The organism is Psychroflexus halocasei (assembly GCF_900107595.1).
Lineage (GTDB): Bacteria > Bacteroidota > Bacteroidia > Flavobacteriales > Flavobacteriaceae > Psychroflexus > Psychroflexus halocasei.
This window is the reverse complement of sequence record NZ_FNQF01000002.1, coordinates 230,687-448,632: the sequence shown is the minus strand read 5'-3', so window position 1 is coordinate 448,632 and position 217,946 is coordinate 230,687. Positions and strand designations below refer to the sequence as shown.

Here is a 217,946-nt window from a genome sequence, read left to right as displayed (position 1 = left end):
ATTTTCAATTTGAAAGGTTCTGAATAACGTCTAATTACTTTGTCATTTTTGTACATAATGTTTAAAATTATGTAGCCTTTATTCAGGACGGGTCATTTCTACGCGCAACGTTTTGAATTTCCGTAGGCAACTTTTTAACTCTTTTACCTTCCCAAATTTTTTTAGTTTCTTTAGAACCAAAAGATTTTATCATACTATCAACATGCGTTGGTAACGTTAAAGATAAGCATATTTTTTATATTCCAATAAAAATATCAATTACCTAAAAACATAAGTACTTTCTTCACCATCTTTTGTCATAAAAGTGATGAGTAAAGTTTGACTTTTACTTTGATTAATAATTTTTCTGACATCTTCAATAGAGTTGACCTCTTCTTTATTAATTTTCGTAATAATGGATTCAGATATAAACGAATTTTCTAAACGTTTATCAAAAATTTCACTTATACCAACCCCATTTTTTGCGTTTCCAAATTTCTTTAGATCCTTCTTTTCAATATTTTGAACCTCAATACCAATAGATTTTATTAAATAAGTTGAAAGTATATCCAACTGAATTGTTGTTTCTTTGGTTTTGCCACTTCTCAAGTAAGTCACATTTACTTGATCACCTGGATTTCTAGAATTTAAATAACCAGCCATATCTGAAAAACGACGGATTCTGATATTGTCTATTTTTGTAATGATATCATCTTTTTGCAATCCAGCTTTTTCAGCACCGCTGTTTTTAGATACATCTCCAATAAGGAAACCTTGTGAAATTTCAGTTTCTAACTGCTTATAATTTTGTTCGTTAATATCAGTTCCCCTCACACCTAAAACTGCTTTTCTTACACTACCATATTCAATTAAATCTTCAATAATTTTTTTGGCATTATTACTAGGAACTGCAAAAGAATACCCGATAAATGAACCTGTTTGAGAAGTAATAGCCGTGTTAATCCCGATCAATTCTCCTTTGGTGTTCACTAAGGCACCACCAGAGTTCCCTGGATTAACGGCAGCATCAGTTTGAATGAAAGATTGAAATTGATTATCATTATTATTCAAATCTCTCGCTTTAGCACTGATAATACCAGCTGTTACTGTTGAGGTTAAATTAAATGGATTACCGACAGCCAAAACCCATTCGCCAACTCTAATTGAATTAGAATCACCAAACTGTAAATATTTAAGACCATCTCGTTCAATTTTTAATAAAGCAATGTCTGATTCAGGTGCAGTTCCGATAATCTCGGCTGTAAAAGTTTCATTGTCATTTAAAGTCACCTGAACTTCATTAGCGCCTTCAATCACATGATTGTTTGTGACGATGTAACCATCAGGACTCACAATGACCCCAGAGCCTGCACCACGTAATACTTTTTTGGTTTCGCCGCCACCAAATTTATACTCAAAATAACTTGAAGCAGTTCGCATAAGTGTCATGTTTTTAACGTGAACTACTGCATCAACAGTGTTTTCTGCGGCTGCAGTAAAATTATCTGGTGATGCATTATAAGTGTTTGATGAAGTTTGAACCAATGGAATGCTTTCTGAAGACCAGTCAAATGTTGGTTTTTCTTCGTTTTCAGAGGAATCATTATAGATAAAATGGTATGAACCTATACTCAAACCACTTGCAATAATTGCGACTAAAGCTAATTTAAAAGTATCTTTCATTTTCTTTCTTTTTTTTGCTAATTTATTGACTATTCCTCTTTAGTTATTCCCTTTTTAACGCGTTTTTAACCACATAGATAATAGGCATTTATTCTTATCTTTGCAGAATATGAAACTAAACTTTAATAAATATCAAGGCGCGGGCAATGATTTTATCATGATTAACAATCGTGAATCAGTATATGAATTCGATAGCAAATCAGTTCAGTTTTTATGCGATAGACGTTTTGGAATTGGCGCAGATGGACTGATTCTTCTCGAAAATTCAGAGCAAAGTCAAGTTGATTTCAAGATGAAATATTACAATGCAGATGGTTATGAAAGTACGATGTGCGGAAACGGAGGACGTTGTATTGTTGCTTTTGCGAAAAAACTTGGTTTAATAAAAGAATCTTGTGTTTTTGAAGCAATTGATGGTTTGCATGAAGCTTATTTTGAAAAAGATTTAGTTCTGTTAAAAATGTCTGATGTAGGTGAAATTAAGCAAACAGAAGACTTCTTCTATTTAAATACAGGTTCACCGCATCACATTGTTTTTGTTGATGATATTTCTGAAATTGATATCAAAAAGAAAGGAGCTGACATTCGTTATTCCTCAGCTTACGAATCTCAGAACGGAACCAATGTCAATTTTATCCAAAAAAAAGGCAATCAACTTCTTATCAGAACTTATGAGCGTGGCGTTGAAGATGAAACTTTAGCTTGCGGAACAGGTGTTACTGCTACTGCAATTGCTAGTTTTATTAATTATGAGAACCTTAGAAAACCAATAGAAGTTAAAGCAGTAGGCGGAGATTTAAGTGTTGATTTTAATATGAAAAACACTCAAACTTTTGAAGATATTTGGTTAAAAGGTCCAGCTGAATTTGTTTTTAAAGGAGAAATTGAATGTTAGAAAATACAGCTATACATCTAAGAGCTTTAGAGCCTGAAGATCTCGATTTTTTATTTGAAATTGAGAATTTACAGAAGTTTTGGTATCTAAGTGATACGCTTCAACCATATTCAAAAAAGCTTTTAAAAGACTATATTTCTAATGCGCATTTAGATATTTATGAAGCAAAACAATTGCGCTTGGTTGTGAGTTTATCTGATCATACACCAATTGGATTTATTGATTTATACGATTTTAACCCGAAACACAAACGCGCTGGTTTAGGAATTATTATTCATGAAGATTATCAATCTTTAGGTCTCGGTAAATCTGCTTTAAAAATGATGCTTAACTTTGCTTATAATCGTTTAGATTTGCATCAAATTTACGTTTATATTCATCTTGAAAATCAGAAAAGCGTGTCTCTTTTTGAAAATTTAAATTTTCAAAAAGTTGGCGAATTAAAAGATTGGCATTATGAAAACGGCGTTTACACTTCAGTTTTAGTTTATCAAAATATAAGAAATGTACATTAGAAAAATCTTGCTTGCCATAGCCTTAATCGGACTTGTTGTTTTGGGCTATTTTAGTTTCACTATTTATCAACTTATCTTTTCTCCAAATACGAGTTTTGATACTGAAGAACATTCTGTATATATTTCAAAAAAATCAGATTTTTCAGCTGTTGTTGATAGTTTGTCTCCTTATTTAAAAGATGCAGATGCTTTTGTTCAGGTGGCTGAAAAAAAGGCTTATCATCAGAATGTAAAATCAGGTCATTTTATTTTGAAAAAAGGGATGAATAACAATGAAGTCATCAATACTTTAAGAAGTACAAATGTACCAGTCGATATTAATTTTAATAATCAAAATAGCTTAAAAGAGCTATCCGAACGCTTATCAGAACAACTCGATCCAACTCAAGAAGAGATTTATGCTGTCCTCACTGATTCATTGTTTTTAGCTAAAAGAGAAATGACAGAACAACAATCTTTGTCTTTGTATATTCCAAATACTTATGAATTTTACTGGGATAGTTCTCCAGAATTAGTGAGAAAAAGATTAGTCAATCAATATGAATCTTTTTGGACGGCTTCGCGAGAAAAGAAGAGAAAAGCTCTCAATCTTTCCAGAATTGATGTTTCAAGTTTAGCTGCAATTGTTCAGAAGGAGACAGCGAAAGTTGATGAAAGATCAAGAGTTTCAGGTGTTTACATCAATCGATTAAAACGCGGCATGAAATTACAAGCCGATCCGACTTTGATTTATGCGCTTAAAAAACAACTCAATAGACCTGATACAATTATCAAGCGTGTTTTAAATAAAGATAAATTAATTGTTTCTCCATTTAATACATATTTGAATATGGGTGTCCCACCAGCGCCAATTGCAATGCCTGATATTTCATCTATAGATGCAGTCTTAAATTATGAAAAGCATGATTATTTATATTTTGTCGCAGATGTTGAAAATTTCGGTTATCATAAATTCGCTAAAACATTAAGACAGCATAATATTTATGCAAATAAGTATAGACGCTGGGTCAATGAAAATAAAATTTATAGATAAACTGATCAAAAATAAAAGCATTAAAAAAGGTTTTGTAGAAATACAAAACCTTTTTTAATTATGTGTAAAATTAAGCTTTTAGCAATCGCTGAGGCCAACATTAACGGCCAAGCCACCTTCAGAAGTCTCTTTGTATTTTGTATTCATATCTTGAGCGGTTTCCCACATTGTATTAATGACTTTATCAAGCGGAACTTTTGCTTTAGAAGCATCGGATTCCATCGCGATTTCCGCAGCATTGATCGCTTTAATTGCACCCATTGAGTTTCTTTCTATACAAGGCACTTGCACAAGACCAGCGATAGGATCACAGGTTAAACCTAAGTGATGTTCCATCGCAATTTCACTAGCCATCAGAGCTTGTTCAGTTGAGCCACCCATCAAATCAGTCAATGCGCCTGCTGCCATTGCTGAGGAAACGCCAATTTCTGCTTGGCAACCGCCCATTGCTGCTGAAATAGTTGCTCCTTTTTTAAATAAACTTCCAATTTCACCAGCAACTAGCATAAAGCGTTTCATATCTTCAAAATCAGCTTTATGGTTTTCAATCGTCATATAATACATCATTACTGCGGGTAAAGTTCCAGAGCTTCCATTGGTAGGCGCAGTAACAACACGACCTAATGAGGCATTGACTTCATTAACCGAAATAGCAAAACAGCTCACCCATTGTAGAATTTGTCTGAATCTGACTTCTTTTTTTCTGATGGTTTCCATCCATTCTTGAGGCGAATCATAAGTATTGTGCAGTTCCTCTAGTAGTTTTTTATTCATTTTAGCTGCACGTCTTGTGACGCGTAATCCGCCAGGGAGCTCACCTTCTGTATGGCTGCCAATGTACATTGACTCGAGCATGGTTTCCCATATTTTCTTGAGCTCATTGTGTATTTCTTCATCGCTTCTTAGCGAGCGTTCGTTTTCCATGACGATTTCTGCAATTGTTTTGTTTTCTTCTTTGCAGAATTTTTCTAAATCAGTTGCTTTCTCAATTGAAAAAGGAAAACTTTTAAATTCTTCAATTTTTTGCTTCGCGTTTTCTCTTTCTTCTTTAACAACGAAACCTCCACCAATAGAGAAGAAGCTGCTTTCAGTTTTATCACCATTTTCCAAATGTGCAACGTATGTCATTCCATTGGGGTGGAATTCAAGAAAATCATGATGGAACTCTATATCTTTTTTAAAATCAAAATCAATCAGGTTACTTTTGTCAAGATCTAATTTTTTTGAGGATTTAATTTTATCTATTTCAGAATTGATGATGGATGTATCCATCGTCACGGGATCGTGTCCACACAATCCTAAAACGGTTGCAATATCTGTCGCATGTCCAATTCCTGTTAAGGATAATGACCCATGTAAATGTACGCTTATGTTTTTAACTTTGTGAAGGATGTTAGCATCTTTAAGCTCCTCTATCCAGCGTTGAGAAGCACGCCAAGGCCCTAAAGTGTGCGAACTTGAAGGACCAACACCTATTTTAAGCATATCAAAAACACTGATACATTCAATTTTTTTCATTTCAGATTTTTTCAATTTGATTCCTGACAAATATCAGCTTTTTTTATGATTTATTAAACTAAAGCTTGTTAATACCGAGTTTTGCTAAATTCTCAGAGTTTATTTCAATTCAAATTTAAGTTGTTTAAAATAATAGAGTTATCTTTTTGTCAGTTTGTCTGTCATGCTGTCATATTATTTTTCATGGCACAAAGATTGAAATTATGAAACCGAATTTGAATGATAAGAACAACGAAAATAAATTATTATGAGTAAGATTATAGGAATAGATTTAGGAACAACGAACTCTTGTGTTTCTGTAATGGAAGGAAACGAGCCAACGGTGATTCCTAATGCTGAAGGAAAAAGAACAACACCTTCAGTTATCGCATTTGTAGAGGATGGTGAAATTAAAGTTGGTGATCCTGCTAAAAGACAAGCAGTGACTAACCCAACAAAAACGATTTCTTCTATTAAAAGATTTATGGGAAACAAATTCTCTGAATCTGAAAGAGAAGTTGGGCGTGTTCCTTACAAAGTAGTTAAAGGTGAAAACGACACTGCTCGTGTAGATATCGACGGTCGTCAGTATACACCACAGGAACTTTCTGCTATGGTATTGCAGAAAATGAAAAAAACAGCTGAAGATTATTTAGGTCAAGATGTGACTGAAGCGGTGATTACTGTTCCAGCATATTTTAATGATTCTCAGCGTCAGGCAACTAAAGAAGCAGGTGAAATTGCAGGTCTTAAAGTGAGTCGTATTATTAACGAACCAACAGCTGCATCATTAGCTTACGGTCTTGATAAAAAAGATTCTGATCAAAAAATTGCAGTTTTTGACTTTGGTGGAGGAACGCATGATGTTTCTTTACTTGAGTTAGGTGATGGTGTTTTTGAAGTACTTGCAACTGATGGTGACACACACCTTGGTGGTGATGATGTTGATGAAACTGTTATTGATTGGTTAGCTGAGGAGTTTATTAAAGATGAAGATATCGATTTAAGAAAAGATGCAATGGCACTTCAGCGCTTAAAAGAAGCTGCTGAAAAAGCTAAGATTGAATTATCTTCTTCAAGCTCAACAGAAATTAATTTACCATACGTGACTGCAACGTCTTCAGGACCAAAGCACTTGGTAAGAACTTTATCAAGAGCAAAGTTTGAGCAATTAATTGCTGATTTAGTGAAGAGAACAATTGTTCCTTGTGAGAAAACTTTAAAAGATGCTGGTTTATCAACTAGCGATATCGATGAAGTCATTTTAGTCGGTGGTTCTACAAGAATTCCTGCAGTTCAGAAAGCTGTTGAAGATTTCTTTGGTAAAGCGCCTTCAAAAGGAGTTAACCCAGATGAGGTTGTAGCGATTGGTGCTGCAATTCAAGGTGGTGTTTTAACAGGTGATGTGAAAGATGTTTTACTTCTTGATGTGACACCATTATCATTAGGTATTGAAACAATGGGTGGTGTAAACACAAAATTAATTGAAGCGAACACAACAATTCCTTCAAAAAAATCTCAGGTTTTCTCAACTGCTCAAGATAATCAGCCAAGTGTTGAAATTCACGTTTTACAAGGTGAAAGATCAATGGCTGCTGATAACAAAACAATCGGTCGTTTTCACTTAGATGGTATTCCGCCAGCAAAAAGAGGAACACCGCAAATTGAGGTGACTTTTGATATTGATGCAAACGGAATTATCAAAGTGAGTGCAACTGATAAAGCAACAGGTAAATCTCAGGATATTAGAATTGAAGCTTCTTCAGGATTAACTGAAGATGAAATCGCTAAAATGAAGCAAGATGCTGAAGCAAATGCTGAAGCAGATGCAAAAGCTAAAGAAAAAGTTGACAAACTTAATGAAGCTGATGCTATGATCTTCCAAACTGAAAGTCAATTAAAAGAGTTTGGTGATAAGCTTTCTGATGATAAGAAAAAGCCAGTTGAAGATGCTTTAGAAGAATTGAAAAAAGCGCATGAAACAAAAGAGCTTGATCAAATTACGCCAGCTTTAGAAAAACTTAATGAAGAGTGGACTAAAGTTTCTGAAGAGATGTATAAAGCTCAAGCTGATGCTCAAGGTGGCGCTCAACAAGGTGCAACTGGAGCTCAGGGTGAAGGAAGTGCAAGTAAAGAAGGAGACGACGTCGAAGATGTCGACTTTGAAGAAGTGAAGTAACTTATTTCGCTTTATAAATAAAGTAAAGAGGTGCAGCATTTATTTGTTGTGCCTCTTTTCATTTCAAGATGTTTTTGCTTTCAATTCAAACTTATCGCTCTAAAACAATATTTTAATTACTTTTGTTTTTAAGAATTATTATACCGAAGATTGATGAGCCAAAAAGTATTGCTTCACGCCAAAGAAATCGATATTATTTTAAATCGTTTAGCTTGTCAGCTTATCGAAAATCATAAAGATTTTAAAGAAACTTGTTTGATTGGACTTCAACCTAGAGGTATACAATTGACGCATCGATTAGCAGAAATTCTCAAATTGGAGACAGAAATTGACTTTTTGGAAGTTGGTAAACTTGATCTGACTTTTTATCGTGATGACTTTAGAAGAAGTGATAAAACCTTAACTGCAAATACAACAGAAATTGATTTTATCGTTGAGAATAAAAATGTTGTTTTTATTGATGATGTTCTTTACACAGGAAGAAGCATTCGAGCAGCTTTAACGGCAATTCAATCTTACGGAAGACCAAAATCAATAGAGCTTTTAACTTTAATCGATAGAAGATTTAGCCGACATTTACCAATACAAGCGACTTATAAAGGTCGAAAAGTTGATGCGATTGATGACGAGAAAGTGAAAGTCCATTGGAAAGAAATTCATGATGAAGATGCTGTTTATTTAGTAAAGAATTAAAGATATGAGCGAGCTAAGTGTAAATCATTTATTAGGGATTAAATATATTACTGAAGAAGATATTCAGCTCATTTTCAAAACTGCTGATCAATTCAAAGAAGTGATTAACCGACCTATTAAAAAGGTTCCTTCTTTAAGAGATATCACAATCGCTAATTTATTTTTTGAAAACAGTACACGAACACGTTTATCCTTTGAACTGGCCGAAAAGCGATTAAGCGCTGATGTTGTCAATTTCTCAGCGGCTTCATCTTCAGTTAATAAAGGAGAAACCCTCGTTGATACAGTCAATAATATTTTATCGATGAAGGTTGATATGTTAGTAATGCGACACCCACAACCTGGTGCTGGCGTTTTCTTGTCTCGAAAAATAAATGCAGCTGTTATTAATGCTGGTGACGGAACGCATGAGCATCCAACACAAGGACTTTTGGATACATACTCAGCCCGAGAAAAACATGGTGATTTAGCTGGTAAAAAAGTTGTTATTGTCGGCGATATTTCACACTCAAGAGTTGCTTTAAGCAATATTTTTGCCTTACAAAAGCTTGGCGCTCAAGTGAAGGTTTGTGGCCCACTTTCTTTAATTCCAAAGCATATAGAAAGCTTGGGTGTTAAAGTTGAACCAAATTTACGTAAAGCATTAGAATGGTGCGATATTGCAAATATGTTGCGCGTTCAAAATGAACGAATGGACATGCCTTATTTTCCTAATATTAGAGAATATGTGCAGCAATATGGTTTAGATAAAAGTTTACTTGATAGTTTGTCTAAAGAAATTACAATTATGCACCCAGGGCCGATAAATCGTGGTGTTGAAATGTCAAGTGATGTTGCTGATTCTGATCATTCAATCATCTTGAACCAAGTTGAAAATGGAGTTGCCATCCGCATGGCTGTATTGTATTTATTAGCTTCAAAAATCAAATCTTATGAAAATTAAAAAAGAAGAAAACGCATATATTGTTTCATTAAAAAAAAGTGAGGTTAAGCAAGCTGTTGAAAACCTTAAAGCTGATTATGAGGAGCTAAAGGACAAACATATTATTGTTGATTTGTCAAAAATAAAAATCAATGAAGCTTTAGATTTAATTCCTTTTATTGAAATATCAACACAACACAAAATGTCTAAAAAATCTTTTGTGATGTTGACAGATTCTGTTGATATTGATAAAGTTCCTGAAGAACTTGCAGTTGCACCAACGGTTCAAGAGGCTTACGATATTATTGAGATGGAAGATATTGAACGTGATTTAGGTTTTTAATACATGATGGAACTTTGTATTTTAGGCTGTCATTCGGCAACACCCAAAGCTTCTTTAAATCCAACTTCTCAAGTTTTAGAAGTTAACGGTGAAGTTTTTTTGATTGATTGTGGAGAAGGCACACAAGTGCAATTGCGCCGAAATAGAATTCGATTTTCTAGAATAAAACATATCTTCATTTCTCATCTTCATGGTGATCATTGTTTTGGCTTAATCGGTTTAATATCCACATTTGGTCTGCTTAATCGTCAACCTAATTTGAACATTTATGGACCTAAAGGGATTGAGAACTTCATTAAACATCAATTGGCTTTAACCAAAACGCATCTATCTTATCAATTAATTTTTCATGAATTAGAATCTGAAGAACCTAAGAAAATTTTAGAAACAGAGAAAGTTTGTGTTGAAACCATTCCACTCCAACATCGAATTTATACCAATGGATTTTTATTTAAAGAAAAACCTGGAGATCGACAGTTGTTATTAGATGTTTTGCAAGAGCTTTCCATTGATAAAGCTTATTACAAAAGTATCGTTAAAGGTAAAGATGTTGAATTAGCTTCAGGGGAAGTTATCAAAAATGAAGAACTGACTTTACCTCCAAAAAAAACTTTGAGTTATGCTTTTTGTAGTGATACAGCATTTAAACCAGATATTGTTGAACAAATACAGGGTGTTGACGTTTTGTATCATGAGGCGACTTTCCTTGAGCAGCATGAAGACTTAGCCTATAAAACCATGCATTCAACAGCTAGACAAGCTGGAATCATTGCTCAAAAAGCAAAAGTTGGCGAACTTATTTTAGGTCATTTTTCTGCAAGATATCGTGATACAGAAGATTTTAAAAAAGAATCAGAAACTGTTTTTGATTCTGTTAAATTGGCTTCTTCAGGGAAGAAATTTACCTACCATTTAGCATAATTTTTAAAGTCATTATATGGCAATTTCATTTGCAATGTGTACTTTTATTGCAAACGAATTAAAATGCAAAGTAATTTAAACAATTACAGAAAAACATATAGCAGATCTGAATTGACACGTGAACAATTGGATGAAAATCCGATGCAGCAATTCAGGACTTGGTTTCATGAAGTTGATGACTCCGAAAGCATTGATGAGGCCAATGCAATGACAATTTCTAGCTTAAGTGAAGATGGTTATCCTAAGAGCAGAATTGTTCTCTTAAAATCATATGATGAGTATGGTTTTGTTTTTTACACAAATTATGATAGTGAAAAAGGCAAAGCTTTAATCAAATACCCTAAAGCTTGTCTCTCTTTTTTTTGGCCTAGTTTTGAACGCCAAGTGATTATAAAAGGAAATGTTGAAAAGGTTTCTAAGCAAGTTTCAGAAAATTATTTTTCTTCTCGTCCAAAAGGAAGCCAACTAGGCGCTTTGGTTTCTCCTCAAAGTGAAGTCGTTGAAAATAGAGAAGTTTTAGAGCAGAGACTGAATGAACTCGAAGAAATTTACAAAAATAAACAAGTTGAAAAACCTGATAATTGGGGAGGGTTTTTAGTCAAACCTAAATCGATTGAATTTTGGCAAGGTAGACCAAATCGTCTTCATGATAGGTTTTTATTCACTTTGCAAGAAGATTTTAACTGGAAAATAGAAAGATTAGCACCATGATGAAAACAAAACGCCTAGTCATCATTAGACACGGGAAATCATCATGGAAAAATGATGAATTAGAAGATATTAAAAGGCCGCTTAAAGAAAGGGCTTATAAAGATGCAGAGTTGGTTTCAAATGCATATAAAGCTAGTTCAATACATAGTTTTACTGCATTTACAAGTCCTGCTGTTCGTGCTCATGAAACAGCTAAACTTGTCACTGATCATCTTGACAATCAAATCAAAAGTTTAAAAGTTGATGGTCAGCTGTATACTTTTTCACCATCTATACTCTTAGATTTCATAGCCAATTTATCAGACAATATTAACAACGTTATGCTTTTTGGACATAATCCTGCAATAACTGATGTCGTCAATCAATTGGGATCTGAATATTTTCAGAATGTACCAACTACTGGTTTAGTAGAAATACAATTTAACGAATCAAGTTGGTCAGAGATAGATAAAGGCACTACACAGCTTTACTTGTTCCCTAAAAATTTACGATAAATGACAAGAAAAAAATACATAAATCGAGAGATTAGTTGGTTGCATTTTAATGCTCGAGTTCTACAAGAAGCTGCCGACAAAAGTGTTCCATTAATTGAAAGACTTAGGTTTTTAGGAATTTTTTCTAATAATCTTGATGAATTTTTTAAAGTCAGATATGCGACTGTTAAGAGAATCAATCAAGCCGGTAAAAGCGGAAAAAAAGCTTTGGGAGGATTTAAAGCAGGGAAGCTCTTAAATGAAATAACAGAGATTGTTATAGAAAGACAAGCAGAAAGTTTGAGAATATTAAGTGAAATTAGACAAGAGCTAAAAAAACAAAAAATTTCAATCATTAACGAAAATGAAGTTGAGGATCATCAAATAGATTTTATCAAAGATTACTTTCTTCAAAAAGTAAGTCCTGCCTTAGTCACAATCATGTTAAATGTAGTAGAAACAGTGCCACACCTTAAAGATTCTAAAGCCTATTTAGCTGTTAAAATGAAGGAGAAGGTGCAAGGAGAGATCATCAATAAATATATTCTGATTGAAATCCCGACCAATATTAGCCGTTTTGTAGAACTACCTTCTCAAAACGATCAAAAATATATCATGCTCATCGATGATTTAATTCGATACAATCTCGATGTGATTTTTAATATTTTCGATTATCAATCTATTTCTGCGCACATGGTGAAAATCACACGTGACGCATCATTGGAAATGGAACGCGATTTAAACAAAAGTTATTTTAAGAAAATTATTGATAGTGTCAAAGATCGTATTGACGGCGATCCAGTAAGATTTGTCTATGATGAAGAAATCGAACAAGATACTTTAGATTTTCTCCTTCAGAAAATGGGCATCGATAACACTGATAGCCTGATTCCTGGTGGTCGTTATCACAACAGGCGAGATTATATGGCATTTCCTGATTTGGGAGCTAAGCATTTGTTGTATGATAAAATTGAAGCTCTTCCAGTGAAAGGCTTAAATATGCAAGGGAGTTTGTTGTCAAAACTGAAGCATAAAGACTTTATACAATTTACGCCTTATCATACATTTTCATACACCGTCAAGTTTTTAAGAGAAGCTGCTTTAGATCCAAAAGTGAAAGCGATTAAAATTACAATTTATCGTTTGGCTGAGGTTTCTCATATAGCAAGTTCCTTAATTAATGCCGCAAAAAATGGAAAGAAAGTCACCGTATCTATTGAACTCCAAGCCAGATTTGATGAGGTTAATAACATCAAATATGCTGAAAAAATGGAACGTGAAGGCGTTAAATTAATCTTTGGTGTTGTCGGACTTAAAGTTCACGCAAAAACCTGTGTCATTGATCGTTTGGAGGATAAAAAGGTGAGGAAATATGGATTTATCAGTACTGGAAATTTCAATGAGATAACAGCTAAAGTTTATACAGATTACACACTTTTCACTTCACATCAAGGAATTTTAAAAGACATTAAAAAAGTTTTTGATTTCTTTGAAGTCAATTACAAAATAAAAAAATACAAGCACTTAATTGTTTCTCCACATTATTCGAGAGAAAGATTTATAGAATTAATCGATCAAGAAATCGATAATCATAAAGCAGGTTTGAAATCTAAGATTCGATTGAAAATGAATAGTTTTTCAGATTATAAAATGATTGAAAAACTTTACGAAGCGAGTCAAGCAGGTGTGAAAATTGATTTGATTGTTAGAGGGATTTGTTGCTTGAGAGCTCAAGTTGAAGGTTTAAGTGAAAATATCCACGTCATTAGTATCGTTGATAAATTTTTAGAGCATACGCGTTTGTTTTATTTTGAAAATGCTGGAGACTCAAAAGTTTTTATATCCTCAGCAGATTGGATGACAAGAAATCTCGACAATCGTGTTGAGGTCACCTGCCCAATTTATGATGAAGATATAAAAGCAGAATTGATGGATACTTTTGATATCAGTTGGAGTGATAATGTTAAAGCCAGAGATATCACAAATGCGAGTCCGTTGAATGAGTACAGAAGACAAGGCGGTAAAGCCATAAGAAGTCAGTTTGAAATTTATAATTATTATTTAAAAAAATTAGAAGAGTAGATGCTTTCTATCAAAAAATATGCAGCCATCGATATTGGCTCAAATGCAGTGAGATTACTTATTGCTACAATTACAGAAGTTGAGAATAAACCGACAAACTTTAAAAAAACATCTTTAATTAGAGTTCCTATTCGTTTAGGGCAAGATGTTTTTACTGAAGGGCGTATCTCTGAAACCAATTGTCAAAGAATGTTGACAGCGATGGATGCTTTTAAGAACTTAATGAAGTGTCATAATATTGAAAAGTATAGAGCTTGTGCAACTTCAGCCATGCGAGATGCTGAAAATAATGAACTCCTGGTTGATAAGATCAAAGATAAAACGGGTATCTCGATAAATATTATCGATGGTAAAGATGAGGCCGCCATTATTGCAGCTACAGATTTATATAGCATGATTGATGATCACAAAACTTATTTGTATGTTGATGTTGGTGGTGGAAGTACTGAGTTCACCCTTTTTTCGAAAGGAAAAACAGTGACCTCTAAATCTTTTAAATTAGGAACAGTCCGGTTATTAAATGATACAGTTGCTGAGCAGGTTTGGGATGATGCGAAAAATTGGATTAAAGAAAAGGCAAAATCTTATGATAAAATCCAGATGATTGGTTCTGGAGGTAATATCAATAATATTTTCAAATCAAGTGGGAAGAAAGCAGGAAAACCTTTGTCATATTTATACTTAACGTCTTATTATCAACTTTTAAAATCACTGACTTACGAAGAAAGAATAGCTCAACTCAATCTTAATCAAGATAGAGCAGATGTCATTATTCCTGCAGCTGAAATATATCTTTCTGCGATGAAATGGGTTGGTGCACGCTCGATACTTGTGCCTAAAATTGGTTTATCAGATGGTATTATAAAATCACTTTATCATCAAGAAACTTCTGCTTCTGAAAATTCTTGAGGAACTTCTTTTTTAACGTGATTTTCAATATGATTTGCGATGTATTCTGCGTCTTCTTTAACGCCGCCTAAAGTTGCTGAAGCTCTTGTGTGAAGCCATGGTAAGCCTATAAAATAAAGACCTTTCATGTGACTCACGCCGCGTTCATGTTTTGGGTAAGCATTTTTATCCAACTCCAAACCTTTGATCCATTCAAAATTTGGACGGTAACCAGTTGCCCAAATAATATTTTTGACATTTTTTATATCTTTTTTTTCTGCTTCTATAAGATTATCATCTGCATTCTGAGTAAAACCAACACATTCTACATTTTCTCTTGAAATAATTTCCTTAACATCTGTGCCAATGATGGGTTGTCTTGAATTGATGATTTTTTGGCCTAACCAAGATTCCTTACTGATGCTTAAAAATCCTGTTTTTGTAAACCACCACCATAGTGTTTTTCCTAAAAACTCTTGTGGTAAAGTTTGTACTGAAGTGTTTCCTGAAAAGTAAACTGTTTTTGTTGTTGACTTTGAAATTTCATTTAATATCTGAAACCCAGAATCTCCATCACCAACAACTAAAGATTTCCCATCTTGAAGCTGATCAGGATTTTCATAATAATTACTGTGCAATTGCACGACTTCATCACTGATTTTTTCTGCAAATCTTGGTGTGTAAGGAATGTGAAAAGGACCAGTCGCAACAATTAAGTTTCTCGCCATTGTTTTCCCTTGAGAATGGGAAATTTCAAAAATATCCTTTTCTTTTTTGACCTCGGTCACAAGTGTGTTGAGCTGAATTGGAAAGTTGAAATGCTTGACGTACTTCTTGAAATAATCTGCAACTTCGTATTTATTTGGATAACTTCCATTTGGTGCGGGAAACTCGAAACCTTTTAGGTTGTTAAATTCAGCTGGTGTGAATAACTTGAGCGAATCCCAACGGTTAAGCCACGACGCACCAATCTCTTTTTCTTTATCTAAAATTAAGAATGTATATCCGCGTTGTTTTAATTCGTAAGCAATAGAAAGTCCTGCTTGGGCAGCCCCAATAATCACAAAGTTCAGCATATATTATTTAATGGTTATCGCTGAAAGATACGAAAAAAAGATTTTATCACTTAATTCAGTGCATTCATGATAACTTTTGCATGAATACGTGAATTTTCAATAAACCATTTATGTGTTTCCATTCCTCCACAAATAACACCTGCTAAGTAAATGCCATCAACGTTTGTTTGCATCGTTTGCTGATTATAAATCGGCTTTCTTAACTGATCTTCACTGAGCTCAACGCCTAATTTTTTAAGGAAAGAAAAGTTAGGTTGATAACCCGTTAAAGCTAAAACAAAGTCGTTCGGTATAGACTGTATTTTTCCGTAACTGTCTTTAAAATGAAGTTTATTTTTTTCTACTTTTATGATTTCAGATTCAAAATAAGCTTTAATACTTCCTTCGTTAATTCTGTTCATCATGTCTGGTCGAACCCAATATTTAACGCGTTCACCAATATCTTTTCCTCTTACAATCATGGTGACATTGCCGCCTTTTCTGTAAATTTCTAAAGCTGCATCAACAGAAGAATTGCTCGCGCCAACAACAACGACATCTTGCGTTGCATAATAGTGCGGATCTTTATAATAATGTGTCACTTTTGGTAAATCTTCACCTTCAACGTTTAGTTTATTCGGGATGTCATAAAAGCCTGTGGCGACAACAATGTTTTTCGTATAATAAGTGTCTTTATCACTTTTAATTTCAAAATGCTCATCAGTTTTTTCAACCTTTTCAACTTTTTCAAAAAGCTTGATATTCACTTGATTTGAAGTGGCGACTCGTCTGTAATATTCTAAAGCTTCTTGCTTTGTCGGCTTAGGGTTTTTACTGATAAAAGGAATGTTGTCAAGTTCCAACTTTTCTGAAGTTGAAAAGAAAGTCATGTTTTCAGGATAGTGATAAAGCGAATTGACGAGCGTTCCTTTTTCAATAATGATGTATGATAAATTTTTCTTTTTTGCTTCTAAAGCACAAGCAATCCCGATGGGACCTCCACCAATAATCAATACATCGTAAGTCATAATATTTTAATTTATCAAAGAATTTAAATTAGCAATAGTTTGCGTCGGATTTTCCGATTTGAATACAAAACTACCTGCTACAAGTATATCAGCACCTGCTGTTATTAAATCTTTAGCATTTTTATCAGTCACGCCACCGTCGATTTGGATTCTTGTCGAGGCGCCTTTTTCTTCAATAATCTTTTTAAGATCACGGATTTTATCATAAGTATTTTCTATAAAGTGCTGACCACCAAATCCAGGATTAACACTCATAATGCAAACCATATCAATCTCCGTAATTGTATCGCGAAGCAACTCAACATTTGTATGCGGATTAATCGCCACACCAGCTTTCATGTCTTTAAATTTAATCGCCTGCAAATTTCTATGTAAATGCGTGCAAGCTTCGTAATGAATGGTTAGCATGTTTGCACCAAGTTTAGCAAATTCATCAATGTAGCGTTCAGGCTCAACAATCATTAAGTGAACATCAAGAAACTTGCTGGTATGCTTTTGTATCGCTTTTAAAACAGGCATTCCAAAAGAAATATTTGGTACAAAAACACCATCCATAATATCGATATGAAGCCATTCAGCCTGGCTTCTGTTAACGAGTTCTACATCGCGTTGAAGGTTTGCAAAATCAGCAGCAAGAATAGACGGAGCAATTATTTTGGTATCCATAATTTTATATTAATTTGTACAAAAATAATCATTGCTTTTGATTCTTTTGCTTAATCTAACTTTTGTTTTATGATCTACCTACAAGCGCTGATTCATTACGGAATGCACTTTGGTGTGATTTATTTTTTTGCTTTAAAATTCAAGCATGCTGACTTTTCTGTTTTTAAAATTTATTTGATTTTTTTGTCAACCATGTTGATTGATATCGACCATTTATGGGCAACTCCAATTTTTCAGGCCAATCGATGCAGTTTTGGATATCATACTTTTCATTCACTTTATGCTTTTTTAATCTATATTTTAATCTATTTCTTAACGAAATCAAGTTGGCTGAAATTGATTAGCTTTGGTTTAATATTTCATCTTATTACTGATGAAGTCGATTGCTTGATGACAATGATGAAAAACTCTATTTAAAACACCAATGCGAAAAATTGTATTTTTGATTTTGATCAATTTCTTATTGATGCTTAAAGCTTCAGCACAAAGCATGAATTTAGAATTTCAAAAAGATTTCTTGTTAGAGGCTGAAAAGTTTTTCGGTGTAGATGATTTTGCTGCAATTTATTTCAGTGCGGATCGTGTTTTTTATAAACAATCGAAACAAAAGCAACTCAGTTTTCAAGACTTTCAATTGGGAGAAATCACGCATGTTGATTTATTAAACCCACTCAGGATCAGTCTTTTCTATAAAAATGCCAATACAGTTGTTATTTTAGATAATCATCTCAATGAAATTACACGCCTTGATTTTTCAAGTTTAGAAAATCCAATATCTGCTGAATTTGCTTCACTCTCTAGAAAAAATCAGCTTTGGGTGGTTGATGCATTAAGTGGAAACCTTTTAAATATTGATATTAATTCTTTAAAAGTTATATCGGAAAGTTTGCCGCTTGAGACGCCTTATCAATCTTTTGCAAGTGATTATAATAATTTTGTTTATACAGGATCAAAACAGTTATATATTTACTCAACTTATGCAACTTTTGTAAAATCTATTAATGTTAAACCAGTAGTGAAGATGAAACTTAATCAGGGACAACTTTTGTATAAAACTAATGAAGATTTGATTTTGCTTCATCTAAAAACAGAAGATGAAAAAAAGCTAAAACTTCCTGATATTCTTATTCAAGATTTTCATTTGAATGGTGAAAACCTCTATCTTTACGACGGTAAAAAAGTATATTTTTTCAAAATTACTGTCTAAATCATTGAAGATATGCATGTTGCAATTGCAGGAAATATAGGAGCAGGAAAAACGACGCTCACACGTTTATTAGCAAAACATTATAATTGGGAACCTGAGTTTGAAGATGTGATTGAAAACCCATATTTGGAAAACTTTTATGCTGACATGAAGCGTTGGTCTTTCAATTTACAAATCTTCTTCTTAAACAGCCGTTTTCGACAAATACTAGATATTCGAGAAGGTAAAAAAGATGTAATTCAAGACAGAACAATTTATGAAGATGCCTTTATTTTTGCGCCTAATCTTCATCAAATGGGCTATATGTCTGATCGCGATTATCAGAATTATGCTTCATTATTTGAATTGATGGAATCCGTGACAGAATCACCAGATTTGTTGATTTATTTAAGAAGTTCGGTTCCTAATTTAGTCAAGCAAATTCAAAGTCGTGGCCGTGATTATGAAAATTCAATTTCAATCGATTACCTCAATCGTTTAAATGAACGTTACGATGAATGGATCAGTAATTATGATAAAGGGAAGTTGCTTATTATTGATGTTGATGGTTTAAATTTTGTTGATGAGCCTGAAGACTTAGGCGAAATCATCAACCGTATTGATGGTGAATTACACGGGTTATTTTAATTAACTTTTGTTAAATCTTTAATTTTTTATTATGTTTTCAACAGGTCAGCTTGTTTTTGCAGTGTTATTTTTTGTTGCTTTTGTTATCGTCATTTTCTTTATGTACCGAAAAGACAAAGCGCTACGAGCGATTCATTATAAAAATTCAAGATATGTAATTTATGCTTTTTTTGTTTTCCTGATAATTCTTTTCTTAATGAAGTTTGTGCTTCATAATTAATTATATCTTTTTGTATTAGTTTGTAGATTTCATATTTTTGGGCAAACCCCGCTCCAAAATGTCAAAATACAAGTTAATTCTCTTACTCATATTCTGGGTACATTTTTCTTTCGCACAAAATAAATCTCTGGATCGCTTTTTTAAACGTGCACAATTAGACTCAATTGAACAAATTGTTTTTAACGAAAATGAACTTTCAGGTATTGAAGATCAGCTTGTGACTGCTAATTATTATACTGTTCAAAAGAAGTTAGAGAAATCTTTTGAAATTCTTTTAAGCATTGATACGCTTCAGCTTAGTAACAAAAATTTAGCGTATTACCATCATTTTCTTGGGAAAGCCTATGATCACAACAGTAATTTTGACTTAGCATTTAAACATTATCAAAAAGCCCAAAAACGTTATCTTGATATCGGCGATAAATTACGCTATAATGATTTGAATTTGGACATTTATTACACAATGTTCGACCCGACTTTTTACAGCAAATCTCAACCTAAATACCTCGAGGCTTACGCTGAAAACGCTAAAAAATTAGACAACCTGAATCAATTATGCTTTTTAGAAATAGAAAAAGCTTTTAATAGCATTGAAGTTGATACAACTTATCAAGATTTTTTAACCCATTTAAATAAGGCCTACGACTACAATAGTCAAGATAAAAATCCTTTTACACTAGGTATTCTTCATACTTATAAAGGCATGTATTACACGGATTATATTTTTGATAAAGATTCAGCAAAATATTATTATAATAAAGGCATTAGGATTAATCGTAAATTAGGTTTGCAGAATAAAATTCGTTTAGCATATCATAATTTGGCTGAATTAGAGCGAATTCAAGGCAATCACAGTAAAGCAATTAATTATGCTAAAATGACGATCAAGCAAAGCAATAAAAGTATTGATCATGACTTGAGTGCTTATGTTTACGAGTTGATGGCCGAAGATTTTATGGCCTTAAAAAAACCAGATTCGGCTTATGTGTATTTAGAAAAATCAATGAATTATTTAGATAGTCTTAATGCTCAAAAGCAGAATATTAACTTAACACGATTTCAGGCTGATAAGAAGGAAAAAGAAAATTTGATTCTCACTCAAAAGAATGAACAAAATCGAATAGTTATTTATTCAACTTTTGGAATTTCCGCTGTTTTACTACTTCTTTCATTCTTGTATTATCAAAATTTTAAAAGACAACAATTGATTAAACAACAAAAAAGTCAATTGAAAATTAATAGGACTGAGAAAAAGTTAAAAGAACAAGAATTAAAAGCAATTGATGCTTTACTTGAAGGTCAAGAAAAAGAGCGTCAGCAAATAGCTAGTGATTTACATGACCATGTTGGAGCAAACTTAGCTTCAATCAGCGCATATTTTGAAGTTTTAAAACAAAAAATGTCAAACACTAAAGATGCAGAAGTTTTTGCGAAAACTTATGAATTACTGAGGTCAACTTATAAAGATATCCGTGGACTTTCACATTACAAAAACTCTGAAATGATTGCTGATAAAATCTTTTTTGTAGCGCTGAAAGATTTATGTCAACAAATAGAAGATCTTCATGAAATCAAATTTAAAATTCATAGCTTTAATACAAATCAAAAAATACCACAGCATCTTGAAGTTGGTTTGTTTAGAATTTTACAAGAATTATTAGCGAATGTTGTTAAACATGCTAAGGCTCAAAATGTTGAAATCCATGTCAATTTTTATGATGGTAGTTTAAATATTATCGTAGAAGATGACGGTGTTGGTTTTGATGTTGAAAAAATAGAAAATAACGGAATGGGATTGTCAAGTATCAAAAAAAGGTTGGAAAGTTTGAAAGGAGATATGCAGATAGATACACGAATTAATAGAGGAACCACGATTATTTTAGATGTAAAATTATGATTAAGATCGCTTTTGCAGATGACCACCAAGCATTGATTGATGGCGTTAAAATGCTTCTTGAGAACACACCGAATTTTGAATTTATCGGTGCGGCTCATAATGGAGTCGAGATGCTTAAACTTTTAGAAAACAATAAAATTGATGTTGTTATTACCGATCTGAAAATGCCGGATATGGATGGTTTTGCGTTAACTCAAAAAATAAAAGAGAATTTTCCTGAAATCAAAGTCATTGTTTTCTCTATGTTCGATCAACCTGAAGCGGTCAAAAAGGCCTCTGATGCTGGCGCTGATGCTTACGTTCTTAAAACTTCTTCGCTTGATGTTTTAGTCTTAGCGATTCATAAAATCGTTGCTGGAAATACGTTTTATGATAAAGATATTTCTCGTGATTTAAAACAAGCAACAGAGTTCATACCTAACTCATTATTATCTTCAACAGAACAGAAAATTCTTGGCCTAATCGCAAATGGTAAAACTTCTGAAGAGATTGCCGATGTTCAAAATTGTGCAATTTCGACTGTTTATACACACCGAAAAAATATGGCTGCAAAATTAAAATTAAAGGGTAAGAATGAGCTGCTGAAATATGCAGTTGAAAATAAATATAACTTTTCTTAAAATAACAATATGTCAATATTACTTGTTTGTCAACATCGCGATTCAAAACCTTGGTTCAAGGCTTTTAATGAAAAAAATCCGGATTTAGATATTCAGGTTTATCCTGAAGTTGAAAATCCTGATGATATTGAGTTTGCCATTTCTTGGCGTCATCCAGAGGGGATTTATAAGAACTATCCCAACTTAAAAGTCATTGCATCGATGGGAGCAGGAGTTCATCACGTTTTGAAGGATCAAACGATTCCTGATGATGTGAAAATCACAAGAATTGTCGATGAAAACCTGACACGCGATATGGCTGATTTTGCTTTGTTGAATACCCTGTTTCATATCAGAAATTATAATTTTCATATAGCGCAGCAACAAGAGAAAAATTGGCAAATAAAAGCTTACCGACAACCACAAGAAACAAAAGTTGGTATTTTAGGAATGGGTGTTTTAGGACAAGCTGTCGCTGAAAAATTAAATCAAAATGACTTTCAAGTTTTAGGATGGTCAAAATCAAAGAAAGAGAATAAAGCCTTTAGAAGTTTTACAGAAAATGAGTTTGATGAATTTATGTCACAACTCGATATTTTGATTTGCCTATTACCGTTAACTGAAGAAACAGAAGGTGTTTTAAATTATGAAAACCTTAAAAAGCTACCTCAAGGCGCAAAGATAATTAACCTTGCACGCGGGCCACATGTTGTTGATGATGATTTGCTGAAATTGCTCGATGAAGAGCATTTATCAAGTGCTATTTTAGATGTTTTTGATGAAGAACCTTTACCCAAAAATTCACCTTATTGGTCGCATCCTAAAGTTTTAGTGACACCTCACGTCGCAAGTATGACGGATCCACAATCTGTTGTTAATCAAATTTATGAGAATATTGAAAATATGAAAAACGGAAAAGATTTAAAAAATCAAGTTGATCGCTCCAAGAAATATTAATTGTCGATAGGAATCCATAACTCAGAATGCCATTTCGAAGGATTGATTTCTCTTTGGTTATCTTTCGATAACATATATATGATTGGTAATTCGTTTAAAACTTCTGAATTAGATTGATTGATGCTTTGAAAACTTTCATACCATAGTTTATCGATATTTGAATAATTTCCTAATAAGCGATGCCGTGTGTAATTTTGATTTTCGATGCGAGAAATATTGTAACCCGCATTGATTAAATCGTGAGACAATTCAGGTTCAATTAAATGAATTTGTGCTACTTGATATTGAACTTCATCAGAGCTAATTTTGTTGATTAAGATGCAATCTAATGTCACATTGATTTCTTTTTCTGCTTGATTGAAATCTTTAAAAATTGAATTTGCATTGTTCACGGCAGCATTCAAATCTGAACTTCTTTGCATTGGGGATTTTAACAAGAATCCACCAGATAAGCTTTTGTTTTCTAAAGGCTTGACGTCAAATGATTGCATTTCTTTAATGATACTTTTCTCTAAATTCTCAAGACCTTTAGTAAATTGTTTTTTAGCAATTTTAATGGCTGTTTCCTTATTGATCAATTGATTCAGTTTATCAAAAAAGTCGACTTGCGTGTCAATTTTAAGGGTTACAGAAGTTGATTTATTTTTGTTCTTAGAAACTGTCCAATCTAAATTGACATACTGATTGCTGATCCAATTTTTGAAATGAATTTGATCAGGGAAATTATTTTGTGATGGTAGTAATTCAATACTACTGTAACTTGATTTATTTGAGTTCAAAACAATATTAACCGAATCTGTTTTTGTTGCAACAGGCCAATTTTTTCTAAATGAGTCAAAGTTATTTAATTTTTGAGTAACAATTTCCTCAGGAACTTCAAACTCATGACTGACATAAGCTTTCGTTTCTATTTTCTGAAAATGAACAAATAAATAAAATCCTAAAAAAATCAGGATAATGGCAAGCAAAATATAAAGTGCTTTTTTCATGCTTTCGTCATTAATAAACCAAGGAATGTTGCTGTAAGTCCTAAAACTAAACTCAGTATAAGATAAATGAAAAAACTTTGATATGCGCCGTTTTTAAGAAGATTTAATTGATCGACGCTAAAGCTAGAGAATGTTGTAAAGCCGCCGCAAAAGCCGACTGCAGTTAAAAGATACAAATCTTGATTTTGACTTTCATCTTTTAAAAAGTAGCCTATAAAAAGTCCGATAAGAAAACTACCAACAATGTTAACTGTCAGTGTACCTAAATTAAAATCAACCCACTTAAATTGAGAAAAGTATTTGCCGATAAGGTATCGACAAATACTTCCTAAACCTCCACCTATAAAGACTAATGCGAGGTTTTTAATCATCTATGATTTACTTTTTTCTGCTGTCAATTCAGCGATTTTGATAATCACTTCAGTCGCTTTTACCATGTTTTCTAAAGGAACATATTCAAATTTACCGTGGAAGTTATGTCCTCCAGCAAAAATGTTAGGGCATGGTAATCCCATATAGCTTAATTGAGCGCCATCAGTGCCACCACGAATCGGTTTGATGATAGGTTCAATATCTAAAGCTTTCATCGCTTCTTCAGCAATATCAACGATATGTTTAACAGGTTCTACTTTTTCTTTCATGTTAAAATATTGATCTTCAATCTTAATTTCGAAAGTATTTTGCCCATATTCTTCATTAAGATTTCTCACAATATCTTCCATCAATTGTTTACGAGCCTCGTATTTATCTTTGTCATGATCACGGATGATATAGTTGAGTTTCGTTTCTTCAACTTCACCATTAATCGCTGTTAAATGAAAGAAACCTTCGTAACCTTCAGTTTTTTCAGGAACTTCACCTTTTGGTAAACTATCGATGAATTTCTGAGCCAAATACATGGAGTTGATCATTTTTCCTTTGGCATAACCAGGATGTACAATACGACCATTGACTGTGACTTTAGCAGAAGCTGCATTAAAATTTTCGTATTCCAATTCCCCAATTTCACTACCATCCATTGTGTATGCATATTCAGCGCCAAACTTCTTGACATCAAATTTATGCGCACCACGACCGATTTCTTCATCAGGTGTAAAGCAAACTTTAATGTCTCCATGTTTGATATCTGGATTTCTTAATAAGTACTCCATTGCAGACATGATTTCTGTAATACCAGCCTTATCATCAGCACCGAGTAGCGTTGTGCCATCTGTCGTGATAATTGTATTTCCGATATATCTTCTTAAATCGTCAAAATAACTTGGAGACAAAACAATATTTTTTTCTTGATTTAGAACGATGTCTTTCCCATCATAATTTTCATGAATTTGCGGGTTGACATTTTTACCTGTATAATCAGGAGAGGTATCAAAGTGTGAAACAAAACCAATGGCAGGAATATCATGATCACAATTAGAAGGCAAAGTTGCCATCACGTATGCATTTTCATCAATACTGACATCACTCATCCCAATTTCCTCAAGCTCTTTTTTTAGTAAATTCGCTAAATCCCATTGTTTTTCTGTACTTGGTGTTTCATTGGAATTTGGATCACTTTCTGTATCGATTTTGACGTAGGTTAAAAATCGTTCTAAAATCTCTTTATTATTCAGCATGTTATTATTTTTTGATGTTCAAAAATAAGCAATTTATTTTTCCTTTTCTGTTCAAATTCAATTGAGAAATCTTATTATTAAGTTATTTTTGCAAAAACATTGGCTCGTGTATAATTCTCTTCTTAAACCACTTCTTTTTCAGTTTGATCCTGAAAAAGTGCATCATTTTACTTTCAAGACTTTACGCCAGTTTCATAATATCCCTGGCTTCAATTCTTTATTTTTTAAAAAATATCAAGTCAAATCTGAAAAGTTAGAAACTGAAGTTTTTGGTATTAAATTTCCAAACCCTGTTGGTTTAGCTGCTGGCTTTGATAAAGATGCAAAACTTTATAAAGAGCTGTCAAGTCTTGGCTTTGGTTTTATAGAAATCGGAACCGTCACGCCAAAACCTCAAGATGGAAATCCAAAAAAACGCTTATTTAGGCTTAAAGAAGATGAGGCGATTATCAATAGAATGGGTTTTAATAATGAAGGAGTTGAAGCGACTGTCAGAAGATTGAAAGACAATAAAGATGTGATTATTGGCGGAAATATTGGTAAAAATAAAATAACAGCCAATGAAGAAGCACTCAATGATTATGCGATTTGTTTTCAAGCTTTGTTTGATGTTGTTGATTATTTTGTTGTGAATGTAAGTTCACCAAATACGCCTAACTTAAGAGCTTTACAAGATAAAGAGCCACTCACAAAGTTACTTTTGCATTTACAAAAGCTTAATAAAGCGAAAGAAAAGCAGAAACCGATTTTATTAAAAATTGCGCCAGACTTAACAGATGATCAGCTTTTAGATATTATTTCAATCGTTGAAACTACAAAAATAGCTGGCGTGATTGCAACGAATACAACAATTAGTCGTGAAGGTTTAACTTCTTCTGATAAAGATGAAATGGGTGGATTGAGTGGGAAACCACTGACAAAGCGTTCAACTGAAGTAATAAAATTTTTGAAAGAAAATAGCCAAACTAAGTTTCCAATTATTGGTGTTGGCGGAATTATGACCGCTGATGATGCAATGGAAAAATTTAAAGCAGGTGCAAGTTTAGTTCAGCTTTACACTGGTTTTATTTATAAAGGGCCTCAGCTTATAAAAGACATTAATGAGGCTGTTCTTCAACAAAGAGAATCCTAAATTATGATTTTGTATTCATAAAGTAATAAGGACTTATTTAACTGAAAGCTTTATTAAATACAGCAAAATCTTATCTTTGAGGCATGGAATCAGTGAAGATAATCGAATGCCCACGTGATGCTATGCAAGGCATCAAAAATTTTATTTCTACAGATAAAAAAACAAAATACATACAGTCTTTGTTGAATTGTGGTTTTGATACCATTGATTTTGGAAGTTTTGTTTCGCCCAAAGCGATTCCACAGATGCGAGATACGGCTGAAGTTTTAGGTCAATTAGATTTAAGCCGAACACAAAGTCAATTGTTAGCAATTGTTGCGAATTTACGTGGCGCTCAAGATGCTTGTCAGTTTGACGAAATTGATTATTTGGGTTATCCTTTTTCAATTTCTGAGAATTTCCAGATGCGAAACACACATAAAACCATAGCAGAATCTGTTGAGGTTCTTAAATCTATTATTGAAGTTGCACATCGACATGATAAAAAAGTTGTGGCTTATTTATCAATGGGTTTTGGAAATCCTTATGGAGATCCATGGAATGTTGATATTGTTGCTGAGTGGACAGAGAAACTTGCTCAACTCGGTGTCGAGATTTTATCACTTTCTGACACTGTGGGTACTTCTGATCGGGAAACGATAGAATATCTCTTTTCAAATTTGATTCCTCAATATCCTAAAATTGAGTTTGGCGCACATTTGCATACAACACCATCAGCTTGGCACGACAAAATTGATGCTGCTTATAAAGCAGGTTGTCGCCGTTTTGATGGCGCGATTAAAGGTTTTGGTGGTTGCCCGATGGCAAAAGATAAGCTGACAGGAAATATGCCAACCGAAAAAATGCTTTCTTATTTCACGCAGCATAAAGTTGATACCAATATCAAAATGACGAGTTTTGAGGCGGCTTATAATCAGTCGATGCAGGTTTTCTGATAAGATTGAGTCAGCTCATTTTTTCTCTTTACCTTTGCAGTGTGAAAAATTCTAAGAAAGATATACGCGCGTTAAGTAAAAAAGAACTTCAAGATTTCTTTGTGGCTCAGGGAGATAAATCATTTCGTGGCACTCAAGTTTATGAGTGGCTGTGGCAAAAAGCTTGTTATGATTTTGATGATATGACAAATATCTCAAAACAAACGCGTGAAATGCTTCAGGAAAACTTCGTGATTAATAACATCGAAGTTGATACCATGCAGCGCAGTTCTGATGGAACCATCAAAAATGCTGTCAAACTTCATGATGGCTTTACGGTTGAATCTGTTTTGATTCCGACTTATTCCCGAACAACAGCTTGTGTTTCTTCACAAGTAGGTTGTAGTTTAGATTGTAAATTTTGTGCAACAGCACAATTAAAGCGTTTGCGAAATCTGAACGCCGATGAAATTTATGACCAAGTTGTCGCTATTGACAGAGAAAGCCGTCTGTATAACGATATGCCTTTGTCAAATATCGTGTATATGGGAATGGGCGAACCTTTGATGAATTATAACAATGTTCTCAAATCTATAGAGAAAATCACATCACCTGAAGGTTTAGGAATGTCACCAAGGCGAATTACTTTATCAACTTCAGGTGTTCCGAAAATGATTATAAAATTGGCAGATGATGAAGTGAAATTCAATTTAGCTGTTTCATTGCATTCAGCAAGAAATGAAGTTAGGAGTCAAATTATGCCTTTTAACGAAAGATTTCCTTTAGAAGATTTACGTGATGCTTTAATTTATTGGTACGAGAAAACAAACAAACCTGTCACTTACGAATACATCGTGTGGGAAGGTATTAACGATACTCATCAAGACATTCGTGCATTAATTGAATTTTGCAGACACATTCCTTGTAAAGTTAATTTGATAGAGTACAATCCGATTGATGATGGACATTTTCAACAAGCTTCAGATGATGCTGTTGCGAAATATAAAAATGCACTTGAAGCAAACAGAATAACAGTAACTTTAAGACACTCAAGAGGTAAAGATATTGATGCTGCTTGCGGACAATTAGCTAACAAGCATTAAATTTAAAATACTTTGAAAAAAAGAAAACCCAGAACGAAAGTTCTGGGTTTTGTTATTCTAAGAAAAACTTAGATTATTTAACAAACTTGAAAGTTTGAGTTTTTCCTTCAATAGTCACTTTAGAGATAAACATACCTGAGTTTAAATCACCTAAATCAACATTAGCACTATTTTGTGCTGGATTTACAGTTTTCACTGATTGACCTAACATATTGTAAATTTCAACTTGATCAATTGCATTTTCAGCATTGATTGTTAAAGTGTTGTTGTTTACAAAATGCTCAAGAACTTTTTCAGCTTTGATATCCTCTAAACCTAAAGTTCCAGAAGTAGTAAAAGACCATACAGAACCTATGGTAGAGCCTGCTGTATTAGTACTTGTAATTCTCCAATAATAAGTGGAATTCATAGCGAGACCTTGTAAAGTTATTCCAGGGCTTGACAAAGTTGTATTAAATAATGCAACAGTCGCATCATCGCCAAGATCAAAAGTATAACTTGAAGCAGCTTCAGAACCTGCAGGTAATTCAAAACTAAATTCATAAGCTAAAAGAGGTTGACCTGTTGTACCAGTTTCTCCAGTATCAAAAAGGTTTACTGTTGCACCATCAGCAGGATCTGGATTGATTGCAGCCATTGGAGCAGCAGAAGCAGGAGCTTGAACGATTACATTATCAATAGAAACCTGAGCTCCATCATTACCTACATAATTAAAAGCAATTTTAACATCTGTTTCATTAACATAACTAGTTAGAGGAAGGTTAAGTGTAAACCACTCAAAATCAGCGATTGTGCCTGCGTAATCTTCTTCAACCCATTCATCAGTCCAAGTTGTTCCACCGTCAGTAGATACCTTAATAAATAAATCAGCACCAGCTTCAGTAATCATCCAAGTGTTACTCATTAATAAGTCAACTGTTAATACTGCGTCGCTTAAGCTAGTCATATCAATTGAAGGAGTTATTAACCACTCGTCCATAGGATCTATGTCTGAATATAAAATATTTGCGTATTGGTCTCCAGATTGAGGGTCTACAAAAAGAGACCAATTCGAATCAGGGTTAGCATGTGAAGTGATTATATTCCAAGTAGCTGGAATTGTTGTTTCACTTTGAAAGTCTTCAGAGAAAACTTGTGCATTTAAACTCAATGATGCTACAAACATCATCAGTAATAAAGTAATTTTTTTCATGTTAATTTATTTTAAGTTATTAAATCAGGTGTGAAGATATAATAAATCATAAAAAGTCCAAACAATTATTCGTTAAAAAGTAATAAGATTGTTGTTTTTTAAGAGAATGTATGCCATGCTTGAACTCTAGAGGAGGTTTAGAGTGATGATAAAAAGTTTTCTTATCCAGAATAATTAAGTTGCCATAATAAAATAACGAGTTCTATTCTTAAATTATTCTTAGCTTCTTTTATTATTCTTAGCTTCTTTTATGAATGAAATTTATATTTACTTTGCTATTTTTGACTTATGAAAATTGTTTATAAAATTAAGGAACCCATTGCGCATGAAATGGAACTTTTCGAGAAAAAGTTTTCGCTTTTTATGTCTTCAAGGGTTGCGCTGCTTAATAAAATCACGCACTTTATTGTGAATCGTAAAGGAAAACAAATGCGACCGATGTTTGTTTTTCTTGTGGCTAAAATGGTTTCAAAAGGTGAGGTCAACGATCGCACATATCGCGGTGCCTCCGTTATTGAACTTATTCATACCGCAACTTTAGTTCATGATGATGTTGTGGATGATAGCAACCAACGTCGAGGTTTTTTCTCAATAAACGCTTTGTGGAAAAATAAAATTGCTGTGCTTGTTGGTGATTATTTATTATCAAAAGGCTTACTGCTTTCAATTGATAATGATGATTTTGATTTGTTGAAAATTATTTCAGTTGCTGTTCGTGAGATGAGTGAAGGCGAACTTTTACAAATTGAAAAAGCAAGACGACTTGACATTACTGAAGATGTTTATTATGATATCATTCGTCAGAAAACAGCAACACTAATTGCGGCTTGCTGTAGTTTGGGGGCTGCTGCCGTTAAGCCTAATTCACGAGATGTTGAAGATATGCGAAAGTTTGGCGAGTTAATCGGGATGGCTTTTCAAATAAAAGATGATTTGTTTGATTATGGTCAGCAGAAAATTGGCAAACCAACAGGTATAGATATTAAGGAGCAAAAAATGACTTTACCTTTAATATATGCTTTAAATCAAGCTTCAAAAAAAGATAAAAAGTGGTTGATCAATTCTGTTAAAAACCATAATAAGGATTCTAAACGTGTTCAAGAAGTGATTCAATATGTCAAAGATTCAGGAGGTCTTGATTATGCAAAACAAAAGATGCATGCCTATAAAGATGAAGCACTTCGATATTTAAATAAATATCCTGAATCTGATTATAAAGCTTCTTTATTATTAATGGTCGATTATGTGATTAATCGCGAAAAATAAAATTTGAATTGATATCAAAAGCAACAATAGATAAAGTATTTGATGCTGCAAGGGTAGAAGAGGTGATCGGTGATTTTGTTCAGCTCAAAAAAGCAGGCTCCAATTTTAAAGGTTTGAGTCCTTTTTCTGATGAACGCACACCGAGTTTTATGGTATCGCCAGTGAAGCAAATCTGGAAAGACTTTTCATCAGGTAAAGGCGGAAATGCGATAAGCTTCATCATGGAGCACGAGCATTATTCTTATCCTGAAGCCATCAGATATTTAGCCAAAAAATATGGTATTGAAATTGAAGAGACCGAACAGACAGATGAAGAAAAAGAAAAAGCTTCGGTTAAAGAAAGTATGTTTGCGGTTTCGGCTTTTGCACGTGACTTTTTTGTTAAGCAACTTTTCAAAACTGATGAGGGGAAATCTGTTGGTTTAAGCTATTTTAAAGAACGTGGTTTTACAAATGAAACCATCAAGAAATTTGAACTTGGGTATTCACCTGAAAATTGGTCTGCATTAACCGACCGTGCGCAGAAAGAAAAGTACCAACTCGATTATCTTTTATCAACAGGTTTAACCAAAAAAAGTGGTGAGCGCACTTATGATGCTTTTCGTGGTCGCGTTATTTTTCCGATTCATTCCATGTCGGGGCGTGTGCTCGGTTTTGGAGGGCGTATTTTAGATCAATCCAAAAAAACGGCTAAATATCTTAACTCACCAGAAAGCGAGATTTACCATAAAAGTAAAATTCTTTATGGTCTATACCAAGCCAAGCAAGCGATAGCTAAAAATGATAATTGTTTGTTAGTTGAAGGTTATACTGATGTTATTCAGTTTAACCAAAGCGGTCTGAAAAATGTAGTGTCATCATCAGGAACGGCTTTAACGCCAGATCAAATCAGACTCATCAAACGTTTAACTTCAAATATCACTGTGCTTTTTGATGGTGATGCCGCTGGTCAGCGTGCTTCTTTGCGTGGGGTTGATTTGATTTTGGAACAAGACATGAATGTCAAAATTTGTAGCTTTCCAGAAGGTGAAGATCCCGATAGTTTTGCTAGAAAAAATACTTTTGAAGAGGTTTCTGATTTTTTAAAAAATAATGCGCAAGATTTTATTCAGTATAAAGCTTCTCTTTTAGCTAAAGAAGCACAGAACGATCCTGTTAAAACTTCAGAACTGACTCGCGATATTGTTGAAAGTATCGCTAAAATTCCTGATCCTATTAAGCAGGAATTATACATCAAAAGCTGTGCTGATATTATGAAAGTGTCTGAAGGGATTCTCTTTAGCACTTTAGATCAGATGCTGAATCGTCAATCTAAAAATAAGAATAAACAACAGCAGAAACAGCCAGAAAAACTCTCTAAAGTTAAAGACATTGAGTTGCCAAAAGTTGATCCGCAAAAAGAGTTGGAACGTATTATTATCGGTTTACTTTTCAAATATGGTTCTCATTCTGCGAATTTTGAAGATTTTGAAATTGACTTTGATGAAACAGGGAATGAAGTTTTAAAACCTATTTCGACTGAACATAAGGTTTATGAGAAGATTTATATGGATCTTCAAAGTGATGAAGTTGAATTTACTGATGATGTTTTCAAAGATTTATATCAAAAACTAATTGATAATTTGTCAACACAAGAAAAATTTGAAATTTCTTCGTTTATTAATAAGCTTAACCCTGAATTAGCAAGTGAAGCAACCTCTGTTGTGATGCAATTTGATAAATACGATATTCATAAATGGGAAAGTCAGAACATTTTTGTTAAAGATAGAAATGAACTCGAGCCTTCAGAAGTGACAGAAACCATCCTTAATTTAAGACGTATTCTTATCCATCAAAAAGTAGAAGAAATGCTGAAAGAAATCCAAAATGCTGATGATGATCAGCGTATGGAGATTTTACAAGAAACGATGGAGTACAAGCAACTTGAAGTTCTAATTGCCAGAAAATTAAATCGTATTATTTAAGATTCTCAGGAATTTCACAAATAGGAATTGGCGTTACTTTGTGTTGGTTTTGCTTGTTTAAACGCTGAAATATTTCTAAAACTTCAGTTTGTCTTTTGCTAAGTTGAGTAACATCTCCTTTAAAAGTCATTGCCCATTCAAGTTCATCGTAAGTCGCGCCCAATTGATCTTCATCGCTTCTTTCGTCTCCAAATAAACCATCTGTTGGTTGAGCTTTTTGGATATCATCGATAACTTCAAGTTTTTTCGCTAATGCAAAAACTTCAGACTTCATTAAGTCAGCAATCGGACTAATATCAACGCCGCCGTCACCATATTTAGTAAAAAAACCAACACCAAAATCTTCAACTTTATTTCCGGTTCCAACAACCAGTTGTTTACCAAGTCCTGCAAAATAATATAAACATGTCATGCGTAGTCGAGCTCTTGTATTGGCTAAGCTTAAATCAAGCTGAGGCGAATCTGTTGGAGGTGTTTCATTTTTAAAGGTTTCAAAAGTAGAAGTTAAATCAACAGCAACCGAACTGACATTTTTATATTTATTTTTTAAAAAATCGATATGTTTTTGAGCGCGATCAACCTGATTTTTATCTTGATGGATTGGCATTTCAACACATAAGGTCGGTTTTCCTGTAATGGCACATAAAGTTGAGACCACTGCTGAATCAATTCCGCCAGAGATACCAACGACAAAACCTTTTTGATGTGCTTTTTCTACATAATCTGTAAGCCAATTTTTGATAAAGTTTATGATTTTTTCAGATTGCATGCCTTCTCGATTAAGATTTATTATAATTACATTTGCAGTCAAATATATCAAAACCAAATAAATTTTGATGAAGCAATTGGTTAGAATTACTTTCTTTTTGAGTGGATTTGTATTTTTGATGACATCATGTTCAAATCAAGAGGATTCAAAAATTTTAAAAGAAGTTGAAGCGCAAAATATCGACATAAAAATCGATAGATTTGATCGTACTTTTGCTAATGCAGAGGCTTCAGATTTACCTGAACTTAAAAAGGAATATCCTTATTTTTTTAATCCTAATGTTCAAGATAGCTTATGGATTGATAAAATGAATGATAGTTTACAGAATGAAATTAACAGTGAAGTAGCTGAGGCTTTTGAGAGTTTTTCAGAAGAAAAGAAAGATATCGAGCGTTTTTTTAAATATGTTAAGCATTATTTCCCTCAAGTGAATAAACCCACTGTTCTGACTTTGGCTGAAAGTGTTGATTACAAAAATAAAGCAGTTGTTGTTGACACTTTATTGTTTGTGTCTCTAGATAATTATTTAGGAAAAGATCATAAATTTTACATGGATTTTGAAACATATATCAGTCAATATCAAGACAAGAAATATATGTTATCAGACATCGCTCTAACTTATGCTGAATCGCTAACCCCAAAGGCAGATTCGCGTCAATTTATTTCAAAAATGATTTACTATGGTAAATTATTGTATTTTAAAGATATTACGATTCCTTTTGAGTCTGATGCTGTGAAAATTCATTATACTGAAGATCAAATGAATTGGGCGAAAAATAATGAAAAACAAACTTGGCAACATTTTGTAGAGCAAGAAATGATCTATTCCACAAAGACTGATCTAAATGAAAGATTTATCAATTTGGCACCTTTTTCAAAATTTTATTTAGGTGTTGATAATGAATCTTCACCAAGAATTGGTCAATATATAGGGTGGCAGATTGTACGTGATTTTATGAAGGAAAACCCTGAGGTGTCACCAGCCGAAATGTTACAAATGAAAGCGATAGAAATTTTTAATAAAGCGAATTATAAACCTTAAGAAATGTCAAAAAGAAAAGCTGATATCAATATCAATCTAGAAACAGATGAGAATAAAGTTCCAGAAAAAATTAGATGGTCTGCAAAAGATGGCGGCATAGAAAACGCTGAAGCAAAAGCAGCAATGTTGTCAATCTGGGATCATAAAGCGCAAGAAACTTTACGTATTGATTTATGGACGAAAGATATGCCTGTTGATGAGATGCAGAAGTTTTTTCATCAAACCTTAGTCAGTATGGCTAACACCTTTCAGCGTGCAACAGATGATGAGAAAATGACAGCAACTTTCCACGATTTCTGTGATTACTTTGCTGAAAAATTAGAGTTGAAGAAAGAATAGTTTCAAATGCTGATCTTGTCTGCAATTAAAGATGAGATCAGCTTATTTTAAGTGATAATTTTATGTTTCCTAGAATGTTCAATCGCTTTTGAACTTTCTTTAAAATAACAGACTTCAACATCTTGGTTTTCAATTTTCTTTAAAGTTGAAACGACCTCTTTTTTTTGATTACTTCCAACTTGCCTTATATAAATCGCCTTTATACGATTTGGATAAGTTTGACAAATTTTTTCATAAATAAAAGGATCTTTTTGAGAATCATCACCTAGTAAAACATAAGAAATTTCAGGGTAAAATGAAATGATGTCTTTGATTTTTTCCAATTTATGATTGTGCTGACCTCGACCAGTCATCAAGAAGTCAGTAATTCCTTTTTTTATTTTTTTGAGTTGAATAACAGCTTTTGGTAATTCATGTAATTGTGCAAAATTTTCAATAAATGCATATAAATTCCACTCACTGCTGGAAACATAGAAAAATGAATTAGATGCTTTTTTAGATTCTTGACCTGCCTGACTTAAAGCTTTATAATGGTCAACAACATCATCAAAAATCTTTCGTTTATTGACGTTTTTAGATAACATCACATATAGTTTTTTTAAGAAACTATTGCTGTGTGATATTAAAAAAGTATCATCTATATCTGAAATAATTGCATATTCAGATTCATAAGGTTTTAGGAATTCTCCTTTTTCGACAATACCAATTTTTTTGATTTTGCAACTGACTTCATAGGTGTGCCAGCCACTTTTTAGATCGCCATCGTAAGGGACATTAAATTCAAAGTAACCATCTTCTCGAGTTACAGCTTGTGCTGTCAAATTTTGAAATTTAAAATCAATCTCAATGTTTTTTAAAGGTTTTATCCTAAACATATGTATGACAGAAAAAGCGTGCTTGATTCCCTTTCTGTCTAGGCGAAATTTATCAGGCGCCCAAGACTTAAAAACATGTCCATAAACTTTAATTTCATTGTTATTTGCATAGCCGCGATAAAGTTTGAGATCGAGTTTCAAATTTTGATGTTTTAATGTGATTCTGTTGCTTTAAATTAATTAATTTTATGAACTGAAAGACGCCACAATGGAAAATTTACAAAAAGTTTTAATAATCGTCAATCCAATTTCAGGAAACATTGACAAAACAGATATTGTTGACAGAATTGTCAGTGTTTTAAATGAAAAAAATATAGCTTTTGAAATTTATAAAACCACAGGAGAAAATGATCATGCTGAAATAGTGAAAATTCTCGACAGACAAAAGTTTGATCGCATCTTTGTTTTAGGTGGAGACGGAACTTTAAAAATGCTTGCTGAGGTTTTGAAGGATGAGACTACGGCAGTCGCCTTATTTCCCACAGGTTCCGCTAACGGACTGTCTGTGAATCTTAATATTCCTGATAATTTGAATTCTCAAATTGATATTGCTTTGGGTGGAAATAAAATATCAATAGATATGTTGAAAATTGAAGATGAAATTTGTTTACATATCAGTGATTTTGGACTTAATGCTGAATTGATCAAAAATTATGAAGCATCAGCCATTCGTGGTAAAATGGGATATTTATTACAATCGCTTCCTACTTTATGGGAAAGCAGATATCCTTTTGATTTTACTATTAAATATAATGATAAGGAAATTAAAAGAAGTGGTGTTTTTCTGGCTTTTTCCAATGCTCAAAAATATGGAACAGGTGCTGTTGTCAATCCAAATGCAAAAATGGATGATGGTATTTTTGAAGTTTTAATTTTTAAAGATTTTGATGTCAAAGAAATTTTAAAAACGCTTTCAAATGAAATCGAATTTGATCCAAACATTGTTGAGATTTTCCCTGTTAAGGAAGTAGAAGTTTTTTGTCATCAACCTGTATCATTTCAGATAGATGGAGAATATTGCGGTGAAAAAGAAAAAGTCTCAGTTAAGCTCTCAACGAGAAAATTGCCGATTCTTATCCCTTAAAACTATAAACTTTTGTTGATATTGTTGATGTAATCTAAAATATCATCACGTCCAATTTTGTGAGCTGAAGAAGTGATGAAGTAAGGTGGCATTTCAGCCCAAGTCTCCAGCAATTTCGCAGAATAAGCAGCGACATTTTTTTCGATTTGAGTTGATTTTAACTTGTCAGCTTTTGTGAAAATAATAGAAAAAGGAATTGTGCTTTCGCCTAACCAAATCATAAAATCAAGATCAATTGGCTGAACTTCATGTCGAATATCGACTAAAACAAATGTGTTGACCAGTTGAGGCCTTTTTTCAAAATATGCTGTGATGTATTTTTGAAAAGTTCGTTTTTCCTTCTTGCTCACTTTTGCATAACCGTAACCTGGAAGATCGACAAGATGCCAATTGTCATTAATTAAGAAATGATTAATCAATCTTGTCTTTCCTGGTTTCCCAGAAACCTTTGCTAAATTTTTATGGTTAGTCAGCATGTTGATTAAGGAAGATTTTCCAACATTACTTCGACCGATAAAAGCATATTCAGGTAAAGAAGATTTTGGGCATTTAAGCACATCACTGTTGCTTTCAACGAATTTTGCAGATTTGATCAACATAAAATTAATTTTTAAAGATTTCTCTTTTTAAGCCAAGTGTATAGCACTTCATTAAATTCATTTGGATGCTCCATCATAGCAGCGTGACCGCATTTGTCAATCCAATGTAATTCAGAATCTGGAAGTAATTTGTTAAAATCTTCAGCCACATTTGGTGGAGTTACATTATCTTGTTTTCCCCAGATAATGCAAGTTGGCGTTGTCATCTCTGGTAAATCTTTCGACATATTGTGACGGATTGCACTTTTTGCAATCGCTAAAGTTCTGACTAATTTAGATCTATCATTGACCGTTTCATAAACATCATCAACAATTTCTTTAGTCGCAACTTCAGGATCGTAAAAGACATTTTCAGCCTTTTCTTTGATGTATTCATAGTTACCACGTTTAGGGTAGCTTTCACCCATGGCACTTTCATAAAGACCGGAACTCCCAGTAATAACAAGTGCTTTGACTAATTCGGGATAAAGTTTGGTTGTGAGTAAACCAATATGTCCGCCCAAGGAATTACCAATTAAAATGACTTGTCCATAATCGCGTTTCTCAATAAATTCTTTAATGAATTTGGTGATAACTTTAATGTTTGTTTTAAGAAGAGGTAAGTCGTACAACGGAAGTTCAGGTATGACAACTTTATAACCCTTTTCGGGAAAAAAACTCATGACACCATCGAAGTTACTCAATCCACCCATTAATCCATGAAGAATGACTAGTGGTTGACCTTCGCCATATTCAAAAAATTTAAACTTACCGTCTTGCTGTATATGTTGTTCCATTAAATCCGGTTCTTTGAATTCTCAAATATAATGATATTTATAAAAGCCTTGTTATGATTTTAAATTCAATTCAAATTATTTCTCTAAGGCTAATGTATTTTTAAATGAAAACAAATTCATTATCAATGAGTTGACTTCAAATCTTTGAAATGCTGCGCTATTCTTTGCTTTTCAAATTTTAAGAAATGGACTTGTGTAAAAACTTATCAACAATGTGGTGAAAAGTGGGTAAATGTGGGAAATTTTTCAATATATTTGAAATGTAATTTTTAGCAATGCTCAACTTTATAGGAACATATGAATGTAAAATCGACGCTAAAGGTCGACTCACATTGCCATCAGCACTCAAAAAGCAGTTAGCAAATGTTGTTGATGACGGCTTGGTGCTTAAGCGATCTGTATTTCAAAACTGCGTAGAAATTTATCCAATGCAGGAATGGGACAAGTTGATGGGCAAAATTAACCGCTTGAATAAATTTAAAAAGAAAAACAACGATTTTGTTAGAAAATTTACCGCTGGCGTGAAGTTGATAGAGGCGGATGCTAACTCTAGAATTTTAGTTCCAAAAGATTTATCAGCTTTTGCAGAGCTTCAAAAAGAAGTCGTTTTGTCTTCAGCCGGTGAAATGATCGAGATTTGGGATAAAGAAAATTATGAAAAAGTATTAAACGATGTTGATGATTTTGCTGAATTAGCAGAAGAAGTAATGGGAGATCAAGATGACGAATAAAGCATATCACATACCAGTTTTGCTTAAAGAATCAATCGATGCTTTGGCGATTAAGCCAGATGGCGTTTACGTTGATGTTACTTTTGGAGGTGGCGGACATTCACGTGAAATTTTATCACGCTTAGGTGATGAGGGAAAATTATATGCTTTTGATCAAGATCAAGATGCTGTTTTGAATAAAATAGATGATCCTAGATTTGAATTAATTGAAGCGAATTTTAGACATATCAATCGTTTTTTGAAATTTTATAAAGTCAAAAAAGTTGATGGGATTTTAGCTGATTTTGGTGTGTCTTCTCATCAATTCGATAAAGCAGAAAGAGGTTTTTCAACCCGTTTTGAAGGAAGTCTTGATATGAGAATGAATCAAAATGCAGAATTGAGCGCTACTGAACTTATTAATGAATATGAGGAAGAAGAGTTGACACGTGTTTTCAGACGCTATAGCGAATTAAAAATGGCGCATAAATTGGCTCGTGTTATTTCTCAAGCTAGACAAAATGAAAAAATACAAACGACAACGCAGCTCAATTCAATTGTTGAGCCTCTGTTACCAAAAACGAAAATAAATAAATTTTTAGCACAAATATATCAAGGCATTCGCATTGAAGTCAATCAAGAAATGCTGGCGCTTGAAGAATTTCTTGAGCAAACTCCAGATGTTTTATCTCAAGGAGGTCGCTTGAGTTGTATCACATATCATTCATTAGAAGATAGGTTGGTTAAGCGTTTTATAAGAGATGGAAACTTTTCCGGTCAGGTTCAAAAAGATTTTTATGGTAATAATTTAGCACCTCTTAAAAAGGTGGGGAAATTAATTGTTCCTCAAGAAAACGAAATTTTAGAAAATAATCGAGCAAGAAGCGCAAAGCTTCGTATTGCAGAAAAAGTATAAGTATGCAAGATGGTTTTTTTTCTTTTTTAAAAGGAGATTTTTTAACCAGTAAAGATTCATTGAAAACATGGGTTTTTATTGTGTATATCACTGTTTTAGCAATGATCATGATTGCGAGTTCTCATCAAGCAGAACAGAAAGTTTATGAAGTTGCAGAGCTCAATCAAGAATTGCAAGAATTAAGAAGTGAATTTGTTGATACAAGAAAACGCTTGATGCGTTTGAAAATGGAGTCAAATATAGCTGATATGATGAGTGAAAGGGGAATTTACACGTCGCTTAAACCAGCTTACAAAATTGTCGTTAAGTCAGAAGATGAATAAAGAAAAGCACATAATCAAACGTTATTTCATTGTTCTTGCTGTATTTTTTGCAGTGGCAGTGCTGATCGTTTATAAGCTTTTTACAATTCAATTTGTCGAAGGTGATAAATATGAAGACTTAGCCCAAAGTACAGTATATCGCACTTTTACAATTGATCCAAATCGCGGTAATGTTTATGATTCAAAAATGAATCTGTTAGCAACTTCTGTCACAAAGTATGAAATCCGTTTTGATCCAATTTCTGTTTCAGATGCTGATTTCAAAAAATATCTTAAACCTTTAGCAGATGGTTTAGCAGAAATTTTTCCTCGTTCTTCAAATCATTATCAAGTAAAGTTCAAGAAGGCACGTCAGCTCAATAACCGTTACGTTTTTATTGCAAAAAACCTTGATTATTCTGCGTATTTAAAAGTGAAAAGCTTACCGATGTTTAATCTCGGTGCCTATAAAGGCGGATTTATCGCTGAGCAATCTACAGTACGTGAATATCCACTTGGGAAAGTTGGAAAAAGAACTGTTGGCTACAATAATGTTGGCTTAGAAGGTGCTTTTGAAGATTATTTACAAGGAGAAAAAGGGCAACGTTTAAAACAGAAAATAGCAAAAGGTCAATGGAAACCTATTACAGATATAAATCAAATAGAACCAGTTGATGGTCTTGATGTTGTTACGACAATTGATGTGAACATTCAAGATATTACACATCATGCTTTGCTGAAACAACTTGAAGCTTTTGAAGCTGATCACGGAACTGCTATTGTGATGGAAACCAAAACTGGTGAAATAAAGGCGATCGCCAACCTAGGGATGAGCAAAGAGTTCGGTAAATATTATGAAAAAAGAAATTACGCTGTTTACGAAACGCATGAACCAGGCTCAACTTTTAAATTAATGAGTTTAGTTGCAGCTTTAGAGGATAAAGTTGTTGACACGAGCACTGTTATTGACACTGAAAAAGGGCGTATTAAATATTTTGATCGTGTGGTCACAGATTCACGTTTGGGTGGTTATGGTGAAATTTCTGTTGCTCGTGCTTTGGAGTTATCTTCAAACACGGCTTTTGCAAAAATGATTTATAACAATTATAAAGACAAACCAGAGCAATTCTCTAATCGTTTAAAAATGATGGGATTAGATGAGAAAATAGGTTTGCAAATAAAAGGAGAAGGACACCCGCATATACCACATCCTGATGATGCAAATTGGTATGGAACAACTCTACCGTGGATGTCTTTTGGATATGGTGTTTCGCTGACGGCTTTACAAACATTAACTTTTTATAATGCCATTGCAAATGATGGAATGTTGGTCAAACCAAAATTTATTAAATCAGTTAGAGATCGTGATCGAATTATTGAAAGCTATGAAGAGCCAATTATTTCAGGAAGTGTTTGCTCCGAAGAAACAGCTAAACAAGCAAGAAATATTTTGCAAAATGCTGTTGAGCGAGGAACTGCTGAAGGAATTTACTCAGAAGCTTTCTCAATGGCAGGCAAAACTGGCACATGTCAAACTGAATACTGGAAGGGTTCAGGGAAATACATCTCTTCTTTTGCAGGTTATTTCCCAGCAGACGAACCAAAATATTCATGCATTATCGTCATTCATAAACCAAATCCGAAAATAGGTTATTATGGAAGTAAAGTAGCAGCACCTGTTTTTAAAAGTATTGCTAAGAAAATTTATTCCGATACGCCATTGGTTGATGAAATTGAAAAAGTTCAATTTGCTTCATTAAAAGAAGAAGAATCATCAGATAATTACAATGAAATAGCTAGAAAGTATAAAACCATTATGCCAAATTTAGTCGGAATGCCAGCAATGGATGCCATTTCTATTTTGGAAAATAATGGTCTTAATGTAAAGCTAATCGGCGAAGGGAAAGTCGTGAAGCAATCTATTTCAGCAGGAACAAAAATCAAATCTCAAACACAAATAAATTTAATTTTAGGTTGAAACAATTAAAAGACATATTATATAGAGTTTCTCTTGAAGAAGTTATCGGTCGAACAGATCAAGACATCAATGCCATACATTTTGATTCTCGTGAAATCAAAACCAATGATTGTTTTGTAGCAATTGATGGCGAGAAAGCAAATGGACATGATTTTATAGAAAAAGCTGTTGAGCTTGGTGCGACTGCAGTAATTTGTGAAGAAATGCCGAAAAACATCTCGAATGATGTGACTTATGTTAGGGTGAATGACTCTCGTCAAGCTTTGGCTTATATGGCAAATCATTATTACGATTCTCCTTCAAAGTCTTTGAAATTAATCGGTGTGACAGGAACCAACGGAAAAACAACAACGACGAGTTTGATGTATCAATTGTTTCAAAACCTTGGATTTCCAGTGGGTTTGATTTCAACCGTTGTGATTAAAATTAATGAGAAATCTATTTCAACTTCATTAACAACACCTGATTCATTAACAATCAATAAGCACATGAGAGATATGGTTGATGCTGGTGTTGAATATTGTTTTATGGAAGTGAGCTCACACGGAATCGATCAAAAAAGAACTCTAGGTTTAGACTTTGATGTCGCTGCTTTTACGAATTTATCTCATGATCACCTTGATTATCATCATTCATTTGCTGAATATCGCGATGTCAAAAAACGACTTTTCGATCAACTTCCAAAAACTGCTGTTGCGGTCAGTAATAAAGATGATAAAAATGGTGAATTCATTTTACAAAACACCTCTGCAAAAAAAGTTTTCTATGGGATTAAAACCATTGCAGATTTTAGGGCTAAAATTTTAGAAAAAAGTTTTGAAGGTTTAAAATTAGAATTAAATGGCCTTGAAGTTTGGTCGAGATTCATCGGAGATTTTAATGTTTATAATCTTCTAGCAGTTTACGCAGTTGCGTCACAGTTTGATTTATCAGAACTTGAAATTGTTGAAGCATTAACAAAATTAGAACCAGTAGCTGGTCGTTTTCAACATCTTGTTTCTCCTAAAAAGAAAGTTCATGCCGTTGTTGATTATGCGCATACACCAGATGCTTTAGAAAACGTGTTAAAAACACTCAATTCTATTCGTACAAATAACGAAACACTCACAACAATTGTTGGTTGTGGCGGAAATCGAGATAAAACAAAACGTCCTGTGATGGGAAATATCGCGACGAGTTTAAGCACACAAGTGATATTTACTAGTGACAATCCACGTTTTGAAAATCCAGACGAAATAATCGATGATGTTGAAGCTGGCGTTGAAGCACAAAACACTTCAAAATATATCAGAATAACAGACAGAGGTCAGGCGATAAAAACGGCTTGTAAAATGGCTCAAGCAAACGATATTATTCTTATTGCTGGAAAAGGACACGAAACTTATCAAGATGTCAATGGCGTTAAAAATGACTTTGATGATGTTGAGCATGTGACAACTAATTTTAAACTTTTTAATCTTTAATCATGCTCTATTATTTATTTGATTTTATAGAAGAGAATTACAACTTGCCAGGCGCAAGATTGTTTCAATATATTTCATTTAGGGCTGCATTTGCATTGATTTTTGCACTCTTGATTTCAACGATTTTTGGTAAACGTATTATTTTGTTTTTACAAAGAAAACAAATTGGCGAAAGTGTTCGTGAACTTGGGTTACAAGGTCAAGTTGAAAAAGCAGGAACACCAACAATGGGAGGCTTGATAATTATTATTGCGACTTTAATTCCCGTTTTATTATTCAATCAGCTTGATAATATTTACATCATTTTGCTCATCATCACAACTTTATGGATGGGAGCAATCGGTTTTTTAGATGATTACATCAAAACTTTTAAAAAGAATAAAGAAGGTTTAAAAGGGAAATTTAAAGTTATAGGGCAAATTGGTTTAGGCTTAATCGTTGGTGCAACTATGTATTTTCATGACGATGTCACCGTGCGTGAAGCCAAAGTGATCAAAAATACAGTTGAAGAAACTAAAATTGAACAAGCCAATGAAGTGAAGTCAACAACGACAACAATTCCTTTTGTTAAAAATAATGAACTTGATTATTCAAAAGCATTGACTTGGATTTCAGAAGATTTAGGCGCTTATGCTTGGATTATTTTCATACCAATTGTCATCTTTATTGTCACGGCTGTTTCCAATGGAGCTAATCTCACAGATGGTGTTGATGGCTTAGCAGCAGGAAGCTCGGCAATCATAGTTCTTACCTTAGGTATTTTTGCATGGGTTTCGGGTAACCTTATTTTTTCAGATTATCTCGATGTCATGTACATTCCGCGATCTGGCGAAATGACGATTTATATCGCTGCTTTTGTTGGTGCTTTAATTGGTTTCTTGTGGTATAATACGTATCCAGCTCAAATTTTTATGGGCGATACGGGGAGTTTAACCATTGGTGGAATCATTGCTGTGATTGCAATTGCAACACGTAAAGAACTTTTAATTCCGATATTATGTGGTATATTTTTTATAGAAAATTTATCTGTTGTTCTTCAGGTAGGTTGGTTTAAATATACACGAAAAAGATTTGGTGAAGGCCGACGTGTTTTCTTAATGTCGCCTTTGCATCACCATTACCAAAAACTTGGATTTCATGAAAGTAAAATTGTTGTGCGCTTTTGGATTATCGGAATCTTATTAGCTGTGATTACAATTGTAACACTAAAAATTAGATAATGAAAAAGCTCGTTGTACTTGGTGGAGGAGAAAGTGGAGTTGGTGCTGCAATATTGGGGCAGGTGAAGGGGTACGATGTGTTTTTATCTGATCGAAATCAATTAAAGAATAAGTATAAAAACTTACTTCAAGAATATGATATCTCTTTTGAAGAAGGACAACATAATAAAGAGCGAATTTCAGAAGCTGATTTAATTGTCAAAAGTCCTGGAATCCCTGATTCTGTTGCTTTGATTAAAGATTCTATCAAAGCAGGCATAGAAGTGATCTCAGAAATAGAATTTGGCTTCAGATATTGTGATGCTAAAATCATTGCCATTACAGGTTCAAACGGAAAGACCACAGTCACAAAAATGGTTTATCATATTTTGAAATCTGCTGGATTATCTGTTGCCATGGCAGGCAATGTCGGCGATAGTTTTGCAATGCATTTAGCTACCCAAAAAGCTGATAATTATGTTCTTGAAATCAGCAGTTTTCAACTCGATGGTTGTGTGACTTTTAAGCCGCATATATCAATTTTAACTTCAATAACGCCTGATCACTTAGATCGATATGAAGACAGTTTTGAACTTTACAGAGCCTCGAAATTTAGAATTTTAAAAAATCAAACCTCTGAAGATTTTTTCATTTATAATAAAGATGAAAAATCGATTACAGAATACTTGAATCAAATCAATGTCCCGGTGCAAATGATTCCGTTTAGCCGAACACATCTTCAGCAAGATCTGTCAGCATTTATAGAAAATAATAAAATACAAATCAATTTACCCTTAGATAAGTCATTTAGTATGTCAGTAGATAATTTAAACGTTAAAGGTGCGCATAACGCACAAAACGCAATGGCTGCATCAGCTGCAGCACGTTTGTTGAAAATTAGAAAACAAACAATTCGTGAAAGTATGGAAAGCTTTAAAGGTGTTGAACACCGTTTGGAAGATGTCCGCAAATTTGAAAATGTGTCATACATCAATGATTCAAAAGCAACGAATATCAACGCAACTTTTTATGCTTTAGATAGTATGACAAAACCAACAGTTTGGATAGTTGGTGGTGTTGATAAAGGTAATGCTTACAAAGACTTACTGAATTTAGTGAATCATAAAGTCAAAGCAATCGTGTGTCTTGGTTTAGATAATTCAAAAATTATTGAAGCTTTTGGAAAAAGCGTTGATGATGTGATTGAAACAGATTCAATGGAAGAAGCGGTTTTGGCAGCTCAACATTTTGCTGTAACAGGTGATGCAGTGTTGCTTTCACCAGCTTGTGCTAGTTTTGATTTGTTTGAAAATTATGAAGATCGTGGAAATCAATTTAAGAAAGTAGTGAATAATTTATAACATATAAGAGGTGCTAAAGTTTTTGAAAAATATTGAAGGAGATCGAGCTATTTGGGCAGTTGTTGCCATCCTGGCTTTATTTTCTATCGTTCCTGTTTTTAGTGCAAGTAGTAATCTTGCATATATCAACGGAGGCGATGGAAACACATTTTCTTATGTTTTAAAGCATTTGGTACATCTCAGTTTAGGCTTTGCACTAATTTATTTCTTTCACCGTGTCCCTTACCATTATTTCAAAGGGATCTCGATGATCATGATTCCTTTTGTCATCTTATTATTAGTGATAACATTAACGCAAGGAACAACAATTGGCGGCGCGAATGCAAGTCGATGGATTTTTGTGCCTTATGTCAACCTTTCGTTTCAAACTTCAAGTTTAGCGTCAGTTGTTTTATTGATGTATGTAGCGCGGTATCTCGCTAAATATAAAGATAAAGAAATCAGTTTTAAGCAAAGTGTATTCTTTTTATGGATACCTGTATTTTTTGTGACAGGTCTTATTTTACCTGCCAATTTATCAACAGCAGCTTTGATATTTATGATGGTGATTATTTTGGCTTTTATAGGTCAGTATCCTATGAAATTTATAGGTTATGTGATAGGTATTAGTGTTGCTTTCCTCTTGATTTTTGGACTGACAGCTAAAGCTTTTCCAGATCTTTTTCCAAATAGAGTCGATACGTGGATAAGCCGAATTGAGAATTTTTCTGAAGCTTCTGGAGAAGAGCAATATCAAGTTGAAAAAGCAAAAATTGCCATTGCAACTGGTGGAATCTTTGGGCAAGGTGCTGGTAAAAGTGTTCAACGACACTTCCTGCCACAATCATCATCAGATTTTATTTACGCCATTATTGTTGAAGAATTTGGACTTATTGGTGGTATTTCAGTTTTGTTAGCTTATTTATTCTTGTTTTTCAGGTTTACAATTGTTGTTGTGAAATCATCAAGTTTTTATGCCAAGCTTTTAGCGATTGCTGTTGGCTTACCAATCATTTTTCAAGCATTGATTAACATGAGTGTTGCTGTAGAATTGATTCCGGTTACAGGGCAAACTCTACCACTCATTAGTAGTGGAGGTTCATCTATATGGATGACATGTGTTGCTTTAGGCGTGATGTTGAGTGTTAGTAAAAAATCAAACAGATCTGAAAAAACGAATGACGAAACCGAAGCAAATGAATCTGAAGAAAATCCTTTAGATGTTTTAAGTGAAACTGTATGAAAAAACATAGATACATCATATCAGGCGGAGGCACAGGCGGACATATTTATCCAGCCGTTGCAATCGCGGAAGAACTTAAAAAACGTTTCCCTGAAGCTGAATTTCTTTTTATAGGGGCAAAGGGAAAAATGGAAATGGAAAAAATTCCTCAATTAGGTTATAATATTAAAGGACTTTGGATTAGTGGGATTCAAAGAAAATTTGATTTGAAGAATTTTCTTTTTCCTTTTAAACTCATTTTTAGTTTGTTGCAATCCGTCGCGATCATGATCAAATTTCAGCCATCAATGGCAATTGGTACAGGTGGTTTTGCATCTGCAGCTGCATTGAAAGCAGCGAGTTGGTTAAGCATTCCGACACTTATACAGGAACAAAATTCATATGCAGGCATCACAAATAAATGGTTAGCACCTGGTGCAAAATCAATATGTGTTGCTTATGAGAATATGGACGCTTATTTTCCTGAAGCAAAAATTAAATTAACTGGAAATCCGATCCGTTTAAATTTATTGAATCAGAAATTATCTTCTGAAGAAGCAAAACAAAAACTAGGTTTATCTACTGGTCAGCAAGCTGTTTTTGTTGTGGGCGGAAGCCTTGGCTCACAAAGAATAAATGAATTAATTGCAGAGAAATTGAACTGGTTTCAATCGCATCATATCCAAGTGATTTGGCAAACAGGTCAGTTGTATTACGAACGTTACAAAGATTTAGAAAACGATAGCGTCAAGGTCTTAAAGTATATCGAAGACATGAATCTGACTTATGCAGCTAGTGATGTCATTATTTCAAGAGCAGGCGCGGGTTCTGTAAGTGAATTAGCAATTGTTGGCAAGCCTGTTTTATTCATTCCTTCGCCAAATGTAGCCGAGAATCATCAAGTCAAAAATGCTGAAGCTATTGTTGATAAAGATGCTGCTTTAATGTTAGAAGAACATAATCTTGATAAGGAATTTGACGATATCATGCATAAGCTTACCTCAGACATTGAGTTACAAGAAAACTTAAGCCATAATTTTAAAAAATTAGCTAAGCCAAATGCAACGAAGGAAATTGTGGATGAAATAGAACGAATAGAAAAACCAAGATCTTAATGCGTGCTTTTAAAAACATAAAAAATATTTTCTTTATCGGTATTGGTGGTATCGGGATGAGTTCGCTTGCACGTTATTTTAATCAAAACGGTTTTGCCGTTTCAGGTTACGATAGGACAAAAACTGATTTAATTCAAAATCTTGAAAAAGAAGGCGTTCAGTTCATAAGTGAATTCAATTTAAAAGCACTTCAAGAATTTTCCAAAGAAGAAACACTTGTTGTTTATACAGCTGCTATACAAGCCAATAATCCCTTACTGATATATTTTAATGAGCAAAATTTTAAGTGTCTTAAACGAGCTAAGGTTTTAGGAGAAATTACTACAGGCACTCCAACATTAGCTGTTGCAGGAACACACGGAAAAACCACAACTTCAGCTATGCTTGCATTTATGCTTTACAAAGCAGGTTTGAAAGTCACAGGTTTTTTAGGTGGAATTCTTAATAATTTTAATTCTAATTATATCTCAACGGGCAGCGATGTGTTTGTTGTTGAAGCTGATGAATTTGATCGATCTTTTATGTCACTATCTCCTACGCATGCGTGTGTGATCGCAATGGATCCTGATCATCTTGATATTTATGAAACAAAAGAAGCTTTTGAAAAAACCTTTATTGATTTCTTACAAAAAATTTCTTCAAAAGATCAAATATTTATCAGTGAAGAAATCGATTTAGAGGGAAAGAAAATATCTCTCAATTCAATTAATACTGAGATATATATAGAAAATATTTGTATTAAAAATGGACATTTTTACTTCGATTATATTTCAGAAGACATTCAATTGAGAAATATTCAGTCGAATTTACCTGGAAAACATAATGTAATAAACTCGGCTATGGCATTGAGTTTAGCAACTTCTTATGCGCCAGAACATGCACAGGTTTATGCTGATGCATTGTCTGATTTTGAAGGCATACAGCGTCGATTTAATAAAGTCATTGACACTGATGAACTCGTTTTAATCGATGATTACGCACATCACCCAAAAGAGATTGAAGCTGTTCTCGATGCGGTTAATGATTTGTATCCTGATGAAAAAAAATCCGTTATTTTTCAACCACATCTTTACACGCGAACAAGAGATTTTGCAGATGAGTTTATAAAGGTTTTAAATGGTTTTGATGAAGTCAATTTATTAGAAATTTATCCAGCGCGTGAAGAACCGATTGAAGGGATTAATGCAGAGTTTTTATACCATAAAATTAAAAGAGAAAAATATATAATTGAAAAAGAAGAAATAAAGGATAAAGTATTTAAAAATAAAAATAGAATTGTACTCATGCTAGGCGCAGGAGATATTGGTGTAGAGGTTCAGAAACTACTAAAAACCATAGCACTATGATGAATTGGTCTATCATAAGAATAATAGTTGTCTTTGTCTTTGCAGGGGCTTTATATGGCTTTGCAAAAAAGAATCATAACAAACGCGAAATAAGTGGTATCAAAGTTTACTTTGATGATGTGCAAGCGCTTTTTATCGATGAAAAAACAATAGAGAATTTGTTGAAAGAAAATATGGCAGACAGTTTAAATTTTTCTAAATATATGTTAGATTTGAATGGACTAGAACAAATGTTAAATGAAAATAAAATGATTGCTTCTGCTGACATTTATTCAGACATTAAAGGTGAGTTGGGTGTACGCGTTTTACAGCGTGAACCAATAGCACGTTTTTATGATGAAAGCTACCAGTATTTAGACAAAAATGGCGATATTATGCCGTTGTCAAAATTATATTCGGCACGTGTGCCTTTGGTATCTGGTTTTTCAGAAGAAGAAATCTCTATAATTTATCCACTTTTAAGGACATTTTATAAGGATGAATTTTTAAAAAAACATATCATTGCACTCCGTAAAAAAGCGGGAAAACCACAAATTGAGTTAAGTGTTAGAAATCAAGACTATACCATAGATTTTGGAACAACAGAACATATAGAGCTGAAAATTTCTAACTATAAAGCTTTTTATTTAAAAGCAAAAAAGGATAAAAAATTAAAAGACTACAAAACGATTAATTTGCAATTTGGTAATCAAGTCGTTTGTACTTTAAAGCAATAGTTTGTAACATGGAAAATGATAATATTGTAGTAGGTCTAGACGTCGGTACAACTAAAATTGTTGCCATGATTGGTCGTGAAAATCAATACGGAAAAGTTGAAATTCTCGGCATCGGGCGTACGAAAAGTTTAGGTGTTCATAGAGGTGTTGTCAATAACATTACGCAAACCATTCAATCAATTCAGCAAGCATTGCAACAAGCTGAATCAAATTCAAAAACTGAAGTAGAAGAGGTGACTGTTGGTATTGCAGGTCAGCATATCCGTAGTTTGCAGCACAGTGATTATATCACAAGACAAAATCCTGAGGAAGTTATCAATGATGAAGATATCGAAAACTTATGCGATCAAGTTCATAAGTTAGTGATGCTTCCTGGTGAAGAAATAATACATGTTTTACCTCAAGAATATAAAGTTGATGGCCAATCAGAAATTGTTGAACCTCGCGGTATGTCAGGCGGTCGTTTAGAAGCCAACTTTCATGTTGTTGTAGGTCAAATTTCATCGATTAGAAATATTGCACGTTGCGTTCAGAATTCTGGACTCAACCTCAACGGAATGACTTTGGAACCATTAGCTTCGGCTGATGCAGTTTTGAGTCAAGAAGAAAAAGAAGCTGGTGTTGCCATCATAGATATCGGTGGTGGAACAACAGATTTAGCGATTTTTAAAGACGGTATTATTCGTCATACGGCTGTTATTCCATTTGGAGGAAACGTTATTACTGAAGATATTAAAGAAGGTTGCTCCATCATTGAAAAACAAGCAGAACTTCTAAAAATAAAATTTGGATCAGCTTGGCCAGGAGAAAATAAGGAAAACGAAATCGTTTCAATTCCTGGGTTAAGAGGTCGTGAACCAAAAGAGATTTCTTTAAAGAACCTTTCAAAAATTATTCATTACCGTGCGGTAGAAATCATTGAGCAAGTTTTTTTAGAAATTAAGAATTACGGACACGAGGAGCAAAAGAAAAAATTAATTGCTGGGATTGTGATTACTGGAGGAGGTGCACAACTCAAGCATTTAAAGCAGTTAGTTGAGTATGTGACTGGCATGGACACGCGTGTTGGTTTTCCTAACGAGCATTTGGCAGGTGACACAGATGATGAAATTGCAAGCCCAATGTATGCAACTGCTGTAGGCCTTGTGATGGATAGTTTAAAACGTCAAGTAGAAGAAAAAAGAGAAGCGCAGGAGGCGCAACAAGAAGAGTTGGAAAACTCTGAAAACATAGAAGAGAATATCACTGACCAATCAGAAACTGAAAAAAAAATACACCGGGACAAAGATTCGTTTCTTCATGAAGACTACGAATCCAAGAAACCTGCAGAACCAAAACGCAGTTTTTTTGATAAGTTTTTTGACAAAGTGAAGGATTTTTTAGATAAAGCAGAATAAGTAAAGAAAATTACGACAAAAAAAATGAGCATGGAATTAGATAATAATATCGCTTTTGATTTACCAAAAAACCAATCGAACGTCATTAAAGTTATAGGTGTAGGAGGTGGCGGATCCAATGCTATTAATCACATGTTTAGGCAAGGGATTAATGGTGTTGACTTTGTAATCTGTAATACAGATTCACAAGCTTTAGAAAGTAGCCCCGTTCCAAATAAAATTCAATTAGGTGTGAACTTAACTGAAGGACTTGGCGCTGGCGCTAATCCTGATATTGGAAGACAAGCAGCAGAGGAATCTGTAGAAGACATCAAAGATCTTTTAGGAACAAATACTAAAATGCTTTTTATAACTGCCGGAATGGGTGGTGGTACAGGAACAGGTGCTGCACCAGTTATTGCTAAAACAGCAAGAGAATTAGATATTCTAACGGTTGGTATTGTGACGATTCCTTTTCAATTCGAGGGTCGTACTCGAAATGAACAAGCACAAATCGGTGTTGAGGAGTTAAGAAACAATGTTGATTCCTTAATCGTTATCAATAATAATAAATTGAGAGAAGTTTATGGAAACCTCGGATTCAAATCAGGTTTCTCTAAAGCTGATGAAGTTTTAGCAACTGCTTCTCGTGGTATTGCTGAAGTGATTACGCATCACTATACACAAAACATTGACTTGCGTGATGCAAAAACAGTGTTAAGTGACAGCGGAACTGCAATTATGGGTTCATCATCTGCATCTGGTACAAACCGAGCAAATGTGGCTATTGAAAAGGCATTAGAGTCACCTTTATTAAACGACAATAAAATTACTGGAGCTCAAAATGTGCTGTTACTTATTGTTTCTGGTCGTGATGAAATTACACTTGATGAGATTGGAGAAATCAATGATCATATTCAGAAGCAAGCAGGACATAGCGCTAATATCATTATGGGTATCGGCGAAGACGAGGCGCTTGAAGAATCAATTACAGTAACAGTTATTGCAACAGGATTTAATACTGAAACTCAGGATGAAATTGTTAATACTGAAACAAAAAAGATTATTCATACATTAGAAGATGAACAAAAAGCAGAACAAAATTTATCTGCATCAAAATCAAGTTCGACTTTTGATCAACCGATTCCAAAACCCAGTAAATCAAAGCCTGAACCTGAACAAAACACAAATCAGCCTCAGCAAAATAGACCTGAACCCACTCAACCTAAACCGACTCAGCCAGAAAAGCCTGAATCCAATGATGAACAATCTTTGAAATCTGAATCAAGAGAAATTGAGCAAGATTTTGATTTTGAAATTCATGATAAAACACCTCAAGAACCTGAAGTTGAAGAAAAAAAAGAAACTGATACATTTTTAGACTTTGATTTTTCTTCACCTAAAAAAGAAGAGGAAGTTAAGCATGAAGAGGTTTATACATCTCATTCTGATGAAAATCAACATTTTCATTCACAACAAGGCCATGCTCAAAATCGTCAAAGTGAACAAGCGAAATCAGAATCAGTAAAGCGTTATAATTTAGAGGATTTTGAAGATTATAATAGTGATGTTGATTTTGAACCAAAGCAAACGCAAGAACCTGAGGCGTCAAAAAAGCAGCAAGAACTTGATGAGAATCCTGCGTTAAAAGCTGATTTATTTACGAAAAGAGAAGAGCCTAGTTTACCAAAAAATGAAACTCAAGAAGCATCTGCTCCAAAAGAAGTTGATCCTTTTAATTCATCAATAGCTGATCTTGCTGCACGTGCAGAAGAACGTCGTGCTAAGATGAAGCAGTTTAATTATAAGTTCAGAAATAGAAATAATATTGAAGAAATCGAGAAACAACCAGCATACAAACGTGCAGGCGTTGATATTGAAAAACATGATCGTCATCAACAAAATATTTCAAGAACTTCAATTCAAAATGATGAAGACGGAATCACTTTAAAATCTAATAATTCATTTTTACATGATAATGTAGATTAGTAGATTTTGAATTAAAATATAAAAATCGCTTTGAGATTATTTTCAAAGCGATTTTTTTGTTTAAGCGTCAACTTTTCTATACCTATACATGTTCATAAAAAGATGTGTTGACATTTTTCTAGCTCTGTCTTTAGCTGTTTGAGCAACTTCACCCTTAAAAAGTTCATTCACGGTTTTAAACCATAAGTTGAGCCATTCGCCAAATTCTTTCGTCGTTATCTCATGATTGAAACGATTATCGACTTTGATATGTGCAGTTCTTGGATTACCTTTAAAGTTTCTCGCATTCAAAAGTTGAGTGTCCCAAAAATCTGTCAGTTTTTCTAGATGACTATCCCAATCTGAAATCGTTTCATTGAAATAAAACCCTATTTTTTCATTTTGACGAATGCGATCATAAAAAGTATTGACCAATAACTCGACATCAGCTCTGTTTGAAATATCTTTTTTAATCAAAATATAATGTGATATAAGATTGTTAATAAACTTGATGCAACACTGAGGTAAAGTATGTTCAGGACTAAGTTTTCCTTAAGATGAACTATAAAAGCCATATTGTAAATCATGCAGACACTCACAATCCATGTGAGATGTATGAGATTGAAAATTGTATTTCCATCAATCAAAATCATCATGGCGGCAATAGATCCCAAACAACTTGATAAGATGATTCCTAGAACTGCGTTTGCCATATATTCTTCCTGAAACTTCTGATTTAAGTTTTGTAATGCGCTCATAATCTTTTTGTTACAAACTTAAATATAATAAATCTTTTAGTTTATGATTTCAGTCAAGTTGAATTTTAGGCTTTATCAGAAGAATATTTTGCGTTTGATAATTCTAATTTTATTTTTCTTTTCTAAATTTTTACAGGCTCTAATGACTGTTTCAACTCTTAACCCTGTTAAGTCAGCAATTTGTTGACGTTTTAAATCAACCTCAAATTCTTCATGATCTTTAAGATGGTGGACATGTTTTTTTAAAAAATGTAGAAGACTTACAATGCGGTGTTCAGGTTCTTCTGAAGAGATTTCTGAAGCCATCAAAGATTTATAAAACAATCGTTTTGATAAACGCTCGGTGATATGAAAGTGTACTTTTGGTTGCTCTTCAAGCAAGTTGATCAATTTAGGTTTTGAAAGTTTATAAATCAAGGAATCCTCAAGCGCTACAGCTGCCGCGGGATATTTGATATCGGCGAATAATGGTGGCTCTCCAAAACTATCTCCAGCGTAAAAAATGCCTTGAATAAATTCTTTCCCATTTTCATTATAGTTATTCATTTTGACTTGACCTTGATGGATTTGGAAGTAATGATGTGCATTATCATTTTCTTCAAAAATAACTTCATCTTTTTTATATTTTTCAACAGATGCTTGGTAAGCATTCAAAATGTTTTCAGGAACCATTTATCAAGTAGGATTTTACTTCAAAAATAAGACTTAATTATCCGATTAATCAATAAATTGACAAATATCATTTTTATAAGTTTAAGATGAGCGTATTTTTGTTTTATGCAAATTAGAAAACCTCATATTGCTTATTTTCTGATCGTGATCGTTTTATCATTCACAATCAAATCAGCTTTTTTTATGAGTTATTATGCTGTTTTTACGGATACCTTTATAGAGAATTTTTGTGTAAATCAAGATAACGAGGAACTTCAATGTGATGGTAAATGCTATTTATCAAAAGTTCTCGATCAGGATGATTCTTCTGAAGAAAAAAGATTTGAAATTCATGCTGAGAAAGATTTAGTTTTTTCAATCACTTCTTTTGAAAATCCTAAAAATGATGTTATAAATATTAATCATTCACCAAACTACATCTATAATAATTTTTATAATTATTTATTTTCTCAAGCTTTCCTAAAGCCACCATTAGTGAGTTAAACGTTTTAACAATTTAAAATTTTACGTTTAATTAATTCATCACTAACAATGAAATATTTCTTTATTGCAATATTTATGTGTTTCAATTTAACACTTATTGCACAAAACAATTTTTACCAGATAAAAGATGCTAAGACAAATGAGAATTTGACTTTAGCTGCAGCTGAAAATCAACAAAATCAGCGCATCATTCCTGCCAACGATTCAGCGAAAATTAAATTAAAAGTCGGGCAGACTTATGTGATATCTCATATGGGATATCAGAATCTCTTGATTGAAATCACAGATCAAACACCAAGCATCATTTTACTTAAACCAGAAATAAACATCTTAAATGAAGTTTTAATTACTGGAAACCGAATGCAAGATCCAGCCTTGTCAACTTCAACACCAAATTTGGCAGAAAGAGTTGTGCAGCCTAAAAATATTGGAGATTTATTTCAGGATTTAAACGGTTTCTCATTAATCAAACGCGGTAACTACGCTATAGATCCCACTTTCAGAGCTTCACAGTATGAGCAGCTCAACGTTCAATATGATGGAGGCACCAAAATAGTCCATGCTTGTCCTAGTCGAATGGACCCGATCACAACACATGTTTCTCCTGAAGAAATCCAAAAAATTGAAGTCATTAAAGGGCCTTTTAGTATGCGTTATGGTTCCACCTTTGGTGGCGTTGTGAATATGGTGACTAAATCACCACAGCATCAAAAAATCGGTATATCAGGATCAGTTTCTGCGGGTTATGAAACAAATGGTGATGCCATGACAACCTCCGCGAGTTTAAATTATGTTAAAGATAAATTTGATATTAGCGGAAATTGGGGTTATCGTGACTTTGGAAATTATGAAGATGGTGAAGGGATTACCATTCCAAGTCAATTCAGAAGCATAGATTATGGTTTAAAGTTAGGCTATAATTTAACTGAGAATCAACGTTTACAAGCAAGTTGGAAGCAATCTTTTGGTAGAGATGTTTTGCATGCTGGTTTGCCTATGGATACAGAGTTTGATGATTCTTCAATCGCAACTCTAGATTATTCATGGAGTCAAATTTCTGATAACATAAACGGTCTTAAAGCAAAGATATATTATTCCTACGTAGATCATTTAATGTCAAATCTATGGAGACCCAATCGTGGCAGTACAGAAGCTGCTTCACCAGTAGAATCTTTTACAAGTGGTGGAAAAATAGAGTTAGATTGGCAGTTGGCTGATAATATTAGAGTTTTTAGTGGACTAGATGCTTACCAAATTTCTCGTGAAGGTGATAGAACGCGTATTATTAAAAAAGATATGATGGGAAATCCTTTGCCTGAACCAAAAGTTTTTGTTGACCAAATCTGGCAAGACTCCTATGTCAATAATTATGGATTTTTTAATGAAGCAAAATGGAAGTTAAGTGAATTATCACTTGTTACGATAGGCGCACGATATGATTATGTTGTCGCAGAAACTGAAATGCCTGAAGACGATTTTGCAGCATATTATCCTGATCTTGATAAAAGAGAAGAGCATAATTTAAGTTGGACTGCATCTTATAAAACACAGCTTCATGAAAATTTAAATCTCGAATTGGCTTACGGTCGAGGTGTTCGATCAGCAACAATGGCTGAAAGATTTATCAATCATTTTACGGTTGGTTCAGATCCATTTGAATATATTGGAAATCCTAATTTAGATGCAGAAGTTAATAATCAATTTGAAATTGGTTTGAGCGGAAGTGCATCTTTAGGAACAGGTTTTCTTAATCGTTTGGAATACAATTTCTCAACCTATTATTCAATATTTGATAATTATATAGTAGGTATTGTTGATGAAGATTTAGACAGAAAATTTATGCCTCAAATGGAGCCAAAGCATCCTAAAGTTTTTCAAAACTTAAACGATGCTTATAAAACAGGTTTTGAAGCAAGTTTAAATATTGATTTTCTTGAGAATTATTCTTTAGGCATGCGAACTGCTTACGTTTATACTAAAAATAAAGATTTAGGAGAGTCCTTACCTTTGACACCACCTTGGAATAATCGTTTAAACTTATCATATGCAAAAGGCATATTTTGGGCAGATGTATTTTATAATTACGTCAGCAAACAATCCGACATAGCGCCATCTTTTGGTGAGACTGAAACACCTTCTTGGCAAACCGTTGATTTAAAAGCAGGATTACGCTATAAAAAATATGAATTCGGCGTTGCGGCGCTTAATGTTTTTGATGAGGCTTACCGTGATCACTTGAGTTTTTCTTTCAAGAACCAATATGGTTATAATGGTCGATCAATCTTTGAGCCAGGTCGAAACTTTACATTTTTCTTAAAATATAGTTTTTAGTTTGATTGGTTATAAAAAAGCTGTTTTTAAATTTAAAAACAGCTTTTTTATATTTTTAGAAAGTAACTTTTATTGGAAATAACTGAAATTATGATTGTCTTTGATCTTCAATAAACTTTCATAAATTAATTTGATAACATTTTCAACATCATCGCGATGTACCATTTCTACAGTTGTGTGCATATATCTCAAAGGTAGCGAAATCAAAGCTGAAGGAACGCCGCCATTGCTATAAGCAAAAGCATCAGTATCTGTTCCTGTAACACGACTTGCCGCAAGACGTTGAAAAGGTATCTTTTTATCTTCGGCTGCTTCTATGATTAACTCACGTAAATTATTCTGAATAGCTGGCGCATAACTTATGACAGGACCATCACCAATTTGAGTATGACCTTCTTTTTTCTTTTCAATCATTGGTGTTGTTGTATCGTGACAAACATCTGTCACAATAGCAACATCAGGCTTAATGCGTTGTGTAATCATTTCTGCACCGCGCAAACCAACTTCTTCTTGAACAGAATTTGTAATGTATAAGCCAAAATCAAGTTTGACATTATTTTCCTTTAGCATTTTCGCAACTTCAGCAATCATGAAACCACCCATTCTGTTGTCAAGTGCACGACACACAAATTTATTCTCGTTAAGAATAAAAAATTCATCTGGATATGTTATAACACAACCAACGTGAACGCCCATTTTTTCAACCTCTTCTTTTGTTGAGCAGCCAACATCAATACAGATATTTTCTAATTTTGGTGCTTGTTCATTAGATTTGTCTCTTGTATGAATTGCTGGCCAACCAAAAACACCTTTAACGATTCCCTTTTTTGTATGAATATTGACACGTCTAGATGTAGCAATTTGGTGATCACTACCTCCGTTTCTAATCACGTAAATTAATCCATTATCTGTGATATAGTTAACATACCAAGATATTTCATCAGCATGACCTTCTATCACAACTTTGTATTTTGCATCTGGATTAATAACGCCAACAGCAGTTCCGTAATTATCAGTGATAAACTCATCTACATAAGGTCGCAGGTAATCCATCCACATTTTTTGACCTTCAGCTTCATAGCCAGTTGGTGCTGCATTATTTAAATATTTTTCTAAAAATTCTAAAGCATTTTTATCCATTGTTAATTTTTTAAAGTCCAGTGCGAATTTAGAAAAGAAATTAAGACTTTTTCCTTTATAAAAACTTAATTTTGGTACAACTTTGGATGCTCTTCCTGTTATGAAATATGCCTTTTTTTTAATTTGTGTAATATTTAATTTTTATTCTTCTCTTGCGCAAGACACAATTCTTGAGCCAGAAGAGGGAAAACAATTTTATATCTTAGGAATGGATAGTATTCCGGTGAGCAGCATTGAACTTGATGAAGTCATTATCTATCCTAAATTGAAATTATCTCATCGCTCTGATGTTCATGAGTATTTGATTTTAAGGCGAAAAGTAAAACGCGTTTGGCCATATGCTGTGCTGGCATCTCAGAGATTGGATAGTTTAAATAGTCGGCTTAAACGTATTGAATCGAAGAGAAATAAACGTAAATATACCAAGATGATTCAGAATTATATTGAAGAAGAATTTAGTGAAGAACTTAAAAATCTAACTAAAACTGAAGGTCAGATCTTAGTTAAATTAATGCATAGACAAGTTGGTGTTTCTACTTTTGAAACAGTGCGAGAACTTCGTTCTGGCTGGCGTGCCTTCTGGTACAACACAACAGCTAGTTTATTCAGCATTTCTCTTAAAGAAACATATAAACCTTTCGAAGTCAAAGAAGATTTCTACATCGAAAACATACTGATGCAAGCTTTTCAAAATGGTTCTCTAGAATCTCAAAAACCTGATGAACCTATTGACTTCTTTGAGTTATTCGATCATTGGAAAGCTAATAAACAAAGGGGAAGCCTCATCGCACCTCAAATTTCAGATTAAGTTAATCCAATTTTATTTTTGCATTGTGTTTTTCAAGTATATCTAAATGTGTTTTAAGATTGACTTCAAAGTCATCAAAGGTCTCATCATGATGGTTTCTCAATTCCTGTCTTTTAATATTTTTCAAAAAACGACGAATGTCATTTTCGTTTTTAAGAATCAAACCAGGCACTTTTGTTGATTTTCCGTTTCCATCTTTAGCAACCATTGTAAAATAAGATGAGTTACAATGTTTTTTGATGCCTGTTTGAATATTTTCAGATTCAACTCTAACGCCAACAACCATTGATGTTTTGCCGACATAGTTAACAGAAGATTTTAAGGTTAAAAGCTCTCCAACTTCCACAGGATTTAAAAAATCTACACGATCTACACTTGCAGTGACACAGTAATTTTCTGAATGTTTTGAAGCGCAGGCAAAAGCGATTTGATCAAGAAGTGAAAGTATAAATCCACCATGTATTTTTCCGCCAAAATTAGAATGTGATGGCAGCATTAATTGCGAAATTGTGACTTCTGAATCTGATGCGTGTTTGTAATCAATCATGGTTTAATTTTTGGTTTTGGGCATTTGGAATCCAATCTGAATCTAAGTTTTTGGATGTCGAGACGCCGAGTTCTCTGAGTTTTTTTACATCCTTAACTAGATTTTGATTGCCAGTTAGTTTTTTTAAAGCATTTTGGTAAGCCGTATCAGTCGATTTGATACGCTTACCAATGTTTTCTAATTCGTTGAGCAAACTACTGAATTTATCATAAAGATTGCCAGCATGTTTAGCAATTTCATTTGCGTTTTGTTGTTGCTTTTCATTTTTCCAAATGGTTTCAACAGTTCTCAGCGTTGAAAGTAATGTTGTCGGGCTGACTAATAAAATATTTTGATCAAAGGCTGAATAAAAAAATGCAGGATCTTCATTTTGAGCCAGATATAAAGCAGGTTCAATAGGAATAAACATCAATACAAAATCTGGTGAGTGGCGCTGACCTAAATTCTCATATTTTTTTTCACTGAGTTGTTTTAAATGCGTTTTTAATGATTTTAAATGCGCTTTTAAATGCTCTGTTTTTTCTTTTTTATCTGTTGAATTGGCATATTTTTCATAATCGATTAATGAAACTTTCGAGTCAATCACCATCTGCTTTTTGTTAGGTAAATTGATGACAACATCAGGTAAATAACGCCTGCCGGTTTCATCCTCAAAACTTTGCTGTACCTCGTATTCTTCACCTTTTACGAGTCCAGATTTTTCGAGAACTCTTTCTAAAATAAGCTCACCCCAATTGCCTTGAGCTTTGTTGTCACCTTTAAGTGCTTTGGTTAGATTTTCTGCATCTTGGCTGATTTTTCGATTCAAGTCATTCAGGTTTTTGAGTTTTTCACCTAATTCTGAATGCGTTTTCAAGAAATCTAGATTATTCTTATCAACTTTATTTTCAAAATCTTGAATTCGTTCTTTCAGTGGATTTAAAATTTGAGAGATATTATCTTTATTGAGAGAGGTGAATTTGGCAGATTTTTGTTCTAGAATTTTGTTAGCCAGGTTTTCAAAATCTGTTTTAAATTTTTCTTGAAGCTTTTCTAAATCATCTTTTTGATAAATTAGTTTTTCATTTAAGTTTTCGTTTTCAACATTTTTACGCTCTAGCTGAATTTCAACTTCATTTTTTTCTTGAGCTAATTCGTTAACTTTTTTAAATAATCTTTCTTTTTCCTTGGCAGCATCATTTTTGCTTTGTTCGTGCTGCTCTTTAAGCAATTTAATTTCAGTTGAAAGCTTATTCTTTTGAATTTTTTGACCCAAAATAATTCCAATTACGGCAAATAGAATAGCAACACCACTAAAAATGAAAACATCCATCATTTTGTTTTTTTAACTGTTTTTAAAACTAATAAATTAATAGGATTCATTTCTAAACCTTTGACATTCTGATGATAGAAGCGTGTAACTTCGTCGTAATATAAAGGAATAATCGGACTTTCTTCAATAATCAGTTGATCGAGTTTTGTGTACATCTGATATCTTAAACTGTCAGTTGTGGTTCTTTGGCTTTTTTCAAAAATGGAGTCAAATTCTGCATTTTCAAAAAGTGTGTAGTTTGGTCCTTTTGGCGCTTTTTGAGGAGAGTAAAATAAACCCAAATAATTTTCAGCATCAGGATAATCGGCAATCCAACTGGCACGAAATAAATCGAGTTGACCAGCCGATCTCTGCTGTCGAATAGTTGACGGAGGCAAAACTTCAATCGCAACTTGAATTCCAATATCTTCAAGTGATTTCTGAATGTATTCAACTAAATCTAAATAATTAGCGTTTGTTGTAATTTGAAGTTGAGGATTTTTTATACCAGATTCATTTTTAAATTTCTCTAATAGTTTTTTTGCTTTCTGAGGCTGATAGGTGAAAGCTTCTATTTGTTGAAAACCCTGTAAACCTTCAGGGATAAAGCCGTGATGTGCAGGTCTGCCAATGCCGTTGCGCAAATATTTAATCATTTTTCTTCTGTCAAAAGCATAATTGACAGCGCGTCTGAAATCAATGGATTGTATTTCAGGAGACTCACTTTCCATGTTAAAACCTAAATATTCTGTATTTAAATAAGGTGATTTATCTAGAACGATATCATCTTGATATTGCTTTTGTAGCTGGCCAGTATTTGTCAGTAACTCATCTTTATAACTCGGATCAAGACCACTTAAAAAATCTATTTTTCCTTGAACAAAAGCCATAAACTCACTTTGTTTATCTGGTAGAAAAGTAATCGCAACAGCTTCTAAATAGGGAAGTCGCTCTCCATTCTTATCAGTTTCAAAATAAAGTTCATTTTTTCTAAAAACTAATTTTTCATTTTCAATCCAACGTTTAAATTTAAATGGACCAGTGCCAATTGGATTTTTTCTAAGGTTAATTCCATCGGCTTCTTGAGGTAGAATACTACAATACTTCATACTTAAAGTCCCAAGAAATGCAGGAAAAGCTTCTTTAAGTTCAATTACAATAGTCGATTCATCAATCGCTTTGATGTGTTTTACTTTTTCAAGAATCCAGCTTCCTGGGGAGGAAACTTTAGGGTCAGTTAATCGATTGAGGCTGTAAACAACATCTTTCGCAACAAGTTGACGTGTTGAGTCTTTTCCAAAAATTTTGTTTTTATGAAAAAAAACATCATCTCTTAAGTTGAAACGATAGGTTTTAGCATCTTCAGAAATCGTCCAGCTTTTAGCTATATCTGGTTGAATATTTAGCTCATTATCCAATCTGACCAAAGTGTTATACAATTGTTCGCAAGCCCAAATATTACGTTGATCTTTCGCAAAAGCAGGATCTAATGAAGTGATATTGGCATGTTCATTATAGCGAAAGACCATGTGGTCACGTTCTTCTTTTTGATTTGAATTGCATGAAAATAAAGCCGTTGCAATGAAAATTATAATAAAAAAATGTAGAAGCCTATCTTTCAATTTAGTAAAACAGATTTTAGTTGGTATATTTGCAAATTCTAATGCGAATATAAAGAAGATTAACGCACCGCGGCAGTGAGTTTGCGATAAAATCTAATCTGAATTTCGCATACAAAAAGTTTTTTAGAGACCTGAAGAATCGGATACAATGCAGAAAAAAGTCGCTTTTTATACATTAGGATGTAAGTTAAACTTCTCAGAAACATCAACAATATCAAGACAATTTGAAGATAAAGGATATATTAAAACAGATTTTGGTAAGCCTGCTGATATTGTTGTGATCAACACGTGTAGTGTGACTGAAAATGCTGATAAGCGTTTTAAAACCATTGTGCGCCAAGCACAAAAAGTAAATGAAAATGCTTTTATTATCGGGATTGGTTGCTATGCACAACTTAAGCCAGAAGAGCTTGCTGCTATTGATGGTGTCGATTTGGTTTTAGGCGCAACTGAAAAATTCAAAATTACAGATTATATCAACGATTTAAGTAAAAATGATTTTGGCGAAGTGCATTCATGTGAAATTGATGAAGCTGATTTTTATGTCGGTTCTTATTCAATAGGCGATCGAACGAGAGCTTTCTTAAAAGTGCAAGATGGATGTGATTATAAATGTACTTATTGCACAATTCCTTTGGCTCGTGGTATTTCACGTTCAGATAAGCTAGAAAATGTTCTTAAAAACGCAAAGGGTATTTCTGATCAAGACATCAAAGAAATCGTTCTGACAGGTGTAAATATTGGTGATTACGGAAAAGGTGAATTTGGCAACAAAAAGCATGAGCACACTTTCCTTGATTTAGTAAAAGCTCTTGAAACAGTTGACGGAATTGAGCGTTTGAGAATTTCTTCAATCGAGCCAAATCTATTGAAAAATGAAACCATTGATTTTGTAGCAAATAGTCAAAAATTTGTTCCGCATTTTCATATTCCTTTACAAAGTGGAAGTAATGATTTACTCAAGAAAATGAAACGACGTTACATGCGTGAGCTCTATGTTGATAGAGTAGAGCAAATAAAATCTTTGATGCCAGATGCGTGTATTGGTGTTGATGTGATTGTTGGCTTTCCAGGTGAAACGGATGAACATTTCTTAGAAACTTACAATTTCCTCAACGAGCTTGATATTTCTTATTTACACGTTTTCACTTATTCTGAAAGAGAAAACACTTTAGCTGCAGAGATGGATGGTGTTGTCTCTAATGCAAAGCGTAAGAAAAGAAGCAAAATGTTAAGAGGTTTGTCGGCTAAAAAACGTCGAGCTTTTTACGAAAAACAAATTGGTAAAACACATGAGGTCTTATTTGAAGGCGAAAATATTAAGGGTTATATACACGGGTTTACTGAAAACTACGTTAAAATAAAAACACCTTGGAATCCCGAATTAGTCAATACTTTACATGAAATTAGACTTGACGAAATTGCAGAAGACGGTTTGGTGAAGTGCAGTTTTGTGCATGAAGAAGTTTCTGTTTAGATAGAGATTCCGGCTGGAAGTAAATTTTTGTATTTGTTTCTGTTTTTTTTGAAAAATTGAGCGACATCTGGGGATGTTGGCATCACGCTGATGCGTTCATCATCAAAAGTACTCAACACTTCTTTTAAGAAATGATCAATCAAATCTTGATCATCAAATTCAGGCGGAAGATTTAATTTTGTTAAAAAAATTTGTCGTTGCTGCTCTTGATATTCAAGAGAGATAAGACCTTTTTCAGTCTCCATTTCAAATTGTCTTTGAAATTCATTTTTTCTTAATTTTGAGCTTTGATTTTTCATTATAATTGGTATTATATCATTAGGAAAATCCACCATAAAAATACAACATATTAAGTTTAAATCGTAGCTTTGTAAGACGGAATATAAGATGCAGACTTTATGCTGACACATGTTTATTTTATGCCTGGAATGGCTGCCAGTCCAAGGATTTTTGAAAGAATAAAATTACCAGAAAAGCATTTTGAAATGCATTGGTTGAGTTGGAAATTACCAGAGGTAGGCGAGTCTCTTGAAGATTATGCACAGCGTATGGCTAAAGATGTTATTCATGAAAATATTATCTTAATCGGTGTTTCCTTCGGAGGGATTTTGGTTCAGGAAATGAAAAAATTTTTGAACGTCAAAAAAGTAATCATTATTTCAAGTGTAAAATCTCATACCGAGTTGCCAACTCATATGAATTTAGCACGTGATACAAGTTTTTATAAAATATTGCCAACGGGTTTACTCAATTATTTAGACCAAATAGAAAGATTACCAGTGGGGAATACGATTCGTAAAAGAATTGAACTTTATAAAAATTATATGGTGATGAATAATAAAACTTATTTAGATTGGTCTATAGATAAAGTTCTAAATTGGAAAAATGCAGTGCCAGATGAAGATTTGATTCACATACAAGGTGATGAGGATATCGTTTTTCCTATTAAAAATATCACAAACTGTATCACTATCAAAGGAGGAACACATATAATGATACTCAATCGTTACAAATGGTTTAATGAACATTTGCCAGAATTACTAAAATAATAAATTATGTCAATGACAAAGATTTTTAATCAAGCACTAAAATTAACAGGAGCACTTGCGCTTCTATTTATCGCTTATTTAGGTGTCACCAGTTTTACGCAAACTAGTGCAAAGGAGCAAAGAACAAAAAAGGAAGAACGTCAAAAATCTTTTAAAGAAGATTACAATGTTTTCGCTTTAGAGGTTCCAAATCAAATTGATTTTGCAGGTGAAAATGTGCCGCTTGATGATCCAGACATCCATGAAAGACTTGATAGAGAACTTTTGGTTAATACATATTGGCAATCAAATGCTTTGTTGTTGATTAAAAGAGCGCACAAATATTTTCCGTTAATCGAACCTATCCTCAAAGAAGAGGGTGTGCCAGAAGATTTCAAATACTTAGCCGTTGCTGAAAGTGGCTTAACTCAGGTTGTTTCTCCTGCTGGAGCAACAGGTTTTTGGCAAATACTTTCTCAAACGGGACGCGAATACGGGCTTGAAGTTAATAGTAATGTAGATGAGCGTTACCATATTGAAAAATCAACACGAGCAGCTTGTCAATATCTTAAAAAAGCTAAAGAGAAATTTGGAACATGGAGCTTAGCTGCAGCATCTTATAATAGAGGTATGTCAGGAATTAGCAGACAAATGGAGCGTCAGAAAACAGATAATTATTATGATTTACTTCTCAATGAAGAAACAAGACGTTATGTTTTTAGAATTTTGGCAATCAAAACAATTATGACAGACCCTAGTGATTATGGCTATCACTATAAGAAGGGTGATCTTTATGAATTGATGCCAACAAAGATTGTTGAAGTAGATACAGTTGTTTCAGATTTTGCTGACTTTGCTAAAAACTACAATTTATCTTACAAAACTTTTAAAAATTACAATACATGGCTGAGAGATACGCATTTGAACAATGCTTCTCGTAAAAATTATGAAATTAAAATTCCACTTTTAAAATAAACTTTATGTCAGCTTCATTTTTGTTTTTTCTGGTTTTAATTGGTCTTTTAAGTGGTTTCATGAGTGGAATATTTGGTGTAGGAGGCGGCGTTATTATGGTGCCTTTACTACTTCTGTTATTAGGCTCTCAACAAGAAGCTCAAGGGACAAGTTTAGCTGTGTTAGCAGTACCAGTTACTTTTGCAGCCGCTTATAATTATTACCAAGAAGGTCATGTCAACTGGAAGTATGCCTTAATTATGGCGATTTTTTTTGTTGTAGGAGGTTATTTAGGATCCAAATTGGCTGTAACAATTAGTGAGTCTCTTTTAAAGCGTTTATTTGGCGCTTTGATGCTTATTGTCGGTCTTCGGATGATTTTTCAGAAATAAGTTTATAAGAACTATCAAAGGCACGATTAATTTTCTCTTCTATTGATTCAACACAAGTTTGTTTTGCTTGACTTTCTTCAACGTGAAAAGGGGTTGCTACTGGTCGGTCAACATCCATAACACGCTTGTTTTTATTTATGACAAAAGAAGTTGGAACTCCTAAAACATGTTTTAAAGCTTTGATAGTATAAGCGTCTTTATTTTGCATTTCATCAATATAAACTACGTTGACATGGCGTGAGTATTTGCGTCCTTGCTTTTTCATTTTTTGCTTATTATCCCAAAACAGAACAACAAATTTGATTTCTTTTTTGTACTTTTTGGCTAATCTATTAATTGCTGGTATTTCGCCAATATTAGGAAGCGACCATGAACTTCTGGTCATTAAATAAATAGGAAGATCAATGTCATAAAGAGATTTATGCCTAGACCTGAATTTATTCCAAGTGAAATCATTCATGATTTTATTATGAAGATTATCTTCGATAAAATCTCTAAATATTTTATCTACCTTATCGTAATCTTGATTGAGGTATGCATTGTGGATTTTGTAATCAAACTCTCTATGATTAGCGAGTACGTTTTCAAAAACAAAATCATCTAAGCTTGATTGATCATCTTGCGCATAAGATAATTGAAAAAACAAGAATAGTATTGTGATTAGTTTTAGCATTAGTTTTGGTTGGTTATTTGTAAATTTAGGAAAAAATGATAACCTACAGTTATATAATACAGATTTAATCTATTGAACTCAAGTTCAATAGTGATTTTAATAGTTACTTTAGATTAAGATAGAATTCTGGTTATGATTCTTTTTTTCGTATAATATGGATATGTCCAACACTTCGACAATATATAGCAGAAAAAAACTTGAGAAAGTGGAAAAACTACTTATCAATACAGATCTCAAAATTCAAGATATCGCGATTGATTTAGGTTTCAACTCTATCTCAAGCTTAAATCAAGTTTTCAAAAGACGTTTTGGACAAACGCCCATGAGTTTCAGAAAATCAAAGCTCTAGATTTTTTTCATCTGTTGCTTCATCATTCTTATCTGGTCGGTCATCATCCCATTTTTATCTAGCTTTTTTGCTTCCTTAAGGAGCATTTGCGCTTCTCTTTTTCTGCGTTTAGTCATTGCAATTCCCGCCAAGTTGAGTTTTGCCATCGCCAAATCATGATCCATTGATAAACCGAGTTTAATCGCTTTTTTGAAATACTTTTCGGCTTGCGTCATGTTTTTTTGTGAAAGCATCAAACCGTGTAAATAATTGTAATAGCCTAATTGCTTTTGAGTAAGTGCCGATTCAGGATTTTTGATGCGGTCGAGCCATTTTTTGGCACCATCAAAATCTTGCTTACGCAATCTTAAAAATGCCAAAAGAATCATTTCATTTTTAAAATAAAGAAAGATGAAAATTCCTGAGAATAAAATAAGCGAAATGCCGTTACCAATAAACGATTCGGTGATTTGGTAAATACCAAATGCAATAATCAATCCGGCGATAATGAGTTTTAAATTTTTATTGAACATGTTTAAGTTTTAGTCAATTTGCAAATTTACAAAAAAGAATGAGAAAATCTTTAAGTACAAGTTTGCTTAAAAAAGGTTTTATTGTATATTTGCACGCGATAAAATAAATACTAAGATTAATAAAACATAAAGATAATGAAAAGAACTTTCCAACCTTCGAAAAGAAAACGTAAGAACAAACATGGTTTTAGAGAGAGAATGGCTTCTAAGAATGGAAGAAAGGTTCTTTCAAGAAGAAGAGCAAAAGGTAGAAAAAGATTATCTGTGTCATCTGAATTAAGCATGAGAAAAAGATAATCTATGATCACTTAATCATATTTTAAAGGTGTTGTTTTTTAAAAGCAACACCTTTTTTTATACAATTCAATGAAATTTCAACGCCCATTATTATGCCTAAAAATCACGATCTAAAAAACGTTTTACTAATTGGTTCTGGTCCAATTGTTATTGGTCAAGCTTGCGAATTTGATTACTCTGGTTCACAATCCTTAAGATCGCTAAGAGAAGACGGTATCAAAACGATATTGATCAACTCAAACCCAGCAACTATAATGACTGATCCAACAATGGCAGATCACGTTTATCTTAAGCCATTAACGATCAAGTCGATTATTGAAATACTTAAATTACATCCAGAAATTGATGCTGTTTTACCAACAATGGGAGGACAAACCGCATTAAATCTTTGTATTGAAGCTGACGAAAAAGGAATATGGAAAGATTTTGATGTCAAGCTTATCGGTGTCGATATTGATGCGATTAATATTACCGAAGATCGAGAAGAGTTCAGAAAACTCATGCAGAAAATCGATATTCCTGTGGCACCTTCAAAAACTGTAACTTCTTACCTTGAAGGAAAAGAAGTTGCTCAAGAATTTGGTTTTCCTCTAGTTATTCGAGCTTCTTTTACACTAGGAGGGACAGGCGCTTCTTTTGTGCATACTGAAGATCAGTTTGAAAAACTTCTTCATCGTGGACTTGAAGCTTCACCGATACATGAAGTTTTAATCGATAAAGCTTTATTAGGTTGGAAAGAATATGAGCTTGAGTTATTGCGTGATGCCAATGATAATGTAACTATTATTTGTAGCATTGAGAATATGGATCCGATGGGAATCCATACTGGTGACTCAATTACTGTTGCACCAGCAATGACCTTAAGCGATAAAACATATCAACGCATGCGTGATATGGCTATCAAAATGATGCGAAGTATTGGAGATTTTGCTGGAGGTTGTAATGTGCAATTTGCAGTAAGCCCTGATGAAAATGAGGATATCATCGCTATTGAAATTAACCCTAGAGTTTCTCGTTCTTCCGCATTAGCGTCTAAAGCAACGGGTTATCCAATTGCTAAAATTGCGACAAAACTCGCAATAGGCTATCACTTAGATGAGCTTGAAAACCAAATTACCAAAACAACTTCAGCTTACTTCGAGCCAACTTTAGATTACGTTATTGTTAAAATTCCACGATGGAATTTTGATAAATTTGAAGGTTCCGATCGAACTTTAGGTTTACAGATGAAAGCTGTCGGTGAGGTGATGGGAATCGGCCGTTCTTTTCAAGAAGCCTTACACAAAGCAACACAGTCGCTTGAAATCAAACGAAATGGCTTAGGTGCAGATGGAAAAGGTTATAAAGATTATAATCAAATTCTAGAAAAACTTGAATTTGCAAGTTGGGATAGAGTTTTTGTCATTTACGATGCCATTCAAATGGGAATTCCTCTCAGTCGAATTCATGAAATCACTAAAATTGACATGTGGTTCTTAAAACAATATGAAGAACTTCATTTTTTAGAAAAAGAAATAGAAAAGTTTACGATTGAAACACTTCAAAAGCCACTTTTACTTGAAGCGAAACAAAAAGGTTTTGCAGATAGACAAATCGCACACATGCTGAATTGTTTAGAAAGTGAAGTTTATAATAAACGAAGTGACCTCAATATTAATCGCGTTTATAAACTTGTTGATACTTGTGCCGCTGAATTTGAAGCACAAACACCATATTATTATTCAACTTTTGAGGCAGAGATAGAAACAGCTGATGGAGAAATTTATGTTGAAAATGAAAGTGAAGTTTCAGACAAGAAAAAAATTATTGTTCTAGGATCTGGACCAAACCGAATTGGCCAAGGAATAGAATTTGATTATTGCTGTGTTCATGGTGTGCTCGCTGCTTCCGAATGTGGTTACGAAACTATTATGATTAACTGTAACCCAGAAACAGTTTCTACCGACTTTGACATTGCTGATAAACTTTATTTTGAACCCGTTTTTTGGGAACATATTTACGATATCATCAGGCATGAAAAACCTGATGGCGTGATCGTTCAATTGGGCGGACAAACAGCGCTTAAACTAGCAGAAAAGTTAGACAGATACGGTATAAATATCATAGGGACAAACTATCAATCTTTAGATTTAGCTGAAGATAGAGGAAGCTTTTCAACTTTATTAAAAGATAATGATATTCCTTATCCAGAGTTTGGTGTTGCTGAAACTGCAGACCAAGCTTTAAAACTCTCTGATGAATTAGACTTTCCAATTCTTGTAAGACCTTCATATGTTTTAGGTGGTCAAGGGATGAAAATTGTGATCAACAAAAAAGAGTTAGAAGCGCATGTTGTCGATTTGTTAAGTAAAATTCCAAATAACAAACTTCTTTTAGATCATTATTTAGATGGAGCTATTGAAGCAGAAGCTGATGCAATATGTGATGGTGAAGATGTTTATATTATCGGAATAATGGAGCATATCGAGCCTTGCGGAATTCATTCAGGTGACTCAAACGCAACATTACCTCCTTTTAATTTAGGAAACTTAGTGATTGAACAAATCAAAGATCACACGCGTAAAATCGCTCTTGCTCTTAATACAGTTGGGTTAATCAACATTCAATTTGCCGTGAAAGATGATGAGGTCTTTATTATTGAAGCAAACCCAAGAGCTTCTCGTACGGTTCCTTTTATCGCAAAAGCTTATGGCGAACCATATGTGAATTTTGCAACCAAGGTTATGCTAGGGCATGCAAAGGTGAAAGACTTTGATTTTAATCCACAATTAGAAGGTTACGCGATAAAACAACCAGTTTTTTCTTTTGATAAATTTCATAATGTGAATAAGCAACTAGGTCCTGAAATGAAAAGTACAGGAGAAAGTATTTTATTTATCGATAGTTTACGAGATGATGATTTTTATAATCTTTATGCAAAAAGACGCATGTATTTAAGTAAATAATAACTGAATTATATCTATTAAAAAAGGCTGCTTTTATCAAAAAGCAGCCTTTTAAGCTTTATAAAAAAATCCGATAAAATTAAGCGTACATTTTTTCTCTTTGTTCCTTAATTTTAGGATCTGACATATAATCGTCGAAAGTACTATGCTTATCGATAACGCCTTTAGGTGTAATCTCTATAACACGATTAGCAACTGTTTGAGCAAACTGATGGTCGTGTGTTGTCATAATAATATTACCTTTAAAGTTCTTGAGAGAGTTGTTAAAAGCAGTAATCGATTCAAGATCAAGGTGGTTGGTTGGTTCATCAAGAATCAAAACATTAGCTCTCATCATCATCATTCTGCTGAGCATACATCTTACTTTTTCACCACCAGATAAAACATCAGAAGTTTTTAAGGCTTCATCACCACTGAAGAGCATTTTCCCTAAAAATCCACGGATATAAACTTCCTCACGTTCTTCTTCAGTTTGTGCCCATTGTCTTAACCAATCAACTAAAGAAAGTTTATTATCAAAAAATTCACTATTATCATTTGGTAAATATGATTGAGAGGTAGTCACGCCCCATTGATATTTGCCAGTATCTGGTTCTTGTTTTCCGTTGATGATCTCGTATAAAGCTGTTGTTGCTCTTGAATCTTTTGAATACAAAATAACTTTATCTCCTTTAGTTAAGTTGATGTCAACTTTTGAGAATAAAACTTCGCCATCAATACTTGCAGAAAGGTTTTCAGCGTGAAGAATTTGATCTCCAACTTCACGATCTTTTTCAAAAATAATGGCAGGATATCGACGACTTGAAGGCTTAATATTTTTAAAATCTAACTTATCCAACATTTTCTTACGAGATGTCGCTTGCTTAGATTTAGCAACGTTTGCACTAAAACGTTCAATAAATTGTTGAAGTTCCTTCTTCTTTTCTTCAGCTTTTTTGTTTTGTTGTGCACGCTGTTTCGCAGCTAATTGAGATGACTCATACCAGAAAGTATAATTCCCGCTGTAGTGTGTGATTTTACCAAAATCAATATCAGAAATATGTGTACAAACAGCATCTAAAAAGTGTCTGTCGTGAGAAACAACAATAACAGTATTATCAAAATTAGCTAAAAAGTTTTCTAACCACGTGATTGTTTCGTAATCCAGGTCGTTAGTTGGCTCATCCATGATAAGAACATCAGGATTTCCAAAAATTGCTTTTGCTAATAGAACACGTACTTTTTGCTTACCATCTAAATCCTTAACGTGAGTATAGTGAATACTTGCATCAATACCTAAGTTTGATAGGAGAGAAGCAGCGTTACTTTCAGCATTCCAGCCGTCCATTTCTTCAAAATCAACTTGAAGAACACCAACACGTTCGCCATCAGCATCACTAAAATCTTCCTTTGCATAAATCTCATCCATTTCTTTCTTGATTTTATACAAAGGTTTATTTCCCATGATGACGGTTTCTAAAACATTGTATTCATCATAGATACTGTGGTCTTGTTCTAACACTGACATACGTTTACCAGGTTCAAGGTGAACATGTCCAGAAGTAGGCTCGTTTTGACCTGATAGGATTTTTAGAAAAGTCGATTTCCCGGCGCCATTTGCACCAATAATACCATAGCAGTTGCCATCAGTAAAAGACGTGTTGACTTCATCAAACAAAACGCGTTTACCAAACTGAACAGACAAATTAGAAACTGTAAGCATAGTTATTTTAATTTTTTTGCAAAAGTAAGCATATTAATCCACATTATAAAGGACTCAAAATATAGCTTTTAACGACTGCTTAACATCAAAATAGATTTGCTAAATATATATTTGTACGGGACCAACAGGATTAAATCTTATGCGAATTTTATTGTCTTTAGTTTTTATCAGTTTTATTGCAGGCTGTACAAAAACTGAAAATGAAATGACCTACATAGGTGGTGAAGTGATTCATCCGCTTGATAGTGTTGTATCTATTAGTAAAGACGGCGAACTGATAAAGCATATAAAGATTGATTCTAACAACCGCTTTTCTGACTCTATATATATTGAAGAAGAAGGTATTTATACTTTTCACCATGTCCCAGAATGGCAACTGATTTATTTAAAACCAAATGATAGTCTTGTTTTTAGGGTGAATATGAAGGCTTTTGATGAATCCTTAGCTTTTGGTGGGTCGTCGGCAGCTGAAAACAACTTTCTCATCAATATGTATTTGATGAATGAAAAGAACGATAACCTGATTTTAAAATATTACAAAGTTAAACCTTCAGATTTTTCTTTTAAAACTGATTCTATCAGACAAATGCGTTTGAGTTCACTTGAAGATTTGCATCAACGTTATGACTTTTCTGATTACTTCAACCGTATCGCTAAAAAAAGTATTGTTTACGAGTTTTATGATATGAGAGAGCGTTATGCTTTTTTAATTCAAAAGTATTTCAAAGAACGTAAAAAAGATTTTAGTGATGATTTTTTCAATTATAGAGATACAATTGATTTTAATGACGATGAATTATTAAACCATTTTGGGTATTTAAGATTTTTAGATAATTATCTAAAAAATAAGTCTATTAAGGACTGTGATGAAAATGATGTAGATTGCTTTAAAATTAACAGCTTTAAGAATGTTAAAAAGCGTTTGACAATTGCAGACGATTTATTTACGAATGATGCCATCCGTAACCGTTTTTATAAACGCTTTGTCAAAGAAGAAATTTTATTTTCTAAAAATGAAAATCAATTAGAAGACACAAAATCTTTAATCAAAAATTGTAATTTATCTGATGATGTAAAAAAAGATCTTTTAGCTTCAACCAGAATCCAAAAGAATTTCCTTGAGAATAAATATTTAGGCAATCAGCAATTAGTGACATCAGAACTTGATACGATTACAGTGAGCGATCTTATCAATAAGAAGCCTTTAGCAATATCTTCATGGTCTTTTCATTCACCTGCATATAAAAACTATCAAGTCAATAAGGTGAAAAATCTTCAAAATAAATATCCTGAAATAAAATTTATAGGTTTAAATTTTGATACAGAAAGTGCAGAGTTATGGAAGCAAAGGCTCAATAAATTTGGCATAGACAAGTCTAAGGAATATAAATTGTTGTTGAAGCCGAATGCTGAAAACCGAGAAGTTAGATTTATAATAAACCACATTAACCGTATGTTCTTAATCAATAAAAAAGGGCATATTACAAAAAGCAATATCCCCTTTTCAAGTAATAAAATAGAATCTAATTTATTAGAGTTGGTTAATCAATAATTGATTAATAACCGTAAATTTTATTGTAGAGATTCAAATATCTTTCTTTAATATTTCTTCTTTTTAGTTTTAATGTTGGTGTTAAATGTCCATCTTCAATTGTCCAAATTTCTCCAGTAAGCTCAAATTTTTTGATTTTTTCCCAATTACCAAATTTTTTATTGTAATAAGTAACCTCTTCTTCAATTCGGCTGATAAGGTCATTATTCTTAACAATTTCTTGAGGTGTATTTCCTAGATTAATCTCTTTGCGATCAGCCCATTCTATAACAAATTCAAAATTTGGTTGTATGAAAGCAGCTGGCATTTTTTCACCTTCACCAATCACCATGATCTGTTCAATAAAACGAGATTGCTTCATTGTATTTTCTAAGATTTGTGGAGCTACATACTTTCCGCCAGAGGTTTTGAACATTTCTTTTTTACGATCGGTAATTTTTAAGAAACCATCACTATCAATTTCACCTATGTCACCAGTATGGAAAAAACCATCGACGAGAGCCTCGTTAGTTTTCTCTTCATCTTTGTAGTAAGATTTCATCACTTGTGGACCTTTGACTAAAATCTCACCATCTTCAGCAATTTTTACAATTGTTTCAGGAATTGGTTTGCCGACTGTACCAATTCTAAAACCATGATCTCTCATGTCGTTAACAGCAATAACTGGAGAGGTTTCCGTTAATCCATAACCTTCCATCACACGAATATTTGCAGCATTAAAAACTCTGGCTAATCGCGGTTGTAAAGCAGCGCTTCCTGAAGCAATCACTCTTAAATTTCCACCAAGCGCTTCTTGCCATTTACTGAAAATTAATTTATTGGCAATGTTAAGCTTAAACTCATACCACCAACCATTTTGACCGTAAGGCTTATATTTTAATCCTAAATCTACAGCCCAGAAGAATAAGGCTTTTTTGATACCACTTAAATCTGAACCTTTGGCGATAATTTTATCGTAAATTTTTTCTAATAAACGCGGAACAGCAGACATCACGTCTGGCTTCACCTCTTTAAGATTATCACTAATAGCTTCTATAGATTCAGCAAAGTGAATACTGACGCCATTGGCTTGGTACATATAATGCAGCATTCTTTCATAAATGTGACAAATCGGCAAAAAACTTAAAGCTTTAGCCTTTCCAGTTTCTGTTGGAAGTCGAGTAGAGCTATTGATTGCATTACTTGCTATGTTTTTATGAGACAGCAGGACGCCTTTAGGTTTGCCTGTTGTTCCAGAGGTGTAAATAATCGTCGCGACATCATCTTCAGTAACTTTCGCTTTTAAGGCTTCTACTTCAGATTGTATACTATTATCTTTGCCTAGCTCTAGAACCTCTCTCCAGCTTTTAGCCTTATTAACGTCATTAAAAGTGTAAACTTCTTTTAATAATGGAACCTGATCTTTGACAGCCATTACTTTATCATAAACCTCTTTGTCGGAAACAAAGCAATATTTTGATTCGCTATGATTTAAAATATAGGCGTAATCTTCTTCTGAAATCGTAGGATAAATAGGAACGTTTTGAGCTCCTAATTGCATAATACCTATATCCATAATGTTCCATTCAGTACGGTTTGTTGTTGAAATTAAAGCAACTTTATCATTTGCATTAACTCCCATTTTTAATAAACCTCTACTGATTTGATTCGCTTGATCTATATATGAACGCGTTGACGTTGCAATCCATTTTCCATCATATTTAGTCACTAAAGCTTCTTCAAGCTCATAGTTTTCTAACTGATAATATGGAAAGTCAAAAAGACGTTTAATGTTTTTCATTAATCTTAAGTTTTGTACCCTGCAAAATAAGAAAAAATTATTGAATTCTTTTATTCTACATTTTATAACATTATTGTATGGTATTTATCATTTTTTTGAGACAAGCCAGTTTCTGGCGTTCACAAATGCTTCTATCCATGGTGTCACTTCATCATTTCTGTCTTTAGGATAGTAAGCCCAATTCCAGCTAAAAGTTGATCTTTCCAAGTGTGGCATCATCACTAAATGTCTACCAGTTTCATCACAAAGCATCGCTGCGTTGTAATCAGATCCATTTGGATTTGAAGGGTATGAGTCAGCATAATATTTTGCAGGAATCTGATATTCATTTTCAGCTTTAGGTAATTGAAATTTTCCTTCGCCATGAGCGGCCCAAATTCCTAATCGAGAACCAGCTAATGATTTTAACATCACTGAATTGTTTTCTAAAATATCAACTGCTGTAAATTGACATTCAAATTTATTTGAATCGTTATGAAGCATTCGAGGTTTTTCATCATGTTTCGGGTTGATGAGACCTAACTCTACAAATAACTGGCAACCATTACAAACACCTAAAGATAATGTGTCTTCTCTGTTGAAGAAATTGAGAAGCGCATGATGCGCGTTTTTGTTGTACTTAAATGCACCTGCCCAACCTTTTGCACTGCCTAAAACGTCGGAATTAGAAAAACCACCAACAGCAGCAATCATTTGCACATCTTTAAGATTTTCTTTGCCAGAAACCAAATCTGTCATGTGGATATCCTTCACGTCAAAACCTGCAATATGTAAAGCTCTAGCCATTTCACGTTCAGAATTCGAACCTTTTTCACGAATGATAGCAGCTTTAATTTTTTGAGTTGGAATTTCAGGTTTTTTACCTGTAAATTGTTTTGGAAATTTATAATTTAAACCACCTTTATCAAGGTTTTCATATCTTTCTAAAGCTTTTTCTTTTCCGCTTTGTTCACAATCAAATTCATAAGATTTTTTAGCCCAGATTTTTCGATATTCATCAATGTCAAAATTTAACTCTTGATTTTGATGTGTGATATTTAATTCAGATTTGTTTGTTGCTCGACCAATTTCTATGGCTTCTATGCCAAATTCTTTCAACTCTTTTTCAATATCATCTTTTGCCTGAAAAATCAAACTACTGTTTTCTGAGAAAAGTAAGTTGAGTGTATTTTCTTCTTTTAAATTATCTAAATTAATGTCAGCACCTAAATCTTTATTTGCGAAACAAATTTCTAACAAAGAAGTAATTAAACCGCCTGAAGAAACATCATGACCAGCTGCGATTTTGTAAGCTTTAATCAACTTTTGGATGCCATTAAATTGTTCTTTAAAGAAATTATCATCTTTAATTGAAGGTGCTTCAGTACCAACTTTGTTTAAAGTTTGACCTAAGGCTGAGCCGCCAAGCTTATGTTGATCTTTTGACAAATTAAGGTAATAAATTTTTCCAGCTTCAGCTTGAAGAAGTGGCTCGACAACTTTAGTGATTTCTGAACATTGGCCAGCAGCAGAAATGATAACAGTTCCAGGAGAAATAACTTCTTTATCTTTATACTTTTGCGTCATTGATAAAGAGTCTTTTCCTGTTGGCACATTAATACCAAGGTTGATGGCAAAATCAGAAACCGCTTTTACAGCTTCATAAAGTCTAGCATCTTCACCTTCATTCCTGCAAGGCCACATCCAATTGGCAGATAGAGAAACCGATTTAAGATTTTCTTCCAAAGGTGCCCAAATAATATTTGTAAGTGCTTCTGCAATTGAATTTTTTGAGCCAGCAATAGGATTGATCAATCCTGAAATTGGTGAGTGTCCAATGGATGTTGCAACACCTTTCTGACCTAAATAATCAAGTGCCATCACACCGACATTGTTCAGAGGTATTTGTAATTGACCTAATGTTTGTTGTTTTGCAACACGGCCAGTCACGCAGCGATCAACTTTGTTGGTTAACCAATCTTTTGAAGCAACACTTTCTAGTTGCAGTACATTTTTTACATGCTTATAAATGTCATCTTCGCTTTCTTTAATTGCAGCATAAGTTCTATTGACACTTTTATCTTGCATGATTGTTTTAGGAGAACTTCCAAACATATCCTCAAGCATTAAATCCATTGAGGTTTTATCTGTTTTGTTATTTTTAAAAGTAAAACGATGATCGTCAGTCACTTTCCCAACAAAATACATTGGTGAGCGTTCACGATCTGCAATTTTCTTTAAAAACTTCGCATTTTTTTCATCAATCACAAGTCCCATTCTTTCCTGTGATTCGTTGCCGATAATTTCTTTATCAGAAAGCGTTTGATCACCAATAGGCAATTCTTCTAAATTGATAAATCCGCCTGTGTCTTCTACAAGCTCACTCAAACAGTTAAGATGTCCGCCAGCGCCATGGTCATGAATTGATTTAATCGGGTTATGGTCGTTCTCAACCATGCCACGAATTGTGTTGGCAACTCTTTTTTGCATTTCTGGGTTTGATCGTTGTACGGCATTCAGTTCAATGCCACTTTCAAATTCGCCAGTGTCAGCTGAAGAAACAGCTGCACCGCCCATACCAATACGGTAATTTTCACCACCTAAAATGATGATGTCGTCATCTAAAGCTGGTGTTTCTTTTAAAGCTTGCTCTTTCTTACCATAACCAATTCCGCCAGCCATCATGATAACTTTATCAAAAGCCAAAAAACATTCATGTTCCTCATGCTCGAATGTAAAAACAGAACCAGCGATAAGTGGTTGACCAAATTTGTTTCCAAAATCTGAAGCACCATTAGAAGCTTTGATCAAAATATCAAGTGGCGTTTGGTAAAGCCAATCTCTTTCTTTTATGTTTTTCTCCCATGAACGTGGAGAATTTGTGCGAGAGTAAGATGTCATGTAAACAGCAGTTCCTGCTAAAGGCAAAGAACCTTTTCCGCCTGCTAATCGATCTCTAATTTCACCACCACTTCCTGTTGCAGCTCCGTTAAAAGGTTCAACGGTTGTTGGAAAGTTATGTGTTTCGGCTTTAAGAGAAATAACAGAATCGAAATTTTTATTTTCATAAAAAGAAGCTTCGTCTGGACGCTGAGGTGCAAATTGCTGCAATTTCGGGCCATCGATGAAAGCGACATTGTCTTTATATGCTGATATAATTGAATTAGGGTTTTCAGATGAAGTTTTTCTAATCATTTTAAATAATGACTCTTCTTTCTCTTCACCGTCAATAATAAATTGTCCGTTAAAAATTTTGTGACGACAATGCTCTGAATTGACTTGTGAGAAACCAAAAACTTCGGCATCGGTGAGAGGTCTTTTTAAACGTTTAGAAAGTTCTTTTAGATATTGAATTTCTTCTTCATTTAGCGCTAAGCCTTGTTTGAGATTGTAATCTGAAATATCATCAATATTCTGAATTTCCTCAGGATCAATATTAATGTCAAAAATATGTTGATCGAGTTCTTCATATTTTTGGTAAATCATGTGGTCATAAGCTTCAAAACCATTTTCGACACTCTGGAATTCTTCAATTCTTACAATGTCATTAATGCCCATATTCTGAGTAATTTCAACAGCATTCGTGCTCCATGGTGTGATCATCACTTGTCTTGGACCTATAAAGCTGCCAGTAATTTCTTTTTGATCAACAAAAGTAGCATCGCCAAAAAGCCATTTTAGCTTTTTTATACTTTCGAAATCAGGTCTTTTGGATGTGGAAACTGCAAAAAAGTGCGTCGGGGTGGTCTTGAAGAAAACAATCATTAGTTGTGTTTTAAAGTTGTGTTTAGACGCCCTCAAAATTACAATAAAAATATGAGTAATGTATGAATTTGATTAAGTTTGGACTTAAATAAATCTTTCAACTTGAAATTACGTATTCTCAAAATATTAAGTTTTTTCTTATTCATACAAATCATTATTGTCTCGGTCATATCATCATTTCCAGGTTTTATAGAGCATTATTACAGTCAGAATTTCTTTCTGATGATTTCAAAACTTCAGCACTTACAATTGTTTTGGATTCCTTTTTCTGTAGGAGATCTATTTTATGTTGTCATTGTTTTTTGGGTAATAAAGTGGTTTATATTCCTCTTTAAAAGAAAATTTAAACCGTTTAGGTTGATTATTTATCAAGCTTTAGCTTTTGTTTCTGTGACTTATTTTTTATTTCATGCTTTTTGGGGTTTCAATTATTACAGAAATCCTTTGCATGTGAATTTAAATTTAGATCCAGATTATACAACTGAAGAGTTGACTGAATTTACTTGTGATTTAATTCAAAAATCAAATCTTTTACACAGTCAATTAACTGCTCATGATACGCTAGCTGTCGATTATGATTTCAGAAAAAATGAATTGCAAAATTTAGTTTTTGAAACATATCAAGAGTTTCAAAACGAAAATCTCAACTTGCGTTATCCTTATGAAAACCTCAAAAGTTCAATGCTTTCATTACCATTAACTTATGCAGGTTTTAGTGGTTATGTTAATCCGTTTACAAACGAAGCACAATACAATACACTTGTACCAAAATACAAGCAACCCACAACAATGGCGCATGAAATTGGTCACCAAATGGGATATGCCAAGGAGAATGAAGCCAATTTTATAGGTGCAATTGTGACGATGAATTCAAAAAATGAATTTATCAGATATTCAGGTTTAACTTTTGCCTTAAAGTATAGTCTTAATGACATCTATTTAAGAGATCCTGAATTATTTTCGATAATGAAGGATGATGTGAATCCTGGAATTCTCAAAAATTATATGGAAGTTCAGTTATTTTGGGAGAAACATCGTGGCCCAACAGAATTTATTATGAAAACCATTTATGGTAATTATTTAAAAGTGAATAAACAACCTGACGGATTGAAAAGTTACAGTTATGTTGTTGCCTTACTTGTGAATTACAATAAGAAATATAATTTATATCAATCAACTCAAACAATAAATCAATAATCTAAATTCTATCTTATGAAACAGTACATTTTTATGTTTTGTGTTTTATTTGGCATAACGAGTTTTGCTCAGGACTATTTCCCTGATTCAAAAGCCGTAAAGTCAGAAACATCAAACTATGTTGCAATCACTTCGGCTGTGATTCATGTCAATGCTCAAAAAACACTAAAAAATGCAACACTTCTAATTAAAGACGGCAAAATAGTAGAAGTTGGACGTTCAGTTAAACTTCCTGAAAATACAATTGTTGTAGATGCGCCAGGCAAACATATTTATCCATCTTTTATAGAAACTTATTCTGATTTTGGAATCAAAAAAATACAATCAGTAAAAAGAAAATCACAACCTCAATATGACGCTAACAGAAGTGGTTATTATTGGAATGATCACGTGAGACCAGATCAAGAAGCAAAATCTCATTTTGAATACGATCAGAAAAAAGCTGATAAGTTAAGAAAAGCTGGTTTTGGTGTTGTGAACACACATATTGCTGATGGCTTTGTACGCGGAACAAGTGCTTTGGTTGCCTTAAATGACGAAACATCTCATTCGCGTTTGCTCAACGAAAAATCAGCACAATATTTTGCTTTTGATAGAAGTCAACAAACCCAGCAAGCTTATCCAAGTTCAACAATGGGTTTTACAGCCTTGTTAAGACAGTTTTATCATGACACAGATGCTTATAAAAACGGCTTAATTGAAGATAAAGATTTGGCTATTGAGGCTTTTGTTTCTCAAGAAAATTTACCTCAAGTTTTTTCTGTTGAAAATTATTTAAATGCATTACGAGCTGACAAAATTGGTGATCAATTTGGTGTTCAATATGCAATTATTGGTGGCGGTGATGAGTATAAAAGAATTGATGAAATCGCAGCAACACAAGCTGCTTTTATTTTACCAGTTAATTATCCAAAAGCTTATGATGTTGAAGATCCATATTTAAGAGACTATCTTTCATTAAGCGATATGAAAGATTGGCAATTGGCACCTGCAAATGCTCAAATGCTTTCAGAGAAAGGTGTTGATATAGCTTTTACAACGCGTGATTTAAAATCGCCAGATATGTTGTTGAAAAATCTTCAAAAATCAGTCGATTTAGGTTTAGATAAATCAGTTGCTCTAGCTGCTTTAACTTCAGTTCCCGCAAAATTAATCAATGCTGATCAGCATGTAGGAACTCTTGAAAAAGGAAAATTAGCAAACTTCATTATTTCTGAAAATGAATTGTTTACAGATAATTTTGAAATTGCAGAAAACTGGGTTCAAGGTGAGCGTCATCGTTATAAGGACATTCATAAAATTGATATTGCAGGTCAGTATAAATTGACGATAAACGATGAAGCTTTTGATTTAAAAATAAAAGAAAAGTCAGGAAAATATTCTGCTGAAGTTAAGCAGAAAGATTTTAAATATGCTGCAAAATTATCTTTTGAAAACCAATGGTTAAGATTGATTTTGTCTTCAAAAGAAGATAAAAACTACAAAGTTTTAAGTGCTAAAATTGATGAAGTTCCTAGCCTGATTAAAGGTAAGGTCACTTTGGAAAATGGTAATACAACTACTTTTACAGCGCAACGTTTACAAAATGTTCAGGAAGAAAAATCTGATAAGAAGGATAAAAAAGAAAAAGAGCAGTTGAAGTTTGAAGATTTATTAAGTGTTAGTTACCCAAATACAGCTTATGGTTTTAAAGAACCAAAACAAGAAGCTAAGAAAATTCTTTTTAAAAACGCTACTGTTATTACAGGAGCTGAAAAGGGAACTCTAGAACAAACTGATGTTTTAATTAAGAACGGAAAAATTTCAAAAATTGGTCAAAATCTTAGATCAGGGAATGCAAAAGTCATTGATGCAACAGGAAAATTTTTAACGGCAGGAATCATTGATGAGCATTCACATATTGCATTATCTTCAGTGAACGAAGGCGGGCACAATTCTTCTGCTGAAGTGAAAATGGAAGATGTTGTCAATCCTGATGATATTAGTATTTACAGATCTTTAGCTGGAGGTGTCACATCTGCGCAATTATTGCACGGATCGGCAAACCCAATTGGTGGTCGCTCTGCAATTATCAAACTGAAGTGGGGAGAAAGCGCAGACGAGTTAATTTATGATAACTCGCCAAAATTTATCAAATTTGCTTTAGGTGAAAATGTTAAACAATCTAATTGGGGCGGACGTTCACGTTTTCCACAATCAAGAATGGGAGTCGAGCAAGTTTTTAGAGATTATTTTACAAGAGCTCAAGCTTACGGTGAACGTAAAGCCTCTGGAAAACCTTATAGAAAGGATGAAGAAATGGAAACTTTATTAGAAATTCTTAATCAAGAACGTTTTATTTCTTGCCATTCTTATGTGCAAAGTGAAATTAATATGTTGATGAAAGTAGCAGAAGATTTTGATTTTAATGTCAATACTTTTACACATATTCTTGAAGGTTACAAAGTTGCAGACAAAATGCAAGAACACGGCGCTGGCGGATCAACATTTGCTGACTGGTGGGCTTATAAATATGAGGTAAATGATGCCATTCCTCATAATGCAGCAATTATGCATAACCAAGGTGTAACAGTTGCTATTAATAGTGATGATGGCGAAATGATTCGACGATTAAACCAAGAAGCCGCTAAAACAATGAAGTACGGTGGCGTTTCTGAAGAAGATGCTTGGAAGTTTGTCACAGCAAACCCAGCCAAACTTTTACACTTAGAAGATCGTGTCGGAACTGTTGAAGAAGGTAAAGATGCTGATGTTGTATTGTGGAATGCACATCCGTTAAGTGTTTATGCAAAACCAATTCAAACATTGATTGAAGGCGTTGTTTATTTTGATCTTGAAAAAGATAAAAAAATGCGCCAAGAGATTAAAAAAGAGCGTCAAGTTTTAATTAATCAAATGATGGCTGCCAAAAACAAAGGCATGGAAACACAACCTATTAAAAAGGAAGAAAAAGAGTTTTTACACTGTGATAGTTTAGATCACATCAATCATAAACACAACTAAAATGAAGTCAATCAAACAATTTATATATCTGGTTTTTGCTGTGATGTTTTCATATTCTTATGCACAACAAACACCAGCATCTCCTCAAAAAGAAGCAATTTCTATAAAAGGCGCAACTGCCTATATTGGTAACGGAAATCAAATTGAAAATTCTATTATCGTTTTTGAAAATGGGAAAATTACTTACGTCGGAACAGATCAATCTCAAGCAAAGGGAAAAGTGATCAATGCAGAAGGTAAAAATGTTTATCCAGGTTTTATCGCGCCTAATTCAACATTAGGTTTAGTTGAAGTTGATGCCGTCAGAGCTTCTGATGATGAGCGAGAGCTTGGTAAAATGTTACCACATGTCAGAAGTATCATTGCTTACAATACTGAAAGTAAACTTGTTGAAAGCATGCGCCCTAACGGCGTCTTGATGGGGCAAATCACGCCAAGAGGCGGCCGAATTTCAGGAACCTCTTCAATTGTACAATTTGATGCTTGGAACTGGGAAGATGCGATTATTAAAGAAAATGATGCTGTTCATGTGAATTGGCCTTCAGGTTTTTCAAGAAGTGGAAATTGGTATGATGCTGATCGTCGTTATGAGCAAAACAAAGATTACCAAAAAGAAGTTGACGAGCTCAAAACTTATTTTAAAAGTGCAAGTGTTTACAAAGAAACAAGTCAGGAAATTGATTTAGCAAAACGCGCAATGCAAGGCGTTTTTGATGGAAATAAAAATCTTTTTATTCACGTCAACGGTGAAAAGGAAATTAGAGATGTGATCAGTTTTCAGAAAGAAATTAATTTTAATAATCTGACAATTGTTGGTGGTTATCAGGCGCATCAATTAGCTGATGAACTAAAGGAAGCAGGTATTTCTGTATTAATTCAGCGTGTTCATTCTGTCCCAAATTTTGAGGATGACGATTATGATTTGCCTTATAAATTACCAAAAATTCTTCATGAAGCAGGTGTTTTGGTTGCTTTAGAAGGAAGCGGAGATATGGAGCGTCAAAACTCACGTAACCTTCCTTTTTATGCAGGAACTGCTGTGGCTTACGGTCTTGATAAAAATGAAGCTTTAAAAATGATCACATTAAACACAGCTAAAATTTTAGGAATTGATGATCAAGTTGGAAGTTTGGAAGTCGGTAAGGATGCAACGCTTTTTATCAGTGAAGGTGATGCGCTTGAAATGCGTGGCAATAAATTGATGAAGGCTTTTATACAGGGAAGAGATATAAGTTTAGAGTCTCATCAAACTGAACTTTACAAGCGTTATTCTGAAAAATACGAAAACGAATAGTTTCTTTAAGAAAAAATGATTTTAAAACTGCCTTAATATTTTTAAGGCAGTTTTTTTATGTGATATCTAAAAAGCAAAATTGATGATCCCAAGATTGTTTTTCTTCTTTAAAACAATCATCTTTTTCATCTTCGTTGGCTTGATAGTTTTTCTGTACTTTCCCTAAAACTTCAAACGTGACGGGGTTTTTAAAAAGAGATCCATCAAAAACAAAAGTGTGAAACTCTCCATTTTCACCACAAGGGTCAACATTGTCTGGTAAATCTTTTAAGAAATTGTGATCGATGATTCTTCCACAAAAATCATCATCTAAATAAGCTGAATTTGTACAAACAACAATTGCTTTGTAACCTAATTCAATAAATTCTTTGATGAGTTTTGATGTGTTTTTCTTCCATAAAGGAAATAAAGTTTGAATACCCGAGCCTTTAAATTCTTTTTCACGATAAGCCTTCAAATCTTCTAATAAAATGTCTCCAAAAACTGATGTTTTGTAGCCTTGATGAAGAAGATCCGTGACTTCTTTATGCATCACTTTATTATATTCAGTCAACGATAATTGCCCGTTTAAAGGAATTTGATGAAGCTTCATTTGCAAGGCTTCAGTTTGTTTTTCTAAAAGTGAAATGGGTAAGCCATGCATGCTGACTCGGTCAACTTCAGAATTAATTGTACTGACCAATAAATCTGGGCAATTTGCTGTATTCTGTAACTTATGTAAAGCCAGCATTGCATCTTTACCAGAACTCCAGTTGAGGTAAGTTTTATGCATTTTCTTGGTTTAAAAAACTTTGAATAGCAAGCTCATAACTTTGCATGCCAAAACCAAAAATACAGCCTTTAACAACAGGTGATAAATATGATTTTTTTCTAAAATCTTCTCTGGCATGCGTGTTCGAAATATGAATTTCCACAACAGGAATATCAATAGCTGCAATGGCATCAGCAATAGCAATTGAAGTATGCGTGTATGCCGCAGCGTTGATGATGATACCGTCGGCTTTTGCGTTTTGGATTTTGGTGATCAGATCACTTTCTGAATTAGATTGAAAATATGATAATTCAACTTTTCTAAATTTAAATTGTAGTTCTGTAAAAAAGCTTTTAAAACTTTTTTTACCATAAATTTTAGGTTCTCTTTTTCCTAATAAGTTTAAATTTGGTCCGTTGATAATATGTAATTTCATAAACTAAGCTTAGATCAGCTAAATTACAAAAAATTAAGACACAGCATGCATTGGCAATCGGCAATCAATTCTTTTAAAAATTATTTGAAAATCGAGAGAGGTTTGCTTGAAAATACTGTCAATTCTTATATTCTTGATGTTGAAAAATTAGTAAAATATTTAGCAATAAATAAAATTGAAGTCGGTCCCAAAAAGATTTCAACAGAAGATTTACGATCTTTTATTTATGAACTCTCAAAGGTGGTTAACGAGCGCACACAAGCTCGAATTTTATCTGGCTTGCGTAGCTTTTTTGACTTTTTGGTTTTTGATGAAGTGAGAGACGACAATCCTGTTTTATTGATAGAATCGCCTAAAATTGGAAGGAAACTACCAGACACTTTAAGTGTCGAAGAAATTGATGAAATTGTTGCTGCAATTGATTTGTCACACCCGCAAGGTCAGCGTAACAAAACGATTATTGAGATGCTTTACGGTTGTGGTTTGCGTGTTTCTGAATTGATTAATTTACGCTTGTCAGATTTGTTTTTTGACGAAGGATTTATCTCAATTGTCGGAAAAGGGGAGAAGCAGAGGTTTGTTCCTCTAAATGATTACACACAGCATTTGATAGAAATCTACATTAACGATGTAAGGCGATTGGGTGAAATCGCAAATGGATTTGAAGACGTTTTGTTTTTAAACAGACGAGGAAAACAACTCACACGTGCCATGATTTTTACAATTGTTAGAAAATTTTCAGAAGAAGCAAATCTTGACAAAAAAATAAGTCCACATACTTTTAGACATTCTTATGCAACACATTTGTTAGAGAATGGTGCCGATTTAAGAGCGATACAACAAATACTTGGCCATGAAAGCATCACAACAACTGAAGTTTATATACATTTGAATCAGACTCATTTGCGTGTCACAATTGAGCAATTTCATCCACGTGCGTAAAAAAAGAACAAAATTTATTTGAAACTCATAAAAATTAATATATTCAACCAAACCTAAATTAATTTATGGAAATTCCATTACTCAAGGAGATTGTTGTTGTACTTGGCATCTCAATTTTTATTATTCTCGGCTTTCAGAAGTTAAAATTACCTTCTATTCTGGGTTTTTTATTAGCGGGAATAATTGTAGGACCAAGTGCTTTTAATTTATTGAGTTCTTATCACGAAGTTGAGTTACTCTCCGAAATAGGAATTATTTTTCTACTTTTTGTGATCGGTATTGAGTTGTCCTTTAGTGGGTTAATGAAAATGCGACGGATTGTTTTTCTGGGCGGTGGCGTTCAAGTGATTGGTACAATTTTATTGACAAGCTTAGTGGTTTATGCTTTCGGTATCAGTTATAATACAGCTATTTTTATTGGATTTCTGATTGCTTTGAGCTCAACAGCAATTGTGTTGAAAATGCTTCAGGAACGTGGTGAAATCTCACAATCTCATGGACGTTTAGCTCTAGGAATCTTGATTTTTCAAGATATCATCGTTGTGCCTATGATGCTGTTAACACCGATTTTGGCGGGAAAATCTGATGATGTCACGATGACAATCATCATTTTAATTGCAAAATTAGTCGGCCTTGGTGTCGTTGTCTGGATTCTCCAAAAATATATTGTTCCACAGGTTTTTAAAATGGTCGTTAAAGCCAAAAATCGTGAACTTTTTATATTGACAACAATTGTCTTTTGTTTTGCAATTGCCTGGCTAACTTCAGCAGTAGGACTCTCGCTTGCTTTAGGTGCTTTCTTTGCAGGTTTAATTATCTCTGAATCTGAATACAGCCATCAGGCGACTGCAAATGTTTTACCTTTTAGAGAAATATTTATCAGTTTCTTCTTTATTTCAGTAGGTTCACTTTTAGATTTAAGTTTCTTCGCTGAAAATGTTCTTTATATTCTAGCTTTTGTCCTGATTGTTTTGCTCGTAAAAATGATTATTATTTTTGTGACTTCAGCTGTTTTAAAGTTGAATGTCAAAACAGCAATGATGACGGCTTTAGCTGTTTTTCAAGTTGGGGAATTTTCATTATTACTTTCGACAGTTGGTGTTCAAAATGATTTATTGACGCAAGATATGTATCAGTATTTTTTGGCCGTTTCAATCATGACGATGGCACTCACACCGTTTTTTATACAAAAATCTGATGCGCTAACAGCTTACTTTTTAAAAGTTCCATTGCCGAAACGTGTGAGAGCTCGTATCAAAGCACAGAAAATGGCTTTGAGTTCTAATGAAGAAGATCAAGATGACAATTGGGATGATCACGTTGTCATTATAGGTTATGGTATTAATGGTAAAAATATTGCTCGCGTAACGCGATCAACAGGTATTCCTTATGTGATTGTTGAAATTGATTACGATGAAATTCAAGAAGCAAAACGCCGAAATCATCCTGTGGTTTATGGAGACGCGTCTGAACCAGAAATTTTGAAATATATCAATATTCAGAAGGCGAGAACAGCCGTGATTGCGATTTCTGATCCTAATGCAACAAAGAAAATTATATCTACCATTCGTTTGTTTTCACAAACTGTGCACACCATTGTGAGAACACGATACGTAAAGGAAATAGAAGAAAATATGAAATTGGGTGCAGACGAGGTTATTCCTGAAGAATTTGAAACTTCTATTGAAATTTTTACACGTGTTTTAAAACAATATATGATTACGCATGATGAGATCAACAGAATTGTTTCAAACATCAGATCCTCAGACTATGAAATGTTGACTAGTGTGAAACCTTTTTCTGCAAAAGGTGCCTTTGAGCAACTTAATATTCCAAACAAAGAAGTTGCTTCACTGCATGTGCAACACAAGGATAATGATATCGTAGGCAAATCATTAATTGAATCACAGCTTTCGCAAAAATATAATTTAGTTGTATTGGGCATCAAACGCGGACGCTACTACAAATCAGAAATAAAACCAACATCTAAAATTGAAGTTGATGATATCATCTATATCTTTGGTGCACCAAAAGACATCAACGCGTTGAATAAGGTGATTAAAATTTAAATAAAATAAAAAAAGAAATGATGTATAAAAGAATTTCAGCACTTGTCATCTCAAGCTTACTCTTTGTGGCGTGTGGCGTTCAGCCTAATGCTTCAAAAGGAATAGAAGTTTCGATTGACTTAACAGATGTCGATCAAGATATGTTAACCGTCACACATAATCCGGGAAAAATTAAAACAGAAAGTATCAAGTTTTATATTCCTAAAACAGTTCCTGGAACTTATGATCTTAGTGATTATGGACAGTTTGTGCAAGAAATGGTCGCTTACGATTATGAAGGCAAAACAATGCCTGTTGTTCAAAATGATGAAAATACATGGACGATTAATAATGCAACAGAACTTGACAAAATTTCATATAAAGTTAATGACACTTACGATATCGATGATGAAGGCGGTGTTTTTTCTCCAGCTGGGACAAATATTGAAGAAGGCGAAAATTACATGCTGAATTTACATGGCTTTGTCGGCTATTTTGAAGGACATCAAGAAGAAAATCATCAATTAAAAATTACAAGACCACTTGATTTTAAAAGTGCATCTTCATTGCAAATCGCAAGTCGTGACACTATTGATCAAAAAGTCACAGATGCTTATATGACTTCGCGTTATTTCGGATTGATTGACAACCCAATTATGTATGGTAAATTGAGTAAAACGACTTTTGATATCCAAGATATGGTGGTTGAATTAAGCGTTTATTCGCCTAATAATAAATACACAGCTGAAGATTTAAAACCAAGTATGGAGAAAATGGTGCAAGCGCAGAAATCTTTTTTAGGAAAGATAGATAACACGCCGCTCTACTCAATTATCCTGTATTTATCAGATATGGAAAAAACTGACGCAACAGGTTTTGGAGCGCTTGAGCATCACACATCGACAACAGTGGTTTTGCCGGAAATGATGTCTCTTGAGCAGTTAGAAGAATCGATGACGGATGTTGTGTCACATGAGTTTTTTCACATTATCACACCATTAAATCTTCAGTCGGAAGAAGTACATTTTTTTGATTATAATACACCTAAAATGTCTCAGCATTTATGGTTATATGAAGGTGTGACTGAATATTTTGCAAATTTATTTCAGGTCAATCAAGGTTTGATTACTGAACAAGAATTTTATGATCGTATGGCAGAAAAAATTCAAACATCACAAGGATTTAATGATGAAATGCCAATGACTGAGTTAAGCGAAAATATTTTGTCAGAAGATTACAAAGATCAATATTACAATGTTTACCTTAAAGGTGCTTTAATCGGAATGACGCTTGATATCAGGTTGCGTGAATTGAGTGATGGCGATCAAGGTATTTTGAAAACTTTAAAAACATTAATTGATAAATACGGAAAAAATAAACCATTTCAAGATGATGAATTGATTTCAGAAATTGTGAAGGCAACCTACCCAGAAATTCAGAATTATTTTGATACATATATCACAGGTTCGACGCCAATACCTTATGAGGAATTTTTAAATAAAGTTGGTCTAGAATACATTCAAAAACAAAAGCAAACAGAGTTTTTTATTGATGGTGAAACGCCTTTTATTGACGTTAACACTAAGAATAATAAAATTTTCTTTAGAAAGGCTTACCCTTTACACTCTACTTTTAAAGAATTGGGTGTAAAACCAGGTGATTACATCAAAAGCGTGAACGGCACAGAATATAAGCTGCATAATGTTCGTGCAATGATTAGTGCATCTTTTAGATGGAATTCTGGTGACGACTTAACAATGGTTGTTGAAAGAGATGGTAAAGAAATTAAACTTGAAGGTAAAGTTTCAAGACCGACAACAACAAGTTTTGAAATAGAAGCTAAGGATGTTCCTAAAGATTCTGCGGCTTACAGACTAAGAGAAGCATGGTTGAAATCTTAAGATTTATCAATCAAATCAATTCATAATTATTAATGAAGAATGGGTAAAGGGCTCAAAAGTTACTTTTTAGAGAAGACATCAAAGAAAAATTTGAAAAATCAGAAATCAGAACGTAAATCTGATCGTGTTGCTATTTTGTTTCATCTCAGTGATTATTCTTCAAATGAATTATCGCAGTGTTTTCAAAATAATTTTAAAGAATTTAAAAACTATCAATTGGATTTAATTGCTTTTTCAGATGAAAATCAAGATAAATCAGCAGATGGCTTGCATGTTTTTTCAAAAAAAGATTTTAATTTTTTTTCAAAACCAAAGTCAGAAGAACTAAAAGGCTTTTATGGTCAAACTTATCAGTTGATTTTTAATCTATTTGATGAGGAATCTGTTTATTTGCAATTGATGAATTCATGTTTAAAAGCAAATTTTCAAGTCGGAATTTCAGACTTAGAACAAAATCAAATGCTTATCAGGGTTTCATCTAAAGAACCTCAGGAGTTCTTTAGTGAAGCTTCAAAATATTTAAAACAAATCGATTATGGATCTTAATCAATTTAAAGGAACTGGTGTTGCGCTTGTAACGCCTTTTACTAAAGATAAAAAAGTTGATGTTGAAGCCTTAAAAAAATTGATCAATTACCAAATAGATAATGGTATAGATTATATTGTGGCTTTAGGGACAACGGCTGAAAGTGCAACGCTTTCAATGGAAGAAAAGGAGCTTGTTAAAAAAATAATTCGCGAAGAAAACAATGGCAGATTACCCTTAATGTTAGGTGTCGGAATCAATAACACAGCAGAATTGATTAAAACCTATCAACGTGAAAATTTTGATGGTTTTGACGCAATTTTATCGGTTTCTCCATTTTATAACAAACCCACTCAAGAAGGGATTTATCAACATTTTGCAGCTTTAGCAAAAGCATCTGATTTACCTATTATTCTTTATAACGTACCAGGTCGAACAGGATCAAATATGCAGCCAGAAACAGTCGTGCGCCTAGCTGAAGATTTTGACAATATTATCGGTATCAAAGAAGCAGCAGGCGATATGAATCAGGCGATGACTTTAATAAGAGACACGCCAAAAGATTTCTTGGTGATTTCTGGTGATGATATGATTGCTTTGCCAATGGTTTTAGCAGGAGGAGCAGGCGTTATTTCAGTGATGGCTGAAGGTTTTCCAAAAGAATTTTCTAAAATGATGAATTTCGGTTTATCAAGAAAAGTTGATGAAGCTTTTGCTTTACAATATAAATTGATGAAAGGCATTGACTTGATTTTTGAAGAAGGAAATCCAGCGGGAATCAAAGCGGTTTTTGAGGCTAAGTCACTTTGTGAAGCTGATGTTCGCTTGCCTTTAGTGGAAGCAACAGCTGGATTAAAATCTAAATTATCAGATTTTATTAACACATTAAAATAAGCTTAAAAAAATTGCGTTTTTTTAATAAGATTATAATCAGTAATTTTGCAAAATATTTATTCTCTATGAGGTACGTTACAGTTTTATTATTGTCATTAATTCTTTTCAGCTCTTGCAGTGAGTATCAAAAGGTACTTAAAGCTGAAGAAGTTGGCCCGAAATATGAAATGGCAAAAGAATTATATGAAAAAGGTGTTGAAACAGGCAAAAATCGCTACTTCAATAAATCGATGCGTTTGTTTGATCAAATTTTACCACAATACAGAGGTAAACCTCAAGGTGAAACTGTGACTTATATGAATGCAAACGCTTATTATTTAAGTGGAGATTATTTTACAGCGGCGCATTTATTTGAAAGGTTTACGCAATCATACCCAACAAGTCAAAAATCTGAAGAAGCACTCTTTAAGTCGGCTAAAAGTTACTATGAAGTTTCACCAGTTTATAGTTTAGATCAATCTCAGAGCTTAAAAGCTTTGGCTAAACTGCAAATATATATTGACACTTATACTGAAGGTGAACATTTTGATGAGGCGAATGTTTTGGTAGCTGAGTTACAAGAAAAAATAGACAGAAAGTATTATGAAATTGCAAAACAATATCATCATACTGAGCGTTATAAAGCTGCAATTGAAGCTTTAGATAATTATATTCTTGATTACCCTGGAACTAATTATAAAGAGAAAGCTTACTTTTACAAATATGAATCTGCTTACCTTTTAGCAATTAATAGTTTAAGAGTTTTAGTAGAAGAAAGATTAGAAGAAGCAAAAAATTACGGAGAAGATTATTTAAGATATTACCCTGAAGGAGAGTTTGCAGAAGAAGCTCAAACGTATTTTGACGATATCAATAAAAGATTAAAAGAAAAAGCATATGAAAACTAATATTAAAGATTCTAAAGCGCCAACGAGTACAGAAACTATCGATAAGAATAAAATCGATGCGCCTACTGATAATATTTACGAGGCAATCTCAATCATCGCAAAGCGTTCTAGTCAGATTAATTCTGATATGAAAAAAGAGCTACTTGAAAAGCTTGATGAGTTTGCAACATACAATGAAAGTTTAGAAGAAATATTTGAAAACAAAGAGCAAATCGAGGTTTCTAAGTTTTATGAAAGATTGCCTAAACCACATGCTTTAGCTTTACAAGAGTGGTTAGAAGATAAAATCTACTACAGAAATACTAAAGAAAACGAAGAAGCATAATGCAAGTTTTGAGCGGCAAGAAAATATTAGTCGGCATCACAGCTGGTATTGCCGCTTACAAATCTGCTTTTTTAGTTAGATTATTAAAAAAAAATGGTGCAGACGTCAAAGTCATTTTGACACCTGATGCACTAGATTTTGTAACCCCGCTTACTTTATCAACACTTTCAGGACATCCTGTTTATCATCAATTGGCTGATGATGAAGGAAACTGGACAAATCATGTTGATTTAGGTTTGTGGGCTGATTTGTTTATAATCGCTCCAGCCACTGCAAATACCTTGTCTAAAATGGCAAATGGCACAGCAAATAATCTTTTGTTGACAACATATCTTTCGGCAAAATGTCCAGTTTATTTTGCGCCAGCAATGGATTTAGATATGTATAAGCATCGCAGTACAAAACAAAGCATCGATCAGTTGATCAAATTTGGAAACAAATTTATTAAACCAGGAGTAGGAGAATTAGCAAGTGGATTATCTGGAGAAGGCCGAATGGCTGAACCAGAAGAGATTCTTGAATTCGTCAGTCAAGATTTACTATCTCAATTACCTTTACATGGAAAACGCGTTTTAATCACTGCTGGGCCAACTTATGAAGCTATTGATCCAGTTCGGTTTATAGGAAATCGATCTAGTGGAAAAATGGGTTATGCTTTAGCTAAAGAAGCTTTAAGATTAGGCGCTGATGTTGTTTTGATTTCTGGGCCAACATATTTGACTATTTCTCATCCTCACCTCAAACTTATTAATGTGAGATCTACCGAAGAAATGTTTCAGGCTGTACAAAAAGAATTTAGCTCTGCTGATGTCATCATTTCTTCTGCAGCGGTTTCTGACTATAAACCCAAACACCAAGCTGATCAGAAAATTAAAAAGTCAAATGAAACAATGACTTTAGAGTTAGAGAAAACTCAAGATATTTTGAAATATATCGGAGAGCATAAAACCGATCAATATCTTGTGGGCTTTGCTTTAGAAACTGAAAATGCTGAAGTACATGCAAAAGCTAAAATCGAAAAGAAAAATCTTGATGTTATTGTTTTAAATCAACTTAATGCTTCTAATCAAGTTTTTGGTTCAGACTTTAATCAAGTAAGTTTACTGACAAAAAATGAACAGCTTGACTTTGATGCAAAACCCAAAAATGAAGTTGCTCAAGATATTTTTAAATTTATCTCATCAAATATTTTATCATGAAAAACCTATTTATTATTGCTTTTTGTTTTGTAGTTCAAATTGGTTTTTCACAAGAAATCAATGCTGAAGTTACCATTGATGCTAAGCAAACAGGACAAACCCAGTTAAGCGTTTTTAAAACATTGGAAACCGAATTGACTGAGTTCATCAATAGAAACTCATGGACAAATCAAGATTTAGAGTCTCACCAAAAGATTGATATTAGTTTCTTTATCATGGTGCAAGATTTAAAGGAAAATAACTTCAGAGCAACATTACAAATCCAAGCTTCTCGACCTATTTTTGGAACCGATCAGGTTTCTTCATTAATGAATTACAAGGATTCTGATTTTAACTTTCAATACAACGAATACCAAGCGCTCAACTTTTCATCAACGAGTTATCAGAATAATTTAGTTTCGACAATTTCCTATTATGTTTATGCCATTTTAGGATTGGATGCCGATAGCTTTGAAGAAAAAGGTGGAACAGATTATTATGAAACAGCTAACCAAATTGCGAATTTTTCACAACAAAGAGGAACAGGTTGGGATGCTTCATCAGGAAATAACTCTCGTGTCAATCTGATTAGAGAACTCATCTCTGCAAATTACGCTAATTTTAGATCAGCATATTACCGCTATCACCGTCAAGGTTTAGACCAGTTTTATATGGATTCTGAAAAAGCAAAATCTGAAATTACCGAAAGCTTAAAAGAGATTTCAGCATTATCTAAATCCAGATCTAGTTCAACAGTCATTAGAGGATTTTTTGATGCAAAAGCAAATGAAATTTTACAAATCTACAGCGGTGGTAATGACGAAAACCATGCTGAAATTAAAAAATTACTTCTAAGTATTTCTCCAGTTCACAGTCGTTCTTGGCGACAAATCAAATCTTAATCAAAAGCTTGATTATTCCGCAAGTTTCGTAAATTTACAGCAAAATTAAAGACTTTGCTGAACAAACTAAATATCCGAAATTTTGCACTCATTGAAGATGTTCAACTTAACATCAATAAAGGCTTTACCGTAATTACAGGAGAAACTGGCGCAGGTAAATCAATTTTACTTGGTGCCATTAGTTTACTTTTGGGAAAAAGGGCAGATTTAAGCACAGTTCGTGATGCGTCTAAAAAATGTGTTATTGAAGCTGAGTTTAATATATCTGATTATCAACTTCAAGCAATTTTTGAAGAACTGGACATCGATTATGATGATAGCACGATTATCCGTCGAGAGATATTACCATCAGGAAAATCAAGATCTTTTGTCAATGATACCCCAGTTCGTTTAGCCCAAATTTCACAATTAGGTCAGCATCTTATCGATATTCACAGTCAGCATCAAACATTGAGTATTGGAGAAGAAGATTTTCAATATTTTATATTAGACACGATTGCTTCAACAGATGTTCAAAAGAAAAAATATCAAGATTCTTATTACCAATTAGCAGAATTAAAAAAAGAACTTCATGATTTAGAAGAACAACAACGTCAAGCTTCCGCAGCTTATGATTATAATTTGTTTTTATACAATGAATTAGATGAAGCCAAACTCAAAGCAGGAGAGCAAGCTAATCTAGAAAAGCTTAAAGCTAAACTCGATAATGTTGAAGTTCTTCAAGAAAGTTTGTCGGATAGTTTGCAAACATTGACTCATGAAGATGTGGGAGCTTTAGGGCAATTAAGACAAAGCGCGACTTCATTAAAAAATGCTGCTAAATATGATGAGAAAATGGCAGGCTTTTCAGAAAGGTTAGAAAGTGTTTTGATTGAAGTTGAAGATTTGACAAGTGACCTTGAACGAGAGTTTGAAAATGTTGAAAATGATCCAGAGCTAAAAACTCAAGTTGATGATAAATTGGAAGCAATTTATCATTTGCAAAACAAGCATCAAGTTCAAACAATAGAAGAGCTCTTAGATATTCAGTCTCGATTAGAGAAAGAGATTGAGAATTCAGATAATGCACAATCTAATCAAGATGCGATAAAGAAGAAGATTTTTGAAGAAGAAGAAAAGTTAAAAAAATCAGCTCAGGTCTTATTTAAAAACCGAAACAAAGTCGTTAAAATTATCAGTGAGCACGTTGAGTTGATGTTGAAAAATCTTGGTATTCAAGATGCTCAACTTAAAATATCAGGAATTTTCGATAAAAATTACACAGCTCAGGGAGGCGATAAGTTTGAATGGTTGTTTACAGCAAATAAAGGACAAGAACTAAAGGCGATTAAAAAAGTTGCTTCAGGAGGAGAAATGTCAAGAATTACTTTAGCTATTAAATATTTATTATCTCAACACTTAAAATTGCCAAGTTTAATTTTTGATGAAATAGATACAGGTGTTTCAGGTGAAATCGCAGAAAAAATGGGAGACGTCATGCTTGATATGTCTGAAAATATGCAGGTGATATCTATCACACACTTACCACAAATTGCAGCGAAAGGAAAAACACATTTAAGAGTGTTTAAAGAAGTTGTGAATCAGAAAACACAATCACAAATATCAGTTTTATCGACTAAAGAACGCGTTGATGAGTTGGCCGAAATGCTTGGAAGCAAAGATTCTGAATCAGCAGTTTCGCATGCAAAATCTTTGTTAGATCAATAAATGTTATAAATTTACAAATCAAAATATCAATCACATGTCATACAATTTATTAAAAGGAAAAAGAGGAATTATTTTTGGTGCATTAGATGAAAATTCTATCGCATGGAAAACAGCAGAACGTGTTCATGAAGAAGGCGGAACTTTTGTGTTGTCAAATGCGCCAATAGCGATGCGTATGGGGTCAATCAAAGACCTAGCTGAAAAAACAAATTCTGAAATAATTGCAGCTGATGCAACTAATATTGAAGATCTTGAAAAGTTAGTTGATCAGGCGACAGAAATTTTAGGAGGTAAAATAGATTTCGTATTGCACTCAATCGGTATGTCTATTAATGTGAGAAAAGGAAGGCATTACACAAATCAAAATTACGATTGGACGCACAAAGGTATGGACGTTTCTGCCTTATCATTTCATAAAGTCATGCAAGTTTTAAAAGAAAAAGATGCGATGAATGAGTGGGGAAGCATTGTTGCTTTAACGTATATGGCTGCACAACGTGTTTTTCCTGATTATAATGATATGGCTGATAATAAAGCTTATTTAGAATCTATTGCACGTAGTTTTGGTTATTTCTTTGGTAAAGACAATAAAGTAAGAGTAAACACGATTTCTCAATCTCCAACTCCAACAACAGCAGGAAAAGGAGTGAAAGGTTTTGAGGCTTTTATTAATTACGCAGATAAAATGTCACCTCTAGGAAATGCAACAGCTCTTGAATGTGCAGATTACACAATTAGTTTATTTTCTGACTTAACAAAAAAAGTGACATTACAGAACCTTTATCATGATGGAGGTTTCTCTAATGTTGGCGTGAGTCAAGATGTTATTGAGAAATTTGAATAATAACACTTATTATAAATATTTATATTTCTAAAAACGCTTTCGGGCGTTTTTTTTATTTAAAAAACTCTTAATTATTAATTAATTTTATATATTCGTTAACATTAAACAATTATAAAATATAACGAATTATGAAAAGAATTACTTTAATGCTCGCTTTTCTGTTTGCCATATCGTGGCATAGTGAAGCAGCGCTATTTACTTCAGAGAGTTTTGACTCTGAAAAATTGAGCACATTGGACATGAATCCTTTTGACTCTTTCGAAGCCTTTCAGGCAAATTGTACATCCCCGCAAGCAACAACTTCTATAGATGAAGATTGTGTCAATGGTGTTTATACAATTAATGTTGATGTAACCGACATGGGTGATGCAACAAGTTTGACAATTACTAATGACTTAGGTGCGCCTAGCATTCCTGTAACATCAACTGGAGTTGTTTCATTTGGACCAATCCCTGTAGGAACTGTTATTAATCTAGTTTTAGAACATGACGGAGATTCTGATTGTCATTTGGACTTAGGTTCATTTAAAGACACATGTCCTGCACCCAATGACACTTTAGTAGGAGCAATTCCTATCACACCTTCAGCTCCAGGGACAGGTTGTGATACGCCAACATTTTCTCATGATTATGGAGATGGATCTGTAACTGATAGTGGTTTAGATGGATCTTGTGATGGATCAAGTACAGGACTTGATTTATTTTATTCTTGGACAGCAACATCACCAGCTTTAATCTGGAATGATGGTGATAGTAACCCAGGAATTATAATTCGTCAGCCAGACGGGACAGAAATTACATGTGAATCTACTTATGCTTCAGATGATACAGTTTTGTCGGGCTGGAATATAGGTGATGATCTTATAATACAAATTTATGATTTTGGTACAGCTGCTGAGTTAGTTTCTTTTTGTTTAGAAGAATTAACTTGTCCAGCTCCGTCAGATTTGGTTGCTTCAAATATTACAACAACAGTAGCAGATTTAAGTTGGACTTCAAACGGAGGTGAAACAGAATGGACTGTTATTTATGGTGATGAAGGTTTTGATCCTTTAACTGAAGGAACAAGCATTGAAGATAATGATGGAACATTAGGAGTAACAATTACAGGTCTTACAGCATCTTCATCTTACGAGTTTTATGTGAAAGCTAATTGTGGGCCAAGTGACGAAAGTAATTGGACTGGTCCTTTTGGTTTTGCAACACTTTGTCCTGCAAATTCATCTTTTCCTTTAACACAAAATTTTGATGGAAACTGGTCAGGCTCACCTGAAGCACCTTTGTGTTGGTCAGTCATTAATAATGATAATGATTCATATACATGGACAAAATCTGCTAGTTACATCACGCCACGTTCAGGAAGTAGTACAGCACATGGTATGGGTAATGAAGATGATTATTTGATTTCGCCTGCTTTAGATTTTTCGGCAACTAACGATATGCAAATCAGATGGTATGATGTTGTTGAAAGTTCTTCTCAAAATAACACCTATGATGTTCTTGTTTCAACGACAAATACAGATGTAGCGAGTTTTACGGATAATCTAGGGACTTTTGATGTCACAAATACTGAATGGGAAGAGCATATTCTTGATTTATCAGCTTATACTGGTCAAACGATTTATGTTGCTTTTCATCAAACACAATCAGGTTCTACAGTATATGGATTTGGTATTGACGATGTAACAATCGAAGAAATACCATCTTGTTTAATGCCTGAAAATGTAGCTGTATCTGCACCAACTACAACTTCTATGGATTTATCATGGGATGAAGAACCTGGTGCTACAGATGGTTATGTGCTTTATGCTTTTGCTGAAGGTGCTGACCCTTATTCTGACACACCTGAAGCAACTGAAACGGTTGCCGCAGGAGAAACAACTGGAACTATTTCAGGGTTAAATCCATCAACTATTTATAACTTTTATGTCGTTTCTGACTGTGGTACTGAAGGAACAAGTTCTTTTTCAGAGCCAGTAGTTGTCGCTTCTACTGTTTGTGATGCTACAAATATTCCATTTGTTCAAGATTTTGAATCTGTAACAACTCCAGATCTACCAAATTGTGGTACACTTGAAACAATAGGAGATAGTAATGACTGGAAGACTGATACTGAGACAAGTTATGGTTTTAATGGTAATGTATTAGAGTATTCATATACTTATAGTTCAGATGCTAATACTTGGTATTTTACACAAGGCTTGAATTTGCAAGCTGGTATAGACTATGAAATTTCTTATCAATATGGTAATAACTCCACGTCTTATACTGAAAAATTAAAAGTAGCCTACGGAACTTCTCCAGAAGCTGCTAGTATGACAGAAAATTTAAATGATCATACAATTACTCTAAGTGGTTCTGAAATTGCTGAAGTTGCTTTTACAGTTCCTGCAGACGGCGTTTATTATTTTGGTTTTCAGGCGTATTCAGTTTCAGGCCAATATTATTTGTATGTTGACGATATCCAAATTGATTTAGCACCGGCTTGTGTTAAGCCTTCAAATTTAATAGCTTCAAATGTAAATGGTAATTCATTTGATTTAGATTGGAATGCTATATCTACAGAAACTGACGGTTACGAATGGTTTGTAATGGCTTCAGGAGAAAATCCTGATGTTGATACACCTATTCAAACAGGAACAACTGGAACAGGTGTAACAACAGTTAGTATTACTGGTTTGTCAGAAACAACAACTTATGATGTTTACGTGAGAACAGATTGTGGTGTTGAAGGAATGAGTGATTACTCTGATACTTTAACAGTAGAAACAACTGTAACTTGTGCAGCACCAACAGATTTAGCACTTAATGAAACAAATGTTACATCTACGTCAGCTGAATTCACTTGGACAGTATCTGCTTCTGAAGAATTGGGTTACGACTGGGTTGTTATGGCAGAAGGAGAAGATCCTGCAGTTGACACACCAATAGAGTCTGGAACAACAAATCCAGGAGATACAGCTGTGACCGTGACTGGATTAACAGCAGCGACAGTTTATGATTTTTATATTTTATCAAACTGTGATGCGAATGGTTTAAGTGATTATGAAGGTCCAGAAAGTTTTCAAACGGCTTGTGAAACTTTTGTACCTGATTATTTAGAAGATTTTTCAGATTTTCTACCTGTGTGTTGGGAAGAAGCTGAAGATGGTGATTTTGTAACAGGGCCAGCAAGTTATGGTTCAGGCGCATGGACATCTGATGGTTTTTTAAACAATGGATCTTCAGGGGCTGCACGAATTAACTTATATACTGATACACGTAAAGAGTGGTTAATTTCACCAGCATTTGATTTGTCAGCTGATGGTTATGAAGTTGTTTTCGATATTGGTATTACAGCTTTTAGTGGTTCAGCAGATATAGATATGGGTTCTGATGATGAGGTTTTTGTGCTTTATTCAACAGACGGAACTACGTGGATTGAGCTACAATCATGGGAAGCAGGAAGTGAACCCTCAAATGCAGGAGAAACAGTTACAATTGACTTAACAGGAACGACAGGTTCAAATGTTCAGTTTGCATTTTATGCAACAGATGGTTCGGTTGATGATTCGGAAGATTACAACATTTACATTGATAACTTTAAAGTAAGAACACCATTGACGTGTTCTGAAATAACAGACTTATCGGTTGACAATATCAGTTCAACAGAAGCAGAATTGAGTTGGACAGATAATGTAGAGACAATCAATGGTTACGAATGGTATGTGATGGTAGAAGGAGAAGACCCTACAGTTGATACACCAGTTGCAACAGGAACAACTGCAGCAGGAGTTTCTACAGTTACAGTAACAGGACTATCTGTTGATACGGATTATGATGCTTATGTTAGAGGAGATTGTGATGCAGATGGCTTAAGCCCATTATCAGCACCAGTTAATTTCAAAACTAATATTGCAGCAGTTATCGTAACACCTGGCACAACTGAGTCTGGAACATACTGCTATGAAAATAGTGATTTTAAAGAATGGTTGTTTGAGTCATCAGATGGTTCTACTTTGACAATTGAGTTTATTCAAGGAACACTTGAAACTAACTTTAGTGGAGGGACTTGGGATGATTTAATGATTTACGATGGTTCAGATGATACAGGAGTTGTACTTTATGATTCAGATAATCCAACCACAACAGCAGGTGAGCTGGCAGGATTAATCTTTACTGCTCAGTCAGGAATGATGTACATCACATTAGATGCTGATGGATTAAATTCATGTTCGTCAGGAAGTGAAACAGAAATCATCTTTAATGTAGATGCAGATGTGACAACAGGAAATCAAGATTTCTTTAGTGACGCAAACTTTACTTACTATCCTAACCCAGTACAATCAAGCTTTGAGATTAACTCAACTTACGAGTTAGAACAAGTTGTGATTTACAATATGTTAGGGCAAGAGGTAAGAAATATCTCGCCACAGTCAACTGATGTTAGTTTTGACTTAAGTGATGTTCAGGCTGGTGTTTATTTAGTAAAAGCAACAGTTGAAGGACAAACACAAACATTTAGATTGATTAAAAAATAAGTTTTAAACTTTATTTAATAGATAAACCCAGGGCGAAAGTTCTGGGTTTTTTGCTGGAAAGACTTTGCTTAAATTCTCATTAATTAATCTATTTTTGCGGCATGGAGATTTATTTTTCATTTATTATTCCTGTTTATAATCGACCTCAAGAAATTGATGAGTTACTGCATAGTTTTCAATCATTAGATTATCATAAAGCTTATGAAATTGTTATTGTTGAAGATGGCTCTGAGCAAACTTCTGAGGTTGTCATTGATTCTTATAAAAATCAGCTTAACATCAGTTATTTTAAGAAAGGAAATACTGGACCAGGCGATTCTAGAAACTTCGGAATGCAACGCGCTAAGGGGAACTATTATATTATTTTAGATAGTGATGTGATTCTTCCTTCTTATTATTTAAAAAGCATTGAAACTTCTTTAAATAGTAATTATTTGGATTGTTTTGGAGGTGCTGATCGTGCGCATAATTCTTTCTCAAACATTCAGAAAGCGATAGATTTCTCAATGACTTCATTAATCACGACAGGCGGAATAAGAGGTCGTAAAAATGCAAATAAATCATACGAGCCGCGAAGTTTTAATATGGGAATCTCGCAAAAAGCTTTTCAAAAGTCAGGCGGATTCGGTCAAATTCACCCTGGAGAAGATCCTGATTTATCTATACGTTTAAAAAAAATGAATTTCAAATTAGGATTTATCCCTAATGCTTACTTGTATCATAAAAGACGTATTGATTTTAATAAATTTTACAATCAAGTTAAAAAATTTGGTTTGGTCAGGCCTATTTTAATCAAAAGATTTCCTGAAACACAAAAAATAACATTCTTCTTTCCAAGTGTTTTTATTCTTGGATTTATAGTCTCGCTGATGCTTTCATTCGTTGGCTTACCTTATTTCATTTGGCTTTACTTGATCTATTTTCTCATCGCCTTTGTTTCGGCTTTTATAAAATATAAATCTTTCAATGTTGCTTTTTATAGCATTATTGCTATTTTTATTCAGTTTTCAGGTTATGGTTTTGCATTTTTGCAGAGTTATTATCATTGTATCTTAACAGACAAAAACCCTCAAAAGAAATATCCATTTTTATTTTTTACTAAATGAAGAAAATAAATATCAAAAAAATCTTTCAAAATAGTAACAAAGCTTTTTTGTTTATTCTGATATCAACAAGCCTTATATGGTTTATATTGAAGTTATCAAAAACATACACTGATACAATTGAATTTAATTATGAATTAAAAAATCTACCCAAAAATAAAATAATTAAGAAATCGAATAATGAGATCATTAAGGTACAACTTGAAGCCACAGGAATTAAGTTTATCAGTTTTAGCTTATTTGAAAAAACTATTTTGATAGATTTTAATCAGTTAGAGCAAGTTGATGATAATTATTATTTAGCAAATGAGCGTATCAAATCCGTCGTACAAGAAAATTTAGAATTGCCTAATGGAAGTTTTGATATCAAAACCAAAGACATCAACATCAGCACTTACAAGCTTTATTCTAAAAAAGTGGGAATTCAATCTCGTATCAACATTGATTTCGCAACTGGGTACGATTCTGTTGCTGATTTTCAGTTTACACCTGACAGTTTGACGATCTACGGAAACCAAACTGTTTTAGATACAATTCATTCTGTATCAACACAGCAAAAAACAGTTCATAAAGTCAAAGAATCTCTTGAAGATCGCATTGCGATTGACTTAAGTCAACTTGATATTCATGATATTTCTCAAAAAGAAGTTGATTACAAATTGAAAGTCGCCAAATACACTGAGAAAAAAATCAAGCTTCCAATTGATGTGATCAATGTACCTGATAATATGAAGCTATCTATTTTTCCTAAGGAAATTCAGATGAATATAGAGGTCGAACTTCAGCATTATGATGATATTACCAATAAAGATTTTCGTCTTATTTGTGATTATAAGAAACGCGAAAAAGACGATAATGTCTTGACACCTTATCTTGATATGAAACCTAAACATATCAAAAACATACGTTTTAATACTTCAAAAGTTAATTATTTAATCAGGGAATGAAAAAAATTGGTTTAACAGGAGGAATTGGCAGTGGTAAATCAACTGTTGCAGCACTTTTTAAGGAAAAGGGAGTTCCTGTTTTTATAGCCGATGTTGAAGCAAAAAAGCTTTTTGAAGAAGAAGAAGTTGTCAACGAAATTAAAGAATGTTTTGGAAGCAGTGTGATTTCAAAGAACAGCATCGACAGAAAAGCTTTAGGTCAGATTGTTTTTTCAGATTCTGAAGAACTCAAGAAGCTCAACAACATAATTCATCCTAAAGTTCATCAAGCTTTTGAAAATTGGTTTTCTCAGCAAAAATCACCTTACATTATTTATGAAGCAGCAATTATTTTTGAACATAACAGGCAATCATTTTTTGATAAAACACTTTTAGTGACAGCACCAAAAGCATTACGTATCGAAAGAGTGATGAAGCGAGATTCAGTCACTGAAGATGAGGTTTTAAAAAGAATGAATAACCAATGGCCTGAGCTTCGAAAAAAAGAATTGGCAGATTACACTTTGGATAATGTTAAGATTGATAAGACTAAACACCAAGTTAACAAGTATGATAAAATTTTTCGTGGTATTTGAAACATATCTTGCAAAGCCATGTTAACTTTTGGTTAAACGCTAAGTTCTGCAAATGTTAAAACAATAATTTTGCGGACATGAATACAAGGTTGTTTAGAATTTTAATTATTGCAATGACGCTTGCCCTCATCGGGATTATTTTTGTTCAAGGCTATTGGATCAAAAGTAATGTCGAAAACAATGAAGAGCAATTTTCTATTGCAGCCAAGCAAATGCTGGTCAATGTTGTTAGTGATATTGAAGATCGTGAGATCAATAAATATTATTTTGAACTTGCAAGCATCGCGGATTCTACAAAACCGATGACCAAACAATTAAGTGAACTGTTTCAGGTTAAGAAAGATGATGCTTCAAGCGAATATTTTGTCTATTCTAACAGCTTGATTCAAGAAGAATATAAGATTTCATCTCAATTTCTGGCAGATGAAGAGGATTCAGTTTCTTTTAAAAAAATTACTTCAAAAAAATTAGCCACTAAAATTTCTCGTAATGAATCTGATGAAATTGATGGATTAGGCTTATCAGCGCAAGAGCGTTATCAACGCATCAACCGTATTGAGGATGCTGAACGTTTTTTATTACTTGATGTTGTCAAAGAAATGGCATCTCAATTACCAATTCATAAACGTATTGACACTACTGAAGTGAGAGGGATTATCGATTCTTATATCTCAAAATTAGATATCAATTCTGATTACGAGTTTGGTATTTTCAGTAATGGTTTAAACACAAGAATTCGCTCTGCGGATTTTAAACTAAACTCACCATCGACATACGGTATTCCTGTTTTTAAATACAATAATAACACATCGAGTTATCAACTTTTTATCAATTTCCAAGATAAGAAAAAAGCGATTTTATCGTCCATTCTTTTAATGGCAATCTTATCAGGCTCTTTTACTATTATTATTGTTTTTGTGTTTGCGACAGCCATTAATCAATTGATAAAACAAAGACAAATATCTCAGATCAAGTCAGATTTTATCAATAATATGACACACGAATTTAAAACGCCAATCGCAACAATTAATTTGGCTTTAGATTCGGTGAAAAATCCTAAAATTTCTGAAAAACCAGAAATGGTTGCTCGATATTTAGAGATGATTCGTGAAGAGAATAAGCGTATGCATGCTCAGGTAGAAAATGTTTTGCGTATTTCTAAACTTGAGAAAAATGAATTAGATATCAAGAAGGAAAAAGCATCTCTGCATGAAATAGTTGATGCTGCAGTGAAACATGTGAGTTTAATAGTCGATGATAGGGGAGGTTATATTAAAACAAATTATGCTGCAAAAGATTGTACAATTTTAGCAAATAACTCACATTTTGTTAACGTTATAGTTAATATACTCGATAATGCAATCAAATATTCTCCAGAACCACCGAAAATTGATATTTTTACAGAAGTTGTTAAGAACTATATCGTTTTAAGTGTGAAAGATCAAGGAGACGGAATGGGTAAAACAACACAGAAAAAAATATTTCAAAAATTTTATCGCGAACATACTGGCGATGTTCATAATGTGAAAGGTCACGGTTTAGGTCTTGCCTATGTAAAGCAAATTGTTGATGACCACCACGGTGAAGTGAGTGTGGAAAGCGAGAAGAATCAAGGAACAACATTTATAATAAAATTACCATTAATATCATAAAACTATGGAAACTGAAAACAAAAAGATTTTACTTGTCGAAGATGATCCAAACTTTGGTATTGTTTTAAAAGATTATTTAGCAATGAATGATTTTGACGTAACACATGCCAAAAATGGAATGGAAGGTTTCGAGAAATTTAAAAAAGGTACTTACGATCTATGTATATTAGATGTCATGATGCCTTATAAAGATGGGTTTACTTTAGCAAAAGAAATCCGTGGCAAAAATGAAGATATTCCTATCATCTTTTTAACTGCAAAAGCAATGAAAGAAGATGTTTTGAAAGGATATAAAGTAGGTGCAGATGATTATTTAAATAAACCATTTGACAGTGAGGTTCTCTTGATGAAAATCAAAGCAATCATGCAACGTAAGTCAAGTGACAGCTTAGCGGATAGCAAGCAGTTTGAGTTTATTATCGGAAACTTCCACCTAAATTCTAAGCTTCGCTTCTTAACTTACAAAGAAGAAGAACCTATAAAGTTATCTCCGAAAGAAAACGAGTTGTTAAGATTGCTTGCATTACATGAAAATGATTTAATGCCACGTGAACTTGCTTTAACTAAGATTTGGAGAGATGATAACTATTTTACTTCTCGTAGTATGGATGTCTATATCGCTAAACTTAGAAAGTACTTGAAGAAAGATGATTTAGTTGAAATCCTAAACATTCACGGTGAAGGATTCCGTTTAGTTGTTAAAGACGAAAGTGGAAAGAGCACATATTAAAAAATAGGATAAATTCAGTTTCAAAAAAACGATACTTATTGCAATCTCTAAGATTGCAATAAGTATTTATCCTTTAATTTTTCAATAATTTCTTTAGGAGTTTTTTGATAATTAAACCAATTGACTCTATCGTCTTTTCTATACCATGTCAATTGACGTTTTGCAAATCTTCTTGTATTCGTTTTGATATTTTCAATCGCTTTCTCTAAAGAGACATTACCATCCATAAATTTAAAAAGCTCTTTATAACCAACTGTGTTGAGTGCATTTAAAGATTTATGTTTCTCTAAACTTTTGGCTTCTTCTAATAAACCATTTTTAAGCATCATATCTACACGTTGATTTATGCGATCATAGATGATTCTTCTGTCAGCATCCAGGCCAACAATTATATTCCTGAAGTGACGTTTATTTTCTGTTTGTCCCAAAAAATCTGAAAATCTCTTTCCAGTCGATAAACAAATGGATAATGCTCTAATGACGCGTTGATGATTTTCTAAATCAACATTCTTAGCATAGTCTGGGTCCAATTCGATTAATTTATTTGCTAATCTCTCAATACCATTTTTTCGATGTTCTTCATTTAATTCATTGAAAATATTTTTATCAACGTCAGGGAAATGATCTAATCCTTTAGTTACAGCCTTTTCATAAAGGCCACTTCCGCCAACCATAATGGCAACAGACTTTTCTTTGAAAAGTTTTTCTAATGTAGCTAAAGCTTCTTTTTCAAAATCACCGACAGTGTAAGTATCATGAATTGATTTATGTTGAATGAAATGATGTTTTGCTGTTGATAATTCTTCTTGAGAAGGAACTGCAGTTCCAATTTGCATTTCTTTGTAGAATTGACGTGAATCTGAAGATAATATTTCAGTATCAAAGTGTTTAGCCAATTGAATCGCTAAAGATGTTTTACCAATGGCTGTTGGCCCGATAACACTTATTAAATAATTGTTTTTCAACTTATTTATTATTTAAAGTATAACCACAATTGTGACAATATTTCGCATCATCAAGATGATCTTTTTCGTTGCAATTAAAACACGATTGCGTTTGCGTTTGATTGTTTGAAGATTGCACAAACTCAGATGAAACTATTCCGGTAGGTACAGCAATAACGCCATAACCCAAAACCATAATAAGCGTTGCAATCGACTGACCTAAAGGCGTGACAGGGTGTATGTCGCCAAAGCCAACCGTTGTTAAGGTGACAACTGTCCAGTAAATACTCACAGGAATCGATGTAAAACCATGTTCAGGTCCTTCGACGAGATACATAATTGTACCTGCGATAAATGAAATAATAACAACGCTGAAAATAAAAATCATGATTTTTGGCAAGCTGGATTTTAAAGCAATCATCAAGCGATTTCCAGCACCGATGTAACGTGTTATTTTTAAAATTCTAAAGACCCTCAAAAGTCTTAAAGCTCTGAGCGTCATTAAAGCGTAACTTGTTGTGAGGAAAAAACTGATGTAGAGTGGGAGTGTCGAGAGTAAATCAACAATACCATAAAAACTGAAAATATACTTTTTTGGTTTTTTGATACAGACGACTCTGAGAATATACTCAATTGTAAAAATAATCGTGATGATCCATTCAGCATAATAAAAATATTCATGGTATTGATCATAAATACTTTGTACGCTGTCGAGCATCACAAGAATTATACTAATTGCAATAACAATAAGAAGGATGACATCAAAGATTTTACCTTTTCTTGTGTCAGCTTCGTAAATTATTTCATGTAATTTCTCTTTCCAACTCATACAGAAAACTCTAAAAATTCAATTTTCAATTTTTTTTCATTTTTTCGAATATACGACTGAAAAATATGTCTAGCATCTCTGTCATCATTAATTTTAACGAGATTTTGTTCAATGTCAGATTTTAAATTTCTTTTATCAGAATTGACATAAGCATAGCCTTTCATCTTTCCTTTTTCGGTAAGAATAATGGCTTCTTCATTTTTTTGACGCCCACGATCATAAACAATCAAGTTTTCTTGAGGCATTTGATAATGATCAATAACTTCATTAACTCTTAGATTATAAAGCTCAGCACTTTCTTCTGAAATACATGCGCCTTTACATTTTTTGATACCGTAATTGAAGCAAGGGCCTTGCGTTTTGTGTAAATCTGTCAGTTTTAGACATAAATCATATTTCTCGACACAGGCTGCTAAAAATTTTCGTCCTTGTTTTAGGGTTGTAAAACTCGTGATATAACTTTTATCCTTTGTTTCATCAATTTTCTTAAGATTCAATACTTGATAGCCTTCCTTATTTTTAGAAGTATAAAGTCCGTAAGAAAAAATATCTTTTTTTAAAGCACGATTATATTTTGGTTTGTGTTTTTTAATGTTTTGATTTTCAATCAATAAGGCGATGAGTTCATTGCCGGTTGTTTCAAAAGAAATACGATTAATTTCATCCCTAATCTTTTTTGATTTATGACTTGAATTTGCAAAATGTTGCTGAATTCTTTTCTTGATATTTTTACTTTTTCCTATATAAATAATTTCATCATCTTCATTGTAAAAAAAATAAACACCTATTGATTGCGGTAGTTTTTCTAATAAATCAGTTGCCTTTTTATCTTTTATAAATTTAGGATTTTGAGTTATTTGAAGTTTAATGAGATCTTCTGAATTTTCTTTACTCAAAAGCAATTCAAAAAGCTTTACAGTCGCCAAAGCATCACCACTTGCGCGATGTCTATTTTGGATAGGAATCTCAAGTTTCTTGACGAGCTTTCCTAAGCTGTAAGATTTTAAATTTGGCAATAACTTTTCAGCAAGTTTGATTGTGCATAAAGTTTGTCTTTCAAATTTATAACCTAGCCTATCAAATTCAAGACGTAACATTCTATAGTCAAATTTTGCGTTATGCGCAACGATAATGCAGCCTTCAGTAATCTCAATAATGCGTTTTGCTATTTCATAGAACTTGGGTTGGTCGTGAAGCATTTGATTATTAATGCCTGTCAAACCGATAACAAAAGATTGAATTTTTCGCTCTGGATTAACCAAACTGACAAATTCATCAACAATTTTGTTGCCATCATGTTTGTAGATTGCAATTTCGGTAATACCTTCTTCATTGTATTTACCACCAGTTGATTCTATGTCGAGTATTACATACAAATTCTAATAATTTCTTTCACCAAAAATAGAACTTCCGACGCGAACCATATTGGAGTCGTGAGCGATTGCAACTTCATAATCACCACTCATACCCATTGATAAAGTATCAAATTCTGAATATTCTTTTTCCAACTTGTGATATAAGTTCTGTAAGATAGAAAATTCATGTTTGAGTTGTTCTTCATCATCAGTGAAAGTTGCCATGCCCATTAAGCCTTTAATACGAACATTTTCAAAATTATTTAAGCGTTCGTCTTTTAAAAATGCCTCAGTTTCATTAACAGACATTCCATATTTTGAATCTTCATCAGCGATTTTCACTTGTAATAAACAATCAATAACGCGATTGTTTTGCTTCGCACGTTTATTGATTTCTTTTAGTAATTTCATTTTATGAACAGCATGAACAAGCGTCACAAAAGGCGCCATATATTTAACCTTGTTTGACTGTACATGGCCGATCATGTGCCACTCAATGTCTTTTGGCAAGCTTTCATATTTGTCTGCCATTTCTTGTATTTTGTTTTCTCCAAAAACACGATGACCAGCATTGTAAGCTTCCATGATGTCACTTTCAGGTTTTGTTTTGGAAACAGCGACAAGTGTTACATTTGGTCCGACTTGACTTTTAATTTCCTCAAGATTTTGAGCAATTTTGACTGACATAAATTTATTTATTTATAAAAAATACAAGATAATAGTTTTACTTGATTGGTGAATCTAAAATTCATAAATAGTGATTCCGCTCCTTAATTTTGGATCAATATAAGTTGTTTTAGGAGGCATCACTAAACTCTCATCGGCAATGCGTTTCATTTCCTGAACTGTCACAGGAAAAAGACCAAAACCAACACGGTAACTCCCGTTATCTATCGCACCCTTTACATAAGTCATATCCTTTTGGCCTTGCACATATTTGATGCGTTTGTCATGTCGAAGATCACTGATGCCTAAGATCGGTTCTAAAACTGTTTTAAACAGAATTTGAGCATCTAATTGTGAAAGTGAATCTGTAAACTTATATGAGTTTTTTCTTAAAGCAAGCGAGTAAAACTCATTGTCAAGATACATACTAAACCTATGCTTTCCTCCAGGTTTATAATAGTTTTGACCTCTGTTTTCGATTTTGAAAAATTCGTCTAAACGAATTAAAAAATTCTCTTTACTTAAGCCATTTAATGATTGAACTAAGCGGTTAAATTCAAATATTTGTAGCTGATTTTCTGGAATTAAAAAACTCATAAAGAAATTGTAAGCTTCTTTTCCTGTATGTTTCTTGTTTTCCTTTGCAATAGCAGCTCTTAATGAAATAGAGGAGTTTGTTCTGTGATGTCCATCAGCAATATAGAAATGCGACATTTTATTGAATTCTTCTTGAATACTTTTAATGTCTCCTTTATCCTTGATTAACCATAAATAATGCGTTTCGCGTGAAGTTGTTGTAAATTCATACTCAGCGCGATCCTTCATCATTTTTTGTTTGATTTCTTCAATCTTACTGTTTTTAGGATGCGTCAATAGAACAGGATCAGCGTTAAACCTGACTGTCTTTAGATAATCGTTATAAACTTCAACTTTCTCTGAAATAGTGTCTTCATGTTTTCTGATAATTCTGTTTTCATAATCATCAACTGAAGCAGCACCAACAATACCTACAAATTCTATTTTTTTACGATAAACAATTTTATGCAAATAGAAGTTGGCAGTTTTGTCTTGAATAAAACTGCCATCTTCCTTAAATTCATCATATCTATTCTTAACAAGTTTAAAGCGTTGCGGACCAGAGATTTCTTTATGATACTTATAACCAGGATTAACAATGTGCAAAAATGAAAAAGGATTGTTGTCCAATCTCGCTTCTAATTGCGCTTTAGTATAAGTTTCATAAGGTCTTGAGGCAATCAAACCTACTTTATCTCTTGAGGGTCGAACTGCCTTGAAAGGATTGACTAAGGGCATATCTACGCTGCGCTAAATTGACTTGAAACCTTTTCGGCTTTTTTAGATTTGCTGTAATCGTAAAAACCTTCACCAGATTTTACACCCATTTTTCCAGCTCTTACCATGTTGACAAGGAGTGGGCAAGGTGCGTATTTTGGATTTTTAAATCCATCGTACATCACTTCTAAAATTGATAAACAAACATCTAAACCAATGAAATCAGCTAACTGTAATGGTCCCATTGGGTGAGCCATACCAAGTTTCATCACAGTGTCAATCTCTTGAACACCAGCGACATTATTATATAAAGTTTCAACAGCTTCATTGATCATTGGCATCAAAATACGGTTAGCGACGAAACCTGGGTAATCATTCACTTCTGTAGGAACTTTTTTCAAGTTTTTAGAGAGTTCAACAATTGTATTATTTGTTTCATCACTGGTGTTATAACCTCTTATGATTTCTACAAGCTTCATGATTGGCACTGGATTCATAAAGTGCATCCCTATGACTTTTTCAGCACGTTTTGTCACTGCTGCAATTTTAGTAATCGGAATTGAACTTGTATTTGAAGCTAAAATTGTATTTTCAGGACAAATCTCATCGAGTTGTTTAAAAAGATCAAGCTTAATTTTTTCATTTTCGGTGGCAGCTTCAACAACCAAATCAACAGATTTTGCACCTTCTTTTAAATCAGTAAAAGTTGTGATATGATCTAAAGTTGACTTTTTATCATCTTCACTAATCCTTTCTTTAGAAAGCATTCTGTCAAGATTTTTGGTAATGGTAGCCATTCCTTTATCAAGACTTTCTTGTGAAATATCGATTAAATTGACTTTATAGCCAAATTGAGCAAAAGTGTGTGTAATTCCATTTCCCATTGATCCTGCACCAATAACTGCTATATTTTTCATAAAATTAAATTTTTGTGATTAATTGTCAAATGCTGCAATAATCTGTTTAGCAACACGTAAAGCTTCAGCACCTTGCTCTAAACTTACAATTGGAGTTGTATCGTTTTTGATGGCAAGTGCAAAAGTTTCGAGCTCATCTAAGATTGCATTGTTTGATTCAATATCTGGATTTTCAAAGTAAATTTGTTTTTTGACACCTTCAGCATTTTGCAAAATCATCGCAAAATCATCAGGATTTTCTGGTGCATCTTTCATACGAACGACTTCAGTTTTCTTCTCTAAAAAGTCAACAGAAACGTAAGCATCTTTTTGAAAGAAACGTGATTTACGCATGTTTTTTAATGAAATACGACTCGCAGTTAGGTTGGCAACACAATTGTTTTCAAATTGAATTCTTGCATTGGCAATATCTGGCGTGTCTGAAATAACAGAAACACCACTTGCATTGATCGATTTCACTTTTGATTTGACTAAACTCAAAATCGCATCAATATCATGTATCATTAAATCAAGAACAACAGGAACATCAGTTCCTCTTGGGTTAAATTCTGCTAAACGATGCGCTTCAATAAACATCGGATCTTTAATGGTAGGAATGGCAGCTCTAAACGCTGGATTAAAACGTTCAACATGCCCAACCTGACCTTTAACTTGATGTTTTTTGGCTAAAGAAATCAATGTCTCAGCTTCTTCAGCAGTGTTTGTAATCGGTTTTTCTATAAATATATGCTTACCAGCCTCAACACATTTTTTTGCTGTTTCGAAATGTGCCATTGTCGGTGTGACAATATCAACTACATCAACATGATTAATGAGTTCATCTAAATTATCAAAAAGATGATAACCAGCTTCTTGACTCAGTTTTTGAGCGTTATCTGTGTCAGGATCATAAAATCCGACAAGTTGGTAATGTTCTGACTGTTTTAAAAGTCTCAAATGGATTTTGCCAAGGTGTCCTGCACCTAAAACGCCAACTTTAAGCATATAATATGGTTTTCCACAAAAATAACATTTCTTTTGAGAAATGACAGTTCTCTTTTCGATTGATTCAATCTAAACTTGTTGATTAAACTCTTTTTTGAATTGAATTAAGAAGTGTTTATGGTGGATTGTAAATTGTGCATTAAATCTTATCTCTTTTATCGCATCTTTATAAAGACATCAAATATTTCCTATTTTTACATTTTCTAATTTTGAAGAAGTGAAAGACGGGTTTAGACAACAAGGAAAGCGAAATCAGCTAGTAGAATTATTAAGAGAAAAAGGAATTATTGATGAAAAAGTTTTATCAGCAATAGGTTCTATACCTCGACATTTATTTATGGATAGCAGTTTTGAGGATCATGCTTATCAAGATAAAGCTTTTCCTATTGGTGCAGGACAAACAATTTCTCAGCCTTTTACAGTGGCTTTTCAAACACAACTTTTAGAAGTAAAACCTGATGAAAAAATTCTTGAAATTGGAACAGGGAGTGGTTATCAAGCCGCAGTTTTATGTGAATTGGGAGCGAAACTTTATACAATTGAACGGCAACAAGAGTTGTTTAAAAAAACTCAGAAATTTCTGGACAAATTAGGTTATAGGCCAAAATACATGTCTTTTGGCGATGGCTACAAAGGCTTAAAAGAATATGCACCTTTTGATAAAATTATTGTAACTGCAGGTGCACCTTTTGTCCCAAAATCTTTACTATCACAACTAATAGTCGGAGGGAAGCTTGTGATTCCTGTTGGCGAAAATCCGCAAATCATGACACTTTTTGATCGAAAATCTCAACGTAGTTTTGATAAACAAACTTTTGGTGAATTTAGATTTGTTCCTATGCTCGAAAATAAATCTTGATCTGCTATGTTTTTTGCATTTCTGACTTTAACTTGCATCAGGATTTAAAACTCTTTCAACATCAAGCCTTTTCAAAAAATCTTATCACAATTTACTCTTTTAAAAGTGACATCTTTTAATGCTTTATCTGTGGTTTTAAAAGTTTTGGTGGCTTTGATAACTTCAAAATTGAGTGCAATTTATTTAGGACCTTCTGGGTTAACGATGTTAGGAAACCTCAGAAATGGTCTTGCTATTTTTCAAAAATTTTCAACAGCTGGTGTTGAAAACGCTGTTGTTAAATATGGTGTTGAAACTAAAAATGATCACCGCCAGCGAAAAGAGTTTCAGACAACACTTTTTTTTTATGTGAGTGTTTTTTGTTTGCTTACAGCTTTAAGTTGTTTGTTTTTTGCTAATGCGTTGAGCAATTATATTTTTGATGAATCGACTTATGTTATACATCTCCGAATTCTAGGCTTGATTTTACCTTTACACGTTGCAAATATATTTTTGCTAGCCCTGATGAGGGCCCACGCTTACTTTAATCGTGTTATAAAAATTAACAGCATCAGTTATCTTGTGAATTTACTTCTTTTTTCGGCGCTTATTTATTTTTATGGTTTATCAGGAGCGCTCTTTGCGATAATCACTTTACCGTCAATTTTGTTTTTTGTGACCTTAGGTTTTGCCTATCGTTCAGAACTTGTTTTTGTCAGCTTTTCAAAAGAATTTATTTCTTCTCAAATGATGAAAAGTTTCGGGGAATTCTCAATTATGACACTGATTTCTGGTGTGAGTTTTCCAATTGCATATTTGTCAATTCGTCAATTGTTATCGCATGAATTATCCATTCAAGAAGCAGGTTATTGGGAAGCAATTTTCAGAATATCAAACTTATACCTGATGTTTGTCATCTCTTTAATGAATTTAATATTGTTGCCGAAATTAGCTGAAGCCAAGAATATATCACAATTTCGAGAAATTGTTTTTGGTTTTTATAAAAACATACTTCCCTTATTTTTTGGAGGATTAATTTTGGTTTATATTCTCAAAGAATGGATTATTCGTTTGGTGTTAACAGAAGAATTTTTACCAGTTGAAGATTTATTTTTATGGCAAATGATCGGTGATGTTTTTCGTGTGCTAGCACTTGTTATGGTGTATCAATTTCATGCAAAGAAAATGTTTTGGCATTATATATTAACCGATTTATTCCTTGCAGCTTCTCTTTATTTTAGCACTTACTTTTTGATTGATTTATATGAATTGAAAAGCGTTGTCATTGGACATGCATTTACATATTTCATTTATTTTCTCATTATCTTATTTATCTTTAGAAAGCCTATATTAATCCCTGTTGTAAAACCAACTCAAGAAGATAGCACTATTTGATATGAAGTTTTTTAGAAAAGTATTAAAATTCGCAAATCTTAAGCAAAATAGATATCCAATTTTGATATGGATGCTGCCTGTTTTTACAGCTTTCTTCTTACAAATGTTCAGCTTTGGTATTAACCGGATTTTGTTCAAAAACGTTTTAGAAAATTCTGCAACTGCTTTTGTGTTTGTCTGTTTTGCTCTGATTTTTAAAAATAAATTGAGCAAGATATTTCAGCATATTTTATTTTACATATTTGTTTTCACAAATTTATTTGAAACGATTTATCTTTCTATTTTTAAAGCGAATATTAGCGCTTCATCAATTTTCATCATACTTGAAACCAATTTAGCAGAAGCAACTGAGTTCGCTGAGTTTTATTTGAATCCGACTTTGATATTCACCGCTTTTGTTTTTATAATCATAGCTGTTTTTTATGCAATTAGACCTGGCTATTTTATCTTAAAATCTGTTTTTAATTACGAACAATTAATTTTTGTATCATGTGTTGTTCTGACCATTTTTTTGATGAAGAATCGTGATTATTTACAATTTAATTTCATTTATCTAAGTTATCAGTCTGTCACTGAGTATTTTGAGGAGCAGGAAAAAATGAAAGATCTTCATATTGATCAACCTTTAGTTGAGATAGAAGGCTTTGAGCAGATACGTGATATTGATGAAGCCACTTTTGTATTGATTATTGGTGAATCAACAACGAGAAACCGAATGAGTTTATATGGTTACCAAAATAAAACAACTCCTTATTTAGATCAAATTCTACCTGAAATTGATAAGTACGATGATGTTGTTAGTAGTCACGCATTTACAATCGGTGCATTAAAAGATGCTTTGACCTTGAATGGTTTAAAATCATCTAATGATTTTTCTATAATTCAATTACTGAATCAAGCTGGTTTTAAAACTTTTTGGCTTTCAAATCAAAGACCAATTGGACAATATGAGAGTTTGGTGACAAAACTTGCGATGGCAAGTGATGTTTACATTACAAAAAATACAGCTTTGGACGGAAGCATTACGCCTTTGGATGAAGTTTTGATTCCTGAGTTTGAAAAGGCAATTTCAGATCCTGCTCAGAAGAAATTTATCATTTTACATCCGCTCGGAACTCACATGAAATATAGCGATAGATATCCTTCAGGTTTTGAGAAATTTACAGATCAAAGCAGTTCAAATTTTGATCATAATTTGGCTCATTCACGCTCAAATGCTTATGATAATGCAATTTTATATCATGATTTTTTTATAAAAAATATACATGAAAGATTGACTAAAATTGAAGAAGCTTCTTTCATGCTTTTTTTCTCTGATCATGGCGAAGAAGTTTATGACACAATTGATTTCGCTGGTCATATAGATGAACGGGCGACGCCATCAATGTACGAAATCCCATTTTTTTTATGGAGAAATCAAACTTTTCAAAATGAATTTTCTCTAAAAATTGATACAAAACGTCCAGCTTTTTTAAAAGATTTCGTTCATTCACTTTCAGATTTAATTCAAGTTAAGTTTGATGGTTATGATACGACAAGAAGTCTTTTTTCTGATGATTTTAAAATTAAAGATCGGATAATTGGCAACGACATTAATTACGATAAAGAATTGAAAAGATGAGTTATTCAAAAGGTGATATCTCAATTTTAATATCAACGATGAATCGTTCTGATTTTTCATTTCTTGACGCTATGTTTCCGCATCATCAATGGCGAGATTTAAACTTAGTTATCGTCAATCAAACCCAAAAAGGGCAGGAGCTCAAATCCGAATATAAAAATATTATTGTTGTTAATAGCTATGATGTTGGTTTGTCTAAAAGCAGAAATTTAGCTTTAAAAAATTGTAGAACAACCTATGGCGTGATAGCCGATGATGATGTTGTTTATAAAAGCAATTTCTTACAAAAAATTGTAAATGCTTTTAACAAATATCCTAATGCGGGTTTAATTTTATTCCAGGTAGAAACCTTTTCAGGCAAACCATTCATGAAAAATTATCCTTCACAAGAAATTAAAGTGTCTGAACGGAATAGGCCACCTTTATCATCAGTTGAAATGGCTTTTAATAGAGATTATTTATTGGAAAACAAGATTTCTTTTAATGAGTATTTTGGACTTGGTTCATATTTTCAGTCAGGTGAAGAGCAATTATTATTTAAAGAGTTTTTAAACAAAAATATTTCAGTTTACCACATACCAGAATTTATTGTGGAACATGACGAAGTTAGTTCAGCATCTGATCAAGGTAGCAATCGTTTTATTTATGCACAAGGCGCATTAAAGTATTTAGAATATGGAAATTTAAGTTTTATTTGGTTGGCTAAATTTATTTTCTTTTTGGTTCGACATCAATTTATTTCTGCTAGTGAAAGTCTAACTAAATATAAGGTTGGTGTTAATGGAATCAAAAAGATCAAAAATTTGATAAGAAAGGACAGTGTTAGTCAATTTTAGATCGATTAAATTAAAACCGATGTGGGAGAATTTATTTCTTGAAAATTACTGGTCTAAATCCAATCGAATTTAATTTGTTTTTAAAGAGTGTTAAATACCTAAGAGCGAAAGGAGGTAAATAAAGAGTGATTTTCTGTAAACGATTAAGATATTTTATTTCGATTTTATTTTTTAATAATGTTGCATTTTCTAAATCCTCTACTAACATGCAATTGAGATATGCAGAAAGCCTATTATAACTTATATACCTTGCGAGACCTTTATTGTTTTTTAAATATTTATCAAACTTGCTAAAATCAGTTTGTCTTTTAAAATTATACTTATCATTTGATAAACTACCAATTACGAAAGTATATGTGGCTGTGGGTTTTAGCGTAAAAACAACAGGGTATTTCAATCCAATTCTAATCCAGTAATCTGTATCTTCGCTACTCAAAATAGTTTCATCAAAGTAACCAATTTCTTTTGGAATAGAAGCATGTAATACTGTCGTTGAGCCAGATAAAATTGGAGCAGCAAGACTATTTTTAAAAAAATCAATAACTATTTTATCTGAATCTATCAAATCATATTTAGCTTCTTGAATGCCATATCGATCTTGAATACGAATTCCTGTTGCAAAAACCTTTTGATCGGGATGTTCTGAAATTAGCTGGTTAATTATTTCCAAATGATCAGAGTCCCAAATATCATCGGCATCAAGTAAAGCTAAATACTCGCCAATAGCTAGCTCAATAGCTTTGTTTCGAGCTTGAGATGCTCCTTGATTCTCTTGATAAAAATAGTGTATTCGCGCATCGCTTATTGATTTAACTATTTGATCACTATTATCAGTAGAGCCATCATCAACCACAATAATTTCAAAGTCAAAAAATTCTTGCTCTAAAACAGCTTTTAAAGTATTTTGTATATAAGCTGCTTTGTTATATAAAGGTATAATAACAGAGAATTTAGGCATTTTTTTCAAATTGAATTAAATGATAAAGTCTATACAAATCAAATAAAAGTAAAGAAGGTTTATTTCCTAATAAATTAACTTCAATCTGTTTTAAGTTTTTTCTTATTAAACGGTCTATTAAATAATCTAGTTTAAGTTTCTTTAGTTTTTCATGGAATGATAAAATTCTTATATAATTAGAGTCAATTAAATCATTCTTCTTTAAGTATAAAGCTCCTTCCACAGATTCTATAGACTTTTTTAAAAACTCCAAACTACTTTCAATTCCTAAATGATATACAGGGTTATTGATATGTAAAATTGGCACTTTGAAGCTTTGAAGGTGGTAAGAGAAAAGAGTGTCTTCATGTCTTAAATTTGGAATGTCTTCATCAAATCGAATTTTTTGAAAAATAGATTTACGAGCTAAAAAATTTAATGTTAGAAAAGATAAGTAAGGATTTTCAGTTCTTTTTTCACAGCTTAGAGATTCTCTTGAGTTTCCATAATGCCAACGTAGAAGTTGAGTAGCTTTAGGTCTTTTAGGAGTGTACTTAATTCCACCGTAAATAATATCATATTTTTCTGAGAAAAACTTCAGATAATTTCTGATGAAATCATCTTTAATTGGCATGACATCAGCATCTAAAAAAAGTAACCATTCGAATTTTGCATTATCGGCTAAAAGATTTCTAATAGTGCTACGACCTAAATTTTTGGGAAGTACTTTATAATAAGCATTGTCTAGCTGATTTATTTTTTTGTTTTCAATAATTTTTTTTGGAGAGCAATCGTCATAAACCAATATTTCAAAATCAATATTCTCCTTAGTAATAAGCTGATGTACTTTCTTAACTAAAGGATAAACATTATACTGATAGGTTGGAATAAGAATCGAAATCATGAGATTAATTTATGCCTTTGCAAAGTACCCCTTTTAAATTAATTTCTATAGAATCTTTAAATTTTTCAAATTTGATTTTAGTCAATATAGAAAAAACAAAACTTTAAATTTCTATGTGATGCTTCTAAAAATAAAACTGGATATTTATATTCAAATTATTTTTAACTTAAAATATCACTCATAAGTTTAACGAATTTTTTCTAATGAAAAGGATAATAATGAAGAGTGATTTTATTTTGTAGCGATTACTATATTTTCTTGAAGTAACCCGTTGGGTATTAATTCCTCCTTAAAATCTAAGCATTTAATTTTTAAACCTTGCTCTTCTAAGCGATCTATTAATCCATCAAGTGAATAAATACGAACATGATCTTCTTGTCCAAACGCCTCTAGACGTTCAGAAGGACTTGTAAGGCGAAAGTCTTCAAATATTTCTCCTGATTTAAATGGAGTTTGTATAAAACATTGACCATTAGGCTTTAAAATTCGCTTTAATTCTGCAATGGCTTTTTGATCTTCAATGATATGTTCTAAAATATGATAGCAAATGATCGTATCAAAAGAATTGTCAGGCATATCAATTTGCGTAATATCTAATTTGTATTCTGCTAAAAATTCATTTTCAAAATCGCTACTGTAATATTTGAGATTCACATCTTGCTTAAAAATTCGATATAAACTACGCGAAGGAGAGAAATGTAAAACTTTACCATTTAAGGCGTTTTGTTTTTTTAACAATTTAAATAATCTCCGCGTTCTGGATCTGCTTCCACAATAAGGACAGAGTAAATCATTGTCCTCGATTTTGATAAACTTATTCCAATTATGCTTGCAAATATTACAAGAGCATGTTTTACCGATGTAAAAAGGAATTAAAACTTTTTTAAAAATCAACTCGTTTTTAAAAAGAAAACTTTGAGGAATAATTTTTTTTACAAAAGATTTTAATCGCGTATACATACATCAAACTGCTTTGCATTCACCTTTAAATGTTTCTATACAGTGACACCTTTTAGGTTTAAATAATTTATTAAAAGTAATTTCATAACTATTAAAAAATCGTCTCAAGAACCTGTTCTTACTTTCAAGTAAATAAGTATTTGAACATAGATCTTGAGACGATTTCGTCATTTAAGTTTTAATCGACTGAAAAGCCTCTGTCTCTCATTAAGGCATCAATTTTAGCATCTCGACCTCTGAATTTTCTGTAAGCCTCACTTGGCTCAATTGCATTACGTGGTGCAAATAAATACTTGACCAATTTATCAGCCAATTCCTCATCATAAAAACCACCTTCTGCTTCTGCAAAAGCCTCAGACGCATCAGCTGTTAAAACGTCAGCCCAAAGGTACCCGTAATAACCTGTTGCGTAGCCTTCACCAGAAAACACGTGGCCGAAATGCGGCGTTCTGTGGCGCATCACTAATTCATCTGGCATACCAAGTTTGTCTAATGTTTTTTTCTCAAATTCACTTGGGTTTCCAATTTTATCAGGATCAGTTGTATGGAATTTCATGTCCATAATTGCTGAGGCTAAAAATTCTGTAGAGCCAAATCCTTGGTTAAAGGTTGATGCTTTTTTAATTTTTGCAATCAATTCTTTTGGCATTGGTTCACCAGTTTTATAATGCTTTAAAAAGCGATTAATTACTTCATCTGTTGATAACCAACGCTCTAATAATTGTGACTGAAACTCAGTATAATCTCTCACGCCTCCATTTAAGGTTGGGTACTTGACATCTGCACTTAAGAAATGAAGCGCGTGACCAAACTCATGAAAAAATGTTGTTGCGTCATCCCAAGAAACAAGAATTGGTTCTCCTTCGTTTCCTTTGACAAAGTTGGAGTTGTTGGAAGCTAAAACATTAGTTTCACCATCAAATGATGTGTAAGAGCGGTAAGTTGTTGCCCAAGCTCCTGATCTTTTCCCTTTACGCGCATAAGGATCTAAATAAAACAAACCAACATGATCGCCAGTTGTTTTGTTTGTCACTTCAAAAACCTTGACATCTTTATGAAAAACTGGAACACTTCCATCTGTGATTTCTTTAAAATTAAAATCGAAGAGTCTTCCTGCAACATAGAAAATTGCTTCTTCAAGATTATCTAATACAAGGTATTGTTTAACTTCATCAGAGTCTAAATTATATTTTGCTTGTCTTACTTTTTCTGCATAGTAGCGATAATCCCATGGCTTGATCGTAATGTTGTCAGCATTTTTATCAGCAATTTTTTGCATATCAGCAACTTCTTCATCAACACGTGCAATCGCTTTTGGCCAAACTTGCATCAAAAGATCCATTGCGTTTTCTGGATTTTTAGCCATGCGATTTTGTAAACGCCATTCAGCGTAATTGTCGTAACCCATTAATTCAACACGTTCATCACGTAGTTTTAATATTTTCGTGATGATCTTGTTATTGTCATATTTGTCTCCGTTATCACCTCTTGAGTAATATTTTTTCCAAACTTTTTCTCTTAAATCTCTCTCTTCAGAGTAGGTGAGAAATGGATCCATTGATGATCTTGTGTTCGTCACAACGTAAGCATCTTTTTTGCCGATTTCTTTTGCTGCTTTTTTTGCAGAACTGACATAAGATTCGGGCAAACCATCAAGTTGAGAATCGTCTAGAAAAGTGACATAATTCTCTTCGTCGTGAAGCACATTGTTTGAAAACTTTGTGTAAAGTTCAGCTAATTCTTTATTGATTTCTGCGTAACGCTTTTTGTCTTCTTTGTTGAGATTAGCGCCGCTCATTTCAAAGTTTTTATAAACTAAATCATCAACACGTTGTTTTTGGGAATCAAGAGATTTTTCTTGGCTGTTGTCATAAACAGCTTTAATGCGTTGAAACAATTTTTCGTTTTGCTTGATCTTTGAGCTGTATTCTGATAATTCAGGTGAGAGTTCTTGTTGAATTTCTCTGAATTCTTCAGTGGATAAGTTACTACTCCAAATGCCATAATAGGTATAAACACGATCAATCATTTTTCCTGCACGCTCCATTTCTGCTATGGTATTTTCAAAAGTTGCAGGTTCTTTTTGATTTGCAATTTCATCAATCTCCTCAAGATGTTTCTCCATGGCTTCTCGCATGGCTGGTTTTAAATCTTCAAGGTTCATTTCATCAAATGCAGGAACACCTTGGTAAGGTCCTTCCCATTCTTTGAGTAAACTGTTTTTTTTATTTTCCATATTAACTGAAAGATCATCCATTTGATCTTTTGTTTCTGATGAGTTTCCACAGCTTAATATGCTAAGACTTAAACTTAGAATACCAACTGGTTTTAAAAAATTATATTTCATTGTTTATGTTGATTTAGTATTTTTTTGGACGACTTCAAAGACTTTTTGTCCATCACATTTTAAGGTTTTTGAAGGGTATTTTAGCAATAAGGCGTAATCATGTGTTGCCATTAAGATTGTATTTCCGTTTTTGTTGATCTGCTGTAAAACTTCCATCACCTCAATAGATGTTTGCGGATCTAGATTTCCTGTTGGCTCATCTGCCAATATAAGTTCAGGGTCGTTAAGTAAAGCTCGCGCAATGGCAATACGTTGCTGCTCACCACCTGAAAGTTGATATGGGTATTTAAAACTTTTCGTTTTCATATCAACTTTCTGTAAAACTTCATCAATTTTATGTTCCATTTTTGTTTTGTCTTTCCAGCCAGTTGCTTTTAAAACAAACTTTAAATTTTCTTGAACATTTCTATCATTTAGCAGTTTAAAATCTTGAAATACAACACCAAGTTTACGACGTAAATGTGGAATTTCTTTTGTTTTTAGCTTTCTTAAATCGTAGTCAACAATGTGTCCGACACCATCTTTCAAAGGGATGTCACCGTAAAGTGTTTTCATGAAACTACTTTTCCCTGTTCCCGTTTTACCGATGAGATATACAAATTCTCCTTTATTGATACTCACATTGACTTCGCTTAAAATGAGGTTCTCGCGTTGGTAAATGCTAGCTTTGCTGAGCTCTAAAATAACGTCTGACATAGATGATATGAGTGTTTTGAAGCCTTAAAGATACTATTTATTTACAGAGTCAAAAATCAAAACTCCATGAATCATTTATAATTTATTTGGCATTGTTGACGTTATAACTACATAATTTTATCTTTGGTATTTTAAAATCGTAAAAAATGAAATTTTCACATAAAATTGCTTTGAGTTTAATGTTTGCAGGTTCATTTGTTTCAGCTCAACAAACTGAAACTTACACCAATGAATTAGGCACTTACCAAAAAGGCATGACATTATACGCCAATCAACAATATGCTGCCGCTTTACAAGAGTTTAATAAAATTGAACCAACTGATGATCATGGCCTTTTAGCTTCTAATTTAGCATATTACAAAGCGAGTTCAGCTGTACGTTTAGATAATGCTGGCGGTGACCGATTGATGGAAGATTTTGTGAGAGATTTTCCGCAAAGTAACAAACGAAAAATTGCCTATTTAAGCGTTGGTAATTTTTATTTTGAAAACAGTAATTACCGCGATGCCAAAAATTGGTATGATAAAGTTGATCAATCAATTTTGAATTATCAGAACCAAGATGAATTTTACTTTAATTACGCCTACACATTATTTAAAACAAATTACCCTGAACTATCACAATCTTATTTTGAAAGAGTGAGAAATTCTCAAAAATATGGAGCTCAAGCAAAATATTACATAGGCTATATGGCTTATGAAAGCGATAACTATGAAGATGCCAATGAAATGTTTGACCAAGCTAAAAGAGATGGAGTAAGTGGCAGAAATATGTCATACTTTCAAAGTGATATGAATTTCAAATTGGGAAAATTTGAAAAGGCAATTGCTCAAGGAAAAGAACAACTTGACAGATCAAACGCAATGGAGCGTTCACAACTCAATAAAATTATTGGTGAAAGTTATTTTAATTTAGAACAATATAATGAAGCCATTCCATACCTGAAGGAATATAGAGGAGAGCGCGGTAAATGGAATAACACAGATTATTACCAGCTAGGTTTCGCTTATTTCAAAGCGCAAGAATATGACAATGCGATTTCTGAATTTAATAAAATTATAGATGGTAATGATTTTGTTGCCCAAAATGCGTACTACCACTTGGCAAAATCTTACTTGAAAGTGGAGAAGAAAACCCAAGCTTTAAATGCTTTTAAGAATGCATCTGAAATGGATTTTGATAAAAAAATCAAAAAGGATGCAATGCTGAATTATGCTAAACTGAGTTATGAAATTGGAAATAATTATCTACCAGTTCCAAAAGTTCTTCAGAACTACTTAAAAGCTTATCCAACATCAGAAGAAGCTGATCAAATCGGTGAGCTTTTAATCGATTCATATATCACTTCAAAACAGTATGACCAAGCTGTCCAAATGTTGGAAGGAAATAATTCTTTTGATGATAAAAAGGCTTACCAGAAAGTGACTTATTTATATGCGATTGAGCTTTACAAAGCCAATGAATATAAGAGAGCACAAGAAATGTTTCAGAAATCTTTATCTCAACGTATCGATCAAGAATTGATAGCACGAGCAACTTTTTGGAATGCTGAAGTTGATTATTTATTTAACAACTATAACGAGGCTTTGATCGGTTATAAAGAGTTTAAGCAAATGGAGTCAGCTTCTCAACTGAGTGATATATATGACAAAATTGATTACAATATCGCGTATACTTATTTCAAACTAAAGAAATACAATTTAGCTGCTGAAGCTTTTGATGATTTTGCAAAGAAAGTAAACTCTAACGCAACTAAATATGATGCTTATGTGAGGTTGGGCGATTCTTATTTTGCTGAAGGAAGTTATTGGCCAGCGATGGAGTCTTACAATAAAGCGATTGCGATGAATGCCTACAGAAGTGATTATGCGTTTTTCCAGAAAGCTTACAGTTATGGTTTTGTGGATAAAAATGACCGTAAAATTGAAGAATTAAAGAGCTTTTTAAAGAAATATCCAAAATCAATTTATTACGATGATGCACTTTATCATTTGGCAAATACTTATTCTAGCGTTTCTGAAGAAGAAAAAGCGATATCATATTACCAAAGACTAATAAAGAACTATCCTAAAAGTCCTTATTACGCAAGATCTTTATCAAAACAAGGTTTAATCAATTACAACAGAGAAAATTACCAAGCAGCTTTAAAAGATTTAAAACGATTGGTTGATGAATATCCAAACTCTAAGGAAGCGAGACAAGCTGTTCAAACAGTGAGGTTAATTTATATAGATTTGGGTCAAACAGAAGTTTACGCGACTTGGGTTAAAAACCTTGATTTTGTAGATGTCGAAGATTCTGATATCGACATGGCAACTTATGAAGCTGCAGAAAATAAGTTTTTAGAAAATGAAACAAACGCAGCAATCAAAGGCTTCAAAAAATATCTTGTTCAATTTCCTAATGGTTTAAATTCTTTAAATGCGAATTTTTATTTAGCACAACTTCTTTTTGATGAAGGTCAGAAAGATGAGTCAATTCAATATTATAAAAATGTTGTAGAGGCGGGGAGTAGTGAGTTTACAGAAGAAGCTTTGCGTAAATTATCTCAAATTTATCTAACTCAAGAAGATTATAAATTAGCAACAGAAACATTAAAGCGTCTCGAAAAAGAAGCAAACTTTACGCAAAATATTGTTTTTGCACAATCTAACTTAATGAAAGCCTTGTATGAACAAAAACAGTATCAAGAAACGATTCGTTATGCAGATTTGATTTTAGGTTTAAATGACGTTGATCAAGATGCAAAAGCTGATGCACACATATTTACAGCAAGATCAGCAATTAAGTTAGAAAATGAAGCCAAAGCTAAAGAAGCTTACAGCGAAGTTGAGAAGTTGGCATCAGGTCGTTTAAAAGCGGAAGCGCTTTATTATAGCGCTTACTTTAAACATGAAGATGGTTTGTATCAAGAGTCAAATAAAGTTGTAGAAGATATTACTAAAAATTATTCTCGTTACAGAACTTATGCTGTCAAAGCTTTTTATTTAATGGCAAAAAACTATCATCAATTAGATGATGCTTATCAGGCGAGTTATATTCTTGAAAATATCATTAAAAACTTTAGTGATCAATTTCCTGATTTGGCTGAAGAGGCACAACAAAAATTAAATGAAATTAAAGCTGAAGAAGCAAAAACGAATTCTTCAATTAAAGTTGAAGATAACCCATCTGTTGAAGAAACAGAGGATTAAATACAAAATGTCTGTGTATGATTAGTGGTGTTTTTATGTACTAAAATTAGTAAATTAAAACTTAAGAAAATCTGGGAGAATTGTCAAAATTAGGCGAGAACCAGCCATAAATTATACACGACTTAAGTTTATAACTCATTAATTTTTTCAGGATTTTGTCTTGTGTCAAACACATTTACGATTTCAATGCGCTTAGAATCATAATTAATCCAATAAACTATTTTATAATTTTTAAAAACAAGATATCTAAATTCTTGTTTTCTATGATTTAAACTAATTTCAATTTGTCCAATTTCTGGCTGTTTTTCAATTCCGATAGTTGTGTCTACTATTCCATTGATTAATTTTTCAGCAACCCTTTTGCTCGCTTGTGTTGAATAATAGCCATAAATGTCTTCTAGTTTATTTTCAGCAAGTTCTAACCAATAAACTTCTAACTCCATTTTTGGATTTTAGCTTTTAAATCAGTAGCTTTTATCATTCGTCCATTTTTAGAATCCTCCATCGCTTGATCAATTTCAGCATTATATTTTTCCATTGTCATTGGTTTGAAGTTGTTTTCAATCAATTCAGCCTTTCTTTTACGTAATAGCTCTTCAAGTCCGCTAATGATTTCTTCGTTTTGCAATCTTAAAAACTCTTGAACAAATGATATTTTTCTTGCTTCTAGATCCATTATAATTATCTTTTTATCAAAGGTACAAAATTATCAATTCAGTTATTATTTTTCTCGTCTTGTCGATTTTTTACAGCTTTTTACCAGTTAGCACATAAATAAAAAATCCCGCTTAATGGCGGGATTTTTTGTGTATTACTCTGAAGATTTCTTATCCAAGATATTTTTTCAAGATTGTGCTACGCGAAGTATGTCTTAATCTTCTCACGCCTTTTTCTTTAATTTGGCGAACTCTTTCACGAGTCAATCCAAATGTTTGGCCGATTTCTTCAAGTGTCATCGGCTGTTGGTTGCCCAAGCCAAAAAATAAACGAATCACATCAGCTTCACGCTGCGTTAATGTTTCAAGAGATCTTTCAATCTCATTTTGTAAAGACTCCTGAATAAGTTCTTTATCAGGATTTGGAGATTCTCCAAGGTTTAAAACATCATATAAGTTTGAATCTTCTCCTTCTTTTAAAGGTGCATCCATTGAAATATGTCGACCAGAGTTTTTAAGAGATTCTTTAACATCACTTTCCGTCATGTCAAGTTCTTTTGCTATTTCAGCAGGACTTGGTGGACGTTGATGTTGTTGCTCTAAAAATGCAAAAGTTTTGTTGATCTTATTGATCGATCCAATCTTGTTCAATGGAAGTCTAACCACACGAGATTGCTCTGCTAATGCCGATAATATGGATTGTCTAATCCACCATACAGCATATGAGATAAACTTAAATCCACGTGTTTCATCAAATCTTTTAGCAGCTTTAATCAAGCCTAAATTTCCTTCATTAATTAAATCGGGTAATGTTAAACCTTGATTTTGGTATTGTTTAGAAACAGATACAACGAACCTCAAGTTTGCCTTAGTCAGTTTCTCTAAAGCCAAGTCATCACCAGCCTTGATGCGTTGTGCTAATTCTACTTCTTCTTCTGCTGTAATCAAATCGACTTTACCAATTTCTTGTAAGTACTTATCAAGTGAAGCTGTTTCACGATTTGTTACCTGCTTTGTAATTTTAAGTTGTCTCATTAAACAAAAACTGAATTATGGGTTTAGTGTTTTATATTTTACGAACGATCTTCTCATTATGTTACAAGAAATCTTTATTTTTTTAAAAAATAAAAGCGAGGCTAATATAAACCTCGCTTCTACAATATCTTAAGAAATAAATTATTTATAGATTAAGATCTGATATGACCATTACCAAATACATAATATTTGTTTGTGACAAGTTGCTTTAGGCCTAATGGTCCACGGTGATGCAATTTATCAGTTGAAATTGCGAGTTCAGCACCAACACCCATTTGTCCACCATCTGTAAATCTTGTTGAAGCATTCTGATAAACAGCAGCACTATCTATTTGTTGCATAAATGCCATGGCTTCATCATCATCTTTGGTAATAATAACTGATGAATGTCCACCTGAATATTTATTGATTTTATCAACAGCTTGGTCGAAATTATCAACTTTAGCTAATAATATTTTCATAGCTAAAAATTCTTCATACCAAACATCTTCACCTTTCACGACTTCTGCTTCACTTAAAATTGAACTCAGATTATCATCAATAACAGTTTCAACTTTGTGTGACTTTAGAGTTTCATAAAGGTCTTTTATCTTTTCATCAAAACCATCTAAATTAGCATCGATATATACTTTATCTAAAGCATTACACCCTGAAATTTTATCGGTTTTAGCATTGATAATCACTTTTTTAGCAATATCCCAATCTGCTTGTTTTGATACATATAAAAAGTTATTACCACGACCACTAATTAAAACAGCACATTTTGCGTGTTGTTTCACAAAATCAATCAATCTCTCGCCACCTCTCGGAACGATTAAATCTAATTTTTCTGATGGATTTCTAAGAAATTCCTGAGTTTCATCACGCTTCATATGAAGAAGTTTAATCCAATCTTTAGAAAGATTATTTTCTTCAAGTGCTTCATGCCAACATTTTTCAAGAATGATATTAGAATGATTTGCTTCTTTACCACCTTTTAAAAGAATTTTATTGTTAGCTTTAAATGCAAGAACAGCAGCTTCAATCGTCACATCTGGTCGAGATTCATAAATAATCATGATTGTTCCAAATGGATCTGTTTTATTGACGATTTTCAAACCGCTATCGAGTGTTCTTTCAGAAATATCTTTCCCAACAGGATCCTCTTGATCTTTGACTTCTTTAATCGCTTGAATCATTTCGTCAACTTTTTTGTCGTCAACGACAAGTCTATCATAAAGTGCTTGATCATCTCTTTGGAATGCATCAAGATCCTTTTTATTTTCAGCAATAATGTCTTTTCTCTTTTTATCTATAATATTCATCATAGATGCCAAGACGTTATTTTTTGTTTTAGTATCTAAAAGTTTCATGTTTTTTAAATTGTAAATTTAGTTCCTAATTTTTTTCCTTCTACAATGTCAATAATGACATTTTCTTCTTTTCCATTAGCGATGTATGTCGGTATATTTTTACTAGCAGTATCTTTTGCAATTTTTAATTTAGATTGCATTCCACCACGACCTTCACCTTCGCCTTTTTCATTTTCTTGAACATATTTCTCAACGTCATCATGAACTTTTACTTCATGTAATAACTTCGTGTTCTTATCATCAGGATGGCCAGTGTAAAGTCCGTCAATGTCTGTAAGCATAATTAAGCTATCAGCATTAACAAGTTGAGCAACTAGGCTGGCAAGTTCATCATTATCTGAAAACATAGACATTGATAATGATACAGCATCATCTTCATTTGCAATCGGAATAATTCCTTCAGAGAGTAAACCTTCATAGCAGTTAATCATATTCTCACGATATCTGCCTGGTGCAAAATCACGTTTTGTTGCCAAAACTTGACCACAGCGCATACCAAAATCATGAAACATTTCATAATAATGTCTCATCATTCTTGGTTGACCTACAGATGAATATATTTGTCTTCGAGTTGATTTGTCTTCGGCTAAACACGAACCTAAAACCTCTTTACCTGCAATTGCTGAGCCTGATGAAACGAGTATTGTGATGATATCACGCTCATAAAGGTAAGCAATTTGACGGACAAGATTTTTTAGAATTGGACCTACAATTCTATTGTTCATGTTAGTCATGACATTGGTTCCAACTTTAACGACTATTCTTTTTTTATGCATAATAATTGTTTGGTTCTTTTTTATGATTCACCTAATTCAACAGCTCTGTTAAAAGCAGCGTAAGCAGCATCCTTAATCAATTGATTAACATTGTTATCATCCATAGAATCAAGAGCAGCTCTAGTTGTTCCTCCTTTAGATGCAACTCGATTCATCCATGTTTCAGGAGATAAATCTGATTCATTAAAGAGCTGAACGGCACCTTCAAATGTGTTTGAGACTAATATTTTAGAGTCATTATCAGAGAAGCCCATTTTTTGAGCAGCTTCAAGCATTGATTGCATGAAGTAGAATATGTATGCAGGACCGCTTCCTGAAATTCCTGTTGATTTATTAATGAAATCTTCATTATCAACGTGTATGGATTCTCCAGTTGTATCCAATAAATTTCTAACCATAAGAAGCTCGACACGAGAGACGTCTTTTGACTCTGTATAAGATGTCACGCCTTTACCCACTTTAGCAGGTAAGTTTGGCATAGTTCTCACAACTTTTGGCATGCCCAAACCATTGACCATGCTTTCAATAGTGACACCTGCCATCAATGAAACAAAGATTTGATTTTTATTAAGCATTGGTTTCATTCTTTCGAAAAGCTCATCAGCGTGATAAGGTTTTACGCCTATAAATACGATATCTGCTTTTGGAAGACAATCTTCGAGTTTTTCATAAACATCGAAATAAGAAATTTCTTTAAGGGTTGCGATAGTATCGGCTGACACATCGTGAATCATTAAATTTTTTCGGTTGAGCAAAGGCGACTTAGCCATTCCTTCTGAATAAGTTAAGCCCATGTTGCCTGCGCCAATTACTAAAACTTTCATGTTTAGTTTTTTTAATTATTAAAATTATTTGTCACATTAAGTGCAAGTTCTATGCTGGAATAAGTTTTTGAACTGAGTAATACATCAAATCATTAGTAAATTTATGAATTTTCTTAATTTATTGAGTTAATGTTAAATTATTTGATTTAATATTAACATATAAGTCTGAAATTATGTCAGTTCTGCAAATATGGCGTATAAAAAAGCCTCGAATTTTCGAGGCTTTTATTAAAATCTAAATAAATAGACAATTATTTTTTATTATCGTTTTTACGTTCAGGTTTTTTAAAGTTTTCAGGCTTTTTGATAAGCGCTTTTCTTGAAACTTTTTCTTTACGTGTACGTGGATCAACACCAAAGTATTTAACATCGATAATATCACCGAGGTTTACGATATCAGTCACGTTGTTTGTACGTTCCCAAGCAAGTTCAGAAATGTGAAGTAAGACTTCATTTCCTGGAGCTTCAACATATTCTACAACAGCTCCAAAATCAAGTATCTTTATTACTTTAACTTCGTAAACAGATCCTTTTTCTGGCTTGAATAGCATCGCATCAAGTTTCTGAAGAACCATATCAATGCCTTCTTGGTTTGTTCCTAAAATTTCAACGACGCCTTGCTCATCAACTTCATTAATAACAATTGTTGTTTCTGAAGCTTTTTGTAATTCTTGAATATTCTTTCCACCAGGGCCAATTAATGCACCGATATAATCTCCAGGAATTGTGCGTGTAATAATTTTTGGTGCATGCGCTTTAACATCTGCGTTCGGTTGAGCGATTGTTTCGGTCAATTTGTTTAAAATGTGTAAACGTCCTTCACGCGCTTGTTTTAAAGCATTGATTAAAATCTCGTGAGATAAACCTTTAACTTTAATATCCATTTGGCAAGCTGTGATACCCTTTTCAGTACCAGTCACTTTGAAATCCATATCTCCTAAGTGATCTTCATCACCAAGAATATCAGACAAGACAGCGTAATCTTCACCATCCGTGATCAATCCCATTGCAATTCCTGACACAGGTTGCTTTAATTGAATACCTGCATCCATTAATGCCATTGTTCCAGAACAAACTGTTGCCATTGAAGAAGAACCATTAGATTCTAAAACTTCAGAAACAACTCTCACAGTGTAAGGACAATCTTCAGGAATCATTCCTTTAAGTGCGCGTTGCGCAAGGTTTCCATGTCCAATCTCACGGCGCGAAGTTCCTCTAATTGGATAAGCTTCACCTGTACAGAAAGGAGGGAAGTTGTAATGAAGGTAAAAAGTTTCTTCACCACTATTTGTCGGAGTATCAATCATATTTGCTTCACGAGATGTCCCTAAAGTGACAGTCGCTAAAGCTTGTGTTTCACCACGTGTAAAGATTGATGAACCATGTGTTGATGGTAAGTAATCAGTTTCACACCAAATTGGTCTGATTTCGTCAAGTTGACGTCCATCAAGTCTTACTTTCTCTTTTAATGTTAAGTCACGAACAGCTTTTTTTTGAGCTGAGTCGAAATATTTACCAACGAGTTTGCCGTATTCTTCAAGTTCTTCTTCAGTGAATAAACCTTTGATTTCTTCTTTAATTTCACCAAACTTTTCAGTACGCTCGTGCTTTCCTAAGCTTTCCTTGGCAATATCATAGCATTTCTGGTATGCAGCATCAAGAATCTTTGCTTCAAGTTCTTCGTCTTTTCCAGTTGTTTCGTAAGCTCTTGTTTCTTTTTTACCAACTGCTTCTGCAAGCCTGCGTTGAGCTTGACATTGAATTTTGATCGCTTCATGAGCAAATTTGATAGCTTCTGTCATTTCTTCCTCAGAAACTTCATCCATTTCTCCTTCAACCATTGAAACACTGTCTTCTGAAGCTCCAACAATCATGTCTAAATCAGCTTCTTCGATTTCAGCACGGCTCGGGTTAATGACAAATTCACCATTTATACGTGCAACACGAGTTTCAGAAATAGGGTATTCAAAAGGAATGTCAGATAATTGGATAGCGGTAGAGGCAGCAAGACCAGCAAGAGCATCAGGCATAACGTTTTCGTCATGTGACATTAATTGAATCATGACCTGCGTTTCATAACGGTAATCGCTAGGGAAAAGCGGTCTAAGAGCTCTATCAACAAGACGCATGACTAAAATTTCATCATTGCTTGGGCGGGCTTCTCTTTTGAGGAAACCACCTGGGTATTTACCAGCTGCAGCAAATTTTTCTCGATAATCAACAGTCAATGGAAAGAAATCCATTGTGCTTGGTTTGTGTGAAGAAACAACAGTACAAAGTAACATTGCATCTCCCATTCTTACGACAACAGATCCGTGAGCCTGCTTTGCAAGCTTACCTGTTTCAAGTGAAATCGTCTTGCCATTGCCAAGATCGATAACCTCTTTAAATGTTTTTGGAATCATAGCTAAAATTTATAGATTAATGTGTTGTGTGTGCAGAGTCTAATAAACTTTATAGAAACAATTCAAAAAATGGGAGAGGCAATATATTAAAAAAGGGGCAAAATGCCCCTTGATAATTTTTATTTTCTTAATCCTAAAGTTTTGACGATCTCTCTATATCGTAAAATATCTTTATTTTTCAGATAATCAAGTAAGTTTCTACGCTTACCTACAAGTTTTACTAGTGAACGTTCAGAGTTGTAATCTTTACGGTTCGTTTTCAAGTGGTCAGAGATATATGCAATACGCTTTGTCATTAAAGCGATTTGACCTTCTGCTGATCCTGTGTCTTTTTCGTTTTTACCAAACTCAGCAAATAATTTGCCTTTTTCTTCTTGTGATAAATACATGCCAATATTATTTCAATAGTTATTATGTAATGATAGATTTTCTATCAAGCTGCAAAATTATGCTTTATTTTCTAATTAGCATAGCGTTACACAAGTTATGTTCTAACTTTTTTATTCATGATTAAATCAATATAAAGATTGATTTTGTCTTTTAGATTTTTTCTATGAGAAATAAAGTCTAAAAATCCATGTTCTTGTAAGAACTCAGCTGATTGAAAACCTTCAGGTAAATCTTTTCCAGTTGTATCTTTTACAACACGAGGTCCCGCAAAACCAATGAGTGCGCCTGGTTCAGATATATTAATATCACCTAACATTGCAAATGAAGCCGTTGTTCCGCCTGTTGTTGGATCGGTACAAAGTGAAATATAAGGTAATTTAGATTTTGCTAATTGTGCAAGCTTAACTGATGTTTTGGCAAGTTGCATTAATGATAATGCAGCTTCCATCATTCTTGCTCCACCTGATTTAGAGATAATAACGACAGGCAATTTATGCTCAATCGCATAATCAATTGCACGTGCTATTTTTTCTCCGACGACTGATCCCATTGAACCACCGATGAATTGAAAATCCATAGCACAAACGAGTATGTCAGTTTTTTTAGACTTTCCGACAGCAGTTCTTATCGCATCATTCAATTTTGTCTTATCTTGAACTGCAGCTAACCTATCTTTATATTTCTTTGTGTCTTCAAATTTTAAAGGATCTTTTGAAGTTATTTTTTCATTTAATTCTTTGTATTTGTTATCATCAAAGAGTATTTCGAAATATTCGTTACTGCCAATTCTAACGTGGTAGTCATCTTCAGGACTTACATAGAAATTTGCAGCAAGTTGTTCATGATCAATTATTTTCCCTGTAGGGGATTTGTACCATAAACCTTTTGGGACATCTTTTTTGTCCTCAGTCGCTGTGCGAATTCCTTTTTTCTTTCTTTTAAACCAAGCCATTGTTGAATGCTTTTTTATAAAGTGTTGATGTTATTAAGATCATCAAAGGCTTTTTTCAAACGTGTTACAAACGTTTTTTCGCCTTCTCTTAACCATTTTCTTGGATCGTAGTATTTCTTATTTGGTAAATCATCACCATCTGGGTTACCGATTTGTGATGCTACGTATCCAGCTTTGTCTTTCATGTAATCTCTGATACCTTCAGTAAATGCATACTGTAAATCTGTATCAATATTCATTTTGATAACGCCGTAACCAATTGCTTCTTTGATTTCTTCTTCAGTTGAACCACTTCCACCATGGAAAACGAAGTCAATATGATTTTCTTCTACCTTATATTTTTTAGTGATATATTCCTGTGAATTTTTTAAAATTTTCGGAGTCAACTTCACATTTCCTGGTTTATAAACACCATGAACATTTCCAAATGCAGCTGCAATTGTAAATTGATCAGAAATTTTACTCAACTCTTCATAAGCGTAAGCAACTTCTTCAGGTTGTGTGTATAGTTTTGAAGAATCAACATCTGTATTGTCAACGCCATCTTCTTCTCCACCTGTGATTCCTAATTCAATCTCAAGTGTCATTCCCATCTCTTTCATTCTGCCTAAGTAAGTTTTGCAGATTTCGATGTTTTCTTCAATTGGCTCTTCAGATAGGTCAATCATGTGTGAGCTATAGAGAGGCTTTCCATGAATCTTATAAAATTTTTCACCTTCATCTAATAAGCCGTCTATCCAAGGAAGTAATTTTTTTGCACAGTGATCTGTGTGCAAAATAACGGTTGCTCCATAAGCTTCCGCTAATTCATGTATGTGTTTTGCGCCAGATACAGCACCTAAAACAGCTGATTTTTGATTTTCATTTGAAAGACCTTTTCCAGCGTTAAATTGTGCACCTCCATTAGAGAATTGGATGATAACTGGTGAATTTAATTCAGCAGCTGTTTCTAAAACTGCATTGATGGTGTTTGACCCTACGACATTGACAGCGGGTATAGCGTAATTATTTTCTTTTGCGTGGTTAAAAATTTCTTGAACTTGATAACCTGTTGCAACTCCTGGTTTAATGTTGTGAGCCATAGTAAATTGTTTTAAAGTGTAAAAGTAAAAAAATATAACTATCTAAAAAGGATAATTAATTCCAAAGTTATAAACAGCGTTGCCAAAGTTGTATTTTCTAAACCATTTCTGGCCATCGCTTCCTGGATTATAGGTTTTAAAACCTAAATCGATACGAATTACAAAGAACTCAAGATCGTAACGTAAACCAAATCCTGAAGAGACAGATAAATCTTGTAAGTCTTTAAGGCCATCAAATCTTGCCTCTGAGTTACTGACATTGTCTAAAACATTCCAGATGTTACCAACATCAACAAATAAAGCACTGTTTAATCCTCCAAAAAGATTAAAACGGTATTCTGCGTTGAAAGATAACTTGAAGTTTGCGTCATTAAATTCATTAATTCCGTTTGTCTTTCCGGGGCCTAAATCATAAGGTCGCCAACCTCTGTTATCATTAGGTCCGCCGCCAAAAAAACTTTTTGAAAAAGGGATAGATTCACTATTTCCTAAAGGGATTGCAATTCCTGTATAAGCTCTTGTCGCAATAATATTTTTGTTGCCTAAATCCCAATGCTTGATAAAAGTTAATTCTGGCTTGATATATTGTGAAAACTGAACGTCAAAAACATTATAGTTTCCTCGTTTATTTCTTTTAAAACTTAAAGGCTTAGCGAGTAAAGAAAGTAAATTTCCAGACAACTCAATTCTTGCTCTAAATTGAGAAAACTCATTATCATAAATATTTTTTCGTGTACTGAAGTTGTAAGTATAATTAGAAGCAACAATCAAGTTGTTTTCAGTCAATCTTTCTTTACGCTCGATAATTGCTCGTGTTTCCGTGAGTTCCTGAGAGTCAAGATTGATTTGGTTATTATTAACCTGACTGATAAATCCATCTGTACCATTAGGGATTGTGAGTTGTGGTGAATCGGTATCGAGATTTGTGAAAAATGAATTATCTAATTGATTGATATTTTCAACAGCTATATTATTAAGTTGATCAAATGAATTTGAAAAGACATTAAAGTAGTTTTGAACATTAAGATTGTTTACCAACTGAATGCTAGCAACATCTACATTGTGAGTAATTGTTCTTATTGGCTTCCAATTGATATTATAAGTTAAGTTAAAATTTGTTCTATCTAGGCCAATATTTTTCTGAGAACTATAACCAATACTAAAACTAGTAAAAGGAGATATTGAATTTGTAATAATGCGTTCCAGCTTAATTGGAAAAATAACTTTAGGAAAGCTCAATCTTAAATCTGTACCAAATTCAAAAATGTCGAAAAATTGATCACTTGATGAGGCATCTTTAGATGAACCAAAGTTCCCACGTCCAGATAATTCAAGCGTTTCAGCATTTCTAAAAAGATTTCTGGCTAATACTGAAGAATTAAATCCTATCCCAAATTCCTGAATGTTACTTTGTGTCACATCAGCCTGAAGGTTTAACGAATAACGTTCTTTAGGAGTTAGAAAAACATTGGCGATTAGACCAGTTGAGTCTTCGGGATCATCAATATATTGAATGCTAGGATATTTAAAAATACGCGTATTACTAATCCGGTTATAAGTTTGCTTATTGTCATTATCTTTATAAAGGCTATCTTTTTTTATGAAAATAAGATCGGCGATAACGCTTGGTTTAAACTTCATTTTGCCGAAGCTATAAATATTATAATTCTCAAATTGAATGCTGTCACTTGCATAATTTACGTTAACATCTGAATCAATATCTGTAAAAACATTAACTTCAGTAATTCTATGAGGCTTAAAATCGATGATGATTGTACTGTCTCTTTTTCTTTCTTCAGGATTTGAAATAATCATCTCTGAATTTACTTTATGATCTGTATTGATTGTATCCGCATAAAATGAAATATAGCTTTCTTCAAAATGATAAAAACCTCTATTTCTTAAATAGTCTGTAATTCGGTTACGTTCTTTTTCAAAGTTTTCAGTTTTAAAAGCATCTCCTTTCTTTAGGTAAGAATTCTTTTTTAGAATTTTGATATAAACGGAATCAACACTTTTGGAGGATATTCGATTATAAATAGAATCGAGCTTATAAACCTCTTTTGTTTTGACATGATATGTGATTTTCGCTTTCTGCTTAGCGGTATCTCTTTTAACATCATAGGCTGCTTCAGCGTTAAAGTAACCTTGATTCCAATACCAATTTTCAAGTCTTGTTGTTGATTCTTCAATCAAGTCTTTTTGAAGAATTTTCGGTGCCTCTCCAGATTTTTTAATGCCTTCATTGATTGCGATATAAGAGCTTTTGAGCTTTTTAACTTGTTTTAATGAAAGCCATTTTTGAAGCTTTTTTTCACGATTTTTTTTTTGATATCTCCATTGATCAAAACTATTTTCAGGATTTTGTTTGGCCAAATTGTAGATATGTAACTTTAGTGGAATTCCAAAAATTTTAGAGTTTGGGGCTGTTGATGTATATTTTTGTAATTTACTGTTTGGTTTGTCCGTTGAATCAACTTTAATTTTTGATTCTGTAATTAGAAATTCATCATTTTCTAAGTGTTTAATAGAATTACAACCTGAAAAAAGAATCAGTATGAATAGAAATGATATTTTTGTGATAGTTTTCAATTAAATTCTTCAATTTTATGCTCAGTAAAAATCAAATCAAGCTGATTAATAATCTCAAAACTAAAAGATACAGATCAAAACACAAGCTTTTTATTGCTGAGGGCGTAAAAGTAATCAAAGAATTTTTAAAAAGTGATTACGAGTTGGAAGCTTTATATACAACTGTGGATATTTTTTCAGTAGACGCCAAAAAATATTTTCTGATTGATGAAAGTGAACTTAAAAAGGTGAGTTGTCTGACAACACCACAAATTGCTTTAGCGCTTTTTGAAATTCCAACAGATGAGTTTGAGAATGAAGAGAATGAGGGAAATAATAGCGGTTTAAAACTTGTTCTTGACGGTGTCCGTGACCCAGGTAATTTAGGAACAATCATTCGTTTATGTGATTGGTTTGATGTCAATGAGCTCGTTTGCTCTTCTGACACAGTTGATTGCTACAACCCTAAAGTTGTGCAGGCAACAATGGGTTCATTAGCGAGAGTTTCAATCAGGTATCAAGATCTAGAAACTTTCTTTAAGAAAAACACATTGCCTGTTTATGGTGCTTTTATGGACGGCAAACCAATTTATACAACTGAGGTCTCTCAAGATGCTGTGATTGTGATGGGGAATGAAGCACAAGGAATTTCAAAAGAAACCTCATTTTACGTTCAAGAGCGAATAAGTATCCCGCAATTTGGCGATCCTGCCGTCGAAAGCCTCAACGTTGCAACGGCTTCTTCTATTTTATTAAATGAGTTTAAACGCTTGTCGTTTATTGAAAAGTAAAGTTGATAAATAGTCCGCGAGATTTCATGCTATCAATCTCTGATGTCCAAGGACTGTTAGGGTCATTATCTTGAACAAGTTCATCGGTGATGGCAAAAATACCACGAATTGAAGGTGTAAATTTGAAGTATTCAAAATAAAAATCAATTCCGAAACCAACTTCTAGATTTGCAACATTTGTTTTCATTCTAAACTCACCAGCGCTATTATCATTTGGGTTATTTTCATTGCTCGATAAGTTATGAGAAACCGATGCTCCGCCAACTAAAAAAGGCTTGAAGTTGTTGATTCTTTTGGATGAAAATTTAATAAGTAGCGGAATGTGAACATAAGATGATTTGACTTCGCGTTCCCTCTCAAAAGTTTCAGTTAAATTAGGAAATTCAAGATTTCTATTGGCAAACACAACACCAGGTTCTAGCCTTATATCGATATAATCATTAACGCGTAGGTTTCCGACTAAACCCACATTAAAACCAATATTACGCGTGACATCAATTTCATTTTGATCGATGTAATCAATCTTGAATCCGTAATTGTTAAAGCCGAGATAATAGCCCCAAGACCAACGTTTTTTATCAACATTTTCTCTATTGCGTATTTTCTCTTTCGTGAAAAGCTGTGCATTGGCTTGCATAGAGGCACATATCAGAATGAGAACCACTGCTATTTTTTTCATAAAAATTTATTTAGTCGCTGTATAAATCGTTGCTATGCCAAATGATTGTGGCATAAATTCTACTTCTTTAAACCCATTTTTCTTCAAAATATTGCAAAGTTTTTGACCAAAAGGAAATTTACTTGCGCTTTCACTTAAATATTGGTAAGCATCTTTATCCTTAGAAAAAAGCTTTCCGATAGCTGGCATCATGTGTTTTGTGTAGATATTGTAACCCTGTTTAAAAGGAAATTTAGTTGGTACAGAAGTTTCCAAAATAACAAACTTTCCTTTAGGAGATAAAACGCGTTGAATTTCTGATAAACCTTTATCTAAATTTTCAAAGTTTCGCACGCCAAAGGCAACAGTAATGGCATCAAAAGAATTATCAGGATAAGGTAAGTTTTCAGAGTCACCTTGAACCATTTCAATACGATCTGTCAGTTCTCTTTTTTTGATTTTTTCTTTCCCAATTGCTAACATGCCAGCTGAAAGGTCTAGGCCAACAATTTTAGAAGCTTCAGAATCAGCGAGTGATAAAACCAAATCACCTGTTCCGGTTGCAATGTCTAAAATGCTATCAGGTTTTGAATCTTTAACAATTTGAATCACTTTTTTTCGCCAAGAAAGATCAGTTCCAAAAGAAATAACTCGGTTGAGATTATCATATCCACCAGAAATATTGTCAAACATTTGTTCAACTTGTTTCTTCTTATCAATCTCGGAGTCTTTATAGGGTTTGATTTCTTTTGCCATACTTTTTTTTACAAAGATAATTTTTAAATACAATCCGAAAATTTATGTTCATATTTTTATTTGAATATCATAATCATTTACCTTTGTGTTATGAAAATAATTATTGCTGGAGCAGGTGAAGTGGGTTATCACTTAGCGAAACTCTTTTCTTACGAGGCTCATGACATTATGTTAATCGATGTTGATGAGGAACGTTTAGCATACGCCGATAAAAATTTAGATATCCAAACGATAGAAGGAGACGCAACATCTCCGCAGCTTTTGATGCAGGCAAACGCGCCTTATGTAGATTTGGTTATTGCTGTCACATCTAATCAATCTATCAACATCAATGTCTGTATTTTTGCTAAACAACTTGGCGCTAAACGAACTATTGCGCGAGTTAGAAGTCAGGAATTAATTTCTAAAAAACTCAAAATCAATTTAAAAGAAATCGGTATTGATGAAGTTATTTCTCCTGAATATTTAGCAGCCGATGAAATTAAACTTCTTTTAAATCAATCTGGTTTCACAGATACTTTTGAATTTGATGAAGGTGCGCTTAAAATGATAGGTGTAACTTTAAGATCAAAGGCTTCTTTTATCGGAAAAACTGTTCAGGAAGCTGCTGAGGTTTATCCTGGATTGCACTTTATACCGATTGCTATTCAGCGACACGGAACACAATACACGATTATTCCGAGAGGCGATACTGCTTTTAAACGAGGAGATCTTGTTTATTTTGTGACTGATGATGAAGGTGTTGAAGAGCTATATAATTTAACAGGAGCTGAAAAAAGAATTATAAAGAACGTGATGATTTTGGGAGGAAGTAACATTGGTAAAATGCTTGCTAAAGAACTTTCAGAATGTAAGTATAATGTGAAGCTTATTGAGAAAAATGAAAGAAAAGCTTTCGAAATCGCAGATGATATTCCAGATGTTTTAGTGATTAATGAAGATGGTAGAAATGTAAGTTTACTTGAAGATGAAAATATTTCTAAAATGGATGCTTTTATTTCTGTCACAGGAAATTCAGAAACCAATATCATGTCAAGCTTAGTTGCGAAAACCAAAAAAGTCAAAAAGACAATTGCTTTAGTTGAAAATATGGATTACTTTCAATTAAGTCATAATATGGGGATCAACACATTTGTAAATAAAAAGCTGATTGCTGCTAATGATATTTTTAGATTTATCCGAAAAGGGAATTTAATGGCAATGACGAAGTTAAATAACATGAATGCTGAATTGCTAGAATTTCAAGTGAAGAAGAATTCAAAAATTTGTAATCGTAAAATTGTAGATATAGATTTTCCTAGAACCTCAGTTGTAGGCGGAGTGATCAGGGATGGAAAAGGAGAAATAGCCTTGGGTGATTTTGTTATCAAAGAAGATGATCGTTTGGTTATTTGTTGTCTGCCAAAATCTATTAAACGCGTTGAAAAGCTTTTTAGTTAATGTCGTCAATCAATCATAAAATCGTTTTACACACATTAGGATTACTGTTGATCTTTAATGGAATTTTTATGTTGTTCGCTGTTCTGACAAGCGTTTACTATAACGAGGGAGATGAAGCTTATCAAATTGCTTCTGCAGCAGTTGCGTCAAGCTTTTCTGGTTTCTTGATGATGTTTACAACACGAGACCATGACAAAAATCTCAAACAAAAAGAAGGCTATTTAATCGTGACATTAGGTTGGGTTTTCATGGTAATCAGCGGAATGTTGCCTTATCTTTTTACTAATTCAATCTCATCCATAACCGATGCTTTTTTCGAAACCATGTCTGGCTATACAACCACAGGTGCGACAATATTAACAGATATTGAAGTGCTTCCTAAAGGTGTTTTGCTTTGGCGATCGATGACACACTGGATAGGAGGAATGGGAATTATCGTGTTGGCTGTCGCTATTTTTCCTTTATTTGGAATTGGTGGAATGCAGCTTTTCTCTGCAGAATCTCCTGGACCAAGTGCTGATAAGCTCAAGCCTAAAATTACAGATACAGCAAAACGTTTATGGTTGATTTATTTAGGCTATACAATTGTTGAAGCAGTGTTGCTTTATTTTGCAGGGATGGGTGTTTTTGATGCGATTAATCATGCGATGAGCACATTGTCAACTGGAGGTTTTTCGACCAAAAATGCAAGTATTGCTTACTGGAATGATCAACCTTTGATACAATACATCATTATATTATTTATGTTCTTGGCAGGAACAAATTTCGTTGTGAGTTATTACGGCTTTAAATTGAATTTCAAGAAGATATATGAAAATGAAGAATTTAAACTTTACGCAGCATTTGTGTTAGGTTTTACCGTTATATCAGGCGTTTTAATTTATTTTAATGCTGATTTGGGCTTGTCTAGCATTCAACATCCTCAGGTTTTCGGAGAGTTAGAATCTGCATTTAGGCATGCTTCATTTCAGGTGTTAGCTGTGATGACAACCACAGGTTTTATAACGGCAGATTACACTTTATGGACACCCTTTCTGACAGTATTGTTTTTTGGACTTTTCTTTTTGGGAGGGTCAGCAGGGTCAACATCAGGAGGTGTAAAAGTTGTCAGGCATTTAATTATGATCAAAAATGCAATTCTTGAATTTAAAAGAATTCTTCATCCAAATGCAGTTTTACCTGTACGTTACGCTAAAAGAGCTGTTAATTCTGATATTGTTTATAACATACTTGGTTTTTTCATTTTATACATGTTGTCATTTATCATAGGTGCAGTTGTATTAGGTGCAACAGGTTTAGATTTGAAAACATCAATTGGAGCTGCAGCTTCTTCTTTAGGGAATGTTGGTCCAGCTTTTGGCGACTTAGGTCCTGTTGATAATTATGCTGGGTTGAGCGATTTTGCAAAATCTTGGTGTAGTTTCTTGATGTTGATTGGGCGATTAGAGTTGTTCACTGTTCTGATCATCTTAACTCCGTTTTTCTGGAGAAATCGATAAGTCAAAAGCAAATTATTAGTTATTGCTGAGGTGTTGTTCTTTTTTAATATCTGATATTCTGCGGTATGCAAGAGCGAGATAATTTTCAGCTTTGGGATGAGATTTAAATTTTTTGATAAATAAATTATAATAAGATAATCGGGTTTCCAAATCAGCATAATAATTGTCAATCGCCACTGCTAGTTCAAATTGACTGCGGATTTTATTTGGATTTTCTTTTAAAGCAAGTCTAAAATATTCAATCGCGTTTTTAAAATTATCTTGAGCTTTGTAAGTTAAACCTAAATTTTGATACAGATTATCTAATTGAGGTTTGGCTAATTGTAAAGCAATCAATAAGTGCTTTTCAGCATCATGCGGTTTCTCATTGATGAGTAATAATTGACCTATAGTCTGTTGAGCTGATATTTTGCGTATATCGAGTTCAACTGCTTTTTTGTAATATGTAATCGCTTTTTCAATATCAGATTCTTGATAATAAGCCATTCCTAATCGTTCATAAACATTTGATGATTCGTAACCTAAATCAATGACTTTCAGATAACGCTCAATAGCTATATGGTAACTTTTTAAAGCATAAGCTGTTTGTGCATATATCAGACTCATTTGCACGTCTTGATTGTTTATTTGTAATCCTTTTTTAGCAAAAGCATCAGCTTTATGATAGTCTTTCTTTTTAAAGTAGTGTTTTGCTAAACGAGACATTACTTTTAAGTGCAGAGAATCTTTTTCTAATGTTTTATGAAAATATGAAACAGCTGTGCTGTCTTTTAGTTGTTGCTTAACTAAGCCCATTTGATAGTGGAAATTCGGGTTTTCAGGAAACTCATTAATTAAGTTTTTGTAAAGACTATCGGCTTTGTTGAATTGTTTTGTTTGTCGTAATAATTTTGCATAACGACTTTTAACAATTGTTAAATTATTATCTTTTTCAATCGCTTTTTGATAAGCTTTCAAGGCTTCTGAAGTAAGACCTCTTGCTTGTTGCGCAGCGGCTATTTTTTGATAAGTTTTAGCTTTTATTGGTGATTGAGATTCGTAAATTTTAATTGCTTTTTCATAATTTCCAATAGCAAATAAACTATCTGCAACAACTAAGGTCGAAGTTTGTGCTTCGACCTGTTGACTAATAAAAATAAATAAAATTAAAACTGAAATTCTCAAAATTATTTGATTTCAAAACTGATAGGAAGTGAATATAAAACACCTACTTTTTGTCCATCGTTTTCTCCTGGCTTCATTTGTGGTAAATTCTTTATCACGCGTTCGGCTTCTTCTCCTAAAAATGTGTGTTTTGAACGTGATTTAACATCAGTAATTTGACCTTCTTTTGAAATTTTGAATTGAACATAAATACGATGCACACCAGTTAATCCATTTTCTTTTGCTAAGTCTATATTGAAATTTGAGCCCACAAATTCACTGATTTTTTGACTAAAACACTTTTTCGCTTCTTCTTTACTTAAATTAGGATCGCAACCTATGTATAAAGGTGGCGTATCAATAACATTAAAAGACAATTCGTCAGAAGAAACACTTTCTGTTTCGGGGTTTAATTGTGACTTTTTAGAAGACAAGTTAGCGCGAGCCTCTTCATTTATAGTAATAGATTTTTCTTCGTAATCATCAAATAATACAAATTGAGTTGGTGTATTATTGCTTAATATTTTTGAAAGTTGAGAAGCAAAAACTTTCTGCTCATCTTCACTTAAGTTATGGACATCTTCAACTTCTAATTTTATGATGTTTTCCACCTCTGAAGTTTCCTGCTTATTATTTTCAGGTTGAGTTATTGCTTCATCTTGAGAGCATGAAACATAAGTTAACATGGCCAGAGATAAAGGAATGACCATGAGATATTTCAATAATGCTGTTTTGTTCGATTTTGATTTTTGTAACATGATAATTCTTTTTTTGATTAATGAATGATTGAAAAATTGACTTGTAAATGAAATTTGTTTGACGCCGAAAAATCCATTTAACAAGTTTTCGTAATATTTCTTTTTAGAAATTCGACTTGATACTTTCGCATCAGCGATATATTCATGAATGAGTTTAATTTGATTTTGCAGACTGTAAATTGAAGGATGAAACCAAAAAATAATTTTCAAGATTTCATAGTAAACTAAATCAAAACTGTGTTTTTGTTTTTTGTGCACAACTTCATGCTGCAAAATTTCTTTTTGAGCTTCATTTTCTAATAGATCTCCAATAAATATTTTATTTAAGAATGTAAAGGCAGCCTTGCTGTTTTGAATTACATAAACTTCACCAAATGCTGTTTGCATTGATTTAGCTTTATTCTTTAAAACATGATACAGTTTCAGTTTTCTAAAAAAATTGAAAAGCATAAACGCAACACCAAGAAAGTAAACAATGATCAATACATTTTTAAAACTCAAATCAACAATATTTGAATTTGTATTTGCTGCATTAATATTGACTTCTTCGATATTCTCTGTAAATAAAAGAGGTGTTATTTCTTGCCAATTGAATGTATTTCCTTGATTAATGTTGAGCTGATTAATCAAAATAAAAGGTAAAACAGTCGCTAGAATAGGCGTTAATATCAGATAAACTCTGTTATGATGAAAGAAGGTTTCTTTCTTAAAAAACAAGATATATAAACCCCAAAACAGAAATAAAAATAAGCTGAAATTGATGACGAAAGTTTCCATTAGTCCTCTTTTTTATTGATTTCTGAAAGAATTTCTTCCAGTTCCTGAACGCTCATATCATTTTTATTGACAAAAAACGACAACATAGATTTGACAGATCCATCAAAATAATTGTTCATTATTTTTGATAATGAAAATTTTGTGTACTTATCTTTTTTAATGAGTGGATAATATTCATGTCCACGACCAACTTTTTTATAAGTGACAAATCCTTTGTTTTCTAAAATCCGAACAATTGTAGAAACAGTATTATATGCTGGTTTTGGCGATTTCATTTTCTCTAATAATCCAGCAACTGTTGATTGTTCTAGCTTCCATAAAAGCTGCATAATCTCTTCTTCTGCTTTGGTTAATTCTTTCATTTTATCACATATTTTAAATGAATACAATTCAAATATAACTAAATATTTAGTTTAAACTAATTTCTTAGGTGTTAAAATTATTTGACTTAGATGTTGTTAGGCTTATTATAAGAAAAAACCGTTTCATTTTGATGAATGAAACGGTTTGATAGTGATTAAAAACTCTTTTTAATTAAGAATAAATCATTCTTTGACGATTTTGAAATTGTGTTGCGTTTCATTTAATGATAGTTTTACAAAATATATACCTGATTTTAAATTTGATAAATTCAGTTGTAATTCAGAAGCATTTGAATCTTGATTAAGCACTTCTTGACCTATTTGATTATAAATCTTAACATTTTCAATTTCACTTTTATATTTCACATTCAATAAATCTCTTGTAGGAATAGGGTAAACTGTCAACGCATTTTTATCAAATTGACTTGTTGATAAAGTCTGAATATCTAGTGTAAAATCAATCGCTTGACCAAAACCAGCGAAAATGCCGTAACCAGCGATATCCATCTCAATTGCGCAAGGATTTATGACAGCAACAGACTGTGGATCTCCATATGTTTTGGTGACCCTAATGCGTGTTTCACCTGAGAGTGCATCAGCAGGAACGGTGATGTCAAATGATACAGAGGTTCCATCAGCTCCATCAGAATTTGTAAGCGTACCAACTTCGTAAATTTCGTTGGCATCATCAAGTGTTCCGTTTTGATTCCAGTCAATAAAAGCAACAATGTCGTTATCAAAGTTTCCGTAGGTATTTCCCTCTACGGTAATTGTGTAAGTTTCACCAATTTGAAGATTTCCTATATCAGAAGTTTTATCAACCAATATAGAAGTCACATCTGTATTAGTAATATCAGCATCTGCAAAAACAATTGAAGTAATTTCTTCAGTAGTTGTTTCTGAGCCATCAATGTCGCAGTAAGGTTCAGGGAAGTTTTGCGCCTGAAGACTAATTGTCATTAAAATAAAAAGTAAAGTAATTTTTTTCATCATAAAATTTTTAAAAGTTAATAAAGCAAGATAGTTAATAATAAATAACTATTTGACATAAAGAATGTAAATCTATTCTAAATGTTTTACCATTTTGATAACAATTATTATGATACTAAATTTTAACTTATAACAAAAAGAAAACTTATGGAGATCAAAGAATTTGATGTATTTGTTATCGGAACGGGTTCGGCTGGTAAAACTGTTGCGGAGGCATGTGTTGAAGCTGGAAAGAAAGTGGCTATTGCTGATCATCGTGAATTTGGAGGAACTTGTGCAAATAGAGGTTGTGATCCCAAAAAAGTGTTGGTCGGTTTGTCTGAAATAATGGACAGAACAGAAAAAATGAAAGGTAAAGGCATCACTCAAATGCCTGAGTTCAGTTGGCAGGATATTCAAAATTTTAAAAAGAAATTTGTTGATGCTGTACCTGCCGCAACTGAAAAAGATCTCAAATCTTTAGGAATTGAGATGTATCATCAGTCTCCACAATTTTTAGATGAAAACACACTTTCTGTTGAAGGTAAAACAATTAAAGCTCAAAAAATAGTTATTGCAACAGGTCAGAAGCCTATGGAATTGAAAATCCCAGGTCGAGATTTTGCTTTGGTAAGTGATGATTTTTTAGAATTAGCAGAGCTTCCTGAAAGTATGATTTTTATCGGTGCAGGTTACATCGGAATGGAGCTTGCGCACATCGCAGCTAGGTTAGGTGTAAAAGTTACAATATTAGATATGGCTGATAGACCATTATCTAACTTCAATGAAAAAATAGTCAACCCATTGACGAAAATTTCAGAAGATATCGGAATTGATTTTATTTTCAACGCAGGTGTTTCGGAGATAGAAAAATTGCAAAAGAACTTCCGTGTTAACTATCAAAAAGATGATATAGAAGAGTCAATAAAAGCTGAAATGGTTTTTAATACTGCTGGACGTGTTCCATCAATTAATCATTTAAACTTGGAAAAAGGAAATGTTAGTTTTACGAGAAAAGGAGTGACTGTTAATAAATATTTGCAAAATCCTGGTAACAAAAATGTGTACGCCTGTGGTGATGTTTCTGCAAGTGAAGGCTTGCCATTGACACCTTTGTCAAGTATTGAAGCTAAGATTGTGATCACACATATTTTAGATAAAAATATCAAAGAAAAAGCTAAATATCCAGCTCAACCTTCTGTTGTTTTTACAACACCACAACTGGCTTCCATAGGCCTTTCTGTAGAAGAGGCTGAGCGTCGAAATTTTGATATTAATGTCAAAGAAAATTTTGGTTTAAATTGGTTTAATGCAAAACGCATTAATGAACGTACTTATGGATTTCAAACAATTATTGATAAAAAGTCTGGTCAAATTTTAGGCGCTCACATCATCGCTTCAGAAGCAGCAGAAATGATTAATTTATTTGCAATGGCAATGCAGACTCAATTAACTTATAAAGAAGTAAAAGCCTTAATATTTTCTTATCCAACTTGGGGGAATGACATAAAGCAAATGATTTAATAGTCATTCAATTAGAAAACTCTTTCTGATATTCGAAGGAGTTTTCTAAAATATTTTAATTAAGATTTTTTTAAAAGCCGACGTTTTCTAATTCTTGATATTCTCTATGAAAAAGATTCTGGTCTTTAATCATATTTGCAGTTTCTTCTAATAAAGCATCTTCCCATCCTTCTTCATTGTTAGAAATCATTTGAAGAATTTTATTAGAAAAAATACCTAAAATATCTTTATTATAATTTTCGATGTCAATGACACGACCATTATATTTGAAAAACTTGTAGAGTTCTTTCATTCTTGGATGAACTTTTAGATTTTCACTTGTCGTGATTTCTCCAGTTTTTTCATCTTTGAAAGGGTAGAGGTAAACACGTAAATCTTTGAAAAACAGTTTTCCAAAAGCTTCTAAAATTCCACCACTCAAATCTCTATAATAGCGTTCGTCAAAAATATCGACTAAATTATTGACACCCATTCCAAGGGCCATTCTCTCTTTGGTGTATTCAGATAAGTATTCAACAAGTTTATAATATTCCTGAAAATTTGAAATTAAAACAGTATGTCCAAGCGAACATAAAAGTTTAGCTCTATCAAGAAAATCTTCTTCATCGATTTCACCTTTTGATCTTAAATTTGATAAAGTAATCTCAAAGATAACCTGAACATTTTTTTCTTTAACTTTCCGTTCTTTTTTAAAAAGTTCAAGTGACTTTTCATAAATATCAAGATTCACTTTTGTCACAGGTCTGAAGCTTCCTCTGAGTGCTAAAACATTCTTTTTATATAAAACTTTAGCCGGAAGAACATTATTCCCATCTGGAGAAAACATAACGGCTTCTGTCATTTTATTTCTCAGAAGATGTAAACTCATCAGTCGGTTATCAACATCTTTAAACTGAGGTCCAGAAAAGTTAATTGTATCAACTTCAACTTGGTCAACATCAATATGATCAAAAAGATCTTTCAGTATTTGCTTTGGGTTATTGTAAGCGTAATAAGCAGCGTATATTAAATTTGTTCCTAATATACCAAGCGTGTTTTGCTGTAATCGCGCATCGTTTTCTTTAAAGCGTAGGTGTAAAACAATTTTATTAAAACCACCTCCTGGTTCAACTTGATATTTCAGTCCAACCCAACCGTGACCTTTATAACGTTTGGCAAAATCAATGGTAGCAACTGTATTTGCATAAGTAAAGAATAATTTATTCGGATGTTTTTCACGAGAAATACGTCTTTCGATAAGTTCCATTTCATGGTCAATCATCTTATGTAATCGACTTTCAGTGACATACCTTTTATCTGGCTCTTCGCCATAAATTGCGTCGCTAAAGTCTTTGTCATAGGCACTCATCGTTTTGGCAATCGTCCCAGATGAGCCACCAGCTCTAAAAAAATTACGAACTGTTTCTTGACCAGCACCAATTTCTGCAAATGTGCCGTAGATATTTTTATTAAGGTTTATCTTAAGTGCTTTATTTTGGATGGACGGTTTGCTTTCAAAATCTCTATCTCCAAGAATCTTTATCGCCATAGGTCATTATTTAGAATAGCTGGTTGTGTGCATATAAATACAAAGACAAAAATAGCCAATTAGCGACTCAAACAAAAAATATTAGCTAGTTTTGTGAGAAAGATATTTTTTATGAAAATAACCTTTTTGGGAACAGGAACATCTCAAGGTATTCCTATTATTGGCAGTAAACATCCCGTGTGTTTAAGTCAAAACTCAAAAGATAAACGCCTGCGTGTTTCTGTCATGATTGAGTGGGATGATTACCGATATATTGTGGATTGTGGCCCTGATTTTAGACAACAAATGTTGCGTCATGATGTTGATCGAATTGATGGTATTCTTTTTACACACGAGCATAATGACCATGTGATAGGTCTCGATGATATTCGCCCTTTTTATTTTAGACAAAGTGATATTTCTGTTTATGCTGAAGATCGTGTGATTGGTGAACTCAAAAAACGCTTTGAATACGTTTTTCAAGAAGAAAATAAATACCCTGGTGCTCCAACACTTGATGTTAATCTCGTAGATATTGAAAGTTTTAAACTGAAAAATATGCAGGTTCAGCCAATTCGTGTATATCACAATAAACTCCCTGTTTTTGGTTACCGTATGAATGATTTTGCATACGTAACAGACGCTAAAACAATTCCAGATTCTGAAATGGAAAAACTAAAAGGCTTAAAAGTTTTAGTGCTAAATGCTTTACGTCTCAAACCACATCATTCTCATTTCAATTTAGAGGAAGCTTTAGAAATAATTTCTATTCTAAAACCAGAAAAAGCTTACCTCACGCATATTTCACATCTTTTAGGTTTTCATGATGATGTTGAGGCTGAACTACCTGATAACGTCCATTTGGCTTATGATAATTTACAAATTCAGATTTAATGAAAAAAAACATATACCTATATCTTTTCGTCTTTACATTTATAATAGCTCTTTTTATGTATTTCAATTATCAAAATCTTGTCGAAAAACAAGCTTCAGAAATTGATTCACTACAGAATAAAATTGAAAAATTAGAAACAAAAGTCAATAAGAACTAATGTTTCTAAGCGTTTTTTAAAAGCCAATTTTTTAAACTTTGAAAATTCTGAGGATTCACACCGTGACCGACAGGGTATTCTTCGTAAGTGTAATCGAGTTCGTATTTCTCAAAGAAATCTTTGTTTTTTCTAGCCCATTCAACAGGGATCACTTGGTCTTGTGTGCCATGTGAATTGTAAATTGATAAATGCTTTAAATCATCTTTTTTTAAATTTGATATGTCAAACATATTTTGATCAATATAACCGCTCAAACCAATCACATTTTTAATTAATTCAGGTTTTGAGAAAGCAGTTGCAAAACTCAAAATTGTTCCTTGGCTAAACCCAAGTAACGTGATTTGGTTACCATCAATCGGATAGTTTTCTTTGAGTTCTTCTATAAACTTTATGATCATTTCTCTTGACCCAACCGCTTGTTCGATGTCACTAAATTTTCCTTGTTGCGCATCAAAATTGATAGCATACCAAGCGTTACCATATGGTTGAAGTTGATGTGGTGCTTTAGCAGAAACAACAATATATTCATCAGGAAGCTCAGAAGCAAAGCTGAATAAATCATGCTGATCACTGCCATATCCATGCAATAATAAAATTAGCGGCGCTTTACCTTCTTTATTAGAAGGTTTGATTAAATGTTCTAAAGAAAGTTGCTTTGTTGTCATAAAAATTTATGCTAGTTGTTTAAACCATTTTTGAAAATAAGGACCAATAACTGGAATTTCTTGTTTTTTGTATTGTATAGCATTTATAAAACTATAAAACCACAGAATAACATAGGACAAATAAAAGCCCATAGAGGCCAACCAAGAATCAAAGCCTGTGACCAAAACTGTGAAAATTAACCAATATAAATGAATACCCAAAGTTTGTCTGATGTAAAAAGAAGCAAATTCATTTTGTTTTTCTTTATTCATAAATAAAGCAATCAAACATCCAATAATTGTAAGATGTGCAATCAAAGCTTTGCCTTTGCCTTCACCTTCTTTTTTAATTTCCATAATGTGTATTTTTTATCTGCAAGCCGTAAACTTTACCTTTTAAATTTTCATTTAAGAAGATTGAGTTTTTGCTTTTAGAGTAAATATTTTCTTTTGTAAATTTTTGTTTATGCTCAGGATTAAAAAGACTGAATTCAGCTTTTTTTCCAGGCTTAATTTCTGAAATCGATTTCCCAAAAATTTGCCAGTTTTTGATTAAAATATCAACGGCTTTTTCTTTTCCAAACAAAGTGTTTAGAGCTGGATAAAAACTTTCTAAACCGATTGAACCATAGGCTGCATTTTCAAACTCAAGATCTTTGAGTTCAATGTTGATGGGGTGATGATCTGAAGTTACATAATCGATAACACCTTCTTTGACTGCTTGTACTAAAACTTCACGATCTTTTGCGTTTCTTAAAGGTGGTTTGACTTTATATTTTTGATCAAAATCTTTTAAGTTTTTTGTGTCAAAAAACAAATTATTAATACTTGTGCTACACGATAGATTTGGATTTTTTTCTTTTGCTTTTTTGATAATCTCAACAGAATCAGCAGTTGAAATATAAGGAATATGAAGCTTTGAATTTGTATATTCTAAAAGCCTTAAATCTCTTTCAATTTGAATTGTTTCACTAATGGAACTTGTACTTTTCATCCCTAAATGAATGGTCACTTCATCTTCATGCACTTGCGCTTTTCCAGTTAAGCTTATATCCTCAGGAAAGTTAATGATTAAACCTTCAAAAGCTTTGACATATTGTAATGCGACTTTTAAAACATTGGCATTAGGAATAGATTTTTTAAAATCATAAAAAGCAACAGCGCCAGCTCGAGACATATCAAAAAGATCTGTCAATTCATTTCCTTCAAAATTTTTGGTCAACGCGCCAATTGGCGAAATCTCGAGATCAGTTTCAAAACGTTTAATAAAATCAATATCAGATTTATGACTTAAAATGGGATTTGTATTTGGACATAAACCTATGCCGGAAAACCCATTTTTAAGAGCAGTTAAGCTTCCGTTTGAAAGTGTTTCCCTTTCTTCAAAACCTGGTTCTCCAAAACTGACAAATGGATCAAACCAAGCAGGAGAGACGTGTAGATTTGGATAGTTGATTTCTTTAGCTTCAACATCAGAAATTTCTTTTTTGATGGCTTTTATAAAACCATTTTCAATTAAAATATCTTGTGGTTCTTTTGAAAATTCTTTCGAAGTCTGATTCCAAATATAAGCTGATTTTAAAAGCTGCTTCATGTGATTTTATTTTAAAAACCGAATTAAAAGTATTTCTGCTAAGAAACAGATAATTGCAAAAATAAGCATCCATTTCCAAAGAGCGATAGCATTATACTCCGCATTGTAATTTGTGAAAATTTCTTGTAAAGAGTTTTGCGTTAAATTTTTTGAAATGATTTCATGGTTATCTTTTTCAAAATGACTTTCCTCTCGGGTGGTATTAAAACTCATTTGAGCAACAGTATCTTTATCATTCATTAAAGCATAATGACCAGCTTCAAGCTTTAAACTCGCTAAGTTTAATGTGATATTTTGTCCAAAATTTCTTTGTTCAGGGATAAATTCTTGATCTTCTTTTACGAGTTTTAGAATTTGATCTTTAGGAATTTGAACGTCAAATTTAACTTCATTTTTATCACCACTGATGTAAAATAAATCTTGCGTTTTATTTTTATATTCACTGATTTTTATGAAGCTTAGGATAATTAAGGGTGATTGTTTAAAGTTGCTGTTTTCCTTACTAAAATCAGCAGCAAAAACAAATAAATGATCTCGATGTGATAGAAATGCACTTCGGTTAGCGTAACTCAAAATCGGTTGAAAGTTCGAAGTAATCTTATAAGATTGCTTGGTATTTGGATAATCGAAATTTTGAATTTGATCTGTGAAAACATCTTTATAAAGTGGATGTTTAAAATTAATTTTAGTTATTTTTTGTTCTTGATTTAGATGAGTTTTAAAAATTTGAGTTCCACCAAAATTCAGTCTCAGATATTCTTGCTGTGCACCTTCAGAATGACTTGGAATGATAATAACATTCTGCTGATTTTTCAAGGCTTGCTCTAGACTCGCTTTCAAGCTAGTTGAAATCTCAGGTAAAGCATTTAGAATAATCAAATCAGCGCTTTGTATATCAATGAGTTCAACTTTTGTTTGGTCTTTTATGTTGAGTTCATATTTAGATTGATCATTAAAAATTCTTTTAATAAACTCAGATTTCTGTTCTCCTATAGATAAAATTCTTTTTAGAGCTTTCTGACTTTGATGCAAGTAAAAAGTGTTATCATAAGCTAATTGGTCTTGATTTAAGTGAAGTTCAGCATTTTTTAAATCATTAGGATTAACTTTAAAAATTAACTCTTTCTCACTTTCATTTTTAAACTGTACATCTAATTTGCCAATAAGTTGTTCTTTATTTAGAAGAGATAAACTTCCTTGAGAGTTGTTAAGATTTGAATGTAACGCTACCTCAAGTTCTCTATCAGATTTGAGTTGTGCATTTTCTATACTGATATTTTGAATATCACTAAATTCTGGTTGATAATAATTAGTTGATATAGTCTCGGTTGGTGATTTTAAATCTTCAGTATTCTCAATATTCAAAAAGTCCGAAATATAAATAAAACTTATCCTCTGATTGCTTTTATCGGCTTCAGTCTTAAGCTTTAAATATAAGTTTTTAGGCGAAAGATTTATCTCAGTTGGCCTGATTTTGAGTAAAATATCTTCTAATTCATCAGCTTTTAAGTCTCTAAAAATTTCATCATTTGAGTATAGGGTAAATACTTTGTCAACTGGTAAATTAGCTAGTAAATCTTGTTTAGCTCTGGATAATAAAGTCAAGTTTTGATGCTCAACAAGCATGCTGAGTGAATTGTCTAAATAAATAGCTAATTGATTTTCTTCTTCTTCTTTTTGAGCAGGAATTTCAGGCTCTGCAAAAGCTAAAATTAAAGCAGTTAAAGCTAAAAGACGTGTTAAGAGTATTAATAGCTTTTTGAGTTCTCTACTTTTTCTTGATTGTTTTTTTAAATCTTTTAGGGCGTGAACATTTGAAAACCAAACTGTTTTGTAGCGTCTGAATTGAAATAAATGTATGAGTATTGGGATCAGAAGTGCAAATAATGCATAAAGAATATCAGGATTTTTAAAAACCATGAGTCAATACTTTTTTATAACGCAAACTAATGATTATTTCTTTTCAATTGAAAATTTGATTGTCGTTCCTATTCCTACTTTGGATTTTATATCTATTTTTCCTCCAAGATTAAAGATGAGTTTTCTAACTGTTGATAAACCAATACCATTTCCGATATTCCCATTTCGATCTTCAGAGGCAACCGTTGAAAACAACTCAAAAACACGTTTTTTTTCTTCTTCAGGAATACCAATTCCATTATCTTGAATACTGAAATAATAATTATAATTATCTTCTTCAAAAGCAACTTTAATCTTGATGACGTCTTTATCGTTATACTTGATACTATTCCCGATTAAGTTTAGAAAAATTTGTTCTAAAGCTATTTTATTGGCTTTGATTTCTCTATTATGCTCAGGGAATTCGATTTCACAGTTATCATTAATATCGAGCATTTCCTCAATATTTTCTAGCAATTCATGGATGTCAAAAACCTGATGCAATCCAGCTTCATTTGTGATATAGTCACTTTCATAGTGAGCGAGAATATTTGTGATATAGTCACTCATTTTAAAAGCAGATTGCTTTAAGTTTGATAAATATTCTAGCCCACCTTCATCTAAATTTTTAGCATATTTAGCTTTTAAAATATCAAAAGTCACAATCATATTAGCTAAAGGCATTTTCATATCATGAGAAACGACACCAGCAAAATTTTTGAGTTTTGTATTGGTTTCCTTAAGTTCAGTTTCTTTATCCTTAAGATGAGAGTTGTATGCATGAAGCTTAAATAGTTTAACAACTTGTTTCGCAAGTTTATCTAGACTAGAAAGCTGGATGTCAGTCAGTTTGCGAGGTTTGTGATCGATAACACAAAGTGTACCTAGGGCATTACCATCGGAATCAATGAGCGGAGCGCCAGCATAAAAGATAATTGCATCGTCACCAAAAGTGTATGGATTATCTTTAAAACGAGGATCTAATCTTGCATCATTAACTTCCATAATTTCGTATGGATTCTCAATAGCATGTGTACAGAAGGAATGCTCACGGTCTACTTCACAAATGTCAATACCTATTTTAGCTTTAAACCATTGCCTATGTCTGTCAACTAAAGACACAATTGCAATTGGTGTGTCACAAATTGCAGCAGCTAAATCTGTAATATCATCATACTCTCGCTCGTTTTCTGAATCAAGTATATTCAATGATTTGAGAGCTTCTATTCGCTTTTGCTCTTTTAAGGTTAGGGGAGATGACTGCATAGTTTAAAAATATATGCGCAATTTACGAAAAATTCTCATCATTGATTCAACTTCATATTGCTTTAAAATAAAGCTGAAAATTAAGATGTTTACAGAATTTTAAAAGGTGCTATAAAGCCTATTCTGGCTTCATTTTTATTGTAATTTGACACATTAAAAGTTTCTTTTGCATAGTCAGTGTAATCATAATAACGACCGATATAAGCGATGTAAAACCTAATATCAATGTCTTTAAATGGACTGAAATACAGCGTTGGGATAACACCATAACTTGTTCTTGTATGATCTTTCTCATTTTCAAAATTTCCGTATGCACTACTTGTCATTAAGGTCAACAAGCCTTTAAATTTATCATTAAATTGATATTCTGCTCGCATCCAGTTTTCAATATATCTGACGTCTTCAGCAACATTATCGTTTTGAATAATATCTGTCATGATTCCTTTTGTATCGATTTGTTCATAGCTGTACTCAAAATCATACATGATTGAGAATTTTTTGCTTTGGTATTTGTGGCCAACTGTAAAGAAATATGTTCCTCTGCTTTTGACTTGATTTGAATAACTGGCACTGTAGTTTGTTTGTAATTTACCATCAAAGAAACGACCATTCCAGTTCCCAACAACAGCAACAGGCCAGTCAGGCTCCTCTACATTATAAGCAGCTATATCGCCATACAAATCGTCATAATGCATTGTTCGAGAATTTAAGATTTGCAAGCCAAAATTATGATTTTCAAAAGCTTGAAATCTTATCCCAGCTCCAGTCACATAAGCCAAAGCTCTACTGTAAATATCATTATATTCCAAAATATTCATGGCGCTATATTGATACTCGTAACCACCATAAAAGGTATTCATTTTACCAAGTAAAATATTCAATTGATCGGTAGCTTTGACATTGATATAAGCCAACTCGATGTTACTGCCCAATTGATCAAGCGTTTGAACATCACTTCCTTTATTAAAACGATTTCTGAAATGTAAATCAACTTTTTCATGAACTTTTGCAGAAATACCAAGTGCGGTATGTTCATTTTTAAATTGTACTCCGTTGTAATATTTATCACCACCTCTAAAAGTATAGGCCTGCATTCCCATTCGCATATCAAAAGTCATATCGATATTTTCTAAAAATTTAATTTTATCAAATGATATCAGAGGTCTTGATGTTGAGTCTTGAGACTGAGAATATGAATTAAACGAAATTATGAATAAGGCAGCACAGAATGATAAAACTTTTAAAGTAAAATTCATGTTAGTTTGATTTGAAACTGTCATTATGTTTTTGATAATAATGAAATTTAACCATTACCGATTTTTTAAACTTAAAGAAATTCTTTGATTAAATAAGCTTAAGAGTAAATATTGTTGGTTTTTGGGTTGATTAAAATTAATCAGATAAATCAAGTTCGAAATCTTTCATAAGATCGATTAATATTTCTTCTGTATTAGATAAACTTGAGTTTTGATTTTCTTTTCGTTTATCAACTTGATCAAAATAAGTTTTAATACTCCCATCAAGATATTTCTCCGTAACCACTGGATGCACGTAATAACTTTTACAAACAGCTCTTGTATTTCCTAAAGCTTCTGCTGCTTTGTCTAAAGCTGAAATGATATTTTTTTGTTGCTTTTTTTCATCTTCAGTCATATCAAAATCCTTAAGTGTTTCAAAATAAATTTTAGTCGCTGCCCAAGTTCTAAAGTCTTTTGCTGAGAAAAATTCGCCACAACTATTCTGTATATATTTATTAACTAAACCGCTGTCAATAATTTGTTTATCACCAGTTTCATCATAATATTTGAATAATTCCCAACCTGGAATTTCTTCACAATTTTGAACCAGTTCAATCAAATTTTTATCTGTAATTTCTATATGGTGTTCTTTGCCTTTTTTACCGATGAAATCCAAAGCCAATAAATCTTTACTGATATTAACGTGTTTTGAACGCAATGTCGATAAACCGTAAGTTTTATTTTTTTGCGCATAATAATGATTCCCAATCCTGATGTGTGTTTCTTCCATTAAACGTATCACTAAAGCAATCACTTTTTGCTTTGGCATACCTTTTAAACTCAAATCTTTCTCTACTTGTTTTCTTATTTTCGTCAATTGATTTCCGAAAGCAAGCATTTTATAAAACTTGGTTTGATTTTTAAACTCTGTCCAAGATTGATGATAGAGATAAACCTTTCTTTTTTTATCATCTCTACCAACAGCTTGTAAGTGACCATTTATGATACTTGTGATTCTAACATCTTTCCAATTGGGAGGAATGACTAAAGCTTTAATGCGTTTTTTCTCATCAGCTTGAGTTATTTTTTGTCCAGATTTGTCTTTGTAATAAAAACCACGCCCGTGTTTATGTCTTGTGATGCATAAATCTTCATCGTTGATATAAACAAGGTTTGCCATATCGATAAACTCTTCTGGCTTCTGTAAGATTTCCTTTAGTTCTTGGTTAGATAATCTCAATTTATTTAAATAATTGATGAATCTATAAAGTAAAACGAAATTTACGATACGATAAACTTATTTTTCGAACTTTAAGAATTGTTCAACTCTATATATTGAGAATTATCAATTTTAAAAAGCTTCGAAAACACCTAGACCAAAAAGAGCAAAATCATACTTAACAGGATCTTTAGGGTCTAATTTTTTTAAATTGTTGTCGAGTTCCAAAACTGCTTTCGCATCGTTTTGTTTACGATTTAATAAGCCCAGTTTTCTGGCAACGCGACCTGAATGAACATCCAAAGGGCAGGAGAGTTGACTCGGACTTATCTTTGTCCATAAACCAAAATCAACACCTTTTGAATCTTGCCTTACCATCCACCTTAAATACATATTAATGCGTTTTGCTGCCGATTTTTTTAAAGGATCGCTCACATGCTTTTCAGTTCTTTTTTGATGTGGTAAACTGAAAAATTCTTGTTTAAAATGATGAACGCTTTCTTGTAAATTTTTCTCTGGAAGATGTTGTGCAAAAATATTCTCAAGTGACTCATATTTTTGATAGAGTGATTTTAATGCTGTTAAAAAATATTTTAAATCTTCGGCATTAAATGTTCTATGGACGAATCCATCACAAGCTTTGAAATCATTTTTTGTGTGATTTAAAATAAAATCATGTGGCTCATAATCCAGAATTTGAAGCAGTTTTTGCCCATTTTTTAAGATAGATTTTCTGTTGCCCCAAGCAATAGTTGCAATCAGAAAACCTGCAATTTCAATATCTTCTTTTTTCTGAAATTGATGCGGAATATAAATAGGATCAGTGGTGATAAACTTCGGTCTATTATAAAGCTCAACTTTTTCGTCAAGGAAAGATTGAAGTTCTTTTGAAGTCATACTTAATCTTCTACAATTTGTCCATCCTGCATCGTCAATTTTCTATCGGCTAAATCTGCTAACTCTTCATTGTGCGTGACAATTACAAAAGTTTGCCCAAATTGATCTCTTAAATCGAAGAAAAGTTGATGCAAATTTTCAGCAGATTTTGAGTCTAAATTTCCTGAAGGTTCATCAGCAAAAATCACAGCAGGTTCATTAATCAAAGCTCTAGCAACAGCCACACGTTGTTGTTCACCACCGCTTAATTCATTTGGTTTATGTTGAGCGCGATCTTCAAGGCCTAAAAATTTCAAGAGCTCCAAAGCTCTTTTTTCAGCTTTAGCTGTAGGAGTTTTTTTAATAAATGCAGGAATGCAAACGTTTTCTAGCGCTGAAAATTCTGGTAAAAGCTGATGAAACTGAAAAATAAATCCGATGTTTTCATTTCTGAATTTGGCGAGTTTTTTTTCTTTAAGTTGCGTTAAATCTGTACCATTAACAATGATTGATGTTTCATCTTTTTGATCAGCTTTTTCAAGGCTTCCCAAAATTTGAAGCAGAGTCGTTTTTCCTGCACCTGAAGCACCAACAATTGATATGACTTCACTTTTCTTCACATCAATATTTACACCATTTAAAACCCTGAGATCTTTGTAATGCTTAAAGATATTTTTCGCCTTTATCATGAGATTAATTTCTTCTTCAAAATTCTTAATAATATTTTTAAAAGCCTCCTTTATCGGCTACTAATTTATCGTTAATTCCTAAAGAGCCTGGTCTTTGCTCATTAATTTTGTAAGAACTTTGAAATCTAATTTTATTATTATGAAAAAAGCAACTTTTGCTAATGGCTGTTTTTGGTGTACTGAAGCTGTTTTTCAACACCTTAAATTTGTCGAAAATATTGAATCTGGTTTTACAGGAGGTCAAATTAAAAATCCGCCTTATCGAGAAGTCGTGATGGGAAGAACTGGTCACGCTGAGGCGATTCAGCTTGATTATGATGATACAAAAATTGATTATGAAACGCTTTTGCATGTTTTTTTTACAACTCACGATCCAACAACTCTAAATCGTCAAGGTTATGATGTTGGTGAGCAATATCGCAGCGAAATATTTTACCATGATGCACAACAGAAAGAAATTGCTGAAGCTGTGATTAAAAAATTAAATGAGAATGTTTTTGATGGAAAAATAGTGACAAAACTTTCAGCTGCTAAAGAATTTTATGTTGCTGAATTTGAACACCAGAATTTTTATCAAAATAATACTGAATTTAGATATTGCCAATTAATCATTGAACCTAAATTGAAAAAACTCAGGGAAAGTTTTCAGCATTTATTATCAGAATAAAAAAGCTGCTTTAGAGTGTAAATATACTTCTAAAGCAGCTTTAATTATTAAAAATTATCTATTTCTTATTTTCAAGTAAACCAGCACGCCTCAATAAAGCATCAGGGTTTGGTTCTTGTCCTCTAAAGTTTTTGTACAATTCCATCGGATCTTTTGTGCCGCCTTGCTGTAAGACATTTTCTTTAAATTTTTGAGCTGTTTCTGAATCAAAAATTCCTTTTTCTTTAAATAATTCGAATGCATCTGCATCCAAAACTTCAGCCCATTTATAAGAATAATAACCTGCAGAATAACCACCTTGAAAAATATGTCCAAAAGCTGTGCTCATACAGTTTGTAGGAATATCGGGCAGGAGAGAAGTTTCTTTGAATGCCTTATTTTCATGAGCTTTCACATCAGTGATTTCGCATGGATTAAGGTTGTGCCAAGACATATCTAATTGCCCAAAACTTACCTGTCTGATGGTTTGTAAGCCTTCCATAAAGTTTGAAGATTTTCTGATTTTTTCAATCAATTCCTGCGGGATAACTTCTTCAGTTTTGTAATGCTTTGCAAACAATTCGAGTGCTTCGTGTTCGTAACACCAATTTTCCATTAATTGGCTAGGAAGTTCTACAAAATCCCAATAAACCGATGCACCAGATAATGAAGGGTAAAAAGTGTTAGCAAGCATCGCGTGTAAAGCGTGACCAAACTCGTGAAACAATGTTGTGACTTCCATGAAAGTCAACAATGACGGTTGCTTTGCTGATGGTTTTGTGAAATTACAAACAATGGATACTTGTGGACGTTCTTCTTTTCCATCTTTGACATATTGATCTTTGTAGGTAGTCATCCATGCGCCATCACGTTTTCCAGCACGTGGATGGAAGTCAGCATAAAAAGTGGCTAAAAATTTTCCATTATCATCAGTCACATCAAAAACAAGAACATCTTCATGATAGACATCAATGGTTTTATTTTTTTTAAAATTGACTTGGTAAAGTTTGTGCGCAACTTTAAAAAGTCCGTCAATCACATTATTTAATTCAAAATACTCTTTGAGTTCATCTTCATTTAAGTCGAATTTTTCTTGCTTGAGTTTTTCAGAATAATAAGCTTGATCCCATTTTTGAAAATCTGTTATTTGATCAGTTTTTTCTGCGAAAGATTTTAATTCATCAAATTCTTTAATCGCAGCTGGTTTTGCTTTTGTCAAGATTTCATTTAAAAACGACATCACATTTTCAGGAGTTTTTGCCATGCGTTCTTGAAGAACAAAATCGGCATGTGTTTCAAAACCTAATAATTGCGCGCGTTCATACCTGAGTTTGACGATTTTTAAAACATTTTCAGTATTGTTGTATTCATTGTCTTTGAAGGCTTTAGCACCAAAACCTTTGAGCATTTTTTCTCTGAGATTTCTGCTTTTAGCAAATTTCATCACAGGCAGATAGGTCGGAAAGTCTAAAGTTAAGATATAACCCAAAACTTCTTTTTCTTTTGCAAGTGTTTGTGCTGAATCTTTTACTGATTCTGGAACACCATCAAGCTCTTTTTCATCTTCAATATGAAGTTCAAAAGCGTTGGTTTCTGCTAAAACATTTTCCCCAAATTGTAACGAAAGTTGAGACAATTGTTTATCAATATCACGAAGCTGTGCTTGTTTTTCTTTTTCTAAATTGGCACCGTTGCGAGTGAAGTTTTTGTAAACTTTATCTAATAATCTTTCTTGCTCGTGATTTAAATCAAGTTCGCTCTTTTGATTATAAATAGATTTGATTCGCGCGAATAATTTTTCGTTTAAAAGCAAATCATTTGAAAACTCACTCAGTAATGGAGAAACTTCTTGCGCTGTTTTTTGAATCTCAGGATTCGTTTCAGCTGAATTTAAATTAAAGAAAATACGTGTCACTTTGCCTAACTGATCGCCAGCAAATTCAAGTGCTTCAAGTGTATTTTTAAAAGTAGGTTCAGCGCTTTGTTCAGCGATGGTAGTGATATCTTTTCTGGCATCCTTAAGCGCTTGCTCAATGGCAGGTTTAAAGTGTTTGTTTTTTATTTTTGAAAAAGGAGGGTATTCAAAATGTTGTAATAATGGATTGTCCTGACTCATATTTCGTTCTTTTTTTAGAACTTGTAAAGATACAAATCAGAGTAGAGTAGAGTTCTTAATTTTAACTCAAAACTTAGAGTTAGTGATCATTTTATCAGGGAATTATTTAAACTTACTCATAGTTTTTTAATTTATCTGTGGCTTCAATAACATTATAGTTTTTCCAGAAAGAAGAAGGATAGCGATCAAACTCTTTGATGATGATGCCTTCGTTTTCTTTAATCCCATCAAATTGATTTTTGTTTATTTTATTTTCTGAAATAATAAAAAATTCATCAGAAGTAAAGTTATTGACTTCAGCTAAAATGTTTAATTTAAATTTCATTCTTTCTCGACGGTTGTCTTCATTTTCTTTAAAAATAAACTTTCTATCGACATAGAAATACTGCCCATCGGTCTGTTTGATATATTTTGGATAATATTTGCCTTCAGCATTTTTGAAATACATCATTTCTAAATTATTTCTATAGCTATCGAATTTTACACCGAATAGAAACTTAAGGTTTAATTTTTGTTCACTTTTGCCTTCGACAAGCTGTCTCTGAAATTTGACAATGCTATAATTTTCTGCAGTGATGTAAAGTTTTCCTCTGTATTTTGCTCGGTTTCTGTCTGGTTCAAAATTGATGATATAGACCATTTCACCATTAAAACTTGTGACATCTTCAATTTTAAAACTGTAATCATCAACTTCAGATAGTGGCTCAAACAATCCTGTTTTGAAATTTAGTTGAGGTAAAAAACTTTTATAGGAATTTCTGATATTTTTCGTTTTCGTGCTATCAACTCTTTTTTCCAGTTGTTTATTGATTTTTGATAAATCCAAGGAATCTTCAACTGTGATGATAAAAGTTCTCACTTTAAAACTATTGGAATTTTCTAATTTTTCAAATATTTTTTTAAAAGCTTTGGTTTGAATTTCTTCAATGTCTTGGTCAGCATCCGACGAAACAATTTTAATAGCTTTTTGTGGAATAATCTTTAAGGAATCTTTCTCGTTGAGATAGACATCAACTAATCTTTCCCTGAAATATGTCGTGTTTGAGCCGATAACGGTCTTTGAGGTTTCTTCTAAATCTCTGTTAATTTCTTTTCGTGTCGATTTTTTGATGTAATTAGCTTTTGTAAGTTCAAAGCCGTAATCTTTAAATTTTGTTTGGTATTCTGTCCTTTGAAAAACTTGAAGTTGGCTTGCATCAGTCACGTAATTACTGTCTTTTTTTTTAATGAAAAGATCAATTAATTCTCTTGCAGTAAAGCTGTCGTCTCTCAAAAAAACCTCTGATAATTCATTGATGGCTGGTGTCAAGTAAATACTATCGTTGTCTCTAAAATCTACTAAAGCCAAACTGAAGGTTTTAAAACCCATGCTAGATATTTTTAAACTATCTATGTTGCGAGTTCTGGTGGTGTCAATGCTAAATTTACCTTCAATATTACTGATAACGCCATTATTTTTGCCATACTGAATTGTCGCAAAGGGAATCGTTTCTTGAGTTGATTTATCCAGAATAGTTCCGCGTAAATTTTGTGCATTCGTTTTGAAAAATAGAAAAACGACGACTAAAACGAATAAGTATTTTATTTTCATATTGATGTTTTAAAGGCTAAAAACCTATTATTTACGCTCACTTTTTTTTCTTGTGATTACAAAATAGATCACATAAAGCCAACTGAAAATTCCGTGCAGAAAAGCCAGTAAAACTGATTTATTTCTTTCCCAAGAGGTGACAACGGCAAGTACAGTTCCTAAGCCAAAACCACTTGAAATGACAGTTTGGATGATTGGTGTTGTTTCAGTTTCCTGACTGAAGGCTTGAATAGAAAATATAAAAAAGAGAAAAAAGTAGAATTTTGCTTTTGTCATCATAAATCATTTAATGAGTTAAACAAACTTAGTTTTTTTAACTTTAAGAGTGAAATTTATTTTATATGTTATTATTTGTTTAAGCAAAAAAGCATCAAACCTTTATGATTTGATGCTTTTTAAATTTTTAGAATCTATTAGAAGTTGATTCCTATTTCTTTTCTTCTTTATTGAAATAAACAAGGTAGTAATACATCTGTCTGTCTTCGTCCCAACCTTTTTCAATGTATTTATCAGCGCTATCTCCGTTCACGAAATCCATTTTAATTTGAACGTTTGTATCTAAGTTAATTACGCTTTTTATTTTTTTACGAGCGGCCGTCACAGCCGTATTTGAGATCGGAAATTCAGCCAGATCTTCAATTTTGTATTTAGGTGCTTGCTCAGTTTTATAGTTTTTAAACTCAGGTTCTAAATCAGGGTTTTCAATCACATCTTTTAAAAATTCTTGCTCGTTAAAGTTATCGTTCGAAGCAAAGTGATTCATGGCTTTATTCATAAACATCACTTCTTGCTGTTTATCTTCAGCCGGCAAAACCACATCTTTGGCGAAGTTTTCACAAAATTTCAAATATTTTTTGGTGTAGAAATTTTCATCTTCAAAAAAGTCAACGCCTAAAAACTGCTCTAGCCAATATTTAGTATCGTATTTATTAGAGTCAACAGAAAGAACTTTATAACCTTGCTCTTTTTCGGTTTCTAAAATCAACGCGCCTTTATCTAATTTATTGAGGTAAACGCCTTGTTGCAAAATTAAATCGAGGTTGTTTTGGTTTTCTTCAAATTGTAAAAAATCATGTTTTAATTCCGATTTAAAAATGCCAATAGCATTCACTTTTTCGTTATCAACTAAAACGTTTTCAAAATAAACCACATAAACTTCTCCCCCTTTAATATGTTGGTGCATCGATTGTTCAAAAAGATAAGTTGTGATCTTTTTAGAAATCTCATGAGTCTTTGATGGATTATTAAAAATCTCATTTGCTAAATTGTAAAGATTATGAAACTCTAAGTCTGTTTCATGAACAAACTGATAGTAATTTTCTTCTTTATCTCTAAAAGATTTAAGGAAATACTCTTTGATTAAAGGTGTTAATTCATCAGAAAGTTCGAAAGGTTCTTCTGAAAGAAATAAACTTTCGTTACGGCTTTTATTACCAACACGATGTATTGACATGCTTTCAATTCGTGCACTATATAAATTTAACATAGAAAGATTTATTGGTTAAATATCGAAATTTAAAATAGATTTTCATCTTTGTTAAACTCCAAAAAATAATAATTGTTAAAACTGATAATATCAGTAAAAAAATAATGTTGATTAATTCCAGTTTTGATCGAAATCAAAATCATCTAGATTTTCAAAGCTATCATTAAAACTTTCATTGTCGTCAAAATCATCGTCTTCATCAAGCTTCTCTGCTTCAAAACTTTTTTCAGGTGGATTTTCTGGTAAATGACCTTGAGCAAACATAAGATTTGGGTAATCTTGGCCATCAATAGGTTCAGCAATGTCTGCTAATTCAACATAAAACGTCCACATGCTGAAGAAGTCGTAAACAAAAATCATTTTCGTGTTGTCTTCAGAAAAAGCATCTTCAATTGGTGTTTCATTCATCATCAACACTGATTCTTCGCCACCGCTCATATCGTGTAAAACGATTTCTTCGCCTTGATTCCATTCCTCATCACTTTTGTAAAATGAAGCCATTTCGGTTCCATCAAATCCAAAAGCTTGAACAATAGCATTGTGCAAATCTTCAAGCGTATCGGTTTTTCTGATTTCAATATCTCTAAAAATGTCGTCTAAAGTGTCAAGTATTATTCTAAATTTAAAAATCATGAAGCTCTTTTTATTGATGATACTTTTTGCTTTTTAAGCAGTGATAAATAATAAAATTTAAATAACGAAGAAAGTTTAAAGTTGAACTTCTCAGTTTTAAAATTTGAGTTGCAAAGTTCTTAATAAAATCTAGAATAGAAAAGTTGCTTTCAGTTTTATGATTAAATTTTGAACTGATATTTCTTAAGTAAATGCTGTCTTTTCATTTATTTACTAAATCTATGTAATGAAAAAACCATTGCTGAGATTAAGAAAAAAGCACCTATTTGATGCGCTAATCCTAATGAAAGCGGGACTTTATATAGAATTGTATAAACACCAAGTGCAAATTGCATGATCACTAAAAAGACAAGAATATTCACACTGAATTTTTGAGTCGAATTTAATTTGAATTGTCTAGATTTAAACCAAATGATAAAGACAAATAAAACAACAATATAAGCCAGTGTTCTGTGAATAAACTGAATTCCGCTAGGGTTTTCGATCAAATTTTTATAAAAAGGTTCTAATAAATAAACGGTATCATGCATAAACATACCTTCATTCATCAATGGCCAATGATTGTGTAAAAGTCCAGCTTTAAGACCAGCGACAAAACCACCGTAAATTATTTGAATTAGTAAAACTGAAATCCCTCCAATAATCCAATTCTTCATCGGTTTGATTGCTGGTTTTCGATGAGGATAAATCAGATCTAAAGCAACCCAAAGCGTTAAAGCGAAAGTGATAAAAGCTGTTGTTAAGTGAGCTGCTAATCTAAAATGACTGACATCAGGTTGGTCGACTAATCCACTTTTAACCATAAACCAACCTAAAAAACCTTGAAATCCTCCGAGCATGAGAAGTCCGATAGATTTTTTAATCGTTGACTTTGTTAATTGTTTTGTCAATAAAAAGTAGAGGAAAGGAATGATAAAAACCAAACCGATTAAGCGTCCTAAAACTCTGTGGAACCATTCCCAAAAGTAAATTGCTTTAAAATCTTCTAACTCAAAATGTGTGTTGTAAGCATTGTATTCAGGAAATTGTTTATAATGCTCAAAGGCGTCTTGCCATTCAGCATCTGATATAGGCGGTATTGTTCCCGAAATTAATTTGTAATTAGACATCGATAAACCAGAATCTGTGAGCCTGGTAATACCACCCACTAAAACCATAATAAACAATAAAACGCAGCCAGTAATTAACCAAGCGATGACCGTTTTGTTGTCTTTTCTTTTTGTTGCCATTAACCCATTTTATTAAGATCACGCAAAGTTACGCTTAAGCAAATTAATGCATCTAAATTTTGAGTTTGTTTTACTTATTTTTAAGAAATTTATGCTTTCTGTTTGAGACCTAATTCTTCAGCTTTTTTAAGCATAAATTGATAGGCAGCATCATATTCATTTGGAATATCACCTTCTAAAATTGCTTCCTTGATTGTGTCTTTTAAAGTACCAACTTCTCGACAAGGTTTGATGTCAAAAATAGTCATGATTTCTTGCCCAGAAATAGGAGGTTGAAAATTACGAATGTGGTCACGTTCTTCAACATCCCTCACGCGTTGTCTTACAATCTTGAAGTTGTTATGATATTTTTTATAACGCTTCGGGTTTTTAGTTGTAATATCGGCTTCACAAAGCATCATTAAATCTTCAAAATAATCTCCAGCGTCTAAAATTAAGCGTCTTACGGCAGAATCAGTTACGTTATCATCAACAATAGCAATAGGTCTTGAACTCAATAAAACAAGCTTTTGAACAAATTTCATCTTATCATTCAATGGCATTTTAAGACGTTTGAATAATTTATAAACCATTTTTGAACCAACAAATTCATGTCCGTGGAAAGTCCAACCCACACGTTTACTAAAACGTTTTGTCGGCGCTTTGCCAATATCATGAAGTAAAGCAGCCCAGCGTAACCAAAGGTTGTTTGTTTCTTGAGAAATATTATCGACAACTTCTAAGGTGTGCCAAAAGTTGTCTTTATGTTTTTGACCATCTTTTTCATCAATGCCTTCAAGAGCAGTCAGTTCAGGCAAAATGAGTGGCAATAGTTTTGTTTTATGAAGCAGTTTAAAACCTGTTGAAGGTTTTTCTGTCAATAGTATTTTATTGATTTCAGTAACGATGCGTTCGTTAGAAATAATCTTTAAACGCTCAGCATTTTTTTCGATAGAATCCAAAGATTTAGGATCGATAAAAAAGTTAAGCTGTGCTGAAAAACGAATTGCTCTCAACATACGCAAAGGATCGTCAGAATAGGTTTCATCTGGATCTAATGGCGTGATGATGAGTTGTTGTTTGAGATGCTCTAAACCATCAAAAGGATCGAGTAATTCTCCAAATTTTTCTGAATTGAGCTGAAGTGCCAATGCATTAATTGTAAAGTCACGACGATTTTGGTCATCACTTAAACTTCCTTTTTCAACGCTGGGCTTTCTGCTATCTTCAGAATAGGATTCTTTTCGCGCACCGACAAACTCAATTTCCAGGTCAAAAGCTTTTAACATTGCCGTTCCGAAAGTTTTAAAAACTTGTACTTTGGGTTTATTAGGCAATAAACTTGCGACTTCTTTTGCTAATGCAATGCCATCGCCAACACAGACAATATCAATGTCCATTTTGTTTTGACGTTTCAGGAAAAAATCTCTTACAAAGCCACCAATTACATAAGTATCAACTTTTAGGTGGTCAGCAGCTTTTGTGATGTAGCTAAAAATCTCATGTTCAAGAGCGTTGGAATAATTATTATCAGGCATATTTATGGTCGAATCACGTGAATTTGTCCAGACTTATCAATCTTTAAAATTTGAGAAGGCTGTGCATTTTTTTTAGATTTTTGCAAATTTACAACATAGTCAACGCCTTTTAAAATTTCAGGCTGTATTTCATTATAATTTTGAGGAGTTGAAACGCCACTGATGTTTGCTGAGGTCGAAATAATAGGTTTACCAAAATTATTAATGAGGCGTTGACAAAACTCTGATTGACTGACACGAACAGCTACCGAATTGTCTTCAGCTAAAAGATTTTGCGCTAATTTTTCATTGGCGTAATAAATAATTGTTGTTGGCTTTTTTGTGTTTTTTAAAATAATATCAACAGCTTCTGCAGGCACATAATCAACATAATCTTTTAGCATCTCTACGCTTGACACTAAGCAAATTAAAGCTTTAGAATCATCTCTCTGCTTAAGGTTATAAACTTTTTGAACGGCGTCAGGGTTTGTGGCATCACAGCCAATACCCCAAACCGTATCGGTTGGATAGAGGAGGAGCTTGCCATCTTTTAGAATTTGCTCTGATTTTTTTAATTCTGCTTGCATAAAGTGGATAAAATGCTAAAATTTACAAAAAAAATTAAATGAAGGTTTTACACGTTACTGGTGCAAAAATATGGGGAGGCAACGAGCAACAACTCTTTAATTTGGTGACAAATTTAAACAAAAATGATCTAGAAAATTATGTTTTTGGTGTAGAGGATTCTAAAATTAATAAAGCTTTTGAGGATTATGATATTCATTTTGAATGTGCTGAGCATCCTAAATTGAAATCTTTTAAAAATACAACTTCATTTAAGAAATATATTCAAAAAATAAAGCCTGATGTCATTCACTTGCACACGAGTGATGCATTAACTTTGGCTTATTATACTTCATTTAAATATCGCTTTAAAGCCAAACTTATTTTTGAAAAAAAAGGAATAGGCAGAAGTTCAAGTTTCTTGAGTCGTTTGAAATATAATTTTTCTCAAATTAATCAAATTATTTGTGTTTCAGATTATGTCAAAAATGAATTTAAAATGATGCTTTCTAAAAAAAACCAAGCTAAACTTAAAGTTGTTCATGACTCATTTAATATAGAATTTGAAGATTTTCCAAAAGACTTTAAACCTCCATTTGATTCATCAATCTTTACAGTTGGCAATATCGCAAATCATTCAGCTGCCAAAGATTTAGACACATTTATTGATGTCGCTGACCAACTTGTGAACCATTATCAAATAAAAGATATTCAATTTGTGCAAGTTGGCGGATTTTCAAAATTAACTCCAGAATATCAAAATCGAGTAAAAGAATTAAATTTAGAAAAGCATGTTTTATTTTTAAATCAATTTAATCAGGCGTATTTATTACATGATTATTTTGATGTTTTCTTGCTAACTTCTGAGCGTGAAGGCGGACCGACTTCATTGTTGGAAGCTTTTTATTTCAAAACTAAAGTTGTCACGACCAGAGTCGGAATTTCAGAACTTTTAATTAATCATACTGAAAATGGCTATATCGCTGATGTGAAAAATAGCAAGCTATTAGCAGAGTTTATTTTAGATTTATATAAAAATAAAACAAGGTTTGATGAAGTTTTAGAAGCCAATAAAGATTTTGTACTTAAAAACTTCACTTCTGAGTTACAAGCTGAAAAAGTTGAAGAAATTTATAAGAAATTATAAAAACTGATCAACGCCTTTTTCGCAATAAGTCAGCTTTTTCTCAGTAGTTTGTTCTTCTATTTCTCTGTTGATATCAATATGAGATTTCGATTGTTCTTTATGGTAAATATGATAAGCAATTCCTGCAAATTTCAGGCGCTTACCTTTGATACCAATATTATGTAATCGCTGAATCATTTCAGAATCATCGATTCCCCAGCCAACGAGGTTTTCATTAAAACCATTCACTTTGATAAAATCTTCTCGCCAAAAAGACATATTACAACCACGTAATTTTCGTGAGCGTTCATCAACAGGTTTATAGATATTTGTTAGTGCTGGAAAATGTAAAGTCCTTCCACGTTTTTTAATACCTTTTGAAAAATAATTAAAATGAATTTGCTTTTTTTCAATCAATTCCTCAAGATGTTCTCTTTGAATGTTTGCCCTTGAACCATAAAGATAAAGACCTTTTTTCGCAAAATTCAGATGATCTTTCACAAAATTCTTATGCATAATAATATCACCATCTATTTCAACAATATAAGGATATTTAGCCTTAGCAATCGCTTGATTCATAATACGAGGCTTGCGATTTGCTTTGTCTTCATGCCAAACGTGAATTAGTGGCACTGGAAAATTCTTTTGAAACTTTTCAATTAAATTTTTAGTTTCTTCAGTTGAACCATCATCAGCAACAATCACTTCGTCAGGTAGTTGAGTTTGATCTAAAATACTAAGTAACAAAAGTTCAAGCGCTTCGGGCCAATTATATGTAGGCGTGACTAGGCTGCATTGGAGTTTGTTTGACATATTAAGCGATTTTTAACAAAAGTAGATAATTTTTATAATTATAAAATTATTGTGCTACATCCTTTTTTAAAAAATGAATAAAGCTAAATTTGCGATTTTATAATTTATTATGCGAGCAGTATTTAATCCGATTTACCAAGAAGACAAAGAAGAACTCTTGTCTTTCATCGAAAATTTTCAGAACTCTGGTGAAGATTTTGGAAATGGCGACAGAAACCGGATTAAATTATTTGATTTTAAAGGACAGAAAATAAACATTAAAGCCTTTAAAACGCCAAATGCGATGAACCAATTTGCGTATCGATATGTGCGTCAATCGAAAGCCGAACGTTCTTTTCAATTTGCAAATAAATTAATTTCTTTAGAAATAGGAACGCCAAAACCAGTGGCTTATATTGAAAATTATGGTGGTTTAGGCTTAAAGGATTCTTATTACATCAGTTTTCATGATGAACCAAAATATACTTATCGTGACTTAGTTCACGATTCAGAAATAGATAATCACGAGAAAATATTAAGAGCTTTTACAGCTTTTTCTTTTGATTTACATGAGAAAGAAGTTGAGTTTTTAGATCATTCTCCAGGTAATACGCTCATTTTTGAAAATGAAAATTCATACGGCTTTAAGTTGGTAGATTTAAACAGAATGAATTTTAGATCTTTAAATTTTGATGATCGTATGCGTAATATGAGGAGACTCACGCCACACAAAATTATGGTTGAAATCATGAGTGATGAATACGCTAAACTATCTCAACGACCTTTTGAAGAAGTTTTTGAAAAAATGTGGTTTTATACGGTTGAGTTTCAAGCAAAATTCCAGCGAAAACAACGTTTGAAAAAGAAAATCAAATTCTGGAAGAAATAATCAAGCAGTCGATTTTTCAGGCAAAGCATTCAATCTTTTGAGTTCAGGGTATCTGTGATAAACACTTAAAGCATTGAGGTAGCAGATAATGATTCCTTTTTTCCCATCCAAAATGCCAAGACGTATAAAGTAGCTATGAAAAAACCTATAAGCAGGTTTGATTATAAAATGATAAAAGTTAGGTTTTACGCCTTTTTGATGTAATTCTTGAGCTTTGAGATGAGCATAACTGATCATTTTTGCTTTGTAGGATTGATAGTCAAGATATGAATAATGAATCAGCTTGTTTTTTAAAGTTTTTGTACTGCCGTTAACTGATAAAATTTCATGAACCAACCTTTCTTTCGTGTAGATTGCTTTTGATTTTTTAAATAATCTTACGTTTTTATCAGTTTGCCAACCACTAAAATTTAGATTTTTGTTTTTAAATTTAAACTTTCTTTTGAAAAAATAAGCATCAGCTGTTTGCGGCTTTTGTATTTCATTTAAAATTTCATCTTTAAGTTTTTGTGTAATTCTTTCATCTGCATCCAAAAATAAAATCCATTCATTTTCGGCATAAGAAAGTGCTAAGTTTCTCTGATCTGTAAAGTTTTTAAACTTATTTTGATAAAGCTTCACATTAGGAAATGTCTTAATAATTTCAATTGTTTTATCAGTTGAAAATGAGTCTAGTACAATGATTTCATCCACAAAATGAAGATTTTCAATAACAGATTTGATATTTCTTTCTTCATTAAGCGTGATTATCAATCCAGTGATTTTAGGCTTAATTTGAGACATTAAGAAGTTTTACTTTGAATAACTACAAAGTACGCAAAACTAAACTATTGTGATGAGTCTCTAAAATAATTTTTGATTTTTTAAAACCTTAAATCATTTTTAAAATCAAACTTAAATTGAATTAAACTTCTATTTTTGTCAAAATTTTTAAATAATGCAAGCCTCAGTTATTATCAGCACATATAACAAACCAGAATGGTTAAGGAAAGTTCTGATAGGTTATGCATGTCAAGATTTTAAGGATTTTGAAATTGTGATCGCTGATGATGGTTCTGGTCCAGAAACAGCTGAAATGCTTAACGAGATTCAAAAACAAACCGATTTGACGATTAATCATGTTTGGCATCCTGATGAAGGTTTTCAGAAAACGCGAATCTTAAATAAAGCCATTATTGCTTCATCTACAAATTATCTTATTTTCACAGATGGTGACTGTGTTCCTCGAAAAGATTTTGTAAAATCTCATCTTAGAAACAGAGAAGAATCAACATTTTTATCTGGTGGGCATTTCCCCTTAAGTATGGAAATTTCTGAATTGATTGATGAAAGTGATATTCAATCTCAAAGATGTTTTGACATAGATTGGTTAAAATCTAAAGGTTTAAAGTCTAATTTTAAGAATGTAAAACTTAGCAAAAATAAAGGTGTCACACATTTAATGAATTTTATTACGCCAACTAAAGCCACATGGAATGGTGGGAATGCATCTGCTTGGAAAAAAGATATTCTTTCGGTTAATGGTTTTGATGAACGTATGAAATATGGAGGCGAAGACAGAGAGTTTGGCGAAAGGCTTGAAAACGCTGGTTTAGAAGCAAAACGCGTCAGGTATTTTGCAATTGTTGTTCATTTAGAGCACGAAAGAGGTTATGTGACTGATGAAGCTTGGCAGAAAAATGATGCTATTAGGTCAGAAACAAAATCTCTAAAAAGAATTAAAACAAGCCATGGTCTTAATTTACATACTGATTGATAAATCTCTCTAATTTAGGTAGAAATAATTCAGGCTTAAAAGCTTGATACAATTCAGATGACTTTTCTTTTAAAATTTTAGTTGGTTCTTTACACAACTCAGGTTTATAATCATTGAGATGTACGGAAGCATTTGGATGATTTTTCTCAAAACTGTTCCAGCCATCCTTTAAAATCCACGGTGAAAATATTGCAAAACTCGGCACATCTAAAGCTTTTGCCATATTAATTGTTCCACCTTCATTGCCAATAATCGCTTTACATTGATCGCAAAGCGTCATAAATCCTCTTAAAGATTCAGCAGTTAATTCAAGGTTGATTTTTTGTTGTGTTTTTTTAGAACAGAGATCATATAATGTTTGAACTTCTTTTTTCTGCTGTGGTAAATAATTAAAAATCAGATCAAAATCAGTTTGAGAAGTAATAAAGTCTAAAACTTCAGCCATGTATTCAATTGGATAAGTCTTGCTATTATTACTACCCATTGAGCTAATCATGATGGTTTTATGGCCTGATAAACCATGCTTTTTAAAAACTTCTGAAGCTGAATTTTTCTCTTCTTTAGTCAGATATATTTTTGGTTTATTGTTGTAAACCTTGACATCTTTTAAAGTTTTTAATAATTTTATTCTGTTGTCAATGGCAGTGCCAGCTTCTGAATGATTAACGGATAATTCTTTGAAGGTTTTTTGATAAATCCAGCTTGTATAAGGTTTGTAGTAACTTGCTTTAAAGGAAGCTTTGCTGAAAAGCGAGACGAGATTGCTTTCTATCTTTCCGTAAGCATCAAAAACATGGGTATATTTTTCTCTTTTTATAGAACCTAAAAACTTGAACAATTCAGTTTTACTTTTTCTAAATTGATCTTCAAACAAAATAAACTTGTCGATATAAGGATTTCCCTGAACCACAGGTTTACAAAATGCATTGACCAAATAGTGAACTTCTGATTCAGGAAAATTCTTTTTTAAGTTTTCACAAATCAAACTGCTGATCAAGACATCTCCGATCATTTTTTGTTGAATGACAAGTATTTTCATAAATCAGCTTTTTTTTTATCGTTTAGACAGCGACATCGTAAGTTCTTAAAGCGTCGTTTAAAGATGTCTTTTTATTGGTACTTTCTTTACGTTGACCAATAATTAATGCACAAGGCACTTGATATTCTCCAGCAGGGAATTTTTTGGTATAACTCCCAGGAATCACAACCGATCTCGCAGGAACTCTTCCTTTGATTTCAACAGGTGAATCTCCAGTGACATCTATAATTTTTGTAGAAGCCGTTAAAACAACATTTGCACCAAGAACAGCCTCTTTTTCAACACGAATGCCTTCAACAACAATACATCTTGATCCTAAAAAAGCATTGTCTTCAATAATAACTGGTGAAGCTTGCAAAGGTTCGAGAACACCACCAATACCGACGCCACCAGAGAGGTGAACGTTTTTGCCAATTTGTGCACAACTACCAACAGTTGCCCAGGTATCTACCATGGTTCCCTCGTCAACATAAGCACCGATGTTAACATAACTCGGCATCATAATCACACCGCTTGAAATGTAAGCGCCGTGACGTGCAACAGCGTTTGGGACAACACGAATTCCTTTTTCTTTATAACCAGTTTTAAGCGGCATTTTATCATGATATTCAAAAATACCAGCTTCTAAAGTTTCCATTTTTTGAATTGGGAAATAAAGAACAACAGCTTTTTTAACCCATTCATTGACCTGCCAACCATCTGAAGTAGGCTCTGCACATCTCAATTCACCTGAGTCAATTTTGTTGATGACTTCTCGAATCGAAGCAATGGTTTTTTCATCTTTAAGTAAATCTCTGTTGTCCCAAGCTTTTAAAATCACTTGCTTTAAATCTTCCATTTCACTATTTTTTTTCAAATATAAGATTTTGTAAATTCTACTATTGAAATTGAAAAGCTATCTTTGTAAAAAATGACATCAATGGCGCAAGCACTTGCTTTAGACTTTGGAATAAAACGCACAGGAATTGCTGTGACTGACGATATGAAGATGATTGCTTCAGGATTAAAAACTGTTGAAACCAAAGAACTGATGCCTTTTTTGAAAGATTATATTCATAAAAACAAAGTTGATGTCATCGTCATTGGAGAGCCCAAACATATTGATGGAAACCCAATGGCTCTTGAGAAGAACATAGGTTTTTTAGTAGAAGATTTGAACAAAATCTTTCCCAGCATAAAAATTGAACGCATCGATGAACGTTTTACTTCTAAAATGGCATTTCAAACCATGATTGATTCTGGTTTGAGTCAGAAAAAACGGCGCAATAAAGCTCTAATTGATGAGGTGAGTGCAACAATTATTTTGCAAAATTACTTATATTAATCTATTTAGTCAGAAGGATAAATCTGCTATTCATGTGTGATATCTAAGAGAATGTTTAAATTTGCACTACAAAATTTTCAGTAATGATTTTACCAATTGTCGCCTATGGCGATCCTGTTTTAAAAAGAAAAGCTAAAGAAATACAAAAGGATTATCCCAAACTTGATACCTTAATTGAGAATATGTGGGAAAGCATGTACAATGCACATGGTGTAGGTTTGGCTGCACCACAAGTAGGCCTTTCAATTCGTTTGTTTGTGATTGATGCTTCACCATTTGCTGAAGATGACGATTTAATTGAAAATGAAGAAACAGAGTTGAAAGACTTTAAACGTGTTTTTATCAATCCGGTTATTATAGAAGAAAATGGTGATGCGTGGGATTTTAATGAAGGTTGCTTAAGTATTCCTGACGTTAGAGAAGACGTTTTTCGTCAGCCTAATATTAAGATTGAGTATTATGATCAAAATTTTGAAAAGCAAACTGAAGAATTATCAGGTTTGGCAGCACGTGTTGTTCAACATGAATATGATCACATAGAAGGAATTTTGTTTACCGATAAACTTTCAAGTTTAAAACGAAAATTGATCAAAGGAAAACTCAATAATATTACAAAAGGTAAAGTAAAAGTGGACTATAGAATGCGTTTTCCTCAGTTGAAAAAGCGCAGATAAATTTTGAAAAATAATACTGATATCGCATATTTGTGCGTAAAATAAAAAATATGGAATTAGATAAAATCTTAGCAGTTTCAGGAAAACCTGGCTTATATGAATTAATGGCAAAAACGAGAGGAGGCTTTATTATTAAGTCTTTAGAGAATGACAAAAAGATGCCGATTAACCTTCAAAACAACGTCAGCATTTTAAGTGAAATTGCAATATATACTTATACAGAAGAAATTCCTTTAAAAGAAGTTTTTCTAAAAATCAATGAAAAAGAAGAAGGGAAGGAAGCTATTTCTCATAAATCTGCAATCACAGAGTTAAAGTCTTATTTCTCTGAAGTTTTACCAGAATATGATGAAGATCGTGTTTACCCAAGTGATATCAAGAAAGTGATACAATGGTATAACTTACTTCAAACACGTGATTTATTAGATTTTTCTGAAGAAAGTGAAGCTGAGGAAAAAGAAGCTACAGAAACTGAATAAGTTAGAAAACGACACAGATAATATTTAAAGAGCCTCAGAATTTTGATTTTGAGGCTCTTTGATTTTAAAAATAAATTTATGAAAGCTGATAAAACGAAACAACTGAAATCATTTGAGCGTTTGTTACATATCATGGACGATTTACGTGAAAAATGCCCTTGGGATCGTAAGCAAACAATGGAGTCTTTAAGGCATTTAACCATTGAAGAAGTTTATGAGCTTGGTGATGCAATTCTTGATAAAGATGAAGAGGCTGTTAAGGAAGAAATCGGTGATGTTTTGTTACACTTAGTTTTTTACAGCAAAATTGCTAGTGAAACAAACACATTTGATTTTAGTGATGTTGCAGAACGCATATGTAATAAATTAGTTGATAGACATCCACATATTTATGGAGATGTTAAGGTTGAAAATGAAGAAGACGTTAAGAAGAATTGGGAAGCTCTCAAATTAAAAGAAGGAAAAAAATCAGTTTTAGAAGGCGTGCCAAGATCACTGCCAGCATTGGTTAAAGCAAGTCGGATTCAGGAAAAAGTTGCTGGAGTTGGTTTTGATTGGGATACTCCTGATCAGGTTTTCGAAAAAGTAAAAGAAGAGCTTGATGAGTTTTTAGCTGAAGTTGAAGAAGCAAATCAAGACAAAATGGAAGCTGAATTTGGTGATGTGCTTTTTTCAATGATTAATTATGCTCGTTTTTTAGGGATCAATCCAGAGAATGCTTTAGAGCAAACAAACAAGAAATTTATCAAGAGATTTCAATATTTAGAACAAGAAACAGAACTTCGAAAAATGAGTTTAAGGCAAATGAGTCTTACTGAAATGGACGAAATATGGGAAAAAGCTAAGAAAAACGATTAAAAACTGAATTAATGTAATATTAACGTCTTTTTTTTTATTGACTCTTTTAGTTTTATTAATATTGCTGAAATCAAAATAATATTTATGTTAAAGAAAATTTTATTTACCGGTGCTTTTTTAATGAGTGTTTTTGCATTTGCACAAACGTCTTCAGTAAGTGATGCAGATTTAGACAAGTTTGTAGATGCTTATACTGCAGTTCAACAAGAAAGCCAAAAGGTACAACAAGAGATGATGAGCGTTATTCAGGAGGCAGGATTAGAGCCACAGCGTTTTAATGAAATGTATGAAGCCTCAATGACTGAAGGAAAAGAAGTAGAAGCAACAGCTGATGAACAGAAAAAGTTTGATAAAGCAATGGCTGACATTAAAATGAAGCAAGCTTCTGTACAAGAAGATATGGAAAAGAAAATAAAAGAAGCAGGTCTAGACATGATGACTTACCAAGGAATTATGCAAAAATTGCAAACAAGTCCAGAGCTTCAACAAAAATTACAACAAAAAATGACAGAATAAATAGTTTTACTTTTTATTCTTTTATTAAAAACGCTCTGCAAATTTAATTTGTAGAGCGTTTTTTTGATTTTTATACTGAAAATAAACTATAGTTTTTGACATAAAAAAAGAGCTTCGTTTCGAAACTCTTTTTTTATAAGTCATTAGAAGCAAGCTTTTTAGGCTTCTTCTTTGTTTTTTCTACTTTCCTTGATTTCTTTCAATCTTTCTGTTAATGCGCCACCAATCCAGTAAGGAATAATAGCTGTTAGGAATATGAGTAACCAGAAACCAATTCCCAAAATAACGAGAAAAGCTAAGAAACCTAAAAATTGATCAAATTCGAACATGGCTGAATGTATTTTTGACAAATATAAGAATTAGTTAAATTTAAAATACAAAAACTGGATATAATTTTATTTAGAATAATAAGCGATGTCTTCACCTTAATATTGATTAAATTTGTATGTAATCAAAAATTATAATTATGTCGTACAGAATAGAAAAGGATACTATCGGCGAAGTTAAGGTGCCAGCTGATAAATTATGGGGAGCGCAAACTGAGCGTTCACGTAATAATTTTAAAATTGGAGCACCTGCTTCAATGCCATTAGAGATTATATATGGTTTTGCATACTTAAAAAAAGCTGCCGCATATACCAATTGTGAGTTAGGTGTTTTACCAGAAGAAAAAAGAGACATAATAGGCCAGGTTTGTGATGAAATACTCGATGGAAAACACGATGATCAATTTCCTTTAGTGATTTGGCAAACGGGTTCAGGAACACAAAGTAATATGAATGTCAATGAAGTTGTTTCCAATAGAGCTCATCAATTAGCAGGAAATAAACTAGGAGAAGGAGAGCGTAAAATTGCACCAAATGATGATGTTAATAAATCACAATCATCTAATGATACTTTTCCAACAGGAATGCATATTGCTGCTTACAAAAAAATTGTAGATGTTACAATTCCTGGAATCCAGCAATTAAGAGATCAACTTGATCATAAAGCAAAAGCTTTCAAGGATGTTGTCAAAATTGGTCGTACTCACTTTATGGATGCAACACCTTTAACTTTAGGCCAAGAATTTAGCGGCTATGTAGCTCAACTTGATCATGGTTTAAATGCATTAAAAAACACTTTACCGCATTTGCTTGAATTAGCTTTAGGCGGAACAGCTGTTGGAACGGGATTGAATACACCAGAAGGTTACGCAGAAAAAGTTGCTGGATACATTTCGGAATTTACAGGTTATCCTTTTACATCAGCAAAAAATAAATTTGAAGCGCTTGCAGCTCATGATGCTTTTGTCGAAACACACGGTGCTTTAAAACAATTAGCTGTTGCATTAAATAAAATAGGAAATGATATCAGAATGCTTTCTTCAGGACCAAGAAGTGGTATTGGAGAAATTACAATTCCTGCGAATGAACCTGGATCTTCAATTATGCCTGGTAAAGTAAATCCAACTCAGTGTGAAGCTTTGACAATGGTTTGTAGTCAAGTAATCGGAAATGATGTTGCGGTAACAACAGGAGGGATGCAAGGTCAATTTGAATTAAATGTTTTTAAGCCTGTAATGGCCGCTAATTTATTAGAATCGGCACAATTATTAGGAGATGCTTCTGTTTCTTTTGATGAAAATTGTGCTGCCGGTATTGAGGCAAATCAAGAACGTATTGATGAATTGCTTGAAAATTCATTGATGTTAGTAACAGCACTGAATACCAAAATTGGTTACTATAAAGCGGCTGAAATAGCAAATACGGCACATAAGAATGGAACAACTTTAAAAGAAGAAGCTGTTAACCTTGGACATACAACTGCAGAGGAATTTGATGCTTGGGTTAAGCCAAAAGAAATGACAAATTCTTAATGATTTGAACGTTTTCATCACTAAAAAAACGGCTGATTTTATGTAAAGTCAGCCGTTTTTATTGATGAAATTTGATTGAAGAAATATTATAAACACAAAAAGCTGGTTTTGATTTCAAAACCAGCTTTTAAAATTTTTACAATACAAATTATAGTGAAGCGACGTGCTTCGTTAAATTTGATTTAAGGTTTGCAGCCTTATTTTTATGTATAATGTTTTTCTTTGCTAATCTATCAACAGCAGAATAAACTTCAGGAAGCTTTTTCTCAGCCTCAGCTTTGTCAGTTGTTTCTTTAAGTGACTTAATAATAGTACGCGCAGTTTTATGCTGGTAACGATTTCTCAAACGCTTAGTTTCGTTACTTCTAATTCTCTTTAATGCTGATTTATGATTTGCCATTGTAAAATGTTTTGTAGTCCGTAGGGGATTCGAACCCCTGTTACATGGATGAAAACCATGCGTCCTAACCCCTAGACGAACGGACCGTTTATTTTTTTAATTATTTCAATTCTTGTAGTCCGTAGGGGATTCGAACCCCTGTTACATGGATGAAAACCATGCGTCCTAACCCCTAGACGAACGGACCAATTGTTATTTGCGGTTGCAAAAATAGACAATATTTACATTTGTGCAAACAAAAAACGAAAAAAATTAATAGGCTTTTGCAAAAAGTACGCGTTTATTTGAAGCTTTACCTGTTACGATACATTTACCTTCTTCATTATCAGTGTTTTCAGGAATACAACGAATTGTCGCTTTTGTTTCGTTTTTTATTTTTTCTTCCGTTTCCGCAGTTCCATCCCAATGCGCTGAAATGAATCCGCCTTTTTTATCAAGTGTTTTTTTGAAGTCCTCATAGGTATCAACTTCAGTGATGTGACTATCTCTGTACTTCAATGCTTTATCAAATAAACTGTTTTGTATCTCTTCAAGTTTTGATTGTATCGTATTAACGAGGTTTTCTTGTTCCACAAAGCTTTTCTCCAAAGTGTCACGCCTTGCTAATTCAACGGTTCCTTTTTCAAGATCTTTTGGTCCGATTGCTATTCTTAAAGGAACCCCTTGCATTTCATGCTGAGCAAACTTCCAGCCAGGTTTATGTGTATCACGATCATCAAATTTTACTGAAATGTTTTTCTCTTGTAAATCAGCCTTAATTTGTTGAGCTACTTCTGAAATTTGAGCGAATTGATCTTCGTTTTTAAATATCGGAACAATCACAACTTGATATGGTGCAAGGTTGGGAGGCAAAACCAAACCGTTGTCGTCACTATGAGTCATAATAAGAGCGCCCATCAACCTTGTTGAAACGCCCCAACTCGTCGCCCAAACGTAATCTTGTTTGCCATCTTTCCCTGTGTATTTGACATCAAAAGCTTTTGCGAAATTCTGACCTAAAAAATGTGATGTTCCTGCTTGCAAAGCTTTACCATCTTGCATTAAAGCTTCAATACAATAAGTTTCATCAGCACCTGCAAACCTTTCACTTTCTGTTTTTAAACCCTTAATAACAGGAATCGCCATGAATTTTTCTGCAAATTCAGCGTAAATGTTATTCATCAATTCAGCTTCTTCAAGTGCTTCTTTTTTTGTGGTATGAGCTGTGTGTCCTTCTTGCCATAAAAATTCAGCTGTTCTTAAAAATAAACGAGTTCGCATTTCCCAACGCATCACATTTGCCCATTGATTTATTTTTAAGGGTAAATCACGATAAGATTGAATCCAGTTTTTGAAAGTATTCCAGATGAGTGCTTCTGAAGTTGGACGAATAATGAGTTCTTCTTCCAACTTAGCATTTTCATCAACTTTAAGTTTGCCAGGATTGTCTTCATCATTTTTTAAACGGTAATGAGTGACGACCGCACACTCCTTGGCAAAACCTTCAGCATTTTTTTCTTCTGCTTCAAACAAGCTCTTGGGAACCAATAAAGGGAAATAAGCATTTTGATGACCAGTTTCCTTAAATTTTTTATCTAATTCAGCTTGGATTTTTTCCCAAATAGAATATCCGTAAGGTTTGATCGTCATGCATCCTCTCACTGATGAATTTTCTGCTAAGTCAGCTTTGACAACTAATTCATTATACCATTTGGAATAATCTTCATCTCTACGTGTTAAACTCTTACCCATTATATTTTTTTTGGCATAACTATTGTAACTTATGTAGTAATTATGCTTAGTTAAAGTGCTATTTTATTCGGACAAAACTAAGTAAATTTGTTTAATGTTTAATTAAAAACCAAAAGTTATGTTTAATCAAAAGAATTTATTTAAGACACTACTCTTTTCTGGGTTGATTGTTGTTGTAAGTTCTTGTAGTTCATATTCAAATGCTTCAGCGTATGATGGGATTTACCAAGACGAAAACGCACAAACTTCAGAAAGAAATCTAGCGACTCAAACTCAAAATGAATCGCAAAGAAAACAGACCAATCAAGGTGAATATACTGATTATTTTAAGAAGCAAGGAGATATGATATCTGAAGCTAGATCTCAAAATGAGGTTTTTACAGATATTGATTCTTACTCATCTCAGAATCAGCAAACTTTAAATGCTCAAAATCAAGCATCTGACTATACATATCAGGACAGTGAATATATTGATTACAATGCTAGTCAATCAGGTTGGGGAAACAACCCAAGCCAAGTAACAATTAATATTCATCAAAATAATCCATGGTTTTACAGTGGTTGGTGGAATGCTCCTTATTACGGATCTTATTATGGTGGATATTATAATCCATGGAGATATGGTTATTATGGATTACATTATAATGGTTTTTACTCTCCACACTATGGCGGATTTTATGGACCGAGTTTTGGGTGGTACGGCGGTTACTACGCTGGATGGTATAATTACAGAAATCCATATTCATATTATCCTTACAGAAGATCGAATTATGCAAACTCTTACAGAGGATACAATTCTAATCAATCAATTAGATCAAATAGAAATTTAAGAAATTCAAGATCTAATATTTCAAGAAGTGAATCAAATCAAAGAAGAGCCTCAAGCATCAGAAGTAATCGTAATGCTCAAAGGAGTAATGTTTCAGCAAGGAGTTCACGTGTTGCTAACCCACGTAACATTAGTGCAAGAACTCGTCAAGACATTAGGAACTCTACAAGACGAACACCTGTAAATACTGTAAGGAATTCTCGTGTTAGAAGTGATGTTAATTCGACAAGAACTAGAACTATCACACCTAACAGAACAAACAAGGTGACTCCGAAATCTACAAGACGTTCAACTCCGAGTAATTCAACAATAAAAAGAAGTAGTGGAAGTAGCAATACTGGTACAATTAGATCTTCTAGTGGAAGCTCAAGAAGTACGGGAGGGTCAACAAGAAGTTCTAGAAGAGGCGGAAGATAAATTGATATATTACTAACATTATATAACATAACTTATGCGTTTTAATTTAAACATTTTATATAGTGCATTATTCATTTTTAGTCTAAGCTTTATAAGTAAAGCACAAGAAGTGAATGATGCGCTTATTTTAAGTACTGAAGATCTTCAAGGTACACCACGTTTTACAGCAATGGGAGGCGCTTTTGGAGCATTAGGTGGAGATCTTTCTGCTTTGAAAATTAACCCAGCGGGTAGTGCCGTTTTTGCACTTAATCAATCAAGTTTTTCTTTAGATTTTAATACCTTTAGTAATGACAATGCTTACAGAGGCACCATGCGAAGCTCAGATGATAACAGTTTTGATGTAAGTCAAGCTGGTGCCGTTTTTGTTTTCAAGTCAAATAATGAAAATGCAGCAATCAATAAATTCGCTTTTGGTGTCAATTACGAAAGAACGAGCAACATCAATAATGCTATTTATGCTGAAGGACAAAACAATCAGTCTATTGGAGATTATTTCGTGAACAAAGCAAACGGTATTGCACTCGATTACTTCACACTTCAAAACAACGAAACCTTTTTTTCTCGTTATGATGATTTGCTTTATGAATATGGTTTTTCAGGTCAAGAAGCTTATTTGGCTTATGAGTCTTTTTTAATCGATCCTATTGATCCAAGTGACCTTCAGGGAAACAGCTACCAATCTAACGTCAACTCAACTGATTTGCGTCAGGCTTACAATGAAAATTATGACGGAAATAGCGGTAAAATATCTTTCAACGGTGCGCTGGATATTAATCAAAGATTGAAATTGGGAATGAATGTCAATGCGACATTCAGTGACTATACACGTTTTACTAGATTCAATGAGCAAAACTCTTCATCTACTGGAGTGAATAAAATTGTTTATGATAATATATTGGACGTTCAGGCTTCAGGTATTTCTTTAGATTTTGGTGCGATTTACAACATTCATGATAAATTGAGGTTTGGGGTAAGTTACGAAACGCCAACATGGATGAGCGTTTCAGAGAAAATATCTCACACCTTAAGAACGCGTGGTGATGGTTTTGGAAGTGCAACAGCCGATCCTGAAATTTTTAATGTCTTTCCTGATTATAAATATAAAACACCAGGAAAATGGACAGGAAGTTTAGCGATGATTTTTAACAAAAATGCTTTACTAAGTATTGATTATTCTAGAAAAGATTTCACTCAGATGAAATTTAGAAGTAACGGCTTTGAAGCTCAAAATGCCGAAATCAATGATATGATGCAAGTCTCAAATAGAATTAATGTAGGAGGTGAGTATCGTATTGATAATCTTAGCTTGAGAGCAGGGTATTCTTATGTTGAAAGCCCTTACAAAGATGATTTTACCGCTGGTGATATCAATAGGTTTTCTGCAGGATTGGGTTATACTTTCGGAATGACAAGAGTTGATTTATCTTATGTTAATTCAAATCAAGAGCGCAACGTCATGATGAAGCAATCTGGGATTAATTCTCCTGTTAATGTAGATAATCAACTCCATCAAATTTCATTAGGTTTTGCATTTATGTTTTAAGGTTAAAATCTTTATAAACTCTGTTCAGGCTTCTTTATAAATAATGATTTTACTTATTTTTAAATAAAAAGTAAATGAAATCATTAAAATTTAGAAACGGAGATCAAATAGCTCAAATCGGCTTAGGAACATGGAAATCTAAAGATGGCCTTGTAGGAGAAGCTGTCAAAACTGCTGTAAAATCAGGTTATACACACATTGATTGTGCTGCAACTTATGGCAATGAAGCTGAAATCGGTGAAGCGTTGACTGACTTGTTTGATGCTGGAGAGATCAATCGTGAAGATATATTTATCACTTCTAAATTATGGAATAACGCGCACAAAAAAGAAGATGTTATCCCTGCTTTAAAGCAAACGCTTTCTGATTTAAATTTAGATTATTTAGATCTTTATTTGATACATTGGCCAGTTGCCTTCAAATCAGGTTTAGAAGGCATGCCGCAATCTGATGATGATTTTGTCTCACTAGAAGATTTGCCAATCATCAAAACTTGGGAGGCAATGGTTGAAGCAAAAAAACAAGGACTTGTTAAGCATATTGGTGTTTCAAATTTTAGCATTAAAAAGCTGAAAGATTTAATGTCAAAAACTGATGAACATCCTGAGATGAATCAAGTTGAACTACATCCATACTTACATCAAGATGAATTGGTTAATTTCTGTCACGAAAATGATATTTTGGTGACTGCTTTTTCTCCTTTAGGAAGTCAAGATAGAATTCCTGAAATGAAAGCTGATAACGAACCAAGCTTATTAGAAAACCCTGTTGTTAACGCTATCGCTGAAAAGCATGATGTTTCTGCAGCCCAAGTTTTACTTAACTTTCACTTACAAAGAAATTGTATCGTGATTCCAAAATCAACAAATGCTGGCAGAATAAAACAAAACTTGAAAACAGCTAATTTTGATCTGACCCAAGATGAAATGAATGAATTAAAAACACTTGATAAACATTTTCGTTATGTCAATGGCAAGTTTTTTGAAACTTCAGATGGAAAGTATGAAAATATTTACGACGAGTAAATTATTATTTAGATTTTAAACACAAAAAAAGCCTTTTGAGAATTTCTCAAAAGGCTTTTTTGATTGCTGACTAATTTATTTTTTAGTTGTGATTTCAATAATACCAGGAGTTTCCTTTGGATCGTATCCAAGCTTCTCAATTTCATCTTTATCTTTTACGACGTTTACACTTTTAATTTGTTTAGGGTCAATTGAATTCATTTCTTTTTTGTCAATCTCTTTACCATTTAAAAGATAAATAGGGTCAGCTGAATCAAACTTTACATTATCAACTTTAAATTCAGAAGCATTTTCAGCTGAATCAGTTATAGAAAGTTTATTTATTGTCAATAACATTGGTTTTGGCTTTTCAGAAATGATCAAAAACTTTTTATTTTCAATGATATCTGAACCTGTTTCTTTTTGAATTCTCTCAAATATATTCTTTGCTCTTCCTTCATAAATTGCTTGAGATAATTCAGGGTCAGAAGTAATAAATACTGTTTTTGCGTCTTTGTCATAGTTCATATCCTTAACTGATATTTTTTTATTTATAAGTTCTTCGCGATTATATTTTTTAGAGTTGATGATGATGTATTTTGCATTTTCTATCTGTTCAGTTCTAATTTCTGCAGCAAATTCTTTTTGTTCTTCTTCAATTTCTCCAGTGCCAACACCAAAAGTATTTTCCTTATTATTCTTATCATAGTAGAAGTAAATAGGGTTTTCTTTTAAATTATTTGAATAAGCTGAACTTGAGTTGCCATCTTTTTCAACTTTTAATTTCATGGCTGTGATAAAACCATTTTTTTGTTTGAGACGGCTATAATTGATGTCTATGTCAAAAGAATCTTTAATAAAAGCAATGTCTTCCTTAAGTTGTTTTAAAGTTGATTTTTCATCATAAGTTGAAGTTATCCTGGTAATTTCAGCTTTAAGATCGAAATTTACATCAGCTTCTACTTTAGTCGTTTCAATAACTTGTGCTTTCGTTTCTGTTTGAAAAAGCATGAAGTAAGCGAATAGAAAAGGTGTGATCATAAAGACCTTCCAGATTGATTTCTTGGAGTTGTTAGTGTTGAGCATCATAATTCGTTTTTTTAGTGATGATTGTTTGAATGATTGTTGTAAAATGTAATTCTGTGAAGTCATTTTAAATAATGAATATTGGTAAGCTTTGCTATTTGTTTCTGTTGTTGCTTCAGCATCAGCTTCAAATTCAAGATTTTGAGCGATATCTTTTTTATACACCCAAGCAATTGGGTTGATCCAAAAAATTGACTTATAGATAATGATTAGAATTGTGTCAAAACTGTGTTTTTTATGAACATGTGCTTCTTCATGTTTTAAAATAAAATCAACTTCTTTTTCGGTATATAAATCAGGATTGTAAACGATGTAATTCAAAAAAGAAAAGGCTTCATTTTTAGAAGTTTTGATATAATGAATGCCGTTTTTAGTTATTTTCTCGGAAGCGCGTAGTGATTTAGTTAGCTTCAAAAAATTAAACATAAAGTAACCGAGAATAATTACACTTATAGAAATATATACAATCTCAATGAGATGTTGTTGTGTAATAAATTCAAAAATTTCATCCCATAAACTTGGTGTAATGATTGTTTCTTCAAATTGATTTGATTTTGATATAAAAGTTCGTTGATCAAAAATTAAATTCTCATAAGTTGTGTGGTATATCAATGGTAAAAATGCACTGATAAATAAGCCTGACACTAAGTAAATGCGTTTGATGAAATGGTAAGTTTCTCGCTCAAGTAAAATTTTGTAAATCATCCAAAACATAAATAAGAGTAAAGATGATTTTAAGAGATATATTAAGAATTCCATGAGCTTACTTTTTTATAAGTTCTAATATTTCTTCAAGTTCCTTCTTGCTTATTTTTTCATTTTCAGCAAAAAAAGAAACCATATTTTTATATGAGCCACCAAAAAAACGTTGCGAATTAAGTTGCATAATGAGTTTGCTGTATTCTTCTTTTGAAACTAAAGGGTAATATTGATGCGTTTTACCAAATGCTTCATGAGCCACGAATTTCTTTTCTTCTAGGTTTCTAACAATTGTTGAGACAGTATTGTAATGCAAGCTCTCTTTGAGTTCAGGTATAATTTCTTTAACAAAAGCTTTTTTAAGTTTCCATATAATAGACATAATATCTTCTTCTTTGGCTGTTAATTTCTGAATCATTTTTATAAAGTTTAAGTGACGTTAACAAATGTAAACTATTTTTATAGTTATACAACTATTTAAATAGTTAATCTTAGAAAAAATTAAAATACTATTTTAGCAAAAATTTTTTTGCATGGATGTCGTATTGGTTTTATTAGGCTTTACAGCCTTAGTGATTGGAGGTGAGTATTTAGTGAGATCATCAGTTGCATTATCTTTTAAATTGAATATTTCAAAAATGATTATCGCTTTGACGGTTGTTTCATTTGCAACCTCAGCACCAGAGTTAATTGTTTCTATGCAAGCTGCCTTAAATGGTTTTTCTGATATTTCTTTAGGAAATGTAGTTGGATCAAATATTGCTAACATCGGTTTAGTTTTAGGCGTAACTACTATAATTACGAGCATTTCTATCGATAGAGATTTTTATTTTCTCAATTGGCCAATAATGATTGTTTTTTCAGGTGTGTTCTATTATTTTTTATATACAGGTCATGTGATTACTTCTTATGAGGGTCTCATTTTATTAGCTTTATTATTTATCTATCTTTTTATATTAATAAGAAAGGTGAGAGGTAAAACCAGTATAGAAACTGAAGAAGTAAGTGATAGTTTAAGAGGTGTCAGCGCTTTTAAAATTTTTATTTGGCTTGTGATTGGTGGGCTAGGCTTATATTTTGGTTCTGTTTGGTTGGTTGACGGAGCAGTTTCAATCGCTGAAGATTTAGGTGTTAGTGAACGAGTAATCTCTATCACAATGGTTGCTATTGGAACAAGTGTGCCTGAATTAGCAGCCTCTTTAATTGCAGCCTTTAAAGGTGAAAAAGCAATTTCTTTAGGAAATTTAATCGGTTCAAATATTTTCAACATAGGTTCTGTTATAGGTATTACTTCCCTTATTCAACCTATTAACATGCAATCTATTGAAATTTTGACGAATGATATTTTGTGGATGATTGCTTTTGCTTTTTTAATTCTTCTTTTAGCTTTATTACCAAAAACACATTCTATAGGTCGCTATAAAGGTTTTCTAATCATTATTCCTTATTTGGTTTTTATAATTTTATCTTTTAAGTCCTAAATAAATAGGGGGTGTTTAGCGGGATATTGTTTTTTTTGAAATTTAACCCTTAAATTAACAGGGTGTTTTTTGAAAAATATTACTTTTGTTGCTAAATAATATTTTATGGCAACTCTAAGATTTAATGCGATTAAAAAAACATTTGACAGAAAGCCTGTCGAAATTAATGAAGTTGAACGTCGTTCAGAACTGTTTGGCAGAAATGTTTTTAGCAAGCGTGCTATGCGTCAATATCTAACAAGTGATTCTTATAAAAGCGTCATCAATGCGATAGATAAAGGTGACAAAATAGAGCGTCAATTAGCTGACCATATTTCTACAGGTATGAAGGAGTGGGCAACCTCTAAAGGAGCTACACATTACACGCACTGGTTTCAGCCACTAACAGGTTCTACAGCCGAAAAACATGATGCTTTTTTTGAAACAGTTGACGATAATAGTGCCATTGAAAAATTTAGCGGACAACAATTGGTGCAACAAGAACCAGATGCCTCATCTTTACCAAATGGAGGTATTCGTAATACTTTTGAGGCAAGAGGTTACACAGCTTGGGACCCAACATCTCCAGCATTTATTTGGGGAACGACACTTTGTATTCCAACAATTTTTATTGCTTATACAGCAGAAGCTTTAGATTATAAAACACCTTTACTCAAATCAATTACGGCTTTAGACAAAGCTGCTACAGATGTTGTTCGTTATTTCGATAAAAAGGTCAATAAAGTCACAGCTACTTTAGGTTGGGAACAAGAATATTTTTTGATTGATTCAGCTTTGGCAGCTTCCCGTCCAGATTTAATGATTTCTGGCCGAACTTTATTGGGGCATTCTCCAGCTAAAGGACAGCAATTACACGACCATTATTTTGGTTCGATACCTTCTCGTGCTCTAAATTATATGCGAGATCTTGAGCATGAATGTTTGCTTTTAGGTATTCCAGTTAAAACAAGACACAACGAAGTTGCACCTAACCAATTTGAATTAGCACCAATTTTTGAAGAAGTCAACTTAGCTGTCGATCACAATTCTTTATTGATGCATGTGATGGAAAAAGTCGCAGAACGCCATAATTTTGTGGTTCTTTTTCATGAAAAACCTTTTAAAGGAATTAATGGTAGCGGAAAGCATAATAACTGGTCATTAGCTACCGATACTGGCTCCAACTTGTTGAGTCCAGGTAAAACACCAACAAAGAATTTAAGTTTTTTAACTTTCTTTGTCAATACAATTAAAGCGGTTTATGAAAATGAAGAAATATTAAGAGCAACAATTGCTTCAGCTTCTAATGATCATAGATTGGGAGCGGGTGAAGCGCCACCAGCAATTATTTCGGTTTTCATCGGTTCTCAGTTAACAAAAGTGCTTGATGAACTTGAAAAAGTAACTGATGGGAAATTATCTCCTCAAGAAAAAACAGATTTAAAATTGAATGTTGTTGGTAAAATTCCTGAAATCCTTTTAGATAATACCGACAGAAACAGAACTTCTCCTTTTGCTTTTACAGGTAACAAGTTCGAACTAAGAGCTGTAGGTTCTACCGCAAATTGTGCCGACCCAATGACAGTGCTGAATAGTATTGTCGCCAAGCAACTTATCGAGTTTAAGCAAGAAGTTGATGGTTTGATCTCTTCAAAAAAAATGAAGAAAGACGATGCGATATTTAATGTGCTGAGAGATTATATAAAAAAATCTTCAAAAATTAGGTTTGAAGGTGATGGTTATGGAAAAGCCTGGGAAGAAGAAGCGGAAAGCCGTGGATTAAGTAATTATAGAAACACACCTGAAGCGCTTAAATCTAAGATATCTAAAAAGGCAATAGATCTTTTTACTCAGTTGGAAATAATGAATGAAACTGAAATTAAGGCTCGTTTTGATATTGAAATTGAGGATTATTCGAAACATATTCAAATTGAAGGCCGACTCATCGGTGATATTGCCCGTAATCATGTGATTCCAACTGTAATTAAATATCAAAATGTTTTAATTAAAAATGTAAAAGGTCTTAAAGAGATTTATGGTAAAGATTTTAAAGATCAAGCTAAGGAGCAGATGAATATTATTGAAGCAATCTCAAAACATATTGCTCATATCAATAAAAATATCGATCAGATGATTGATGCACGTAAAAAAGCAAACCATATTGAGGACCCTGTTAAGCGAGCTCATCTATATTGTGATGAGGTGAAACCGTTTTTTGAAGATATTAGATATCATTGTGATAAATTAGAGCTTCTAGTTGATGATGAGCTTTGGCCACTTACTAAATACAGAGAATTATTATTTACCAAATAATAATTATTACACTTTAAACCCTCGGCTTTTATACCGAGGGTTTTCTTTTTTCATTACTTTTGTCAAAATTTTTTCACCATGTCCGCTACAAGCAATCGTTACAGTCAAAGAGGCGTTTCAGCTCAAAAAGAAGATGTTCATAATGCGATCAAAAAGATCGATAAAGGGCTCTTTCCACAGGCATTTTGTAAAATTATTCCTGATCATTTAACACAATCCGACATGCATTGTCTCATTATGCATGCTGATGGTGCTGGTACAAAATCATCGCTGGCTTATATGTATTGGAAAAAGACTGGTGATCTTTCTGTTTGGAAAGGAATAGCTCAAGATGCATTAATCATGAATGTTGATGATCTTTTATGTGTTGGAGCAACTGAAAACATTTTATTGTCATCGACAATTGGAAGAAATAAAAATTTGATTCCAGGTGAAGTCATTTCAGAAATAATCAATGGAACAGAAGAGTTATGTAAAGATCTCGCTGAGCATGGCGTTAATATTCATACAACAGGTGGAGAAACTGCAGATGTTGGTGATTTGGTGAGGACAATTATTGTTGACTCTACAGTGACTTGTCGCATGAAACGTGACGAAGTTATTGATAATGCAAATATTAAATCAGGAAATGTCATTGTTGGTTTATCGTCTTCTGGTCAAGCAACTTATGAAAAACAATATAATGGAGGGATGGGAAGTAATGGATTGACATCAGCTAGACATGATGTTCTCGATAAATCATTAGCTTCAGAATTTCCTGAAAGTTTTGATCCGAAAGTGCCAGAAAATTTAATTTATTCTGGTTCAAAAAAATTAAAAGATAAAATTGAAGGTGTAGACTTAGATGTTGGGCAATTAATTTTATCACCAACCCGAACTTATGCGCCAATTATTAAAAAAGTGATTAATAAAATTGGCTCTAATAATATAAACGGAATGGTACATTGTAGTGGAGGAGCACAAACTAAAATCCTCCACTTTATCAAAGATTTAAGAGTCATAAAAGACAATATGTTTGATGTCCCGCCGTTGTTTAAGTTGATTCAAGAAGAGAGTCAAACTTCTTGGGAAGAAATGTATCAAGTCTTTAATATGGGGCATCGTATGGAGATTTATGTTGATGAAAAATATGCTGATGAAATTATAGAAATCTCAAAAAGCTTTAACGTTGACGCACAAATTGTAGGTCATGTTAAAGCTGCAGAAAAAAAATCATTGACAATTAAAAGTGAGTTTGGAACATTTGATTACTAGAGATGAAACCTTTTCTTTTTCTTTTTTTTATAGTTACAATATCTCAACAGATTCATGGGCAAGCTTTTGGTGAAATCCAGTTGCAGAAGTCTGTTGCTCAATTTTTTTACTCAAAAGGACCTAAGGATTTAATTCGAACAAGTTTAGATCTTAAAAAAAATTACCTTCTTGAGAGAGCAGATCTAGTCAGAATTAGAGGGCCTGTTAGTTTTTGGGATCATAAAAATAAATTAACTTTTGATTTAAGTGAAGTCTCTTTTGTGAATTGGAATGCCGGAGGTTCAAACTCTATTTCTGGATTAGTAGGCTTGTATTTTAAAAGGCTATATCTTAAAGATGATTTAAAATGGAGCAATGAGTTGATTACGCGCTTTGGTGTCAATAAGCAAGAAAGCCAAGATGTTAGGAAAACAGATGATAATCTCGAAATTGTTTCAACATTGGGTTATCGAGTGACTAAAGATTCGAACTGGTTCTATTCTTCAAAATTCAGCTTTAAGTCTCAATTTTCAAATGGATACAATTATCCAGATCGAGATAAACCTATATCGCAATTTATGGCACCGGGTTATTTGTTCTTAGGTTCTGGTGCAGAATTTACTTCAGATGATAAAAAACGTATTTTTTATCTTTCTCCGTTAACTTTAAAATCAACTTTCGTCTTAAATCAACGCTTGGCTAATCAAGGTGCTTTTGGTGTCAGAGAAGCTGAAAAAGATGCGAATGGAAATATTATAAGAGAAGGGAAAACATCTCGTGTTGAGCTAGGTATATTAGTCACTAATGAAATAACTAAGGAGGTTTTAGAAAATGTAGAGGTTTTTAGTCGTCTAAGCCTTTATTCTGATTATGCTAATAATTTTGGAAATGTAGATATTGACTGGGAGTTGAATTTAAACTTTAAAGTTAATGGATACATTAAAGCTTCTTTCGGATCTCATCTGAAATATGATGATGATATCAAGATCAAAGTTGAAAACTCTGATGGTGATATGGTGGAAGGTGGTTCTCGAGTTCAGTGGAAGCAACAGCTCGGAATTGGGGTGGTTGTTGAGCTTTAATTCCTTTAACTTTTTTCCCTTCTTTAAATGACTAACTATTATAATTTGTCAACTTTTTTTCATTATAAAAAATTAAAATATTGATTTTCAGTGTTTTGTATTTTATTTCTGTTAACTTTTATTTTTTAGAGTGTTTATTTTTTAAAATTTATTAAGTTTGTGTGCCTTAAAAAAGGAAAATATTCTTAATTCATTTTAAAACAAAGCCTTATGAAAGTTGAAGCACATTCTGTCAAAAAAAGTTACACGCAAGACGAAGCTTATGAAGCTTCCTTAAAGTATTTTAAAGGTGATGATTTAGCAGCCCGAGTTTGGGTTAATAAATACGCCTTAAAAGATTCTGAAGGAAATATTTTTGAATTAACGCCAGATGATATGCACCGACGTATTGCATCTGAAATTGCAAGAGTTGAACAAAAATATCCTAACGCAATGACAGAAGATGAGGTTTTCGATTTGATTAAAGGTTTTAAATATATCGTACCTCAAGGAAGTCCGATGGCAGGGATTGGAAATCCTTACCAAATCGCTTCGCTTTCCAATTGTTTTGTGATTGGAAATGGAAGTAAGTCTGACTCTTACGGTGGGATTATGAAAATTGACCAAGAACAGGTTCAATTGATGAAACGCCGCGGTGGTGTTGGCCACGATTTATCACATATTCGCCCTAAAGGCAGCGATGTCAAAAACTCTGCTTTAACGTCAACTGGCGTTGTTCCTTTCATGGAGCGTTACTCAAATTCAACGCGAGAAGTTGCGCAAGATGGGCGTCGTGGTGCCTTAATGCTTTCTGTTTCAGTTAATCATCCAGATGCTGAAGATTTTATCGATGCTAAAATGGATCAAGGTAAAGTAACTGGTGCAAATGTATCTGTCAGAATGGATGATGATTTTATGAAAGCTGTTCGTGATCAAAAGTCATACACACAGAAATATCCTGTTTTTAGTGAATCTCCAAAAGTTTCACATGAAATTGATGCGACTGGTTTGTGGAGTAAAATCGTTCATAATGCATGGAAATCAGCAGAACCAGGAATTTTATTTTGGGATACTATTATCAATGAATCTATTCCTGATTGTTATGCAGATCTAGGTTACGAAACTGTCTCAACAAATCCTTGTGGAGAAATTCCTTTATGTCCATATGATTCTTGTCGACTTTTAGCGATTAATTTGTTTTCTTATGTAGAAAATCCTTTTACTGATGAAGCCGAGTTTAATTTTGAACTTTTCAAAAAACATGTGGCTTATGCGCAGCGCATCATGGATGATATCATCGATTTAGAATTAGAAAAAATTGATGCGATTATTGAAAAGATAGAAAGTGATCCTGAATCTTCTGAAATTAAAGGAACTGAACGCAATCTATGGATGAATATCAGAAAGAAAGCTGAAGAAGGTCGCCGAACAGGAATTGGAATTACTGCTGAAGGTGATATGTTAGCATCATTAGGAATTCAATATGGTTCAAAAAAAGGGAATGATTTTTCAGTTGAAGTCCATAAAACATTAGCAATCGCAGCTTATAGAGGTTCTGTTTATACAGCAAAAGAGCGAGGTGCTTTTAAAATATACGATTCTAAACGCGAAGAAAATAACCCATTTATTCAGCGATTAAAAGAAGCTGATGAGCAGCTTTATTACGAAATGATGGAATATGGTCGACGTAATATCGCTTTGTTAACGATTGCACCAACAGGAACAACGAGTTTGATGACGCAAACAACTTCTGGTATTGAGCCTGTGTTTCTTCCGGTTTATAAAAGAAGACGTAAAGTCAACCCGAATGATAAAAATACACGTGTTGATTTTGTAGATGAGGTTGGCGATTCTTGGGAAGAATATGTTGTTTTTCATCATAGATTTAAAGAGTGGATGAAAATTAAAGGTCATGATACAGAAAAAAATTACTCACAAGAAGAATTAGATGTTCTCGTTAAAGAATCACCGTATTATAAAGCAACATCAAATGATGTGGATTGGATGAGTAAAGTGCATATGCAAGGTGCTGTTCAAAAGTGGGTTGATCACTCGATAAGTGTGACAATCAACCTCCCGAATGATGTTTCTGAGGAATTAGTTGGGCAATTATATCTTGAGGCTTGGCAGTCAGGTTGTAAAGGTGTCACAGTTTATCGTGATGGCTCACGCTCTGGCGTTTTGATTTCTAATGAAGAAAAAGAAGAGGAATCAGAATCTTTAACAACATTCCCGACGATACGTCCTGAAGTGTTGACTGCCGAAATTGTTCGTTTTCAAAATAATAAAGAAAAATGGATAGCTGTCGTTGGTACAATTAATGACAAACCTTATGAGATTTTTACAGGTTTGGCTGATGATGAAGATGGTATTGTTTTACCGCGTTGGGTGAGCAATGGTTTAGTCATCAAAGCAAGAAACGATGATGGAAGCTCTCGATATGATTTCCAATATGAAAATAAACGCGGTTATAAAACAACAATTGAAGGTTTATCACATAAGTTTGATCCTGAGTATTGGAATTATGCTAAACTGATTTCAAGTACACTACGCTATGGTATGCCTATCGATAAAATTGTTGATTTGATTAATAGTTTACAGCTTGACAGTCAGTCGATTAATACATGGAAAAACGGTGTTGTTCGTGCTTTAAAACGTTATGTTGAAGATGGAACTGAGGCAAAAGGCCGTTGTCAAAATTGTAATTCGGACAAAGTGGTTTATCAAGAAGGTTGCCTAACTTGTAAGGACTGCGGTTCTTCTAAATGTGGATAAATAATAGTGCTCAATAAGTTATTAACTGTCTTAAAAGTCGAAAATCATTGTTTTCTTTTTAAATAAAAGATTAGTGATGATTGACTTTTAAGGCAGTTTTTGTTTTTCTGTCAGTTATCTTTCTGCAAGCCGATATCAATTCATAAATTATCTTATTTTTGCAGCACAATTAAAGTATTTATGTTAGACAAATTAAACATTATCAAACAACGCTTCGACGAAGTGAATGACCTGATTATTCAACCAGATATTATTTCTGATCAAAAGCGATATGTTGGCTTATCAAAAGAATATAAGGACCTGAAGGACATCATGACGGAACGTGATAAGTATATTGAGCTAACTGATAATATTGCTGAAGCCAAAGAAATTATTGCCGATGGAGGTGATGCCGAAATGGTTGAAATGGCTAAAATGCAACTTGAAGATGCTGAGTCAGAATTGCCAGAACTTGAGGAGAAAATCAGAATGATGATGATTCCTAAAGATCCTGAAGATGCCAAAAATGCTGTTGTTGAAGTTAGAGCTGGAGCAGGTGGAGATGAAGCGAGTATTTTTGCAGGTGATATTTATAATATGCTCACGCGTTATTCTCAAAATAAAGGGTGGAAAGTGAGCACAGTTGATTATAACGAAGGAACAAACGGTGGCTTTAAAGAAATTCAATTTGAAGTTTCAGGAGAAGATGTTTATGGTACTTTAAAGTATGAGGCTGGTGTGCATCGAGTTCAGCGTGTTCCGCAAACGGAAACGCAAGGTCGTGTGCATACAAGTGCTGCAACAGTGATGGTGTTTCCTGAAGCTGAAGAGTTTGATGTTGAAATTGAAGCTAAAGATGTTCGTATTGATTATTTCTGTTCATCAGGACCTGGTGGGCAGTCGGTTAATACTACTTATTCTGCTGTTCGTTTAACGCACGAGCCGACAGGTCTTGTCGCGCAATGCCAAGACCAAAAATCTCAACATAAAAATAAAGAGAAAGCTTTTAAAGTTTTGCGTTCACGACTTTATGAAATGGAGCTAGCTAAGAAGCAAGCTGAAGATGCTGAAAAGCGTGGAAGCATGGTGACAAGTGGTGACAGAAGTGCGAAAATTAGAACTTACAATTATCCTCAAGGAAGAGTTACAGATCATCGTATCAATTTAACCTTATATAATCTTGATAGCATTATAAACGGAGATATAGACAAAATTATTGAAGAGCTAAAACTTGTTGATAATACTGAAAAGCTAAAAAATATTTCTGATTCTCTATAATTTATTAGAATGACAACCGAAAATCTTGTACAGCAAATCAAATTAAAAAAATCAATGCTGTGCGTTGGTTTAGATGTTGATTTAGAAAAAATTCCACAACATTTATTAAAACTTGATGACCCTATTTTTGAGTTTAATAAAGAGATTATCAAAGCGACAGCTGATTTTGCTGTTGCTTATAAACCCAACTTAGCTTTTTATGAAGCTTATGGTTTAAAAGGTTGGAAATCATTAGAAAAAACAATTTCTTTTCTACAAGAAAACTATCCCAATATTTTTACAATTGCTGATGCTAAACGTGGTGATATCGGAAATACATCTAGAATGTATGCAAAGGCTTTTTTTGAAGATTTGGGTTTTGATTCGGTGACGGTTGCTCCCTACATGGGGAAAGACTCTGTAGAGCCATTCTTAGAATTTCCAGAAAAACACGTGATTATGTTAGGTTTAACTTCTAATCAAGGTTCAGAAGATTTTCAATTGAGCAAGATTGAAAATGACACTTATCTTTTTGAAAAAATCATGCAAAAATCTAAAACTTGGAATAACTCAGAGCGTTTGATGTATGTCGTCGGTGCAACTAAACCAGAATATCTAAAAATTATCAGAAAGCATTTGCCAAAATCATTTTTACTTGTCCCAGGAGTAGGTGCACAAGGCGGAAATCTTGATGAGGTATGCAAATATGGTATGTCTGATAATTATGGCCTTCTTATAAACTCTTCACGAGGCATCATTTACAAATCTTCAGGTACTGATTTTGCAGAGGCTGCTAGAAATGAGGCTAAAGCCATGCAGCAAAAAATGGAAAAATATTTTTAATGTAATAGTTTTTAAAACACAAAAGGCTTCACATGAAGCCTTTTGTGTTTTATGGAAATTAAAACTTTTTATAGATTAAATTTAAACCCGCCATAAATTCCAAATGGATGACCAGGACGCAAACCAGCAGGGACTCGCGCTACTTCATATTCATTATCCAATAAATTTATGATGTTAGCAGTCAAACTGAAATTATCAGTTAATTGATATTCTCCAGAAAGATCAACCACTAAATTGCTACCAACTTTTTCATTATTAGAAATTGACCCAGAACCAGCCTGAGTTCTAAATTCACCTCTATATCTAAGATTTGTATTTATTTGAAACCTCTGTGCTATTAGGCTAGCTCCTAAATTGAATTGATGCTTTGAAATATAAGGCATTTCATCTCCTTCAAAAACTTCACCCCAAGTGCCAATTCCACTTTCGAAATTATTTTGAAATTCTGTATCAGTATATGTGTAAGCAAAATTGATAGGTAAATCTATACTTTTACTTGAAGATAAAAGATTGTAGCCAAGAAGAAATTCAACGCCAGCAACATTAACCTCACCAGCATTAAATTGCTCAAGGCTTCCCGTACCACCTGTTGCATTTAAGTCGCTTCCTAGCAAATTACTATAATCATTAAAGAATCCAACAACTTCTCCACTAAGACCTTTGTAATTAAAGCGAGTACCAATTTCGTAATTAATACTTTGCTCAGCTTCTTCCCCAGGAGACGAGCCTCCAGGTGCAAACCCTTTATGAACTCCACCGAATACAGACAATTGATTATTAAATTTATAATTAGCTCCTAAACCTGGTATAAATTCGTTGTAAGTGTTCTCTCTGTAGCTCAAGTCAATTCCAGTTCTGTCAACATCATCTTTGCCATAATTTGATCTGGTAAGTTTTATTGTCTCATATCGAATACCAGGATTTAAAGTTAAATCACCTAATTTTAATTTATAGAAAACGTAACTAGCAAGAGCTTCTGCATCTTGAATTCGATTGGATTCAGTGCCAGGCACACCAGCATACACCAAATTCATATTTCCGTTAATCATATTATAATCATCAACCCATTGAAAACGATCTATTTCGTCTTGATGATACCTTAAACCAATTTCAACGTCATGATAAATGTCTCCAGTGTAAAAATGATAATCAAATTTTGTCTGAATACCTTGACTATAGTATTCACGATTATTATTTTTAATGATTAAAGCTCCTTCATTGATTGATTGTGAGCCATTTATGATTGAAAAGTGATCAGGGTATTGGTTTGGGTTAGAAAGAAGTTTACTGATCTTGACAGAATTATCGTTAAATTTAACTTTGTCTAATTTATACCAATTTCTTTTAAAATTGTTTCGATAGGCAGTTGTTGTCAGTCTTAAGAAATTTGTAAATTTTGCTGTATGAGTTAACATAAATTGAGTGTGCTCATTATCCATATTGTCTTTTTGCGAACCAGCATATCTTCTAAAAGGAGTTTTATTATAGTCATTTTGAGTTAAGCCTAGGTAAGTCTCGTTAGATAATTCGTCGGAGTATTGAAATTTAAATTCTAATGATTGATATACTTTAGCGTCAGAATTCGTGTTAACTCTCAACTTTCCAACAAAGTCATTAATATCAAACCCTGTTTCAGATCTATTATCTAATTTTTTAAATCCATCTGATTGAGAATTATTATACTCTAGCATATAAGCGAAGTTATCGTGAGAATTACCGATGTTAGTATAAAAATTACTTGTGTCATAAGAGCCATACTGCGCTCTCATGTTAAGATTAAATTGATCAGGAATTTCTGTTGAAACAAAGTTAACAGCTCCACCAGTTGTAAATGGGCCATATTGAATCTGACTACTACCTTTCAAAATTTCTACATTTTGCATTCTGGAAATCGTAGGGAAATAATATGCTGCAGGGGCGCTATAAGGAGCTGGTGCAATTAAAACACCATCTTCCATCAAGGTTATTTTACTCGATCTCTCTGGTGATGTTCCTCTTAAACTAATATTTGGCCGTAAACCAAAACCCTCTTCTTGGTAGATGTTAACACCTGGTACTTGACCGAGTAGATTATTAACATCAATGTAATTAAATTTTTGTATTTCTTTGCTTGAAATAAAAAATGCAGAACCTGTTCTGTTCTTGGCCTCAAACTTGCTGCCTAGTAATTTATTAGCAACAATCGTCACGCCTTCAAGCTGATTAATACTATCCTTTTCAGGTGCTAGGTCTTGGCTATAAGCAAAGCTTACAACTAAGAAACCTAATAAACTCAACATTAATTTACGCATCACTTTTACTTAGATTTATTTAAAATTACGCGCAAATATAAGTGTGATTTTTAAATCAAAAAAATTTATTTAGATTTAATTTAAACAACAATTGTTAAAATTTTATTTTGTTAATTTGCTTATAAATTTACATCTAATGAAAACTATATTTATAAGCTCTTTTTTTATCATTTTAATGAGTTGTACAACATTAAAAAGCACGCAAAAAGATATTAATAGTGGAAATTACAAAACTGCTATGCTGGATGCGATTTCTAAAATCAAGAAAGATAAAAACTCTGATAAGTCTAAAGCTTATGCAGATTTGTTATTTAATGCTTTTCAAAAATATAGAGATAAAAAACACAGAGATATTGCCTTTTTAGAAAGTGATTCTCAAAAAAATAACGCACAAGATCTTTATGAATCTTACAGAGAAATAAAATATTATCAAGATCAAATTCGACCTTTACTTCCTTTAAAATCTTCAAAAAATAAAGCTCTAAATTTCAAATTGAATGATTACTCAGATGAAATTATCGATTCAAAAAGGAATTTAACTGATCAATTATTTAGTGAAGCGCTTGATTTGATCGACCAAAATAATCGTCAAAGTTACAGAAAAGCTTATCAGCTTTTGAAAAGAGTTGAAGGTCTAAATCCTCATTACAAACAGCTGAAAGAAATGCAAAACATCGCTTATCAAAACGGTGTTTCTTATGTATGGATCAGTTCAGTTAATCAAACGGACCTTCTACTTCCTAAGAATTTTCAAAGAGAAATATTAAATTTAGAAACTTATCATCTCGATGATTTTTGGACAGTTTATCACAATAATCCAAATGAGCAATTGGATTATGACCAGAAAGTAATTGTTGAATTTACTGATTTTAATTTTTCACCTGAAAGACTACAAGAGCGAGAAATTCCTTTAGAAAGAGAAATTATCGAAGGTTGGGAGTATAAAAAAGATAGACGTGGTAATTATGTTTTGGATGAAAACGGGAATAAGATTAAAGAAGAAATCATAAGTGTTGCTAAAGGTTTGTTCCTAGAAACGAGACAATCTAAAGAAGTGCAGGTAAGAGCAAAAGTGAGATTTGTCGATCTTTATAAAAATGAACAAATTACAAGTCGAGATTTTGAAAGTTTATTTGTTTTTGAAAATAACTTTGCTCAATTTAAAGGTGATCCAAAAGTCTTAACACCTAAAGAACAGCTTTTAATTCAAAAAGGTTTTGTAAACTTTCCATCTAATGAAAGAATGTTGCTTGATGCAGTTCAAGATGTGAAGACGAAAATTAAAACAATTTTGAAAAAACAGTTCTAATTAAAAGAAAAAGATTATTTTTGCAGCCATTAATTAAAATGTATAATATGAATCATTATGAAACTGTTTTCATCTTGAATCCCGTTTTATCTGAAGATCAGATAAAGGAGACAGTTCAGAAGTACGAAGATTTTTTGACTTCTAAGGGTGCCGAGATCGTAAACAAAGAAAATTGGGGCTTAAAAAAATTAGCTTACCCAATCCAGCACAAAAAAAGTGGTTTTTACCATTTATTCGAGTATGAAGTAGAAGGTTCTGCAATTGATCCTTTAGAAGTGATGTTTAGAAGAGACGAGCGTATGATGCGTTTCTTGACTGTAAAGTTAGACAAACACGCTATCGATTGGGCTAAAGAAAGAATCAAACGTGTAAAATCAAAATCTTAAGAAATGGCTAGTATTGAAGAACAATCGAAAGGAAAAAACGATGGCGAAATCAGATATTTAACGCCATTAGATATTGAGACGACTGCTAAGAAACGTTACTGCCGTTTTAAAAGAGCTGGAATTAAATATGTAGATTACAAAAATCCAGATTTTTTAATGGAATTTGTTAACCCTCAAGGGAAAATTTTACCAAGACGTTTAACAGGAACTTCTTTGAAATACCAAAGAAAAGTATCTCAAGCAATCAAAAGAGCTAGACACTTAGCTTTAATGCCTTACGTTGGTGATTTATTAAAATAAAAAGCAAAAACTATGGAAATTATATTAAGAAAAGATGTAGATAACTTAGGTTTTGCTGATGATCTAGTAACTGTAAAAAACGGTTACGGAAGAAACTTTTTGATTCCTCAAGGTCTTGCAGTTTTAGCAACACCTTCTGCAAAAAAAGTTTTAGCAGAAAACTTAAGACAACGTGCTCACAAAGAAGAGAAAGTTGTTGCTGAAGCTAAGCAATTGGCTGAAAAAGCAAAAGAAGTATCAATTGAAATTACAGCAAAAGCTGGAGCTGGTGACAAGCTTTTTGGTAGTATTACAACTGCTGATTTAAGCGAGAAACTTGTTAAAAATGATGTTGAACTTGATAAAAAATATATTTCAATCTTTGGTGGTAACATCAAAAGATTGGGTCAGTACACAGCTAAGTTACGTTTCCATCGAGAAGTAATTATCGAAATTACATTCGACGTGGTTGGCGAAGCTTAATCAATAACTGAATAACATTTGAAAGATCGGCAATTTACTGTCGATCTTTTTTTATTTTTGCTAATTATGAAATACGAAAGACTTACACGAGAGCAGTTTGAAGAAATGCATCAAGAGTTTATTAACTTCTTGGCAACTCAACAAATTACTGTTGATGAGTGGGAAAAAATCAAGAAAGATCAGCCTGGCATAGTCGAGCAAGAACTTGATGTTTTTAGCGATCTAGTTTGGGAAGGCGTTTTGAATAAAGTCAATTATCTCGAACATTTTTCTCCTCAGCAATTATTCCTTTTTCACTTTAAAGATGCAGATATTGATTTGATTGCAATTAAAATTGAAAATCCAGCTGTCGATATCACAACTACCGACGGGTACCAATGGTTGCGTAAAAATTTGAATAATGATGATGTTAATATTTATACATCAACAAAGCCAATTGCTGAAGAACGCAATACAGATATTTTTGCACTTATAAAGAAAGGAGCACATATCACCAAAGGTGATTTATACACTTACTTTGAAAAAATTGTTGTTAATTAAATTTTAACCATGGCTCAAAAACCATCAATTCCTAAAGGAACTCGGGACTTTTCTCCTGTTGAAGTTTCTAGACGAGAATATATTATTCAAACAATTAAATCTCATTTTAAAAACTTTGGTTTTCAACCAATCGAAACACCAAGCTTTGAGAAATCTTCAACATTACTTGGTAAGTATGGAGAAGAAGGAGATCGTTTGATTTTTAAAATTCTAAATTCAGGCGACTTTTTAAAGAAATCTAATGAGCAGCATTTGCAAGCTAAAGATTCAAATGCTTTGGCTTCACAAATCGCTGAAAAAGCCTTAAAGTATGATTTAACAGTTCCTTTTGCGCGGTATGTCGTACAGCATCAACATGAGTTGGTTTTTCCATTTAAGCGCTACCAAGTTCAACCTGTTTGGAGAGCAGATCGCCCGCAAAAAGGACGTTTTAGAGAATTTGTGCAGTGCGATGCTGATGTTATTGGAAGTGATAGTTTATGGCAAGAAGTTGAATTTGTGATGTTATACGATCAGGTTTTTCATGCACTTCAACTCAACGGTATTACAATTAAATTAAATAACCGTAAAATTCTATCAGGTTTTGCAGAAGTGATTGAAGAGCAAGATAAATTAATAGATTTTACAGTTGCACTAGATAAACTTGATAAAATAGGAGAGGAAGGTGTGAAAAAAGAAATGTTTGAAAAAGGAATAGCTGAAGAAGCAATAGCCAAGATTCAACCAATCTTTAGTTTCTCAGGGAACTTTGAAGATAAAATCAATCAATTAAAAAACATTCTTTCAACTTCAAAAATTGGACTAGAAGGAGTTGAAGAGCTCACTTTTGTTCACCAAGCTTTAGAGGATTATGATTTTAAATCTGCAACCTTAGATTTAGATGTTACTTTGGCACGCGGTTTAAATTATTATACAGGCGCCATATTTGAAATATCAGCTCCTGAGAATGTTAAAATCGGCTCCATTGGAGGTGGCGGTCGCTACGATGATTTAACTGGTATTTTTGGTTTAAAAAATATGAGTGGCGTCGGAATCTCTTTTGGACTTGATCGGATTTATCTCGTGTTAGAAGAATTAAATTTATTTCCCGAAACTGTCTCAGATTCAACCCAAATCCTTTTTATTAATTTTGGTTTTGAAGAGTCTAAATACGCGATGAAAGCTATTATGAAACTCCGTCAAAAAGGAATTAAGGCTGAGCTTTATCCTGATGATACTAAATTTAAAAAACAAATGCAATATGCTGATAAACGCGGAATTAAATATGCAGTGATCGCTGGAGAATCAGAAATTGAAAAGCAAGCGTTTAATCTGAAAAACCTAGAAACAGGTGAGCAAGAATTGGTTGATTTGGAAACTATTTTGAGGAAATTTGCTTCACAATAGATGTAATTATTTTGAAATAAGTACATCTATGATATATCTCATCAAAGAGCTGATTTTATAAAATCAGCTCTTTTGTTTTTGTTAATCATAAGTAATTAAAAATCAATACATTGAATGTGTTGTTAGTTTGATTTAATTATTATGATGCTGTTTTAAAATCATTCTAAATTCAGGTTTATAATTGACCTTCTTTAAATAATGGCGTAACTTAGAAGTTCATTCTAAATCTATACATGTGTGGTTTATTAACAATGCGATAACTCGGAAAAATCTGATGGCTTTGACAGGTCTTTTTCTTTGCTTTTTCTTAATCATTCATTTGCTTGGTAATCTTCAATTATTACTACCAAAAGAAGAAGCTCAACTTCAGTACAATCTTTATAGTCATTTCTTGTCGGGAAATATTTTGATCAAGATTGTTTCGTACGTTTTGTATGCGAGTATTTTACTGCATACAATTGATGCAATTTATTTAAGTACAAAAGCAAAAAAAGCTTCTGGTGAAACTTATGTCAAGGACAAAAGAAACAGAGCTAGTAAATGGTATTCAAGACAAATGATGCTTTTGGGAACAATTGTTTTCGCTTTTCTTGTGATTCATTTCAAAGATTTTTGGTATCCCTATAAGTTTGGAAGCATAGAAACTGACATTAATGGGAATAAAGATTTATACTCATTAGTCGTTGTATCCTTTCAAGAATTATGGTATGTCATTCTTTACGCTGTGGCTATCTTGGCTTTAGGCTTTCACTTGCTACATGGTTTTTTTAGTGCATTCCGAAGTGTTGGTTTATACCATCCTTATTACACTAAAATTGTTAAAACTATCGGAATAGGTTTCGCAGTATTGATGACATTTGGTTATCTCATTATTCCTTTCTATATCTTTTTAAAATTATAATTATGACTAAAGAAATTCACGCAAATATTCCTGAAGGAGATCTAAAAGATAAATGGAGCAATTATAAAGCAAAAGCGAAATTAGTAAACCCTAATAACCGTAAAAAGCTTGAAGTGATTGTTGTCGGAACTGGTTTAGCAGGTGCTTCAGCAGCAGCGTCTTTAGCTGAAATGGGATACAAAGTCAAAAGTTTTTGTTTTCAAGATTCTCCACGCCGAGCACATTCTGTTGCTGCTCAAGGTGGTGTTAATGCAATGAAAAATTACAAAAATGATGGTGATAGCGTTTTCAGAATGTTCTATGATACTTTAAAAGGTGGAGACTTTAGATCACGAGAAGCAAATACATATAGATTGGCCGAATGTTCAGCAAGTCTTATCGATCAAGCTGTTGCTCAAGGTGTTCCTTTTGGACGAGAATATAGTGGCTACCTGAGAAACCGATCTTTTGGAGGTGTTCAAGTTTCCAGAACTTTTTATGCACGTGGACAAACAGGTCAGCAATTGCTTTTAGGTTCTTATCAGGCTCTAATGCGTCAAAAAGAAACTGGCCAAGTCAAACTTTATGCAAGACATGAAATGCTAGATTTAGTCACTATCGATGGAAAAGCAAAAGGAATTATTGCTAGAAATTTAGATACTGGTGAAATTGAACGTCACGGAGCTCATGCTGTCATATTAGCTACTGGTGGTTTTGGTAAAATATACTATTTATCAACACTTGCCATGGGTTGTAATGCTTCAGCAATTTGGCGTGCTCATAAAAAAGGAGCTTTGATGGCAAATCCAAGTTGGACGCAAATTCACCCAACAAGCTTACCACAAAGCGGAGAGTATCAATCAAAACTGACGTTGATGTCTGAGTCATTAAGGAACGATGGTCGTATCTGGGTGCCTCAAGATAAAAACGAAACGAGAAAACCTAAGGATATTCCTGAAGAAGAAAGAGATTATTATTTAGAAAGGAAATATCCTGCTTTTGGAAATTTAGCACCACGAGATATTGCATCGAGATCAGCAAAAGAGCAAATTGATGCCGGTAAAGGTATTGGCGCTTTAAAGAATGCTGTTTATTTAGATTTTTCTCATGCTATTAAAGAATATGGTCAAGATGTAATTGAAGAGCGTTATGGAAACTTATTTACCATGTACGAAAAAATTACAGGAATTAATGCTTACAAGGAACCGATGAAAATCTCGCCTTCTGCGCACTTTTCAATGGGTGGACTTTGGGTCGATTATGATTTGATGACAACAACGCCTGGGCTTTTTGCAATCGGTGAGGCTAATTTCTCTGATCACGGTGCTAACAGATTGGGGGCAAACTCATTATTACAAGCTTGTGTTGATGGTTATTATATTGCGCCTTATACACTTCAAAATTATTTGGCTGATGAAATTCAAGTTGCTAAAACAGATGTGAATCATCCAGCTTTTGATGAAGCAGAAAAACAGGTTAAATCTCAACTTGAAAAGTTTGTCAATTTAAAGGGCAACAAGACAGCTGAAGAATTTCATAGAGAACTTGGAAAAATACTTTATGATAAATGTGGTTTATCACGATCAGAAGATGGTTTGAAAAAAGCAATCACAGATATTCAGAACTTGAGAGAGGAGTTTCATGAAAATTTACTTGTTCCTGGTGATGTCGAAGATATAAATAGTGAACTTGAAAAGGCAGGAAGAGTTAGCGATTATTTTGAATTAGCAGAGTTGATGTGTATTGATGCTTTGCGAAGAGAAGAATCTTGCGGAGCACATTTTAGAGAAGAATTTCAAACAGAAGAAGGCGAAGCAATGCGTAATGATGCTGAATATTCTTACTCTGCAGCATGGGAGTGGAGCGGTCAAGCTTCGGAACCTATTTTAAACAAAGAACCTTTAAAATTTGAGTACGTTAAACCGACTCAACGAAATTATAAATAAGTCAGCTATGAAAATATATTTAAAAATATGGCGTCAAAAAAATAAAGACACTAAAGGGCAATTGGAAGATCACACCCTTGACAATGTCAGTGCTGAAATGTCTTTTTTGGAAATGTTGGACATGCTTAATTTAAAGTTGGCTAAAAGTGGAGAAAGACCAGTAGAATTTGATCATGATTGTCGCGAAGGAATTTGTGGACAATGCGGCGTTATGATTAATGGTATTGCTCACGGCCCGTTAAAAAACACAACTACTTGTCAGCTACATATGCGTTCATTTAAAGATGGTGATACCATTTATATAGAACCATTTAAAGCAAAAGCTTTTCCTGTTATTCGTGATTTGAAAGTTGACCGTACAGGTTTTGATGATATCATTGCAGCCGGAGGTTATGTTTCAGTTAATACTGGTCAAGCACCTGAGGCAAACAGTATTCCTGTAACACATAACGAGGCAGAGGCTGCTTTTGATTCTGCTGCTTGTATAGGTTGTGGTGCATGTGTAGCTACTTGTAAAAATGCAAGTGCAGCTTTGTTTACTTCAGCTAAGATCTCCCAATTTACACACTTACCGCAAGGGAAAAAAGAAAGTGCAAAAAGAACTGTCGATATGGTCAATAGAATGGAAGAATTAGATTTTGGTCATTGTACAAATACAGAAGCTTGTCAAATTGAATGTCCTCAAGATATTTCAGTTTTAAATATTGCTAAAATGAATTTTGAATATAACAAAGCCAAATTGAAAAAATAAAATTCAATTATTATCATTTTTATAACATTATATAACTTTATCTTGTGATGACTTAACATATATTAAGTGTAGTTTTAATGTTTAATCATAAAACAAAAAAACAATGAATGAGCAAGAATTTAAAGGAAAGTTGAATCAAGCTAAAGGAAAATTGAAACAGAAATATGGCGATTTGACTGATGATGATCTAAAGTATGCAGATGGCAAAAAAGATGAATTATTAGGACGTCTTCAAGAAAAAACTGGAAAAACCAAAGAAGAGCTTGAGAAAGAAATCAAGAATATGTAATTCCTAGATTTATATTTAAAATAAAAAAGGCTTTCGGATGAATCCGAAAGCCTTTTTTTGTGTAGCGAGGAGCAGAATCGAACTGCCGACCTCCGGGTTATGAATCCGACGCTCTAACCGACTGAGCTACCTCGCCATTTTCGGTTTGCAAAGATAAAATTAATTTTCGCTGCTGCAAGTTTCTTTTAGGTGAAATTTAAAAATTATTTTTTTATTCTTACCTAATAAATACATATATTGCTTTTCTAATTAGAATATATAATCATGAGTGAAAAGACAAAATACGAACTCGAATTTCCAATACAAGTTTCTCCAAATTTGTTATATCAATATATTTCCACACCTTCAGGATTAAGCGAATGGTTTGCTGATAATGTGAACTCTAGAGGCGAAGTTTATACATTTATCTGGGAAGGTAGTGAAGAGCAAGCTAAACTTTTAACCAAGAAATCTGATGAAAAAATAAAACTCAGATGGTTAGCTGATGAAGAAGACGATGAAAGTTATTTTTTCGAGATGCGTATTCAAGTTGATGAAATTACAAAAGATGTTTCATTGATGATTACAGACTATGCAGAAGATGATGAAGTAGAAGAAGGTAAGATGCTTTGGGAAAATATGATTTCTGAATTAAAACAAGTTCTAGGTTCAGCTTAATTTTTTATGGTCAACTTAAACGGAAACCTAACTGATAAACCTGATTTTTCAGTTTATAATCGAGGCTTAAATTATGGCGATGCTTTATTTGAAAGCATGCGTGTCATACATGGACAAGAAATGTTTTGGGAGTCACACTATTTTAGATTGATGTCTTCCATGCGGATTTTAAGAATGGAAATACCTCAATCTTTTTCTCCTGAGTATTTATTGAATCAGATTAAATTGACTTTAAAAGCCAATGAACTTGAGCATAAACCTGCACGAGTTAAAATTTTAGTTTTTCGCAAAGATGGCGGTTTGTATAAGCCAGATACACGAGAAATAGATTTCGTTATCACTTGCTCTGAGCTTGATTCTCCTTTTTACAAACACCATGATATAAAATGCGAAGTTGATCTTTTTAAAGATCATTTTGTATTATCTGGGATGTTATCTAATTTAAAAACGACATCAAAATTACCTTCGATTTTAGGATCAATATATGCAGATGAAAATGATTTAGATAATTGTATTTTATTAAATGAAAAAAAATCTGTTATTGAATTTACCAATGCTAATTTGTTTTTGGTAAAAGGTAATCTTGTTAAGACACCGCCATTGTCTGATGGATGTTTAAAAGGTGTCTTCAGATCTGAATTGATTAAAATTATTAGCAAAATGGATGAATTGACCATAGAAGAAAGCTCGATATCACCATTTGAAATTCAAAAATCTGATGAACTTTTTATGACGAATAGTATTCAGGGAATTCAAAGTGTTTCGCGTTACCGCAAAAAGGAGTTTAAAAACGGCATTGCTAAAAAATTGGTAAATAAAATTAACGCTGAGTTGCGATTGACGGAGAAAAAAGTGATTTAGTTGTTACTAGGATTTCCTGGTGCATTAGACCATATAAGGTAATCACCACCTAATGATTTCAATTTATCTTGCCAGTATTCTCCTTCTAATGAAACTTTAAATAAATTACTTTTTTGTTTAAAGTTATCAATAATCCATGTTTTGTTGTTGATTTCATCTTGAAGTTGATCATTGAGCCAACCTGTGTAACCCAAGAAGAATTTAGTATTTTCATTATTGACAATTCCATCATTGACAAGTTGTACAACATTTTCAAAATTCCCTCCCCAAAATATACCGTCTTTAATTTCTAAACTATCAGGAATTAATTCTGGAATTGTATGTATAAAGTACAGACTATCTTCTTCTACAGGTCCACCTTTATGTATGGGGAAGTCTGTTTTTAAATCTGGGATGAGTTCCTTAAGATTATGATTCGATTTTTTGTTGAGAATAAAGCCAACGACATCACTTTGATCAACATGTGTAATCAATATGACAGATCTTGAAAAGCTTCTATCATTCAAAATAGATGGTTCTGCTATTAATAGTTGTCCTTTTGTGAATTGATTTTGGTTTGACATATAATTCGTATCGGTTAGTTTTGGTATTAAATAAAAAAAGACCTTTTAAAAAGGCCTTTTCTTATACGAATCAAAAATCTTAGTTAACTGATTTTTGTAAGTCTGAGCCTGCTTTAAACTTAACAACGTTTTTAGCTGCAATTTTGATTGTTTTTCCTGTCTGTGGGTTTCTTCCCTCACGTGCAGCTCTTTTTGATACTGACCATGATCCAAATCCTACAAGTGAAACGCGGTCACCTTTCTTTAAAGCTCCTTCTACATTTTCTAAGAAAGACTCTAAAGCTTTTTTTGCATCAGCTTTTGTGATTCCGGCATCTTCTGCCATTGCGTCGATTAAATTTGTTTTGTTCATAACTAAAAAATTGAATTTTGTTGAATAAAAATTTTGTTAATACATTAC

At 33.0% G+C, this 217,946-nt stretch carries 198 protein-coding genes, 3 tRNA genes and 1 pseudogene; 112 read left to right on the top strand and 90 right to left on the bottom strand.

Translation table 11 applies throughout. The features are described 5' to 3' along the window. Positions 1-258: 258 nt before the first annotated feature. Positions 259-1,662: a trypsin-like peptidase domain-containing protein gene (locus BLV84_RS04085; protein ID WP_093239937.1), complete on the bottom strand. Its 1,404-nt coding sequence runs from the start codon at positions 1,660-1,662 to the stop codon at positions 259-261. A gap of 109 nt (positions 1,663-1,771) precedes the next feature. On the opposite strand from BLV84_RS04085, the gene dapF reads away from it, so the two are divergent. Genes dapF through mltG form a run of 3 tightly spaced genes read left to right on the top strand, consistent with a single transcriptional unit; the run spans position 1,772 to position 4,105 of the window. Beyond that, positions 1,772-2,557 (top strand): diaminopimelate epimerase, encoded by a 786-nt coding sequence (gene dapF, locus BLV84_RS04080; RefSeq protein ID WP_093239933.1) that lies wholly within the window; start codon positions 1,772-1,774, stop codon positions 2,555-2,557. Next, positions 2,551-3,072 (top strand): GNAT family N-acetyltransferase, encoded by a 522-nt coding sequence (locus tag BLV84_RS04075; protein WP_093239929.1) that lies wholly within the window; start codon positions 2,551-2,553, stop codon positions 3,070-3,072. The genes dapF and BLV84_RS04075 overlap by 7 nt, the downstream gene beginning before the upstream one ends. Further along, entirely contained in the window at positions 3,062-4,105 is a 1,044-nt protein-coding gene (gene mltG / locus BLV84_RS04070) for an endolytic transglycosylase MltG (protein ID WP_093239925.1), read from the top strand. Before BLV84_RS04075 ends, mltG begins: the two co-directional genes overlap by 11 nt. 78 nt (positions 4,106-4,183) lie before the next feature. Here the strand turns inward: mltG and BLV84_RS04065 are convergent, their stop codons facing one another. Further along, positions 4,184-5,623, bottom strand: a complete 1,440-nt coding sequence (locus BLV84_RS04065) for an L-serine ammonia-lyase (protein ID WP_093240046.1) — start codon at positions 5,621-5,623, stop codon at positions 4,184-4,186. A gap of 247 nt (positions 5,624-5,870) precedes the next feature. Here BLV84_RS04065 and dnaK point away from each other — a divergent pair, with 247 nt between their 5' ends. The 9 genes from dnaK (at position 5,871) to BLV84_RS04020 (ending at position 14,835) form a co-directional block, all read left to right on the top strand. Further along, entirely contained in the window at positions 5,871-7,781 is a 1,911-nt protein-coding gene (dnaK, locus tag BLV84_RS04060; protein ID WP_093239921.1) for a molecular chaperone DnaK, read from the top strand. A gap of 153 nt (positions 7,782-7,934) precedes the next feature. Beyond that, entirely contained in the window at positions 7,935-8,474 is a 540-nt protein-coding gene (gene pyrR, locus BLV84_RS04055) for a bifunctional pyr operon transcriptional regulator/uracil phosphoribosyltransferase PyrR (RefSeq protein ID WP_093239916.1), read from the top strand. A gap of 4 nt (positions 8,475-8,478) precedes the next feature. After that, positions 8,479-9,417 (top strand): aspartate carbamoyltransferase catalytic subunit, encoded by a 939-nt coding sequence (locus tag BLV84_RS04050; RefSeq protein WP_093239913.1) that lies wholly within the window; start codon positions 8,479-8,481, stop codon positions 9,415-9,417. Further along, positions 9,407-9,739 (top strand): ribonuclease Z, encoded by a 333-nt coding sequence (locus BLV84_RS04045; protein WP_093239909.1) that lies wholly within the window; start codon positions 9,407-9,409, stop codon positions 9,737-9,739. Before BLV84_RS04050 ends, BLV84_RS04045 begins: the two co-directional genes overlap by 11 nt. A gap of 6 nt (positions 9,740-9,745) precedes the next feature. Further along, complete coding sequence (locus BLV84_RS04040; protein ID WP_093240042.1) at positions 9,746-10,660, top strand: ribonuclease Z; 915 nt, start codon at positions 9,746-9,748, stop codon at positions 10,658-10,660. Between the two features lie 63 nt (positions 10,661-10,723). Further along, positions 10,724-11,371: a pyridoxamine 5'-phosphate oxidase gene (pdxH, locus tag BLV84_RS04035; RefSeq protein WP_093239905.1), complete on the top strand. Its 648-nt coding sequence runs from the start codon at positions 10,724-10,726 to the stop codon at positions 11,369-11,371. Next, entirely contained in the window at positions 11,368-11,865 is a 498-nt protein-coding gene (locus tag BLV84_RS04030; RefSeq protein WP_234953088.1) for a SixA phosphatase family protein, read from the top strand. The genes pdxH and BLV84_RS04030 overlap by 4 nt, the downstream gene beginning before the upstream one ends. Beyond that, positions 11,866-13,926 (top strand): polyphosphate kinase 1, encoded by a 2,061-nt coding sequence (ppk1, locus tag BLV84_RS04025; protein WP_093239900.1) that lies wholly within the window; start codon positions 11,866-11,868, stop codon positions 13,924-13,926. Next, positions 13,927-14,835 carry a Ppx/GppA phosphatase family protein gene (locus BLV84_RS04020; protein ID WP_093239895.1) on the top strand — a complete coding sequence of 303 codons (909 nt, stop codon included), beginning with the start codon at positions 13,927-13,929 and terminating at the stop codon, positions 14,833-14,835. Here BLV84_RS04020 and BLV84_RS04015 read toward each other — a convergent pair. Genes BLV84_RS04015 through rpe form a run of 3 tightly spaced genes read right to left on the bottom strand, consistent with a single transcriptional unit; the run spans position 14,805 to position 17,563 of the window. Continuing rightward, entirely contained in the window at positions 14,805-15,890 is a 1,086-nt protein-coding gene (locus BLV84_RS04015) for a flavin-containing monooxygenase (RefSeq protein WP_093239890.1), read from the bottom strand. The genes BLV84_RS04020 and BLV84_RS04015 overlap by 31 nt on opposite strands. Positions 15,891-15,940: 50 nt before the next feature. Further along, positions 15,941-16,897, bottom strand: coding sequence for a YpdA family putative bacillithiol disulfide reductase (locus BLV84_RS04010; RefSeq protein ID WP_093239885.1), 957 nt, complete (start codon positions 16,895-16,897; stop codon positions 15,941-15,943). Positions 16,898-16,903: 6 nt separating this feature from the next. Further along, positions 16,904-17,563, bottom strand: coding sequence for a ribulose-phosphate 3-epimerase (gene rpe, locus BLV84_RS04005; RefSeq protein WP_093239881.1), 660 nt, complete (start codon positions 17,561-17,563; stop codon positions 16,904-16,906). A gap of 69 nt (positions 17,564-17,632) precedes the next feature. On the opposite strand from rpe, the gene BLV84_RS04000 reads away from it, so the two are divergent. From BLV84_RS04000 to BLV84_RS03970, 6 genes are all read left to right on the top strand, one after another. Continuing rightward, positions 17,633-17,980: a DUF6122 family protein gene (locus tag BLV84_RS04000; protein WP_093239876.1), complete on the top strand. Its 348-nt coding sequence runs from the start codon at positions 17,633-17,635 to the stop codon at positions 17,978-17,980. A 7-nt stretch (positions 17,981-17,987) separates the two neighbouring features. After that, positions 17,988-18,770, top strand: a complete 783-nt coding sequence (locus BLV84_RS03995; protein WP_143521317.1) for a hypothetical protein — start codon at positions 17,988-17,990, stop codon at positions 18,768-18,770. A gap of 12 nt (positions 18,771-18,782) precedes the next feature. Then, positions 18,783-19,397 (top strand): deoxynucleoside kinase, encoded by a 615-nt coding sequence (locus BLV84_RS03990; RefSeq protein ID WP_093239866.1) that lies wholly within the window; start codon positions 18,783-18,785, stop codon positions 19,395-19,397. A 278-nt stretch (positions 19,398-19,675) separates the two neighbouring features. Further along, entirely contained in the window at positions 19,676-21,514 is a 1,839-nt protein-coding gene (locus BLV84_RS03980; protein ID WP_093239857.1) for an ATP-binding protein, read from the top strand. Next, positions 21,511-22,134: a response regulator gene (locus BLV84_RS03975; RefSeq protein ID WP_093239852.1), complete on the top strand. Its 624-nt coding sequence runs from the start codon at positions 21,511-21,513 to the stop codon at positions 22,132-22,134. Before BLV84_RS03980 ends, BLV84_RS03975 begins: the two co-directional genes overlap by 4 nt. Positions 22,135-22,143: 9 nt before the next feature. Next, positions 22,144-23,070 (top strand): 2-hydroxyacid dehydrogenase, encoded by a 927-nt coding sequence (locus tag BLV84_RS03970; protein ID WP_093239849.1) that lies wholly within the window; start codon positions 22,144-22,146, stop codon positions 23,068-23,070. Here the strand turns inward: BLV84_RS03970 and BLV84_RS03965 are convergent. From BLV84_RS03965 to pepT, 3 genes are read right to left on the bottom strand one after another with little or no spacing between them, the layout of a single operon-like run. Further along, positions 23,067-24,059 carry a hypothetical protein gene (locus BLV84_RS03965; protein ID WP_093239845.1) on the bottom strand — a complete coding sequence of 331 codons (993 nt, stop codon included), beginning with the start codon at positions 24,057-24,059 and terminating at the stop codon, positions 23,067-23,069. The two genes, BLV84_RS03970 and BLV84_RS03965, sit on opposite strands and share 4 nt — an antisense overlap. Beyond that, on the bottom strand, positions 24,056-24,430 hold the full coding sequence (gene crcB, locus BLV84_RS03960) for a fluoride efflux transporter CrcB (protein ID WP_317041003.1): 375 nt from the start codon (positions 24,428-24,430) through the stop codon (positions 24,056-24,058). The genes BLV84_RS03965 and crcB overlap by 4 nt, the downstream gene beginning before the upstream one ends. Next, complete coding sequence (gene pepT, locus BLV84_RS03955) at positions 24,431-25,675, bottom strand: peptidase T (RefSeq protein ID WP_093239840.1); 1,245 nt, start codon at positions 25,673-25,675, stop codon at positions 24,431-24,433. It abuts the gene before it with no gap. A gap of 106 nt (positions 25,676-25,781) precedes the next feature. Here pepT and BLV84_RS03950 point away from each other — a divergent pair, with 106 nt between their 5' ends. From BLV84_RS03950 to rlmN, 3 genes are all read left to right on the top strand, one after another. After that, positions 25,782-26,807, top strand: a complete 1,026-nt coding sequence (locus BLV84_RS03950; protein WP_093239837.1) for a quinone-dependent dihydroorotate dehydrogenase — start codon at positions 25,782-25,784, stop codon at positions 26,805-26,807. An 83-nt stretch (positions 26,808-26,890) separates the two neighbouring features. Continuing rightward, positions 26,891-27,742, top strand: coding sequence for a hydroxymethylglutaryl-CoA lyase (locus BLV84_RS03945; protein ID WP_093239834.1), 852 nt, complete (start codon positions 26,891-26,893; stop codon positions 27,740-27,742). Positions 27,743-27,783: 41 nt separating this feature from the next. Beyond that, positions 27,784-28,824, top strand: coding sequence for a dual-specificity RNA methyltransferase RlmN (rlmN, locus tag BLV84_RS03940; RefSeq protein ID WP_093239831.1), 1,041 nt, complete (start codon positions 27,784-27,786; stop codon positions 28,822-28,824). Between the two features lie 73 nt (positions 28,825-28,897). Here rlmN and BLV84_RS03935 read toward each other — a convergent pair whose 3' ends face one another. Beyond that, positions 28,898-30,016 (bottom strand): T9SS-dependent choice-of-anchor J family protein, encoded by a 1,119-nt coding sequence (locus tag BLV84_RS03935; protein ID WP_093239827.1) that lies wholly within the window; start codon positions 30,014-30,016, stop codon positions 28,898-28,900. A 288-nt stretch (positions 30,017-30,304) separates the two neighbouring features. Between BLV84_RS03935 and BLV84_RS03930 the strand changes: the two genes are divergently transcribed. Next, positions 30,305-31,282, top strand: coding sequence for a polyprenyl synthetase family protein (locus BLV84_RS03930; RefSeq protein WP_093239822.1), 978 nt, complete (start codon positions 30,305-30,307; stop codon positions 31,280-31,282). Positions 31,283-31,290: 8 nt separating this feature from the next. Beyond that, positions 31,291-33,246: a DNA primase gene (dnaG, locus tag BLV84_RS03925; protein WP_093239818.1), complete on the top strand. Its 1,956-nt coding sequence runs from the start codon at positions 31,291-31,293 to the stop codon at positions 33,244-33,246. Here dnaG and nadE read toward each other — a convergent pair. Then, complete coding sequence (gene nadE / locus BLV84_RS03920) at positions 33,239-34,015, bottom strand: NAD(+) synthase (protein WP_093240027.1); 777 nt, start codon at positions 34,013-34,015, stop codon at positions 33,239-33,241. The two genes, dnaG and nadE, sit on opposite strands and share 8 nt — an antisense overlap. A 67-nt stretch (positions 34,016-34,082) precedes the next feature. Between nadE and gldB the strand changes: the two genes are divergently transcribed. Then, positions 34,083-35,057 carry a gliding motility lipoprotein GldB gene (gene gldB / locus BLV84_RS03915; RefSeq protein ID WP_093239813.1) on the top strand — a complete coding sequence of 325 codons (975 nt, stop codon included), beginning with the start codon at positions 34,083-34,085 and terminating at the stop codon, positions 35,055-35,057. Positions 35,058-35,060: 3 nt separating this feature from the next. Beyond that, positions 35,061-35,396: a gliding motility protein GldC gene (gene gldC / locus BLV84_RS03910; RefSeq protein WP_093239810.1), complete on the top strand. Its 336-nt coding sequence runs from the start codon at positions 35,061-35,063 to the stop codon at positions 35,394-35,396. 47 nt (positions 35,397-35,443) lie between these two features. On the opposite strand, the gene BLV84_RS03905 is transcribed toward gldC, so the two are convergent. Beyond that, a complete protein-coding gene (locus BLV84_RS03905; protein WP_093239806.1) occupies positions 35,444-36,412 on the bottom strand; it encodes an App1 family protein in 969 nt (322 codons plus the stop codon). 67 nt (positions 36,413-36,479) lie between these two features. Here BLV84_RS03905 and BLV84_RS03900 point away from each other — a divergent pair, with 67 nt between their 5' ends. Beyond that, positions 36,480-37,355, top strand: a complete 876-nt coding sequence (locus BLV84_RS03900; RefSeq protein ID WP_093239801.1) for a diacylglycerol/lipid kinase family protein — start codon at positions 36,480-36,482, stop codon at positions 37,353-37,355. Between the two features lie 2 nt (positions 37,356-37,357). Here BLV84_RS03900 and yihA read toward each other — a convergent pair whose 3' ends face one another. Together yihA and BLV84_RS03890 are read right to left on the bottom strand one after the other, a co-directional pair. Next, a complete protein-coding gene (yihA, locus tag BLV84_RS03895; protein ID WP_093239797.1) occupies positions 37,358-37,954 on the bottom strand; it encodes a ribosome biogenesis GTP-binding protein YihA/YsxC in 597 nt (198 codons plus the stop codon). Positions 37,955-37,965: 11 nt separating this feature from the next. Further along, positions 37,966-38,730, bottom strand: a complete 765-nt coding sequence (locus BLV84_RS03890) for an alpha/beta fold hydrolase (protein ID WP_093239793.1) — start codon at positions 38,728-38,730, stop codon at positions 37,966-37,968. Positions 38,731-39,005: 275 nt separating this feature from the next. Here BLV84_RS03890 and mraZ point away from each other — a divergent pair, with 275 nt between their 5' ends. Genes mraZ through ftsZ form a run of 13 tightly spaced genes read left to right on the top strand, consistent with a single transcriptional unit; the run spans position 39,006 to position 54,402 of the window. Next, the gene (gene mraZ, locus BLV84_RS03885) at positions 39,006-39,461 is read left to right on the top strand and encodes a division/cell wall cluster transcriptional repressor MraZ (RefSeq protein WP_093239789.1); all 456 of its coding nucleotides are present in this window, start codon (positions 39,006-39,008) and stop codon (positions 39,459-39,461) included. After that, entirely contained in the window at positions 39,451-40,356 is a 906-nt protein-coding gene (gene rsmH / locus BLV84_RS03880) for a 16S rRNA (cytosine(1402)-N(4))-methyltransferase RsmH (protein ID WP_093239786.1), read from the top strand. Before mraZ ends, rsmH begins: the two co-directional genes overlap by 11 nt. A 2-nt stretch (positions 40,357-40,358) precedes the next feature. Next, a complete protein-coding gene (locus BLV84_RS03875) occupies positions 40,359-40,679 on the top strand; it encodes an FtsL-like putative cell division protein (protein WP_093239782.1) in 321 nt (106 codons plus the stop codon). After that, positions 40,672-42,636 (top strand): penicillin-binding protein, encoded by a 1,965-nt coding sequence (locus BLV84_RS03870; RefSeq protein ID WP_093239779.1) that lies wholly within the window; start codon positions 40,672-40,674, stop codon positions 42,634-42,636. Before BLV84_RS03875 ends, BLV84_RS03870 begins: the two co-directional genes overlap by 8 nt. After that, positions 42,633-44,099 (top strand): UDP-N-acetylmuramoyl-L-alanyl-D-glutamate--2,6-diaminopimelate ligase, encoded by a 1,467-nt coding sequence (locus BLV84_RS03865; protein WP_093239775.1) that lies wholly within the window; start codon positions 42,633-42,635, stop codon positions 44,097-44,099. The genes BLV84_RS03870 and BLV84_RS03865 overlap by 4 nt, the downstream gene beginning before the upstream one ends. Positions 44,100-44,101: 2 nt before the next feature. Continuing rightward, positions 44,102-45,319 (top strand): phospho-N-acetylmuramoyl-pentapeptide-transferase, encoded by a 1,218-nt coding sequence (gene mraY, locus BLV84_RS03860; protein ID WP_093239771.1) that lies wholly within the window; start codon positions 44,102-44,104, stop codon positions 45,317-45,319. Continuing rightward, positions 45,319-46,659 carry a UDP-N-acetylmuramoyl-L-alanine--D-glutamate ligase gene (murD, locus tag BLV84_RS03855; protein ID WP_093239767.1) on the top strand — a complete coding sequence of 447 codons (1,341 nt, stop codon included), beginning with the start codon at positions 45,319-45,321 and terminating at the stop codon, positions 46,657-46,659. The genes mraY and murD overlap by 1 nt, the downstream gene beginning before the upstream one ends. A gap of 10 nt (positions 46,660-46,669) precedes the next feature. After that, complete coding sequence (locus BLV84_RS03850; RefSeq protein WP_093239763.1) at positions 46,670-47,881, top strand: FtsW/RodA/SpoVE family cell cycle protein; 1,212 nt, start codon at positions 46,670-46,672, stop codon at positions 47,879-47,881. Then, entirely contained in the window at positions 47,878-48,975 is a 1,098-nt protein-coding gene (murG, locus tag BLV84_RS03845; protein WP_093239758.1) for an undecaprenyldiphospho-muramoylpentapeptide beta-N-acetylglucosaminyltransferase, read from the top strand. Before BLV84_RS03850 ends, murG begins: the two co-directional genes overlap by 4 nt. After that, complete coding sequence (gene murC / locus BLV84_RS03840; protein WP_093239753.1) at positions 48,975-50,321, top strand: UDP-N-acetylmuramate--L-alanine ligase; 1,347 nt, start codon at positions 48,975-48,977, stop codon at positions 50,319-50,321. The genes murG and murC overlap by 1 nt, the downstream gene beginning before the upstream one ends. Then, positions 50,318-51,037, top strand: coding sequence for a cell division protein FtsQ/DivIB (locus tag BLV84_RS03835; RefSeq protein ID WP_093239749.1), 720 nt, complete (start codon positions 50,318-50,320; stop codon positions 51,035-51,037). Before murC ends, BLV84_RS03835 begins: the two co-directional genes overlap by 4 nt. Positions 51,038-51,045: 8 nt before the next feature. Then, a complete protein-coding gene (ftsA, locus tag BLV84_RS03830; protein ID WP_093239745.1) occupies positions 51,046-52,434 on the top strand; it encodes a cell division protein FtsA in 1,389 nt (462 codons plus the stop codon). A 24-nt stretch (positions 52,435-52,458) separates the two neighbouring features. Then, on the top strand, positions 52,459-54,402 hold the full coding sequence (gene ftsZ, locus BLV84_RS03825) for a cell division protein FtsZ (protein ID WP_093239742.1): 1,944 nt from the start codon (positions 52,459-52,461) through the stop codon (positions 54,400-54,402). Between the two features lie 60 nt (positions 54,403-54,462). Here the strand turns inward: ftsZ and BLV84_RS03820 are convergent, their stop codons facing one another. The 3 genes from BLV84_RS03820 to BLV84_RS03810 form a co-directional block, all read right to left on the bottom strand. Further along, entirely contained in the window at positions 54,463-54,858 is a 396-nt protein-coding gene (locus tag BLV84_RS03820) for a group III truncated hemoglobin (RefSeq protein WP_317041002.1), read from the bottom strand. Continuing rightward, positions 54,855-55,139 (bottom strand): hypothetical protein, encoded by a 285-nt coding sequence (locus tag BLV84_RS03815; protein WP_093239739.1) that lies wholly within the window; start codon positions 55,137-55,139, stop codon positions 54,855-54,857. The genes BLV84_RS03820 and BLV84_RS03815 overlap by 4 nt, the downstream gene beginning before the upstream one ends. Before the next feature lie 75 nt (positions 55,140-55,214). Next, positions 55,215-55,811 carry a Crp/Fnr family transcriptional regulator gene (locus tag BLV84_RS03810; RefSeq protein WP_093239737.1) on the bottom strand — a complete coding sequence of 199 codons (597 nt, stop codon included), beginning with the start codon at positions 55,809-55,811 and terminating at the stop codon, positions 55,215-55,217. Between the two features lie 105 nt (positions 55,812-55,916). On the opposite strand from BLV84_RS03810, the gene BLV84_RS03805 reads away from it, so the two are divergent. Both BLV84_RS03805 and BLV84_RS03800 read left to right on the top strand, forming a co-directional pair. After that, positions 55,917-56,294 (top strand): hypothetical protein, encoded by a 378-nt coding sequence (locus tag BLV84_RS03805; protein ID WP_093239735.1) that lies wholly within the window; start codon positions 55,917-55,919, stop codon positions 56,292-56,294. A gap of 48 nt (positions 56,295-56,342) precedes the next feature. Next, positions 56,343-58,625 (top strand): TonB-dependent receptor, encoded by a 2,283-nt coding sequence (locus BLV84_RS03800; RefSeq protein WP_093239732.1) that lies wholly within the window; start codon positions 56,343-56,345, stop codon positions 58,623-58,625. A gap of 69 nt (positions 58,626-58,694) precedes the next feature. Here BLV84_RS03800 and BLV84_RS03795 read toward each other — a convergent pair whose 3' ends face one another. Then, on the bottom strand, positions 58,695-59,765 hold the full coding sequence (locus BLV84_RS03795; RefSeq protein ID WP_200796252.1) for a M42 family metallopeptidase: 1,071 nt from the start codon (positions 59,763-59,765) through the stop codon (positions 58,695-58,697). Positions 59,766-59,865: 100 nt separating this feature from the next. Here BLV84_RS03795 and BLV84_RS03790 point away from each other — a divergent pair, with 100 nt between their 5' ends. Next, positions 59,866-60,573, top strand: coding sequence for a DUF4294 domain-containing protein (locus tag BLV84_RS03790; RefSeq protein WP_093240018.1), 708 nt, complete (start codon positions 59,866-59,868; stop codon positions 60,571-60,573). A gap of 1 nt (position 60,574) precedes the next feature. Here the strand turns inward: BLV84_RS03790 and BLV84_RS03785 are convergent, their stop codons facing one another. From BLV84_RS03785 to BLV84_RS03775, 3 genes are read right to left on the bottom strand one after another with little or no spacing between them, the layout of a single operon-like run. Then, on the bottom strand, positions 60,575-61,120 hold the full coding sequence (locus BLV84_RS03785; RefSeq protein ID WP_093239726.1) for an acyl-CoA thioesterase: 546 nt from the start codon (positions 61,118-61,120) through the stop codon (positions 60,575-60,577). Further along, positions 61,113-62,432, bottom strand: a complete 1,320-nt coding sequence (gene rmuC, locus BLV84_RS03780; protein WP_093239723.1) for a DNA recombination protein RmuC — start codon at positions 62,430-62,432, stop codon at positions 61,113-61,115. Before rmuC ends, BLV84_RS03785 begins: the two co-directional genes overlap by 8 nt. Continuing rightward, a complete protein-coding gene (locus BLV84_RS03775) occupies positions 62,432-63,940 on the bottom strand; it encodes an ABC transporter substrate-binding protein (RefSeq protein WP_093240013.1) in 1,509 nt (502 codons plus the stop codon). The genes rmuC and BLV84_RS03775 overlap by 1 nt, the downstream gene beginning before the upstream one ends. A gap of 241 nt (positions 63,941-64,181) precedes the next feature. On the opposite strand from BLV84_RS03775, the gene mtaB reads away from it, so the two are divergent. Further along, positions 64,182-65,510, top strand: coding sequence for a tRNA (N(6)-L-threonylcarbamoyladenosine(37)-C(2))-methylthiotransferase MtaB (mtaB, locus tag BLV84_RS03770; RefSeq protein ID WP_093239720.1), 1,329 nt, complete (start codon positions 64,182-64,184; stop codon positions 65,508-65,510). Here the strand turns inward: mtaB and BLV84_RS03765 are convergent. After that, a complete protein-coding gene (locus tag BLV84_RS03765; protein ID WP_093239717.1) occupies positions 65,507-65,809 on the bottom strand; it encodes an N-acetyltransferase in 303 nt (100 codons plus the stop codon). The genes mtaB and BLV84_RS03765 overlap by 4 nt on opposite strands. A 99-nt stretch (positions 65,810-65,908) precedes the next feature. Between BLV84_RS03765 and BLV84_RS03760 the strand changes: the two genes are divergently transcribed. From BLV84_RS03760 to BLV84_RS03750, 3 genes are read left to right on the top strand one after another with little or no spacing between them, the layout of a single operon-like run. Beyond that, entirely contained in the window at positions 65,909-66,559 is a 651-nt protein-coding gene (locus tag BLV84_RS03760; protein ID WP_234953086.1) for a lipase family protein, read from the top strand. Between the two features lie 6 nt (positions 66,560-66,565). Beyond that, complete coding sequence (locus BLV84_RS03755; RefSeq protein ID WP_394330491.1) at positions 66,566-67,513, top strand: transglycosylase SLT domain-containing protein; 948 nt, start codon at positions 66,566-66,568, stop codon at positions 67,511-67,513. A 5-nt stretch (positions 67,514-67,518) separates the two neighbouring features. Further along, positions 67,519-67,884: a sulfite exporter TauE/SafE family protein gene (locus tag BLV84_RS03750; protein WP_093239714.1), complete on the top strand. Its 366-nt coding sequence runs from the start codon at positions 67,519-67,521 to the stop codon at positions 67,882-67,884. Here BLV84_RS03750 and BLV84_RS03745 read toward each other — a convergent pair. Further along, entirely contained in the window at positions 67,850-68,557 is a 708-nt protein-coding gene (locus BLV84_RS03745; protein ID WP_093239711.1) for a TlpA family protein disulfide reductase, read from the bottom strand. The two genes, BLV84_RS03750 and BLV84_RS03745, sit on opposite strands and share 35 nt — an antisense overlap. Positions 68,558-68,711: 154 nt before the next feature. Here BLV84_RS03745 and BLV84_RS03740 point away from each other — a divergent pair, with 154 nt between their 5' ends. After that, complete coding sequence (locus tag BLV84_RS03740) at positions 68,712-68,906, top strand: helix-turn-helix domain-containing protein (protein WP_093239708.1); 195 nt, start codon at positions 68,712-68,714, stop codon at positions 68,904-68,906. Here BLV84_RS03740 and BLV84_RS03735 read toward each other — a convergent pair. Beyond that, positions 68,903-69,418, bottom strand: a complete 516-nt coding sequence (locus BLV84_RS03735) for a tetratricopeptide repeat protein (protein WP_093239706.1) — start codon at positions 69,416-69,418, stop codon at positions 68,903-68,905. The genes BLV84_RS03740 and BLV84_RS03735 overlap by 4 nt on opposite strands. 135 nt (positions 69,419-69,553) lie before the next feature. Between BLV84_RS03735 and rpmH the strand changes: the two genes are divergently transcribed. Beyond that, positions 69,554-69,715, top strand: coding sequence for a 50S ribosomal protein L34 (gene rpmH / locus BLV84_RS03730; RefSeq protein ID WP_093239703.1), 162 nt, complete (start codon positions 69,554-69,556; stop codon positions 69,713-69,715). Between the two features lie 92 nt (positions 69,716-69,807). After that, complete coding sequence (gene carB / locus BLV84_RS03725; RefSeq protein WP_093239700.1) at positions 69,808-72,660, top strand: carbamoyl-phosphate synthase large subunit; 2,853 nt, start codon at positions 69,808-69,810, stop codon at positions 72,658-72,660. A 79-nt stretch (positions 72,661-72,739) separates the two neighbouring features. On the opposite strand, the gene BLV84_RS03720 is transcribed toward carB, so the two are convergent. Further along, on the bottom strand, positions 72,740-74,362 hold the full coding sequence (locus tag BLV84_RS03720; RefSeq protein ID WP_093239697.1) for an ABC-F family ATP-binding cassette domain-containing protein: 1,623 nt from the start codon (positions 74,360-74,362) through the stop codon (positions 72,740-72,742). A 139-nt stretch (positions 74,363-74,501) separates the two neighbouring features. On the opposite strand from BLV84_RS03720, the gene BLV84_RS03715 reads away from it, so the two are divergent. Next, positions 74,502-75,914 (top strand): TlpA family protein disulfide reductase, encoded by a 1,413-nt coding sequence (locus BLV84_RS03715; protein ID WP_093239694.1) that lies wholly within the window; start codon positions 74,502-74,504, stop codon positions 75,912-75,914. Positions 75,915-75,918: 4 nt separating this feature from the next. Here the strand turns inward: BLV84_RS03715 and BLV84_RS03710 are convergent, their stop codons facing one another. After that, entirely contained in the window at positions 75,919-77,694 is a 1,776-nt protein-coding gene (locus BLV84_RS03710) for an AMP-dependent synthetase/ligase (RefSeq protein ID WP_093239692.1), read from the bottom strand. An 87-nt stretch (positions 77,695-77,781) separates the two neighbouring features. After that, positions 77,782-81,438 carry a phosphoribosylformylglycinamidine synthase gene (gene purL, locus BLV84_RS03705; protein ID WP_093239689.1) on the bottom strand — a complete coding sequence of 1,219 codons (3,657 nt, stop codon included), beginning with the start codon at positions 81,436-81,438 and terminating at the stop codon, positions 77,782-77,784. Between the two features lie 102 nt (positions 81,439-81,540). On the opposite strand from purL, the gene BLV84_RS03700 reads away from it, so the two are divergent. From BLV84_RS03700 to BLV84_RS03690, 3 genes are read left to right on the top strand one after another with little or no spacing between them, the layout of a single operon-like run. Continuing rightward, the gene (locus tag BLV84_RS03700; protein WP_093239686.1) at positions 81,541-82,635 is read left to right on the top strand and encodes a DUF3810 domain-containing protein; all 1,095 of its coding nucleotides are present in this window, start codon (positions 81,541-81,543) and stop codon (positions 82,633-82,635) included. Positions 82,636-82,650: 15 nt separating this feature from the next. Continuing rightward, the gene (locus tag BLV84_RS03695; protein WP_093239683.1) at positions 82,651-85,638 is read left to right on the top strand and encodes an amidohydrolase family protein; all 2,988 of its coding nucleotides are present in this window, start codon (positions 82,651-82,653) and stop codon (positions 85,636-85,638) included. A gap of 1 nt (position 85,639) precedes the next feature. Next, positions 85,640-86,932, top strand: a complete 1,293-nt coding sequence (locus BLV84_RS03690) for an amidohydrolase family protein (RefSeq protein WP_093239680.1) — start codon at positions 85,640-85,642, stop codon at positions 86,930-86,932. 55 nt (positions 86,933-86,987) lie between these two features. Here BLV84_RS03690 and BLV84_RS03685 read toward each other — a convergent pair whose 3' ends face one another. Continuing rightward, entirely contained in the window at positions 86,988-87,704 is a 717-nt protein-coding gene (locus BLV84_RS03685; RefSeq protein WP_093239677.1) for a Dph6-related ATP pyrophosphatase, read from the bottom strand. Continuing rightward, positions 87,697-88,119: a type II 3-dehydroquinate dehydratase gene (gene aroQ, locus BLV84_RS03680; protein WP_093239674.1), complete on the bottom strand. Its 423-nt coding sequence runs from the start codon at positions 88,117-88,119 to the stop codon at positions 87,697-87,699. Before aroQ ends, BLV84_RS03685 begins: the two co-directional genes overlap by 8 nt. Before the next feature lie 45 nt (positions 88,120-88,164). On the opposite strand from aroQ, the gene xerA reads away from it, so the two are divergent. The 17 genes from xerA (at position 88,165) to BLV84_RS03595 (ending at position 109,800) form a co-directional block, all read left to right on the top strand. Beyond that, complete coding sequence (gene xerA / locus BLV84_RS03675) at positions 88,165-89,061, top strand: site-specific tyrosine recombinase/integron integrase (RefSeq protein ID WP_093239672.1); 897 nt, start codon at positions 88,165-88,167, stop codon at positions 89,059-89,061. Between the two features lie 65 nt (positions 89,062-89,126). Next, positions 89,127-91,130, top strand: coding sequence for a monovalent cation:proton antiporter family protein (locus BLV84_RS03670; protein ID WP_093239670.1), 2,004 nt, complete (start codon positions 89,127-89,129; stop codon positions 91,128-91,130). Between the two features lie 20 nt (positions 91,131-91,150). Then, positions 91,151-93,010: a M61 family metallopeptidase gene (locus tag BLV84_RS03665; protein WP_093239668.1), complete on the top strand. Its 1,860-nt coding sequence runs from the start codon at positions 91,151-91,153 to the stop codon at positions 93,008-93,010. Positions 93,011-93,049: 39 nt separating this feature from the next. Continuing rightward, a complete protein-coding gene (locus BLV84_RS03660; RefSeq protein ID WP_093239666.1) occupies positions 93,050-93,556 on the top strand; it encodes a DUF6913 domain-containing protein in 507 nt (168 codons plus the stop codon). Beyond that, positions 93,546-94,430 carry a 4-hydroxy-tetrahydrodipicolinate synthase gene (gene dapA / locus BLV84_RS03655; protein WP_093239664.1) on the top strand — a complete coding sequence of 295 codons (885 nt, stop codon included), beginning with the start codon at positions 93,546-93,548 and terminating at the stop codon, positions 94,428-94,430. The genes BLV84_RS03660 and dapA overlap by 11 nt, the downstream gene beginning before the upstream one ends. A 65-nt stretch (positions 94,431-94,495) precedes the next feature. Then, a complete protein-coding gene (locus tag BLV84_RS03650; RefSeq protein WP_093239662.1) occupies positions 94,496-95,317 on the top strand; it encodes an outer membrane protein assembly factor BamD in 822 nt (273 codons plus the stop codon). After that, the gene (locus BLV84_RS03645; protein WP_093239660.1) at positions 95,307-95,642 is read left to right on the top strand and encodes a DNA-directed RNA polymerase subunit omega; all 336 of its coding nucleotides are present in this window, start codon (positions 95,307-95,309) and stop codon (positions 95,640-95,642) included. Before BLV84_RS03650 ends, BLV84_RS03645 begins: the two co-directional genes overlap by 11 nt. Next, on the top strand, positions 95,642-96,841 hold the full coding sequence (coaBC, locus tag BLV84_RS03640) for a bifunctional phosphopantothenoylcysteine decarboxylase/phosphopantothenate--cysteine ligase CoaBC (protein WP_093239658.1): 1,200 nt from the start codon (positions 95,642-95,644) through the stop codon (positions 96,839-96,841). The genes BLV84_RS03645 and coaBC overlap by 1 nt, the downstream gene beginning before the upstream one ends. Then, positions 96,838-97,722, top strand: a complete 885-nt coding sequence (gene porD / locus BLV84_RS03635) for a type IX secretion system protein PorD (protein WP_093239656.1) — start codon at positions 96,838-96,840, stop codon at positions 97,720-97,722. The genes coaBC and porD overlap by 4 nt, the downstream gene beginning before the upstream one ends. A 54-nt stretch (positions 97,723-97,776) precedes the next feature. Further along, entirely contained in the window at positions 97,777-99,429 is a 1,653-nt protein-coding gene (gene recN / locus BLV84_RS03630; protein WP_093239654.1) for a DNA repair protein RecN, read from the top strand. 34 nt (positions 99,430-99,463) lie between these two features. Then, positions 99,464-100,273, top strand: coding sequence for an enoyl-ACP reductase FabI (locus BLV84_RS03625; protein ID WP_093239652.1), 810 nt, complete (start codon positions 99,464-99,466; stop codon positions 100,271-100,273). Positions 100,274-100,401: 128 nt separating this feature from the next. Next, the gene (locus BLV84_RS03620; RefSeq protein ID WP_093239650.1) at positions 100,402-104,793 is read left to right on the top strand and encodes a fibronectin type III domain-containing protein; all 4,392 of its coding nucleotides are present in this window, start codon (positions 100,402-100,404) and stop codon (positions 104,791-104,793) included. A gap of 101 nt (positions 104,794-104,894) precedes the next feature. Further along, a complete protein-coding gene (locus BLV84_RS03615; protein WP_093239648.1) occupies positions 104,895-105,899 on the top strand; it encodes a glycosyltransferase family 2 protein in 1,005 nt (334 codons plus the stop codon). Between the two features lie 86 nt (positions 105,900-105,985). Beyond that, positions 105,986-106,843, top strand: a complete 858-nt coding sequence (locus BLV84_RS03610) for a YbbR-like domain-containing protein (RefSeq protein WP_143521315.1) — start codon at positions 105,986-105,988, stop codon at positions 106,841-106,843. Continuing rightward, positions 106,840-107,418 (top strand): dephospho-CoA kinase, encoded by a 579-nt coding sequence (gene coaE, locus BLV84_RS03605; protein ID WP_093239644.1) that lies wholly within the window; start codon positions 106,840-106,842, stop codon positions 107,416-107,418. Before BLV84_RS03610 ends, coaE begins: the two co-directional genes overlap by 4 nt. Before the next feature lie 77 nt (positions 107,419-107,495). After that, on the top strand, positions 107,496-109,070 hold the full coding sequence (locus BLV84_RS03600; RefSeq protein ID WP_093239642.1) for a sensor histidine kinase: 1,575 nt from the start codon (positions 107,496-107,498) through the stop codon (positions 109,068-109,070). Between the two features lie 4 nt (positions 109,071-109,074). Next, a complete protein-coding gene (locus BLV84_RS03595) occupies positions 109,075-109,800 on the top strand; it encodes a response regulator transcription factor (protein ID WP_093239640.1) in 726 nt (241 codons plus the stop codon). Between the two features lie 47 nt (positions 109,801-109,847). On the opposite strand, the gene miaA is transcribed toward BLV84_RS03595, so the two are convergent. Genes miaA through BLV84_RS03560 form a run of 7 tightly spaced genes read right to left on the bottom strand, consistent with a single transcriptional unit; the run spans position 109,848 to position 116,788 of the window. Beyond that, positions 109,848-110,765: a tRNA (adenosine(37)-N6)-dimethylallyltransferase MiaA gene (gene miaA, locus BLV84_RS03590; protein WP_394330490.1), complete on the bottom strand. Its 918-nt coding sequence runs from the start codon at positions 110,763-110,765 to the stop codon at positions 109,848-109,850. Position 110,766: 1 nt separating this feature from the next. Next, complete coding sequence (locus BLV84_RS03585) at positions 110,767-111,573, bottom strand: ion transporter (RefSeq protein ID WP_093239636.1); 807 nt, start codon at positions 111,571-111,573, stop codon at positions 110,767-110,769. Continuing rightward, positions 111,570-112,949 carry an exonuclease domain-containing protein gene (locus BLV84_RS03580; RefSeq protein ID WP_093239634.1) on the bottom strand — a complete coding sequence of 460 codons (1,380 nt, stop codon included), beginning with the start codon at positions 112,947-112,949 and terminating at the stop codon, positions 111,570-111,572. The genes BLV84_RS03585 and BLV84_RS03580 overlap by 4 nt, the downstream gene beginning before the upstream one ends. Positions 112,950-112,952: 3 nt before the next feature. Next, positions 112,953-113,615, bottom strand: a complete 663-nt coding sequence (locus tag BLV84_RS03575; RefSeq protein ID WP_093239632.1) for a YggS family pyridoxal phosphate-dependent enzyme — start codon at positions 113,613-113,615, stop codon at positions 112,953-112,955. 54 nt (positions 113,616-113,669) lie between these two features. Continuing rightward, positions 113,670-114,908: a DUF1015 domain-containing protein gene (locus tag BLV84_RS03570; protein WP_093239630.1), complete on the bottom strand. Its 1,239-nt coding sequence runs from the start codon at positions 114,906-114,908 to the stop codon at positions 113,670-113,672. A gap of 2 nt (positions 114,909-114,910) precedes the next feature. After that, a complete protein-coding gene (locus tag BLV84_RS03565; protein ID WP_093239628.1) occupies positions 114,911-115,804 on the bottom strand; it encodes a 3-hydroxybutyryl-CoA dehydrogenase in 894 nt (297 codons plus the stop codon). A gap of 18 nt (positions 115,805-115,822) precedes the next feature. Further along, positions 115,823-116,788 carry a Gfo/Idh/MocA family protein gene (locus BLV84_RS03560; RefSeq protein ID WP_093239626.1) on the bottom strand — a complete coding sequence of 322 codons (966 nt, stop codon included), beginning with the start codon at positions 116,786-116,788 and terminating at the stop codon, positions 115,823-115,825. Positions 116,789-117,005: 217 nt separating this feature from the next. Here BLV84_RS03560 and BLV84_RS03555 point away from each other — a divergent pair, with 217 nt between their 5' ends. The 4 genes from BLV84_RS03555 to BLV84_RS03540 all read left to right on the top strand — a co-directional run bounded on the left by BLV84_RS03555 (position 117,006) and on the right by BLV84_RS03540 (position 121,478). Beyond that, the gene (locus BLV84_RS03555; protein WP_093239623.1) at positions 117,006-117,647 is read left to right on the top strand and encodes a protein-L-isoaspartate(D-aspartate) O-methyltransferase; all 642 of its coding nucleotides are present in this window, start codon (positions 117,006-117,008) and stop codon (positions 117,645-117,647) included. A gap of 105 nt (positions 117,648-117,752) precedes the next feature. Next, a complete protein-coding gene (locus BLV84_RS03550) occupies positions 117,753-119,021 on the top strand; it encodes an O-antigen translocase (RefSeq protein ID WP_159429387.1) in 1,269 nt (422 codons plus the stop codon). Between the two features lies 1 nt (position 119,022). Beyond that, entirely contained in the window at positions 119,023-120,642 is a 1,620-nt protein-coding gene (locus tag BLV84_RS03545; protein WP_093239617.1) for a sulfatase-like hydrolase/transferase, read from the top strand. After that, the gene (locus BLV84_RS03540; RefSeq protein WP_093239614.1) at positions 120,639-121,478 is read left to right on the top strand and encodes a glycosyltransferase; all 840 of its coding nucleotides are present in this window, start codon (positions 120,639-120,641) and stop codon (positions 121,476-121,478) included. Before BLV84_RS03545 ends, BLV84_RS03540 begins: the two co-directional genes overlap by 4 nt. 31 nt (positions 121,479-121,509) lie before the next feature. Here the strand turns inward: BLV84_RS03540 and BLV84_RS03535 are convergent, their stop codons facing one another. From BLV84_RS03535 to BLV84_RS03515, 5 genes are all read right to left on the bottom strand, one after another. Continuing rightward, positions 121,510-122,436 (bottom strand): glycosyltransferase family 2 protein, encoded by a 927-nt coding sequence (locus BLV84_RS03535; RefSeq protein ID WP_234953091.1) that lies wholly within the window; start codon positions 122,434-122,436, stop codon positions 121,510-121,512. After that, the gene (locus BLV84_RS03530; RefSeq protein ID WP_093239608.1) at positions 122,429-123,319 is read right to left on the bottom strand and encodes a glycosyltransferase family 2 protein; all 891 of its coding nucleotides are present in this window, start codon (positions 123,317-123,319) and stop codon (positions 122,429-122,431) included. Before BLV84_RS03530 ends, BLV84_RS03535 begins: the two co-directional genes overlap by 8 nt. Before the next feature lie 231 nt (positions 123,320-123,550). After that, positions 123,551-124,057, bottom strand: a complete 507-nt coding sequence (locus BLV84_RS03525) for a class I SAM-dependent methyltransferase (protein WP_234953085.1) — start codon at positions 124,055-124,057, stop codon at positions 123,551-123,553. Between the two features lie 400 nt (positions 124,058-124,457). Then, positions 124,458-126,626: a M3 family metallopeptidase gene (locus BLV84_RS03520; protein WP_093239602.1), complete on the bottom strand. Its 2,169-nt coding sequence runs from the start codon at positions 126,624-126,626 to the stop codon at positions 124,458-124,460. A 3-nt stretch (positions 126,627-126,629) separates the two neighbouring features. After that, a complete protein-coding gene (locus BLV84_RS03515; RefSeq protein WP_093239599.1) occupies positions 126,630-127,322 on the bottom strand; it encodes a cell division ATP-binding protein FtsE in 693 nt (230 codons plus the stop codon). Between the two features lie 146 nt (positions 127,323-127,468). Between BLV84_RS03515 and BLV84_RS03510 the strand changes: the two genes are divergently transcribed. After that, complete coding sequence (locus BLV84_RS03510; RefSeq protein WP_200796251.1) at positions 127,469-130,516, top strand: tetratricopeptide repeat protein; 3,048 nt, start codon at positions 127,469-127,471, stop codon at positions 130,514-130,516. 128 nt (positions 130,517-130,644) lie between these two features. On the opposite strand, the gene BLV84_RS03505 is transcribed toward BLV84_RS03510, so the two are convergent. The 11 genes from BLV84_RS03505 to tamL all read right to left on the bottom strand — a co-directional run bounded on the left by BLV84_RS03505 (position 130,645) and on the right by tamL (position 142,580). Then, positions 130,645-130,959 carry a type II toxin-antitoxin system RelE/ParE family toxin gene (locus BLV84_RS03505; protein ID WP_093239596.1) on the bottom strand — a complete coding sequence of 105 codons (315 nt, stop codon included), beginning with the start codon at positions 130,957-130,959 and terminating at the stop codon, positions 130,645-130,647. Further along, on the bottom strand, positions 130,950-131,192 hold the full coding sequence (locus BLV84_RS03500) for a hypothetical protein (RefSeq protein WP_093239593.1): 243 nt from the start codon (positions 131,190-131,192) through the stop codon (positions 130,950-130,952). The genes BLV84_RS03505 and BLV84_RS03500 overlap by 10 nt, the downstream gene beginning before the upstream one ends. Positions 131,193-131,343: 151 nt before the next feature. Then, complete coding sequence (locus tag BLV84_RS03495; protein WP_093239590.1) at positions 131,344-132,207, bottom strand: sigma-70 family RNA polymerase sigma factor; 864 nt, start codon at positions 132,205-132,207, stop codon at positions 131,344-131,346. Between the two features lie 152 nt (positions 132,208-132,359). After that, entirely contained in the window at positions 132,360-133,559 is a 1,200-nt protein-coding gene (locus BLV84_RS03490) for a glutamate-5-semialdehyde dehydrogenase (RefSeq protein ID WP_093239587.1), read from the bottom strand. Positions 133,560-133,564: 5 nt separating this feature from the next. Continuing rightward, positions 133,565-134,335, bottom strand: coding sequence for a glutamate 5-kinase (gene proB, locus BLV84_RS03485; RefSeq protein ID WP_093239584.1), 771 nt, complete (start codon positions 134,333-134,335; stop codon positions 133,565-133,567). 20 nt (positions 134,336-134,355) lie between these two features. Continuing rightward, positions 134,356-135,159 (bottom strand): pyrroline-5-carboxylate reductase, encoded by an 804-nt coding sequence (gene proC / locus BLV84_RS03480; RefSeq protein WP_093239581.1) that lies wholly within the window; start codon positions 135,157-135,159, stop codon positions 134,356-134,358. A 251-nt stretch (positions 135,160-135,410) separates the two neighbouring features. Beyond that, the gene (locus BLV84_RS03475; protein ID WP_093239578.1) at positions 135,411-137,564 is read right to left on the bottom strand and encodes a polyribonucleotide nucleotidyltransferase; all 2,154 of its coding nucleotides are present in this window, start codon (positions 137,562-137,564) and stop codon (positions 135,411-135,413) included. Between the two features lie 119 nt (positions 137,565-137,683). Continuing rightward, positions 137,684-137,953 (bottom strand): 30S ribosomal protein S15, encoded by a 270-nt coding sequence (gene rpsO, locus BLV84_RS03470; RefSeq protein WP_093239575.1) that lies wholly within the window; start codon positions 137,951-137,953, stop codon positions 137,684-137,686. A gap of 95 nt (positions 137,954-138,048) precedes the next feature. Beyond that, positions 138,049-138,906: an acetyl-CoA carboxylase, carboxyltransferase subunit beta gene (gene accD / locus BLV84_RS03465; RefSeq protein ID WP_093239573.1), complete on the bottom strand. Its 858-nt coding sequence runs from the start codon at positions 138,904-138,906 to the stop codon at positions 138,049-138,051. A 14-nt stretch (positions 138,907-138,920) separates the two neighbouring features. Continuing rightward, positions 138,921-139,988, bottom strand: a complete 1,068-nt coding sequence (gene fbaA / locus BLV84_RS03460; RefSeq protein WP_093239570.1) for a class II fructose-bisphosphate aldolase — start codon at positions 139,986-139,988, stop codon at positions 138,921-138,923. 42 nt (positions 139,989-140,030) lie between these two features. Continuing rightward, positions 140,031-142,580 (bottom strand): translocation and assembly module lipoprotein TamL, encoded by a 2,550-nt coding sequence (gene tamL / locus BLV84_RS03455; RefSeq protein ID WP_093239568.1) that lies wholly within the window; start codon positions 142,578-142,580, stop codon positions 140,031-140,033. A gap of 17 nt (positions 142,581-142,597) precedes the next feature. Between tamL and BLV84_RS03450 the strand changes: the two genes are divergently transcribed. Continuing rightward, entirely contained in the window at positions 142,598-143,350 is a 753-nt protein-coding gene (locus BLV84_RS03450) for a TrmH family RNA methyltransferase (RefSeq protein ID WP_093239565.1), read from the top strand. Here BLV84_RS03450 and porT read toward each other — a convergent pair. Then, a complete protein-coding gene (porT, locus tag BLV84_RS03445; RefSeq protein ID WP_093239563.1) occupies positions 143,337-144,029 on the bottom strand; it encodes a type IX secretion/gliding motility protein PorT/SprT in 693 nt (230 codons plus the stop codon). The two genes, BLV84_RS03450 and porT, sit on opposite strands and share 14 nt — an antisense overlap. Before the next feature lie 6 nt (positions 144,030-144,035). After that, positions 144,036-144,764 carry a bifunctional demethylmenaquinone methyltransferase/2-methoxy-6-polyprenyl-1,4-benzoquinol methylase UbiE gene (gene ubiE, locus BLV84_RS03440; RefSeq protein WP_093239561.1) on the bottom strand — a complete coding sequence of 243 codons (729 nt, stop codon included), beginning with the start codon at positions 144,762-144,764 and terminating at the stop codon, positions 144,036-144,038. 90 nt (positions 144,765-144,854) lie between these two features. Between ubiE and trkA the strand changes: the two genes are divergently transcribed. After that, the gene (gene trkA / locus BLV84_RS03435) at positions 144,855-146,204 is read left to right on the top strand and encodes a Trk system potassium transporter TrkA (protein ID WP_093239558.1); all 1,350 of its coding nucleotides are present in this window, start codon (positions 144,855-144,857) and stop codon (positions 146,202-146,204) included. Next, positions 146,204-147,703 (top strand): TrkH family potassium uptake protein, encoded by a 1,500-nt coding sequence (locus tag BLV84_RS03430; RefSeq protein WP_093239556.1) that lies wholly within the window; start codon positions 146,204-146,206, stop codon positions 147,701-147,703. Before trkA ends, BLV84_RS03430 begins: the two co-directional genes overlap by 1 nt. 15 nt (positions 147,704-147,718) lie before the next feature. Here the strand turns inward: BLV84_RS03430 and BLV84_RS03425 are convergent, their stop codons facing one another. The 4 genes from BLV84_RS03425 to BLV84_RS03410 all read right to left on the bottom strand — a co-directional run bounded on the left by BLV84_RS03425 (position 147,719) and on the right by BLV84_RS03410 (position 151,733). After that, positions 147,719-148,867 (bottom strand): tetratricopeptide repeat protein, encoded by a 1,149-nt coding sequence (locus tag BLV84_RS03425; RefSeq protein ID WP_093239553.1) that lies wholly within the window; start codon positions 148,865-148,867, stop codon positions 147,719-147,721. 2 nt (positions 148,868-148,869) lie between these two features. Then, positions 148,870-150,381, bottom strand: coding sequence for a M56 family metallopeptidase (locus BLV84_RS03420; RefSeq protein ID WP_093239551.1), 1,512 nt, complete (start codon positions 150,379-150,381; stop codon positions 148,870-148,872). Further along, positions 150,381-150,743 (bottom strand): BlaI/MecI/CopY family transcriptional regulator, encoded by a 363-nt coding sequence (locus BLV84_RS03415; RefSeq protein WP_093239548.1) that lies wholly within the window; start codon positions 150,741-150,743, stop codon positions 150,381-150,383. The genes BLV84_RS03420 and BLV84_RS03415 overlap by 1 nt, the downstream gene beginning before the upstream one ends. A 183-nt stretch (positions 150,744-150,926) precedes the next feature. Next, complete coding sequence (locus BLV84_RS03410) at positions 150,927-151,733, bottom strand: T9SS type A sorting domain-containing protein (RefSeq protein WP_093239545.1); 807 nt, start codon at positions 151,731-151,733, stop codon at positions 150,927-150,929. Between the two features lie 147 nt (positions 151,734-151,880). Between BLV84_RS03410 and BLV84_RS03405 the strand changes: the two genes are divergently transcribed. Next, positions 151,881-153,236, top strand: a complete 1,356-nt coding sequence (locus BLV84_RS03405) for a dihydrolipoyl dehydrogenase family protein (RefSeq protein WP_093239543.1) — start codon at positions 151,881-151,883, stop codon at positions 153,234-153,236. Positions 153,237-153,306: 70 nt separating this feature from the next. Here BLV84_RS03405 and BLV84_RS03400 read toward each other — a convergent pair whose 3' ends face one another. After that, positions 153,307-154,764, bottom strand: coding sequence for a nicotinate-nucleotide adenylyltransferase (locus BLV84_RS03400; RefSeq protein ID WP_093239540.1), 1,458 nt, complete (start codon positions 154,762-154,764; stop codon positions 153,307-153,309). Positions 154,765-154,875: 111 nt separating this feature from the next. On the opposite strand from BLV84_RS03400, the gene BLV84_RS03395 reads away from it, so the two are divergent. Continuing rightward, positions 154,876-155,637, top strand: coding sequence for an MBL fold metallo-hydrolase (locus BLV84_RS03395; protein ID WP_093239537.1), 762 nt, complete (start codon positions 154,876-154,878; stop codon positions 155,635-155,637). 163 nt (positions 155,638-155,800) lie between these two features. On the opposite strand, the gene BLV84_RS03390 is transcribed toward BLV84_RS03395, so the two are convergent. The 9 genes from BLV84_RS03390 to BLV84_RS03350 form a co-directional block, all read right to left on the bottom strand. Beyond that, positions 155,801-156,460: an alpha/beta hydrolase gene (locus tag BLV84_RS03390; protein WP_093239534.1), complete on the bottom strand. Its 660-nt coding sequence runs from the start codon at positions 156,458-156,460 to the stop codon at positions 155,801-155,803. A gap of 6 nt (positions 156,461-156,466) precedes the next feature. Further along, positions 156,467-156,796: a hypothetical protein gene (locus tag BLV84_RS03385; RefSeq protein ID WP_093239531.1), complete on the bottom strand. Its 330-nt coding sequence runs from the start codon at positions 156,794-156,796 to the stop codon at positions 156,467-156,469. Next, a complete protein-coding gene (locus BLV84_RS03380) occupies positions 156,786-158,033 on the bottom strand; it encodes a dihydroorotase (RefSeq protein ID WP_093239529.1) in 1,248 nt (415 codons plus the stop codon). Before BLV84_RS03380 ends, BLV84_RS03385 begins: the two co-directional genes overlap by 11 nt. 6 nt (positions 158,034-158,039) lie before the next feature. Continuing rightward, positions 158,040-159,953 carry a BatA domain-containing protein gene (locus BLV84_RS03375; protein ID WP_093239526.1) on the bottom strand — a complete coding sequence of 638 codons (1,914 nt, stop codon included), beginning with the start codon at positions 159,951-159,953 and terminating at the stop codon, positions 158,040-158,042. A gap of 33 nt (positions 159,954-159,986) precedes the next feature. Then, positions 159,987-161,198 carry a sensor histidine kinase gene (locus tag BLV84_RS03370; RefSeq protein WP_093239524.1) on the bottom strand — a complete coding sequence of 404 codons (1,212 nt, stop codon included), beginning with the start codon at positions 161,196-161,198 and terminating at the stop codon, positions 159,987-159,989. A gap of 89 nt (positions 161,199-161,287) precedes the next feature. After that, a complete protein-coding gene (locus tag BLV84_RS03365) occupies positions 161,288-162,454 on the bottom strand; it encodes a porin (protein ID WP_093239996.1) in 1,167 nt (388 codons plus the stop codon). Positions 162,455-162,590: 136 nt separating this feature from the next. After that, positions 162,591-163,676: a DNA topoisomerase IB gene (locus BLV84_RS03360; RefSeq protein WP_093239521.1), complete on the bottom strand. Its 1,086-nt coding sequence runs from the start codon at positions 163,674-163,676 to the stop codon at positions 162,591-162,593. Positions 163,677-163,787: 111 nt separating this feature from the next. Beyond that, positions 163,788-164,552 carry a TIGR02757 family protein gene (locus BLV84_RS03355; protein WP_093239518.1) on the bottom strand — a complete coding sequence of 255 codons (765 nt, stop codon included), beginning with the start codon at positions 164,550-164,552 and terminating at the stop codon, positions 163,788-163,790. A gap of 2 nt (positions 164,553-164,554) precedes the next feature. Then, on the bottom strand, positions 164,555-165,220 hold the full coding sequence (locus BLV84_RS03350; RefSeq protein WP_093239515.1) for an ABC transporter ATP-binding protein: 666 nt from the start codon (positions 165,218-165,220) through the stop codon (positions 164,555-164,557). A 139-nt stretch (positions 165,221-165,359) separates the two neighbouring features. On the opposite strand from BLV84_RS03350, the gene msrA reads away from it, so the two are divergent. After that, positions 165,360-165,887 carry a peptide-methionine (S)-S-oxide reductase MsrA gene (gene msrA / locus BLV84_RS03345; RefSeq protein ID WP_093239512.1) on the top strand — a complete coding sequence of 176 codons (528 nt, stop codon included), beginning with the start codon at positions 165,360-165,362 and terminating at the stop codon, positions 165,885-165,887. A gap of 58 nt (positions 165,888-165,945) precedes the next feature. Here msrA and BLV84_RS03340 read toward each other — a convergent pair whose 3' ends face one another. The 8 genes from BLV84_RS03340 to BLV84_RS03305 form a co-directional block, all read right to left on the bottom strand. Next, the gene (locus BLV84_RS03340; protein WP_093239509.1) at positions 165,946-167,982 is read right to left on the bottom strand and encodes a M3 family metallopeptidase; all 2,037 of its coding nucleotides are present in this window, start codon (positions 167,980-167,982) and stop codon (positions 165,946-165,948) included. A 112-nt stretch (positions 167,983-168,094) separates the two neighbouring features. Further along, positions 168,095-169,573 carry a carboxypeptidase-like regulatory domain-containing protein gene (locus tag BLV84_RS03335; protein WP_093239506.1) on the bottom strand — a complete coding sequence of 493 codons (1,479 nt, stop codon included), beginning with the start codon at positions 169,571-169,573 and terminating at the stop codon, positions 168,095-168,097. A gap of 27 nt (positions 169,574-169,600) precedes the next feature. Beyond that, on the bottom strand, positions 169,601-169,849 hold the full coding sequence (locus BLV84_RS03330; protein ID WP_143521314.1) for a hypothetical protein: 249 nt from the start codon (positions 169,847-169,849) through the stop codon (positions 169,601-169,603). A gap of 151 nt (positions 169,850-170,000) precedes the next feature. Continuing rightward, the gene (locus BLV84_RS03325; protein WP_093239498.1) at positions 170,001-171,059 is read right to left on the bottom strand and encodes a nucleoid-associated protein; all 1,059 of its coding nucleotides are present in this window, start codon (positions 171,057-171,059) and stop codon (positions 170,001-170,003) included. A 111-nt stretch (positions 171,060-171,170) separates the two neighbouring features. Further along, a complete protein-coding gene (locus BLV84_RS03320) occupies positions 171,171-171,692 on the bottom strand; it encodes an IS1096 element passenger TnpR family protein (protein WP_093239495.1) in 522 nt (173 codons plus the stop codon). A gap of 206 nt (positions 171,693-171,898) precedes the next feature. Further along, positions 171,899-172,921, bottom strand: a complete 1,023-nt coding sequence (locus BLV84_RS03315) for a COX15/CtaA family protein (protein ID WP_093239493.1) — start codon at positions 172,919-172,921, stop codon at positions 171,899-171,901. Between the two features lie 89 nt (positions 172,922-173,010). Next, entirely contained in the window at positions 173,011-174,438 is a 1,428-nt protein-coding gene (locus BLV84_RS03310; RefSeq protein WP_093239492.1) for a CCA tRNA nucleotidyltransferase, read from the bottom strand. Between the two features lie 2 nt (positions 174,439-174,440). Continuing rightward, a complete protein-coding gene (locus tag BLV84_RS03305; RefSeq protein WP_093239491.1) occupies positions 174,441-175,004 on the bottom strand; it encodes an L-threonylcarbamoyladenylate synthase in 564 nt (187 codons plus the stop codon). 38 nt (positions 175,005-175,042) lie between these two features. On the opposite strand from BLV84_RS03305, the gene BLV84_RS03300 reads away from it, so the two are divergent. Continuing rightward, complete coding sequence (locus BLV84_RS03300; protein ID WP_093239488.1) at positions 175,043-176,128, top strand: glycosyltransferase family 4 protein; 1,086 nt, start codon at positions 175,043-175,045, stop codon at positions 176,126-176,128. Here BLV84_RS03300 and BLV84_RS03295 read toward each other — a convergent pair. Beyond that, positions 176,123-176,920, bottom strand: coding sequence for a glycosyltransferase family 2 protein (locus BLV84_RS03295; protein WP_093239485.1), 798 nt, complete (start codon positions 176,918-176,920; stop codon positions 176,123-176,125). The two genes, BLV84_RS03300 and BLV84_RS03295, sit on opposite strands and share 6 nt — an antisense overlap. Positions 176,921-177,029: 109 nt before the next feature. Here BLV84_RS03295 and BLV84_RS03290 point away from each other — a divergent pair, with 109 nt between their 5' ends. Continuing rightward, complete coding sequence (locus BLV84_RS03290) at positions 177,030-177,788, top strand: Kdo domain containing protein (protein WP_093239482.1); 759 nt, start codon at positions 177,030-177,032, stop codon at positions 177,786-177,788. Here the strand turns inward: BLV84_RS03290 and BLV84_RS03285 are convergent, their stop codons facing one another. Beyond that, positions 177,789-178,571 (bottom strand): glycosyltransferase family 2 protein, encoded by a 783-nt coding sequence (locus BLV84_RS03285; RefSeq protein WP_093239480.1) that lies wholly within the window; start codon positions 178,569-178,571, stop codon positions 177,789-177,791. 154 nt (positions 178,572-178,725) lie between these two features. Here BLV84_RS03285 and BLV84_RS03280 point away from each other — a divergent pair, with 154 nt between their 5' ends. Then, positions 178,726-179,544 (top strand): glycosyltransferase family 2 protein, encoded by an 819-nt coding sequence (locus BLV84_RS03280; protein ID WP_093239477.1) that lies wholly within the window; start codon positions 178,726-178,728, stop codon positions 179,542-179,544. Here BLV84_RS03280 and BLV84_RS03275 read toward each other — a convergent pair. Further along, entirely contained in the window at positions 179,525-180,583 is a 1,059-nt protein-coding gene (locus BLV84_RS03275) for a glycosyltransferase family 9 protein (RefSeq protein WP_093239474.1), read from the bottom strand. The two genes, BLV84_RS03280 and BLV84_RS03275, sit on opposite strands and share 20 nt — an antisense overlap. A gap of 22 nt (positions 180,584-180,605) precedes the next feature. Then, positions 180,606-181,421: a 2,3,4,5-tetrahydropyridine-2,6-dicarboxylate N-succinyltransferase gene (locus tag BLV84_RS03270; RefSeq protein ID WP_093239991.1), complete on the bottom strand. Its 816-nt coding sequence runs from the start codon at positions 181,419-181,421 to the stop codon at positions 180,606-180,608. Positions 181,422-181,502: 81 nt separating this feature from the next. Between BLV84_RS03270 and ruvX the strand changes: the two genes are divergently transcribed. The 5 genes from ruvX to BLV84_RS03245 all read left to right on the top strand — a co-directional run bounded on the left by ruvX (position 181,503) and on the right by BLV84_RS03245 (position 184,434). Further along, positions 181,503-181,907, top strand: coding sequence for a Holliday junction resolvase RuvX (gene ruvX / locus BLV84_RS03265; protein ID WP_093239471.1), 405 nt, complete (start codon positions 181,503-181,505; stop codon positions 181,905-181,907). A gap of 83 nt (positions 181,908-181,990) precedes the next feature. Further along, positions 181,991-182,581, top strand: coding sequence for a peptide deformylase (def, locus tag BLV84_RS03260; RefSeq protein WP_093239468.1), 591 nt, complete (start codon positions 181,991-181,993; stop codon positions 182,579-182,581). A 50-nt stretch (positions 182,582-182,631) separates the two neighbouring features. Then, complete coding sequence (locus BLV84_RS03255; RefSeq protein ID WP_093239465.1) at positions 182,632-183,060, top strand: DUF5606 family protein; 429 nt, start codon at positions 182,632-182,634, stop codon at positions 183,058-183,060. Positions 183,061-183,138: 78 nt separating this feature from the next. Beyond that, positions 183,139-183,918 carry a nucleoside triphosphate pyrophosphohydrolase gene (gene mazG, locus BLV84_RS03250; protein ID WP_093239462.1) on the top strand — a complete coding sequence of 260 codons (780 nt, stop codon included), beginning with the start codon at positions 183,139-183,141 and terminating at the stop codon, positions 183,916-183,918. A gap of 84 nt (positions 183,919-184,002) precedes the next feature. Then, positions 184,003-184,434: a DUF4168 domain-containing protein gene (locus BLV84_RS03245; protein ID WP_093239459.1), complete on the top strand. Its 432-nt coding sequence runs from the start codon at positions 184,003-184,005 to the stop codon at positions 184,432-184,434. A gap of 158 nt (positions 184,435-184,592) precedes the next feature. Here BLV84_RS03245 and BLV84_RS12490 read toward each other — a convergent pair whose 3' ends face one another. Then, the gene (locus BLV84_RS12490; protein ID WP_159429386.1) at positions 184,593-184,784 is read right to left on the bottom strand and encodes a hypothetical protein; all 192 of its coding nucleotides are present in this window, start codon (positions 184,782-184,784) and stop codon (positions 184,593-184,595) included. Positions 184,785-184,900: 116 nt separating this feature from the next. Between BLV84_RS12490 and fumC the strand changes: the two genes are divergently transcribed. Next, complete coding sequence (gene fumC, locus BLV84_RS03235) at positions 184,901-186,292, top strand: class II fumarate hydratase (protein WP_093239453.1); 1,392 nt, start codon at positions 184,901-184,903, stop codon at positions 186,290-186,292. Positions 186,293-186,440: 148 nt separating this feature from the next. Here fumC and rpsT read toward each other — a convergent pair whose 3' ends face one another. From rpsT to proS, 4 genes are all read right to left on the bottom strand, one after another. Next, positions 186,441-186,692 carry a 30S ribosomal protein S20 gene (gene rpsT / locus BLV84_RS03230; RefSeq protein ID WP_093239450.1) on the bottom strand — a complete coding sequence of 84 codons (252 nt, stop codon included), beginning with the start codon at positions 186,690-186,692 and terminating at the stop codon, positions 186,441-186,443. Between the two features lie 14 nt (positions 186,693-186,706). Beyond that, positions 186,707-186,778: transfer RNA gene (locus tag BLV84_RS03225), tRNA-Glu, on the bottom strand. A gap of 29 nt (positions 186,779-186,807) precedes the next feature. Continuing rightward, a tRNA-Glu gene (locus tag BLV84_RS03220) sits at positions 186,808-186,879 on the bottom strand. Between the two features lie 65 nt (positions 186,880-186,944). Further along, positions 186,945-188,423: a proline--tRNA ligase gene (gene proS / locus BLV84_RS03215; protein WP_093239447.1), complete on the bottom strand. Its 1,479-nt coding sequence runs from the start codon at positions 188,421-188,423 to the stop codon at positions 186,945-186,947. Between the two features lie 118 nt (positions 188,424-188,541). On the opposite strand from proS, the gene BLV84_RS03210 reads away from it, so the two are divergent. The 3 genes from BLV84_RS03210 (at position 188,542) to BLV84_RS03200 (ending at position 192,240) form a co-directional block, all read left to right on the top strand. Next, entirely contained in the window at positions 188,542-189,669 is a 1,128-nt protein-coding gene (locus BLV84_RS03210; protein ID WP_093239443.1) for a hypothetical protein, read from the top strand. A gap of 34 nt (positions 189,670-189,703) precedes the next feature. Then, positions 189,704-191,215, top strand: coding sequence for an OmpP1/FadL family transporter (locus BLV84_RS03205; protein ID WP_093239440.1), 1,512 nt, complete (start codon positions 189,704-189,706; stop codon positions 191,213-191,215). A gap of 74 nt (positions 191,216-191,289) precedes the next feature. Next, positions 191,290-192,240, top strand: a complete 951-nt coding sequence (locus BLV84_RS03200; protein WP_093239437.1) for an aldo/keto reductase — start codon at positions 191,290-191,292, stop codon at positions 192,238-192,240. 75 nt (positions 192,241-192,315) lie between these two features. On the opposite strand, the gene BLV84_RS03195 is transcribed toward BLV84_RS03200, so the two are convergent. Beyond that, the gene (locus BLV84_RS03195; RefSeq protein WP_093239435.1) at positions 192,316-194,064 is read right to left on the bottom strand and encodes a M56 family metallopeptidase; all 1,749 of its coding nucleotides are present in this window, start codon (positions 194,062-194,064) and stop codon (positions 192,316-192,318) included. 4 nt (positions 194,065-194,068) lie between these two features. Next, positions 194,069-194,419 (bottom strand): BlaI/MecI/CopY family transcriptional regulator, encoded by a 351-nt coding sequence (locus BLV84_RS03190; RefSeq protein ID WP_200796256.1) that lies wholly within the window; start codon positions 194,417-194,419, stop codon positions 194,069-194,071. Positions 194,420-194,537: 118 nt separating this feature from the next. On the opposite strand from BLV84_RS03190, the gene BLV84_RS03185 reads away from it, so the two are divergent. The 7 genes from BLV84_RS03185 to pyrF all read left to right on the top strand — a co-directional run bounded on the left by BLV84_RS03185 (position 194,538) and on the right by pyrF (position 204,925). Then, complete coding sequence (locus BLV84_RS03185; protein ID WP_093239429.1) at positions 194,538-195,485, top strand: calcium/sodium antiporter; 948 nt, start codon at positions 194,538-194,540, stop codon at positions 195,483-195,485. 105 nt (positions 195,486-195,590) lie between these two features. Further along, entirely contained in the window at positions 195,591-197,777 is a 2,187-nt protein-coding gene (locus tag BLV84_RS03180) for a glutamine synthetase III family protein (RefSeq protein WP_093239426.1), read from the top strand. Between the two features lie 78 nt (positions 197,778-197,855). Continuing rightward, the gene (locus BLV84_RS03175) at positions 197,856-199,031 is read left to right on the top strand and encodes an AIR synthase related protein (RefSeq protein WP_093239423.1); all 1,176 of its coding nucleotides are present in this window, start codon (positions 197,856-197,858) and stop codon (positions 199,029-199,031) included. 2 nt (positions 199,032-199,033) lie between these two features. Beyond that, on the top strand, positions 199,034-200,092 hold the full coding sequence (locus BLV84_RS03170) for a DUF3078 domain-containing protein (protein ID WP_093239420.1): 1,059 nt from the start codon (positions 199,034-199,036) through the stop codon (positions 200,090-200,092). 210 nt (positions 200,093-200,302) lie between these two features. Beyond that, positions 200,303-202,846: an adenosylcobalamin-dependent ribonucleoside-diphosphate reductase gene (locus BLV84_RS03165; protein WP_093239417.1), complete on the top strand. Its 2,544-nt coding sequence runs from the start codon at positions 200,303-200,305 to the stop codon at positions 202,844-202,846. A gap of 180 nt (positions 202,847-203,026) precedes the next feature. Further along, positions 203,027-204,103 carry a peptide chain release factor 1 gene (gene prfA / locus BLV84_RS03160; RefSeq protein WP_093239414.1) on the top strand — a complete coding sequence of 359 codons (1,077 nt, stop codon included), beginning with the start codon at positions 203,027-203,029 and terminating at the stop codon, positions 204,101-204,103. A 9-nt stretch (positions 204,104-204,112) separates the two neighbouring features. Next, positions 204,113-204,925, top strand: coding sequence for an orotidine-5'-phosphate decarboxylase (gene pyrF, locus BLV84_RS03155; RefSeq protein ID WP_093239412.1), 813 nt, complete (start codon positions 204,113-204,115; stop codon positions 204,923-204,925). Between the two features lie 68 nt (positions 204,926-204,993). Here the strand turns inward: pyrF and BLV84_RS03150 are convergent, their stop codons facing one another. After that, entirely contained in the window at positions 204,994-207,216 is a 2,223-nt protein-coding gene (locus BLV84_RS03150) for a TonB-dependent receptor family protein (protein WP_093239409.1), read from the bottom strand. Positions 207,217-207,352: 136 nt separating this feature from the next. Here BLV84_RS03150 and BLV84_RS03145 point away from each other — a divergent pair, with 136 nt between their 5' ends. The 10 genes from BLV84_RS03145 (at position 207,353) to BLV84_RS03100 (ending at position 215,465) form a co-directional block, all read left to right on the top strand. Further along, positions 207,353-208,525, top strand: a complete 1,173-nt coding sequence (locus BLV84_RS03145; protein WP_093239407.1) for a hypothetical protein — start codon at positions 207,353-207,355, stop codon at positions 208,523-208,525. 47 nt (positions 208,526-208,572) lie between these two features. Next, positions 208,573-208,911 carry a 30S ribosomal protein S6 gene (rpsF, locus tag BLV84_RS03140; RefSeq protein WP_093239404.1) on the top strand — a complete coding sequence of 113 codons (339 nt, stop codon included), beginning with the start codon at positions 208,573-208,575 and terminating at the stop codon, positions 208,909-208,911. A gap of 3 nt (positions 208,912-208,914) precedes the next feature. Continuing rightward, positions 208,915-209,211, top strand: coding sequence for a 30S ribosomal protein S18 (gene rpsR, locus BLV84_RS03135; protein WP_093239401.1), 297 nt, complete (start codon positions 208,915-208,917; stop codon positions 209,209-209,211). Positions 209,212-209,223: 12 nt separating this feature from the next. Beyond that, positions 209,224-209,673, top strand: a complete 450-nt coding sequence (gene rplI / locus BLV84_RS03130; protein WP_093239399.1) for a 50S ribosomal protein L9 — start codon at positions 209,224-209,226, stop codon at positions 209,671-209,673. A gap of 66 nt (positions 209,674-209,739) precedes the next feature. Then, positions 209,740-210,213: a DUF6495 family protein gene (locus BLV84_RS03125; protein ID WP_093239397.1), complete on the top strand. Its 474-nt coding sequence runs from the start codon at positions 209,740-209,742 to the stop codon at positions 210,211-210,213. A gap of 9 nt (positions 210,214-210,222) precedes the next feature. After that, positions 210,223-211,599, top strand: a complete 1,377-nt coding sequence (gene hisS / locus BLV84_RS03120; RefSeq protein ID WP_093239395.1) for a histidine--tRNA ligase — start codon at positions 210,223-210,225, stop codon at positions 211,597-211,599. Between the two features lie 244 nt (positions 211,600-211,843). Continuing rightward, positions 211,844-212,500, top strand: coding sequence for a succinate dehydrogenase cytochrome b subunit (locus tag BLV84_RS03115; protein ID WP_093239987.1), 657 nt, complete (start codon positions 211,844-211,846; stop codon positions 212,498-212,500). Positions 212,501-212,502: 2 nt separating this feature from the next. Then, positions 212,503-214,425, top strand: a complete 1,923-nt coding sequence (locus BLV84_RS03110; RefSeq protein WP_093239393.1) for a fumarate reductase/succinate dehydrogenase flavoprotein subunit — start codon at positions 212,503-212,505, stop codon at positions 214,423-214,425. 7 nt (positions 214,426-214,432) lie between these two features. Then, the gene (locus BLV84_RS03105) at positions 214,433-215,176 is read left to right on the top strand and encodes a succinate dehydrogenase/fumarate reductase iron-sulfur subunit (protein WP_093239982.1); all 744 of its coding nucleotides are present in this window, start codon (positions 214,433-214,435) and stop codon (positions 215,174-215,176) included. Positions 215,177-215,279: 103 nt separating this feature from the next. Beyond that, a complete protein-coding gene (locus BLV84_RS03100) occupies positions 215,280-215,465 on the top strand; it encodes a CsbD family protein (RefSeq protein ID WP_093239391.1) in 186 nt (61 codons plus the stop codon). Positions 215,466-215,527: 62 nt separating this feature from the next. On the opposite strand, the gene BLV84_RS03095 is transcribed toward BLV84_RS03100, so the two are convergent. Beyond that, a tRNA-Met gene (locus BLV84_RS03095) sits at positions 215,528-215,601 on the bottom strand. Positions 215,602-215,729: 128 nt separating this feature from the next. On the opposite strand from BLV84_RS03095, the gene BLV84_RS03090 reads away from it, so the two are divergent. Next, positions 215,730-216,122, top strand: a complete 393-nt coding sequence (locus tag BLV84_RS03090) for an START-like domain-containing protein (RefSeq protein ID WP_093239389.1) — start codon at positions 215,730-215,732, stop codon at positions 216,120-216,122. Between the two features lie 6 nt (positions 216,123-216,128). Next, on the top strand, positions 216,129-216,983 hold the full coding sequence (locus BLV84_RS03085; protein WP_093239386.1) for an aminotransferase class IV: 855 nt from the start codon (positions 216,129-216,131) through the stop codon (positions 216,981-216,983). Here the strand turns inward: BLV84_RS03085 and BLV84_RS03080 are convergent. Next, a complete protein-coding gene (locus BLV84_RS03080; protein WP_093239383.1) occupies positions 216,980-217,546 on the bottom strand; it encodes a YqgE/AlgH family protein in 567 nt (188 codons plus the stop codon). The two genes, BLV84_RS03085 and BLV84_RS03080, sit on opposite strands and share 4 nt — an antisense overlap. 79 nt (positions 217,547-217,625) lie before the next feature. Then, positions 217,626-217,916 (bottom strand): annotated as a pseudogene (locus tag BLV84_RS03075) (HU family DNA-binding protein); the annotation flags it as partial. Between the last annotated feature and the right edge of the window lie 30 nt (positions 217,917-217,946).

Coding starts and splice junctions, on each gene's coding strand:
- BLV84_RS03245 (WP_093239459.1), top strand. CDS start 184,003: ATGTTAAAGAAAATTTTATTTACCGGTGCTTTTTTAATGAGTGTTTTT.
- carB (WP_093239700.1), top strand. CDS start 69,808: ATGCCTAAAAATCACGATCTAAAAAACGTTTTACTAATTGGTTCTGGT.
- BLV84_RS03305 (WP_093239491.1), bottom strand. CDS start 175,004: ATGCAAGCAGAATTAAAAAAATCAGAGCAAATTCTAAAAGATGGCAAG.
- BLV84_RS03110 (WP_093239393.1), top strand. CDS start 212,503: ATGACTAAAGAAATTCACGCAAATATTCCTGAAGGAGATCTAAAAGAT.
- BLV84_RS03255 (WP_093239465.1), top strand. CDS start 182,632: ATGGAATTAGATAAAATCTTAGCAGTTTCAGGAAAACCTGGCTTATAT.
- nadE (WP_093240027.1), bottom strand. CDS start 34,015: ATGCAATCTGAAAAAATCATAAACTTTATCAAAAATTGGCTTACAGAT.
- ftsZ (WP_093239742.1), top strand. CDS start 52,459: ATGAGCATGGAATTAGATAATAATATCGCTTTTGATTTACCAAAAAAC.
- BLV84_RS03625 (WP_093239652.1), top strand. CDS start 99,464: ATGTCATACAATTTATTAAAAGGAAAAAGAGGAATTATTTTTGGTGCA.
- mraY (WP_093239771.1), top strand. CDS start 44,102: ATGCTCTATTATTTATTTGATTTTATAGAAGAGAATTACAACTTGCCA.
- BLV84_RS04075 (WP_093239929.1), top strand. CDS start 2,551: ATGTTAGAAAATACAGCTATACATCTAAGAGCTTTAGAGCCTGAAGAT.
- BLV84_RS04040 (WP_093240042.1), top strand. CDS start 9,746: ATGGAACTTTGTATTTTAGGCTGTCATTCGGCAACACCCAAAGCTTCT.
- BLV84_RS03200 (WP_093239437.1), top strand. CDS start 191,290: ATGAAATCATTAAAATTTAGAAACGGAGATCAAATAGCTCAAATCGGC.
- BLV84_RS03315 (WP_093239493.1), bottom strand. CDS start 172,921: ATGGCAACAAAAAGAAAAGACAACAAAACGGTCATCGCTTGGTTAATT.
- BLV84_RS03600 (WP_093239642.1), top strand. CDS start 107,496: ATGAATACAAGGTTGTTTAGAATTTTAATTATTGCAATGACGCTTGCC.
- BLV84_RS03185 (WP_093239429.1), top strand. CDS start 194,538: ATGGATGTCGTATTGGTTTTATTAGGCTTTACAGCCTTAGTGATTGGA.
- BLV84_RS03530 (WP_093239608.1), bottom strand. CDS start 123,319: ATGATTTCGATTCTTATTCCAACCTATCAGTATAATGTTTATCCTTTA.
- murD (WP_093239767.1), top strand. CDS start 45,319: ATGAAAAAGCTCGTTGTACTTGGTGGAGGAGAAAGTGGAGTTGGTGCT.
- BLV84_RS03745 (WP_093239711.1), bottom strand. CDS start 68,557: ATGCTAAAACTAATCACAATACTATTCTTGTTTTTTCAATTATCTTAT.
- BLV84_RS03790 (WP_093240018.1), top strand. CDS start 59,866: ATGAAATATGCCTTTTTTTTAATTTGTGTAATATTTAATTTTTATTCT.
- BLV84_RS03310 (WP_093239492.1), bottom strand. CDS start 174,438: ATGCCTGATAATAATTATTCCAACGCTCTTGAACATGAGATTTTTAGC.
- BLV84_RS03760 (WP_234953086.1), top strand. CDS start 65,909: ATGCTGACACATGTTTATTTTATGCCTGGAATGGCTGCCAGTCCAAGG.
- BLV84_RS04050 (WP_093239913.1), top strand. CDS start 8,479: ATGAGCGAGCTAAGTGTAAATCATTTATTAGGGATTAAATATATTACT.
- BLV84_RS03285 (WP_093239480.1), bottom strand. CDS start 178,571: ATGTCTCAAATTAAGCCTAAAATCACTGGATTGATAATCACGCTTAAT.
- msrA (WP_093239512.1), top strand. CDS start 165,360: ATGAAAAAAGCAACTTTTGCTAATGGCTGTTTTTGGTGTACTGAAGCT.
- BLV84_RS03275 (WP_093239474.1), bottom strand. CDS start 180,583: ATGAAAATACTTGTCATTCAACAAAAAATGATCGGAGATGTCTTGATC.
- BLV84_RS03570 (WP_093239630.1), bottom strand. CDS start 114,908: ATGCCCTTAGTCAATCCTTTCAAGGCAGTTCGACCCTCAAGAGATAAA.
- BLV84_RS03565 (WP_093239628.1), bottom strand. CDS start 115,804: ATGAAAAATATAGCAGTTATTGGTGCAGGATCAATGGGAAATGGAATT.
- BLV84_RS03900 (WP_093239801.1), top strand. CDS start 36,480: ATGGAAAATTTACAAAAAGTTTTAATAATCGTCAATCCAATTTCAGGA.
- BLV84_RS03415 (WP_093239548.1), bottom strand. CDS start 150,743: ATGAAAGAATTAACCAAAGCAGAAGAAGAGATTATGCAGCTTTTATGG.
- BLV84_RS03650 (WP_093239662.1), top strand. CDS start 94,496: ATGAGGTACGTTACAGTTTTATTATTGTCATTAATTCTTTTCAGCTCT.
- BLV84_RS03995 (WP_143521317.1), top strand. CDS start 17,988: ATGCGAAAAATTGTATTTTTGATTTTGATCAATTTCTTATTGATGCTT.
- BLV84_RS03560 (WP_093239626.1), bottom strand. CDS start 116,788: ATGCTTAAAGTTGGCGTTTTAGGTGCAGGACACCTTGGCAAAATCCAT.
- BLV84_RS04010 (WP_093239885.1), bottom strand. CDS start 16,897: ATGACTTACGATGTATTGATTATTGGTGGAGGTCCCATCGGGATTGCT.
- BLV84_RS03970 (WP_093239849.1), top strand. CDS start 22,144: ATGTCAATATTACTTGTTTGTCAACATCGCGATTCAAAACCTTGGTTC.
- BLV84_RS03340 (WP_093239509.1), bottom strand. CDS start 167,982: ATGAGTCAGGACAATCCATTATTACAACATTTTGAATACCCTCCTTTT.
- def (WP_093239468.1), top strand. CDS start 181,991: ATGATTTTACCAATTGTCGCCTATGGCGATCCTGTTTTAAAAAGAAAA.
- BLV84_RS03180 (WP_093239426.1), top strand. CDS start 195,591: ATGGCAACTCTAAGATTTAATGCGATTAAAAAAACATTTGACAGAAAG.
- BLV84_RS03690 (WP_093239680.1), top strand. CDS start 85,640: ATGAAGTCAATCAAACAATTTATATATCTGGTTTTTGCTGTGATGTTT.
- BLV84_RS03945 (WP_093239834.1), top strand. CDS start 26,891: ATGGAATCAGTGAAGATAATCGAATGCCCACGTGATGCTATGCAAGGC.
- BLV84_RS04020 (WP_093239895.1), top strand. CDS start 13,927: ATGCTTTCTATCAAAAAATATGCAGCCATCGATATTGGCTCAAATGCA.
- BLV84_RS03990 (WP_093239866.1), top strand. CDS start 18,783: ATGCATGTTGCAATTGCAGGAAATATAGGAGCAGGAAAAACGACGCTC.
- dapA (WP_093239664.1), top strand. CDS start 93,546: ATGGATCTTAATCAATTTAAAGGAACTGGTGTTGCGCTTGTAACGCCT.
- BLV84_RS03735 (WP_093239706.1), bottom strand. CDS start 69,418: ATGTTCAATAAAAATTTAAAACTCATTATCGCCGGATTGATTATTGCA.
- BLV84_RS03475 (WP_093239578.1), bottom strand. CDS start 137,564: ATGATTCCAAAAACATTTAAAGAGGTTATCGATCTTGGCAATGGCAAG.
- crcB (WP_317041003.1), bottom strand. CDS start 24,430: ATGATTAAAAACCTCGCATTAGTCTTTATAGGTGGAGGTTTAGGAAGT.
- BLV84_RS03695 (WP_093239683.1), top strand. CDS start 82,651: ATGAAACAGTACATTTTTATGTTTTGTGTTTTATTTGGCATAACGAGT.
- BLV84_RS03405 (WP_093239543.1), top strand. CDS start 151,881: ATGGAGATCAAAGAATTTGATGTATTTGTTATCGGAACGGGTTCGGCT.
- xerA (WP_093239672.1), top strand. CDS start 88,165: ATGCATTGGCAATCGGCAATCAATTCTTTTAAAAATTATTTGAAAATC.
- proS (WP_093239447.1), bottom strand. CDS start 188,423: ATGGGTAAGAGTTTAACACGTAGAGATGAAGATTATTCCAAATGGTAT.
- BLV84_RS03125 (WP_093239397.1), top strand. CDS start 209,740: ATGAAATACGAAAGACTTACACGAGAGCAGTTTGAAGAAATGCATCAA.
- BLV84_RS03170 (WP_093239420.1), top strand. CDS start 199,034: ATGAAACCTTTTCTTTTTCTTTTTTTTATAGTTACAATATCTCAACAG.
- BLV84_RS03595 (WP_093239640.1), top strand. CDS start 109,075: ATGGAAACTGAAAACAAAAAGATTTTACTTGTCGAAGATGATCCAAAC.
- BLV84_RS03670 (WP_093239670.1), top strand. CDS start 89,127: ATGGAAATTCCATTACTCAAGGAGATTGTTGTTGTACTTGGCATCTCA.
- BLV84_RS03890 (WP_093239793.1), bottom strand. CDS start 38,730: ATGGAACAACATATACAGCAAGACGGTAAGTTTAAATTTTTTGAATAT.
- BLV84_RS03660 (WP_093239666.1), top strand. CDS start 93,050: ATGGGTAAAGGGCTCAAAAGTTACTTTTTAGAGAAGACATCAAAGAAA.
- coaBC (WP_093239658.1), top strand. CDS start 95,642: ATGCAAGTTTTGAGCGGCAAGAAAATATTAGTCGGCATCACAGCTGGT.
- gldC (WP_093239810.1), top strand. CDS start 35,061: ATGTCAAAAAGAAAAGCTGATATCAATATCAATCTAGAAACAGATGAG.
- pdxH (WP_093239905.1), top strand. CDS start 10,724: ATGCAAAGTAATTTAAACAATTACAGAAAAACATATAGCAGATCTGAA.
- BLV84_RS03585 (WP_093239636.1), bottom strand. CDS start 111,573: ATGAGTTGGAAAGAGAAATTACATGAAATAATTTACGAAGCTGACACA.
- BLV84_RS03620 (WP_093239650.1), top strand. CDS start 100,402: ATGAAAAGAATTACTTTAATGCTCGCTTTTCTGTTTGCCATATCGTGG.
- BLV84_RS03280 (WP_093239477.1), top strand. CDS start 178,726: ATGCAAGCCTCAGTTATTATCAGCACATATAACAAACCAGAATGGTTA.
- BLV84_RS03500 (WP_093239593.1), bottom strand. CDS start 131,192: ATGGATCTAGAAGCAAGAAAAATATCATTTGTTCAAGAGTTTTTAAGA.
- BLV84_RS03395 (WP_093239537.1), top strand. CDS start 154,876: ATGAAAATAACCTTTTTGGGAACAGGAACATCTCAAGGTATTCCTATT.
- BLV84_RS03210 (WP_093239443.1), top strand. CDS start 188,542: ATGTTTAATCAAAAGAATTTATTTAAGACACTACTCTTTTCTGGGTTG.
- BLV84_RS03875 (WP_093239782.1), top strand. CDS start 40,359: ATGCAAGATGGTTTTTTTTCTTTTTTAAAAGGAGATTTTTTAACCAGT.
- accD (WP_093239573.1), bottom strand. CDS start 138,906: ATGGCTTGGTTTAAAAGAAAGAAAAAAGGAATTCGCACAGCGACTGAG.
- BLV84_RS03980 (WP_093239857.1), top strand. CDS start 19,676: ATGTCAAAATACAAGTTAATTCTCTTACTCATATTCTGGGTACATTTT.
- BLV84_RS03150 (WP_093239409.1), bottom strand. CDS start 207,216: ATGCGTAAATTAATGTTGAGTTTATTAGGTTTCTTAGTTGTAAGCTTT.
- BLV84_RS03520 (WP_093239602.1), bottom strand. CDS start 126,626: ATGAAATATAATTTTTTAAAACCAGTTGGTATTCTAAGTTTAAGTCTT.
- BLV84_RS03575 (WP_093239632.1), bottom strand. CDS start 113,615: ATGTCAGTCAAAATTGCTCAAAATCTTGAGGAAATTAAAAGTCAAGTC.
- BLV84_RS03765 (WP_093239717.1), bottom strand. CDS start 65,809: ATGAAAAATCAAAGCTCAAAATTAAGAAAAAATGAATTTCAAAGACAA.
- rmuC (WP_093239723.1), bottom strand. CDS start 62,432: ATGGATGTTTTCATTTTTAGTGGTGTTGCTATTCTATTTGCCGTAATT.
- BLV84_RS03740 (WP_093239708.1), top strand. CDS start 68,712: ATGGATATGTCCAACACTTCGACAATATATAGCAGAAAAAAACTTGAG.
- porD (WP_093239656.1), top strand. CDS start 96,838: ATGAAAAACCTATTTATTATTGCTTTTTGTTTTGTAGTTCAAATTGGT.
- BLV84_RS03665 (WP_093239668.1), top strand. CDS start 91,151: ATGTATAAAAGAATTTCAGCACTTGTCATCTCAAGCTTACTCTTTGTG.
- BLV84_RS03085 (WP_093239386.1), top strand. CDS start 216,129: ATGGTCAACTTAAACGGAAACCTAACTGATAAACCTGATTTTTCAGTT.
- BLV84_RS03355 (WP_093239518.1), bottom strand. CDS start 164,552: ATGACTTCAAAAGAACTTCAATCTTTCCTTGACGAAAAAGTTGAGCTT.
- pyrR (WP_093239916.1), top strand. CDS start 7,935: ATGAGCCAAAAAGTATTGCTTCACGCCAAAGAAATCGATATTATTTTA.
- BLV84_RS03105 (WP_093239982.1), top strand. CDS start 214,433: ATGAAAATATATTTAAAAATATGGCGTCAAAAAAATAAAGACACTAAA.
- BLV84_RS03295 (WP_093239485.1), bottom strand. CDS start 176,920: ATGTCAAACAAACTCCAATGCAGCCTAGTCACGCCTACATATAATTGG.
- proB (WP_093239584.1), bottom strand. CDS start 134,335: ATGCATAAAAAAAGAATAGTCGTTAAAGTTGGAACCAATGTCATGACT.
- BLV84_RS03195 (WP_093239435.1), bottom strand. CDS start 194,064: ATGGAATTCTTAATATATCTCTTAAAATCATCTTTACTCTTATTTATG.
- BLV84_RS03835 (WP_093239749.1), top strand. CDS start 50,318: ATGATGAATTGGTCTATCATAAGAATAATAGTTGTCTTTGTCTTTGCA.
- BLV84_RS03965 (WP_093239845.1), bottom strand. CDS start 24,059: ATGAAAAAAGCACTTTATATTTTGCTTGCCATTATCCTGATTTTTTTA.
- BLV84_RS03715 (WP_093239694.1), top strand. CDS start 74,502: ATGCGAATTTTATTGTCTTTAGTTTTTATCAGTTTTATTGCAGGCTGT.
- BLV84_RS03930 (WP_093239822.1), top strand. CDS start 30,305: ATGAAAATTGTTTATAAAATTAAGGAACCCATTGCGCATGAAATGGAA.
- BLV84_RS03090 (WP_093239389.1), top strand. CDS start 215,730: ATGAGTGAAAAGACAAAATACGAACTCGAATTTCCAATACAAGTTTCT.
- BLV84_RS03330 (WP_143521314.1), bottom strand. CDS start 169,849: ATGACAAAAGCAAAATTCTACTTTTTTCTCTTTTTTATATTTTCTATT.
- mtaB (WP_093239720.1), top strand. CDS start 64,182: ATGCAGAAAAAAGTCGCTTTTTATACATTAGGATGTAAGTTAAACTTC.
- BLV84_RS04065 (WP_093240046.1), bottom strand. CDS start 5,623: ATGAAAAAAATTGAATGTATCAGTGTTTTTGATATGCTTAAAATAGGT.
- fbaA (WP_093239570.1), bottom strand. CDS start 139,988: ATGGCTCACAACATTAAACCAGGAGTTGCAACAGGTTATCAAGTTCAA.
- BLV84_RS03365 (WP_093239996.1), bottom strand. CDS start 162,454: ATGAATTTTACTTTAAAAGTTTTATCATTCTGTGCTGCCTTATTCATA.
- BLV84_RS03380 (WP_093239529.1), bottom strand. CDS start 158,033: ATGAAGCAGCTTTTAAAATCAGCTTATATTTGGAATCAGACTTCGAAA.
- BLV84_RS03320 (WP_093239495.1), bottom strand. CDS start 171,692: ATGATTTTTAAATTTAGAATAATACTTGACACTTTAGACGACATTTTT.
- BLV84_RS04085 (WP_093239937.1), bottom strand. CDS start 1,662: ATGAAAGATACTTTTAAATTAGCTTTAGTCGCAATTATTGCAAGTGGT.
- yihA (WP_093239797.1), bottom strand. CDS start 37,954: ATGTTGATCAAATCTGCAAAATTCGTTGAAAGCAACAGTGATGTGCTT.
- BLV84_RS04000 (WP_093239876.1), top strand. CDS start 17,633: ATGATCTACCTACAAGCGCTGATTCATTACGGAATGCACTTTGGTGTG.
- BLV84_RS03935 (WP_093239827.1), bottom strand. CDS start 30,016: ATGAAAAAAATTACTTTATTACTGATGATGTTTGTAGCATCATTGAGT.
- rpsR (WP_093239401.1), top strand. CDS start 208,915: ATGGCTAGTATTGAAGAACAATCGAAAGGAAAAAACGATGGCGAAATC.
- BLV84_RS03720 (WP_093239697.1), bottom strand. CDS start 74,362: ATGCTTACAGTTTCTAATTTGTCTGTTCAGTTTGGTAAACGCGTTTTG.
- BLV84_RS03975 (WP_093239852.1), top strand. CDS start 21,511: ATGATTAAGATCGCTTTTGCAGATGACCACCAAGCATTGATTGATGGC.
- BLV84_RS03645 (WP_093239660.1), top strand. CDS start 95,307: ATGAAAACTAATATTAAAGATTCTAAAGCGCCAACGAGTACAGAAACT.
- BLV84_RS03505 (WP_093239596.1), bottom strand. CDS start 130,959: ATGGAGTTAGAAGTTTATTGGTTAGAACTTGCTGAAAATAAACTAGAA.
- BLV84_RS03420 (WP_093239551.1), bottom strand. CDS start 150,381: ATGGAAACTTTCGTCATCAATTTCAGCTTATTTTTATTTCTGTTTTGG.
- BLV84_RS03410 (WP_093239545.1), bottom strand. CDS start 151,733: ATGAAAAAAATTACTTTACTTTTTATTTTAATGACAATTAGTCTTCAG.
- BLV84_RS03545 (WP_093239617.1), top strand. CDS start 119,023: ATGAAGTTTTTTAGAAAAGTATTAAAATTCGCAAATCTTAAGCAAAAT.
- gldB (WP_093239813.1), top strand. CDS start 34,083: ATGAAGCAATTGGTTAGAATTACTTTCTTTTTGAGTGGATTTGTATTT.
- dnaK (WP_093239921.1), top strand. CDS start 5,871: ATGAGTAAGATTATAGGAATAGATTTAGGAACAACGAACTCTTGTGTT.
- BLV84_RS03805 (WP_093239735.1), top strand. CDS start 55,917: ATGCAAATTAGAAAACCTCATATTGCTTATTTTCTGATCGTGATCGTT.
- BLV84_RS03290 (WP_093239482.1), top strand. CDS start 177,030: ATGCGAGCAGTATTTAATCCGATTTACCAAGAAGACAAAGAAGAACTC.
- BLV84_RS03370 (WP_093239524.1), bottom strand. CDS start 161,198: ATGCAGTCATCTCCCCTAACCTTAAAAGAGCAAAAGCGAATAGAAGCT.
- BLV84_RS03270 (WP_093239991.1), bottom strand. CDS start 181,421: ATGGAAGATTTAAAGCAAGTGATTTTAAAAGCTTGGGACAACAGAGAT.
- BLV84_RS03510 (WP_200796251.1), top strand. CDS start 127,469: ATGAAATTTTCACATAAAATTGCTTTGAGTTTAATGTTTGCAGGTTCA.
- BLV84_RS03710 (WP_093239692.1), bottom strand. CDS start 77,694: ATGAAAAACATTAAACGTCTTTTTGACTTTCCATATTATCAGTTAGAA.
- BLV84_RS04045 (WP_093239909.1), top strand. CDS start 9,407: ATGAAAATTAAAAAAGAAGAAAACGCATATATTGTTTCATTAAAAAAA.
- porT (WP_093239563.1), bottom strand. CDS start 144,029: ATGAAAAAAATAGCAGTGGTTCTCATTCTGATATGTGCCTCTATGCAA.
- murG (WP_093239758.1), top strand. CDS start 47,878: ATGAAAAAACATAGATACATCATATCAGGCGGAGGCACAGGCGGACAT.
- trkA (WP_093239558.1), top strand. CDS start 144,855: ATGAAAATAATTATTGCTGGAGCAGGTGAAGTGGGTTATCACTTAGCG.
- ftsA (WP_093239745.1), top strand. CDS start 51,046: ATGGAAAATGATAATATTGTAGTAGGTCTAGACGTCGGTACAACTAAA.
- ppk1 (WP_093239900.1), top strand. CDS start 11,866: ATGACAAGAAAAAAATACATAAATCGAGAGATTAGTTGGTTGCATTTT.
- BLV84_RS03785 (WP_093239726.1), bottom strand. CDS start 61,120: ATGATTGATTACAAACACGCATCAGATTCAGAAGTCACAATTTCGCAA.
- BLV84_RS03750 (WP_093239714.1), top strand. CDS start 67,519: ATGTCAGCTTCATTTTTGTTTTTTCTGGTTTTAATTGGTCTTTTAAGT.
- rpe (WP_093239881.1), bottom strand. CDS start 17,563: ATGGATACCAAAATAATTGCTCCGTCTATTCTTGCTGCTGATTTTGCA.
- rpsT (WP_093239450.1), bottom strand. CDS start 186,692: ATGGCAAATCATAAATCAGCATTAAAGAGAATTAGAAGTAACGAAACT.
- mltG (WP_093239925.1), top strand. CDS start 3,062: ATGTACATTAGAAAAATCTTGCTTGCCATAGCCTTAATCGGACTTGTT.
- BLV84_RS03400 (WP_093239540.1), bottom strand. CDS start 154,764: ATGGCGATAAAGATTCTTGGAGATAGAGATTTTGAAAGCAAACCGTCC.
- rpsF (WP_093239404.1), top strand. CDS start 208,573: ATGAATCATTATGAAACTGTTTTCATCTTGAATCCCGTTTTATCTGAA.
- rpsO (WP_093239575.1), bottom strand. CDS start 137,953: ATGTATTTATCACAAGAAGAAAAAGGCAAATTATTTGCTGAGTTTGGT.
- BLV84_RS03335 (WP_093239506.1), bottom strand. CDS start 169,573: ATGAAAATAAAATACTTATTCGTTTTAGTCGTCGTTTTTCTATTTTTC.
- BLV84_RS03540 (WP_093239614.1), top strand. CDS start 120,639: ATGAGTTATTCAAAAGGTGATATCTCAATTTTAATATCAACGATGAAT.
- hisS (WP_093239395.1), top strand. CDS start 210,223: ATGGCTCAAAAACCATCAATTCCTAAAGGAACTCGGGACTTTTCTCCT.
- BLV84_RS03810 (WP_093239737.1), bottom strand. CDS start 55,811: ATGGTTCCTGAAAACATTTTGAATGCTTACCAAGCATCTGTTGAAAAA.
- pepT (WP_093239840.1), bottom strand. CDS start 25,675: ATGCTGAATAATAAAGAGATTTTAGAACGATTTTTAACCTACGTCAAA.
- rsmH (WP_093239786.1), top strand. CDS start 39,451: ATGACGAATAAAGCATATCACATACCAGTTTTGCTTAAAGAATCAATC.
- BLV84_RS03775 (WP_093240013.1), bottom strand. CDS start 63,940: ATGGTCTTTCGCTATAATGAACATGCCAATATCACTTCATTAGATCCT.
- ruvX (WP_093239471.1), top strand. CDS start 181,503: ATGGCGCAAGCACTTGCTTTAGACTTTGGAATAAAACGCACAGGAATT.
- pyrF (WP_093239412.1), top strand. CDS start 204,113: ATGACAACCGAAAATCTTGTACAGCAAATCAAATTAAAAAAATCAATG.
- BLV84_RS03145 (WP_093239407.1), top strand. CDS start 207,353: ATGAAAACTATATTTATAAGCTCTTTTTTTATCATTTTAATGAGTTGT.
- BLV84_RS03100 (WP_093239391.1), top strand. CDS start 215,280: ATGAATGAGCAAGAATTTAAAGGAAAGTTGAATCAAGCTAAAGGAAAA.
- BLV84_RS03535 (WP_234953091.1), bottom strand. CDS start 122,436: ATGCCTAAATTCTCTGTTATTATACCTTTATATAACAAAGCAGCTTAT.
- BLV84_RS04030 (WP_234953088.1), top strand. CDS start 11,368: ATGATGAAAACAAAACGCCTAGTCATCATTAGACACGGGAAATCATCA.
- BLV84_RS03755 (WP_394330491.1), top strand. CDS start 66,566: ATGTCAATGACAAAGATTTTTAATCAAGCACTAAAATTAACAGGAGCA.
- rpmH (WP_093239703.1), top strand. CDS start 69,554: ATGAAAAGAACTTTCCAACCTTCGAAAAGAAAACGTAAGAACAAACAT.
- BLV84_RS03430 (WP_093239556.1), top strand. CDS start 146,204: ATGTCGTCAATCAATCATAAAATCGTTTTACACACATTAGGATTACTG.
- prfA (WP_093239414.1), top strand. CDS start 203,027: ATGTTAGACAAATTAAACATTATCAAACAACGCTTCGACGAAGTGAAT.
- BLV84_RS03870 (WP_093239779.1), top strand. CDS start 40,672: ATGAATAAAGAAAAGCACATAATCAAACGTTATTTCATTGTTCTTGCT.
- BLV84_RS03300 (WP_093239488.1), top strand. CDS start 175,043: ATGAAGGTTTTACACGTTACTGGTGCAAAAATATGGGGAGGCAACGAG.
- murC (WP_093239753.1), top strand. CDS start 48,975: ATGCGTGCTTTTAAAAACATAAAAAATATTTTCTTTATCGGTATTGGT.
- aroQ (WP_093239674.1), bottom strand. CDS start 88,119: ATGAAATTACATATTATCAACGGACCAAATTTAAACTTATTAGGAAAA.
- mraZ (WP_093239789.1), top strand. CDS start 39,006: ATGCTCAACTTTATAGGAACATATGAATGTAAAATCGACGCTAAAGGT.
- BLV84_RS03385 (WP_093239531.1), bottom strand. CDS start 156,796: ATGGAAATTAAAAAAGAAGGTGAAGGCAAAGGCAAAGCTTTGATTGCA.
- BLV84_RS03800 (WP_093239732.1), top strand. CDS start 56,343: ATGAAATATTTCTTTATTGCAATATTTATGTGTTTCAATTTAACACTT.
- BLV84_RS03490 (WP_093239587.1), bottom strand. CDS start 133,559: ATGAAACTTTTAGATACTAAAACAAAAAATAACGTCTTGGCATCTATG.
- BLV84_RS03795 (WP_200796252.1), bottom strand. CDS start 59,765: ATGGATAAAAATGCTTTAGAATTTTTAGAAAAATATTTAAATAATGCA.
- purL (WP_093239689.1), bottom strand. CDS start 81,438: ATGATTGTTTTCTTCAAGACCACCCCGACGCACTTTTTTGCAGTTTCC.
- BLV84_RS03325 (WP_093239498.1), bottom strand. CDS start 171,059: ATGTTAAATTTATATAGTGCACGAATTGAAAGCATGTCAATACATCGT.
- BLV84_RS03080 (WP_093239383.1), bottom strand. CDS start 217,546: ATGTCAAACCAAAATCAATTCACAAAAGGACAACTATTAATAGCAGAA.
- fumC (WP_093239453.1), top strand. CDS start 184,901: ATGTCGTACAGAATAGAAAAGGATACTATCGGCGAAGTTAAGGTGCCA.
- BLV84_RS03685 (WP_093239677.1), bottom strand. CDS start 87,704: ATGCATAAAACTTACCTCAACTGGAGTTCTGGTAAAGATGCAATGCTG.
- BLV84_RS03515 (WP_093239599.1), bottom strand. CDS start 127,322: ATGTCAGACGTTATTTTAGAGCTCAGCAAAGCTAGCATTTACCAACGC.
- BLV84_RS03375 (WP_093239526.1), bottom strand. CDS start 159,953: ATGGTTTTTAAAAATCCTGATATTCTTTATGCATTATTTGCACTTCTG.
- BLV84_RS03815 (WP_093239739.1), bottom strand. CDS start 55,139: ATGAGCGCATTACAAAACTTAAATCAGAAGTTTCAGGAAGAATATATG.
- coaE (WP_093239644.1), top strand. CDS start 106,840: ATGAAAAAAATTGGTTTAACAGGAGGAATTGGCAGTGGTAAATCAACT.
- dapF (WP_093239933.1), top strand. CDS start 1,772: ATGAAACTAAACTTTAATAAATATCAAGGCGCGGGCAATGATTTTATC.
- BLV84_RS03450 (WP_093239565.1), top strand. CDS start 142,598: ATGCTCAGTAAAAATCAAATCAAGCTGATTAATAATCTCAAAACTAAA.
- BLV84_RS03495 (WP_093239590.1), bottom strand. CDS start 132,207: ATGAGACAACTTAAAATTACAAAGCAGGTAACAAATCGTGAAACAGCT.
- BLV84_RS03175 (WP_093239423.1), top strand. CDS start 197,856: ATGTCCGCTACAAGCAATCGTTACAGTCAAAGAGGCGTTTCAGCTCAA.
- rplI (WP_093239399.1), top strand. CDS start 209,224: ATGGAAATTATATTAAGAAAAGATGTAGATAACTTAGGTTTTGCTGAT.
- BLV84_RS03165 (WP_093239417.1), top strand. CDS start 200,303: ATGAAAGTTGAAGCACATTCTGTCAAAAAAAGTTACACGCAAGACGAA.
- BLV84_RS03615 (WP_093239648.1), top strand. CDS start 104,895: ATGGAGATTTATTTTTCATTTATTATTCCTGTTTATAATCGACCTCAA.
- BLV84_RS03390 (WP_093239534.1), bottom strand. CDS start 156,460: ATGACAACAAAGCAACTTTCTTTAGAACATTTAATCAAACCTTCTAAT.
- ubiE (WP_093239561.1), bottom strand. CDS start 144,764: ATGGCAAAAGAAATCAAACCCTATAAAGACTCCGAGATTGATAAGAAG.
- BLV84_RS04015 (WP_093239890.1), bottom strand. CDS start 15,890: ATGCTGAACTTTGTGATTATTGGGGCTGCCCAAGCAGGACTTTCTATT.
- proC (WP_093239581.1), bottom strand. CDS start 135,159: ATGAAAGTTTTAGTAATTGGCGCAGGCAACATGGGCTTAACTTATTCA.
- mazG (WP_093239462.1), top strand. CDS start 183,139: ATGAAAGCTGATAAAACGAAACAACTGAAATCATTTGAGCGTTTGTTA.
- BLV84_RS03205 (WP_093239440.1), top strand. CDS start 189,704: ATGCGTTTTAATTTAAACATTTTATATAGTGCATTATTCATTTTTAGT.
- BLV84_RS03350 (WP_093239515.1), bottom strand. CDS start 165,220: ATGATAAAGGCGAAAAATATCTTTAAGCATTACAAAGATCTCAGGGTT.